We start from the raw sequence: 164,256 nt of genomic DNA, 5'->3' as shown, positions 1-164,256 counted from the left end.
TGTCAGCGCCGATGGTACTGCACCGGGGACGGTGTGGGAGAGTAGGACGCCGCCGGACAATCTTTGTTGGGAGGGCCACCCCGTTTGGGGTGGCCCTTTCGCGTTTTCCGGGGGTTTTCCCGGGTGTGTTGTTGGTGGGGTGGTGCCCCGGCTGTGGTTGGCCGGGGCTTTCGCATGTCCAAGGGCCAGGTCACCTCGTAGTGAAGGCCGCTCCGGCACCGTGCACGGCATCCGGCACCGGCACCGGAACCGTCAGCAGCGTCCTGACTGCGCGACGTGTGACCTCTACCGCTGTGGCTGTGTGCGGAGCCCGTCGAGGATGAGCGCGAGCATGCGTGGTGACCGGTCTTCGGGTCCGGACGCGGCGCGCCAGAGTGCGCCGGTGAGTTGGAGGAAGTCGCCGGGGTCGGCGTCCATGCGGATGCTCCCGTCCTTCTTGCCGGCGTCGAGGAACTCCGTGATCGCGGCGAGGACCGGGCCGTAGGTCTGCTCGCTGATCGCCTGGTGCGCGCTGGGACTGAGTGCATCGCCGAGGCCATGCTTCCTGCGCATCGCTTCGACAAGGTCGGTCGTCCAGTGGCGAAGCGCTTCGAGGGGCGGCAGCTCAGCCAGCAGTCCAGGCACAGTGCCGATGATGCGTGCGACCTCGTCCTGGTAGACGGCGAGAGCGAGTGCTTCGCGGGTGGGGAAGTTGCGGTACAGGGTGCCTGTGCCGACGCCGGCGCGCTGGGCGATCTGGTTCATCGACGCGCTGCCGTCCGCCGCGAACGCTTCGCGGGCGGCCGCAAGGATGCGCGCCCTGTTCTCGCGAGCGTCTGAACGGACCACGGGACCTCACCTTGCTAAGTGGAGACGTCTCCACTACGTTATGTGGAGACCTCTCCACATACTCTAAGGAGCATCGTGCGCTACATCAAGCTCGGTACGACCGGTCTGGACGTGTCGCCGATCGCGATCGGCGCGATGACCTACGGCGAGCCCGACCGAGGCCACCCCGTCTGGTCAAAGGGTGAGGAGGAGGCGCGCCCGCTCATCAAGCACGCGCTGGAGGCGGGGATCAACTTCTTCGACACCGCGAACATGTACTCGAACGGGTCCAGTGAGGAGATCCTCGGCCGCGCGCTCAAGGACTTCGCCGACCGCGACGAGGTGGTGATCGCCACCAAGCTCCGGCACCCGATGCGGCCCGGCCCCAATGGCCGCGGCCTGTCACGGAAGGCGATCATGACTGAGGTCGACCACTCCCTGCGCCGCCTCGGCACGGACTACATCGACCTTTACCAGATTCACCGCAACGACGCCGCGACCCCGTGGGAGGAGACGCTCGAGGCGCTCAGCGACCTCGTGAAGGCCGGCAAGGTCCGCTACCTCGGCGCGTCCTCGATGCACGCCTGGGAGTTCGCGAAGGCGCTCCACCTGCAGAAGCAGAACGGCTGGGCGCGGTTCGTGTCCATGCAGAACCACTACAACCTGCTCGCCCGTGAGGAGGAGCGGGAAATGATCCCACTGTGCCTCGACCAGGGGGTCGGCACGATCGTCTGGTCGCCACTGGCGCGCGGCCGTCTCTCCCGAGGCTGGGACGATGCCAGGTCGACGGTGCGCTCTGAGACGGACGGCGCCTACGCGGACATGCTCTACTCGCCCGCACGTGAGTCCTCGAACCGCGCGATCATCGACGCGGTCGGACAGGTCGCGGACGCTCACGGCGTCAGCCGCGCGCAGATCGCACTCGCCTGGCTGCGCCACCAGCCGGTCGTCACCGCGCCCCTGGTCGGGGCCGGCTCGATCCGGCACATCGACGAGGCTGTTGCGTCACTGGATGTCGTGCTCACCGACGACGACGTGCGCGCTCTGGAGACTCCCTACACGCCGCGGTACGACTGGCAGGGGATCTCCGACGAGGCCGAGCTGGAGGCCATCCGCAAGCGCGTCCCCGGCATGGCGTTGTCGTAAGACCCGTCGTCCGCTCCGGCACGGCTGCTTGGGCCGAGCCCTGAAATTCAGGGGCGGGGGCCATCGACCGGCCCAGTGCGCGCGCGAGAGAATCGGCGGGTGCTTCTGGAGAGATCACGGCTGTGGGTGGGCGCTCCCGACCTGAGGGCGGGCGGGTGACTGTCGCACACCGTCCTCGACGGCAGCGGCCGTGGCGGCCGCACGGTGTCCCCTCGTGGAGGGTGACCATGAGGCTGGTCCGCGTCGCTTGGAAAACCGGCGGACGGTCGAAATGGTGCTCGATATCGGTTCCGCAGGAGGTGCTGCGAGGAAAGAGTTTCCCCTGGCCGTCCTCCCAATTGCGGCCACTGCCGTTCGCCGACACGCGTACGGAGAAGGGTGATCAGCCGCATGCGCCGCTATCGAAAATGCTTTCGAAATAGGAATTCGGAGCGTCTCCACGCGTAATTCGATCTTCATCGGTGCCGCCTCCATTCGCGCCTCTCGGTGGCGGCGTACCGGTCGCCATCAGCAAGATCGCATTCCGGGAACCCGGCATGATGGGCGTCCGTTGTGATCTACTGAAGGCGTGCCGTCGTTCGAGGTGACTGTGAGAAATGTTTGCGAAGGGTTCCATGGGGTAGACGGCTTCGCGAGTTACCCTGGAAGGGCTGACAGAATTGACGATGAAGACACACTTACCCGGCCTCCACATTATCCAGCCAACAACACTTAAACGGCCGGGCGTGTCGGCGGGGGTTCGCTGAATCGTCGATTACGGTCCCGTGTGTCGGGACGAGCCCGGAAAAGGACAAGCCGGAAAAGGACGAACCGATGGGGGCTGTGCGCAAGGTGGCGAGCTACCTTGGCCTGGGTGGGGCAGAGCAGTACGACGACGAGACCTACGCCGAGGACGAGTACGAGGACGACTGGATGCCGGCGGCCGAGCGTGCCGCCAAGCGCTGGCAGCCCAACGCCGACCCGGCCCGTATCGTCATGGTCCGCCCGCGAAAGTATGACGACGCCCTGACGATCGGCCGGCACTTCCGCGAGGGCCACACGGTGGTCATGGACGTGGCGAGCATGTCGACGGCAGAGGCCACGCGAATGGTGGACTTCGCCGCGGGCTTGGCCTACGGCTGTGAGGGACGTATCGAGCGGATCGCGGACAAGGTCTTTCTGATCACTCCGGCGACGGTGGAGGTCTCCACCGCCTGAACCGGCAGGTCCGACTTCGAATCCTGTGCCCGCCGCCCACTCGGTCGGCGGGCACAGTCGTGCGCGGCGCCGGCCGTTCCACACGGTCCAGCCGCGGCGTGAGGCGTGTCTCACGCAGCCATGGCGTGAGTACGGCGCCGGCCGTCCCATGCGAACCGCAGGTGCCGGCGTAGCGTCCCTACGCGGCCCGGGGGCCGCGGCGCAGGAGCGTGGACACCTCGGCCAGGTCCCGGGCGGCGTCGGAGGCGCGCTCCTCCGACTCCCTGGCGTACTCGTGCAGGGCCCAGACGGCCTTGTCGGCGAGGTCGGCGAGCTTGCCCGCCCGTGTCTGGACGTACCGCACGTCGGAGTGTTCCCGGACGCGGTGCCGCCACAGCAGGTGCCCGCCCACGGCGGCGATCAGCAGGCCGACGAGGGCGAGCGGCGGCGAGACCACGAACCCGGCGACCAGGACGCCGGCGGCGAGGACCAGGAGGACGTATCCGGGCCAGGGCCGGGTGCGCTTCGGCACGCACTCGGTGACGAGCAGCTGCTCGGCCGCCGCCATCGACTCCTGGTCGGGGCCCTCGGGTCTGAGCGTGATCGGATAGCCGAGGATCGGCACGTCCAGGGTGTCGGGCGGCGGTTCGCGCACCACCTCGACGAGGGACTCCGCCGCCGCCTTGATCGCCGGCGCCGCCACGTGCAGGGCGAGCGCGGCCATATGGGGATCGGCCTCGGGAGCCAGGTCCTGCAGCAGATGCCCGGTGAGCGAGCTCAGGGGCCCTTCCGGGCCGCCCTGGCCTGCCAGGGCGCGGAGCACGGCCAGCGGCTCGTCCTCGGCCCACACGGTGCCGCGTACGACCTTGGTGACCTCGCCGGCCTGCCGGGTGGAGGTGATCTCGGCGCAACGCTCGCGCAGACGGCGCAGGGTGACCGACGCCCGCAGCGAGCGCTCGATCCCGGCGACCTTCGCCAGCTCGGGGAACGCCTCCAGCGAGCCGGGCACGGACGTCTCCGGCAGGCCGGGCACGAGGGCCTTCAGCCACCGGTCGTCGGTGGCCGGCACGTCCACCGCGTCGAGCTTGCGCAGTACGAAGATCTTGCCGACGGGTCCGTACGCCCCGCGGGCGGCGGCGAGCCACAGCGCCCGCTGGCCGGGTGCCACCGGACGGTCCTCGGAGAGGTCGCCGAAGGCGGTGCCCAACCAGGAGGCGTGGATCCGGTCGCCGTGGCCGCAGACGGCGAGGGCCAGACACAGGAACAGGGCGGTGCGCCCCTCGTCCAGCTCGTTGGCCAGGGCCAGCGGCTCCAGGGCGTCCTTGCCGGACATGATGAGGACGAGGGCCTCGACGGCGGGCCCCAGCCAGTAGCCCGGCACGTCGGTGATCCCCGGCGGCAGGTCGGGCGCGGTCCCGTCGGCCGCCAGGCTGACGATCAGCGCTTCGGCGTAGCGGTGCAGCTCCGTGGCCTCGGCCAGGTTTCCTGGGTCCGGACTCGTGGTCAGGTCCATGCTCACGCGGAACGCTCCCCGAGGGGTCGGCTGGCACTCCCTTGACCGCGCCAGACTAGACGCTTGGTGCGACAGTCACAGATGAGGCGCGCCGTGGAGGAGCCTGACCCGCGGAAACCGGAAGGCGCGGAGTCCGGCACCCCGCTCACATCCGCTCGGGGACTTCGATGCCGAGCAGGTCGAGCCCGCGCAGCAGCACACGCAGGGTGAGCGCCGACAGTGCCAGACGCGACTGCCGTACGGACTCCTCCTCGGCCTTCAGGACCGGGCAGCTCTCGTAGAACGAGGTGAACACCTGGGCCAGGTCGAACAGGTAGTTGCACAGCCGGTGGGGCTCGGACAGCTGGGCGACGGCGGCGACGACCGAGCCGAAGCCGAGCAGCTGCAGCGCGAGCGCCCGCTCGGCCGGATGGCCCAGCGTGATCGGGCCGGTGGCCGACTCCGGCTCGATCCCGCCGTTGCGGAAGATCGACCGGATGCGGGCGGTGGCGTACTGGAGGTACGGCCCGGTGTTGCCGGTGAGGGCGAGCATGCGGTCGAAGTCGAACACGTACTCGCTGTCGTGGCTGACCGACAGGTCCGCGTACTTGACCGCGCCCATGCCGACCTGGCGCGCGATCTGCCGGCGGGCCTCCGGGTCGTACCCGCGGTCGGCGATGACGGCCTCGGCCCGCACGACGGCCTCGTCGAGCAGCTCGGTGAGCTTGATCGAGGCGCCGCTGCGGGTCTTGAACATCTTGCCGTCGCTGCCGAGCACGCTGCCGATCTGGACGTGCTCCGCCTTGACGTCGTCGTGCAGCCAGCCGGCCGTCCGCGCCGCGGCGAAGACCATCTGGAAGTGGAGCGACTGGGTGGCGCCCACGACGTACAGGATGCGATCGGCCTTCAGGTCGCGCACCCGGTAGCGGATCGCGGCGAGGTCCGTCGTGGCGTAGCCGTACCCGCCGTCGCTCTTGCGGACGATGAGCGGCAACGGCTGGTCGTCGCGGCCCTTGAAGCCGGGCGGGAACACGCACAGCGCGCCCTCGCTGATCTCGGCCACCCCGGTGCGCTCCAGCTCGTCGCAGACGTCGGGGAGCATGGGGTTGTACATGCTCTCGCCCGCGATGTCCTCGTCGGTGAGCGTGACGCCCAGCGTCTGGTACACCTTCCGGAAGTAGCGGTTGCTGTACTCGATGAACTCGCGCCACAGGCGCAGGGTCTCGGGGTCGCCGCCCTGCAGCAGCGGCACCCGGCGGCGGGACCGCTGCTGGAACTCGGGGTCGTTGTCGAACTTGTGCCGCGCCGCCTGGTAGAAGGCGTTGCCGTCGCCGGCGGCCAGCATGCCGAGCGCCTCGTCCTCGCCCATGTCGAGGAGGTGCTCGATGAGCATGCCGAACTGCGTGCCCCAGTCACCGAGGTGGTTCTGCCGGATCACCTGGTTGCCCAGGTGCTCGTGGGTGCGCGCGAGGGTGTCGCCGACGATCGTGGTGCGCAGGTGGCCGACGTGCATCTCCTTGGCGGCGTTCGGCGCGGAGTAGTCGACGATCACGGTCTGCGGGGCCGGCTGCGGCACGCCGATGCGCTCGTCGAGCAGCCGCTGCGCGGCCTGATCGGCGATCCAGCCGTCGCGCAGCGTCAGGTTGAGGAACCCGGGCCCGCTGACCTCCACGCTCACGTCGGCCGTGTCGAGGTGCTCGGCGATGGCCTGGGCGACCTCCCGCGGGGCACGTCGGAGCCGCTTGGCCAGGCTGAGCGCGACGTTCGCCTGGTAGTCGGCGAACTGGGAGGGCCTGATCAGCGGGTCTTCGGTGGCGTACTCAGGACCGAAGGCGGAACCCAGCGCCTGCTGGACCCGCTCGGTGAGCACGAGCTGCGGGTCGGTCATGCACCAAGCTTATCGGCGTGCGCCTTCTGCCCGCCGTTCCATATCCGGCGGTCACCAGCGGCGGTGCGACTTGTTGGTGGAGGCGACCCGCTCGCCGATCCTGGCGATGATGCCCTGGGCCGACAGGCGGGCCGCGAGCTCACAGGCGGCGGCCACGCCGCGCGCCCGCGACGAGCCGTGCGCGATCACCACGGTGCCGTTGAGGCCGAGCAGCACCGCCCCGCCGTGCGCCTCGGGATCGAGCCGGCCGGCCAGCTCCCTGAGCCGGGCGCGTTGCAGCATCCCGCCGAGCCTTGCCACCCGGCTCTCCGCGATCGTCTCTCTGAACTGCTCGAAGGCGTACCGCACGGTGCCCTCGACGGTCTTGAGCGCCACGTTGCCGGTGAACCCGTCGGTGACGACCACGTCGACCTTGCGGGTGAGCAGGTCGTGCCCTTCGATGTTGCCGGTGAAATCGACGCCGGGCGTGGCGGCGAGCAGCTCGTGGGCCCTTTTGGCGAGCTTGTTGCCCTTCTCGGCCTCGGCGCCGATCGTGAGCAGGCCGACGCGGGGGCGACGCAGGCCGAGCGCCGTTTCGGCGTACGCCACGCCGAGATGGGCGAACTGCACCAGCATCTCCGGCTTGGCGTCGGCCGTGGCGCCCGCGTCGAGCAGCACGGTCGGCTGGGGCAGGGTCGGCAGGCCGACCGCGATCGCGGGGCGTACGACTCCCTGCTGGGCCCGCAGCCGCAGCCGGCCGGTGGCGACGACGCCCGCGGTCGAGCCCGCGGACACGACCGCGCAGGCGTCGCCACGCCGTACGAGATGGCAGGCGATGGCGATGCTGGAGCGGGGCCGTCTCAGGCTCGCCAGCGCGCCCTCGTCCATCGCCAGCGCCTCCTCGGCGCGCACGATGGGGATCTCGGTGACCGCGTCGTGCCGGGCCAGCTCCTGGTAGAGCAGGCGGGGATGGCCGACGAGCACGACGGGCACGCCCCGCTCCCGAACCGCCTGTACGGCTCCCGCGACGATCTCCCCGGGCGCGTTGTCGCCGCCCATGGCGTCGAGGGCCACGGGCAGCGCACGGCCGGTGGGCTGCATGGCCGCATCGTAGGCCGTCAGCGACGGGTCCCGCGGTAGACCACGATCTTGCCGAAGCGCGCGTTGCCGGTGACGCGGATCAGCGGGCCGTCGCCGTCGCCGCTCCCTCCGGTCACCGAGCGCTTGGAGAAGACCGCGCTGCCCTCGTCGACCACCCTGGCGTTGGCCGGCACGGTGACGATGAGCTTGCCGCAGAAGGAGTTCAGCTCCAGCGTCACCTCACGCCCGGGCAGGACCGCGTCGCTGAGATCCACGATCAGCGCGCCGAAGACCGAGCTGAGTTCGGTGTGCCGCCCGGCGACCCAGCGTCCACGCCGTATGATCTTGCTGAACACCGCGGAGACCCGGTGTCTCTCGGTGGAGAGCGTGGCCGTGGGGTGGGCCGCGTCGGGCAGGTCCCTCGTCAGGGGTGCGAGGTCGCCGATGGTCACGGCGCTGTAGGCGGCGTCGAGCCTGTCGGCGTGCTCGACGCTCGTCAGGCGGCCGGTGGCCAGCGCCTCGCCGAGGACGGCCGCGACCTGGTCGCGGTCGGCGTCCGAAGCGCGCTGTGCGGGGTCGTCACCCGCGTACGGTGTGAGGGAGGTCACCTCGCCAGCGTAGCTCTTATCGAGATATGTCGCGATAGGGCGGGCTCCTGGACGGTCGCGGTCCGGGCGGACCGCGACGTCCGTCGGCGCGTCGCTAAAAGTGAGCGGAAAGATCTGCCCCGGAGCCTGGGCGCCGTGTTTACCGTCGCTTTCTCCTGAGGCGGGATTGGGGTGACCGCGAAGTGGTCGTCCGGTGCTCGATATACCGACTTTCCCGGCGGGGTGCCCGCCGGGCATCCCCTGGTCAGCAGGGCTTTGGGCCGTGATCGGCAGTGATAGAAATGCCGACGTCTTTGTCGGCGTGCTCGCCGACGCACGGGGGTTCTTGGGTTCGTCATTCCCACTCTCGTGAAAAGGAATATGAACCGGGGGCAAGTCAATGAAACGAGTGGTTAGGACAGCCGTCGTCGCCGTCACGATCGGCATCGCCGGCATGCTGGCCGCGCCCGCGCAGGCCGACGTGTGCGCGCAGAAGTGCACCGAGCACCGGGTCACGACGCTGGCGAGGCTTCTGGCCGATCTGCAGGGCACGGCCGTCGGCGGGGCGACGGGCGGCGTCGTCGCGCAGGCCGACGCGGCCGCCGAGGTGGCGGTGAACCTGACCGCTGACATCAGGGCCGACCTCGTCGCGGTCGCGAGGCTCTGCGGCACGGTGACAGCCAGTCTGTCCGCCGAGGCGAACGCGCAGATCAGCGCGGCCGCCGACATCGCGGCCGACATCGTCGCCGACGCCGCCGTCACCGTCGACGCCGCCGTCGTCGCCAGGCTGGAGGCCCACCTGACGGCCGCCCTGGTCGCGGTCGCGGACGTCAACGCGGCTCTCGTCGCCAAGGCGAACGTCGCCGCGGACGTCGTCGCCCAGGTCGGCAAGCCGGTCGTCGCCGTCTCGGGCCAGGCCGCCGCCGCCGCGGACGCCTCGGCTGCGGCCGTCGCCACCGCGGGCGCAGCGGTCCGCGCCGGGCTCAACGTCACGGCCAGGCTCAACGCGCTGCTCAGCCTCAAGGGCGCCGTGGCGGCCACCGCCGGCAGCGCGGGCGGCCTGCTGGCGCTGGTGCCGTGCGAGACCCCGGCAGACCGCGCCATGAGCAGCACCCAGACGACGGCCGCCGAGACCGCCGCCCGGGCCGACGCCAACGCCCACGCGGTCACCAGGACCGTCAGGAACACCACGGACGCTCCGGCGCAGGGAGCCGCCGCGACGACGGGGGCCGCGGCCGAGCTCGCCACCTCCGCGTCGGCCACGGCCGACGCCGCGGCGTCGAGCACCGTCTCGTCCGCCCCGGGCACGGTGGCCGGCGTCGCGCCGACCGCGCGCCAGGGCGGGTACGGCAGGTGACCCACGCCTGAGGGCCTCCGTCGCCGTCGAGGCGATCTGCGGAGTCCGGAAAGACGTCGATGACGAGAGCGGCCGGCGCCCCTGAGGGGCGCCGGCCGTCCGGCGTCGTGCGAAGGCGCGCACTGAAGCGCGTGTGCACCGAAGCGCGTGCGCGCCGGGAGCGGCAGGCGCCGGGCGTGCGCGGCAGGGCTCGGCCGGCCCCTAGTTGGGCGAGGCCGGCGAGTCGAACCGGGTGCGCAGGTGGGTGCGCCTGGCGATCTGGGCCTGCAGGCGGGCCATCTGCCAGTGCAGCTCGATGAGCTGCTCGGCGATCAGCCCGACGGGAAGCTCCGAGGGATCTTCGGCGGCCAGATTGTCGATCGCCGTCGCCAGGTCGCTCATCCGCCCCTCCCTATGTCGAATCTCCGTTCGAATCATAGTGGAACAAGCGGCTCTACCGCATCAGGTTTCGTACACAGGTGCGATGTAGCCGCGGGCGAGCGTGTTGGCGGTGATGTTGAAGCCGACCACGGCCGGAGGCGTGTCGGTGTCGACGCCCAGGGACTCCACGCCCAGGGCGTGGACGGCGAACAGGTAGCGGTGCGGATGGCCGGGAGGCGGCGCCGCCCCGCCGTACTGCTTGGTGCTGAAGTCGTTGCGCGCGTGCTTGGCGCCCTCCGGCAGCCCCTTGAAGTCGGGGCCGTTCCCCGCGCCGGCCGGCAGCTCGGTGACGGTGGCCGGGATGTCGTACAGCACCCAGTGCCAGAAGCCGCTGCCCGTGGGCGCGTCCGGGTCGAAGCAGGTGACGGCGTAGCTCTTGGTGCCCTCGGGGGCGCCCGACCAGCGCAGGTGCGGGGAGACGTTCTGCCCGCCCATGCCCCAGTCGTCGAACACGTGGGCCTCGGGGAGCCGCTCGCCGTCGCGTACGTCGTCGCTCTCGACGGTCAGCGCGGGCACCTCGGGCAGATGGTCGTACGGGATCGGTGGCGGCGTCGGCACGGTCACCCCTCCGTTTCTCTCAGGCCTTGTTGTACGCCTCCAGGACCTCCTGGGGGTCGCCTTCCATTCTGATCTTCCCCTTGTGCAACCAGATCACCCGGTTGCACGTCTCCTCGATCACGTCGAGGTTGTGGGCGACCAGGAAGACCGTGCCGGCGGAATCGCGCATCTGCTTGATGCGCTGCTGGCTCTTCTTTTTGAACTCGCGGTCGCCGGTCGCGAGGGCCTCGTCGATGAGCAGCACGTCGTGCGTCTTGGCGGAGGAGATGGCGAAGCGCAGCCGGGCGCCCATGCCGGACGAGTACGTCGACATGGGGAACTGGACGAAGTCTCCGATGCCGGAGAAGTCCACGATCTCGTCGTACTTCTCGCGCACCTCGCTCGGCGACATGCCCATCGCGTAGCAGCCGAGGATGATGTTGCGCTCGCCCGTCAGCTCCTTCATGAGGGCCGCGTTGACGCCGAGGAGCGACGGCTGGCCGTTGGTGTAGACGGCGCCCTTGTGCGGGGGCAGGAGGCCGGCGATCGCACGCAGCAGCGTCGACTTGCCCGAGCCGTTGCGGCCGATGATGCCGATGGCGTCGCCGTGGTGGGCCACGAAGCTCACGCCCTTGACGGCGTGGACCTCCTTCATCTGCGGCCGGCCCTGCCGCCGCAGGATGCGCATCAGCGCGCTGGCCGCGTTGCCCTTCTCGGCGTCGCTGGCCGAGCCGTACACCTTGTAGACGATGTGGAGGTCGTCGACGATGACGGTCGGGGTTCCGGCCTTGGGATTCTGCGGGTTCTGCGTCTCTTGGGTTTGCGTCTCTGGGGTTTGGGGCGCCACCTGCGACAGCTCCTTGGTCAGCTCAGCCACGGCCGTACCTCTCCTCGGCCCGCCAGAAGTACCAGAAGCCGACGATCAGTGCGAACACTGCCCAGAATAGACAGGTAACCCACGCCCAGCGCTCGGGGAACCGCTGGTAGATCAGCAGGTCGCGCATGAACTCGATGTAGGCGGCGGCGGGGTTGAACTCCAGCGCCCACCTGAGGAAGTCGGGCAGATCCTTGGTGCGGTCGTCGATCGCGTAGAAGACGCCGGAGGCGTACAGCCAGGTGCGCGTGATGAACGGCAGCAACTGGTTCATGTCTCGCATGAACGCGCCGAGGCGGGCCATGAACATGCCGGTGCCGATGTTGAAGACGAGCTGCATGAGCAGCACGACGGGGATCAGCAGCCACAGCCAGCTCACCGGCTCTCCGGTGACGAGCACCAGGAGGACGAGCACGGCCATGGAGTAGCCGAGCTGCTGGAGCTCCTGGATCGTGTACGCCAGCGGGAGGGCGGCCCGCGGGAAGTGGAGCGCCCGGATGAGCGACAGGTTCGACGAGATGGACTTGGCCCCGCTGATCACCGTGCGCTGGGTGAAGGTGAATACCATGACCCCGGTGATGAGGAACGCCGGGTAGTTGTCGATCTTCTTGCTCTGCCCGAGGATGACGCCGAACATCAGCCAGTACACCGCGGCGTTGAGCAGCGGGGTCAGCACCTGCCAGAGCTGCCCGAGCATCGACTCGGAATACTTGGAGACGTTGCGCGAGGTGGCGTACGTGAGGATGAAGTGCCGCCGGTCCCACAGTTGGCGCAGGTAGGCGGGCATGCTGGGGCGTGCGATGGCGCGTCGTAGTCCGTGACGCTCGGCGAGCGCGGCCAGCGACTCCGGGGCTCGGCCGCCACCCTGGGCCTCCGCGAGCGCGGATTCCGGCTGGCTCATGGCATGGACTCTATTGGATGGAGGTCGGTGGGACGGCTGTCGCACCATACGTGGCTGCGACTGGTCAAAGGTAGCCCAGGACATCCTGATCCGGGGACCGGGGCACGGGTGTCGCCCTCACCCTCGGTCAAAGGACCACCCGTCTGTCGGTATATGTACTCTAAAGGGGAGTTTGATGCCGTGCTGGGCATTTAAGGTTGGGGTCGCAGGAATGTGTGTGACGCCCGACTGACGCACGTGTGACCGAACTGCAACGTGCCGGAGACTCCTCTGGTGCGTCCGGTAAGGGATGCTCCGGACGACTGGCAGGACGTCAGCTGGTTTGACGATGCCCGGCAAACCGGGTGCCAACCAGCGCGAACGCCCATCCTTAGAGGGAGGACCAATCCACTATGCGCGTGACTAAGGGCGCGAAGATCGCCACCGGCACCGCGCTGCTTGCGCTCGGCGTCGCCGCGTGCGGCGGGGGCGGCGGCTCCAGTAGCGGCGGCGGGGACAACCCCCGGGCCGCCACCGGGACCGTCTACATCCGTGGTTGTGAGCCGCAGACAGGCTTCGTCCCCGGGAACATCAACGAGACCTGCGGCGGCACGATCAACGAGTTCGTGTACAGCCGGCTCGTCAAGTACAACTCGGACACGGCCGCTCCTGAGCTCGACCAGGCGGAGTCGATCGAGACCACCGACAACAAGGTGTGGACGATCAAGCTCAAGCCCGGTCTGAAGTGGACCGACGGCACGCCGGTCACCGCGAAGAACTACGTCGACGCCTGGAACTACACCGCCTACTCGCCGAACGCCCAGCTCGGCAGCTTCTGGTTCGGTGACATCGTGGGCTTCGACAAGGTCAACACCGCCGACCCCGACGGCCCCGACGGGCCGAAGGAGGCGCCCAAGCCGGAGACCGACAAGCTGGAGGGCCTGGAGGTCGTCGACGACCTCACCTTCAAGGTCACGCTGAGCGCGCCCGTCGCCGTGTTCCGCACCAAGCTCGGCTACACGAGCTTCGCGGCGCTGCCCGAGGCCTTCTTCAAGGACCCGAAGGGCTTCGCGCAGAAGCCGGTCACCAACGGTCCCTTCAAGTTCGTGCAGTGGGACCACAACTCGCAGATCATCGTCGAGGCGAACCCCGACTACCCCGGGCCGGAGAAGCCCAAGGTCAAGAAGATCGTCTACAAGATGTACAAGGACGACAACGCGGCGTACGCGGACCTGGTCTCCAACAACCTCGACTTCACCGAGCTGATCCCGCCGTCGGCCCTCGCCGGCGACAAGTGGAAGACCGACCTCGGCGACCGCGCGATCGACGGTCAGCAGGGCGTCATCCAGACGGTCACCTTCCCGCTGTACGACAAGGAGTTCGGCGGCAACGCGGACTTCCGCAAGGCCGTGTCGTACGCGATCGACCGGAAGACGATCACCGACAAGATCTTCAACAAGGGCCGCGTGCCCATCAACGGATGGGTCTCCCCGATCGTCGAGGGCTTCAAGGACGGGGCCTGCGGCGACCTGTGCACCTACAACCCCGCCAAGGCCAAGGAGTACCTCGCCAAGGCCAAGGCCGAGGGCTACACCCCGCCGGCCGAGTTCCCGATCTGGTCCAACGCCGACGGCACTCACAAGGAGTGGATCGAGGCCACGGTCAACAGCATCAACCAGGCCTTCGGTCCCGACGCCGGCGTGAAGTTCGTGCACAAGGACATGCCGACCTTCGCCGAGCTGCGTGACACCATCACCCAGCACAAGATCAAGGGCGCGTTCCGCACCGGCTGGCAGATGGACTACCCGCACATCGAGAACTTCCTGAACCCGCTGTACAAGACCGGCGCCTCCTCCAACGACGGTCTCTACAGCAACAAGGACCTCGACAAGAAGCTCCACGAGGCCGACACCGCCACCGACCCCGCGCAGGCCAACGCCCTCTACCAGGAGGCCGAGGCTATGCTTCAGCAGGACATGCCCGCGATTCCGCTGTGGTCGTACGGTCTGCAGGCCGGCACCTCCAAGTGGGTGACCGGCGTGAAGGTCACTCCCTTCGGCGTGCTCGACCCGCTGTCGATCGCGATCAAGGAAGCGTAGGGACAGCTCGTAGGTGAACCCCCGAGGCCGGTTCCCCACCGGGGCCGGCCTCGTGGGCTGTCCATTCGCGACTTCCCGTGTTGACCCACGGGGGGCGCATGTACGACCTTTAGCGTCAGATCGGAGGTGCGCATGGGCCGATACGCGATCCGGCGCCTGCTGCAACTCGTGCCTGTCGTGCTGGGCACGACCTTCATCATCAACTACATGGTCTGGCAGCTCCCGGGTGACCCGTTCGCCGGGAGATGCGGCCAGCGGCCCTGTCCGGACAGCTATGTCACGGCCATGCGCGAGCAGTTCGGCCTGGACCAGCCCATCCTGGTGCAGTACTGGAGCTTCCTGAAGAACCTGCTCACCGGCAATCTGGGCACCGACTTCAACGGCGTGTCCGTCGCGACCCAGCTCGGCGACGCCTGGCCGATCACTATCAGGCTCGCGCTGATGGCGGTGCTGTTCGAGGCGATCATCGGAATCGGCGCCGGCGTGCTGTCGGGGCTCAAGCGCGGCGGCTTCCTCGACAACGTGGTGACGATGTCCACGCTGTTCCTGCTGTCGCTGCCCATCTTCGTCACCGGTTACCTGCTGCAGTGGATCCTCGGTGTCCAGTTCCACATCATCGAGCCGACCGTGACGGACGAGGCGACGATCCCCGAGCTGATCGTCCCCGCGCTGGTGCTGGCCAGCCTCAACATGGCGTTCACCGCGCGGCTCACCCGTACGAGCATCGTGGAGAACCTGCGCGCCGACTACGTGCGGACGGCCGTGGCCAAGGGACTGAGCAACCGGCGGGTGGTCGGGATCCACCTGCTGCGCAACTCGCTCATCCCGGTGCTGACGTTCCTCGGCACCGAGGTCGGCTCGCTGATGTCCGGCGCCATCATCACCGAGGGCATCTTCAACATCCACGGCATCGGCGGCCTGCTGTGGCGGGCCATCAACGGCCAGGACTACACGATCGTGGTTCCCGTGGCCACGCTGCTCGTCCTCGTGTACCTGCTCTCCAACCTGCTCGTCGACCTCCTCTACGGCGTGCTCGACCCGAGGATCCGCTATGAGTGACCCGACCGCGACGCAAGACCTGATCAAGGGGGCGGACGAGCCGACCGCGAGCCCGGTCGCGGTCCGGGACGGCCAGCGCAGCCTCTGGCGCGACACGTGGGACATCCTGAAGCGGCGCAAGATCTTCTGGATCTCGCTCGTGATGCTGATCGTGTTCCTCCTGATGGCGGCCTTCCCGTCGCTGTTCACCCACAAGGACCCGGAGTACGCCACGCTCGCCAAGAGCATGGAGTTGCCGAGCGCGGACGCCTGGTTCGGCTACGACCTGCAGGGACGCGACGTCTACGCCCGCGCGGTGTACGGCGCCCGCACCTCGATCATCGTGGGTGTGCTGGCCACGCTGGCCACCGTCCTGCTCGGCGGCCTGACGGGCGTGCTCGCGGCCTACTTCGGGCGCTGGCTCGACGCGGTCATCTCCCGCGTCGGCGAGATGTTCCTCGGCCTGCCGTACGTGCTGGGGGCGATCATCATCCTCGGCACCATCGCGCCGGCCCAGTCGAATCCCGGCAAGGCGACGATCATGGCGGTCGTCATCATCGTGCTCGCCCTGCTGGGCTGGCCGATCCTGATGCGCATCGCCCGCTCGGCCGTCATCCAGGCCAAGCACCAGGACTACGTGCAGGCCGCCAGGGCGCTCGGGGCCGGACCTCTCCGGATCATCTTCAAGCACCTGCTGCCGAACTCGCTGGCGCCGATCCTCGTGTACGCCACGATCACGATCGGCAGCTACATCGGCGCCGAGGCGACGCTGTCGCTGCTCGGCATCGGCCTGCGCTCGCCGGTCATCTCCTGGGGTATCGCGATCGCCGACCACGCCTCGTACATCAGGACCGCGCCGCACGCCATGTTCTTCCCGGCCGGGTTCCTGTCCCTGTGCGTGCTGACCTTCGTCATGCTCGGCGAAGCCGTACGCGACGCCCTCGACCCGAAGCTTCGATGAGGAGGCACAGCGAGTGACGGAAGTGCTTTCCGAGCAGGTGGGCAGAGGCTCCCACGGCGGCGCCCTGCTGGAGGTGGACAACCTCCACGTCGAGTTCCGCACCCGGGCGGGCGTGGCCAAGGCCGTCAACGGCGTGACCTACAGCGTGGACGCCGGCGAGACGCTCGCCGTGCTGGGCGAATCGGGCTCGGGCAAGAGCGTCACCGCCCAGACCATCATGGGCATCCTCGACATGCCCCCGGGGAAGATCACCGGGGGCGAGATCCGTTTCCGGGGCGTCGACCTGCTCAAGCTCCCGGAGGACCAGCGCAGGAAGATCCGCGGAGAGGGCATCTCCATGGTCTTCCAGGACGCGCTGTCTTCGCTGAACCCGGTCTTCCCGGTCGGCTGGCAGATCGCCGAGATGTTCCGCATGCACCGCGGCACGTCGCGGGGGGAGGCCAAGAAGAAGGCCATCGAGCTGATGGACCGGGTGCGGATCCCGGCCGCCAAGGACCGGGTCAACGACTTCCCGCACCAGTTCTCCGGCGGCATGCGGCAGCGCATCATGATCGCCATGGCGATCGCGCTCGACCCGGAGATCCTGATCGCGGACGAGCCGACCACCGCGCTCGACGTGACCGTCCAGGCGCAGATCATGGGCCTGCTCGCAGAGCTGCAGCGCGACAGCAACATGGGCCTGATCCTGATCACGCACGACCTGGGCGTCGTCGCCGACGTCGCCGACAAGATCGCGGTCATGTACGGCGGGCGCATCGTCGAGAACGCCCCGGTGCACGACCTGTACAAGAACCCGGCCCACCCCTACTCGAAGGGGCTGCTGGAGTCCATCCCCAGGGTGGACCACAAGGGCCAGGAGCTCTACGCGATCAAGGGCCTGCCGCCCAACCTGCTGGAGATGCCGACGGGCTGCGCCTTCCACCCGCGGTGCCCGTACCGGCGGGACAACTGCGTGACCGACGTTCCCCCGCTGTACACGATCAGTGGCACCCGCGGCAGCGCCTGCCACTACTGGAGGGAGGTCATCGATGACGGCGAAAACTGAGTCGATCCTCGAAGTCCGCGACCTGGTCAAACACTTCCCGCTCACCCAGGGCATCGTCGTCAAGCGGCAGATCGGCGCGATCAAGGCCGTCGACGGGGTCTCCTTCGACCTGCACCGGGGCGAGACGCTCGGCATCGTCGGCGAGTCGGGCTGCGGCAAGTCCACTCTGGCCAAGCTGCTGATGGCGCTGGAGCGGCCCACGTCGGGCTCCGTGCGCGTCAACGGCAGGGACATCACCACGGCCAGGGGCGCCGAGCTCAAGCGGATGCGCCGCAACATCCAGATGGTGATGCAGGACCCCTACACCTCGCTGAACCCGCGGATGACCGTCGGCGACATCGTGGGGGAGCCGTTCGAGATCCACTCGGACGTCGTGCCGAAGGGCGGCAGGCGGCGCCGGGTGCAGGAGCTGCTCGAGGTGGTCGGCCTCAACCCCGACCACATCAACCGCTACCCGCACCAGTTCTCCGGCGGCCAGCGCCAGCGCATCGGCATCGCCCGCGGGCTGGCGCTCCAGCCCGAGATCATCATCTGCGACGAGCCGGTCTCCGCGCTCGACGTGTCGATCCAGGCCCAGGTCATGAACCTGCTGGAGCGGCTGCAGAACGAGTTCAACCTCGCCTACATCTTCATCGCGCACGACCTGTCGGTGGTCCGCCACATCTCCGACCGGGTCGCGGTGATGTACCTCGGCAAGATCGTCGAGCTGGGCAGCGACGCGGAGATCTACGACAGCCCGACGCACCCCTACACCCAGGCGCTGCTGTCGGCCGTGCCGGTGCCCGACCCCGAAGGCCGGGAGACCCGCCAGCGGATCATCCTGCAGGGCGACCCGCCCTCGCCGGCCAACCCGCCCTCGGGCTGCCACTTCCGCACGCGGTGCTGGAAGGCGCAGGACATCTGCGCCGAGCAGACGCCCGCGCTCGAGGCGCGCCCGGGCAGCGGCCACCCCAGCGCCTGCCACTTCGCGGAGGTCCGCGACGTGGTGAACGCCCAGTAGGACCGGCCGGGTCAGCGCCCGGGCGACAGCCGTACGTGCGCGCCCGGGGGCAGGCCCAGGCGGTCGGCGGCGTCCCCGGCGTTGATCGCCATCGCGACCAGGCCGGCGGAGTCGGCGAACGCCACCAGGTCGCCGGGCGGCACGGCGGTGAACGTCTCCCGGAACGGCACGGCGATCTGGCGGCGCCCGAGCCACACGGCGAGGGTGTCGCCGAGCCGTACGCCGAGCTCGGCGAGGTCGGAGGCGGTGATCGACAACTGGACGTTGCCGTGCCTGTCCACCGACAGCACCTCGCCCTCGGCCGCGCCGTCCCGCAACCGGCAGGTCGGCGCGGGCAGGGTCACCAGACGGTCCACCGGCATCGGCGGCCCCACGTCGGCGACCGCGCGTCCGGTGCACAGGTGGGCGGCCACCGGGGCGAACAGGTCCCGTCCCGGGAAGGTCGGTGAGACGCTGGCCAGGAACAGGTCCTTGTTCGTCAGCTCGTAGGCGGCGTCGGCGCCTCCTGCGGCGCGTACGGCCCACGAGAGGATGCCGTTGTCCGGGCCGAGGAACACCCGTCCCCCCGCCTCCACGGCGACCGGGCGCCGGTTGCCGCCCACGGCGGGATCGACGACCGCGAGATGGACGCCGGCCGGCAGGTAGGGCAGGGTCTGCGCGAGGATGGCCGCGCCGCGCCGTACGTCCCCGGCGGGGACGAGGTGACCCACGTCGATGATCCGAGCCTGCGGAGCGATGCCCGCGATCACGCCGTGGCACGCGGCGACGAACCCGTCCTCCAGCCCGTAGTCGGTCAGAAGCGTGATTACAGAGCTCACACCACGTGACACTACGTCCGTCTTGCCCGGCCTGAACACCCCGGGTTCGCCTCCCGGACTTGGCATTACCATGGGACGGGCCCGCGAGCCGATCGAGGAGGAGCGGATGGACACCGAACCGGCCGGCGGCGACGGGCTCGACCTCTCGGACCGCGACCGCGAGATGCTGGCGTTCGAGCGCCAGTGGTGGCGTTACGCGGGCGCCAAGGAGCAGGCGATCAGGGAGGCCTTCGGCATCTCCGCGACCCGGTACTACCAGTTACTCGGGGAGCTCATCGACCGGCCCGAGGCGCTGGAGCACGACCCCATGCTCGTCAAGCGGCTGCGCCGGATGAGGGCCGGCCGGCGGCGCGACCGCTCGGCCCGCCGCTTCGGACTGAACTCCTGACCCCCGTCGCTCTCCCCCTCGCATGCATGAGCCCCGCTCCCGGGGCATGAGGTCGTCGAGCCGTACGCACGTGACCCCCTTCGGAGTGAGGCCATGACCCTGCCCGCGCACGCAGGACTCGACGCGATCGTCGCCGATCCGGTCGGCGCCGTGATCGGGCTCGACTACGACGGCACGCTCTCGCCGATCGTGCCCGACCCCGCCGCCGCCCGGGTGCATCCCGGCGTGCCCGGCGTGCTGGCCGCCCTCGCCCCGCTGGTGCGCGCCGTCGTGATCGTCACCGGCCGCCCGCCGCGTACGGCGCTCGCCCTCGGAGAGGTCCCCGGCGGGCCGTCCCTCGCCGACGTGCCCGGCCTGGTGATCCTCGGCCACTACGGACTGGAACGCTGGGAGGACGGCCGCCTGACGGCCCCGCCACCGCCGCCGGGGCTCGACCTCGTCCGCGCCCGGCTGCCCCAGCTCGTGGGGGGCCTCGACGGCGTCTGGATCGAGGACAAGGACCGTGCCGTCGCCGTGCACACCCGGCGGTGCGCCGACCCCGCGGGGGCGCTGGAGGCGCTGCGCGGGCCGGTCGCGGCGCTGGCCGAGGAGGCCGGGCTGGCGGTCGAGCCGGGCCGCATGGTGCTGGAGTTGCGGCCGGCCGGAATGGACAAGGGGCGGGCCCTGTCGGCCTTCCTCGCCGAGCGGGACGCCCGCTCGGTCATGTTCGTCGGCGACGACCTGGGGGACCTCGCCGCCTTCGACGCGGTCGAGTCGGCCGGGATCCCCGGCGTACGGGTGTGCAGCGGGTCCGCGGAGGTGACCGCCCTGGCGGAGCGGGCCGACGTGGTCGTGGACGGGCCCGACGGCGTCGTGGCCTTCCTCGGCGACCTCGTGGCAACGCTCGGCAAGCCGTCTGCAAGCGGCCGGGCGTAACGTGCCGGGCATGAGGACAACGATCTCGGCCGCGGCGGCCGGCCTGGCCGTGCTGGCGGTCTCCCTGGCGGCTCCGGCGGCGGCGTTCGCGAGCGACAGCGCGGCCACCAGGACGCTGCACCTGCGCAAGGGCCTGACCCTGACGATTCCCGCGTCCTGGAAGGTCGACGACAGCCGCAAGGACTGGCTGCGGGTCATCACCGGCTCGTGCCCGACCAAGGGCACGGACACGTACGGCTTCCGCGACTCGGGGTGCCACAGCTTCTGGGTCATGGGGCCCAAGGCCATCAAGATGGGCCACGAGCTGTTCCAGGCGTACACGCCGGACGGCCCGTTCTATCCGGCCACCGACGTCGGGCCCTGCCCGGTGAGGAAGAACCTCTACCTTCACCGGACCACGCTCGCCGAGAAGGGGCTGCGGCAGGTGGGGCCGGGACACAAGGCGTACTACCGCGACTGGGCGGGCACCTGCGGGACCATGACCTCGGGCAAGGTCAAGGCCCGCTTCAACCAGCGCGAGTGGTATCTGCCGACGTCGAAGATCCTGGTGATCGACCAGTGGAGGACCCCGGGCCTGAGCACGATACTCAAGAACGCCACGTGGAGCTGACGCCGCATTCGGCGATCTTCTGTCTATCCGGCCGCAAGTCGTCCGCAAGCGAGCGCGCCTAATGTGCCGGACATGTTCAGAAAGACGATCTCGGCCGCGGCGGCCGGCCTGGCCGTGCTGGCGGTTTCCCTGGCGGCTCCGGCGGCGGCGTTCGCGAGCGAAAGCGGCGGCACCAAGAAGGTCCACCTGCGGAGCGGCCTGACCCTCACGATCCCCACGTCGTGGAAGGTGGCCAAGGACGACAAGGACTGGGTGCGCGTCATCACCGGCTCGTGCCCCACCTACGGCACCGAGGACTTCGGGTTCCGCGACTGGGGGTGCCACAGCTTCTGGGTGCTCGGCCCCAAGGCGCTCAAGATCGGGCTCCGCACCTTCCAGGCGTACAAGCCGAAGTACGGCTACGACCCGGCGACCGACGTCAGCATCTGCCCCAAGAGCTACAAGCTGTACAAGGGCGAGTGGAAGCTCGCGGACAAGGGACTGCGGCAGGTCGGGCCCGGTCACAAGGCGGACTACCACAAGTGGGCCGGGACCTGCGTCGACAAGAAGTGGCGGGTGAAGCTGCACTACAACCAGCGCGAGTGGTATCTGCCCACGTCGAAGATCCTGGTCCTCGACCAGTGGGACAACCCGCAGCTGAGCGACATCCTGAAGAACGCGACCTGGAACTGACCGGCCCAGGGAATCTAGGAACGCGTCTAGGAACGCGTCCTCGACGCGGCCGCTCCTCCCGCGGCCATCGCGATCAGGGCGGGCGCGAGCAGGAACGCCGTGTGCGTCCCGAAGCCGTCGCCCAGCGCGCCGAGCACGAACGGCCCGCTGCCCGAGCCCACGCCCGCCCAGATCGAGGCCGTGCCCGACGCCTGGTCCGGCCGGCCTCCCGACACCTCGATCATGCGAGTGAGGCCCATGGGGAACTGCACCGAGATGCCGAGCCCGCTGAGCGCGAGCCCGGCGTAGCAGACCGGCGCCGAGGTCCCGGCCCAAAACAGCGCCCAGCCCGCCAGGGTCACCCCGAGCGAGCCCAGCAGCACCGATCCCGGCGCGAAGCGCAGCGCCAGCCGGGCGCCGCCGAACCGGCCCGCGGCCATGCCGGCCAGCATCGCGGTCAGCCCGGTCGCCGCCAGGCCGGGCGACAGCCCGGTCCGCTGGGAGAGCAGCTCGGCGGCCCACAGGTTGAAGGCGAACTCCAGGGCCACGCAGCACAGCAGGACAACCCCGGCGGCGTGGAAGCGCCAGCCGTACGGGATCGTGCCGGAGGTCGCGGACAGCGACGGCGGCGGGGCGGGCACCGGCGGCACCCAGACCCGGCCCATGAGCAGGGCCACCAGGAGGGTGGAGGCCACCGGCACGAACAGTGCGGGCCGCCAGCCTGCCGGCGACTCGGCCACCACGCTGAAGGCGTAGGTGGTGGCGATCCCGGCGATGACGGCGACCGCGTTGGCCTCGCTGATGACGGCCGCCCCTGCCGGGCCGTGGTGGTCGCTGAGCACCGCCATCATCACGTACAGCGCCGTCGAGCCGCAGCAGCCGGCGAGCGTGAAACCGGCCAGCGTGAACGGGAGCGCGTGCCCGAACGCGACGAGGAGCACCCCGGCGTTCATCCCGGCCAGACCGGCCCAGGTGACGGCGCGGCGCCCGAACCGCCTGGTCAGCGCGGGCAGGGCCAGGCCGCCTGCGATGCCGCCGAGTGCCATCCCGGTGCCGTGCAGCCCGCCGACGGCCTGGGACACGCCGAGCTCGGCGCGCAGCAGGGGCAGGGCGGCCGACAGGCCGTAGAGGTAGGTGGCGAAGGTGGCGAGCTGGAGGTAGATCAACCAGGTGGGGCTGTCCCTGATGACCTTTATGTTGCGGTCCAAAACCAGGCAAGGGTAGCGCAACAGGTCACGCGCGCCTGGCCTGGGTCAGCGCAGCGCGGCGAGCTGGTCATCGAACCAGCGCTGGGGCGGCAGGGCGGTGGCGGCCTCCCTCAGCCGCAGACCGCGCGTGAGCCGCTCCTGCTCCGGCAGCGTCAGCGCCTCGTGCAGCGCCGCCGCCGTGCCGGACACGTCGTAGGGGTTGACGAGCAGGGAGTCGGCCCCCAGCTCGGCCGCCGCGCCCGCCTCGCGGGACAGCACGAGCGCGCACCGGGGCGACAGGATCGGGCCCTCCTTGGCCACCAGGTTCATGCCGTCCCTGATCGGGTTGACGAGCAGCACGTCGGCCAGCCGGTAGGCGGCCAGCGAGCGCGGGTAGTCGTCGTTCACGTTGAGGATCAGCGGGTCCCAGTCCTCGGTCGCGTACTCGTCCTCGATCTCCTTGGCGCAGCGCTGCACGGCCGCCGTGTACTCGCGGTACTCCGGCAGGTCGTGGCGGGAGGGATAGGCGAACGCGAGGTGGACGACCCGGCCGTGCCATTCGGGATGGGCGGCCAGGAACTCCTGGTAGGCCCGCAGGCCGCGCACGATGTTCTTGGACAGCTCGGTGCGGTCGATGCGCACGATCAGCTTCCGGTCGCCCACCAGGTCCCTGATCACGGTCATGTGCGACTCGACGTCCTGCTCGGCCGCCCGGGACAGCAGCGCCTCGCCGTTCACGCCGAGCGGGTGGACGCCGATCCTGGTGGTCCGCCCGTCGTGCGTGACCGTACGCGCGGCGTGGTCCACCCGGGCCCCGAGCAGCGTTTCGCAGCAGTCCATGAAGGCGCGGGCCCAGCGCGCGGTGAGGAACCCGGCGTGGTCGGCGCCGAGGATGCCGGTCAGCACCTCCGCCACGACGTCCTCGGGCAGCAGCGCGAAGTATTCGGGCGGCGCCCAGGGCGTGTGCGAGAAGTGGGCGATGCGCAGGTCGGGCCGCTCGACCCGGAGCATCGCCGGGGTCAGCGTCAGGTGGTAGTCCTGCACCATGACGCGCGCCCGGTGCGCCGCCTCCTCGGCCAGGGCCAGCGCGAAGGCGCCGTTGTACGTGCGGTACGACTCCCACTCGCGGTGAAACCGGGTGCCGAACTCGGGGGAGAAGGGCGTGTTGTAGAGCAGGTGGTTGACGAACCAGAGGGTCGAGTTGGCCACGGCGTTGTAGGCCCGGTGGAAGACCGCGGGCGGGATGTCCAGCATGCGGATGGGCCCCGTCTCGAAGGCCCGGTCGAGCCGCCCGCCGGGCGCCTGGCGCACCGCGCCCCGGTCGCCGTCCGACAGGGCCGCGCAGACCCACAGGACGTCGGTGTCTTTGACCACCTCGGACAGGCCGGAGACGAGCCCGCCGCCGCCCCTGCGCATGGTCAGGCCGCCGTCGTCCGACAGCGTGAAGGACACCGGGCCCCGGTTGGACGCGATCAGAACGGTGCTGCTCATCTTGGGGTTCCCTCGATCAGAGCGGGCGCGCATGCCGGAAGATTAATAAAAGCCGACCTCCGTCAATAGGATGTCAACCGATCGCGGGAGGGCTGGATACGGCATGGCACTGGACGACACGACCGAGGACCTGGCCCGATCGGCTGCCCAGGGGGACCATCGCGCGCTCGGCGAACTGCTGCGGCGCATCGAGCCCGACGTGCTGCGGCACTGTGAGCGGCTTCTACCGTATCGGCAGGACGCCGAGGAGGCCGCGCAGGACACGCTGCTCGCCGTGGCGCGCAACATCGCGAGGTTCGAGGGGCGGGCCAAGTTCAGCACCTGGCTGCACATCGTGACCGTGAACTGCGCCAGGACCACCTACCGAACGCTCAAGCGGCGCTCGTCGGAGCAGGCGGAGGAGCTGCCCGAGCAGCGGCCCGATCCCCGGCGGGTGAGCGTCATCGCCGGGTCGCGGCTCGACCTGCTCGACGCGATGGAGGCGCTGGAGGCCGAGCGGCCCGACCTCGCCCAGGCGCTCGTGCTGCGCGACATCTGCCAGCTCGACTACGCGGAGGTCGCCGAGCAGCTGAAGATCCCCCTCGGGACGGTCAAGTCGCGTATCCACCAGGCGCGCAAGTACGTGCAAAGTGCCCTCGGCGAGGCCTACGGCTGATACGAATCGTCTCGCCATGCGAGACGACGGAACGGACACCGGGGACGCCGGGGTACAGTGCTAGGGACCTTCCTCGGAAGGTCCTACAACTGAACATGCTCATCCAGAGGGGTGGAGGGACCGGCCCTGCGAAGCCCCGGCAACCTCCCCGGTGTCGAACTCGTGCCCCACGAGGCCCGGCCGGGACAGGTGCCAATTCCGGCTCGCGGCCAGGGTGGTCGCGAGCGAAGATGAGGGAAAGGCCTCGCTTCATGGCGCACACCAGCACTGCCGCGAACACCGTCGAGTTCGGCCCCGCCACCGGTCTTTCGTGTCGCGAATGCGGCGCTCTTTACGACCTCGGCCCGATCTTCGCCTGTACGGAGTGTTTCGGCCCCCTTGAGGTGGCGTACGACTTCGGCGAGATCCGCCGGGAGGACATCGAATCCGGCCCGGCGAACATCTGGCGGTACCGCTCCCTGCTCCCCGTTCCCCCCGGCGTGACGGCCAAGCCCAACCTCCAGCCCGGCTGGACCAAGCTCGTTAAGGCCGACAGGCTGGCGGCCGAGCTGGGCCTGCGGTCGCTTCACGTCAAGGACGACTCCGGCAACCCGACCCACTCCTTCAAGGACCGGGTCGTCGCGATCGCGCTGGAGGCCGCGCGCAACTTCGGCTTCCACACCCTGTCGTGCTCCTCCACCGGCAACCTCGCCGGCGCGGTGAGCGCGGCCGCCGCGCGGGCCGGGCTGGAGTCCTGCGTGTTCATCCCCGCCGACCTGGAGCCGGCCAAGGTCACCATGGCCGCCGTGTACGGCGGCCGCCTGGTCGCCATCGACGGCAACTACGACGAGGTCAACCGCTTCTGCTCCGAGCTCATCGGTGACGAGCTGGGTGAGAAGTGGGGCTTCGTCAACGTCAACCTCCGGCCCTTCTATGCCGAGGGCTCCAAGACGCTGGCGTACGAGATCGCCGAGCAGCTCGGCTGGCGGCTGCCCGACCAGATCGTCATCCCGGTGGCGTCCGGCTCCCAGCTCACCAAGATCGACAAGGGTTTCCGTGAGCTGATCAAGCTGGGGCTGGTCGAGGAGCGTCCCTACCGGATCTTCGGGGCGCAGGCCGAGGGCTGCTCGCCGGTCTCCCGGGCGTACAAGGCCGGGCAGGACGTGGTGCAGCCGGTGCGGCCCGACACCATCGCCAAGTCCCTGGCCATCGGCAACCCGGCGGACGGGCCGTACGTGCTCGACATCGCGCGCCGGACGGGCGGCGCGGTGGAGGACGTGAACGACCAGGAAGTGGTCGAGGCGATCCGCCTGCTGGCCAGGACCGAGGGCGTCTTCGCCGAGACCGCGGGCGGTGTCACGGTCGGTGTGCTGCGCAAGCTGGTGCGCGAGGGCCGCCTCGACCCCGACGCCGAGACCGTGGTGCTGAACACCGGCGACGGGCTCAAGACGCTCGACGCGGTGGCCGAGCACGCCCGTCCCGCCGCCGTCATCCGTCCCTCTCTCGACGCCTTCCGTACGGCATTCGCCAACTGAAAGCGTTTCAAAAGGCCCATCGGCAGTAACGAAAGCGAGCGAACAATGAGCGTTTCCGTGCGGATTCCGACGATTCTCCGGACGTACACCAACGGAGCCGCGGAGGTGAGCGGGGAGGGGGGAACGCTCCGCGAGGTCCTGCAGAAGCTGGACGCGGACTACCCCGGCATCGGCGGGCGCATCCTGGACGAAACGGGTAAGATTCGGCGTTTTGTCAACGTCTACGTCGGGGAAGAGGACGTCCGATTTGCCGACGGTCTGGACACCGCCACGCCGGACGGGGTGCAGATTTCGGTCATCCCCGCCGTAGCCGGAGGCTGAGCCGCCGCGCCGGGAGTCGAGCACCTGACATGCACTTCTATCGGATGAAGAAGCATGCGATGGCATGGCAAATGGTGCAGCTCTCAACTATTCAACAGCAAAGTGAATATTCTCCGATCCTGCTTTGAGCGAACGCCAAGTAGTAGTTTGCGGATTGACTCTGTTGTCCTACGCCTTGACACGGGTATGGTCGAGGACGATCGACAAAACCGGGGGCTTCTTGGGTGTGGTCCCCAGCCCAGCAAGAGGAGTCGGAAGTGGCGCAGGGCACCGTCAAATGGTTTAACGCGGACAAGGGCTACGGCTTCATCGCGGTAGACGGTGGTAAGGACGTGTTCGTCCATTACTCGGCAATCCTGATGGACGGCTACAAGGCCCTCGAGCAGGGTCAGCGGGTTGAGTTCGACATCACGCAGGGTCAGAAGGGCCCGCAGGCGGAGGCCGTACGGGCCGTCTGATCCCGTCATCGACCTTGGAGGGCCCGGCGCGCGGATCCGCGCGCCGGGCCCTCCGTCGTGTTCCCCGCTGCGCTCGCCGAGGCGCTCTTATCCGCGGGGTCGTGCCGGAGGCGCGCCGGGAGCACAGCCCTCGTCACGTGCTCGCTCGTGCCTCGCTGCGCGCGTTCCTCGGTCCAGACACCGGCGCGCCCCGACGGCTTGCTCGGTGTCGCCCGCTGCGCTCGCCGAGGCGCTCTTATCCGTTGTCTTCCCTCGTCACGTGCTCGCTCGTGCCTCGCTGCGCGCGTTCCTCGGTCCAGACGCCGGCGCGCCCCGGCGGCTTGCTTGGTGTCGCCCGCTTCGCGCTGTTCTGGACATGCCGTCCAAGCTGGTCAGCACGGCTTCCGCTTGCACTCTCAGGGGGAGAGTGCTAAATACTTGTTTGGCACTCTGAGGTCGAGAGTGACAACAACCGGGATCGGGGCGATGGGGCCCGCGCAGGGATAGCGGGTCCAAGCCGTCGCGGGCGTCGGCTCGGTCCGTTGAAGACACCCTGCTACTGGGAGGTCTAGCCTAATGGCAGCCAAGATGATCGCGTTTGACGAGGACGCCCGGCGCGGTCTCGAGCGCGGTATGAACCAGCTCGCCGACGCCGTGAAGGTGACCCTCGGCCCCAAGGGCCGCAACGTCGTGCTGGAGAAGAAGTGGGGCGCCCCCACGATCACCAACGACGGTGTCTCCATCGCGAAGGAGATCGAGCTCGAGGACCCGTGGGAGAAGATCGGCGCCGAGCTGGTCAAGGAAGTCGCGAAGAAGACCGACGACGTCGCCGGTGACGGCACCACGACGGCCACCGTGCTCGCCCAGGCGCTGGTCCGCGAGGGTCTGCGCAACGTGGCCGCCGGCGCCAACCCGATGGCGCTGAAGAAGGGCATCGAGGCCGCCGTCGAGCGCGTCAGCGAGGAGCTGTCGAAGCTCGCCAAGGACGTGGAGACCAAGGAGCAGATCGCCTCCACCGCCTCCATCTCCGCCGCCGACACCGAGATCGGCGCCCTCATCGCCGAGGCGATGGACAAGGTGGGCAAGGAAGGCGTCATCACCGTCGAGGAGAGCAACACCTTCGGCCTGGAGCTGGAGCTCACCGAGGGCATGCGCTTCGACAAGGGCTACGTGTCCGGCTACTTCGTGACCGACCCCGAGCGCATGGAGGCGGTCTTCGAGGACCCGTACATCCTGATCGTCAACTCCAAGGTCTCGGCGAACAAGGACCTGCTGCCGCTGCTCGACAAGGTCGTGCAGTCCGGCAAGCCGCTGGTCATCATCGCCGAGGACGTCGAGGGCGAGGCCCTGGCCACCCTGGTCGTCAACAAGATCCGCGGCCTGTTCAAGTCCGTGGCAGTCAAGGCTCCGGGCTTCGGCGACCGCCGCAAGGCCATGCTGGGCGACATCGCCATCCTCACCGGTGGCCAGGTCATCTCCGAGGAGGTCGGCCTCAAGCTCGAGAACGCCACCCTCGACCTGCTCGGCCGCGCCCGCAAGGTCGTCGTCACCAAGGACGAGACCACGATCGTCGACGGCGCCGGTGACGCCGAGCAGATCGCCGGCCGGGTCAACGAGATCCGCGCCGAGATCGAGCGCACCGACTCCGACTACGACCGCGAGAAGCTCCAGGAGCGCCTCGCCAAGCTGGCCGGCGGCGTCGCCGTCATCAAGGCCGGCGCGGCTACCGAGGTCGAGCTCAAGGAGCGCAAGCACCGCATCGAGGACGCCGTCCGCAACGCCAAGGCCGCGGTCGAGGAGGGCATCGTCCCCGGCGGTGGCGTGGCCCTGCTGCAGGCCGGCGCCAACGCGTTCGACAAGCTCGAGGTCAACGGCGACGAGGCCACCGGTGCCGCGATCGTCCGCAAGGCTCTCGAGGAGCCGCTGAAGCAGATCGCCGTCAACGCCGGCCTCGAGGGCGGCGTCGTAGTGGAGAAGGTCCGCAACCTCCCGGCTGGTGAGGGCCTCAACGCCGCGACCGGCGAGTACGTCAACATGTTCGAGTCCGGCATCATCGACCCGGCGAAGGTCACCCGCTCGGCGCTGCAGAACGCGGCGTCCATCGCGGCGCTGTTCCTGACCACCGAGGCCGTCATCGCCGAGAAGCCCGAGAAGGAGAAGGCCCCCGCCATGCCCGGCGGCGGCGACATGGACTTCTGATCCATCTGCCTGCTTCGTCTCAACGGAAGGGCGGTTCCCCCTCGGGGGAGCCGCCCTTTCCCGTTGTGCGACTCAGGTGAGGCGCCTGACCCAGCGGGCGCAGTCGGTCTGCATCGCGTATCCCGCCGCCGTCCACGCGTGGTGCGCCAGGGCGTTGTCGTGCAGGACCATCGCGTCCGCGCGGAACGCGCCGAACTTCCTGAACCGCTCCTCGGCGGCCTGGATCAGCCGCGATCCGATACCCATGCGCCGGTGGGCGGGGTCCACGGCGAGCCGGTAGAGGTGGGCGCGCCAGCCGTCCCATCCGGCGATGAGCGTGCCGACCAGGCGGCCGTCGATCTCGGCGAGGAGCAGCGCCTCGGGATCGCGCTCGATCAGGGCCACGACCTTGCCGGCGTCGTCGTGCCTGTCGGTGTTCTCCGCCGCTTCCAGCCAGAACCGCAACACGGACGGGACGTCGTCGAGCCCCCCGTGACGGACGTGCACGTCGGGCGAAGTCATCGCAGCTCCTCGGGAAGATCGCGGCTGTGCAGGACGGTCAGTGACGTTACCGCCCGGGTGAGGACCACGTAGAGGCGGGCGAGGCCGCGCTCCTCGGCCTCCGCGATCGCGGCCGGCTCGGCGACGATCACGTGGTCGTACTCCAGACCCTTGGCGAGCGTCGCCGGCACCAGCAGCACCCGGTCGTCGCCCGTCGAGTCGGGGCCGAGCACCGTGTGCGGCACCCCGGCGGCCTCCAGGGCCGCGGAGAGCGAGGGAAGGCCGGAGTCCGCCGCGATGACCCCGATGGAGCCCTCCTGCGCGAGGGCCTGCCGTACGGCCTCGGGGAGGGCGGCGGCGACGTCGGTCTCGCGGCGCACGGACAGGGAGCCGGCGCCGGGACGCAGCGAGCGCGGCGGGGCGAGCTCCGGCGCGACCGAGGGCAGCAGCCGCGCGGCGAAGTCGAGGACCTCCCGGGGCACACGGAAGCCGAGCGTGAGCTCGGTGACCTCGCCCGAGGGCTGACCGAGGTGGTCGAGCACGGTCTTCCACGAACGCGCCGACCAGGGCGTCGTGCCCTGGGCGAGGTCGCCGAGCACCGTCGCCGAGCCGGTGCGGCAGCGGCGTCCGAGCGCGCGCAACTGCATCGCCGACAGGTCCTGCGCCTCGTCCACCACGAGGTGGCCCTGCGACGGCGTCCGCTCGATCAGGTCGCCGAGTTCGTCCAGCAGCGCCGCGTCGGCCGCCGTCCACTTGGCCGACCGGTGCGACTTGTACGGCTTGCGCCACACGATGAGCTGCTGCTCCTCGGGCGAGAGGTCCGACCGGGCCGCCTTGGCCAGGAACTCGGGGTCCGACAGCAACCGGAACAGCACCTGCTCGGGGGTGAGCTTCGGCCAGGCGGCGTCCAGCACGGCCTTGACCGGCTTCGACCGGGCCACCGCGTCCTGCACCCGGTCGTCGGGCGACTCGCCGCGCCGTTCCATCTGGACGAGCACGGCGTGGGCGAGCCGCTGGGCCAGGGTGGCGCGGCCGGGGCCGTACCTCGTCGTGCCGCGCAGCGAGGCGACGATCTCACGCACCTCGTGATCGGGCACCCGGTAGCGGTTGATGCCCTTGGTGAACAGCACCCCCTCGGCCGGCTTGGTGACGTGCAGCCACAGCGCCCGCTTGACGACCTCGGCCATGCGGGCGTCGCCCTTCACGGCCGCCGCCGCGGGGTCCTCGGGGTGGGCGTGGTCGCCGAGGACACCGGCCACCGTCGTCTGGTCGACCTTCACCTCGCCGAGCGCGGGCAGCACCGAGGAGATGTAGGAGAGGAAGGCCCGGTTGGGCCCGACGATCGTCACGCCCGAGCGCGCCAGCTTCTCGCGGTGGGTGAACAGCAGGTAGGCCGCGCGGTGCAGGCCCACGGCCGTCTTGCCGGTGCCGGGCGCGCCCTGCACGCAGACGGTCACGCCGAGGTCGGCGCGGACGATCTCGTCCTGGTCGGGCTGGATGGTCGCCACGATGTCCCGCATCGGGCCGGTGCGGGGCCGCTCGATCTCCTCGGTCAGCAGCCTGCTCTGCCCGAGCGCCCTGCCGTCGAGCGGTTCGTCCTCGTACGCGGTGAGGTCGCCGCCCTGGTAGCCGAACCTGCGGCGCAGCGCGACCCCCATGGGGTCGGCGGGACTGGCCTGGTAGAAGGCGCGCGAGATCGGGGCGCGCCAGTCGATCACGAGGGGCCGGCTGCTCTCGTCGTGGACGTGCCTGCGGCCGACGTAGACCGTGCTCGGCAGGTCGTCGCCGGCCTCGCGATCCAACCGGCCGAAGAACAGCGGCGCGTCGGGGTGGTCGGCCAGCGCGGCCACCCGCTGGTCGAGCAGGCCCTGCAGCACCTGCTGCGACACCCAGTCGCCTGCGGCGTCCGCCGACAGCGACTGCGCGTGCTCGCGCATCGCTCGCAGCGCGGCGCGGGAGGCCGCGAGATGGGCGCGCTCGGCTTCGAGCACATTTCCGGGCATGCGGAAGCTCCTCCGGGCATGACGGGGACAGGACTTGTGGAAGCGGGAAGCACAAGAGCTTAGCGATGGACGGCGCGATGCCGAAACGGTATTTCTCTCGCGTGTCGCCGTTTCCCGGGGCGGGTATCTGTACCCGGGTGACGCGCACCGTGGTTCCTCCGGCGATCCCGGCGGCGGCGAGCCTGCTTCTCGCCACGCTGTGGGGGTTCGCGGTCTTCGGCGACTGGAGCAGACAGGCCTTCTGCATGACGAGCCTGGGACCGGCGCCGGACTGCGCCGACCGGATCGCCTCGGTGATCGCGCTGTCCGTGATGGTCGGGGTGGTCGCGGCATGCGTCACCGGGGTCGCCTGGCTCGCCAGGCGCGAGTCCCTGTACGGCGTCGCCGTGGCGGCCTGGGTCGTCGCGCTGGTGGTGCTGTTCGTCGGCGGCCTGGCCGCCCAGTGACCGCCTCCCGATGACCGGCACGGAAAGCTCTCCGGCGGAGGCGATGGAGCGCTCCATCGTCGGGCCGCCGGAGAAACGGCATGCAGTAGTGGGGTGATTTGTCCTGATATGCCGCGTTGTGTGAGCCGCAGGTGCTCGCCGGCGCGCGAGGCAATGGCAGCGACAAACCAGGAGCAAGACGAAAAATGCGTATATTGCGTGATTCGCCTTATCTGCTGGGTATTGCCGCCATCACGACTGCATCATGTGAGGGTAGGACGCGAGGGGGTGATGTGGTGACAAGGCCCAAGGGCATCTCCTGGACCTAGGGTTGTCCGCGCACGTCAACCGGGCTTGGAGAGTGGAGCGGGCTTCGCGAGGACCGGAGGTCTCTTCCGGCGCGGCGCCCGGCCCGGCCGACGTTCGTGGACACCCTGCCGAGTGCCGGCCGCGCGCGTGGCCGGCCGCCCCTCACCTCACGCGGGGGCCTGGATCTTGCCGATGCCGAGTGTGTTGACAGCGGGCAGCAGGCCCGACTCGAACACGGCCCCGAGCAGCGGCCGGTTGAGCTCGGCCAGCCGTTCGGCCCCCGCCTCGCCGAGCGCCCGCCATGGAGCCGCCGCCAGCTCGTCGGTCATGCGCTCGACCTGGTCGCGCAGCGCCCGCCCCGCCGCGGTGGCCGTTCCCTCGCCGTCGATCAGTCCGCGTGCGGCGAGCCGGTCGCGTGCGGCGGCCCATTCCTCGTCGCTCCAGCCGCGGCCGGCGAAGTTCTCCGCCGGGGCCGCCCCGACGGCGGCGAAGGAGACCTGGGCCTCGCAGGCGTCCAGACCGGCGGCGTGCAGGGCCGTCAGGTGCCCGTCGCCGCGGTGCTCGCGCAGCACCGTGTAGGCCTGCCACAGCGCGAGGTGCGGCTCCTGCGGCCAAGGAAGGTCGAGGTTGGCCGCGGCGAGCGGCCGGTGGACGACGTCCACGCCGCCGACATGGGCACCGCGCCGGCCATGGTCATCGAGGTCGGTCAGGGGAAGCGGCTCGGCGCGTGCCAGGCCGCGACGTGCTCCCTGGTCTTCTTCGACACCACGCGCAACGCCTCGCGCCGCTTCTGCGATCTGTCGTGCCAGAACCGGGCCAAGGCCAGCGCCTACCGCGCCCGGCGCCGTACGTGACCGGGGAAGGTCAGCGCGCCGGGTCCTCCTCGCCCACGTCGTCGGCGTCGATGATGTGGTAGGCGTACCCCTGCTCGGCCAGGAACCGCTGCCGGTGCGCGGCGAACTCCTGGTCGACGGTGTCGCGGCTGACCACCGAGTAGAACCGCGCTCCGCCGCCGTCCGCCTTGGGACGCAGCACCCGGCCGAGCCGCTGGGCCTCCTCCTGGCGCGAGCCGAAGGTGCCGGAGACCTGGATCGCCACGGCCGCCTCGGGCAGGTCGATGGAGAAGTTGGCGACCTTCGAGACCACCAGCACCCGGATCTCCTTGTCGCGGAACGCCTGGAACAGGCGCTCGCGCTCCTTGACCTTCGTCTCGCCCTTGATGACCGGCGCGTTCAGGTGCTCGCCCAGCTCGTCGAGCTGGTCGATGTACTGCCCGATGACCAGCACCTGCTCGTCCGCGTGCCGCCGCACCAGCGCCTCGGTCACCCTCGTCTTGGCGGGCGTGGTCGAGCAGAACCGGTAGCGCTCGTCGCTCTCGGCCATCGCGTAGGCCAGCCGCTCGTCGTCGCTGAGCGTCACCCGCACCTCGACGCACTCGGCGGGGGCGATGTAGCCCTGGTTCTCCATCTCCTTCCAGGGCGCGTCGTAGCGCTTGGGCCCGATGAGCGAGAAGACGTCGCCCTCCCGGCCGTCCTCGCGCACGAGCGTGGCGGTGAGCCCGATGCGCCGGCGAGCCTGCAGGTCGGCGGTCATCCGGAAGATCGGCGCGGGCAGCAGGTGGACCTCGTCGTAGACGACGAGCCCCCAGTCGCGGGCGTCGAACAGCTCGAGGTGCCGGTAGGTGCCCTGCCGCCGGGTCGTCATGACCTGGTAGGTGGCGATCGTGACCGGGCGGATCTCCTTCTTGGTGCCGGTGTACTCGCCGATCTCGTCCTCGGTCAGCGAGGTGCGCCTGAGCAGCTCCTGCTTCCACTGGTGGGCCGAGACCGTGTTGGTGACCAGGATCAGCGTGGTCGCCCGGGCGTGCGCCATCGCCGCCGCGCCCACGATCGTCTTGCCCGCGCCGCACGGCAGCACCACGACGCCGGAGCCGCCGTGCCAGAACGCGTCGGCCGCCTCCTTCTGGTACGGCCGCAGCGACCAGCCGTCCTCGCGCAGGTCGATGGGGTGGTGCTCGCCGTCGACGTAGCCGGCCAGGTCCTCGGCCGGCCAGCCGAGCTTGAGCAGCGTCTGCTTGATGTTGCCGCGCTCCGAGGCATGCACGGCCACGATGTCGGCGCCGTAGCGCTCCCCGACCAGCGGCTGGATCTTCTTGGAGCGCAGCACCTCCTCCAGCACGGCGCGGTCGGTGCTGGTGAGCACCAGGCCGTGGATGGGGTGCTTCTCCAGTCGCAGCCTGCCGTACCGCGCCATGGTCTCGGCGACGTCCACGAGCAGCGCGTGCGGCACGGGATAGCGGCTGAAGCCGATCAGCGCGTCGACCACCTGCTCGGCGTCGTGCCCGGCGGCCCGGGCGTTCCACAGCGCGAGCGGGGTGACGCGGTAGGTGTGGACGTGCTCGGGCGCGCGTTCGAGTTCGGCGAACGGTGCGATGGCCTTGCGGCACTCGTCCGCCCTCGGGTGGTCGACCTCCAGCAGCAGCGTCTTGTCGGACTGGACGATCAGCGGCCCGTCACTCAATGCCTGCTCCCCCTCGTACGGCTACCGCATATCAAACACGAGGCCGGGCCGAATCAGTCCCGATCGCGGGAATCAGTCCAGGTAGCCGTTGACCCCGGCCCAGATGACCACGCCGAGCCCGATCACGAACAGGGCGACGTTGATGCCGATGGCGATCCACGTCCACTTCAGCAGCGTGCGCGCCCGGTCCGGCTCGGTGTCCACCTTGCTGAGCGCGATTCCGGACAGGATCGCCCCGGTGATGCCGCCGAGGGTGATGTAGCAGCTCAACCCCAGCACGATGCTGATGACGAGGGCCACGATCGCGTGCGTGCGCGGGCCCTCCTGCCTCGGCGGGTAACCGCCCGGCGGGTAGTAGCCGTACTGCTGCTGGTAGGAGTTCGGCCCCGGCTGGCCGTACTGGCCCGGCTGGCCATACTGACCAGGTTGCCCGTATTGCCCGTATTGACCGTACTGCTGGTTCGGGTCGGGCCCCGGCGGCGGGCCGTACGGGCCGTACTGCTGCTGCTGTCCGTAGGGGTTGGAGCCGGACGGCGGTCCATAGGGATTGGACGGGGTCTGCCATTCCTGGGGTCCCTGCCCCGGCTGCTCTGGAGTCGTCACCCTGAAATCCTTTACTACGGGGGGCCTCAAGGTTTACCACGGATATGTCATCGGCCGATCTCGGCGATGCCCGTGATGCGGTGCAGGGCGAAGCGGTGGACGGTCGCCCGGGTCTCGTCGTAGGCGGTGAGGTAGCCGCCCTCCATCCGGGCCGGTTCGAGAATGCGGCTGGTGGCGTGTCCCTGCGAGTCGAGGTAGCCGATCCACACCCGCGACCCCTGCCGGATGGCCTCCTGGAGCGCGGTGATCGTGGCGGTCGCGGGGGAGCGGGGCACCTGGCCCTCCGGCGCCTCCACGGGCCGTCGCCGCGAGTCCCCCGCCCGCATCGCGCGCACGGCCGCGGCGAGCACCTCCGGGTCGGGCGCGGTGCTCGCGGCCACGCGGGCGGCGAGCTGACCCTCGGTCCGCCGGGCGTCGGCCCGCGCGACGACCACGTCGCCCTCCAGCGACTCGGCCACCGGCGCGTAGCCCATCGCCCGCAGCGAGTCGACCAGCGCGGCCCTGGACGTCTTGGAAGCCAGCACGGTCGGGGCGAGCCGCCGCAGCCGCAGCAGGTGGGCCCGCTTGTCGGCGAGCACCTCGTCGAGCAGGGCCGGGTCGTCGCACCGGATGTACGCCGATGCCGTGCCGACGCGGATGCGGCCGTGACGGCGGGCGACATCGGTGACCAGATACCTCAGCGGCTGCGGGACGGGGGTGGCCGAGTGTCGTTCCAGTACGGCGAGCAGGTCGTCGGCCGAGTGCCCCGCGTCGAGCGCCCGGCGGACCGACTGCTCGGAGAAGCGGTACACCGTCGCCCCGCCCTTGCTCTCCACGTCGGCCGTCAGCGCGAGCCTGCGCCCGAGGTCGGTGGTCAGCGGGCCCGGCGCCACGGCCGTGAGGTCGGCCTGCAGCAGCACGTGGTCGACCGGCTCGGGCAGCAGCGGCGCCAGCAGGCCGGCCGCCGTGCCGTCGCCCCGGGCCACCGCCCGGCCGTGCGTGGCCGGCACGCCGAGCCCGGTCATGCCGATGTGCTCGGCCTCGCGCAGCGCGAAGCGTACGAGCCGGTCGCGCAGAGCGGGACGGCGGCGGGGCTGCTCCCAGGCGAGCCGGGCCAGCACGGACTCGGGCGTCGGCGCGAGGCCGGGCGGGGCCGACTCCAGCACGGCGAGCGTGCGCGCCCGCGTCTGCGCGGCTCCCGGCCTGCGCAGGTCGGGGTGGAGGGCGTTCAGCGGGCGGTCGCGGTCGTCCCGTTCGCCGATCAGGCCCGGGGCGCGCTCCATCGCGGCCCACGCGTCGGCGAGCACGGCCCAGCGGTCCTCGGTGGCCTTGATCCGCCAGCCGTCGTAGCCGCCCGTCGGCAGCCATTCCCCCTCGCCGGCCGCGACCAGGCCGGCCGCGTGCGCGACCTCGACCACCAGCCCCGCCGCCCACTCCGGCAGGTCGAGGAGCTGGGCCGTCCGCCTGAGGTCACGCACGGCGAGGCCGCCCGCGCGCAGCACGCCCGGCGGGTCGACGCTCCACACCTCGCACAGCTCCTCGACCGTGCGCACGAACGTGAACGCCTGCCCGGCGGCCGTGCGGTCGGCCAGGTCCTGGTCGCGTACGGACCCCTCCAGGGCGGGCGGGCCGGGGGACAGGTCGCGGTGCACCCGGCCGTCGCGCAGCACGAGGGCGACCTCGCGGGGGAGCGCGACGGTCTCCTCCCCGGTCGCGCCGAGCAGTCCGCGGGCCAGCAGCTGCTCGATGGGCGACTGGGCGCTCGCGGTGTCCACCTCGCGGCGGGCGTTCGGCAGCCGTCCGCTCGCCGGGCCCCAGACGAGCTCGTGCAGGGCCGCCCTCGCCTGCGGGGAGACCTCGCCGACGAGGCGCGCGACCGTCACGGGGTCGGCCAGCAGCGCCGCGAGCCGCTCCCTGGCCGGCCGCCCGCCGTCCGGCCGTTCGTCGTCCGCCCGGCCGCCGCCTTCGTACGCCGGGTCGATGTCGCGCAGGAGCACCTCGAGCCGTTCCTGCGCATGGTGGCGGAACACCTCTGCGGCCGGCGGTCCCAGGGCGGCCGGGGGTTCGAGCGCCTCGGCCACGCCCGGCGCGGGCAGCAGCGCGTCGCCGGGCCCGTAGACCAGGGCGCGCGTGGCCAGCAGGTCGAGCGCGGCGTCGAGGGCGGACCCGAGGGCTTCGTCGTCCCGATCACCGGGAACGGCACGGCGGAGCAGGGACAGCAACGTCGCACGATCGGCGGGGCCGGGCCGCAGGGCCAGCGTCTCCAGCACGGCGAGCGAGAACCGGTCGAGCCGGTCGAGCGCCCGGCCGATGGCCGAGGGGCTGCAGGCGCGGGCGGCGAGACCGTCGATGTGCGCGGGGACGGGCGTCACGAGTTCGGGCCGCGCCGCCACGAGCGCCCGCAGTCGCTCGTCGGAACAGCCGCGCAGCCACTCGCTGAAGTCCGTGCCCGTCATTCTCTCCATGGTAGGGCGGGGCCTTCATCCGGCCGCCGGAGCGCCCGTGCGGCAGGGGTTTCGCGCGTTCGCGCGGCGTCTCGGCGGAAGATCCACACGAATCTGGTCATGGGACGCTTCAATCGCCTCTGGGTGGGTCCACGCGGCCTGTCTGTGGGCATAACCTACATCCATCACCTTCACGACAGTCTGAACGAGGTCACCCCTGTGCCGAGTGGCAAGGTCAAGTGGTACGACGCCGACAAGGGTTTCGGCTTCCTCACCCGCGACGACGGCGGTGAGGTCTTCGTGCATTCCTCCGCTCTGCCCAAGGGGGTCGAGGCGCTCAAGCCCGGGCAGAAGGTCGAGTTCGGTGTCGCCGAGAGCCGCCGCGGTCAGCAGGCGCTCTCGGTGCGGGTGATCGACCAGCCCCCGACGCTGGCCAAGACCGCCAAGGGCAAGGTGAAGCGGAAGAAGCCCGACGAGATGGTCGTGATCGTCGAGGATCTGATCAAGCTGCTCGACGACATCTCGAACTCCTACCAGCGGGGCAAGCACCCGGACGCCGCGCACGCCAAGAAGATCGCGACCGTGCTGCGCGCCGTCGCCGACGACCTCGACGCCTGACCGCCCGCGTCCCCGCCGCCCGTTCCAAGCGGCGGGGGCCGCAGTCAGGTGGCCGTGGCGGCGCGGGCGGCGAGCCTGCGGCGGCGGAGCATGACGAGGCGGCCGAAGGACAGCGCGAGGGCGGCGGACATCACGCCGAGCCCGGCGGGACCGGCCACGAACAGCGACATCACCAGGCCCAGCAGGCCGCCGAGGACCCAGGCGATCTGGAGCAGCGTCTCGGCGACGCCGAAGGCCGAGGAGCGCACCTCCTCGCCGATCTCGCGCTGCACGATGGCGTCGAACGCGAGCTTGCCGAGGCCCTGGGCGAACGCGCCCACGAGGGCCACGACGGCGGCGGTCCACACGTCGAAGAAGAACGCCGCGGCGACGGTGGCGAGCGTGGCCAGCGCCAGCGTGGCCATGACGGTCAGGTGCGGCGACCGGGAGCGGGACCAGGACCCGGCGGCTGCCCCGGCCAGGCCGCCCGCGCCCGCGGCGGCGGCCAGCAGCGCCAGCGCGACCTTCGGGTCCACGCCGCGCAGGTGGCCGTCCTGGACGAGGAACAGCAGGAAGAACACGAGGAAGCCCGACTGCACCCGGATCGCGGCGTTGGCGCCCATGGCCTCGCCCACCACCGGGCCAAGGTTGAGCACGGTGCGCCATCGGGGGCGCGGCTCGGCCTCCTCCAGGTCGGGCGCGTCCACGTGCCGCGGGAGCCGTACGGCGAACATCCCGGACAGCAGGAACAGCGGCACGGCGCCGCGCAGCACCCAGTCGGCCCCGGCTGCGGCGGACAGGCCGGTGGCCACGCCGGCCCCCACCCCGGCGGACACCAGCGCGAACAACGCGACCCTGGCGTTGGCCGTCACCAACGGGATGTCGGCGGGCAGCACGCTCGGCATGATCGCCGCCCGGGACACGTTGTAGGCCTTCGACAGGACCAGCACGGCGAGCGCCGAAGGGAACAGCGTGACGGCGTCGGAGGTGTGGACGGCGCCGGCCATCCCCCAGCACAGCAGGCCCCGCGCGAGCAGGGTGCCGGCCATGATGTAGCGGCGGCCCGAGCGGAGCCGGTCGAGCACCGGCCCCACGAAGGGCGCCACCACCGCGAACGGCAGCATGGTGATCAGCAGGTAGGCCGCGACCTGGCCGCGGGCCTGGCCGACCGGCAGCCCGAACAGCAGCGCCCCGGCGAGGGCCACGGTGACCAGCGCGTCCCCGGCGGAATGGGCGGCCGTCAGCTCGATGAGGTGGCCGAGACCGGTGCGGCCCGCTCCCTGGGCGTGCGTCAGCCGGCGCGTCGCCCGCGCCGGCGCTCTCACAACACGCGTAACTTTCGCCCAAATCTTCACCATAGGCACCGAGGGTCCTTCCATGATTTGCCCATCGAGCCGGTGCGGTCCGCTCGCGGCGTGGGTGAAAATGGAGTGTGAGTCGTACCCGAATCCGTAGCACTCCAGTCGACCAGGCCTGTGCGGCGGCGGTCGACCTCGCCCGCCGGGCCGCGGAGGACATCGCGCGCCCCGGGGAGGTGGGAGAGCACCTGGGCTTCGACAACGAGGGCGACCGGGTCGTCACCCATTACTTCGAGTGTCTCGACCGCGCCTACCGCGGCTGGCGCTGGGCGGTCACCGTCACCCGGGCCTCCCGCGCCCGCATCGTCACCGTGAGCGAGACCGTGCTGCTGCCCGGCTCGGGCGCGCTGCTCGCGCCCGCCTGGGTGCCGTGGAACGAACGGCTGCGCCCGGGCGATCTCGGCGTGGGCGACCTGCTGCCCGCCGAGGCCGACGACGACCGGCTCGTGCCCGGGTTCGCCTCCACCGACGAGGACATCGACAAGCAGGCGGTCTTCGAGCTGGGCCTGGGACGCGCCCGCGTCCTGTCGGTGCTCGGCCGCGACCTCGCCGCGCGGCGCTGGCGTGCCGGTGAGGCCGGACCGCATACGCCGATCGCGCACGCCGCCCCCGCGCAGTGCTCCACCTGCGGCTTCTACTGGCCGCTCGCCGGGGCGCTGGGCCTCGGCTTCGGCGTCTGCGCCAACGAGTACGCGCCGGACGACGGCCGCGTGGTGTCCGCCGACCACGGCTGCGGGGCGCACTCCGAGGCGACCACCGTGCCCTCGATGGTCATGGACCCGGCGCCTCCGATCCTGGACGACATGGGATACGACATCATCGAGTCGGGCTCCGTGGACGAGGCCGGCTCCGAACCCCTGGGCCACGCCTGATCATGTTCGATACCGCGCGCCTGCGTGACACCGTTCTCGCGGCCTGGACGGCCTCGCCTGCCCGCTTCCGCGAGGACGCCAACGCCGAGGAGGACTTCGCCCTCGGCGGCTACCGCGACCGGCTGGTCGTGGAGCTCGCCCAGAACGCCGCCGACGCCGCCCTGCGGGCCGGCGTGCCGGGCCGCCTGCGGCTGACGCTCGCCGACGGCGTGCTGCTGGCCGCCAACGTCGGCGCGCCGCTCGACCAGACCGGCGTCGAGGGTCTGTCCACCCTGCGCGTCTCGGGCAAGAAGGACGAGGCGGGAGCGGCCGGCCGGTTCGGCGTCGGCTTCGCCGCCGTGGTGTCGGTCACCGACGCGCCTTCGATCGCCTCTCGCGCCACCGGAGGAGTGCGCTGGTCGCGTGAGGAGACCGCCGCGCTGGTCGCCGGCCGGCCGGAGCTCGCCGCCGAGCTGGAGGGCCGCGAGGGGCACGTCCCGCTGCTGCGGCTGCCGTTCTCCGACGATTCCCTCGACGTCCCTGAGGGATTCGACACGCTCGTCCGGCTCCCGCTGCGCGACCAGGCCGCCGAGCAGGCCGTACGGCGGATGCTCGAGGAGGCGGGGCCCGCGCTGCCGCTGTCGATGCCGGCGCTGGAGACCGTCGAGATCGAGGTGGACGGGCGGACTCGCACGATCTCGGCCGAGGGCTGGCACGTGGTCGCCGAGTCGGGCACGTTCGGCCCCGAGCAGGTGGCCGAGTTGTTCGCCGACCGGCCGACCGAGGAGCGGGCCCGGCCCTACTGGGAGGTTCGCTGGGCCGTCCCCGGCGACCGCCGCGACGTCCGCGGGGTCGTGCACAGGGTGGTGCACGCGCCGACGCCCAGCGACGAGCCGCTCGACCTGCCCGCCCTGCTGATCGCGTCGTTCCCGATGACCACCGACCGGCGGCACGTCGCCCCCGGGCCGCTCACCGACTTCCTGGTCGCCAGGGCCGCCGAGGCGTACGTGCGGCTGCTGGGGGAGCTCCCGGCGACCCCGGACCTGCTCGACCTCGTGCCCGGCCTGATGGGCAAGGGCGCGCTCGACGCGGCGATCAGGCGGGAGATCGTCAAGGCGCTGCCGGACACGCCGCTGCTGCCGACGATCAGCGAGGGCGTCGTGCCGGGCGACCAGGCACGGGCGGTCGAGGGGACGGCCGAGTTCCTGGCGAAGATCGCCGGCATCGTCCCCGGGCTGCTGCCGGCGGGCTGGCCCTCCCGGCACCCGGCCCTGACCACGCTCGGCGTACGCCGGGTCGACCTGGCCGACGTCGTGGACATGCTGTCCGGCGAGGCGGTGGAGGACAAGGACCCGGCGTGGTGGCGGTCGCTCTACGAGGTGCTGCCCGCCGACGACCCGGAGGCGATCGGCGCGATCGCCGTGCCGCTGGCCGACGGCCGCCTGGTGCGCGGCCCGCGGGGCACGCTCGTGCTGTCACAGGAGTCGGGCACCCTCGACCCTGCTCTGCTCGCGCCGCTCGGGCTGCGGATCGTCCACCCGGACGCCGCGCACCCGCTGCTGCTGCGGCTGGGCGCGGCCGAGGCGACCCCGCGCACGGTGCTGGAGGACCCGCTCACCCATGCGGCCGTGTCCGAGTCGCTGAACAGCGCCGACCCCGAGCCGGTGGCCCAGGCCGTGCTGGCCCTGGTCGACGCGGCGGGCCTGACCGCGGGAGAGGCCCCCTGGCTGGCCGACCTGGCGCTGCGCGGCGCCGACGGCGAGCTCTACGCGGCGGGTGAGCTGCTGCTGGCCGGGGGCTCGCTCGCCGGGCTCATCGACCCCGAGGTGCCGTTCGGCGTCGCCGCCCCCGACCTGGTGGAGAGGTTCGGCCCGCACGTGCTGGCGGCGGCCGGGGTGCTCGACGGCTTCGCCGTCGTCAACGACTCCGACGTGCTGCTCGACCCCGCCGAGTGCGACCACGACCTCGACCTCGAGGACGAGTGGCTGGAGGCCGTGCTCGATCTGCTGCCTGATCTCGACGTGCCGCCGGTGGTCCGGGAGTTCACCGCCGTACGCGACCTGGAGTACGTCGCCGACTGGCCGAACGCGCTCGCGGTGCTGTCGCGGCCCCCGCTGCGCGCCGCCCTGCGGCCCATGCGGGTGCTCGCGGCCGGGGAGACCGTCGAGGTGCCGTCGTACACGGCCTGGTGGCTGTCGCGGCACCCGGTGCTCGGCGGGCGCAAGCCGACGGAGCTGCGGCTCCCGACGGGCGACCCGCTGCTGTTCGGCCTGTACGGCGAGGCGCCGGCGGGGATCGACGAGGACGCGCTGAAGATGATCGGCGTCCGGTCCACCCTCGCCGAGCTGCTCGACTCGCACGGCGGCCCGGAAGAGCTGCTCGACCTGCTGGCCGACGCGTCGCTCGAGGTCGACCGGGCCCAGCTGCGGTCCCTGTGGATCGCGCTGGCGGCCGTCGATCCCGCCCGGGTGAGCCCGCCCGAGGCCGTACGCGCCGTGCTGAAGGGCACGGTCACGGTCGCGGACGTCGAGGACGGGCCGGTCGTGGTGGAGGCGCCCGACCTGCTCGCCCTGGTCGAGGACCGGCCGCTCGTGCTCGCGCCGTTCGACCTCGCCGAGGCGCTGTCGGAGGTGCTCGACCTGCCGCTCGCCGGCGAGGTGGTCACCGGCGCGGTGACCTCGGCCGGCGCCGAGAAGCCCGTGCCGCCCGAGGTGCGCTCGCTGCTGCCCGGCGCCCCCGTGACGTACGTCGAGCACGACGAGCTGCTGGTGGACGGCAGGCCGGTGCCGTGGCGGTTCTTCGAGGGAGTGGTGCACGCCACCGGCGTCGACGGCCTGGCCCGGGGCCTCGCCTGGGCGGCCGGCCAGTGGGGCGACCGCCTCGCCGTGGCGGCCCTGCTGCGCGACCCGGCCCGGGTCCCCCTGCTGCTCGCCGAGGCCGACCTCGACCCCACGGCCTCGATCTAGGCGGGGTGCCCGGGGACGTCGGAGGAGGCGTGGCCGGGCGTGGTGAAGTACGCGGCGCTCTCCGCGTCCGCGGGATAGTAGGACTCGATCGCGACCTCGTCCAGGGTGACGTCCATCGGGGTGCCGAACGTGGTGGTGGTCGAGAACAGCCGCAGTTCCCGTCCGCCGAAGCGGAAGATCATCGGAACGGCGATCTCGGCCTCGATCGGGTGCCGCGCGTCCTCACGGCCCGCACCGGGTGCCAGCAGCTCCTCGTAGAGCGCGGTCAGCTCGGCGCTGGGAGCGATGACGAGCTGACGCCCGATCCGGATACGGAGCAGCGCACGCACCTCGGCCAGGTTGACGATGTGCGGAGCGAGCCCGCGCGGGTCCAGCCCGAGCCGCACCATGTTGACCGGCGGCCGCAGCAGATCAGGCGCGACGTGTGCGAGGAACGGGTCGAGGGCGCTGTTGGCCATCACGATGTTCCACCGGCGGTCGACGACCAGCGCGGGGTACGGCTCGTGCGCCCGCAGGACCCTCCCGATCGCACTCCGGGCGGCCGACAGCGCGTCCCCGTCGAGCGGCCGCTCGGCGTAGCGGGGCGCGAAGCCGGCGGCGACCAACAGCCGGTTGCGCTCGCGCAGCGGCACGTCGAGCTGTTCGGCGAGCCGCAGGATCATGTCGGCGCTCGGGTGGGACTTGCCGGTTTCCACCAGGCTGACGTGGCGAGCCGAGACGTCGGCGGCGATCGCGAGATCCAGCTGGCTGAGCCGCCGGTGATGCCGCCACCGCCGCAACAGTTCCCCGACCGTGTGCATGGCCGCCGATGCTACTCCCGGGCGAGCCGTACGCCGATGAAATGCCATTTCATCGACAATCCACGCCGACGGCGGAAACACTGCCGACCATGCCAACCGAGGACATGACCACAGACAACACGAGCATCGTGCGGCAGGCGCTGGCGGCACTGATCGCGACCGGTGACGTCGACGCGCTCGCGTCGTCGCTGAGCGACGACTTCGTCCACCACCGGCCGGACGCGACGAGGACCAAGGCCGATTGGCTCGCCGAGGTCCGCGCCGCGCTCGTCCCGCTCGCCGGCATGCAGGTGGAGATCCGGCACGTGCTGGCCGACGGCGATCACGTGGTGATGCACTCGCGGCGCCGCCTGCCCGCTGCCGGGCCGCAGATCGCGGTCGTCGACATCTGGCGGCTCGACGACGGGCTGATCGCCGAGGCATGGGAGATCATCGAGCCGGTGGCCGAGGCGACCGCCCACCTGACGTGGTGGGAGCGCCCCTCAGGGGCGGCGGGGTTCTGACTCGCCGGCTTCGGCGACGGGGACGGACTCGCGCAGCCGGGCGTCGCGGCGGCGGATGTACAGGATCCCGAACAGGCCGAGGCCGATCCCGGCGACGCAGACCCAGACCGGCCGCGGGTCGGCCGGTCTGACCACCAGCAGCACGACGGCCAGGGCGATCGCCCACAGGGCCGTCCCGACCAGGATCGTGACGGTGTCCCTCGTCCTGAGAGGCATGGGGTCCGGCCGGCGCTCGCTCACGCCAGCCAGCTTAGAAGGTTAGGGCAGCGAGCCGGTATCTTCATGACAAACCGGTCACGAAAGGACAACGCTGCTCCCCTGGCTCTTTCCGCGGATGGTAAGGGCCTGCGACTCTGCGCGCGTGAATGCGAACCCCATGAACACCCCTAATTTTCTCGATCGATACTTCTCCATCTCAGCCCGTGGTTCCTCCGTCGGACAGGAGGTCCGCGGCGGCTTCGCCACCTTCTTCACGATGGCCTACATCGTGGTGCTCAACCCCCTCATCATCGGCACCGTCGCCGACAAGACGGGCCAGTTCCTCGGTGACGGGAAGAACCCCAACATCGCGCTGGTCGCCGCGGCCACCGCGTTCGCCGCCGGCATCCTCACGATCATCATGGGCGTCTTCGGCCGGGTGCCGTTCGCCCTGGCAACCGGTCTCGGCCTGAACGCCTTCCTCGCCTTCGGCATCGCCAGCCAGATGTCGTGGGAGGACGCGATGGGCCTGGTGGTGCTCGAGGGCATCGTCATCGCGATCCTCGTGGTGACGGGCTTTCGGGTGGCGGTGTTCCACGCGATCCCCGCCCAGCTCAAGACCGCGATCAGCGTCGGCATCGGCCTGTTCATCGCGCTGATCGGGTTCGTCGACGCCGGGTTCGTCCGGCGCATGCCGGACGCGAGCAACACCACGGTCCCGGTCAAGCTCGGCGCGCTGGGCAACGGCTCGCTGACCGGGTGGCCCACGCTCGTCTTCGTCGTCGGCCTGCTCGTGACGGCCTTCCTCGTCGCCCGCAGGGTCAAGGGCGCCATCCTGCTCGGGATCGTCGGCACGACCGTGCTCGCCATGATCGTCGAGGCGATCGGCAAGATCGGGCCGCAGACCCCCGACGGGAGCAACCCCAACGGGTGGTCGCTGAACGTGCCCGCGTGGCCGAAGAACTTCATCGAGCTGCCGGACCTGTCGCTGCTCGGCCAGTTCAGTCTGTTCGGCAGCTTCGCCAAGATCGGCGGCCTGGCGGCCGTGATGTTCGTCTTCACCCTCATGCTCGCCGACTTCTTCGACACGATGGGCACGATCGTCGGCGTGGGCCGCCAGGCGAACCTGGTCCAGGAGGACGGGACCGTCGAGCGCACCAAGGAGATCCTGCTCGTCGACTCGCTCGCGGCCGCGGCCGGCGGCGCGGCGAGCGTCTCGTCCAACACCACCTACATCGAGTCGGCCGCCGGCGTCGGCGAGGGCGCGCGTACCGGTCTGGCGAGCATCGTCACCGGCGTGCTGTTCCTGCTGGCCATGTTCTTCGCCCCGCTGACGGAGATCGTGCCGTTCGAGGCGGCGACCCCGGCTCTTGTGGTCGTCGGCTTCCTGATGATGACCCAGGTCAAGGAGATCGACTTCAGCGACTTCGAGACCGCGATCCCCGCGTTCCTGACCATCGTGCTCATGCCGTTCACGTACTCGATCACCGCCGGGATCGGCGCGGGCTTCGTGAGCTACATCGCCATCAAGCTGTTCCGCGGCAAGGCGCGCGACCTCCATCCCCTGATGTGGCTGGTGGGCGCGCTGTTCGTCGTGTACTTCGCGCTGGAGCCCATCAAGGACCTGCTCGGCCTGAGCTGATCCGCGCCGTACGGAGGCCGCCGTGGCGACGCCGCGGCGGCCTCCTGCGTGCCGGCGGGCGAGGACCCGCCGGGATGTGTCGGAGCCGGGCGCTAGTGTCGTGACGTGGCCGTGAGGGGACAGCGGACGGTGCCGGCGGAGTTGCTGCCGCGGCTGCGCCTGGCCAGAGACCGCATGGACCGCGACTACCAGAGCGAGCTCGATCTCGATCGGCTCGCGGCCGTCGCCGGGGTCTCCAAGTTCTACTTCGTCCGCTGCTTCGAGGCGGCGTACGGCGAGACGCCGATGCGCTACCTCACCAGGCGGCGGCTGGAGCGCGCCCAGGACCTGCTGCGGTTCGCCAACCTCACCGTGACCGAGGTCTGCATGACCGTGGGGTTCAGCAGTCTGGGGTCGTTCTCGGCCAAGTTCCGCCGGATGGTGGGGGAGAGCCCGACCGAATACCGCGACCGGTGGGCGGCGCGCGGCGGCCCCCGCGTCCCCGGCTGCTACCTGTTCATGAACGGAGTGCTCCACCTGGGGGGCGCGCCGGAGCGGGACGACGATTGTGCAATTTTGGAGAAGCCCAGGTCAGAGGGGTCGAAGTAGCGTCTTCCGCATGATTCGGAACGTCTCCTTGATCACGCTCTACTGCCGGGACCAGGACGAGGCCCGCGACTTCTATGTGAACGTCCTCGGCTTCGTCTCCAACACCGATGTCCAGATGGACGGGTTCCGCTGGGTCACCATCAACCACCCGGACCAGCCGGAACTCGAGATCACGCTGATGAAGCCGGGGCCGCCGCTCGACGACGAGGGCACCGACTTCTACCGCAGGCAGCTCGACAAGGGCCAGGCGGGCGGCCTGGGGCTGCGGGTGGACGACTGCCGCAAGACCTGCCAGGAGCTCACGGCCAAGGGCGTGACGATCCTCCAGGAGCCCTCGGATCGGCCGTACGGGGTGGAGGCGGTCATCCGCGATAACCAGGGCAACTGGCTCGTCCTGGTCGAGCCCAAGGAGTTCACGCCGGAGGACTTCGCCTGACGCGACGCACGTACGAGGCCCGGCCCCCACGCGGGGGGCCGGGCCTTGATCGTTCACGGCACGGATCGCGCCGGTACGGTGTGTCGCGTTCACCGTGCAGAGTCGGGCGATTTGGAGGAATGCGGACATGCGCCATATAGTTAGCAAAGGTAATGAGTCATGCTAACGAACGCCCAGAACTTGCGCAGCGACGCCGCTCTCGCGTCCGCCTTGCGCGTGTCCCTCGCCCGGCTGACGCGACGGATGCGCAAGCAGGCCGCGCACCACTCACTGACGCCCACACAGCTCGCGACGCTCGTCGCCGTCGAGCGCCACACCGCAATGACCCCCGGCGAGCTCGCGGAGCACGAGAAGGTGCAGCCGCCCTCGATGACCCGCGTGATCGCCAAGCTGGAGGCCCGGGGTCTGCTGGAGCGCACACCTCATCCGACCGATCGCCGGCAGGTGACGGTGAGCGTGACGCCGCAGGGGGCGGCGCTGCTGAAGGAGGAGCGCCGAACCAAGGAAGCCTGGCTGGCGCAGCGGCTCAAGGACCTGACGCCGGAGGAGAGGGCGACGCTGCGAGCGGCGGCGCCGATCCTGGAGAAGCTGTCCACGATGTAGGCGGCATGTTCCGCTCGCTGCGGAACTACAACTACCGCCTGTTCGCCTCCGGCGGCGTGATCTCCAACGTCGGCACCTGGATGCAGCGCACCGCCCAGGACTGGCTGGTCCTCGATCTCGCGCACGGCCGCGGCTCGGCGCTCGGCGTCACCGTGGCGCTGCAGTTCCTGCCGACGATGCTGTTCGGGATGTTCGGCGGGGTGATCGCGGACCGCTACCCCAAGCGCCGGATCCTCATGGTGGCCCAGACGCTCATGGGGCTGCTGGCGCTCACCATGGGCCTGCTGGTCCTCACCGGGACGGCCCAGGTCTGGCACGTGTACGCCATGGCGTTCACGCTCGGCCTGGTGTCCTGCGTCGAGGTGCCCACCCGGCAGTCGTTCGTGGTCGAGATGGTGGGCCGGCGGGACCTGCCGAACGCCATCGCGCTGAACAGCTCGACCTTCAACCTCGCCCGGGTCGTCGGCCCGGCGGTGGCCGGTCTGCTGATCTCCTGGATGGGCACCGGCCCGATCTTCGTGCTGAACGCCGCGTCGTTCGCCGCCGTGATCACCGGGCTCGCGCTCATGCGCGGGTCCGAGCTGCGCTCGCCGGAGCCCGTGCCGCGGGGCAAGGGCCAGTTGCGGGAGGGCCTGCGCTACGTCGGCGGCCGGCCCGACCTGCTGCTGCCGCTGCTGCTCGTGGCGTTCATGGCGATCTTCGCCCAGAGCTTCTCCACCAGCATCGCGCTGATGGCCAAGCAGGCGTTCGGCGCGGGCGCGTCCTCCTTCGGCGTGGCGTCCAGCGCGTTCGCCGTCGGGGCGTTCGGCGGGGCGCTGCTGGCCGCGCGCCGGGTCAAGCCGAGCCGCAGGTTCCTGATTGCCGGGGCGCTGTGCTTCGGGCTGTTCCAGGTCGCCGCCGGGCTCGCGCCCGCGTACGCGGCGTTCCTGCTGATGCTCGTCCCCGCGGGGATGGCGATGATCACGGTCAACACGACCGCGAACACGATGGTGCAGCTCGGCGCCTCTCCCGAGATGCGCGGCCGGGTCATGGGGATCTACGTGCTGGTCTTCACCGGGGGAGCGCCGATCGGGGCGCCGCTGGTGGGCTGGCTCTCCGAACTGGCCGGTCCCAGGATCTCGGTGGTGGCCGCCGGCGTGCTGAGCATGTGCGGCGTCTGCCTGGCGGTGCTGGTGACCCGGATGGTCGCGGCACGCGTGGCGCGCAGGGAAGAATCGGCACGTGAGCAGATTGTTCGTGGCGCTGCTGCCGCCGCCTGAGGCGCTGGCGGAGATCGCCACGGCGGTCGAGCCCGTACGTGCCGAGTGGTCGGAGCTGCGGTGGGTCGATCCCGCGCTGTGGCACGTGACCGTGGCGTTCCTCGGCGAGGTGCCCGACGATGTCCTGCCCGAGCTGCGCGTACGGCTGGCCCGCGCTGCCGCCCGGTATTCCCCCGAGACGGTGTCGTTCGGCGGCGCCGGAGCCTTTCCCTCCGCCTCCCGGGGGCGCATCTTCTGGGTCGGCCTGGACGCCGGGCCGGCGCTGACGAGACTCGCCGGGTCGGTTGCGGCAGGCGCCCGGCGGGCCGGGGCGGCGGAGACGGACCGCAAGCGGTTCCATCCCCACCTCACCCTGGCCCGCTCCAGGACCCGGTCACGTCACGGCGACGACCTGCGACCCCTGGTCGGCGCCTTCAGCGCCTTCGGCGGGCGGCGCTGGGAGGTGTCGTCGGTGCACCTCGTCCGCAGCCACATCGGGGCGAGCGTGCGGTACGAGCAGGTCGAGGCGTACCCATTGGCAGTCCGCGACTAGGCTCCATGGCGTGGATCGTCCTCGTCGCTGGCTGTTGCCCACGGTGCTCGCGCTGCTCGTGCTCATCGTGATCGTCGGCGCGCTCATCAACAACGCCTGATCACCAGGCGTACTCCTCAGGGGCGGTCTTGAAGCCGGGGAAGATCTCGTCGAGGCGGGCGAGCGCCTTGTCGCCCAGCTCGATCTCCAGCGCCCGAATCGTGCCGTCGAGCTGCTCGACCGTGCGGGGGCCGATGATCGGCGCGGTGACCGCCCGCTGGTGCAGCAGCCACGCCAGCCCGACATTGGCCGGGTCCTCGCCGAGCTCGTCGCAGAACGCCTCGTACCGCTCGATCTTGTCGCGGTGCTTGTCGAGCTGCGCGACGATGTGGTCGGCCGCCGAGCGGCCCTTGTCGATCTTGCGCAGGATGCCGCCGAGCAGGCCGCCCGCCAGCGGGCTCCACGGGATCAGCCCGAGGCCGTAGTCCTCACACGCCGGGATGACCTCCAGCTCGGGTGCGCGGACGATCAGGTTGTAGTGGGACTGCTCGCTGACCAGGCCGAGGGTGTTCCGGCGGCGGGCCGACTCCTGGGCCTTGGCGATGTGCCAGCCGGCGAAGTTCGACGAGCCGACGTAGAGGATCTTGCCCTGCTGCTTGAGGATGTCCATGGCCTCCCAGAACTCCTCGAACGGGGTGTCCCGGTCGATGTGGTGGGCCTGGTAGACGTCGATGTAGTCGGTCTGCATCCGGCGCAGCGAGGCCTCCGCCGCCCGCCGGATGTTCAGCGCGGACAGCTTCTCCTCGTTCGGCCAGTCGCCCATCGAGCCGTACAGCTTGGTGGCGATGACCGTACGCTCACGACGGCCGCCGCCCTTGGCGAACCAGCGGCCGATGATGTTCTCGGTGATCCCCTCGCCCTTGACCCAGCCGTACACGTTGGCGGTGTCGAAGAAGTTGATCCCGAGCTCGTGGGCGCGATCCATGATCGCGAAGGAGTCCTCTTCCGTGGTCTGCGGACCGAAGTTCATGGTCCCCAGGCAGAGCTTGCTGACCAGCAGGCCGGTGCGGCCAAGGTGTCCGTATTCCATGCCCTCCACCCTAGGTACCTGGAGTGGACTCCAGGCGAGCCCGGCGCGCGTCAGATGCGGAAGTCCCAGGTGAGGCGGCCCTCGCTCAGGTCGTCGGCGAGGCCGCGCACGAACTCCAGCTCCGTGGCGACCTGAGCCCGCTGATACTCGGACTCCACGAGGAACAGACGGGCCACAAAGCTCAGGCTGTCGGCCATCTCGGCGTCGAGCGCGGACAGCCGTGCCTCCAGCGCCGCGATCCGCTGCCGCAGCGCCGTCAGCGCCTCCTCAGGAGTCACCACGGACAGGAAGGCGAGCGCGGCGGGAAACTCGGGGAACTCCCTGGCCGGGGTGGACAGCATGGTGCGCATCCACTGCTTGAGCGTCTCCCGGCCCGTCTCGGTGGCCTCGTAGACCGTCCGCTCCGGCCGGTTCTCCTCACGGGTGGTCTCGCGGACCGCCAGCAGCCCGTCGCGGAGCAGGCGCTCGATCGTCTGGTAGACGCTGTTGCGCTGCGCGACGTTGACCACGTCGTCCTGGTGCCGCTCCTTGATCAGCTGCTGCATCCGGTACGCGTGCATCGGCGATTCGCAGACCAGGGCGAGCACGGCCGTGGCCAGGGGAGAGCGCCGTGTCGACATGGCGCCCATCATAGGGGGCTTGCCAGCAAATAGTCATAATATGTATAGTCATTGCATGACCAGAAAAGCTCTGATCGTCGGCGGTGGGATCGCGGGTCCCGTGACGGCCATGGCGCTGCAGCGCGCCGGAATCGACAGTGAGGTCTTCGAGGCCTACGACAGGGGTGCCGAGGGCGTCGGCGCCTTCCTCACGCTCGCGGTCAACGGGCTGGAGGCCCTGCGCCTGCTCGACCTGCACGACCTCGTCTGCGATCTCGGCATGGACACGCCGGTCATGGAGATCCGCAACGCGCGCGGCAAGCTGCTGGCGACCACGAGCCAGCCGAGCCGTACGCTCAGGCGCGCCGACCTCTACCAGGCGCTGCGCGACGAGGCCGTGCGGCGGGGCGTGCGGATCCACTACGGCAAGCGGCTCGCCGACGCCTCGGCCACCTCGAACGGGGTGCGGGCGGTCTTCGCCGACGGCGGCGAGGCCGAGGGCGACCTGCTGGTGGGCGCCGACGGGCTGCGTTCGCGCACCCGCGCCCTCATCGACCCCGGCGCCCCCCGCGCCCGATATGTCGGGCTGCTGAACACCGGCGGCTTCGCCGAGGGAGTGCGGGTGCCGGGCAGGCCGGGGGTCTGCAACTTCATCTTCGGCAGGCGGTGCTTCTTCGGCTACATGATCCATCCCGAGGGGCAGGTGTGGTGGTTCGCCAACCCGCCGAGCCGCAGGGAGATGACCCCCGAGGAGCTCGCGGCGATCACTCCCGAGCGGTGGCGGGCGAGGCTCATGGACCTGTTCGAGGGCGACACGGGGCCGATGCGGGAGATCATCGCCGCGACCCCGCGCATCGTGCCGGCCTGGAACACCTACGACTTCCCCAGGGTGCCGAAGTGGTTCGGTGAGCGCATGGTCATCGTCGGAGACGCCGCCCACGCCACCTCGCCGTCGTCCGGACAGGGCGCGTCGATGGCCATCGAGGACGCCGTGGTGCTCGGCAAGTGCCTGCGCGACCTGCCGGACACCGCGGACGCGTTCGCCGCCTTCGAGCGGCTGCGGCGCGAGCGGGTCGAGCGCGTCGTCGCGCAGGGCAAGCGCAACGGGGACGGCAAGGCGCCGAGCGTCGGCGGGGCCTTCGTCCGCGACCTGATCCTTCCCGTGATCATGCGGCAGGTGGAGAAGCGGAACGCGCTGGCCTGGATGTACGACCACCGCCTCACCTGGGACGACCGCGTCTCGGCTTAATTGACCGATCGTTTCCGAATAGTCTAAGGTCGAGGCCATGGCGAGGACCAAGGAGTTCGACCCCGACGTCGTGCTGGCGCGGGCCCTGGACCTGTTCTGGCGGCGCGGCTACGAGGCCACGTCGATGGCCGACCTGGTCGAGCACCTCGGCATCGGCCGCGCCAGCCTGTACGCCACCTTCGGCGGCAAGCACGACCTCTACGTGAAGGCGCTGGAGCGGTACGCGCAGACGCGCGACCCCGACGTCGTCGAGCTGCTGTCGCAGCCCGGCCCCGCCCTGCCGGCCGTGCGAACCCTGATCGAGCGCTACACCGAGGACTCGATCCGCGACCGCGACCGGCGGGGCTGCATGATCGTGAACGCGGCGGCCGAACTCCTGCCCGACGACGAACCGGTCGCCCGGCTCGTCGAGACCAGCTGGACGGGTCTGGAGACGGCGCTGACCTCGGCGCTCATCCGCGCCCGCGCCCAGGGGGAGATCTCCGCGGATGCCGACCCCCGGGCGCTGGCGCGGTTCGTGCTCGTCTTCCTGCAGGGACTGCGGGTGATGGGGAAGGGCCGCGGCGATCCCGCCCGCATCCGCGACGCCGCCGCCCATGCCCTCGCGATGCTCCGCTGATCGCTTCGTGGAAAGAGGAGTGCGCTTTTTCATGCCCTCATTATTGACTGATCGTTCTAGAAATGTGGCGGCGTTCGCCGTCCTCGGTGGGGCGCAGGTCACGCTCGTCGCGGCGATCACTCTTCTCACCGTGCCGCTCCCGGCCATCCAGCGGGAGTTCGGCCTCGATCAGGGGGACCTGGCGCTGCTGACCTCGGCGTACGGGCTGACCTTCGGCGGGCTGCTGCTCCTCGGGGGCAGGCTCGCCGACCGATGGGGCGCCCGGGAGGTGTTCCTCGCCGGGATGGCCCTGCTCGCGCCGGCTTCGGCGGCGGGCGGGCTGGCTCCGGACCACACCGTCCTGCTCGCCGCGCGCTTCGCCCAGGGGATGGGCGCCGCGATGGCCGCCCCCGCGGCCGTCTCACTGGTGACACGGCTCCGCCCGGACGCCCGGGAGCGCGAGCGCGCTCTGGCGGTGTGGGGCACCCTGTCGGTCACCGGGGCCGTCGCCGGCAACCTGCTGTCCGGCCTTGTCGCCGCCGTGGCCTCGTGGCGCTGGTCGTTCCTCCTGCCCGCCGCCGTCGGCGTCGCGGCCGTGGCCGCCGGGGTCTTCCTGCTGCCGTCCGTGCCTCGTACGGCGTCCCGCCTCGACGTGCCCGGCGCGCTGCTCGCCACGGCCGGTCTGGTCGCGTTCGCTTACGGCCTGCTGGAGGACGCGACGGCCGTCACCGCCGCCGGACTGGTGCTCACGGCCGGCTTCGTCGTCCTTCAGGCGAGGACGCCGCGGCCGCTGCTGCCGCTCCGGCTCGTGGCGCACCGCCGCAGGGGCACGGCCCTGCTCGTCGTCTTCGTCACGGCGGCCGCCAGTGCGACGACCACGTTCCTGCTCAGTCTTCACATGCAGCAGGTGCGCGGGCTGTCGGCGATCTCCACGAGCCTGGCCTTCCTGCCCTTCCTTCTGGTCGTTGTGATGGGCCCGGTGAGCGGCCGCCTGCTGCGCCGCTTCGGCGTACGGCGCGTGCTGGTCGCCGGGCTGCTGCTCGCGGCGGTGTCGATGCTGCTGCTCGGCCGTGTCGCGTCCGGTGGAACCGTGCTCGCCGGACTGCTGGTCTTCCCGATCGCCTCGGGACTGGCCTTCTCCGGCGCCACCGTGGCGGCCCTCGACGGCGTGCACGCCGAGGACGCCGGGGCGGCCGGGGGACTGGTCAACACCGCCATGGAGGCGGGGCCGACGGTGGGCCTCGCCGTGCTCGTGGCACTCGCCGCCGCCCGCGCGGGCGACGTTCCCGCGGGCGGCGCCCGGGCCATGACCGAGGGCTACGGATTCGCCCTCACCGCCATGGCCCCGGTCTTTCTCCTCGCGGCGGCGACGGTCGCCGTCGCGTTCGCCCGGACAAGGGAGCGATGAATGAGATTCACGGACAAGGTCGTGCTGGTCACCGGGGCGGGTTCCGGCGTCGGCCGGGCGGTCGCCCGCGGGTTCGCCCGCGAGGGCGCCACCGTGGTGGCGGCCGGGCGGGGGCGTGAGCCGCTGGAGCAGACCGTCACGCTGATCGAGGCCGGGGGCGGCAGAGCCGCAGCGCTCACGGTCGACGTGACCGACTCGGCCGCTGTGGCCGGGCTCGTCAGCGAGATCGTCACCCGGTTCGGCCGCCTCGACGTCGCGGTCAACAACGCGGGGATCTTCGCGGGAGGGGCCGTCGCGGACATGCCGGAGGAGGACTGGGCGCGTGTCCTCCAGGTCAACACGACGGGCGTCTTCCTCGCTCTGAAGCACGAGATCGCCGCGATGCGCGCGCAGGGCTCCGGCGTGATCGTGAACATCGCCTCGAACCTCGGGGCTCACATCCGGATGCCGGGGGTGGGCGCCTATGCCGCGTCCAAGGCCGCCGTCAGCGCCCTGACCCGCACGGCCGCGTTGGAGAACATCAGGGCAGGTGTGAGGATCAACGCGGTCAGCCCGGGGCCGCTGGACACCGGCATGTCCATGCGCCCCGGCGAGACCGAGGACGACCGGGCCGCCCGGCTCCGGGAGACGCTGCCGATCGGCCGCGTCGGCGCCCTCGACGAGATCACCGGCACCGTGCTCTGGCTCGCCTCGGACGACGCGGGCTTCGCGGTGGGGCTCGACCTGGTGCTCGACGGCGGCGCCTCAGCCTGACCCCTCTGCCGCTGCGGCGGTCGCGCGGGCGTAGCGGGCGGTGAGGGCGCGCAGGTGGTCCACCAGTTCCGGCGGGCCGGTGACCTCGAAGTCGAGGTCGAGCAGGCCGAGGTGGACGGCGAGCGAGCTCACCGTGTCGGCCCCGGTCGCGAGCACGCAGGTGTGGCCGTCGACGTCCTCCACCACACCGACGGCGGGGTTGATCCGCGCGGCGACCACCTCGGCGGGAGCGTGGACGAGCACGCGGGCGTGGTGCCGCCAGGCCGCCGCCGACACGCCGCGGGCGACGTACGCCGCCGCGCCGCCCTCCGGCGGGTCGCGGGGCGGGAAGCGCGGGCCGGTGGGAGTGCGCGGCGCGATGCGGTCCACCCGGAACGTGCGCCAGTCGTCGCGGTCGAGGTCCCAGGCCACGAGGTACCACCGGCGGCCCCAGGACACGAGCCGATAGGGCTCGGCCAGCCTGACGCCGGAGGAGCCGTCGTGGCCGCGGTAGTCGAACCGCAGCCGTTCGCGGTCGCGGCAGGCGGCGGCCAGCACACTCAGCACGGCCGGGTCGATCGCCGGACCCGGCCGGTCGGGCGGCACGGGCTCGGTGTACGCCTGCAGGGCCCCGACGCGGCGGCGCAGGCGCGACGGCAGCACCTGTTCGAGCTTGGCGGCGGCGCGCTCGGCCGCCTCCTCGACGCCCGCCGCGCCGCCGGCGGCCCGCAGCCCGATCGCCACGGCCACCGCCTCCTCGTCGTCGAGGAGCAGGGGTGGCATCGCCGTCCCGGCGACCAGCCGATAGCCGCCGTCCGTGCCGCGGGAGGAGTCCACCGGATAGCCGAGATCGCGCAGCCGGTCGACGTCACGGCGCACCGTCCGCTCGCTCACGCCGAGTCGTTCGGCCAGGATCGCGCCGGGCCAGTCGCGTCTGGCCTGGAGCAACGACAGCAGGCGCAGCAGCCGCGCCGAGGTGTCCAGCATGTTCTCAGTCTGCTGGCACTTCAGGACAGCACCTGTCCGGAAGGGTGCGTAATGTCGGCGTCATGAGCGAGAACACGCAGATCACGCCGCAAATCAGGCCGTTCCGCATCGACGTTCCGCAGGCCGACCTCGACGACCTGAAGGACCGGCTCGGCCGGACCCGCTGGCCGGACGAGATCCCGGGCACCGGGTGGGACTACGGCGTGCCGGTCGCGTACGTGAAGCGGCTGGCCGAGTATTGGCGGGACGGATACGACTGGCGTGCGCACGAGGCCGAGATCAACCGGTATCCGCAGTTCGTCACCGAGATCGACGGGCAGGACATCCACTTCCTGCACGTGCGGTCGCCGCACGAGAACGCCCTTCCGCTGATCCTCACCCACGGCTGGCCGGGCTCGATCGTGGAGTACCTCAAGATCGTCGAACCGCTGACGAACCCCGAGGACCCGTCGCAGGCGTTCCACCTGGTGATCCCGTCGCTGCCCGGCTTCGGCTTCGGCGGCCCGGCGAGGGAACGGGGCTGGAACCGGTTCCGTACGGCCCGGGCGTGGGCGGAGCTCATGCGCAGGCTCGGCTACGACCGGTACGGCGCGGTGGGCAACGACGGCGGCTCGTTCGTCTCACCGGAGGTGGGCCGGGTGGACCCCGAGCACGTCGTCGGCGTCCACGTCACGCAGATCTACTCCTTCCCCTCCGGCGACCCGGCGGAGATGGCGAACCTCACCGACGAGGAGCGGAAGGGACTGGAGGTGCTGCAGTGGTTCTACGAGAACAAGATGTCGTTCAACATGGTCCACTCGCAGCAGCCGCAGACGCTGTCGTACGGGATCTTCGACTCGCCGGCCGGGCTGCTGGGCTGGAACGCCCAGTTGTTCGGTGAGGACGTCGACGACGACTTCATCCTGACCAACACGATGCTCTACTGGGCGACCGGCACGGCCACGTCGGCCACGCGGTTCTACTACGAGGACGCGCACGCCGAGCATCCCAAGGAGCCGACGACCGTGCCGCTCGGCCTGGCGATGTTCGAGGGAGACTTCGTGTCGATGCGCACCTTCGCCGAGCGCGACCACACGAACATCGTCCACTGGCGGTCCTACGGCGGGGGCGGCCACTACGCCGCCCACCTGCGGCCGGACGTGCTCGCCGCCGACCTGCGCGACTTCTACTCGGCGCTGCGGTGACAGGCCGCCCGCATACCCCCTCCTGACCGATTCCGGGACGAGCGGGGGCATGTCGCCCGCCGCGTGCGAGGCGGGCATCGGGAATGATGGCCGCATGGGGAGCGGAACGGGGCGGACGCGGACGAGAAGGATTCCGCGGGCCGTCCTGGCTCTCCTCGCGGTCGCGGGCACGGCGCTTCCGGGAGTGGTGCTTCCGGGTACGGTGCTTCCGGCGACGGCGATGCGGGCGGACGACGGGGAGCGGCTGCTGTTCCGGATCCGGGACGAGCGCATCGGCGAGTCGAGCGGCCTCGCCGTCTCACCCACCCACAAGGGCATCGTCTACACGCACAACGACAGCGGCCACGGACCGAAGATCTACGCGATCGGCCCGGACGGCCGCACGCGGGCGACCTTCACGATCGGCGACGCCGAGGCCAGGGACTGGGAGGGCATCGCGGCCTCCACCGACCGCGCGACCGGGCGCGGCGTGCTGTGGATCGCCGACATCGGGGACAACATGGACGGCGCCTGGCCGGACGTGTCCGTCTACAAGGTCGTCGAGCCCAGGACGATGGAGGACGCGACGCTGCGGGCCGTCCGGTATCGCCTCCGCTACGCCGACGGCCCCCGCAACGCCGAGGGGGTGATGGTCGATCCCCGCACGGGCCGGCTGTACATCGTCAGCAAGGAGTTCTCCGGGGGCGTCTACGCCGCCCCCGCGAAGCTGCGCACCGACAAGGTGAACGTCCTGCGCCGGGTCGGGCCCGCGCCCCTCATGGCCACCGACGCGGCGTACGCCCCCGACGGGTCGAGCTTCGTCATCCGTACGTACTTCTCGGCGTCCGTCTACCGCTCGCCCGGCAACCTGATCGCGCATGTCACGATGCCGCCGCTCTACCAGGCCGAGTCGATCGCGTACACGCGGGACGGCACCGCCCTGCTCACTGGGAGCGAGGGGAAGGACAGCCCGGTCTACCGGGTGCCGCTGCCCGCCGCCGCCCGGCCGGCTCCCTCGCCCAGCCCGGCGCGGACCTCCGCCCGGCCCCGCGCGGTCAGGGCGACGAGCGGGACGACCTCCGGGGACGGCGTGTTCGGCGTGCCGATGCCGATGTTATGGGTGACGGTGGCTCTGGGGGCGATCGGGATCATCGCGTTCATCGCCTACCGTACGGGCCGCTGAGGGCCTTCAGACGACCTCGAAATCGGCCATCATCGCCATGTCCTCGTGCTCGAGGTTGTGGCAGTGCAGGATGTAGCGCCCCCGGTAGCCCTCGAAACGGACCAGGACGTCGACGACCTCGTAGGGTCGCACGTCCACCGTGTCCTTCCAGCCGGCGTCGGCCGCTGCCGGCGGCCTGCCGTTCCGTGAGAGCACCCGGAATCGAGCCAGGTGGACGTGCACGGGGTGATGGAAGTCGCTGCTGAACCTCCAGATCTCGCTGGTGTTCAGTCGAGGGGTGGCCAGCGGCTGCCCTGGCCGGAAGCGCTGTCCGTTGATCGTCCAGGACCCGCCTCCCCCCTGACCCGTGCGGCGGAAGTCGAAGACGCGGGTGGTGACCGCCGTGGTGACCGGCTCGACCTGGGACAGCCGCTTCGGGATCGCGCTGTCGTCAGCGGCTCTGCGGCGCACGCGGAACCGTATGACATCGCGTGCGGCACCCGTGCCCAAAGTGTTGACCATGGTCACCTCGGTGCCGACGGGGTGGCCGGAGAAGTCCACGACGACATCGAAGCGTTCTCCCGGGGAGATGGTGATCGCGTCGTGCGTCAGGGGAGCGGTCAGCAACCCCTGATCGCTGCCGACCTGGACGAACCGGCCGCCGGGAGTCAACCGCAGCCGGAAACGGCGCGCGTTCGAGGCGTTGAGCAGTCGCAGGCGGTATCGGACCGCGTCGACCTCGAGGAAAGGCCAGGGGGCGCCGTTGACCAGGATGACGTCGCCCTCGACTCCCTCCATGAAGGCGTCATCCACCCCTGGGCGCATCAGCAGGGTCGGATCCAGGGACGGATAGCGGAAGGAGCCGTCCTCCTCGAAGGCCCTGTCGCAGATCATCAGAGGGATGTCCCGCTCACCCTTCGGCAACGGCAGCGCGTCGTCCTCGTCGTCGCGAACCAGGAGGAAACCGGCCAGGCCACGCCATACTTGTGGCGCGGTGAAGTCCATCCGATGGTCGTGGTACCAGAGCGTGGCGGCACGCTGCTCCAGCGGATACACGTAGTCTCTGGCCACCTGATGGAAGGTCCACTGCGGCAGGTCGTGGTGGGAGTGATCGCCCTGTGGCGGGCGGAATCCCCGTCCCTCCGCGATCACCACGTCGGTGGGGTAGCCGTCGGACTCCGACGGGGTGACTCCTCCGTGCAGATGTGTCGAGGTGGGCACGGGCAGCTCGTTGCGGACCCGGATGACGGTACGGCTGCCGGTCTCCAGGTCGAAGGTCGGCCCGGGGAACGTGCCGTCGTAGCCCCAGATCTCGGTCGTCGTGCCGGGGATGATCTCTACCTTGGCTGCCCGCTGAACGACCTCGTAATGGCCGGGCCGTACCGGAACGGCGGTCGCGGGGATCGGGAGCGGCACGGTGAACCGGGCGGGCAACGGCAACGCGCTCGTCAGGCTCTCACCGGCCACCTCGCGCACCAGGGCGCCGCAGCCGGTGACCGTGAGGCCGGCCCCGCCAAGCAGCCCGAGGAAACCGCGACGGGAGATCATCGCGTCACCCGCCAGACCAGGACTGTCAGCATGGTCGTGGCGCCGAAAACGGCCATGCCGAGCGGGAAGTGCACTGCCAGGACGCGCTCCTGCCCGACCATGACCTGAAGGGTTTCGGCGGCCACGAGCCCGGCCGCGGCCCAGGCAGGCCACGCCGGTCCGCGCGCCGGTCGCCACAGCAGGATCGAGGCCACCAGTTGGAGGTAGAGCATGACATGAGTGAATCCGCCGTTGGTGCGATGCCAGGCGAGCATGTCCACGTCGCCCGTGACGAACAGTCCGGCAAGGACGGCTTGGGTGAGCACGCCGAACAGGTGCAGCACGGCGGCCGACCGCAGCGGCCAGACGATCCAGCCGGGTCCACGGCCAAGGCCCGCCCGCGGTGGAGCAGGTGAGACGCTCATGCACGGCATGCTGCTGCGCCTCGAGCGGAAGATCGTCCGACTGGGGTCGGCGCTTCGCCGTACATCCCAGGGTGTAGGGCACGGCGACGCGGAGCACGAGTACGACCAGGGACGCACGCGCCGGGTCATCCGTACAACGGGTGGGCTCGTCCTGCATCGTGGCTTAGCGTGACAGGCGTGCAGCCCTGGAAGACCGATGCGCTGATCACCGTGGCCATGCTCACGCTCGGCGTCGCGGGCACCTACGGCAGGTTGTCCAGCTCAGGTCTCACGGAGCGGCCGCTGGACCCGCTCGGCCTGACGCTGATCGCGGTGTCGTCTCTGGTGCTCGCCTGGCGGCGTGGCGCTCCCGTGCCGGTCGGCGTGGTCGCGGTCGGGTGCGCCGTCGCCTACTACGGCGCGCGTTACCCGGGCATCTTCGCCGCCGGGCCCGCCCTGATCGCGATCTACACGGCGGCCACTCTGGGGCGGCGCCGTCTGGCGATCGGTCTTGCCACGGCACTGGCTTCCGGCATCGCCATCCCGGTCGCACTGGCCGGCACCGATCCGGAGCCCGGTGGCCTCGGCCTGCTCAGCGGCTGGCTGGTGGCGATGGTGGTGCTCGGCGAGGTGACCAAGAACCGGCGCGCCTACCTCAGAGAGGTCGAACAACGAGCGATCCAGGCCGAACTCACCAGGGAGGAGGCCGCTCTGCGCAGGGCCGGGGAGGAGCGCCTGTGGATCGCCCAAGAGCTCCACGACACGCTCACGCACACCATCTCCGTCATCAACGTCCAGACCTCCGTTGCCTTGCAGACTCTGGAGCGGGATCCGGCCCTGACCCGCCAGGCGCTGCTCGCGGTCAAGGAGTCCGGCAAAGAGGCGATGCACGAGCTGCGCGCCACGCTGGGCGTCCTGCGCCAGGCCGATCCCGACGGCTCGGAGGTGGGGCTGGCCAGGCTGTCCCGGCTGGTGGACAGGGCCGAAGCGGCAGGGCTGCCGGTCAGGACGCTGACCATCGGCACGCGCAGGGAGGTGCCCGCAGAGGTCGACCGGGCCGCCTACCGCATCGTGCAGGAGGCGTTCACCAACGTGCTACGGCACGCCGGGGCCGCCTCCATCACCGTGACGATCGAATACGCGGCTGAGATGATCAAGCTGAGCGTCGAGGACGACGGAGAGCCCAGGACAGGGGCAGCGGAGAACGGGATGGGGTTGATCGGAATGCGCGAGCGCGCGGTTGCCCTCGGCGGCTCGCTCACAGCTGGGCCGCGATCGGGGGGAGGCTTCGCCGTACGGGCCGAACTGCCGACGGTGGCCGCCTCGTGATCCGGGTGCTGCTGGCCGACGACCAGCCACTGATCCGCGCCGGTTTCAGAGCACTGCTGGAGATGGCTGGGGACATCACGGTTGTCGCGGAAGCGGGCAACGGCGGCGAGGCCGTCGAGTTGTGCCGCACTCTGCTGCCCGACGTGGCGTTGCTGGACGTACGGATGCCGCTGCTGGACGGCATCCAGGCCACGAGGAGAATCGGCGCCGACCCGGAGCTCGACTCGGTGCGCGTGGTCATCCTCACCAACTACGCCCTCGACGAGTACGTCTTCGCCGCCCTGCGTGCCGGGGCCAGCGGATTCCTGGTCAAGGACATCGAACCGGCCGACCTGCTGCAGTCGGTGCGGGTGGCGGCCGATGGCGAGGCACTGTTGTCTCCCTCGGTCACCAGGCGGCTGATCGAGGAGTACGTCTCCACCCCGCCCAGGCCCGTGCCGGGACCCGGCCTCGACCGGCTGACCGACCGGGAGCGCGAGGTCCTGTCGCTGGTCGCGAGAGGGATGTCCAACGAGGAGATCGCCGGCCACCTGACGATCAGCCACGCCACCGTCAAGACCCACGTCAGCAGGATGATAGCCAAGCTGGGCGCTCGTGATCGCGCCCAACTGGTAGTCCACGCCTACGAGTCCGGGCTCGTCACACCGGGAAGTCGCTAGGGGGATGACTACGGCGAGTTCCCCGCGGTCGGCTCGCCGACCACGCCGCCGGGGCGGGGCATGCGAAGGGCCGGGTCGCCGATCCTGACGGCGCCCGGCCCGGAGATCGCCGCGAGAGTCAACCCCGCGCGTAGACGCGGTGGACGAACTCCGCGAGCTTGCTGTCGGGCAGCTCCTTGGCCAGGTCGGCCTCGGTGATCATCCCGACGATCCGGTGGTTGTCGATCACCGGCATGCGCTTGATCTGGTGCTCCTCCATCTTGGTCAGGGCTTCCTCGACGTTGGCGTTGGCGTCCACCCAGACCAGGCCGCGGGCCAGTTCGCTCGCCGTGGTCTGGTCGAGGTCCTTGCCCTCGGCGACGCACTTGATCACGATGTCGCGATCGGTGATGATGCCCTTGAGCCGGTCGTCGTCCCCGCAGATGGGAAGGGCACCGACGCTCATGTCCCGCATCATCTCCGCGGCCCTGCGCAGGCTCTCGTGCTCGCCGATGCATTCCGCGCCCTCGTGCATGACCTGACCGGCGGTCTTGCTTACTCCCTCTGTGGTCATGGCTAACCCCCGATTCCCTCTTTTAGGCTGTTATGCCCCATATGTCCGAAAATAAGAGCCGGTTCACAGCCGGGGCAGGAAGTGCTCGCCGCGCAGGGCTCGTTCCACGAGCGCGACCGACTCGGCCAGCCGTACGAGCCGGGGGCCCTCCTGGCGGTAGGCGTCCAGGACCGCCTCGATCGCGTGCGGGGGCAGATGCTCCTTCAGGTCCACCGCCGCGCCCCGGTATCCCTCCCTGGCCGCCTGGATCGAGGCCGCCACCTGCTGGCGGGCCATCCGGGCGAGCGCGAGCGGATGGCGGCGCAGCACGCCGTACGCACGGTAGTCCGGGGGCACCGCGTCGAGCAGCCACGACACGGCCGAGACCTCCCAGTCGGGGCTGCCGGGAGGGCGCACCTCCGACGGCCAGCCGGGTGGCACGTACACCTCGCCATCGTACCGAACACAGGTTCGATCACCGTGGAGCGACTCCGGCTGCGACAATGTCCGGCATGCTGTCGACAACCGCACCAACATGAGGATCGGGATCGTCGGCGCCGGGATCCTCGGTCTGGCCGTGGCCCGGCAGATGGCGCGGGCGGGCGCCGAGGTGACCGTGCTGGAGAAGGAGCCCCGGATCGCCGCCCACCAGACCGGGCACAACAGCGGGGTCGTGCACGCCGGGATCTACTACCAGCCCGGCTCGCTGAAGGCGACCCTCTGCCGGGAGGGCGCCGCCATGCTGCGCGAGTACTGCGCCGAGCACGGCCTGCCGTACGACGAGGCGGGCAAGCTCGTCGTCGCCTCCACCCGGGCCGAACTGCCCGGGCTGCGCCGCATCGCCGAGCGGGCCAGGGAGAACGGCGTGCCCGGCATCGCCGAGCTCGACGCGATCGGACTGCGGGAGGTGGAACCGCACGCGGTCGGGGTCGCCGCCGTCCACTCGCCGCACACCGCGATCACCGACTTCACCGCGGTCGCGCGCCGCCTCGCCGCCGACGTCGCCGAGGCCGGCGGGTCCGTACGGCTCTCGCGTCCCGTGCGCGCGATCAGGCAGACCACCGACGGCGTGGCGGTGGCGGCCGGGCCGGAGCGGCTCACCTTCGACCGGCTGATCTCCTGCGCCGGCCTCGGCACCGACAGCGTGGCGGACCTGGCGAGAGCCGGCGGCGACGTGCGGATCGTCCCGTTCCGAGGGGAGTACTACCGGCTCGCCGGCCCGGCACGCGGTCTGGTGAAGGGGCTGATCTATCCCGTGCCCGACCCCCGCTACCCCTTCCTCGGCGTCCACCTGACCCGCAGGATCGACGGGGAGGTCCTGGTCGGGCCCAACGCCGTGCCCGCGCTCGCCCTGGAGGGCTACTCCTGGCGGTCGGCCTCGCTGCGCGACCTGCGGCGGATCGTCTCCTGGCCGGGAACCCGGCGGATGGCGGCCGTGCACTGGCGCACCGGCCTGCGCGAGGTGTACGGCTCGCTGGCCAAACGGGCCTTCGTGGCCGCCGCCCGGAGGTACGTCCCCGAGCTTGCCCCGGCCGACCTCGTACGCGCCGGAGGCGGCGTGCGGGCCCAGGCCGTGGCGCGGGACGGCAGGCTGCTCGACGACTTCGTCATCGACGTGCGCGGGCGTATCGTACTGGTGCGAAACGCGCCCTCACCTGCGGCGACGAGCAGCCTGGCGATCGCGCGGCACATCGCTTTAACGGTTCCCTTAACTTTCTAGGTCTAGAGTGCTGCCGCCATGGTCGCTGAATCTCCCGAAGCCCGGCTGCTGATCGTCGAGGACGAGCCGAACATCCTCGAACTGCTCGCGGCCAGCCTCCGGTATGCCGGATTCGAGGTCCACACCGCATCCAACGGCGGCGAGGCGGTCGCCGCGGCCCAGCGGCACCGACCGGACCTGATCGTGCTCGACGTCATGCTGCCCGACATGGACGGGTTCGACATCGTGCGCAGGCTGCGCGGGGGCGGAACCCACACCCCTGTGGTCTTCCTCACCGCGCGAGACGCCACCGAGGACAAGATCCGGGGCCTGACGCTCGGCGGCGACGACTACGTGACCAAGCCCTTCAGCCTCGAGGAGGTCGTCGCCCGGATCCGGGCCGTGCTGCGCCGCACCGCCGGAGACCCGATGGTCACCGCGCCGCGGCTGACCTTCGCGGACATCGAACTGGACGAGGAGTCCCACGAGGTCTGGCGTGGCGGCCGGGCCGTGCCCCTGTCGCCGACGGAGTTCAAGCTGCTGCGTTACTTCATGTGCAACGCCGGCCGGGTGCTGTCCAAGGCCCAGATCCTCGACCACGTGTGGGACTACGACTTCCGCGGCGACGCCGGGATCGTCGAGTCGTACGTGTCGGTGCTGCGCCGCAAGCTCGACAACGCCCATTCGCGGCGCCACCCCCGGCTCATCCACACGCTGCGCGGCGTCGGCTACGTCATGCGGACACCACCCAGCGGCGCCTGAGCCGTGTCGGGGCGCACGCCGCTGCGGATCCGGCTCAGCGCGGCCATGCTCGCGCTGGTCGCGGTCGCCCTCGCGGTCATCGGCGTGGGCAGCGTCTCGGTGCTGCGCGACTACCTGGTCAGCCGGGTGGACATGCAGGTCGGCATGGTGGCGCACGAGGCCGAGAAACGGCTCGACCGTGGTCCGGGGTCGTTCGCACGGCTCAGGGTTCCGCCCGAGGGCCGGGTGGAGATCCGCGACACCGGCGGCAGGACGCTGCTCACGCACGCGGGCATGAGTGTGGAGAACCTGCCGGGCCCCGGCGCCGTGACCTCCCGGAACCCGGTGACGGTGCCGGCGGTGTCGGGCGACGGTCTGTGGCGGGCCCGGGTGGTGCCCGTAGAGGGCTTCGGCACGGTCGTCGTCGCGGTGGACATGGCCTCGGTCGGGCAGATCACCGCCCGGCTCGCCCTCATCGAGGCGCTGGTCGGCGGCGTCCTGATGGTCCTGCTCGCCGTCGTCGGCGTCGTGATCGTGGCGCGCAGCCTGCGGCCCCTGGCGGAGATCGAGGCGACCGCCGAGGCCATCGCCCGGGGGAACCTCGGCAGCCGGATCCCCGACCGCGACCCGCGCACAGAGGTCGGTCGGCTCGCCCGCGCGCTGAACGGCATGCTCGCCCAGATCGAGGCGGCGTTCCAGGCCCGGGCGGCCTCCGAGGCCGCGGCGAGGGAGTCGGAGGCGCGCATGCGCCGCTTCGTGGCCGACGCCTCGCACGAACTGCGCACCCCGCTCACCTCGATCAGGGGCTTCGCAGAGTTCCACCGGCAGGTGCCGGACGCCGACACCACGCGGCTGATGTCGCGCATCGAGAGCGAGGCCGCCCGCATGGGCCTGCTGGTGGACGACCTCCTGCTGCTCGCCCGGCTCGACCAGCAGCGCCCGCTGCGCACGCAGCCCGTGGACCTGCTGGCCCTGGCGGCCGACGCGGTCCACGACGCCAGGACCCTCTGCCCCGACCGCGACGTGTCGCTGGTGGTCGAGGGGGACGCGGCGCTGATCGTCTCGGGGGACGAGGTGCGGCTGAAGCAGGTCGTGGGCAACCTGATGAGCAACGCGACGACTCACACGCCTGAGGGAACGCCGATCACCGTGCGCGTCGGCACCCTGGACAGTGCGGCGTTCATCGAGGTGGCCGACAAGGGGCCCGGCCTCACTCCCGAGCAGGCCGCCCGGGTCTTCGAGCGCTTCTACCGCGCCGACCCCTCCCGTACGCGGCCGTCCGGCGGCAGCGGCCTCGGGCTCGCGATCGTGGAGTCCCTCGTCCTGGCACACGGCGGCCAGGTCCGCGTGGAGTCGGCACCCGGCGCCGGCGCCACCTTCCGCGTCACCCTCCCCCTCGCCCCGGAAGCCCGCACCTGACCGCTGTTTCCGTTGACTTAGGTTGAAGGGCAGGAGGTATTCGTGGCGATTCCAAGGAAGGGCTCACGGCCTATCACGGTCGACGGCGTCGTCTACCGGTGGCGAATCCGCCGCAAGCCCACGTATCACCAGGGAAACGGCTGGTCGCCGTTGACCTTCGCGGTCCAGCCGGCGGAAGAGCCATGGAGGGTGCTCCTGGTGTCGCTTCCCTTCCTGCGCCCGGACGCCTGGTTGGGGGAGCGAACGATGTCCGTACGGCCGGCGCTCGTGGCGGCGGTCATACGGTTGGCCCTGCGTCGCGGCTGGGATCCCCACCAGGCGGGCCCCGCCTTCGACCTCGACGTCACCGAGGACGATCTGGCGGAAATGCTCGGCGGACCGCCCGTCTACAGAGTCCCCTCCCCCCGCTGGTGACCGCCTCCCGCACTTGGTGACCCGACGAATCGTTGCCGCACTGGGTTGGGTGGCTCGCGCCGCCGGCCGTCCGGCGATCAGTTGAGGGCGTAGTTGGTCGGGTCTTTGACCTGGTTGTAGGACTCGGCGTTCAGCCAGTGACACCAAAGGTTCATTCCAGAGATCGACAACCGCCTGTTGTGCATGTTGTCTCCGCTCCACGCCGCTACCTCGACACGCGGGCCCCCTGATGACCGTAATGAAGCCACCACTTCCAGGGCTGGCTTGAGGTCGGTGTCGGTCGACATCAAGATCCCGACGTCATACTCCTTCTCGATGGCCAGCCGCACGAAGTCGACCGCCAGCGCGACGTCGATACCCTTCTCCTGTGGCTTTTCGCCGGGAGTGCAACGCTCAGGCCATCCGTACGGATAGCGAAGGGTGCGGAGGGTGGTCACCACCTGATCGCTGCGTTCCCAAGAGGCGACCTGCCGTGTGCAGGCTGCGTAACCTTTGGGGTCCTTGGTCGAGTCGGGTCTGCCGCGATAGACCCTTACCTGAGTCAGTTCACGGTCGTAGGGGCTGTTGCGGACTATATGGTGTCCAAGCGCAAATGGGGATATCTGCCCGGCCGTGTGGGGAGGATGCAGTTGTGAGTGAAAGCAGCTGCGCGCACCCTTGTAGACATTCTGATAGTCGATGAACAGAATGACGCGATCTGCCACTTTGCCCCACAACGAAATAATCCCCGCCAGTCCGGGCGATGCCCGGACGGCGGGGAGCAGTGTTTTCTTTATACGAGAGTAGCAGGACAGCGTCAACTCGCAGGGAAATCATGGGACCTCGTCTTTACTCGTGCCTTGCGCGGTGGACTTGCTGGACGGCGTGTGGCTGCCGGTGGGTCAGCGGGCGGCGGGGAAGCCTTCGTCGGGGAAGGCGGTGGAGGCGGCGGGCAGGACGACGTGGTCGCCTTCGGCGAGGCCGCCCGTGATCTCCACGTAGCTGTCGCCGCGTACGCCGACCTTGACCGTACGGCGCGACTGCGTCCCGCCGTTGACCACCGTGACCACGGCCGTGCCGTCGCCCTGGGCGCGTACGGCCTGCGAGGGGACGTAGAGCGCGTCGGCCGCCTCGCCGGTCGTCACCCGCACGGTGGCGCTCTGGCCCAGCAGCAGCCGGGCGGGGCGGCTGTTCAGGACGATCGTCACGCCGTAACGGACCAGGCGGTTGCTGGTGGTCGCGGTCGGGTCGATGTGGGCGACCGTTCCGGGGTACTCCTGACCCGGTCGCGCGGGCAGCGTCACGGTGGCCGCCTGACCGACCTTGAGGAAGCGGATGTCCGACTCGGTGAACATCGCCTGCACCTGCAGGTCGTCGAGGTCGCCGAGCGTGATGAACGTGCCCGAGGTGTAGCGGGAGCCGGTGGTCCCCGCGACGGACAGGATCGTGCCGTCCGCCGGAGCCTTGATCCGCACACCGGCGAGCGCCTCCTTGGCCTCGGCCAGTTCGGTCGTCGCCTGGCTGACCTGCGCCTCGGCCTGTGCCTCGGTGAGCCGGGCGCCGCCCCCCTGGCCGCCTTGACCGCCCTGGCCTCCCTGGCCTGCCTGGCCGCCGCCGAAGCCCGTACGCCCCTGCGCGCCGCCGCCCTGCCCCCGGCCGCCCTGACCTTGCCCGCTCTGTCCCTGCGGGCCCTGTCCCTGGCCGCTCTGCCCGGGTGAACAGGCGGAGGAGGAGCCACTGGGGGAGGCGCTCGGCTCGGCGGACGGCCGCCGCGGTGGTGTCGTGGGCAGGATCGAGACGCTCACCTCGGGGTTCGGGGCGGTCGCGCTGCCGTCCGTGGGGGCCGGACGGTGCGGCCTGGACGGTTTCGGGTGCGGATGCGGGCGCGGGGTGACCGTGGGAGCCGGAGTCGGCTGGGGCTTGGAGCCGCCGTGGTCACCGCCCCGGTACGCCACGAGGCCGATGCTCGCCGCGCTCGCGCCCTTGTCCGCCGGGGCGGCGGCCGGTCGGCTCGAAGAAGATCGGGCGGCCGCGGAAGGCCGTGACGAGGGCTGCGAGGAGGGGTGCGTGGACGCCTGCCCGGAGGGCCGGACGGAGGGGGCCGGACACGAGACCGGGCCACCGCTGCCAGTGCCGCTGCCGCCGGCGTTACCCGCCCCGGCGCCCGCGCCCGTTGCGCCGCCGGAAGTCCGGGCCCCGCCTGCGCCTCCCGAGCCGGCTCCGGTGCCCGTTGCGCCGCCGGGGGTCCCGGCCCCGCCTGCGCTTCCCCCGCCGGTTCCCCCGGTGGAGGCCCCGGCCCCGGAGCCGCCCGCAAAGCCGGAGCCGGAGCCGGATCCGCCGCCGGACGTGCGGACTCCGGAGCCGCCCGCGCTCGGCGCGGCGGCTCCGCTCGTGGTGGCGGTGCCGTTCTCGACGTCGTCGAGGGTCTCCTGGGCGGCGGCGAGGGCGGCCTTGGCGGCCTCGTAGTTCTCCCTGGCGACGGTGTCGTCGATCCGGGCGAGGACCTTGCCGCGGCGGACCTTCTGGCCCACCGTGACGTAGACCTTCTCGATCGTGCCCTCCGCTCCGAACGCGAGATCGCGCACGCCGGTGTCGATCGTGTTGCCGGCGGCGGAGACGTACGACGCGACCGTGCCCCGCTTGACCGAGGCGAGCGCCATCCGGTCGGCCACGGAGGTGTCGCCGCCGGTGGCGGAGATCACGGCGACGCTCGCGATGACGATCCCCGCCAGCGCGAGCCCTCCGACGCTGAGTGGAGTGCTCGATCTCATGGCGGACATCCTGCTGACGCCACGTGACCGGTGGCTTGGCCGTACCTGAGAGTTGTCTGTGGATGCGCGTCCTGATGCGGACTGTCAGCAAACCCTCAGCATCGGCATAGGTTGCCCGAAGCGGGGTTTGCCATGGTTCGACCTCGTGAAGCTGTCGACGAAGCGCAGGACGCTGATCATCAACGGTGTCCTGGTGATACTGCTGCTCGGCGGGATCGCGGCGGCCTGGGCGTCCGTGGGAGGCGGCTCCTCCGGAGACGGCGCCGCGCCGCTGACGACCCGGGTGACCCGAGGGACCGTGCTCGCCTCGGTATCGGCCTCCGGTTCCGTCGAGAGCGCCAGGACGCGCGCCCTCGATTTCGGTACGAGCGGCACCGTCGAGTCCGTCCTGGTCGAGAGCGGCGACAAGGTCAAGAAGGGACAGGTGCTCGCGCGCATCGACGACACGGCCGCCAGGGAGAGCCTGGAGGCGGCCCGGGCGAGCCTGGACGCCGCCGAGGAGGCCGACACCTCGACGGCTTCGGGCTACTCGCAGTACATCAGCGCGAGGAACGCCTACCGGTCGGCCAAGCGGGCGCTGGCGGGCACGGTGATCAAGGCGCCCTTCGCCGGGGTCGTCACGGCGGTCAACGGAGCCGTGGGCGGCTCCTCGGGCGCGTCCGGCGGATCCGGCGGCTCTGCCCAGGGCGGCCAGGGGCAGTCGCAGAGCGGGTCGGCGGGGTCGGGCGGCACCGGCGGGTCCGGCGGCTTCATCGAGATCGCCGACCCCGCCCACCTGCGGATCGTGGGGAACTTCACCGAGGCCGACGTCAGCAGGATCAAGGTCGGCCAGGCCGCGACCGTGTCCTTCGACGCCCTCGCCGGAGTCACCGCCGCCGGCAAGGTGACGGTGGTCGACCCGCAGCCGCAGACGAACAACAACGTCGTCCAGTACGCCGTGACGACCTCGCTGACCGACGTGCCGTCCACCGTACGGCTCGGCCAGACGGCCACGGTCCAGGTGACCGTGGGCAAGGCCGACGACGTGCTCACGGTGGCATCCTCGGCGGTCACCACGGCGGGCGGCCAGACCACGGTGACCGTGCTGGAGAACGGCAGGCAGGTCGTGAAGCGGGTGGAGGCCGGCCTGAAGGGCGACACCACCACGGAGATCAAATCGGGACTCCAGGAGGGCGACCAGGTGGTGCGGCCCCAGGCATCGACGACCGGCGGAGGCGGCGGCATCCAGTTCCCGGCCGGCGGAGGCGGGTTCGGCCGCGGCTTCGGCGGCGGCGGTGGCGGCGGAGGCAACCGATGAGGGCCGGCCCGCCGCCGGTGCCCGACCCCTCCGTGCCCGACCCTTCTGTGCTCGACCTCCCCGTCCTCGGCCCCCCTGTGCTCGATCTGGGCCACGTGACCAAGGTGTACGGCGAGGGCGAGACCGCGGTGCGCGCGCTGCGCGGCGTATCGCTCAGGGTGGAGCGCGGCGACTACGTGGCGATCATGGGTGCGTCCGGCTCCGGCAAGTCCACGCTGATGAACATCATCGGGTGCCTCGACGTCCCGTCCGGGGGGACCTACCACCTCGACGGCACCGACGTCGGCGGGCTCGACGAACGGCGGCTCGCGATCGTCCGCAACCGCAAACTCGGCTTCGTCTTCCAGTCCTTCAACCTCATCCCCCGGATGAGCGCGCTCGCCAACGTCGAGCTTCCCCTGGCGTACGGCGGGGTCAAGGCCGCGGAGCGGCGCCGCAGGGCGCTGGCCGCGCTCGACCGGGTCGGGCTCGCCGAGCGCGTCCACCACCAGCCCAACGAGCTGTCCGGGGGCCAGCAGCAGCGGGTGGCGGTGGCCCGCGCGCTCGTCACCGCGCCGACCCTGCTGCTGGCCGACGAGCCCACGGGCGCTCTCGACAGCAAGTCCAGCGAGGACGTCATGAACATCTTCGACCGGCTCAGCGCGAGCGGCCGGACCCTGGTCGTCATCACGCACGAGGAAGAGGTCGCCGCGCACGCCAAACGGGTCGTCCGCCTCATGGACGGCCGGATCGTGGAGGACGTGCGCACCACGCCGGTCGGCGGGCTGCCCCCGCGGCTCGCGGAGGTGGCCTCGTGAACGCCGCGGAGGTCCTGCGTTTCGCCCTGCGCGGCCTGGCCGCCAACAAGATGCGCAGCGCGCTCACCATGCTCGGCATCCTGATCGGCGTCGCCGCGGTGATCCTGCTGGTCGCGGTCGGCGAGGGGTCCTCCCGGCAGATCCAGCAGAACATCCAGCGGCTCGGGGCCAACTCGCTGACCGTCATGCCGTCCACCTCGGGCGGCGGGGGCGGCCCGGGCGGCGGGTTCGCCCGCGCCTTCGGCGGCGGGGGAGGCGGCGGCCAGGCCGGGCGGCAGAACAGCGGCCCCCGCACCCAGGCCAAGGACCTCACCGTCGACGACGCGCGGGCGCTGGCGGACCCGGCGAACGCCCCCTCGGTCAAGAGCGTCTCGCCGGTCGTGACGGCCCAGTCCCAGACGGCGACGTACGAAGGGGCGAGCCACTCGATCGGCCAGCTCGTGGGCACCTACCCGAGCTACTTCGAGGCGTCCAACAAGCCGGTGGTCAAGGGCGCCTACTTCTACAACGACGACGTGCTCGCCGCGCGCAAGGTGGTGGTGATCGGCCAGACGGTGGCCGAGAACCTGTTCGGCACGGTCGATCCCCTCGGGAAGCAGATCACCGTCTCGGGCGTGCCGTTCACCGTGGTCGGCGTGCTCAAGGAGGCCGGCTCGTCCGGGTTCCAGGACGCCGACGACGTGGCGATCGCCCCGCTGCCCGCCGTGCAGCAGAGCCTGACCGGATTCGGGCCGCTGGGACAGATCCTCGTGCAGGCCAAGAGCGCCGAGGCGGTGGACGCCGCGCAGACCGAGGTCACCGAGGTGCTCAACCAGCGGCACGGCATCGCCGGCGCGGCGAGCGCCGACTATCGCATCCTCAACCAGGCGACCCTGCAGGAGACGGTCAGCGCGGCGACCGGGACGTTCACGGTCCTGCTCGGCGCGGTGGCCGCGATCAGCCTGCTCGTCGGCGGGATCGGCATCACCAACATCATGCTCGTCACCGTCACCGAGCGGACCAGGGAGATCGGCATCCGCAAGGCGATCGGCGCGCCCAAGGGCGCGATCCTCGGCCAGTTCCTCGCCGAGGCGACGATGCTCAGCCTCGTCGGCGGCCTGCTCGGCGTGCTGATCGCCGTGCTCGGCGCCCAGTTCACCATCGCGGGCGTGCAGCCGGTGATCGTCCCCACGTCGATCGCGCTGGCGCTCGGCGTCTCGGTCGCGATCGGCCTGTTCTTCGGCAGCTATCCCGCCAACCGCGCCGCCGGGCTGCGGCCGATCGAAGCCCTCCGCTTCGAGTGATGGCCGGACCCATGGAAGGGAGATGAATGTGAGCAGGCACGACACCGAGGAGCTTCTGGAGACCTCGCCGTTCGACGACGACCTCCAGGAGGTGCTGGCGGCGCGTCCCGCCCCGGCGGGCGGGTCGAAGCTGACGCTCGCCCTGGCCGGAGGCGTCCTGCTCGTGGCCGGGCTGCTCCTCGGCATCCAGGTGCAGAAGCTCCTGGGCGGCTCCACATCGGACCGCTTCCTGTCCCGCGCGACCGGTGCGTACGCCGGCGCCGGCCAGGCCCCAGAAGGCGGCGGACTCGGCGGTGGGTACGCCCGAGGCGCGGGCGGGGGCGGTTTCGCGGGCGGAGGCGCCGGCCGCGCGGGCGCGGGCGCGGGAGCAGGGGCAGGGGCGGGAGCAGGGCCAGGCGGCATGACCTTCGGCACGGTCAAGCTGGTCGACGGCGACAAGATCTACGTCCAGACCGTGAACGGCGGCGTGGTCACGGTGACGACCTCGGGTGACACCAAGGTCCAGGTCACGCGGTCGGGGAAGGTCTCCGACATCAAGCCGGGCAGCTTCGTGACCGTCGCGGGGACCGCCGGCGCCGAGGGCCAGGTGGCGGCGACGTCCGTCACCGAGGGCTCGGCCATGGGCCGGAGGGCGGGATCGTGATCAGGGAAGGCCGTCTGCTGGTCGTCGACGACGAGCCCGACATCAGGGAGCTGCTGTCGGCGAGCCTGCGGTACGCCGGGTTCGAGGTGATCACCGCGTCCTCCGGTCGCGAGGCGGTCCAGATCGCGGGCAAGGTGCGCCCCGACCTGATCGTGCTCGACGTCATGCTGCCGGATCTGGACGGGTTCGCCGTCTCCGACCGGCTCCACACCTCCGGGCGGCGGGTCCCGGTGCTGTTCCTCACCGCCAGGGACGCGAACGAGGACAAGATCACCGGGCTCGGCCACGGCGACGACTACGTCACCAAGCCGTTCAGCCTGGAGGAGGTGCTCGCGCGCATCCGGGCCGTGCTGCGGCGCACGCGCGGCGGCGACGCCGTCCCCGCCCGGCTGCGCGTCGCCGATCTGGAGCTCGACGAGGACTCCCACCAGGTCTGGCGGGACGGCGTGCCCGTACGGCTGTCGCCCACCGAGTTCAAGCTGCTGCACTACTTCATGGCCAACCAGGGCCGGGTGGTGTCGAAGGCGCAGATTCTCGACCACGTCTGGCACTACGACTTCGGCGGCGACCACAACGTGGTCGAGTCGTACGTCTCCTATCTCCGCCGCAAGATCGACACCTCCGAGCCGAAGCTGATCCACACGCTCCGCGGCGTGGGCTATGTCCTCCGTGCGCCGCGTCAGTGACCTGCTCCACCTGGGCGGGCCGGCCCGCGACGCCGGTGCGAAGGCCGGTGGGGCCACCCGCGGCCGCCGGTGGCCCCGGGTGCCGCGCGCGGGCGCGGTGCTGCGCCTGCTGAGCATCCGCGAGCTGCGGCGGCGGGTCGCGAGGACCCCGCTCTGGCTGCGGCTCGTGGCGGGGACGCTGCTGCTCGTGACGCTCGCGATCGCGCTGACCGGCGGCTTCGCCGTACAGCTCCTGCGGGGCTATCTGGTGGACCGGGTCGACGGGCAGCTCACGGCCGTCGGCCGGCGTCCGGCGGAACTGCCGCCTCCGTCCCAGTTCACGGGCAACGCGTCGCGGCCGCCGCGGCAGTTCGGCTCGTTCTACATCGTCGTGCTCGACCGGAACGGCGCCGTCGTCCGCACCGTCCAGGAGCCGCCGAACGCCGATCCGCTGCCCGCGCTGCCCAGGCCCCGGCAGGACCGCAGGCAGTGGCTGTTCACGGTCGAGGGCCCCTCGGGGGCGCTGTGGCGGGTGATCGCCGTACGCGAGGAGGACGGCACCCGCTTCCGCGTCGCGGCCATCAGCCTGGCCGACATCGACGGCACGGTCTCGCGGCTCGCGGTGATCGTCGTGGGGGTCGGCCTCGCGGTGCTCGTCGCGCTCGGGATCGCCTGCTACTGGCTCGTACGGCGCAGCCTGCGCCCGCTGGGGGAGATCGAACGGACGGCGGAGGCGATCGCGGCCGGAGACCTGTCGCGGCGCGTTCCCCTGCGGCACCGGCGCACGGAGATGGGCCGTCTCGGCCGGTCCATCAACGGCATGCTCACGCAGATCGAGACGGCGTTCCGGGAGCGGGAGGCGTCGCAGGAGCGGATGCGCCGGTTCATGGCCGACGCCTCCCACGAGCTGCGCACGCCGCTCACCTCGATCCGCGGCTTCGCCGAGCTGTACCGGCAGCAGCGTTCGCAGGACCCCGTCCTGCTGCTGCGCCGCATCGAGGACCAGGCCGTGCGGATGGGCCTGCTCGTGGACGACCTGCTGCTGCTCGCCCGGCTCGACCAGCAGCGCCCCCTCGAACGCCGCCCGGTCGACGTACTCAGCCTCGCGGCGGGGGCGGTGCTCGACGCGCAGACCCTCGCGCCGGACCGGGAGATCGACCTGCTGCGGCTGGACGACTCGGACGAGCCGGTGCGGGTGCTCGGCGACGAGGCCCGGCTGCGCCAGGTCGTCGGCAACCTCGTCAGCAACGCCCTGCGGCACACCCCGGCGGGCACCGCCTTCCGCGTCGGCGTGGGGATCGTGTCCGGATCACAGGCCCTGATCGAGGTGGCCGACGACGGGCCCGGGCTGGCCTCCGGCGACGCCGAGCGCGTCTTCGAGAGGTTCTACCGCGCCGATCCCTCGCGCAGCCGGTCGGACTCCGGCGGCACGGGGCTCGGGCTGTCCATCGCCGCCGCTCTCGTCCAGGCCCACGGCGGCACCATCACGGCCGACAGCGAGCCCGGCCGGGGCGCGGTGTTCCGCGTCCGCCTCCCCGCATGCCCGATCGAAGACGCGTGTCCGTCCGAAGAAAGGCTAGGGTGATCCCCCTTGCGATACCTGTCCATCGCGGTCGCCGCGGCGGCCCTGGCGGTCACGGTGACCGGCTGCGGCGGCGGTGACGGCACCGCCGCCACGACCACCACGCAGGCCGCCGCCGGCGGCGGTTCGAGCGCCGACCCCCGGGCCGCGTTCACCGAGTGCCTGCGCAAGAACGGCGTCACGCTGCCCAGCGGACGGCCCAGCGGACGGCCCAGCGCCAGACCCACGGGCAGACCGACCGCCAGGCCGAGTGGGGGCTTCGGCGGGTTCCGGTCGATGGACCCCGCCATGAGCAAGGCGTTCGAGGCGTGCCGCTCCCTCATGCCCCAGGGCGGCCGGGGCGGGTTCGGCGGCCGGCGCGGCGCCGATCCGCAGGCCATGCAGGCGTTCCGCACCTGCATGAAGGACAACGGCGCCGAGCTGCCCGCGGACGGGCGTGTGCGCGGCCTGGCCACGGCGGACCCCGAGGTGGCCAAGGCGTACGACAAGTGCAAGGTGCTGCTGCCCGCGCCTGCTCCCGCCGCCACGCCCACCGCCTGACGGGCCGGGGCGGCTGATTCGGCGGCCTTCCTCAGGGAAGGTCGGGAGTATGGCGGGGAACGACAGGCTGCGGGCCGCCCTGGAGAGCCTGCGGCGTCACCTCGATCAGGACCTGTTCCCCCTGGCGATCGGGGACGCCGCGGCCGACCGGCGCGTCCTGGGGGAGTTGCGCGGGCAGCTCGACGACTACCTGCTGCCCCGCCTGTCGGCCATCGACGCGCCGCTGCTCGCCGTGGTCGGCGGTTCCACCGGGGCGGGCAAGTCCACCCTGGTCAACTCGCTGGCCGGCATGATCGTGACCGAGCCCGGGGTGCTGCGGCCCACCACGCTCGCGCCGACCCTGGTCTGCAATCCCGCCGACGCCGCCTGGTTCACCTCCACCACGGTCCTGCCCGGGCTGGCGAGGGTGACGGGCGGGGTGGCCGGCGGGGGGCGCGGCGAGCCCGGCACCTTGCGGATCGCCCCCGTGGACGCCCTGCCCCCCGGGCTGGCGCTGCTCGACGCCCCCGACATCGACTCGGTCGTCACGGCCAACCGGGAGCTGGCCGCGCAGCTGCTCGCCGCGGCCGACCTGTGGCTGTTCGTCACGACCGCCGCGCGGTACGCCGACGAGGTGCCGTGGAGCTTCCTGCGCCTGGCCAGGGAGCGGAGCACGGCGCTCGCGGTGGTCCTCCAGCGGGTTCCGGCCGAGGCGCGCGAGCCCGTGGCCGCCGACCTGACCCGGCTCCTGCGGGAGAACGGCCTGGGCGGCACACCGCTGTTCGCCGTCCCCGAGCTGGAGCTGCCGTCGGAGCGCGCCCGGCTGCCCGCTCACGTCGTGCAGCCGATCGCGACCTGGCTCGCCGACCTGTCCGTGGACGCCAAGGCGCGGGCCGAGGTCGTACGGCGGACCCTGACCGGCGCCCTGGACAGCCTCGGCACCCGGGTGCCCGACCTGGCCGACCGGGTGGAGCGCCAGCGGGCGGGGATCGCCGAGCTGCGGGACATCGCGGGCAGGGCGTACGACGTGGCGATGTCGGCGTTCGACGAGGGGATGCGCGACGGCAGGCTGCTGCGCGGCGAGGTGCTGGCCCGCTGGCAGGACTTCGTCGGCACCGGCGACCTCATGCGGGCCCTCGAGTCCCGCGTCGGCTGGCTGCGCGACCGCCTCGTCGCCGCCTTCCGCGGCCGTCCGGCGCCGGACAGGGAGCTGCGGGTCGCGCTGGAGAGCGGGGTGGAGTCGCTGATCCGCGCCACCGCCGACGCCGCCGCGGAGCGGGCCGTCGAGGCGTGGCTGGCCCTGCCCGCCGGGCGCGACCTGCTGGAGAAGTCCGGCGTCGCCGTCTCCGGGCGGCTCGGCCGCGCGTCCGCCGACCTGCCCGCCCGGGCCGGCGTGGCCGTACGCGACTGGCAGGGGCATGTGCTCGACCTCGTCCGCTCCGAGGGCGCCGACCGGCGCACGCTCGCGCGTGCGGCGTCGTTCGGCGTGAACAGCCTCGGTGTGCTGATCATGCTGGCGGTATTCTCCACGACCGGCGGGATCACCGGCATCGAGCTGGGCATCGCCGGCGGCACCGGTGTGCTCAGCCAGAAGTTGCTCGAAGCCGTCTTCGGCGACCAGGCCGTGCGCACGCTGACCGAGGAGGCGCGCGAGGACCTGCGGCGGCGCGTCCGCACACTGCTCGACGAGGAACGCGCCCGCTTCACCTCACTGGTGGAGGGGCTGGGCCCGGCTCCGGAGACGGCGGCCCGGCTGCGGGAGACCGCCAAGGCCGTACAGGAGAGGGGCGTCCTTTGAAGCTCCAGGTCAAGAAGGCGGAGGTGTCGCTGGACGACCGCCTGGAGGCGCTCGCGGAGGCCGCCGACCTGGCGGAGGGCCGGCTCGGTCAGGAGGCCGTGGACCACGCGCGCGCCGTGGTCGCCCGGGCCGGCGTACGGCGCGGCCTGTCGGTGGAGCACACGGCGGTCGCCCTCGCCGGGGCGACGGGAAGCGGCAAGTCGTCGCTGTTCAACGCACTGTCCGGCACCGAGCTGGCGACGGTGGGGGTGACCCGGCCGACGACCGCCAAGGCGCAGGCGGCCCTGTGGGGCGCCGGCGGCTCGGGACCGCTCCTCGACTGGCTCGACGTCCCGTTGCGTCACCCGGTCGAGGGCGATGCGACGGGACTGATCCTGCTGGACCTGCCCGACCACGACTCCATCGAGCTGTCCCACCGCAGGGAGGTCGACCGCCTGGTCGCCGCGGTCGACCTGCTGGTCTGGGTGCTCGACCCGCAGAAGTACGCCGACGCGGCCGTGCACGAGCGCTACCTGCGCCCGCTCGCCCGGCATCGTGACGTGATGGTCGTCGTGCTCAACCAGGTGGACCGGCTGCCGGAGCGGTCCGTGAAGCGCTGTCTCGACGACCTGCGCGGCCTGCTGGCGGCCGACGGGCTCGAAGGGGTGCCGGTGCTCGGGGTCTCCGCCCGCACCGGCGAGGGCGTCCCCGAACTGCGGGCGCTGCTCGACCGTGAGGTCTCCCGCCGCCGCGCCTGGTCGTCCCGGCTCGCCGCCGACGTGGCCGCGGCCGCCTCCGCGCTCTGGTCGGACGCCCCGCCCGCGCCGGGACGGGTCGCGATGCCGGAGGTCGCCGTGAGCAGGGCGCTGACGCGGGCGCTGGCACACGCGGCGGGGGTGCCCGCCGTGGTCGAGGCGGTCGCGAAGTCGCACCGGCACCGCTCGATCGCCGCGACGGGCTGGCCGGTGACGCGCTGGCTGCGCAGGCTGCGGCCCGATCCGCTGCGCCGTCTCCACCTGGCCAAGGGCGCCCGTTCCTCGCTGCCCGCGGCCACCGCGGTGGAGGTCTCGGCCGTGGACACCGCCCTGCGGGACGTCGGCGCCGCCGCCTCGGCCTCGGTGCCCGAGCCGTGGGCGACGGCCGTACGGCACGCGGCGCGGTCGCGGTCGGACGAGCTGACCGACTCCCTGGACCGCACCGTCGCCGAGGCGACCTCGGGCCGCGTCTCCGGCGCCCCCCGGTGGTGGCGCGTCGCGGGGACCGTGCAGTGGCTGACCGTCGCCGCGATGGCCGCGGGCGCGATCTGGCTGCTCGTGCGCTTCGCGCTGGACTACCTCATGCTGCCTGGGCTTCCCACCCCCACGGTCGGCCGGGCGCCGTGGCCGACCGTGCTCCTGCTGGGCGGCGCGCTGGCCGGGGTGCTGTTCGCCGCGCTGTGCCGGGTGTTCGCCTGGATCGGAGGGCGGCGCAGGGCGCGCAGAGCCGCCAAGGCGTTGCGCGCCGGCATCGAACAGGTCGCCGGAGAGCTGATCGTCGCGCCCACCAGGGACGAGCTCGCCCGCTATGCCCGTTTCGCCGACCGGGTGGCCGTCGCCGCGTCCTGACCGTGTCCTGACCCGGCATCAGGCGGCAGGAGCCTGACAGGGATCTGGCAGAGCCGGCTGTCACGGTCGGGACATGCATGAGAACACGGACGTACTGATCGCCGGAGCCGGTCCGACCGGGCTCACCCTCGCCGTGGACCTGGCCCGCAGGGGCGTCGCCTTCCGCATCGTCGACCAGGCGCCCGAGCCCGCGGCCGGCTCGAAGGGCAAGGGCCTGCAACCGCGTACGCAGGAGGTCTTCGACGACCTCGGGGTGATCGGCCCGATCCTGGAGGCGGCGACGCCCTACCCGCCGTTGCGGGTCAGGATGGGCGCGGTGCCGATCTGGCGGGCCCGGATGCACAAAGCCGCCGCGGCCACGGACGCGGTGCCGTACCCGACGGTGCTGATGCACCCGCAGTGGCGCACCGAGGCGGTGCTGCGCGAGCGCCTGGCCGGGCTGGGCGGGAAGGTGGAGCAGAGCAGCGCGCTGACCGGCTTCGAGCAGGACGCGGACGGGGTGACCGCCGTGCTCGGCACGGGGGAGACCCTTCGGGCGCGTTACCTGGTCGCGGCGGACGGCGGCAGGAGCCCGGTGCGCAAGGCCCTCGGCATCGGCTTCACCGGCGAAACCCGCGAGGAGGAGCGGATGGCCCTCGCCGACGTACGCGTCGAGGGGCTCGACCGGGACCACATCCACGTCTGGGTGCGGCCGGGCAGGGGGATGGTGGCGCTCTACCCGATGGCCGGCACCGACACCTTCCAGATGCTCGCCTCGCTGAAGCCGGGGGTCGCGCCGGAGCGGACGTTGCCCGGATATCAGCGGATCCTCGCAGAGAGGTCCATGCTGCGCCGGGTGCGCCTGACCGAGCTGCTGTGGTCCTCCCTCTATCGGGTGAACATCCGCCTCGCCGACCGCTACCGGTCCGGCCGGGTCTTCCTGGCCGGGGACGCCGTCCACGTGCACCCGCCGGCGGGCGGGCAGGGGCTCAACACCGGCGTCCAGGACGCCTACAACCTGGGCTGGAAGCTTGCCCGGGTGCTCGCGGGCGCGCCGGAGGCGCTGCTGGACACCTACGAGGAGGAGCGCAGGCCCGTCGCCGCCCGGGTGCTCGGCCTCAGCGTGGATCTCGCCGACAAGAAGTCCTACAGACGCGGCGAGGAGACCTACCAGCTCTCGCTGAGCTACCGGGGCGGCTCGCTCGCCCGGCGCGGCGGCGACCGGGTGCCGGACGGCCCGCTCCCGCTGGCGGACGGGACGCGGGCCCGCGTGTTCGACCTGCTGCGGGGCCCGCACTTCACCCTGCTGTCCCCCGACCCCGCTCCGAACGTCCCCGGCGGTCCCGAGGTGCGGGCGTACGCGCCGGCCGAGCCGTACGGCGGCGAGCGGCACACCCTCGTCAGGCCGGACGGGTACGTCGGGATCTCCACGTCCTCGGCCGACGAGCTCGCCGCCTACCTGGCCGTGGTCTGAGGCCGGGCTACCGCTGCTCGTCCGGGCGTACGGCGTGGGCCGGGTCGGGGTTGGGAACGCCGTCCGCGCCGAGGCCGGGACGGCCCGCCTCGATCTGGCGCGGTCCCAGCTCGCTGTCCTCGGCCGCCGCCTTGGCCTCGGCGGCGGCCCGCTCGGCCTCCGCGACGGCCTCGCTGCCCGCCGCCCTCCGCTCGTGCTCCCTGCCGTCCGTCACGGTGGCCCGGCTCGCGGGCAGCGACTCGGTGAACGCCTTCGACAGCGTGTTGAGCGCCGAGGTGACCTCGCTCGGGATCACCCACATCGTGTTGCCCTGGCCCTGGGCGAGCTGGGGCAGCACCTGGAGGTACTGGTAGGCGAGCAGCTTGGGGTCGGGATCGTTGCGGTGCACGGCCTGGAACACCTCGTCGATCGCCTGCGACTGCCCCTGGGCCTTGAGGATCTGGGAGGTCCGCTCGCCTTCGGCGCGCAGGATCGCGCTCTGCTTCTCACCCTCGGCCGTGAGGATCTGCGACTGCCGCTGGCCCTCGGCCGTGAGGATCGCCGCGCGCTTGTCCCGCTCGGCGCGCATCTGCTTCTCCATGGCGTCCTTGATGGTCTTCGGCGGGTCGATCGCCTTGATCTCGACCCGGTTGACCCGGATGCCCCACTTGCCGGTGGCCTCGTCCAGCACGCCGCGCAGCTGGCTGTTGATCATGTCGCGAGAGGTGAGCGTCTTCTCCAGGTCCATGCCGCCGACCACGTTGCGCAGCGTCGTCACCGTGAGCTGCTCGACGCCCTGGATGAAGTTGGCGATCTCGTACTCCGCCGCCCGGGGATCGGTGACCTGGAAATACAGCACCGTGTCGATGTCCACGACGAGGTTGTCCTCGGTGATGACCGGCTGCGGCTTGAACGACACCACCTGCTCGCGCAGGTCCAGCAGCGGACGGACCCGGTCGATGTAGGGGATGACGAAGTTCAGGCCGGGGCCCAGCGTGCGGTAGTACCTGCCCAGGCGCTCGACGTTGCCGGCTCTGGCCTGGGGCACGATCCGGACCGCCCGCAGCACCGTCAGGATCGCGACGAGCGCGATGACGATTCCGGCGATCAGTGCTCCGTCCATGCTCACTCCCGGGGATAGACGAGGGCGGTGGCGCCCTCGATCTCTATGACGTCGACCGTGGCCCCCGGCGGGATCACGAGCGTCTCGTCGTAGGCACGGGCCGACCACTCCTCGCCGCCGATCCGCACCCGGCCGTCCCTGCCGGTGACCTCCCTGGTCACGTACGCGGGCTTGCCGATCAGCGCGGACACGCCGAAACGCTTCGGCGGCGGCTGCTTGATGTGCCGGAGCGCGATCGGGCGCACCCCGGCGAGGCCGGCGGCGGAGGCGACGACGAAGACGGCGAGCTGGATCGCGGGCGGCAGCCCGACGGCCGCGACCGCGGTCGTGAGCAGGGCCGCGACGGACAGCAGCCCCAGCGCCGCGGTGAGTGTGAAGATCTCCGCTACACCCAGCGCCGCCGCCAGGATGAGCCATACGATCCAGGAGTCCATTGCCGCCTCCATAGCAATGAACGAACACGGCTCGGGTCCGGTTCCTCCTCAAACCTAACGCGTACGGCCCCGGTCTCCCAGAGAGCCGTGTCTCCCACCGGCTCTCACACAGGGGACGCGGTGACGCGGAACTCGTTGCCCTCCGGGTCGGCCATCAGGATGTGGTCGTCGAACGCCTCCAGGATCGTGCCGCCGGCGCGCACCAGCCGGGCGGCCTCCGCCCTGATCCGCTCCCACCGGTCGGCTGCCGTGCCGTCTCCCGGCACGCGGACGTCGATGTGGAGCCGGTTTTCCGCCGTCTTCCGCTCGGGGACCCGGAAGATGGAGAGCCGGGGGCCGACCCCTTCGGGGTCGCAGAGGCAGGCGCCGTCGTCCTCGGCGCCGCCGGCCGGCAGGTCGGACCGCGCGAACGACTCCTCACTGGTCGCGTACCGAGCCGCCGGGATCTCGTCGACGTAGCCGAGTGCCGTCTTCCAGAACTCGGCGAGGAGCCGCGCGTTCTCGCAGTAAAGGGTCAAATCGATTGCTACTGCCATGACTCGACCGTAATGCAGGAAGCTGACTTGAGGGTGGCCACCTCTGTCAAGAGGCGGCGGAAGGAGCCTCGGCGACGCCGTGCCGGAGGGCGCTGCCGGCCAGCCACCGGGGCCAGGAGAGCTGCCAGTAGCCCCAGCCGTTGTTCCACTCCAGGTCGCGCGTGGTGCCGGTGACGATGACGGGATCGCCGCGCAGCGCGTGCTCGTAGAACCATCGCGCCTGGTCGGGGCGGGCGTTGACGCAGCCGTGGCTGACGTTGGCCCGGCCCTGCGCCCACACGTTGTCCAGCGCGTGGACGTACTCGCCGCTGTTGGAGATCCGCACGGCGTAGTCGATGAGCTTGTCGTAGTAGCCGGGCTCGCCCTTGCGGCGGCCGGGCGAGACCATGCGGACGGGGTTGCCCTTGTCCATCGTCAGGTGGATCCCGCTCGTGGTCGTGTACTCCCTGGTGGTCGCCATGCCGGCGCTGATCGGCATGCGCTGGGCCACCCTGCCGTCCTGCCGCACCACCATCTGGTGGGTGCGGGTGTCGACCGTGCTGACCATGGCCCGTCCCACGGTGAAGGCCACGCTTCGGTCGGCGGCGCCGTACGTGCCGGGGGCGGCGCGGACACCGGCGAGATGGGCGGTGACGCGCACCTCGCCGCCGGCCGGCCACCACTTCCGCGGGCGGTAGACGACCTGGGTGGAGCTCGCCCAGTGCCAGGCGCCCTCGGCCGGGCCGCGGACCACCAGCGCCCGCTCGACCGCCGCGCGGTCCTCGACCGGTCCGGTGAACGTCACGATGATCGGCATGCCGACCCCGACGGTCTCCCCGTCGGACGGGACGATCGTGGCGACGGCGACCTCACGGCGCGGGGTGAGCGTGCGGAACCGGCCCGCGACCTGGGCGGTGACATTCTGGGGCCCGGTCGCGACGGCGTTGACGACATACTGCGTGCCGGGACGCAGCGTCCACGACGACCGCCACACCGAGCGGGCCGGGTCGAAGGCGCCGGGCACCGGGTCGCGCCCCGCGAACGCCAGCACGCTGGTCAGCCTGCCGCCCTCCGCCCTCACGACCAGCCCCGCCTCCGGCGCGACGGCCACGGCGCCGGAGGCCGGGCTGATCGTGATGCGCGGCGCGGGTGGCACGCGTACGGCGCAGCCCGCGGCAAGCGTGGGACAGGCCACGAGCAGCGCCGTGAGCAGGGCGCGGGCGGCGGGAGGCAGGGTGCGTGGCTTCACGGGCACCCAAGATAGCGAGCGGTGACGGCGGGAACACGCTAAGTCGCCGGAAGGATCCTTCCCGAGACCTCGCCGAGGCTGATCCCGTGGGAGGTCCACGCCGTGATCGTGACGGTGTCGCCGTCCTCCAGGAAGGTCCGGGTCTCGCCGGGAAGTTCGACCGGCTCCGCGCCGTTCCAGGTCAGCTCGATCAGCGAGCCGGGCTGCCCGGGGGACGAGACCGTGCCGCTCGCGAACAGGTCGCCGGTGCGAAGACCGGCGCCGTTCACGGTCATGTGGGCGAGCATCTGGTCGGGCGTCCAGTACATGTCGCGGAACGACGGCGTCGAGACCGTCTCGCCGTTCAGTTCGACGTGCAGGGTGAGGTCGAGCCCCCAGGGCGCCTGCCTGCGAAGGTAGGCGAGCGGTTCCGGTTCCTGCGACCGGCCCTCGACCCTGGCCTCCTCCAGGGCGTCGAGCGGCGTGATCCACGCGGACATCGAGGTGGCGAACGACTTGCCCAGGAACGGCCCGAGCGGGACGTACTCCCACGCCTGGATGTCGCGGGCGCTCCAGTCGTTGACGAGCGCCACCCCGAAGACGTGGTCCTCGAACGCGCCGGCGCGCTCGCCGAGCCGCGTCGGCACCCCGACGACGAAGCCGACCTCCGCCTCGATGTCGAGCTTCTGCGACGGGCCGAACGACGGCCGCTGCCCGCACGGCCGCCTGATCGGCGTCCCCGAGACGACGACGGTGCCCGCCCGCCCGTGGTAGCCGACGGGCAGGTGCCGCCAGTTCTGCTTCAGCGGCTCGTCGTCCGGCCGGAAGATCCGCCCGAGGTTCGACGCGTGCTCCAGTGAGGCGTAGAAGTCCACGTAGTCGGCCACCTCGACCGGCAGGTGCAGGGTCACCTCCGCCAGCGGGATCAGGTGGTCGCCCGTGGCCGCCGCCTCGCGCACCCGCGCCCGCGTCTCCTGCCAGGCCGCACGGCCCAGGGCCAGCAGCGGGTTGAGGCTGGGCGCCGCGTAAACGTCCCCGCCGAGGGCGGCCGCCAGGTCGAGCACCTGGTCCCCGACCCGGACGCCGACCCTGCGGGGCTCGCCGGGCCGGGAGAACACCCCGTACGGCAGGTTGTCGAGCCCGAAGCTCATCTCGCCCACGTCCACGCGTAGCCGGTGTCCTCGCACGCGAGGGCGGCCTGGCCGAGGTCGAGCGGGCGGAACGTGTCGATCATGACGGCCATCTCGGTCGTCTCGGTGTGCCCCTGGCGCACCGCCTCGACGGCGGCCTCCACCGCGCCCGGCTGCGGGCCGTGCGTGAAGCCGGCCGGGTGCAGCGAGATCGAGCCGACGTCGATGCCCGATCCCTTCCTGGCCGTGTAGTCGCCGCCCACGTAGAACATGAACTCGTCGGAGTCCACGTTGTGGTGGTTGTACGGGATCGGCACGGCCTCGGGATGGAAGTCCAGCGGCCGGGGGCAGAACGAGCAGACGACGAAGCCCGGGCCCTCGAAGGTCTGGTGGACCGGCGGCGGCGCGTGGGTGCGCTTCACGATCGGCTCGAAGTCCTGGATGTTGAACGCGTACGGGTAGAGGCAGCCGTCCCAGCCCACCACGTCGAAGGGATGGTGGGCGTAGGTCAGCCGGGTCAGCCCGCCCCGCGTCCTGACCAGGACCGGGACCTCCTCCCCATCCACGAGCAGCGGCTCGGCCGGCGCGCGCAGGTCGCGCTCGCAGTACGGCGCGTGCTCCAGGAACTGGCCGAACTGGGACAGGTAGCGCTTCGGCGGCCTGATGTGCCCGGCCGCCTCGATCACCAGCGCGGCCACCGGGCCCTCGGGCACCCATCGGTGGATCGTCCCGGTGGGGATCACCACGTAGTCGCCCTCGGCCACGTCGAGCGCGCCGTACGCCGACTCGAACCGGGCCCGGCCGCGCGCGATGTAGACGCACTCGTCGCCCATCGAGTCGCGATACAGCTCGCTGGGCGCCTGCGTCGCCGCGTACGAGATGCGGACGTCGGAGTTGCCGGCGAGCAGCATCCGCCCGGAGACCAGGTCGCCGTCGGGCGTCAGGTCCTGGGTGCGGAAATGGCGTGGGGACAGCGGCAGGTTGGGCGTGAGGCCGGGCGCTCCCGCGTCCACGGCCTCGGCCTTGACGATGGCGGTCGGCGCGTGGCGGTGGTAGAGCAGCGAGGAGTCGGAGGAAAAGCCCTCCTCTCCCATGAGCTCCTCCTTGTACAGCCCGCCGTCGGGTGCGCGGAACTGCACGTGGCGCTTGCGCGGCACCTCGCCGACCACCCGGTAGTACGGCATGACGCCTCCCCTGTGTGTTCGCCCAACCGTGTCCGTTAACCGGACGCTGATGTCCTATATATGTACGACGATTCGCCATGCCGCCGGGAATGTCAAGCGCTCGGCCACCGTCAGGCGCGGTCACGATCGCCGATCGCGTTCCTGGCCGGAGATCGACGCGAACACGGACGTCGCCGAGCCCCGGCTGCTGAAGTGGCGACGGTCAGCGCGGAGGCTCGGACAGGGCGGACGTGAGGCGGTCTGCGGCCTCCAGGACCAGCGGGCCCACCTTGTCCGCGTCGAGGTCGGCGAAGCTGACCACGCCGACGGACGCCTCCAGCCACGGCAGGCCGGAGATCGGCGCGGCGATGCCCTGCGCGCCCTCCTGGAGGTGTCCGGTGCTTGTGTGCAGCGGCGGCTCCATGCGGCCCTCGCGCAGCGCGAGCAGCGCCAGCCCGGCCGCCCCGCGCGTCAGCGGATGACGCGAGCCCTCGCGGTAGGCGACGTGGAAGTCGGTCCACGACGGCTCGACCACCGCGACCGCCAACCCCTCGTCGCCCTCGGCCACGGTCAGGTGCGCGGTCGCCCCCGCCTGCTCCGCGAGCGCGCGCAGCGCGGGCAGCGCGGCCGCCCGCAGCAGCGGATGCACGGCCTGGGCCAGCACGAGCACCCCGAAGCCCAGATGCACGCGGCCGTGCGCGTCCCGCCGGGCGAAGCCCTCGGCCTGCAGGGTCGTCAGGAGCCGGTAGACGATCGGCCGGCTCAGGCCCAGCTCCTGGGCGAGCTCGGTCGGCGTGCGACCCCGGTTCGCGTCGGCGAGCAGCCGCAACAGCCGTAGGCCCCGTTCGAGCGTCTGCGCCGATTCGGCCGCCATCATGTCTTGATTATCGCCGCACCGGTGCGCCTGTAGGCGAAACCCGCATCCGACGTAGCCTACGTCGGATGCAGGTTTCGGTCCGCGATCAAGGAGCGGTGGATGAAGTCGGCGATCGTGGTGGGCGCGGGGATCTGGGGGGCGTCGCTGGCGCTGCGGCTGGCCGACGAGGGCTGGCGGGTGACGCTCGTCGAGCAGTACGCGCCGGGTCACGTGCGCCAGGCCAGCGCCGGGGAGACCCGCCTGCTGCGCTGCGCGCACGGCTCCGACGACTGGTATCCCCGGCTGGCCTGGCAGGCCCGCGACGCCTGGCGCCGGCTGGAGGAAAGGACCGGCGAGGAGCTGTACGTCGAGTCGGGACTGATGTGGTTCGCCCGCGACCCGGACGGCTGGGAGACGCGCAGCGCCCGGGTGCTCGAACGGCTGGACATCCCCTGCGAGCTGCTCGACCCGGCGGAGGCGGCACGGCGCTTCCCCGGCCTGCGGGGCGACGACCTCGCCTTCGTGCTGTGGGAGCCGCACGCCGGAGTGCTGCGGGCCCGGCGCGCGACGCAGGCGACCGCGCGCCTGGCCGGCGCGGCCGGCGTGAGGCAGGTCCGCGCCCGGGCCGTGCCGTACGGACGAGGGGCCGGGGTCGTGGCGGACGGCGAGGTGCTGACGGCCGACCGCGTGGTGTGGGCGTGCGGCGCGTGGCTGCCGCGGCTGTTCCCGCACGAGGCGGGACACGTCGAGGTGACGCGGCAGGACACCTTCCACTTCGGGGTGCCCAGGGACTGGACCACGCCGCCGCTGCCCGCGTTCTGCGACTACGACCTGTCGGCGTACGGGCACGGCGACCTGGACGGCATGGGCATGAAGGTCACCGGCGACGCCGAGGGCGAGCCGTACGACCCGGAGAGCGGCGGCAGGCGGGTGCTGCGGCACACCGAGGAGCAGGCGCGCGCCTACCTGGCCAGGCGGTTCCCTTCACTGGTGGGCGCGCCGGTGGTGTTCAGCCAGGTCTGCCAGTACGCGCTTACCAGGAACGCCGAATGGATCATCGCTGAGATCGACGACGGCGTCTGGCTGCTCGGCGGAGAGTCCGGGCACGGCTTCAAGCACGCCCCGGCCCTGGCGGGATACGTCGCGGAGATCCTCGACGGCGCGCGGGAGCCGGAGGCGCGGTTCGGCCTGCACGAGCGGCCGGTGGCCCGGGGCCTGCGCACCAGCGGCGGCACGACTCCCTAGGGGAGTACACCTAGGCGTCAGGCGGGTTCTGGCGGGCCTGGCGGACGCGCAGGACGATCTCCAGCTCGAACCGGACGTCGGGGTCGGCGAGCGCGTCGCCGTACAGCTGCTCGATCTGGCGCAGGCGATAGCGCACGGTCTGCGGGTGGACGTGGAGCGCCGCGGCGACCTCGGCGACGCCCCGGCCGTGCCGCAGCCAGGCGAGCAGGGTCTCTGCGAGGCGGTCCTGCTGGCTCTGGCGCAGGTGGGCGAGGGGCGCGAGGCGCACCTCCGCCAGGGCGGCCACGAGGTCCTCGTCCTTGAAGACGACCAGCGTGGCCATGTGGTCGGCGCAGCGCAGCAGTCCCCGCCGGGGCAGGACGCCGCGGGTGCCGAGGTCGAGGGCCTCCCTGGCCCAGCCGAGCGAGTTCGCGGCGGCGGCGAGCGGCACGGCGGGGCCGATCGCGGCCCGCCAGCCGCGCAGGGCGTTCTCCAGCGCCTGCACCCGCCCGGGGCCGCCGGGGTCCGGCACCACAAGACACGGGACGTTGCGGTCGAGCCCGGTCAGCACGTCCGGCGGCAGCACCGGCAGGGGGGAACCGCCGTCGCGCTCCTCCAGGGCCACCCCCGCGACCGTGCGGGGGAGCCGCCAGCCGGCCGCCCTGGCCAGGTCGGCCACGGCCTCCGGCGAGGCCGCGGGACGGGTGAGCAGCAGGTCGAGCAGCCGCCGGCGGCGGCGCTCCATCTCGCCTGCCGCATGCGCCCGCGCCTCGGCGAAGCCTTCCGCGGCCGCGTCGGCGAGCTGGTCGAGGTAGACGAAGATGACCTCGCCCAGGTCGTACAGCGTCCGCGGATCGAGGCCGAGCTGCTCGGACTGCTCGGTGAGCCGCCGCCACGCCACCCGCGCGCCCAGCCGCATCGCGGTCTGGAAGGGCACGAGGTCGCGCCCCTCGGCGGCCTCGCCCCTGCCGATCGTCCTGAAGACCTCGGGGTCCCACGGCGCGCGCGGGTTCTCGATGCGTTCCAGAAACCCCTGCAGCGCCTGGTTGACCGACAGCCGCAGGACCTTGATGTAGACCTCGTCCTCCGGGCGGGCGTATTCGGGCACCCGCCGCTGGATCTCCGCGATCATCCGGTCCGCGACGTCGCCGATGCGGGGACGCAGCAGCCTCGCGACGCCCGCCGGCACCGCGCCCCAGAACTCGTCGTCGCCCTTCAGCGCGCGCTCAACGCCCGCTCGGCACTGCTCAAGGTCCCTTCGGCGCCGCTCAACGCTGCTCGGCGCTGCTCAGCCAGGCGCCGAACTCCTCCAGGTCGATCAGGCCGTCGCGGTCGGCGTCGACCCTGTCGATCGCGCCCTGCGCCCCCTGCAGCGTGAGCGGCCGGCCGAGCACCTCCATCAGGCGTACGAGCTCCTCGGCGGAGATCCGCCCGTCCCCGTCGGTGTCGATAAGTTGAAAAGTCGCCGCATATTCGCTCATGCCGTCCTCCTCCGGGATCGCGATCAGCACCCTAGCTGAAAGCACGCGCTGCCCCCAGGGATCGCGGCCAAGCCGCCCGTCGCGTTTTTGTCGGTGGCGTCTGCCACCATGCCGTCTGTGACAAGCATCCTGGAGGGGAAGGTCGCGCTGGTCGCCGGGGCGACACGGGGCGCGGGACGCGGCATCGCGGTCGAGCTGGGCGCGGCGGGGGCGACGGTCTACGTGACCGGCCGCAGCACCCGCGAGCGGCGCTCGGAGATGAACCGGCCGGAGACGATCGAGGAGACGGCCGAGCTGGTGACCGCCGCCGGCGGGCGGGGGATCGCCGTGCCGGTGGACCACCTCGACCGCGAGCAGGTGCGGGCCCTCGTGGAGCGGATCGACGCCGAGCAGGGCGCGCTCGACGTGCTGGTCAACGACATCTGGGGCGGCGAGCTGCTGTTCAGCTGGAACGACCGCCTCTGGGAGCACTCGCTCGACGACGGTCTGCGCATCCTGCGGCTGGCGATCGACACGCACATCATCACCAGCCACTACGCGCTGCCGCTGCTGATCCGCAGGCCGGGCGGGCTGGTGGTCGAGGTCACCGACGGCACGGCGGACTACAACGCCGCCAACTACCGCGTCTCGTTCTTCTACGACCTCGCGAAGACGTCCGTGAACCGCATGGCGTTCGCCCAGGCCAAGGAGCTGGCGCCGCACGGCGCGACCGCGGTGTCGCTCACGCCCGGCTGGCTGCGTTCGGAGCTCATGCTGGAGCACTTCGGCGTGACGGAGGCCAACTGGCGCGACGCGCTGGCCCAAGTGCCGCACTTCGCGATCTCCGAGAGCCCGGCCTTCGTCGGACGCGCGGTGACGGCCCTCGCCGCCGACCCGGAGGTGAGCCGCTGGAACGGGCAGTCGCTGTCCAGCGGCCAACTGGCCCAGGTGTACGGCTTCACCGACGTGGACGGCAGCCGCCCCGACTGCTGGCGATATCTCGTGGAGGTCCAGGACCCCGGCCGCCCCGCCGACGTCACCGGTTACCGCTGACAGGGCCGTCCGGCTCTCCAGCGGGCGCGGGGCGCCCACTTCCCGGATGTGCCAAGAAGCGCCAGCGGCGCGGGAGCGAGGAAGCGCAGCGGCGGGAGGCACGGAGCGGAGCGGTGGGAGCGAGGGAGCGGAGCGCAGCGGCGGGGGCGAGGGAGCGCAGCGGCGGGGGCGAGGGAGCGCAGCGGTGGGAGGCACGGAGCGGAGCGGCGGGAGCGAGGGAGCCGGCGGAGTCGACGTTCGGGGGTGCCTCGGCGAGGCCGCCTGCGCCGATCAACCGGTGCCGATAGTGGCCGTGACCAGCGTCCAGTCGATGTGGGCCTCGGCCGCGTTGCCGCCCGCCGTCCCCGCCACCCAGTGCGCGACCTGCGGCGTCTGCCTGCTGTCCGGCACCACCCAGGTCGCGCCCGTGTCCGCGCCGTCGCGGTGCAGGCGGGCCACTCCCGCGCTGTCCACGGTCACCTTCCAGGTGGCGGGCCTCCCGGCCTCGGGGAGCGTGAGGATCCTCTCCCAGGTGCCGGACCCCTTCGTCATCGTCCACACGCCGCCCCGCTGCACCGTCAGCATGAGCCGCCGGGCGCCGTTGGCGACCTTCGTCCCGAGGCTGACCCCGTGTCCGGTCCGCGGGTCCAGGGCGCTGTCGTCGATCACCCGGCCGCGGAACTCCACGGTGAAGTCGCACGCCCTGGTCACGTCGAGGGGCAGCACGGCCGAGACGACCCCGCTCGTGGCGCTGCGCAGGCGCAGGCCGCCGTCCAGGAGAGTGGCTCCCCGGTCGAGTGCCCATCCCGCCCAGGAACCGCCCGCCACGTGGTCGGTGACCTCGACCAGCTCCAGCACGGCCTCCCCGTCGCCGCCGACCGACACGCCCGGCGGGCCGCCCGCCGCCGGGATGGTCCACCGCGCTCCCGGCGGGCCTGCAGGGGGGACGGCCTGTGCGGTCGCGGTGCCCGCCGCGTCGACGATCACCCGCCAGCGGTCACCCATCCCGTGGACGGGCGCCCATCCGTCCGCCGTCAGGACGTGCGGGCCGTCGGATCGTACGGCCATCCTGAGGAGGCGCGTGCCCGTGCTCACCTCGATCGCCAGGCCGTCGCCGGAGCGCGGGAAGCGCGTCACCCTGCCGTGGAAGGTCAGGACGAAGCCCTCGGCCGGCCCGTACGGGCGGCTGATCCGCCCGGCGGTCAGGCGCAGACCGCGGGGGTCGGCAGGGGAGGAGGCCGCCGGGTCCGGGCCGGCTTCCCGTGATGATCCGATGACGTGGGCGCCGCCGCTCATGGTCCATCCGCCCCAGCCGGGAGCGACGCCGGTGAAGACGTCGGCCAGGTCGAGGCGGGCGAGCTTGATCTCGATCTGGTTGTGCTCCCAGACGAGGAAGAACCGGCCCGGCTCGTACTCGTCGCCCGAAGCGTAGACGTCCCAGCCGCGGGCCGCGCCCCGGGTGAGCCGGCTGCCGTCGGCGAACAGCCGCCCCGGGCCCCACGGCGTGCCCGGCCGTCTGACCTTGTAGTAGAGGACCTCGCGATACTGGTCGGGCTTCGCGGACGCGGGGCCGGTGAACGGCCCGGCCAGCGTGTTGTAGACGGTCAGGTAGCGATCGAGGGAGTCCTTCGTGAAGAAGGTCTTGACGTAGTAGTTGGGCAGTTCGGGGTCCACGGCGAAGGCGGACCAGGTCAGCCCGCCGTCGGTGCTGGTCGCGGTCGCGGCGTACGCGGCGTGGGTGCGGTAGTGGGCGTCCTTGTCCGCCGCGGTGCCGCCGCGCAGGGTGCGTGCGACCATGAGCAGGGTGTGCGGGTCGTCCTGGGCCACGACGACCTGCGGTTCCTCGACGGACAGGCCGGGCGGGTTGTCCGCCAGGGCGCCCGGCGTCCAGGTGACCAGGTCGGCCGAGCGCAGCACGCCCGCCCTGGTGGTGCCGTTCGCCGCCCGCCAGTACGGCACCAGCCAGACGCCCTCGTGCCTGAGGGGTCTGCCCGCCACGACGACCCCACGGGAGTTGGGCGGCACGGCGACGGAGACGGGGTGGTCGGCCCAGGTGCGGCCACCGTCGGTGCTCCTCCTGGCGACCATCGTCACCGGGAAGCCGTCGACGTTCCCCGCGGCGTCGCGGTCGGCGGTGATCGTGATCCGGCCGAGCAGCGCCAGCAGCGCGTCGCCGTCCTTGAGGAACACCACGTAGTGGTAGCGATGGGTGGAGGTGTCCGCCGCGAGCGTGCCGGTGGTCCAGGTGCGGCCGCCGTCCCCGGACCGCGCGTACATGATCGCGCCCTGGTCGGTGGGGGAGGGGTCCATCGGGTCGGACACCCCGGCCCGCCAGGCGACCACGAGGCGGCGGGCGTCGAGGGCGGCGACGTCGGGAACCCGGTTGCCCTCGTGGGCGAGCTCGCGCCCAGAGCCGGTGCCGTCGAGCACGGTGCCGTCGAGCACGGTGCCGTCGAGCACGGGGCCGCCGTAAACGGTGACGGGGTCGCGGACGGCGGCGCCGACCACGTCGATATCCGGCCACGACCGGTCAGAGGGGGTCACCCGCACCAGGGAACACGGCCGGAGGCCGCACGGAGGCCGCTGTCACGAACAGTTCGGAACATGTGCATCCGGCCGTAAGCGCGCGTCCCCCGGGCCCGCATAGGGGGCACCGGGGGACCGGGGGACGCACGCCTGCCGGGCGGGCCGCCCGCGCCGATGACGGCCGGCCCGATCGAGGTCAGGGGGCCGCGCAGGCGGGCGTGGGGACGGGGTTGGCGGAGTTCCAGGAGGCGATGAAGCCGAAGGTGGTGCTCGCGCCGGCGCTGAGGGAGCCGTTCCAGCTCTCGTTCTTCACGGTCACGCTCGCCCCGCTCTGCGTGGCCTTGCCGCCCCACGCCTGGGTGACCTGCTGCCCGTTGGCGAAGGTCCAGGTCACGGTCCAGCCGCTGATGGGAGCGGTGCCGGTGTTCTTGACCGTGACCTCACCCTGGAAGCCGCCGCCCCACTGGTTGGTGATCGTGTAGGTGGCGCTGCAGCCCGAGGGGCCGGACGAGGGCGAGGGGGAAGGGGAGGGAGAGGGCGACGGGGAAGGCGACCGGGTCGGCGAAGGGCTGGGGCTGGGGCTGCGGGTCGGGCTGGTGCTGGGGCTCGGGCTGGGGGACGGCTGGGCGCCGCCGAGCAGCGCCGACAGGGCGGGGTACCACTTGTCCGCCATCTTCTGGTTGCCGCTGTCGTTGGGGTGCACGCCGTCGTAGGTGTCGGTGCTCGTGCTGAAGCCGGTCCACTGGTCGACGACAACGATCGGAGAGGCCGCCGTGGTCTTCGCGGCGGCCCAGCCCGGGATCGCGCTGTTCAGGGCGACGGCCCGCTGGGCGCACTCGGGGCAGGTGCTCGGGTTCATCGGGATGATCTGGGCGACCAGGATCCTCATGTTCGGGTTGCTCGCCCGCATCTGGTCGACGAGCTTGCCGTAGGCCGCGAGGATCGTGTCGGTGGGCTTGTTGCTCCACACGTCGTTGGTGCCGAAGTGCATCATCACGATGTCGGGACGGGTCGCCGAGAGCCAGGCCGGGAGCTGGTTCTGGTCGGCGACGTTCGTGACGAGGAAGCCGCCGTGGCCCTCGTTGTCGCCGTCGTACGGCACCCCGCACCCCTGGGCGGGCAGCGTCCCCACCATGTCGATGTTGGTGAAGCCGCCGTTCTGCAGCTTGTTCCACAACAGGGCCCGCCAGCAGCCGGGCGATCCGGTGATCGAGTCGCCCAAAGGCATGATCCGCACCGCGGCCGCCTCGGCGGGCCGGGCGACGAGCAGCCCGAGCACCACGAGCAGGGCCGCCAGCATCGCATTTCTCTTCGACATCGCGCCTCTCCCTCGTGCTGTCCGGCGCGATGCTAGAGAGCGGCCGGCCGCCCGGCCCAGGGACGAGGCGCGGAAGAAGCCCTGACCAGCGGGAACGCATGTACGGTTCATCCGATGACCGCGGCGCGGGCGGGCGTCGCTTCCGGCCCGTAGGCCTCCGCCGGCACACCGGCCGCTGCCGTGCCCGGCGAGGGGGACGGTGCCGTGTTCCACCGCCGGGCACGAGCGAATATGCTGCTCGGGATTAACTTTCCGCACGTCACCGAGAGGATTCGGTCCCCATGTACAAGGAGTTCCTCGGCGAGGTCGTGGTGTGGCTGATCCCCATCGTCATCCTCGTGGGCATCGCGCTGCTGGTGACCAGCCACGCCTGAACGACGCGTCGTGAGGGGCCGGGCCGTGAGGCCCGGCCTTTCCCTTTTCTTGGCCCGTCAAAACCGTCTCTAGCGACAAATCTGCCTATCGCCGCATCTAGGGCCACACCGGCATAAAAGTGTCACTGACCTGCAACGTTGATCAATCCGATTGGATCATGTGATACTGCCCGAAGTGACGCCAGAGAGGCCGAGAGGGCTCACGTGGCGAGGAAAGAGGTGCGAGGGAGCGAGGGAAGTTTGTCGGCTCTGCCGACTGTCCGGTCCGCGACGAGTAAGTGATCCACGCCCACGCCCTCACGAGCACGACCAGCGGTTTCCAAGCGCATCACGGTGCCGCTGCTGCGGTGCGCCGCGAGTTCATGGGCGCTGCCAGCAGGTGGGAGACAAACCGCGATGTCTGCCGATACCGGGTTCCGCTCAAGTGACGCCCCTCGATCCCTTCCCCTCCGCCGCGTGCTCCCCCGCCTCCTCCGCGACCCCGTGAACGCGCTCGCCGAATTCGGCAGGCAGGCCCGGGGTGAGGTGATGCGAATCCATCTGGGGCCGTTCCGTCCGTACCTCGTCAGCCACCCCGACCATGTGCAGCACGTTCTGCGCGGCAACTGGACGAACTACGTCCGCGACGGCATGTTCTGGAGACCCCTGCAGCGGGTGACCGGAAACAGCATCGTCGGCGACGGCCCTGGCTGGGAGTCCAGCAGGAGGATCCTCCAGCCGCTGTTCACCGCGCGATACGTGGGCTCGCTGGCCCGCGGCATGGTGGAGGCGTTCGAGGAGTACCTCGAGGAGCTCACGCCCCGGGCCCGGGACGGGCGACCGGTGAACATCGGCGAGGAACTGGCCCGCATGGCCGACCGCGCCGTCATCCATGTCCTGTTCGGCGGCGCGATCCCCTTGAAGGACGCCGAGCTGCTCGCTCCCGCGTTCGCGACCGCCGCGTCGTCCTTCACCTTCCGGCTGTTCATGCCCTTCATCCCCTACTCGGTGCCCGTTCCCGGCGACCGGGCCTTCGCGCGCGCCGTGAAGGAGATCGACAGCGTCGTGGTGCCGCTGGTCCGCCAGGCCCTGCGTGATCCGGGGGAGGGCCGCCACATCGTCTCCGCGCTCGCCCGCGCCCGCGGCCCGCAGGGGGACGGATCGGGCGAGCGGCAGATGCGCGACGACCTCGTCAGCATCTACGGCGTGGCCGCGGAGACCACGGCGACGGCGCTGACCTGGCTCTGGCCGCTTCTCCACGCGCATCCGGACGTGACCGCCCGCCTGTACGACGAGGTGGACGAGGTCGTCGGGACGGACCCCGTCGATCCGGAGCAGCTGCCGCGGCTGCGGTACATGAAAGCCGTGCTGCAGGAACTCGTGCGCCTGTATCCCTCGGGCTGGATGTTCCCGCGCATGGTGGTCGCCCCCGACGAGATCGGCGGCACCCGGGTCGAGGCCGGTTCACAGGTCCTGATCAGCCCGTACGTCACGCATCGGCTCGACGAGTTCTGGGATCGGCCCCTGGACTTCGACCCCGAGAGGTTCACGCAGGAGCCGCGGGAGCGCCGGCACCGCTACGCCTACTTCCCGTTCGGCGGCGGTCCGCACGTGTGCCTCGGGCTCCACCTGTTCTACGTGCAGGCGCCGCTCCTGCTCGCCTGCCTGCTGCGCAGGTTCAGGCCGGTCCTGCTGAACCCGGGGCCGTACACCGCCGTCCCGGCGGGCTCCGTCCGGCCGAAGGAGAGGGTGGAGGTGCGTCTGCTCCCCCGCGGCACGACCTAGGCGCGGATGCCCGCGCGAGGCGGGACGCAGGAGAGAAGGGTCGTCCGCTGGAAAGGGTGTCATGTCGCCTATACAGATCGACGAGATCGAAAGGACCGCGGATCAGGGCAGGACGGTCGGTCTCGCGTTGGCCTGTCAACGAGACCTCGTGGATCACGCGGCACGATATCCCGGACTTTTTCCCGCCGATCGGTTCGGCCCGAGCCTGTTCGCCGGGCTCTGCCTGGCCAACGCCTTCGGCGCGCCGTGGTCCACGGCCGACCAGTTGCGTTTCCTGACCAGGCTGTCGCTGTGGGTGTTCGCCGCCGACCAGCAGGTGGACGGCGTCGCGAGATCCCGCGACGACCTGGACGATCTCTTGTCGAACTGCCTCCGGACCGCGGCCGGCGACGACGGCATTGCGGCCACGCCGCTCACTCGATTTCTCGCCGACATCGCGCGCGATTTAAATGCCGTGCCCGAATTTCCGGGCATGCGCGCGACATGGGTCGAAAGCCTCCGGCGATTTCTCGCCGCGATGGCGCGGGAATGGGAGTGGCGCGCATCGGCATCCGAGGGAAAACCTCTGCCCGGCGTTCCGGAATATCTCGGCAACGCCGACAGCACGGCCGCGTCTTTCGTCAATGTCTCCTTCTGGCTTTACAGCCGCGACACACGAGCGCTCGAACACATCGACGAACTGACCACGGCCGGTGCGCTCGTGCAGCAGGTGCTCCGGCTGCTCAACGATCTGGCGTCGTACGAACGGGACCTGGCCTCGGGAGACCTCAACGTGCTGACCCTCGGCATCGGCCGTGCGGAGGTCGCCGAGTTGATCGGCGACCTCGTCGCCCGATGCCGGGAACGGATCGAGCCGCTCAAGGGGCGTTGCCCGCAGGCCGCCGCCTATCTGGAGCGTCAGATCGGCTTCAGCGCGGGTTTCTACCGCCTGACCGACTACTGGAGCGAGCGGTGAGCGCGAACGATCTCGCGCCCGGCGTGCCGCAGGCGGACACCCGGGCCCTGGCCGGCGAACTCGTGTCCGGCCTCATGCTCCGGCCCTGGGGTGAGGTGTCCGCCTCGGTGTACGAGACCGGCCGGGTGGTCGCGCTCGCGCCCTGGCTGGTGGGGGACGCCGAGCGGGTGGACCACCTGCTGGCGCGGCAGCGGCCGGACGGCGCCTGGGGGCTCCCGGACGGCTACGGGCTCGTGCCGACCCTCAGCGCGACCGAGGCCCTGCTCTCCCGGCTCCGGCACACCGGCGACGCGTCGCTGGCGGGGCCGGTGAAGCAGGGGCTCCTCGCGCTGTCGCACGTCCTGTCGGCGTCCGGCGGCCTGTCGCTGCCGGACACCCCCGCGGTCGAGTTCATCGTCCCCTCGCTGATCGCTCTCATCGAGGACCATCTGCGCGAAGCGCCGCACCTCGGGCTGCCCGCCGTCCGCCTCACCATGCCGCCGGGCATGGACGCCGCCAGGCTCGCCCGGCTCAGGGGCGCGCTCAGGTCGGGCGCCGACGTACCGCAGAAGCTGCTGCACGCGCTCGAGGTGGCGGGGGAGGCGGCCCGTCACGCGCCGGGCCTGGTCCCCACGGCGATCGGCACGGTCGGGGCCTCCCCGGCGGCGGCCGCCGCCTGGCTGGGTGACAGGGCCGAATGGAACGACCGTTCCGCGCACCCCCGTCATCCCCTGGTGCGCCGCCATCTGGAGGCGGTCGCACGTCGTTACGGCGGCCCGGTCCCGGTCGGCCTGCCCATCACGTTCTTCGAACGGAGCTGGGTCCTGAGCTGGCTGGCGCGTGCCGGTGTCCCGTTCGAGGCGCCCCCCGAGATGGTCGCCGAGCTCTGCATGACCGTGGGGCCGGAAGGCACGGCGGCCGGGGCGGGGCTGCCGGCGGACGCGGACACCACCTCGGTCGTCCTGTACGCGCTGGCACTTCTGGGCGTCCGCCTGGAGCCGGAGAGCCTGCTGGCGTACGAGTCGGAGACCTGCTTCCACACCTGGCCCGGCGAGCAGGGTTTTTCGACCAGCGTCAACGCGCATGTGCTCGACGCGTTCGGGGCGTACGTCGAGCGCCACCCCGAGGCGGCCGGTCGCTACGAGGGGCGCGTGGCCAAGCTGGCCCGCCTGCTGCGCGACCACCAGGAGGCGGACGGCAGCTGGTCGGACCGCTGGCACGCCTCCCCCTACTACGCGACGGTCAGTTGCGCGCTCGCGCTGCACGACTACGGCGGCGCGGACTCGGCCGCGGCCGTACGAGCGGCGGTCCGCTGGGTCCTCGACACACAGCGCGAGGACGGCTCCTGGGGGCGGTGGGCGGGTACGCGCGAGGAGACGGCGTACGCCCTGCAGATCCTCCTCATGACGGACGCGGGCGAGGACGTGAGGCGGGCCGCGGCCGCGGCGCGGGGGTACCTGTTCCTGCTGAACTCGGCCGGGATGGAGGAGCCGGCGATGTGGCACGACAAAGACCTCTACCTTCCCGGGGCGGTCGTCCGCGCGGCCGTGCTCGCCGCCTGCCATATCGCGCAGCGCGACCCGGCGGTCATGGGGGCTTTCCGGCGCAGTCATGGTCCTGTGAGGAAGCAGTAAATAGGCCATCTTTCCATAAAATGGGACATGTGGCCTCGTATAGGTGCGATGCTGCCTTGAACGGTTTTGACCCTATTGCTAAGGTTTCGGAGCGTCGTGGCGGAAACACGCTCTCGCCCTTGAGGGGTCACCAGCACCAATCATCCTGAACCTTCTTCAGGTTTTGCGCACTTCACAGGACGGACGGCCCATGCGCTTCCGCAATTCCAGAGTACGGACCAAGGTGGCGGCTCTGCTGCTGTCGCTCGCGGCGCTGTGGGCGTTCGCGGCGTGGGTGACCTTGCGGGAAGGCGTCAACCTCCTGTGGGTGAGCACCCTGGACAGCGGCGTCGTCCAGCCGAGCGAGCCGTTGCTCGTGGAGTTGCAGAAGGAGCGCCGCCTCACGCTGGTGCGCCTCGGCGATATCGCACAGGTGCCGCGCGCGCAGTTGCAGGCGCAGCGCGCCCGCAGCGACGCGGCGATCGAGAACTTCGAGCGGATGTCGGCGACCGACTCCGTCCGCATGGCGGCGTCGCCCGTCCTCCAGACGCGCCTCAACGACACCAGGAGGCGGCTGGACGCGATCGCAGCCGCGCGCAAGCAGATCGACGCCGGTCAGATCGATCGCGACCGTGCGGCGCGGGCGTTCACCGACGTGACCGACGCCATCTACCGCCTGTACGTCTCCCTCGCCGGGCTGGACGACGAGGAGGTGGCCAAGGACGCCCGCACCCTGGTCGAACTGACCCGCGCCCGTGAGGTGTTCGCGCAGGAGGACGCTCTCCTGGCGGGCGCCCTCGCGGCGGGACGGGTGACCGATGTGGATCGGGCCCGCTTCGCCCAGCTCGTGGGCGCCCAGCGATACCTCACGGACCAGGCGGCGGGCGAGCTGCCCCCGGCGGACCACAGCGCCTTCGAGCGGATGACCGCCGGGCCGGCCTTCGTCCGGCTGCGCGCGATGGAAGACCAGGTCATGCGGGCCGGGCGCCTGGATGTCATGCCCCCGGTGGCGCAGGACCAGTGGCGGAGCGTTGCGGAGACCGTCCTCACCCAGCGGCAGGACGCCGTGGAGAAGGCCGGCGACGGGCTGCTCGACCGGGCGGGGACGGTGGCCGTCGGAGTCATCGCCCGTCTGGCGCTGGCCGGCGGTCTCGGCCTCGTGGCGGTCGTCGCGTCGATCATCCTGTCGGTCACCACGGCCCGGGCGCTGGTGCGCCAGCTGGAGAAGCTGCGCGAGGCCGCGCTCGAACTGGCCAACGAGCGGCTGCCCGGAGTGGTCGCCCGCCTTTCGCAGGGCGAGAAGGTCGACATCGAGGCCGAGGCGCCGCCGCTCGACTTCGGACCCGACGTCCTCGGCCAGGTGGGCGCGGCGTTCAACTCCGTGCAGGAGACCGCCATCCGCACCGCCGTCGAGGAGGCCCAGCTCCGGCAGAGCATCCGCGACATCCTGCTCAGCCTCGCCCGGCGTACGCAGTCGCTGGTGCACCGCCAGCTCACGTTGCTCGACGTGATGGAGCGGCGTGAGTCGGACCCGGCGGAGCTGAAGGACCTGTTCCGCATCGACCACCTCGCCACCCGAATGCGGCGCAACGCCGAGAACCTCATCGTCCTGTCCGGGGCGTCCCCCGCCCGCGCCTGGCGACGCTCGGTGCCGATGGTCGACGTCGTACGCGGCGCGCTGGCGGAGGTCGAGGACTACACCCGCGTCACCGTGATGCCGATGGGGGAGACCGCGCTCATCGGACGCGCGGTGGGCGACGTCATCCACCTGCTCGCCGAGCTGATCGAGAACGCGGTGTCGTTCTCCCCGCCGTACACGATGGTCCAGGTGGGCGGCCAGGTGGTGGCCAGCGGCTACGCGATCGAGATCGAGGACCGCGGCCTCGGGATGAACGCCGAGGACCTGGAGGCGACCAACCAGCGGATCGCCGACCCGCCCGAGTTCAACCTGTCGAGCACCGCCCGGCTCGGCCTGTACGTCGTCAGCCGCCTGGCCGAACGGCACGGGATCCGGGTGTCGCTCAAGGCGTCGCCGTACGGCGGCACGACCGCGGTCGTGCTGCTGCCACGCGACCTCGTCATCGAGGGCGGGGAGGACCTGCCCGAAGAGGAAACCGGTTCCGGCCTCCCGCGGCGGGAGCCCGGTCCCCGGAAGATCGCGCTGGTCGGTGCGCCCGAGGCGGCCCCCGAACCAGTCCAGGAGGTGGTTCCCGTGCCGAGGGCTCCCGAGCCGCCCGGGCCCGTGCAGAGCGCCCCACTGCCCGGCGGCGCCGATCCGGACAGGCCCGCGCCCTCGGCCGGGTTCACCCCGTCGGGCCTGCCCTTCCGGGTGCCGCAAGCCAACCTCGCCCCCGCGCTCGCCGACGAGTCGAGGAACGCGGACGAGGCGGAGGAGCAGGAGGACCGCTCGCCGGAGGACATCCGCAAGATCATGGGCTCGTTCCAGTCGGGGACGAGGCGCGGCAGATCCGAGGCCGCGAAGCTGCTGGGGAACGAGGAGGACAACCTGTGACGCAGAAGACCGGGGCCTCCGCGGACCTCGCGTGGCTGCTCGACGACCTCGTCGCGCGGATCCGTGAGGTCGAGCACGGCATCGTGCTGTCCACCGACGGCCTCCTGCTGGCCGGCTCGCAGGGCCTTCGCGTGGAGGACGCCGAGCACCTGTCCGCCGTCGCCTCCGGCCTGCAGAGCCTGGCGCGCGGAGTCGGCGAGCGCTTCCAGGGCGGGTCCGTGCGGCAGACCATCGTGGAGATGAAGTCGGCCTACCTGCTCGTGACCATGGCGGGCCAGGGCGCCTGCCTGGCGGTGCTCTGCTCGGGAGACGCCGACGTCGGCCTCGTGGCGTACGAGATGGCCATGCTCGTCGTGCGCGTCGGGCAGTACCTCACCTCGCCCGCCAGGACCACGATCGACCGGGCCACCGGGAGCGAGGTCCGCCTGTGAACTCCGAGTGGAGCCCGGACGAGGAGCGCCTGCTCGACGCGCCGACCATCCGGCCGTACGTGATCGCACGCGGCCGCACGGAGGCGCAGGACCGCTTCGACCTCATCTCGCTCGCGGTGACGGTCCGGCCCACCACGGGGGCCGAGATCGGGCTGGACCCCGAGCACCAGGCGATCGTGCGGCTGTGCCGCAGGCCGCTGTCGGTCGCGGAGATCGCGGCCCATCTGGACCTGCCGGCCGGGATCGTCCGGGTCCTCCTCGGCGACCTGTTCGACCGGGGCTTCGTGGCCGTGCAGCAGCCCCAACCGGAGATGGACGTGCTCGACGAGCGGATGTACAAGGCGGTGCTCGATGGCCTTCGGGCGCTCTGATTCCGCGAAGGTCCCGCCGAAGATGCCCACGGCGATCAAACTGCTGATCGCCGGAGGCTTCGGGGTGGGCAAGACCACGATGGTCGGTGCGGTGTCGGAGATCCGGCCGCTGCGCACGGAGGAGACGCTGACCGACCGCAGCGTCGGCGTGGACGACCTGTCCGGGGTCGAGGCGAAGGCGACCACCACGGTCGCCATGGACTTCGGCCGGATCAGCATCGGGCAGGACTTCGTCCTCTATCTCTTCGGCACCCCGGGCCAGGAGCGGTTCTGGTTCGTCTGGGACGAGCTCGCCCGGGGAGCGCTCGGCGCGGTCGTGCTGGCCGACACCCGCAGGCTCGCCGACTGTTTCCCCTCCGTCGACTACTTCGAGCGGCGCGGCACGCCCTTCGTCGTCGCGGTCAACTGCTTCGAGGGCGCCCCGGTCTTCGACCTGGACGAGGTCAAGCTCGCGCTCAACCTCAGCCAGGACGTGCCGATCATGCTGTGCGACGCGCGCAAGCGGGAGTCGGGCAAGGAAGTCCTCATCGAGCTCGTCAAGCACGCGTACGGCAGGCGCCCGACCACCGCCGCCCGCTGACGCTTTCGCCGGCTCCTCGCCCGGAAGGTGTCCGGGTTTCTTCGCGTGCGCGACTTTTGCACCCTTGCGCACGATTTACGTTTCGTGGCAGGGTGGCGTTTCCGTACCTCGGTTCCCGCGTGACCCGCGCCCGAGTGGGCGCCCGTTCGGTTTCGGCCGCCCGTTAATGCCGCCTGGTTGCTCCCTACTTGTCCCCTTTGGGCGTCATGGATCGGCCGTACTTTCCTTCGCCGTCGACCATGCGTAACAGGTGCACAACAGCCGTTGATATGAACCTAACCCCCCTGTAACCTCGGCCCCATCGCAGAAACTATCGGGCGACTGCCGAAAGTTTCGGTCGGAATCCAGAAGGGAAACCACCGTGAAGTTGAGTCGGCGAGGTGCGGCGCTCCTGGCGGCGTCGGCACTGGTCCTCGGGGGATGTGGTAGTACCGGGAACGACGCCGGCGAGAGCAAGAGCTCAGCCGGCGGCAAGGTGACCGTCGAGTTCTGGAACATCTGGACCACCGAACCCCTGAAGAGCTACGGCGCTCAGGCGATCAAGGATTTCCAGGCCGCGCACCCGAACATCACGATCAAGAGCGTTCCCTACGAGAACGAGGCGTTCAAGGCGAAGCTGACGACGCTCACCCAGTCCGGCAAGGCGCCGGACATCTTCCAGACGTGGGGCGGTGGCGTGCTCGCCCAGCAGGTGGAGGCGGGCCTGGTCAAGGACCTCACCACCGACGCCGGATCCTGGCTCGGCACGTTCACGGACGCCGCGCTGTCGGCGTACAAGGTCGAGGACAAGCAGTACGCCATTCCCGACGACATCGGCATGGTGGGCTTCTGGTACAACAAGGCGCTGTTCAAGAAGGCCGGGATCGCCGAGCCTCCGGGGACCTGGTCGCAGCTCCTCGACGACGTCAAGAAGCTGAAGGCCGCCGGGGTCACCCCGATCGCGCTCGGCGGCAAGGACAAGTGGCCGGGCCACTACTACTGGGCCTACCTCGCCATGCGGATCGGCGGCCTCGACGCCCTCAAGCAGGCCGGTGAGAGCAAGGACTTCACGGGTCCCGCCTTCGTGCAGGCGGGGCAGAAGCTCAAGGAACTGGCCGATCTCCAGCCGTTCCAGAAGGGCTACCTCGGCGCGACGTACGGCGACCCGGGCGGCCAGGCCGCGACGATGGGCGACGGCAAGGCCGCCATGGAGCTGATGGGCCAGTGGGCGCCCGCGGTCCAGAAGGACGCCGGCAAGGGCCTCGGCGACGACCTCGGCTTCTTCCCCTTCCCGGCGGTCGACGGCGGCAAGGGCGCGATCACCGACGCCTTCGGCGGCGGCGGTGGCTTCGCGATCGGGGCCGACGCCCCGGCGGAGGCCATCGAGTTCCTGAAGTTCCTCACCGACAGCACCGAGCACCGCAAGGCCGTCGCGACCGGTGGCCTGCTCCCGGTGCTGAAGGGCGAGGAGGACGCGGTCACCGACCCGAACCTGAGCGTGGTCGCCAAGAACCTCGCCGGGGCCACCGGGTTCCAGCTCTACCTCGACCAGGCGTACCCGCCGGCCGTCGGTCAGGAGGTCAACGACTCCGTGGCTCAGCTGATCGGCGGAACCAAGACGCCCGAGCAGGTGGCGCAGGCCATCACGGAAACCGCGAAGTCGGAGTAACTGTCGCGTGAAGACGACGAGACCCCGGAGCCGCAGGCTCCGGGGGTTCACCACGATCCTTCTGTTCCTGCTTCCCGCGCTCGTGCTCTTCCTGGCGCTCGTCGTGGCGCCGATCCTGCTCGCCTTCTACGCGAGCGTGTTCAAGTGGAACGGCATGCGCGGGCTGCCGACGAACTTCATCGGCATGGCGAACTTCACCCGCGTGCTGGCCGACGAGGTCTTCCTGGGCGACCTGTGGCGCGGGCTGCTGCTGATCATCTTGTCGGTGGCGATCCAGCTTCCCCTCTCGCTGGGCATCGCCATGCTGCTCAACCAGAAGATCCGCGGCCGGGCGTTCTTCCGCCTGCTGTTCTTCGCCCCGTACGTGCTGTCCGAGGCGATCACCGCGGTCCTGTTCATGATGATCCTGTCGCCCACGGACGGCCTGGCCAACTACATCCTCGGCTGGTTCGGGATCGACCCCCTCGACTGGTTCGCCGACCCGTCGACGGTCATGATGTCGGTGTTCATCGTCATGACCTGGAAGTACTTCGGCTTCCACATGATCTTGTACATCGCCGGGCGTCAGGGCATCCCGAAGGAGCTCACCGAGGCCGCCCAGATCGACGGCGCGACGGGGTGGAAGGTCTTCCGCTACGTCACGCTGCCGCTGCTCGGGCCCACGATCCGCATCAGCGTGTTCCTGTCGGTCATCGGTGCGATCCAGCTGTTCGACCTGGTCTGGATCATCACCGGCGGAGGCCCCTCGCACTCCTCCGAGACCATGGCCGTCACGATGTTCCAGTTCGGCTTCAAACGCTTCCAGGTCGGCTACGCGAGTGCGATCAGCGTCGTGATGTTCTTCATCAGCCTCGTGTTCGCGCTCTTCTACCAGCGATACGTCATGCGCCGTGACCTCGAAGGAGCCTCCACCGTGCTGCGAGACCAGCGATGAGCGCCAACCGTCACAAGCAGTCCCCGACGTCGGGCGGTCCGCTGCGCAGCATCTCCCTGCACGCGATCGTCGTGATCACGGCGTTGTTCGTCGGTGTCCCGCTGCTGTACGCCGTGATCGGCGGGTTCAAGACCACCCGGCAGCTCTCGAGCAACCCGATCGGCCTGCCCAGCCCCTGGATGCCGGAGAACTACACGGGCATCCTCGCCTCGGCGTCGTTCTGGCGCATGCTCTGGAACAGCACCTACATCGCGGTGCTGACCACGCTCGTGGTCGTCGCGGTGTCCGCGCTGGCGGCCTTCGTGTTCGCGCGCTTCGCCTTCCGGGGGCGTGAGGCGCTGTTCACGATGTTCGCCGCCGGGCTCATGTTCCCGTTCGCGGTGGCGATCCTGCCGCTGTTCGTGCTGCTGCGGATGTTCGGGCTGCTCGACAACCCGCTCGGCGTGATCCTCCCGCAGGCGGCCTTCGGCATGCCGATGACGATCATCATCCTGCGCGGATTCTTCCGGGCCATCCCGGGAGAGATCGAGGAGGCGGCGATCCTCGACGGATGCTCGCCGTTCGGCTTCTTCTGGCGGATCCTGCTGCCGATGGCCCGGCCCGCGATCGCCACGGTCTCCGTGCTCGCGGTCGTGAACAGCTGGAACCAGTTCATGCTGCCGCTCGTGGTGTTCAGCGACGACAGCCTCTTCACCATCCCGCTGGGCGTCCAGCAGTTCCAGGGGCAGTACTCGACGGACATCGCACGGGTCATGGCCTACATCGTGGTCGCGATGCTGCCCGCCCTCGGCTTCTACGCCGTGGCCGAGCGTCAGCTCGTCAGCGGTCTGACCGCGGGGGCCGTCAAGGGCTGACCCGCGTGTACAGCCGTACGGCGTAGCCGAGCACGCGGACGGTCCGCGCCCGGCGGTAGCTCTCACGCAGCAGCAGCCGCTTGGCGGAGTCGCGCGGGGACGACAGATCGGCGGGCGCGGGATGGGGCCGGCTCACCACCCATACCCGCGGCGCCGCCCCGAGCGATGCGGCGATCTCGCCCGCGGGCAGCTCACGCCCGGCGAGCGTGCCCGACGCCGCGCCGCCGGCCCGCAGCGCCGCGTCGCGCACGCCCAGGAACGAGGCGGGGTAGGCCTCGGCGACCAGGCGGCGGATCGAGGGCAGGAACAGCACGACGTCTCCGGGCCGCCGTCCCGACGCGATGATCCGCGCCACGGCGGCCGGGTCGTCCGGGCGGCTGTCGATCCGCCTGACGGCGGCCTGGGCCGGCAGGGACGCCCCCAGCAGCAAAGCGGGCAGCGCCAGCGCAGCCGCCGCCCGCACCCGCCCCGTCCGCGGCAGGAGCCGTACGGCCCGGGCGAGCCCCGCGCCCAGCGCCATCGTGAGCCCCGCCATCGAGAACAGGACATAGCGGTCCTGGTAGAGCGGGTGGATCTGCGACACGGCGAGCAGCAGAGCGGGTGGCAGGAACGCGAGCGGCGCGGCGAACGCGGCGATCCCGGGAGGCCGGCCGCGGGCGCCGGGTGCTCGTCCTGCGGCGGTTCCCGCCGTTCCTCCCGCCGGGCCCGCCATGTCTCCCGCCGCACCCGTCATCAGACCGAGCACGACGAACACGACGGTCGCCGCGAGGAGCACGCCGGTCCCGGCGAACCGCGTCACGAGGGCCTTCACCTCCGGCAGGCCCGGCCGCTCCAGCCACGCCACCTGGCCGCGCTGGCCGAACGCCGTCCACGCCACCGGCAGGACCGCGAGCAGGGCGCCCACGGCCGCGCCGGCCCAGCGCGCCGCCACAGCCCTGCCCCCGCCTCGCACCGTGGTGATGAGCACCGTGACCGCGTGCGCCGCCAGGGCCAGGACGGCGAACAGGTTGAGCAGGCACGCCACGGCGACCGCGGCGCCGTATCGCACCCAGGTCCTGCGCGTCGACGGGCCGCGCACCGGATCACACAGTGCCGTGGCGAGCAGGCGGGTCGCCTCCACCACCGCCGCCGCGACCAGCGCGTACGGCCTGGCCTCCTGGGCGTGGAAGACGACGACCGGGGCGGCGGCGTAGGCGAGGCCCGCGTACAGGCCGGCCGGGGCCGAGACCAGCCGCCGACCGGCGGACGCGACACCGGCCGCCGCGACAGCCGTGGCGAGGACGGACGGAATCCGGATGACCACCTCCGCCGGGAGGGCGTCCCCCGCGAGCCGGATGAACGGGTGAAGCGCCAGGTAGTAGAGGCCGTGAACGGCGTCGACGTTCCCCAGCGTGCGCCACAGGTCGGGCAGCGCCCGCCCCGCCACGGCATAGGTCGTGGCCTCGTCCTGCCACATCGAGCCGCGCCGGACGCCCCACAGACCGCCGAGCAGCCCGGCCAGGGCCGGGACGACCGACACGGCCCGGTCGCTGATCCTCACATGTCCTCCGTCTGCTCCGCCCGGCCACGTCCCCGTCGGATGCCCCGGCGGGCAACGGGAGGATGAACGCGCCCTAAGGTGATCGGAACAAGGGGAGAACTCGCAGGGGGGAGCACCGATGGCGGAACCGATCGTCCGCCCGGCCGCCGACGCGGACATGCCCGGCGTCCGCGCCGTCGCCGGCCGCTTCGGTCTCCTGGGCATGTGGCCGCGGCGGCCGGACTTCGTGGACGCGGAACGCGCGTTCGGCGAGGTGCTCGTCGGCGAGGTGGACGGCGCGATCGTGGGGTTCGGCGGCACGCTGCGCCGGGGGCCGGTCACGCACCTCGGGGACCTGTTCGTCCTGCCGGATCACCAGTCGTCGAGGGTGGGCCGCACGATCCTGTCCCGCCTGCTGCCGGCCGGCACGCCCACGGTCACCTTCGCATCGGGCGACAAGAGAGCGCTCGCGCTGTACGTCAGGAGCGGGATGCGCCCGCGCTGCCCGCTGTTCTACCTGCAGCGAAGGCCGCTCGGCGACCAGGCCGTGCGGCGGGAGAGCACGCGGACGGCGCCGGAGAAGGCGGACGTCCACGCGGCGGCGGCCATGGACGCCGGCGTCTCGGGCGGCGACCGGACGTCCACGCTCACCTGGTATGCCGGGCTGCCCGGCGTGACCCTGCACACCAGCGGCTCGGGCTACGCGTTCGTCAGGACGGCAGGAGACAAGGTCGTCATCGGGCCGGCCGGGGGTGCGACCCCGCAGGACTGCGCGGACATCGTGCTGCAGGCGGCGAACGCCCACTCCGACGCCGGGCCGGCCCACGTGGCGGTGCCCGGCGCGCATCCGCTGCTCGCCCTGCTGCTGGACGCCGGCTGGCGGATCGGCGACATGGACACGCTGATGACCAGCGAGGACGTCGTGCGGCTCGACTGCTACGTCCCGCACCCCGACCTCGGCTGAAGGCCGGCGGCCCCCGTCCCCGGCCAGGGGGACACCGGGGACGGAGGCAGCACGGCTTCGCGGCGTCCGGCGGCTGCCGGCCGGCGCTGTCTCACGCCTACCGGTCGGCGTTCTCCGGGGCCTGCGGGTCGGCGTTGTCTCGGGCCTGCGGCCCTGGCGTTGACCGGGGCCTGCGGCCCGGCGCCGTCACACCTTGCGGAGGTAGCGGGCGGAGGCCCATCCGGGAATGCCGCCGGCGCTGTCCACGGCCACCCAGCCGTGGGTGGCGTCGCAGGCTCCGGCGATGTTCCCGTCGGCGGGCCGCAGCTTGCCGACGCGCGCATGGTGGATGCCGGCGCCCTCGCGGACGTTGAGGAAGCTGCCCGTGTGCACGTGCCGGAGGCGGTAGGTGCACGAGAGCGAGGGCCGTCCGCTCAGGTCGAGCCTGTGGAGGTAGCGGGCGGCGGCGAAACCCGTCGCCCCTCCGGCGGTCTTCACCGCGACCCAGCCGCCGGCGGTGGTGCAGGCGCCGGAGAAGCCTCCGTCGGCGGGCCGCAGCTTGGCGACGGGAGCGTGGCGGACGCCCGCGCCTTTCCGCACGTTGAGGAAGCCCCCCTTGCGCACGCCCCGCAGCCGGTAGGCGCACACGAGGCCGGGCCCCTGCATGGCCTCGTGCACGACCTGCCCGTATGGTCCCGACGCGGAGGGTTCACCGGGGCCGGGCGGCCGGACCGCCGCGGCTTGCGCGGCGGGATGCCCCCGGACTCCCGACGCGGGCTCGGCCGCGATCCCCGGCGCGAGGCGCCCCCCGGCGTCGTAACCGGGCTGGCCCGCGAGGGCCGGCGTGGGATGGCCTGCGACGAGCCACCCCGTGGCGGCCCACGCCGCCAGCGCGGGAACGATGCTCTTCGCCACTGTCACGATCTCTCCCTTCGGTCGGCATCGCCCACGCCCGGCCGGGGGGACCCGGGCCAGTGGTGCTCACCCGAAGTTCTGATCTGATTACCGAGCGTTTACACCTCGGTGGAATTCCCGCCTGGATTTTTTACTCGACGCACCAGGACAAAGGGTGATTCACTCACCCGCCGTGCGCGCCGTGGAAAGGCGTCGTCACCCCCTCGTACGCCAGGTGCAGCATCATCCCCAGGTCGGCGTGGCTGAGATTATGGCAGTGGTTCATCCACAGCCCGGGATTGGCGGCGCGGAAGGCCACCTTCCACACCTCTCCGGGCCGTACGTCGAAGGTGTCGAGCCACAGGGGGCTGCCGGTGACGGGGCGGCCGTCTCGCGATAGCACGAGCACCCGGTGGCCGTGGAGGTGCCAGGGGTGGGTGTCCCGGCCGCGGTTGACCACGGTGAGCCGGACCAGGTCGCCCTCCCTGACCACTTCCGTGGGGATGTCGGGGAAGGCGTGGCCGTTCACCGTGTGCGCGTACGTCGGCCGGCCGTTCACCAGGGCGAACCCCCTGTCGAGGACGAGCGTGAAGTCCCGGTCGAAGCGGTCGCGGGACGTGAACGGCGTGGGGGCGGGGGCGCCGTAGCGGGTGAGGTCGAGTTCCGGCCAGTCAGCCGTCGGGCTGCCGGCGGCGGGAACAGCGGCGGGAACAGCGCCGGGATCCGGGGTCGCCGTCGCGCTCGCGCCGGCGGACCCGTCGCCCGTGCTCGCCGGGGTGAGCCGCACGGAGTCGGTGCGGTCGTCGATCCGCAGGACGGCGGGGCCTGACGGCATGGTGAACGCGAGGTCGTACCGCCCGCCCGCCGCGAGCCGCAGGCCGGCACGGCCGAGCGTGCCCGGCCCGCTCAGGTCCGTCCCGTCCACCGCCACCAGCCGGTAGGGCGTGCCCGCCAGCGTGAACCGATGCGGCGTGTTGTCGGTGTTGATCAGGCGCAGCCGCACGGGCGTGCCGGGCGCGGCCTGCCGGACCAGGGGCTGGTCGCGATCGCCCGTCACCGTCACGCCGCCGAGGGTGTGCACGGGCAGCGTGAGGTCCAGTCCTGTGGCCGCGGTTCCCTTCGGCGCGACGACGAGCGTGCCGTAGAGCCCCATCCGGACGCCGAGGTCGGACACCTCGTGGGTGTGATACCAGTACGTGCCCACCTGGGCGGCGACGAAGCGGTAGACGAACTCCCCGCCGGGCGGCACGGCCTCCTGGGTGAGGCCGGGCACGCCGTCCTCGCCCGAGGGCACGTCGTAGCCGTGCCAGTGCAGCGTCACCCCGGACGTGATGTCCGCGTTGCGTAGCCGCACCTCGACGAGGTCGCCCTGCACGGCGGTGAGCGGCGGCCCGGGGACCTGGCCGTCGAAGGTCCACGCCGACACCTTCCGCCCCGAGGACAGCGTGACGGTCGCCATACGGGCCGTCAGCTCGAACCGGCGTACGGCGCCGCCCGGCGGAGGTGCGGCCGGGCCGCGCAGGTCGGTCACCGGACGTGCCGGTGCTCCCATGGCGGAGGCGGATCCTCCCTCGGCGGAGTGGACGTGGGAGGAGGAGCCGGTGGCGGCCATCGCGGCGGCTCCTCCGGGGGCGGAGCCCTCCGCCGTGGTCTCCTCGGTGAAGGGCACGAATACGAGGGCGGCTCCGAGCACGGCGGCCACGGCGGTCGCCGCCGTCGCCGTCCGCAGCCCGGGGACGTGCGTGCTCATCGCTCTCCATGTCCCCAGGACGGCCCCCGCGGCGACGGCCAGGAGGAGGAGAGCGGTGCCCGGATCCGCCGGGTATCCGATCAGGAAGGTCTGCACGATCCCGGCCGCCGCGGCGTACCCGGCGCCGAGCAGCGGGACCACGACCGCCGGCGCTCTGACGGCGTCCCGTGAAGCCGCGTCCGCCCGCCGGGCGGCGCGGAGCAGGCGCGGTCCGGCGATTGCGGTGGCCACGCCGCCCGCCGCGACGAGAAGCGGCAGGGCGACGGTGATCTTCTCCTGCACGAACCACCAGCCGGCCCCGGCCAGGGCGAGGACGGTCCAGACCCGGGCCAGGGACGCGACCAGGGCGACCGCGAACAGGGCCGCGGCCGTCCTCGGACGGCGGGCCGCGGCGGTCACGCCCGCGCTCACCCACGCCGCCGCGGCCAGGACCGAGACGAGCAGGTCGAGCGCCATGAGCCGGTCGGTCGTCATGACGCGCGAACCGGACGGCCCTCCGCGGCGGCCTCCGACGGGGCGGGCGTGGCCGACACGAGCCGCCGCGCGTTGCGGAACACCATGCCGCAGACGCCCATGACCGCCATGCCGTTGATGGCGTGCAGGCCGAGGATCGCCAGGGAGAGCGGCGTCGTGTTGCCGGTGCTGTCGTCGAACAGGCCGCCGAGCGCGACGATCAGCGCCTGCACGACGACCAGGCCGACGGGCAGGATGGTCAGCCCGATCTGGCGGCCCGGCGCCCTGGCGGCCGCCGCGGCGGCGGTGGCCACCAGCGACAGCACCGGGATGACCATCATGCCGTTCATGCTGTGCAGGGCGAATGAGGAGTCGTCCTGCGGCTTGTCGAACGCGCCGACGGCCGCGAGGTACATCTGCACGACGGCGGCGGCGAGCAGCAGCCCCGCCAAGGCGGCGTAGACCTTGCGCACGCTCTTGCTCCCTTCGGGTCAGCGGATAGCGGGTCATGGGGATCCTGTCCCACATGGCCGACGGCGTCGTCCCTCGTCGAGATACACGTCGGCTACCGCGGGGGGAGTACGCGGGTCCGGGTTCCGCCCGTCCCCCGGCGGTGTCTCGATGGTGTCGCGGGCGGCCGCCGGCGTCGTCGCACGCGGGAAGGCTCCCGGTCCTACGGCCGCGGGATCAGCGCCCTGCGCCGCTACGACGAGGGGAGTACGGTCACTGCGGCGACGGCACGCGCGCGGCTGATCGTGGGATGGCGCTCATGAGGGAAACGGCGCCTCCAGGCCCCGGGCCAGGGCGTGCGCCATCTCGGCGCGGGCGCGGCGGGAGACGGCGGCGTCCGGAGCGACGTGATCGAACACGTGGAACGTCCCGGTGGTCTGGTGGAGCTCTACCGAGACGTTCGCCTGGAGTAGGCGGACGGCGTAGTCGACGGCCTCGTCGCGGAGGGGGTCGTACTCGGCGGTGAGGACGTAGGCGGGCGGGAGGCCGGTCAGGTCGTCGGCGCGGGACGGGGCGGCGTACGGCGAGACCCGCCCGGCCGGGAGATAGAGCGGCCACATCTGGGCGGCGGCGCGCGAGTCGAAGGCGGGCGTGCCGGTGAACCGGGTCGCCGACCAGGTCAGCAGACGGTCGTCCAGCGCGGGGCACAGCAGGAGCTGGAACGCGATGGCGGGGCCGCCGCGGTCGCGGGCAAGCAGCGCGAGCCCGGCCGCCAGCCCGCCTCCGGCGCTGCCGCCCCCCACGGCCACGCGCGCGGGGTCGACGCCCAGCGACGCGGCGTTCGCCGACGTCCATTCCAGCACGGTGTAGCCGTCGTCGAGGCCGGCGGGGAAGGGGTGCTCGGGCGCGAGCCGGTAGTCGACGGAGATGACGACGCAGCGGGCCCTGCGGGCGAGGTCGAGCGCGCGTCGGTGCTCGCTGTCGAGACTGCCCATCACAAAGCCGCCACCGTGGAAGTCCAGCAGGACGGGCGCCGGCTCGGCCGCCGTCGTCGGCCGGTAGATCCGGACCGGAACGCCGTCCGCGTGGTGGTCGGTGATTCGGACGTCGCCGGCGGGCGGAAGGGCGGCGACCGTCGCGCTCGCCACGGCGTACGCGGCCGTCCGCGCCGCGACGGGATCGGTGAAATCGGTGCGTGGCAGGCCGGCTGCGACGACGGCCAGTTCGGGATCGAGGCGATAGTCCATATGAGGTCCTGTCCGAGAGATCAGCGGGTGGTCGTGCGGGTGAGGGCGCCGGTGAGGACGGCCAGGGCCAGGACGACCGTGCCGGTGACCGCGGTGGCGTGCGCGTAGTGGGGGAAGCCGACGCCGGCGGTTCCTGGAGCGCCGCCCAGCACGGCGGCGAACAGGCCGCCTATCAACGTCACCCCGCAGGCGTTGGCGACCTGAGTGGCGGTGAGCAGGATCCCGCCGGCCGCGCCGGCGTCGCTGGGAGCGACCTGGGCGAGCACGGCGCCGATCAGCGGTGCGGCCACCAGTCCTTGCCCGACGCCCGACATGGCCAGCGCGGGCACCAGCCACGCCGCCTGCCCGGATCGCGGCGCCATGAGGGCGACGGCGACCACGCCCGCGAGGCTCAGCGTCATCAGCGCGGCACCCGTGGCGATCCTGCCGGACCGCCTGCCCGCCACACTGGCAGCGGCGAACCCGATGCCGAGTGGAGCGAATACCAGAGCGCCGGCCAGCGGGCTCAGCCCCAGGCCCGCTTGCAGGTGGTAGGCGAGCAGCAGGAAGAAGCCGGCGTTACCCGCGTAGAAGGCCAGCACGGTCAGCAGGCCCGGCACGACTCGTCCGAGCAGCCGGAGCGGCACCAGAGCGTGGGCCCGGCCCCGCTCGGCGAACCAGAAGGCGGCCAGCGCAGCCGCGCCCGCGACCGCCGGCGCCCATCCCCACGCGGGCCAGCCGAGCGCGGCCGGAAGCAGCAGCCCGGCCAGCGCGGCGGCGAGCAGGACGGCCCCGGCCAGGTCGAGCCGGGTGCGCGGCCCACGGCTCTCGGCGACCGTGCGGCGCGCGACCGCGACCGCCAGCACGCCGACAGGGACGTTGACCAGGAAGGCGGCCCGCCAGCCGAGACCGAGGAGGTTCCAGGCCAGCAGCCCGCCGCCGACGATCTGGCCCGAGATCGCCGCGAGGCCGACGGTAGCGCCGTACATCCCCAGCGCGGTCTTCCGCGCGGGGCCCGCGAAGGACGCCTGGATGATCGACAGCACCTGGGGCAGCATCACGGCCGCGGCGAGGCCCTGGAGCACCCGGGTCCCGATCAGCACAGGGGCCGCGGGGGCCAGCGCGCAGGCCGCGGAGGCGGCGACGAAGGCCGCCACGCCGGCGGTGAACAGGCGGCGACGGCCGTACAGGTCGCCCAGCCGCCCGCCGGTCACCAGCCCCACCGCGTACGCGAGCGTGTAACCGGCGACCACGAGCTGCGCCTCGCCGAAGGAGGCGTTCAGATCGTCCTGGATCGACGGCACCGCCACCGTGACGATGCTGCCGTCCAGCAGCCCCATGAACGTCGCCAGCAGCACTGAGGCGAGAGCGATCCACTGCCGGGTGCCGACCGCCGCCTCCGTGCGGATCCCCGGCCTTGTCACCAATGCGACCATGGCGGCTATTTCGCCAGTTCGGCGTGGCCGGTGTCCAAGTCCGGCCTCTTCCTCTGTGAGAAGTCCCGATTATCACAGGGGTAACCTGAGGCCCATGGAGTTGCGCCACATGCGGTACTTCGTCGCCGTCGCGGAGGAGCTGCACTACGGGCGGGCCGCGCGGCGCCTGCACGTGGCCCAGCCCGGCCTGAGCCAGCAGATCAAGGCGTTCGAACGCGAGCTGGGCGTGGAGTTGTTCGCCCGCAACCGCCGGGGCGTGGCGCTCACCGAGGCCGGTGCCGCCCTGCTCCCCGCGGCCAGGGACGTCCTCGCCCGCGCCGACGCCGCTGTCGCGCTCGCCCGCGCGTACGGCGGCGGGCAGGCGGGACGGCTGGTCGTCAGCGTCACCCGGTCGGCGCCGCGCGGTGTGGTGACCCCGCTTCTGGACGGCTTCCGCTCCACCTGCCCCGCGGTGGAGCTGACGGTGACCAGCGGCTTCACCGCGCGGGACGAGGAACGCCTGCGTGAGGGCTCCATCGACCTGGCCTTCGTCCGGCTCCTGGACGACCCCAGGGACGACCTGGCGACCCGTCCGGTCGGCGTCGAGCCCATCGTGGCCGCCGTTCCCAGGACTAACCCGCTGGCTCGCAGGCGGCGTCTCCGAAGGGCCGACGTGGCCGGTCAGCCGATGGTGTGGTGGCCGCGGGAGCACGGCCCCGCGATGTGGGACCGGATGCTCGACGAGATCTTCGGCGCGGGTGTGCGCCCTCCCGTGGCCCACTGGGAGCCCGAGGAGGAACACATGCTGCATGCCGTCGCCCGGGATCGCGGCATCACCTTCATCACCGAGGGCAAGGCCGCCACGCTGCGCGTTCCCGGGGTGGTGGTCAGGCGCTTCGCCGACCCCGTCCCCCTCGTCCCGGTCGACGTCGCCTGGCGCCGCGACAACCCCAATCCCGCGCTGCGCCGGTTTCTCGCCTACCTCGGCCCGGCCTCGAGCGCCGGTGACCGCCTCACTGAGGCCAGTTCGCGATGATGGCCGGGGTGATGGCGTCGGCGTAGCAGTTCAGGGTCGTACGGCGCGACCGGTCGTACACGCACACCTTGACGTCCACCCGCTTGATCCGGCCGTCCGACGACAGCCGGATCGGCTTCTTGGAGGCGCAGGTCGTCTTGGGCAGGGCCCACCCGGTGCCGCCGCTCGCGTAGTGGAAGCGGGCCCGGACGTAGGCGCAGTGCCCGCTGTGGGCGTCGCGGTCGTACAGCGTGCCCGAGACGACGAAGGTCTCCGCGGTGAAGGGGGTGATCCACACGTCGGCCTTGGCATACCCGTGGTGCCCGCTCCGGGACTGCACGGGTCCCCAGTGGATCAGCGGCGCGGCCGCCCGCGTCGTGGTGGAGGCGTGGGCGGAAGCGGCCGGCAGACCCCCGGCGATCACGAACGCCAGCAGGCCGCCGATGACGAGGTTCTTTCTCATGCCGCCGACCGTAGGCCGGGCGACTTGGAGAGACCTTGCATCCCGCTGGTCGTCAAGGTGTCCCCTTGCGATACGCCTCGTAGAGCGCGTTCAGGTTGTCGGTGTACAGCTCGGTGAAGCCGCAGGAGGCGCAGATCCACGCGCGCACCGTGCCGAGGGCCTCGCCCTGGACGTAGAAGAAGGGGACCTTCTCCGGCAGTGGCTCCTCAACGCGCACCCGAAGGGGCTGCGGCCCGTTCGGGCCCCGATCGCGCACCTCGACTCCGGCCATGACGGCGCCTGACGAGCACTTCGGGCAGATGTCGTCTCTCACGCGGCTTCCTCCTCCTCGGGTACGCCGAGGAGGAGTCTGCTCCCGTCAAATCTCGCGGCGGCCACGAAGCAGGTCTTCGGCCTGCTCGACCACCTCGTCGACCGGGACCTCGGCCACCCACGACTCGTCGTGCGGGCACCGCCCCGCCCGGGGATCGTGCCCGCTGACCCCGCAGACCGGGCACCGCGCGGTCCAGGAGACCAGCGCCCGGTGGAGAGTGCGGGTGAGGGGCCCGGCGTTGATGAGGTTGCCGCACCAGAAGATGCCGACGGTGGCCGTCCCGACCGCCGCGGCGAGGTGGCGGGGGCCGGTGTCGTTGGAGACGACCAGGTCGCACCGCTCGTACAGCGCGGCGAGGCCGCCGATGCCGAGCGTGCCGACCGCCGTGACCGCGGGCCGCCGCATCGCCGCCGCGACCTCTTCGACCAGCTCCCGCTCCGTCTCGACGCCGGTGATCACGACCGGGCGCCCGAGCCGGTCGGCCGCCTCCGCGAAGGCGCGCGCCGGCCAGCGCCGCCGGGGGTCGCTCGCCCCCGGATGCAGCGCGATCAGGCCGGGCGGCGGCTCGCCGTACACGCGGGCGAGTTCGGCGCGGTCGGCGTCGGTCACGGCGATCCTCGGCTCGTACGCCTCGGCCGTCCCGCCCACCAGCGCGGCGACCTCCAGGTAGCGCAGCGTCTCGTGCTGGTAGTAGACGTACGGCACCCACCGGTCGAGCCGTTCGGCGTCCGGCGTGCACAGGCCGGCCGTCACCCGGGCGCCGATCGCCTTGACGAAGGGGTTGGAGTTGCGCCCGCCGCCGTGGATCTGCACGGCGAGGTCGAACCGGTGCTCGCGCAGCTCCTTGAACAGGCTCTCCGGAGCCTCGTGGCCGTCGGCCGCCGACGACACTCCGGAGATCGGCGGCAGGGCGATGACGTCGTCGACCGGTCCCGGCCTGCCGTCCAGGAACCGGGCGTGCCAGGGGGTGCCGAGGAGGGTCAGCCGGGCCCGCGGGTAGGCGCGGCGCAGCGCGTCGAGGGCGGGCATCGCGAGGACCAGGTCGCCCAGGGCGTTGGCCCGCAGCACCGCGATGCGCCGCACGCCCTCGATCAGCGCGCACATGCCGTCTCGAACACGTAGTCGTAGCACTCGGCCCTGCGGTCGGTGACCGTCGTGGGCAGCTCCAGGTGGTAGGCGCGGCTCGGCAGCAGGCCCGCGCCGCCGTACCTCTCCATGACGCGCAGCTGCGCCGCGACGTCCTCACCCGCGTGCCGGGGCGGCACCGACCGCCAGAAGTCGAAGCCGCCGCACTCCAGCAGCCGTTCCCGGTCGTACAGCACGCAGCCGCCGATCCAGGCCACCTTGTACGGCCGCCAGTCCCGGGGACCGGGAGAGCCGAGGTGTTCGCGCGCGAGATGCAGCGGGTTGGAGGCGTTGTGCAGGGTGTGGCGCTGCCAGGCCGGCGACTCCCGGCGCACCCGCTCGGGCCGCACGCCGTCCGTCCACTCCTCGTACGGCGCGAGCTCGGCGGGGCGCACGTCGTCGCGGTAGGACAGGCCGTGCAGGGCGTAGCCGACGAAGCCGCAGCCCAGCTCGCCGATCGCGGACAGCAGGACCTCGATCGCCTCCGGCTCCAGCCATACGTCGTCGTCGAGGTAGAGCGCCAGCCGCCGCTCGGCCCGGCCGAGCAGGAACGCGCGCTGCTCCGCCATGCCCCGCGGGGGCAGGTGGTGGTGGACGGCCGCCGGCCTGTCGCGGTGGCCGAGGATCCGCAGCTGCGCCGCCACCAGCGGGTCGTCGGCGACCGGCTCCTGCGACTGGTCCGAGATCACGACGCGGAACCCGGACACCGTCTGCGCCGCGAGGCCCGCCAACGTGACGGCCAGCGCGCCCGGGCGGTCCTTGGTGGGCACGAGCACATCCAGGTCAGACGGGGCGAACATGCGCGGCTGATACCCGTGAGGTCGTACGGCAAACGGAGCCCGTCAGCGGCGCACGCCCGCCGCCGCCAGGAGCGCGGCGGGTCAGGAGAGGCGTCTGGCGCCGGGAAACCTGATGTATCGGCGGGCGGCGCAGCCCCGCGACCGGCGGTCGTCCTCTGACCGGATCCGCCCGTTGACGTGCGCCGGGCCGTGCGCGTCCGCACAGTGCGGCTCCACCGCCGTCGCCGCATGGTGCGGCTCCGCCGCGGGCGTGACACAGTGCGGTTCTGCCGCCTCGGCTGTCGTCTCACCGATCGCGAGAAGCTCCGGCGGGGCGTGGTCGACCTGCAGCGTGGTGTGGGCGATGCCGTACTCGTCGTGGACCATCCGCTGCGCCGCCTGCAGCACGGCGTGGCAGTCCGCGCCCGGGGCGACCAGGATGTGCGCCGACATGGCGGGGTAGCCGCTGGTGACCTCCCAGATGTGCAGGTCGTGCACCTCCACCACGTGTTCCAGGGCGGCGGCCTTGCGGCCGATCTCGGCGGGGTTCATCCCGGCGGGGGCCGCCTCCATGAAGACCCGGCCGGACTCGCGCACCAGGTCCCAGCCGGCCTTCAGCATCAGGGCGGCCACGACCAGCGCGGCCAGGGCGTCGGCCCGGCCCCAGCCGGTCAGCCAGATCACCGCGCCGGCCGCGGTGGTGGCGATGAAGGCGAACAGATCGTTGAGGATGTGCTGGAAGGCGCCCTCGACGTTCAGGCTGGCGCGGTTGGCCCTGCTCAGCAGCCAGGTCGCGGCCAGGTTCACCACGATTCCGGCGATGCCGGTGGCCACGACGTACGCGCCTTCGACCTCGGGAGGCTCGATCAGCCTGCGTACGCCCTCGTAGACGAAGTAGACGCTGAGCAGCAGCAGCGTGATGCCGTTGATCTGGGCGCTGATGATCTCGGCGCGTTTGAGGCCGTAGGTGAAGCCGCCCTGCGGCGGGCGGGCGGCGATCCGCATCGCGATGATCGCGAAGGCGATGGCGATGGCGTCGGTGAGCATGTGCCCGGCGTCGGAGACCAGGGCGAGGGAGTGCGCGATGACGCCGATGACGACCTCGACCGCCATGAAGCCGAGGATGAGCGCCAGCGCGCCGGTCAGCAGACGCCGGTCGGCCTCGGCGCTGACCGCGTGCCCGTGCCCGTGGCCATGCCCCCGCCCGTGCGCGTGCCCGCGCTCGTGCGCATGGCCGCGGTCGTGCCCGTGCTCACGGTCGTCACCCGTCCCCGTGCGGTGCCCGTGCTCCTTGCCGGTCTCACCCATCGCCCTGGTCCTTCTCCTCGTGTCCGATGTGCGTGATCGCCAGGTCGAACAGCAGTCGCACGTGCGAGTCCGCGAGGCGGTAGTAGGCCATCCTTCCCGCGCGCCGCACCTTCACCACGTTGTGGACGCGCAGCAGGCGCAGGGCGTGGGACGCCGCGGACATGCTGTGGCCGGTCGCCGCCGCGAGATCGCACACGCACATCTCACCGCCCTCCAGCAGCGCCGCGATCAGCCGCAGCCGCCCGGGATCGGCCAGGAGGCCGAAGACCTGCGCCAGGTCCTCCACCGTCTCCTGAGACGGCATGGCCCTCCTGACGGTCTCCACCCGCTGGGCGTCCACCACCGGGAGCGCGCACGAGTCGGCCGTCGCGAGATCCACAACACTTGAACGATCGTTCACGTGGGTGAGTGTAGGTGGCGGACGCGTCATGTCAACGCGTTCCCGCTCCTTCTTCGCCGGAACCAGGCTCAGGGCGGGGTCACAGGGGTTCAGGAGACAGGGGTTCAGGGGGCGGCGGGGGCGAGCGGCAGCCGCAGCACGAAACGCGCCCCCTCGGCGCTGTCTTCGATGGTGAGCCGGCCGTGGTGGTTGTGGGCGATCTGGCGGGCGATGGCCAGTCCGAGCCCGGCTCCTCCCGCGTCCCTGCTGCGGGCCGAGTCGAGCCGCGTGAACCGCTGGAAGACCTTCTCCCGCTGTTCCTGGGGGATTCCGGGGCCGTCGTCGGCCACTTCGAGCACGGCCGTTCCATCCGGTGGTCCGCCGGGTCTTCGCGGTTCGCGCCGCACCGTGACCGTGACGGTGCTGGCGGCGTGCCGCTGCGCGTTGCCGATGAGGTTGCTGATGAGGCTGCCGAGCGAGTGGGGGTCTCCCAGCACGACGACGTCCTGGCCGAGCCGGGGGACGATCCGCTTCGTGATCGGCAGCATCTGCAGTTCGCCTTCGGCCAGCTTCCCGAGATCCACCCGCTGCTGCCGGATGGGGAGCGCCTCGCTCTCCAGCCGCGAGAGCGCCAGCAGATCCGTGGCGATCCGCTGCAGCCGGTCGAGGCTCGGCAGCAGCGCCCTGGCCAGGGTGACCACGTCGGTCTCCTGCGGCGCCTGGAGCGCGTCCTCGATCTGGGCCCGCATGGCGGTCAGCGGGGTGCGCAGCTCATGGGAGGCGTCGGAGCTGAAACGGCGCTGCCGCTCCAGCGCCTCCTCCAGCCGCCCGAGCGTACGGTTCACGCCGGGGGCCAGGCCGTCGATCTCGTCGTGCGCGGGGGCCGGCCGGTGCGGGCCGGACGCCTCGATCCCCTCCGCCTCGGCCTCCTCTGTCTCGGCCTCCTCCGTCTCCACCGGGGGCGCGGGCGCCGGCACAATCGCGCCGGCGGTCAGGCGGAAGCCGAGGTAGGTGATCGCCCCGGCCAGCAGGAGCGCCCCGCAGAACAGCGCCAGGAGCAACGCCGGGTGCGCGTACGCCGGGGCCGCCGGCACGGCTTCGCACGCATACAAGGCCCGATCGCCGTGCGGGGCCGGGCCGGCGGCCGGTGATGGGTGACCGGCGAGCAGCCGGATCGGCGTCGCCGCCAGGCACAGCAGCACGGCGGCGACACCGTGGGCCGGTGCCGGCCTGGCCGTGATCGACGAACGCTGCGGCATGGCGCACATCCCCCTGGATTCAGTGCACCACGAGGGCGCGCGGAAAGCCGCTCGGGGGCCCCGCCAAGCCCCCGCGCCGTGTGGGTCGGGTCCGCCTCCGGTTCCTGACCGTTGGAGTCATTGGGCCTTCACTGTTAGGAAACTTTCCTTTATATTTGCGCCACCCCCCAGCAGTGAGGAGCACACATGCGAAGAACGCTGACCTTCCTCGCGACGGCGACGATCGGCATCGGCGCCACGGTGTTCATCGCCTCACCGGCTCAGGCGCACGGGTACATCTCGTCGCCCGCGAGCCGCCAGGCGATGTGCGCACAGGGCCGCGTCCCCAACTGCGGCGACATCATCTACGAGCCCCAGAGCGTGGAAGGACCGAAGGGGCTGCGCAGCTGCAGTGGCGGCAACGCCCGCTTCGCCCAGCTCGACGACGAGAGCAAGCCCTGGCCGGCCACCAGCGTCGGCAACACCGTCACCTTCACGTGGTCGCTGACCGCCCGTCACGCGACCAGCACGTGGGAGTACTACATCGGAGGCACCCGGATCGCCGTCTTCGACGATCACGGGGCGCAGCCTCCGGCCACCGTCAGCCACAGCGTGAACCTCGGCGGACGGACGGGCCGGCAGAAGGTGCTGGCGATCTGGAACGTGGCCGACACCGCCAACGCGTTCTACGCCTGCGTCGACCTCCAGGTGGGCGGGGGCGGGACGCCCAGCCCGACGCCCACGCCCACTCCCAGCCCGACGCCGACGCGTACCCCGAGCCCGTCTCCCACGCCGACGCGTACCCCCACGCCCACTCCGGGTGGCACCTGGGCCGCCGGCACGGCGTACAAGGTGGGCGACCAGGTCACCTACGGCGGGGCGACGTACCGGTGCATCCAGGCCCACACGGCGATCGTGGGCTGGGAGCCGCCGAACGTCCCCGCGCTATGGCAGAGGATCTGAGGCAGAAGAACCGGCCGGGCGGGCCGTGACGCACGCGCACAGGTCCGCCCCGGTCCCCGGTGCCGCCCCTTCGCGCGGGTGCGCGAAGGGGCGTTGCATCCCGCTCGAAACACCCGTCCCGGCCGGCCCCGGGGGCGGGCGCCGGCGGTCAGGCGAGGTGGACGTGCACCTCGGCGCCCTGCATGAAGGCCCGGGAATACGGGCACTCCCCATGGGCCTGCTCCACCAGCCTGCGGGCCGCCTCGGGCTCGACCCCCGGCAGGCGTACGGTCAGGTCGGTGGCGATCGTGTAGTCGTCGGCGGTGCCGCGCTTGCGCAGCGTGACGGCCGTGTCGACGGTGGCGTCGGAGGTGCCGACGCCCTGCCGCCCGGCGACCAGCGTGAGCGAGTTGTGGAAGCAGGAGGCGTACGCTGCGGCGAGCAGCTGCTCGGGGTTGGTGGCCCCGCCGGGGCCGCCGAGTTCCCCCGGCGCCTTGATGCGGACGTCGAGCATGCCGTCGTCCGACGCCACCTTGCCGAGTGCGGACGAGGCCCGGGCCGTGTAGAGATCGTCATACGACCCGCCGCCGCGCTCCAGCGGCCCGGTCCGTTCCGGCCGTTCGGTCCGCTCCGGCCGCTCGGCGGGGCGGGCCTCGGGCATCCGCCCGGTGAGCTCCGCTTCGACTCCGGGCCCCGAGTAGTCGGGCCCGGGCGCCCGGTCGCTCGGCAGATGGGTGAATCGCCGTATTTCCTCGCTCATCGCGTATCCCTCGTCCGCTCGCGTCGCGTCTTGGCCGGGATCGGCGGGTCACGTACCCCCACGGGCTTTCCGATATCGGACTCTGGCGGAAAAAGTTCCCATCAGGGCCATGTGCTACGGTCCCGGCAAGTATTCCCCGGTGAATCGTGAAATGTCGGCAATGGCGGCGAGGAGTGGGTGCGGTATGAGCGGGGCTGTCCGGTGGGGGGTCCTCGGGACGGCGGGCATCGCCGCGCGGGCGTTCCTGCCCGCGTTGCGCGAGGCCGGCGGGGGTACGGCCGCCGTGGTGGCGGGCCGCGACCTGTCCCGGGCCGAGGAGTTCGCCGCGCGGAACGGCGTCGCCCGGGCCGTGCGCGGTTACGAGGCCGTCATCGAGGACCCGTCGATCGACGCGGTGTACATCCCGCTGCCGAACGCCCTGCACGCGCAGTGGACCATCGCCGCTCTGGAAGCGGGCAAGGCGGTTCTGTGCGAGAAGCCGCTGTGCCTCACCGCCGCGGAGGCCGGGAACGTCATCGAGGTGGCGCGCCGGTCGGCGCGGCCGCTGTGGGAGGCGTTCGTCTTCCCGTTCCACCCGCAGACGACCCGGCTGCGCGGCCTGCTCGCCGAAGGCGCGATCGGCGAACTGCGGGAGGTCTGGTCGTCCTTCCACTTCACGATGCAGGGCACCGAGAACATCCGGCTCGACGCGGCCCTCGGCGGCGGCGCGCTCTACGACGTGGGCTGCTACCCCGTACGGCTCGCGCACCTGCTGTTCGGCGGTGACGCCGTCGCCGGCCACGCCGTCGCGGTCAAGGGCGATGCGGGGGTGGACATCGAGACCGCGGGGATCTTGGAGTTCGACGCCGGCCGGCTGATGCTGAGCTGCGGCTTCGCCCTGCCGTTCACGACGTACACCCGCCTGGTCGGCACCGGCGGGGAGATCCGCCTGACCAACCCGTTCCACCCCGAGCCGCACGACGGGATCGAGGTGTGGCGCGAGGGACGCCTGGTCGCCCGGCACGAGCCGGGCGAGGGGACGGCCTTCTCCTGGGGCATCCGCCACATCCACGAGGTGCTGCGCGGAGAGGCCGAGGCCCGGCACACGGCGGCCGACGACTCCCTCGGCACCGCCCGGTCCCTCGACATGCTGCGCTGACGAGACGTCTCCGGGCCGCCGGCGATCATGCCGGCCGGCCGGGAAGGCGGCCACCCGTGGTATGCATGGGCGGTGACGATCCCCCGGCCGTACGACGCGGTGCTGTGCGACTTCGACGGTGTCATCCGCTTCTACGACCAGACGGAGCTGACCGAGCTGGAACGGGGCATGGGCCTGGCCGAGGGCACGACGGCCACGGTCGTCTTCGCGCCCGAGGTGGACCGGCCGGCGCTGCTGGGGCAGATCACCGTTGAGCAGTGGATGGAGGCGGCCGAGGCCGCACTGGCCCTCCGGGTGCCGCGGGAGCAGGCCCGCGCGCTGGTCACGGCGTTCGCCAAGGCGCCCGCCCGGGTGGACGACGACGTGCTCGGCCTGCTGCGCCGGGCCCAGGAGCACGTGCCCGTCGTGCTGGTCACCAACGCGACGCTGGATCTGGAGGACGATCTCGCCTGGCTGGGCCTGACCCACTTCGCCGACGAGGTGGTCAGCAGCGCGCTGGTGGGCGTGGGCAAGCCCGACCCCCGCGTCTACGAGATCGCCGCCGAGCGCGCGGGTGTCCCGCTCGGGCGGTGCCTGTTCGTCGACGACCGGGAGGAGAACGTCGAGGCGGCCAGGGCGCTCGGCATGACGGCCGTCCTGTTCACCGGCGTGCCCGACCTGGAGACGGCGCTCGCGCCGCTGCTGGGCTGACCCGTCAGCCGAGCCTCTCCGGCACGAGGCGGTCGTCGTCCACGCCTCTACCGCGGTGCCGCGCCGGACAGCAGGATGCCGATCGCCTCGGTCACATCGGCGACGGTGTGGTCCGACGCCGGCTCCCGGCCCGCCCAGGCGCCCCGGTCGATCCAGATCGTGGCGAACCCGATGGCCCGTCCTCCCGCCACGTCCATCACCGGGTGATCACCGATCACCCATCCGCCCGCACCGAGGCTCGCGCCCGCGCGGGTCGCGGCGATCTCGAACAGCCCCCGGTCGGGCTTGCGGACGCCCTCGGCCCCGGAGACGGCCCACGCGTCCACGACCTCGTCGAGGCCGGTCCGCCGGATCTTGCCGAGCTGGTTGTCCGCGCGCCCGTTGGTGACGATCGCCACCCGCCAGCCCGTCGTACGCAGGCGGGTCAGACCGTCGCGCACCTCCTGGGGGCAGCGGACGAGGTCCGGCATGCGGCGCCGGTAGGCGGCCCACAGCTCCTCGACCTGGCCGTCGATCCCGAAGTCCTCTTTCACCTGGGCGAAGAGCGTCTCACGCGGCAGATAGCCGTGCCCGTCGAGGGCGACCAGCCGCTCGACCGCCCCGGCGTCGAGACCGTGGCCGTCCGCGAACTCCTCGGCCCACCTGCGGAAGGCCTCGTCGTGGTCGACCAGTGTGTTGTCCAGATCGAAGAGCGCCAGCCTCGTCACGTCTGATCACGTTACCCGGCCCGCCTCCGGCGCTCGCGACTCGGTCCGTACGACGCCGGCGATGACCGTGGTCACCATCTTGTGGACGGCGTCGGCCTGCGGCGGGCCGCCGTCCCGGTCGGCGAACAGCAGGTGTGAGGCTCCGAGCAGCGTGGGAGCGAGTGTGTCGACGTCGGCGTCCGCCGCTATCCGGCCCAGGTCGCGCTCGGCGGTGAGGTAGGAGGCGAGCATGGCCACGGCCTCCGTCAGGAGCGGGAGGCCAGGGCCCGGCCTGGCCTGGCGCAGCCGGGCGCGCAGGGCGTCGCGGGAGATGATCAGGCCGACGACCGCCAGGGCGACCGACCCGAACAGGTCCGTGAGCACGGTGGTCAGGTTGCCGGCGACGGTGCCGCTTCCGGCGGACGCGCGCAGGGCGGCGGCCTGACCGTCGATCCTGGCGGTGCGGTCGAGCACGAGCTCGGCGAGGAAGGCGTCGAAGTCCGCGAAGTGCCGGTGCAGCACACCCTTGGCGCAGCCCGCCTCGGTGGTGACCGCCCGGCTGGTCAGCGCGCTCGGCCCGTCCCTGAGCAGGACCCGCTCGGCGGCGGCGAACAACTGCTCCCGCGCGTCGCGGAGGGCAACCCCCGTCGGCACCGTCCATCCCCTCCTGTCCGTCCGCCGACTTTATCCGAATTGACGAGTGGGCGATCGCCCACGCATAGTGGGCGCATGCCCACTTCAGTTTCCGAGAACGAACCACACAAGGCCAGGGGGATGGCGGAGTCGTTCGGCGTGGACGCCGAGCGCTACGACCGGGCCCGGCCCCCCTATCCCGATGCCATGGTGGAGCGCATCGTCGCCGCGAGCCCCGGGCCGGACGTCCTCGACGTCGGCTGCGGCACCGGCATCGCGGCCCGGCAGTTCCAGGCGGCGGGCTGCACGGTGCTCGGCGTCGAACCCGACGCGCGGATGGCCGATTTCGCGCGCCGCAGGGGACTCGATGTCGAGGTGGCGACCTTCGAAGCCTGGGACCCCGCCGGTCGCACGTTCGACGCGGTCGTCGCCGGAACGGCCTGGCACTGGGTCGATCCGGTCGCAGGAGCGGCCAAGGCGGCCGAGGTGCTGCGTCCCGGCGGCCGGCTGGCGGCGTTCTGGCACGTGTTCGAGCCTCCGCCCGCCCTGGCGGGGGCTCACACCGCGGTCTACCGGCGGATCATGCCCGGCTTCCCGTCCCAGGACCGGCCTGCGGGGTCGGCCCTCGACGGCTACCGGCCGCTGCTCGCCAAGGCCGCCGACGGGATCAGGGGCACGGGCGCGTTCGGCGAGCCCGAGGAGTGGCGGTACGACTGGCAGCGGTTCTACACCCGTGACGAGTGGCTGGACCAGATGCCCACGTCCGGCGTCCTCACCCGGCTCCCGCCGGACAGGCTGGAGGAGGTGCTGACGGACGTCGGGGCCGCGATCGACGGGCTGGGAGGCGGCTTCACGATGACCTATGTCACGGTGGTGGTCACCGCGGCGCGCGTCTGACCGTTACGGGCGGGGACGCCCGGAGACGGGGCGATGCTCACCGAGCCGGCACCCGGACGCCACCGGAACATCAACTGCTTGTAATGGCGCGTGGTCAAGTTCTCCTCGTAGTCGCTCCCGACCCCGAGGAGAACCATGCGCCGGCGACTCGGCCTCATCGCCGCGATCGTCCTGATCGCCCTCACATCGGTCGTCCCCGCCGCGACGGCGTCAGGGCCTCTGGTCGTGGCCCACCGCGGCGCGTCCGCGTACGCGCCGGAGAACACCGTCGCCGCCTTCGAGCTGGCCCGCGACCGGGGCGCGGACATGTTCGAGCTCGACGTCCAGGAGACCAGGGACCACCACCTGGTCCTGATGCACGACACGACGCTCGGCCGTACGACCGACGTGGAGAAGGTCTTCCCCGGCCGCGCGCCATGGCGGGTCGGCGACCTCACGCTGGCCGAGATCCGCGAACTGGACGCCGGATCCTGGTTCTCCAGGAAGGCGCGGTTTTCCCGGAAAACGCGGTTCTCCGGCGGATACGCGGGGGAGGCGGTGCCCACGCTCGGCGAGGTGCTGCGCGCGATGCGCGGCAGCGGGCTCGGCCTGCTGCTGGAGATCAAGGAGCCCCGGCTCTACCCCGGGATCGAGGCCCGGGTGGCCGAGGAGATCGGGCGCGACCCGGCCTGGCGCGGCCGGATCGTCGTGCAGTCGTTCGACTGGGACTCGATGCGCCGCTTCCACCGGCTCATGCCCGGGGTGCCGATCGGCCTGCTCGGCACGCCGCGGGTCGCCGACCTGCCCGGCCTGGCCCGGTTCGCCGACCAGATCAACCCGCCGTACGCCGACGTCACGGCGGAGTACGTCCGGCGCGTCCACCGGTCGCGGATGAAGGTCCTCGCCTGGACCGTGGACGACCCCGCCGCCGTACGCCGCCTGATCGGCGCGGGTGTGGACGGCGTCATCACCGACAGGCCGGACGTCGTACGGGAAGTGGCGGGTTGATGGTGTTGGCCTGACCCGGGCGCGGGCAGGTACCCGTCCCGCGCGTTGAAGGGAGGAGCCCTATGGGACGCGGCGTGGACTTCAGGAGAGCCGAGTCGCTGGACGACGTCGAACAGGAGCTCACCGAGGCCGAACGCGAACGGCTGCGCGAGATCGCCGAGGAGCGCGACGCAGACGCCGGATAGCCCGGAGCGGGTCGTCCCGCTTCCGGAGGCCGTACGCCGGGCCGGCGCGGCACTCGCCCATCTCGGCCTGACGCCCGACCTGGTGGACATGGGCGAGGGCCGTGAGCCGACCGCCTGGCACTGCCGCCTGCGAGGGCCGGACGGTGTCCCGGCGCCGTGGGCGGAGGGCATGGGCAAGGGACGGCGCGCGCAGGCCCGTGCCGGCGCCCTGTTCGAGGCGCTGGAGCACTACCTGACGGGCCCGGCGCTGTTCGACCCGGCGGCGGTGGAACCGGTCGAACCGGCCAGGATCGCGGCCGGGCCGCTGCGGGCGGACGCGTCCGCCGTCCTGCTCGACGGCCGCAGCGCGGCGCCGCTGGCCTGTCATCGGTATCGGGGACCCGGGGGCGACGTCCTGGTGCCCCTGTTCCTGTCCGCCCCCTGGTACGTCGAGGCGGACGCGTGGCGGCTGCGCGAGCGGGCCGGAGACGCCCACGACTACACCGGTCTGATGCGCTACAGCTGCAACAGCGGATCGGCCGTGGGCGTCACCGCGACGGAGGCGCTGCTGCACGCGCTCAACGAGACGATCGAACGCGACGCGCTCTCCCTGCTGCTGGTGCGCGCCTTCCTCGGCACGGGCGAACGGCCGTCGGTCGTCGATCCGCGCACCCTGCCGCCCGAGCTCGCCCGTGCGTACGCCGTGGCCGGTCAGGTCGCCGGAGCGCCCGTCCACCTGCTGGACATCACCGGTGACCTGAGGGTCCCCACCATGCTCGCCTACGTCGCGCCGACGCCGGACCGCCCGCACCGGCGCGGAGCCGGGACCTCCCTGAGCCCCGCTCATGCCGCGTGGCGGGCGCTCACCGAGCTTGTCCAGACCACCGTGGGCGAGCGCATCCAGCGTCGAGGAGACGTGGAGCGGCTCGCCCCGTATCCCGAACTGCTGGCGTGCGGGCGCTTCGACCTCTCCGAGCATCTGCACGCGGCCCGTGCGGTCCCCTTCCCCGAGGACCGCGCGCGGCCGGGCCGTCCCCGGGACCAGCTCCGCGAAGTGGCCGCGCGTCTGCACGCGCGCGGCTACACACCGCTCACGCGCACTGTGGCCGTCCTCCCCGGGCGGATAACGGCCGTGCACGTCGTCGTGCCGGGCCTGGAGCGCTTCATGCTGGTCGCGGACGGCAACCTCGTCCTGCCCGGCCCCCGGGGGCGGGCCGCCCTGCGGCATGCCGTACGCGCCGCAGACGGCGAGCGGTGTGATCTACCAAGGGCTTGACCTGCCCGCGCGCGCATGTACGAGCACTTTTCCACACCATGCAGATGTCCTTCTTCCTCTCTGGGGAGCGCGGTTCGCATGATGGCCTTGTGGAAAGGTCGCGGTGGCATCGGCGGCCCGACGCGAGGGTCTCGGTGGCGCTGGGGGTCCTGTTCCTGGCCCTGGCGCTGCTGCTCCTGTGGCGGGTCATGACATCACCGCTGCCAAGGTGGGCGGTCGGCCTGAAGGTGCTGAACGTCGCGCAGATCATGGCCACGGCGGCCGGCGTCATCGGGCTGGCGAACGGGCTCGTGCAGTTCCTGTCCTGGTGGCGCACGTCCAGGAGACCTCCACCGGCTCCCACCCAGAGCGACGTCGACAACGCCAAGGACGTCCTCGCCGGTCTCGTGGCCGAGCAGTGGAGGGACGAGACGATCCTGCGGTCGCTGGCCGATCCCGAGCCCATCCCGGTGCCGTGGCGGTCGACGGAGCACGCCGAGCTGATGGACCGCCCCCGGCTGATCGCCAAGGACTTCGTCAGCTTCCCCAGCCTCGGCGCGGACCTCGCCGGAATGGCGGCCGACTTCCGCAGGCTGCGGTGCCGCCGCCTGGTCATCCTCGGGGGCCCGGGATCGGGCAAGACCACCCTCGCCGTGCAACTGCTGATGGAGCTGCTCCGGACACGGCTGCCCGGCGAGCCGGTTCCCGTCCTGCTGTCGGCGGCGCGCTGGGACGCCGAGGTCCACCCCCGATTACAGGACTGGCTGGCCGACTGCCTCGCCGTCGACTACCCGGCTCTGGCGGTCACCGGGTTCGGCCCCGACACGGCGAAGACCCTGGCGGCGCGCGGCGAGGTCCTGCCGATCCTCGACGGCCTGGACGAACTGCCGGGGCAGGCGCGGGCCGCGGTCCTCCTGGCGCTCAACCACTCGATGGGCGACCGCGACCAGCTGATCCTGACCTGCCGCACGGAGCAGTTCGCCGAGTCCGTCGACATGGTGGGAGACGTGCTCACCGCGGCGGCGGTCATCGAGCCGGGGGCGCTCACTCCCGAAGTGGCCGCCGAGTATCTCCAGGTGTGCCTGCCGCCCAGGCCGCACCCCGCCTGGCAGCAGGTGCTCGACGCGCTGAGGACGGGGAAGGCGCCCGCCCTGGCGGAGGTGGCCGCGACCCCGCTGGGCCTCTGGCTGGTCCGCTCCGCCTACGTCGTCACCCGTCACGACCCTGAGCCGCTGCTCGAACTCGGGCGGGCGGACGCGGCCGGTCTCTACGACCACCTGTGCGACCGGCTCATCCCCGCCCTGGTCGGCGCGCGCACGCCCGCCGCCGACGCGGCCGAGCCGTTCCGGCCGCGGCACGCCTGGAACCCGGAGCGCGTACGGCACTGGCTCGCCTACCTGTCGGGCCAGCTTCTGACCCTGGGCGAGGACACGCGCGACGTCGCCTGGTGGCACCTGGCGCGGCACACCTCCACTCGGGCGGTCCGGCTCGCGGTCGGCGTCGTCAGCGGGGTCCTGGTGGGCCTGCCGATCGCGGCGGTGACGCACGCGCCGCTCGCCGGAGCGGTGATCGGCCTGCTGTCCGCGGTCGCCGTGCTGGTCATGACGAGGTCGTGGTTCACCGAGCCGCCGGGCCACGCCGACTTCCACGTGCGCGGACGGCTGTCCCTGCTCGGCCGTACGCTGGCGGACGCCGTGGTCGTCGGCCTGCTGGGCGCGCTCGTGGGCTGGCTGATGAGCCGCCACCTCGTCAGCGCGGCGGTCATGATCGGACTGCTGTCCGGGCTCGCCTTCCTGCTCGCCGTCGGCCTGATCCGGTGGGTCGAGCACCCGACCAGCACCACGACCGCGCGTTCTCCCTGGTCGACGTGGCGCGCCGACCGTGACCTCACGCTCATCCGGGCGCTGTGCGGGCTGGCCATCGGCCTGATGGGCGGAGTCGTGGGCCTGATGGGCGGGCTGAGCCCGCCGACCGTGCTCGTGGGCGGCCTGCTGCTCGGGCTGCTGTTCGGGCTCATGCTCGGCAGCCACCACGCCTGGCTCGCCTACACGCTGACGATCCCGCGGCTCGCCAGGCGCGGACGGCTGCCGCTGCGCGCCATGTGCTTCCTCGACGACGCCCACCGCCTGGGCCTGCTGCGCACCGAGGGGCCGTTCTACCAGTTCCGCAACATCGAGCTGCAGCGGCGCCTGGCGCGTGACCACACATTCGAGCGTAAGGACTCGCCATGACCGAACCGACGAACGCCCGGTTCCCGGCCCGCGACCTGTGCGGGACGATGCTGGTGCACCGCAGGCTCCTCAACGAGAGCATGACCTACCGGGCCAGGCGCGCGGCGATCGAGTCCCGTGCCCTGCGGTACGAGCTGGGACGGCGCGCCCCCGTCCGGACCGAGGTGGTGACCATCCCGGTCGTCGTGCACGTGGTGCACAACCGGGCCATGCCGGCCGACGACATCGCCGACGAACAGATCCACAGCCAGATCGAGGCGCTCAACCGGGACTTCCGCGCGGCGAACCCGGACGTGGCGAAGGTGCCGGACGTGTGGAAGGCCCTGGTGGCGGACGCCCGGGTGGAGTTCCGCCTGGCCACGCGCGGCCCCGACGGCGAGCCCGCGACGGGGATCGTGCGCGTCGCCACCGACCGGCCCGACTTCACCGTGGACGACGCCGTGAAGTCGGGGGCCACCGGCGGATCGGACCCGTGGCCGAGCGACGAGTACCTGAACCTGTGGGTGTGCCGGCTCCGCGGGGGCCTGCTCGGATACGCCCAGTTTCCCGGCGGCCCGCCGCAGACCGACGGCGTCGTCATCCTCACCACGGCCTTCGGGACGACGGGCACCGCGGCCCACCCGTTCGACGGCGGCCGTACGGCGACCCACGAGATCGGCCACTGGCTGGACCTGTACCACATCTGGGGAGACGACGACGGCGCCTGCACGAGCGACGACAAGGTCGCCGACACGCCCAACCAGGCGGACGCGAACTACGGGCTGCCCAGTTTTCCCCGCGTCACCTGCGGCAACGGCCCGAACGGCGACATGTTCGTGAACTACATGGACTACACCGACGACGCCGGCATGTTCATGTTCACCCGGGGGCAGGCCGCGCGGATGGACGCCTGCCTGGAGGGCGTGCGGGCCTCGTTCCTCGTCTCCCCGGCGGCGAAAGAGGCGCCCGCCACGGAGGAGCGCCTCCCGCGGGCGATGCCGGAGATGGTGCGTCCCAGCCACGACGGGGACGTCGAACGGCTGCTGCAGGACAGCGAGCGGCTGACCACCGAGGTGCTGAACGACATCCGCGCCGCGATCGGCATGGTCGGCGGCCACCCGGACGGGTGAGCTCGTGACGGCGCCGGACATCGGCATCGTGGGGGAGTGGCTGCACTCCTACGAGGAGGACACCGACGACGCGGAGGTCTACCGCCCCGCGCGCCATCCGTTCCGGCCCTCCCGCCGTCCGCGCAGGGGCCTGGAGTTCCGCGCGGACGGCACTTTCGTCGAGCTCCGCCCCGGCCCCGCCGACCGCCCGCGGCCGGTGACGGGCCGCTGGCATGCGCGGGAGAGAGGCGTGCGCGTTGTCTTCCCCGAAGGTGGGCGCACCGACCTCACCGTGCTGTCCTGCCGGGACGGTGTGCTGACGATCGCGAAGTGACGGGGGGACGCCATGGACATCGCCGACGAGGTCCGGCAGAACGGTCTGCGCCACGCCAGGGCGGCAGCCGTACGGTATCGCCGCAGCAGCACGGTCCGGGACGAGGTGCGCCGCAGGCAGCGCGAGGGCGACGCCTTCCCCGACTCGCCGGACCTGCTCGCGGCCCGCGCCGCCCGGCTCGTGCAGCGCCAGGGAGTGCCGGTCGAGGCCGTGATGGAGGCGACCCGGGGCGTCTGCCTGGACCGGCCCGCGATGCACGAGCGCATCCTCGGGGTCGCGAAGGACCTCCAGGCGTGGAGCTTCCTGCCGCGCGGGGCGCGGGCGGCCCGCACCGTCGCCAGGATCTCGGTGAGCGAGAACGGCCGGGAGGTGCCGATCGGCACCGGCTTCCTGGTCTCGCCCCGGCTGCTGCTGACCAACCACCACGTCTTCCCCTGCCCGCAGGCCGTACGGCAGGCGTTCGCCGAGTTCGACGCCCAGGTCAGCGTGGACAACACGCCTGAGGTGGCCAAGCGGTTCACCCTGGATCCGGACGCGTTCTTCGTGGCCGACGAGGGTCTCGATTTCGCCCTCGTCCTGGTCGCTCCCGGAGCCGACGGACGGCCGGCGGGAGAGGTCTTCGGCTGGAACAGGCTCAGCGCGCAGCCGGGCAAACTCGTCATCGGCGAGCCGGTGAACGTCGTCGGCCATCCCGGCGGCCGGTTGAAGGAGATCTCCATCCGGGAGAACCGGCTGGAGGTCCGTCTGGACGACTTCCTGCAGTACCAGACCGACACGGAGCCGGGCAGTTCGGGCTCGCCCGTGTACAACGACCAGTGGGAGGTGACGGCGCTCCATCACGGCGGCGTGCCGAGGACCGACGACCAGGACCGCATCCTCCGTCGCGACGGCCAGGTCTGGCAGGCCGGTGACGGCGACGACGCCGTGGACTGGGTGTCCAACGAGGGCGTGCGCGTCAGCTCGATCCTGCGGCACCTGGTCACGCTGCGGTTCGACGGCGCGCGGACGGCGCTGCTCGCGGAGATGGGGCCGGAGTCGGGGCTCCAGGACGGCCGGGCCGCGGGAACGGCTCCCACCACGACACCTGTGACGGAGCCGACGGGGCCGACGGAGCCGACCGGGGTGGCGGGGTTGGCGGAGTCCGCGGCCACGCGGCCGATCGCGCCGCCGGCGCCGCCAGAGGTCACCACGGTGTCTCCTCACGAGCCCGGCGCGACGGGGCTCGCCGCGGACCCCGAGGCGTTCGGGGGCGCCGTCCACCTGGTGTTCCTGCACGGCCGGGGCCAGCAGGGACGCGACCCCGAGCACCTGCGCCGCTACTGGACGGCGGGCCTGAACGGCGGGCTGACCCGGGCGGGACTGCCCACGATCGTCCCGGGGGACGTCTGCTTCCCCTTCTACGGCGACCGGCTCGCCGAGGCCCTGCGGCCCTCCCGCCCCGCGCCGCACTCCCTTGAGGAGATCGTCGCCGACCCGGTCGACGCGGCGGCCCCCGTGCCGTACGGCACGAGACGCCTGTACGAGCAGCTGATCGTGGAGGCCGCGACCAGGGCGGGGATGCCCGGGACCCGGCCGGCGGGCGGGGAAAGGGCGGCCGACATGGTCCACGACGGGGTGAGCTGGCTGGCGGCCGTCACCGACCTGGACGAGCTCGCCATCGCCGCGATCTTCGCGGACGTGGCCGCCTACCTGGGAGACGAACGGGTCCGCGCGGCCGTGCTCGACCTGGTGCTGCGGGAGACGCCCCGCGGTCCGCTGGTGCTCGTCAGCCACAGCCTGGGCACGGTCGTCGCGATGGACCTGCTCATCCGCCTCGGCCCGGCCGCGAACGTCGGCCTGCTCGTCACCGCGGGCAGCCCGCTCGGGCTCGACACCGTGTACCGGCGCCTGCTCGCCGGCGGCCCGAAGCGTCCCGACCAGGTGGTTCGCTGGTTCAACGCGTGGTGTCCCACCGACCCTGTCACCGTCGGATGCCCGCTGAACGACGACTGGCAGGGCGAACTCGTCGAGACGTGCGTCACCAACCCCTTGGGCCGGGTGCACGACATCGAGGAGTACCTCGCGCACCCCGAGGTCGCGCGCGAGATCGGCGCGGCCCTCCCCGCCGCGTACGCCCGTGGTCAGAAGGCGTAGCGGACCCGGCAGTACGGGATCTTCTCGGCGATCAGGCCGGTGAGCGCGGTGACGTAGCGCCCCTTGTGCCCGGTCTTGTAGCGGACGTTCCAGCCGCCCGTCTGCGAGCGCTTCGGCTGCTGGAGGTCGGGACGCCACAGCACCTCCTCGGCCTTGGGATGCCAGCCGAGGTTGACCTCGTGCAGCCGGTCGTTGTGCGTGAGGAAGATGACCTCGGCGGCGAGCTGGGCGCGGGCCGCCGGGCTCAGCGCGTCGTCGAGCTGCCCGAGCAGCTCCGCCCAGTCCTCCAGCCAGCCGTCGCGGACGACCACCGGGCTGAAGTTGACGTGCACCTCGTATCCCGCCTCGACGAAGTCGCCGATGGCCGCGATCCGGTCGGCGACCGGCGAGGTGCGGATGTCCAGCAGCTTGGCGTCGGCGGCCGGCATCAGGCTGAAGCGGACGCGCGTACGGCCCTGCGGGTCCCAGCCGAGCAGGTCGCGGTTGACGTACTTGGTGGCGAAGCTCGCCTTGGCGTTCGGCAGGTCGCGGAAGAGATCGACGAGGTCGCGCACGTTGTCGGAGACGGTCGCGTCCACCGAGCAGTCGGAGTTCTCGCCGATGTCGTAGACCCAGGCGTGCGGGTCCACCTGGTCGGGCTCCGGCTTGACGCCCTGCCGCCCGGCGTGCCTCGCCAGATAGCCCGTGATCTTGTCGATGTTGGCGAACACCGTGATCGGGTTGCTGTAGCCCTTGCGGCGCGGCACGTAGCAGTAGGCGCAGGCCATCGCGCAGCCGTTGGCCGTCGAGGGCGCGATGAAGTCGCTCGACCGGCCGTTCGGCCGCGCGGTGAGCGACTTCTTGACGCCGAGGACCAGCGCCTCGGTCTTGATCCTGACCCAGCGGGCCACGTTCGTCTCGTCCCCGTACAGCTCGGGGATGCGATGGTGGGCCTCGATCTCGATGCGCTCGGCCTCGGGGAACCGCTCCAGGATCTCCTTGCCGCGCGGCAGCTCGGCCGCGGCGGGCTCGACGTAGATGCGGCGGACGTCCAGCAGTCTCCGGCCTTCGTTCACCTGGATATAACACCTTGATGAAGGCATGGCTTCCCAGGTCAGAGGGCACGCAGGTGCTGTTCCGCCGGGCACGCGTACGCCGTCCTGGAGGCCAGCGTCCAGGTCCGTACGGCGGCCGCGCAGCGGCGGCAGCGCGCACGTTTGTAGACCCACCGCTCGTCCGGCGCGTCCGGATCGCTGACCACCTGCCCGGCGTCCCGGCCCAGCGCGAGGTAGCGCACCGCGGTGTCCCACAACAGCCCGGCTGCCTCGGCGCCGATGTCGCGGGCGCCGGGGTCGAGGCCGGTGAGGAAGAGCAGTTCCGCCCGCCAGGCGTTGCCGATCCCCGACCACACGCTCTGGTCGAGCAGGGCCGCGCCGACCGCGGTGCGGGCGGCGAGCAGGCGTCGCACGGCCTCCTCCCGGACGGCGTCCCGGCCGGCGTCGCGGCCGCTGTGACGGCGCAGCGGGTCGGGGCCGGTCGCGGCCCGCAGCGCCGCCAGCGCCCGCTCGTCCATCGGCTCGCAGCGGGCGGGCGCGATCAGGTCGAACGCCGCCTCGCCGGTCGCCAGCCGCAGCCGGGTGCCCTTGCGCGGTTCGGCCGCCGGGTCGTCGTATCGCAGGAAGAGGCCCTGCATGCCGAGGTGCACGTGGATGGGCGGGGCGTCCGCCACCCGGTAGAGCAGGTGCTTGCCGAGCGCCTCCACGCCCTCGACGACCCTGCCGTCGTACGGCCGCGCGTCGAACCTGCCCTGCGGGCTGGTGGCCCTGACCACGCGCCCGGCGAGCGCCTCGTGCTGCTCGTCCGCGTAGCGATGGACCAGATGCCCTTCCGGCATGCCCCTCGCCCTACCCGCTCCGTCCGGAGATACCGTTCCGATCATGAGTTACGAGCCGACATCTGAGGAACTACGCCACCTGCGCCGATGTGTGGAGCTGGCGGCGGAAGCGCTGGAGGCGGACGACGAGCCGTTCGGCTCGGTCCTGGTCTCCGGCGACGGTGAGGCGCTGGCCGAAGACCGCAACCGGGTGGCGGGCGGCGACCACACGCGGCACCCCGAGTTCGAGCTGGCGCGCTGGGCCGCCGCGCACATGACTCCGGAGGAACGCGCGAGGGCCACGGTCTACACCTCCGGCGAGCACTGCCCGATGTGCGCGGCGGCGCACGGGTGGGTGGGGCTGGGACGGATCGTCTACGTGGCGTCGTCGGCGCAGCTCGCGCGGTGGCTGGCCGAGTGGGACGTGCCGCCCCCGCCGGTGCGGACGCTCCCGGTCAACGAGGTCGCGCCCGGTGTGCGGGTGGCCGGGCCCGTGCCCGCACTCGTGGACGAGGTCCGCGCGCTGCACCGCCGCCTTCACACCGGCTCCTGAGCCCTGTCCTGAGTCCTGTCCTGAGCGCTGTTCGCCAATGAGGTGCTGGTCGTCGATGACGGGACCTGATCGTCTCCGAGTGGGGCAGCATGGCCCTGATCGAATCCCGTTTCCTGCGATACTGCGGCGGTGTCCGAGCAGGATCCGTTGCGTGAGGTGAGCGGGCGCCGCGCATGGCCGTGGCTGGTCCTGGCGATGCTCGCCGCGGCGGCGCCCGTGGGTTTCCCCGTCGCGACGCAGAGCGGTGACCCCGGTTACCAGCCGGTCCTCTCCTTCCTGGCGCTCTTCATCGGGGTCGTCGCGCGCCGGTTCTTCGGACTGGACATCATGATCGCGTGGTATCTGCCGCTGCTCGTCGTGGTGGCGGCGGTCTTCCACCGGCACCTGCGGAGGGCGAGATGGGGCGTCGTGGCGCTGCTCGGCGTCATGGCGATCGTCAACCTGGTGGTCGCGATCGACGAGTTCCCGCGCTCGGTGATCGTGGCGGACATCAGCGCAGGCAGCCAGCCCGATTGGGTGTCTCCCGGGAATCTCCTGCCCGCCCTGCTCACGACCGCCGCGTACGGCGTCGCCGCCGTGGCGCTCGTGCTCGGGTCGAGGAGCCCGGGAAGGCGGGCCGGCGACGGAAGCACCAGTAGGATGCCACGGTCCAGATAGACGGAGATCCACCCTGGAAGGGCTGCACGTGGCGCAGAAGGTGATACTGGTTGACGACCTCGACCACTCCGAGGGCGACGATGTGGCGAGACGGGAGTTCCCGCTGCTGAACCGGACCTTCGCCATCGACCTGTCCGACGCGAACCAGCAGCGGCTGAGCGAGGCTCTCGCGTTCATCGAGGAAGTGCTGGAGAACGCCCGTGAGGTGAAGCAGGCGTCGCGGTCCAAGAAGGCCGCCGACACCTCCCCGCGGCTGCGCGGCTACACCCTGACGGACGTACGCGAATGGGCCCGCGAGCAGGGCCTGGACGTGCCCGCGCGCGGGAAGATGGCCGACGAGGTCATCGAGCAGTTCGTCGCGGCGCACCCCGACGCCGCCTCCGAGGACTCCACCGGAGAATCCGCGGCGGAAGCCGCGGAGAAGGCCGCCCCGCGTGCGGAGGCGGCCGTCAGCGCCTGAGCGGACACCCGGAGCGGATGTCTCCGGAAGCTCCGTTCCGGAGCGGATGCTCTGAACGGCGTTTCAGCGCGACGTTTCCAGTTCGGGTTTCGCCCGGCCCGTCCGGCCGCCGTGACAGACGGCCGGACCGGGCGTCCGCTTGACGTGCCGCCGTCTTGACCTGCGCCGCCGAGGAGCGGCGTGCAGGAACCTTCGGTGCGGCCAGGTTCCCACCCCTCACACCCGCCGGGTCGCCTCACGAACACGTCCGTGGCCCGGATGAAACGTTCATCTCCACGGGACGGCCGTGCCGCGTTCAGCTGGGCGGAGGGCGTCCGGCGGCGCCGGGCCTGGACCGCGCCCTCTCGCTACCGCAAGATCTTTGAAGAGCAATCCCGCACGATCCGTCGTTCCCCGAGCAGGGGGCCGAGGAGACGACCGAGTACGGCCGGGACGGTTCTCTGATCCCGGCAGGCGGCCTCCGATCGCCGCCCCGGTAGTCCGGCCGCACGACCTGCTCCTGGATTCGGCGCGCACGGCCCGGCCAGCGAAGGCCCGGCCGCCCCGATGAGAAAGGTTGCCAATGCCCGTTTCCCGTCCCCTCGGGCCCGCCGTCCGCGGCGGCATCCTGCTCGCGTGCTGCGCCGCCACCGCCACGGCGGCTGTGCTCGGCGCGGGACTCACAGCCGCCTCCGGTGCCGTCTCCGGCACGTCGCGGACCGTCGTCGCCAGCGCCGACACCACCCCGCCCAGCACACCGGGCGGGCTCACCCTCGGGCCCACCGCCTACGTCAACGGCACGGTGAGCCTCGCCTGGACGCCGTCCACCGACGACGTGGCCGTCACCGGATACGAGGTGTACGCCTGGACCAAGGGCGCGACGAACGACGCCTTCACCCGTGTCACCGCGTCCGTGAACACCTCCTCCGCGACCCAGGTCACCGCCCTCGTCAGCGGCCTCACAGCCGGGCGCGACTACCTGTTCTACGTCGTCGCCACGGACGCCGCCGGCAACAGGAGCGTGCCCAGCCTCCTGGCCCGTGCCCGGGCCATGACCGAGCCGCCTGCCCCCAGCCCGTCCCCGGGAGTGGACACGACACCGCCCTCCGCGCCCTACGACCTGCGCTCAGGCACCGGGCCGGCGCCGGAGTACACCGCGCTGATCTGGGCGTCCGACGATCCGCTCGGAACAGCCACCTGGTACGTGTTCCGCCGCTCCTCGACCGCATGGGAGTACGCGGGCTACAGCGCTCTTCCGCGCACCATGGCGTCGATCCTGGGCGACGGGCCCTTCACGTTCCAGATGGTGGCGATCGACGCGGCCGGCAACATCAGCGGGCCGTCCAACGCGGTGACCGTCCCCGGCTACCCGGGGTCGCCGACGTCGCAATCACCGTCGCCGTCGGCCTCGGTGACCCCGTCCGAGACGCCGCCGTCCACCTGCGCGGTCACCTACACGGCGAAGAGCTGGCCGGGCGGCTTCACCACCGACGTCGTCATCAAGAACACGGGCAGCACGCCGATCACCGGATGGCGGCTGCAGTTCGCGTTCCCGCTCGACTCCCAGCGCGTGACCACGGGCTGGTCGGCCACCTGGGCCCAGTCGGGCACGAGCGTCACCGCCACCAGCCTCAACTGGAACAAGACCATCGATCCCGGTCAGACCGTCCGGATCGGCTTCAACGGCGCGTACTCCGGGAGCGCCAACCCGTCTCCCACGGCCTTCACACTCAACGGAAGCGCCTGCGCCACCGGCTGACCCGCCGGACCGTCCGGCGAACGAGCCCTCGATCCGCCCGGAATGATGTCCTCCCGGCCCCCTCCCGATCGACGCATGGGTGAGGGCCGGGTGGACGCCCGGACGGCGACAGCGAAGGAGAGGGCGAGTCACGGCAGGGCGGCCGCCCCGCACATGGTCACCCAGGAACCGGCGTAGTGCCGGTTTCGACCACGGCCGGCAGGTAACCCCAGCCTTGGGGCGCTCTTGGACCCGGATCTCGGCTTGTCCAAGTTTTCCGCAAGCGGGCTTTCCTAGCGTCTCCGCCGTCGCCCGATCAGGGCGATCTCTTACCGGCGCGACGCGAAGGAAACGCTTATGCGGCTCGGATACACGGTCCCCCAGTACGGCGCGTTCGCCGACCCGGAGTTCATCCGGCAGGCGAGCGCGGATCTCGAAGCGATGGGCTACGACAGCCTGTGGGCGGGCGACCGCATCCTGGTCCCGCTGGCGCCCAGCGATCGTTATCCCGGAGGAGACGGGACGATCCCCCCGGCCTTCGGGACCTTCTTCGACCCGCTCACCGCACTGACCCTGGCCGCCGTCGCCACGCGCGGGATCCGGCTGGGGACCAGCACGCTCAACGCGCTGTGGCAGCCGCCCGTCCTGCTCGCCCGTACGCTGACCTCGCTCGACCTGCTGAGTCACGGACGGCTGGACGTCGGCATCGGCCTCGGCTGGCTTCGCGACGAGTACACCGCGGCGGGGGTGCCCTGGAGGGGGAGGGGAGACCGGCTGGAGGAGACGCTCGACCTGCTGGAGGCCGTCTGGACCGGTGAGGTGGTCGAGCACAAGGGCGCGCTGTGGACGGTGCCGCCGTCGCACATCGACCTCAAGCCCTGCCAGCGGCCGCGCCCTCCGATCCTGCTCGCCGGGTACACGCCTCCGGCGCTGGAGAGGGTCGGCCGGCGGGCCGACGGCTGGCTGAGTGCGGCCATGCCGATGTCCTACCTGACCTCCCTGTGGGGCCTGGCGCTGGAGGCCGCGTCCCGCGCGGGCCGGGATCCGTCCGCTCTGCGCATGGTGGTGCGGGTCAATCCGGAGATCACCGACTCGCCGGCGCCCGCCGGCCAGGTGCCGCACGCGGGAACCGTACGGCAGGTCGCCGACTATCTGCTGACCCTCGCCGAGGCCGGGGCTCACGAGGCGTTCGTCGATCTTCAGACGACGACCTCATCGCGTGAGCGGTTCCTCGACGTCGCACACGCCCTGCTCACCATGCTGCAGGCGGGCTGAGACCGCGATCCGCCTCCGAGGGGGACGTCGTCCTCGGCGAGGAGCACGACGTGCGTTGAAGCGTGCTCCCATGCAGGCAGAGTCGAAATCGGACATTCCGGGATAAAGGCGACATAAGTGCTCTGCGAATGCTCTTAACGGGACAATAGGTATTAAACACCGTAGATCGCCGTTTGTCGCCCGTTCCGCCGGGAAACAATGACGTCGCGGGGCAATGACCACTTAACGGTCATTAGCGACATTCCAGGTTATTAGGGAATGACGCACACATTAGGCAGTTGATCCTTTAGAGGGGGACGAAATGCCCAAGCTCAAGAAGGTCATCGCCGGACTCGCCCTTTCCACCGCGCTCGGCGGTGGTGCCCTCGCCGCGGGCGCCACGGCCGCGAGCGCGTCGACCGCCCCAACTGGCTGGGGTTGTACCAACCCGTGTACCAACGAGTTCGACAACGGGTTCAACAACACCTTCGAAAACACCTGCTTCAGGAACGCGCCCTTCCAGACCGACTGCTTCCGGAACGACTGCTCCCGGAACAACTGCTCCCGCTCGGACCTCGACGACATCCTCTGGGACGTCTGCGTCGCGGGTCACTGCTCCAACGTACTCCCCGAATTGGTCGCCTGCGTCAATTAGAAGGCCGGCCTGACGGCCTGCGGAATGACGCCGGAAGCGATTCATTCCGCGGAGCAGGGACAAGGGCTCCGGCGACCGATCCGCCGGAGCCCAGGCTTTTCGACGTACGTGGAGGGGCGCGAAGGCCGCCCCCGGCCCGCGGGCCGCGAGGATCACCAGCGGTTGCGGGCCTCCTCGGCCCAGCCGGTGAGGCCGTCGAGGTCCACCCAGGCGCCGTCGTCGGCCCGGGCCCGCCCCGAGAAGCGGCCGAAGCACTGGTGCGTCTCGTTGCCCACCAGGCCGAGCTCGGTGCGGGCCACCTTCTCGTGGAACGGGTGGAACTCCACCTCCACGCGCGGGCCGGTGATCCGCCACGGGCGCAGCCAGTCGGCGCGGTCGTACGACCACTCCAGCTCGTCACCGATCTTGTGCAGGCGGCCGCCGACGAACAGGGCGTTCTCCGTCGAACCGGTGCCGTCGGTCCATTTGCCGCCGAGCTGGATCGCCCGGCCGGGCCCGCTACCCGCCGCCCAGTTCCACGTGATCGAGTAGGGCCACTTCCCCCGGCCGTGGTCGAGCACGGCGAACGAGTCCGCCTCGTCGACGATGAACTCGGCCGACTCCAGCCGCAGCCGTCCGCGCACCGGACGGCCGACGTCCTTCACCGTGTACTGGAACCGGTTCGGCCCCCACGGCACCACTACGCCGAGCGACTCGTGACCCTCGGGCAGCGGCACCTCCAGGTCGAGCTCGACGCCGGGCGCCGCAGCCCGGATCGCGGTGCCGGACGCGCCCTGCTCGATGTCGATCGTCACACCGCCGCCCCGTACGGACGCCGTCCCGGCGCCGCTGCGGTCGGGGAAGACGGCGCCGCGGGCCAGCGGCACCACGACGTCCCTGGCGGTCTCCACGCGGGTGTCGCGGTCGAGCACGTACACCCCGTTCACCGCGGCGTAGTCCAGCGACGACGCGACCAGGCCGACGATGTGGCGGGGGGTGACGATCCCCCAGTACTCCCAGCGCTTGCGCCGGCCCCAGCCGCGCAGGTTGCCCCGGTGCAGCGGACGGCGGCTCCAGCCGACCGCGCCGGGGTTGAGCCGCCCGTCCGGCAGGCACAGGTCGACCGGCTCGGTGATCTCCCGCTCGTGCGTGGTCATGCGAACCTGAGCCTTTCCGTGATCGAGCGTACGAGTTCCTCGGGAAGCTTGAGCACCGCCCTGTCGTAGGTGAACAGGCCGTTGATCTCGTCCTCGACGTCGGACACCTGGGTGTAGACGGTCGCGCTCAGGCCGCGCGCGACAGCCGGGATGATCTGCTCCTCGTGCAGCCGGGCGAACGCCTCGCCGAGCGCCTCCGCCGAACGGTAGCGCCGGTAGCCGAACTCCTTCTCGCCCCAGACGTGGCCCTCGACCCGCAGGCCGTACCCGCCGTACTCGGACAGCACGAGCACCCGGCCGTCGGGCCGCGGCGGGCGGAACCGGCGGAAGTAGACGTGCAGGCTGCGCAGGTCGCCCGCGCGCTGGTCGTGCCAGCCGCTGGCGTGGTCGACCGTACGCGTCGGGTCGAGCCGGGCGAGCTCCCCGGCGATCCGCGCGGCGTCGAACTGGCCCCAGCCCTCGTTGAACGGCACCCAGACCGCCAGGCTCACCACGTTGCGCAGGTGCTCGACCGTGGCGCGCATCTCGGCCTCGAACGCCGTACGCCCCGCCGCGTCGGCCCGGCCGAACCGGCGGTGGCGGCGGTCGTCCAGCCGGACGGCGGGCAGGAACGCCGGCGTGGTGACGACCCAGGGACGGTACGGCTCCCCGCCGTTCACCATGTCCTGCCAGACGAGGATGCCGAGCCGGTCGCAGTGGTGATACCAGCGCAGCGGCTCGATCTTGATGTGCTTGCGCAGCATCGTGAAGCCGAGCCGCTTCATCGTGGCGATGTCGTGGATCATCGCCTCGTCCGACGGCGGCGTGTAGAGGCCGTCCGGCCAGTAGCCCTGGTCGAGCACGCCGGCGTGGAAGTACGGCCGGCCGTTCAGCAGCAGCCGGGGGACGCCGTCGGCGTCGGGCCCCACCGAGAAGGAGCGCATGCCGAAGTAGCTCCGCACGCGGTCCGCGCCGAGCGTGACGGTGACGTCGTACAGATGAGGGTCCTCGGGGGTCCAGGCGCGCACCTCGGGCAGAGGGACGCGCACCGGCCGCCCGGCCGGCACCGTGACCCGCGCGACCGTTTCGTCGCCCGCCGAGATCTCGACGCGCGCCTCCCCGGCCTCCCCTCCGGACGCGTGGACCGTCACCTCCACGCACGAGTCGTCGAGCAGTGGGGTCAGCGTGAGCCGTTCGACGTGGACCTCGGGCACGCGCTCGGCCCAGACCGTCTGCCAGATGCCTGACTGCGCCGTGTACCAGATGCCGCCGCGCCGCAGCCGCTGCTTGCCCCGCGAGCCGTTCCCGGTGTCGTCCCGCACGGCGACGACCAGGATGTTCTCCGACGGACGCAGCGCGTCGGTGACGTCGAACGAGAACGGCAGGTAGCCGCCGGTGTGACCGCCGACCTCGTCGTCGTTGACCCACACCCGGCAGGTCTGGTCGACCGCGCCGAAGTGCAGGATCACGCGGCCGCGCAGCTCGCCGGGGCGGTCGGCGAAGCCCTCCGGCAGGTCGAACCGGCGCCGATACCAGAGGGTCTCCCCGGGGAGCAGCTGCCGGTTCACCCCCGACAGCGGCGCCTCCGGCGAGTACGGCACGAGGATCTCGCCGTCGTACGTCTCGGGGGCGTAGTCCCTGATGGCGTACTGCCAGCGGCCGTTGAGGTTGAGGTAGCTGTCGCGGACGAGCTGGGGCCGCGGATACTCCGGGAGCGGTTCATCCGACACGGGTGAGCCTCTTCAGTTCGCTGGTGGCGTCGAACGGCCACGGCCGGGGCAGCCCGCTACTCATCAGCAGCCCGCCGTGGTGCGTCTCCCCGGTGTCCTCGTCCCGGTAGGTGCCGTCCGGATCCAGGCCCCTCAGCCGTACGGGGGCGGTCACGCGGACCAGCGTGGTCGGCCGCCAGGAGAGCACCACGACGTGCGGATCGAGGGTGTACTGCACGGCCCAGTCGGCGAGGCGGTCCATCCGGCCCTCGTGGACGACCGGGCGGATCCGCTTGTACTGCTCGACGAGGTGTTTCGCCTGCTCCAGGTCGGCCGGGCTCCAGCGGGCCAGGTCACCGCCGATGCCGAGCGCGCCCGACATCGCGACGTGGAAGCGGAAGGCGAGCGGGGTCGGCCTGCCGGTGAGCGCGTTGGGGCTGTCGGTCACCCAGGCGCCCATCGCGCAGGCCGGGTAGACCTGGCCGAAGCCGTGCTGGATCGCGATCCGCTGGGCGGCGTCGGTGTTGTCGGAGGTCCAGATCTGCTCGGTGCGGGCGAGCATCCCGAGGTCGGCGCGGCCCCCGCCGCTCGCGCAGCCCTCGATCATCAGCTGCGGGTGGGCCGCCCGCAGCCGGTCCATCACGGCGTACACGTTCCTGATGTACGGCACCCACACCTCGTCGCCGGCCTCGGTGATCGGCCGGTTCATGTCCCACTTCAGGAACGCGATGTCGTTGCGGGTCAGCAGCTCGTCCAGCCGGTCGTACGCCCATTCGGCCACGTCGTCCCGGGAGAAGTCGAGCAGGAGCTGGTCGCGCACCTCGGTCGCGCGCCGGTTCGGCTGACGCACCACCCACTCGGGGCGCGTGCGGTAGAGCTCGCTGTCGGGATTGACCGACTCCGGCTCCACCCACAGGCCGAACCTCATGCCGAGCCGCTTCACGTGGTCGATCAGCGGGGTGAGGCCGTCGGGGAACCGGCCGGGGTTCGGCCACCAGTCGCCCAGGCCCGCCGTCTCGCCCGTACGGCCCGCGAACACGCCCGTGCGGCCGCCGAACCAGCCGTCGTCCATCACGAACAGCTCCACGCCGATGCCCGCGGCGAGCTCGGCCAGCCCCATCTGCTGGGCCTCGGAGACGTCGAACCCGGTCGCCTCCCACGAGTTGTAGACCACCGGCCTGACCCGGCCGGGCGCGGGCAGCACGTGGCGGCGGACGTGGTCGTGCCACCGATGACTGATCCCGCCGAATCCCTCGGCCGAATAGACCCCGGTGAACGCGGGCGTCTCCAGGGATTCGCCGGGCCCGAGCCGCCAGGTCACCCCCTCGTGCCCGAACCCGCCGCTCCAGCGGGCACGGCCGTCGTGGTCGCGTTCGACGGTGATGCGCCAGCTCCCGCTCCAGGCGAGGGCGGCGCTCCACACCTCGCCGCGATCCTCGGTCGCGTCGCCCGCGTCGATCACCACCCACGGGTTGGCGTGGTGGCCGCTGTGCCCGCGCCTGCTGGTCAGCACGGTCTCGGCCACCGCCAGTGCCGTACGCCGGACCTGGAACTCCGCGCCCCACTCGCCGGTGACGTGGGTCAGCCGGTAGTCCTCGCGCCGCGGAACCGCCCAGGCCGCCGAGTCGCAGCGCAGGACCGTGATCGGCCCGTCGCCCGTGTTGCGCAGCGTCGTCCAGCGGTCGACGGCGTCGCTGTCCGGCCTGACCAGGTAATGCAGGTCGATCTCCAGCGGGTAGTGCCGGTCGGCCATCCGGATCGTCAGGCGGCCGCCGTCGGCGTCGCCGCCTTCGATGTCATGACCGAGATGACGCCACTCGACCCCGCGTACGGCGTCGCCATGCCTGACCTGCAGGCCGGCCACGCCGAACCGGTCGCCGCCCTCGACGGGCAGCTCCTCGGGCCCGGCGGGCAGCGCGCGGGCCTGGTCGAGCGTGAGCCGTGGCCCCCAGTGCGCGCAGCGTGGCGCGCCGTCCGGCCCGAGCCGCACGGCGTACGCGCTGGACGGGGTGGTGAGCAGCCACAGTCCGGGTTCTTCATGATCGATCACGACAGCCACACTCCGGTGTCGGGCGGCAGCAGGTCGCCCTCAAGGGGTCCGCTGGCGAGCAGCACGTCGTGGTGCCAGGCGAGGGGCACCGGCTCCGCGCCGAAGTTCACCATGAGCGTGAAGCCGGGGTCGCGGGCGAAGGCCAGCACGCCGGGAGGCGCGTCCAGCCAGGTCAGGTCGCCGTTGCCGAGCGCCGGGTGATCGCGCCGGATGGCGAGCGCGGCGCGGTAGAGGTTCAGCGTCGAGCCGGGGTCGTCCCGCTGCGCGGCCACGGTCAGCGCCGCCCAGTCCTCCGGCTGCGGCAACCAGGTGCCGCCCGCTCCGAACCCGTACGGCACAGCCGTGCCCGACCAGGGGAGGGGCACCCGGCAGCCGTCCCTGCCGATGAAGGCGCGCAGCGTGCGCTCGAACATGGGGTCCTGCCGGGCCTCGTCCGGAATGGCGAGATGCTCCGGCAGGCCCAGTTCGTCCCCTTGGTAGATGTAGGCCCCACCGGGCAGGGCGAGCAGCAGCAGCGCCGCCGCGCGTGCGCGCCGGGTGCCCAGCTCGACGTCGACGTCCATCCGGCCGAGCAGCACCTCCGGGGTCGGCGCGCGGACGAGGTCCTGGTCGACGCCGAACCTGGTCACCATGCGCGGCACGTCGTGGTTGCCCAGCACCCACGGGATCGACCCGCCCGTCTCCCGCGCGAGCCGGTGCGACGCGTCGATCACCGTACGGAACTCCTCGGCCGACCACGGGGCCGGCATCAGCCCGAAGCCGAACAGCTGGGCCAGCCCGTCTCCCGTCAGATAGGGCCTGGCCTGGTCGGGGTCGCCGAACCACATCTCCGCCACGGTGCCCCGATCGCCGGGGTAGGAGTCGAGGATCTTCCGCCAGGACCGGTAGAGCTCGAGCAGCTCCGGCTGGTGTTCGTAGGGCATCGAGGTGTGACCGAGGGTGAGCGGGCCGCCCTGGCTGCCCGGGACCACGTCGGGCAGGCCCTCCTGTTTGAACAGCATGCCGGCCACGTCGATCCGGAACCCGGCCACGCCCCGGTCCAGCCAGAACCGCAGCACGCGCTCGAACATGGCGACCACGTCCGGGTGGCGCCAGTTCCAGTCGGGCTGCCCGGAGTCGAACAAGTGGAGGTACCACTGCCCGTCGGGCACCCGGGTCCAGGCCGGGCCGCCGAACACCGACTGCCAGTTGTTCGGCTCGTCGCGGAAGACGAACCGCTCGCGCTCGGGACCGCCGGGGCCGGCGGCCAGTGCCGCACGGAACCACGGATGCTCGGCCGAGCAGTGGTTGGGGACGATGTCGACGATCACCTTGATGTCCTTCGCCGCGGCCGCCGTCACGAGCGCGTCGAAGTCGGCCAGCGTGCCATAACGGGGATCGACGTCGCAGTAGTCGGCCACGTCGTAGCCGCCGTCGGCCAGCGGCGAAGGATAGAACGGGCTCAGCCAGATCGCGTCCACCCCCAGGTCGGCCAGGTGGCCGAGGCGGGACAGCACGCCGGGCAGGTCCCCTTCGCCGTCGCCGTTCACGTCGGCGAAGCTGCGCGGATACACCTGATAGACCACCGCGTCGCGCCACCAGGCGCCCTGGTCGTACGGCTGGGCGGGGCTCTCGGTTTCAGCGGACACCGCGGATCCTCCAGATCAGACAGGCCCCGAGCGTGGCGAAGCCCGCCGCCACGCCGTACATCAGGGGATAACCGCCGGCCGAGGTGACCAGGGGTGCGGCGATCACCGGGCCGAGTGTGTTGGACGCGGAGTTGGCCAGGCTGACGATGCCGAGGTCCTTGGCCCGGTCGGCGTCCGTGGGCAGCAACTGGGTGACCATCGCCTGGTCGACGGCGGCGAACATGCCGTAGCCCGCGCCGAGCAGCACGGACGCCGCGATGGCGGCGGTCCAGCTGGTGAGGATCGTCAGCACCAGTCCCGACGCGGCCATCGTGAGGCCGCCGGCGAAGACCGCGGGCCTGCGGCTGCCGTACCGGTCGGACAGCCAGCCCGCGAGCAGGGTCGGCACGACGCTGCTCAGCGTGAACACCGCCACGAGGACCACGACGCCCCGCTCGACGGTCGATTCGGGGAAGAGCCGCTCGTAGTGGACCGCGTCCCGCAGGTAGTACTGCAGATAGCCGATCGCCATCGCGAGCGTGAGGGTGATCATGAGCCTGCTCGTCCAGGCCCACGCGAAGTCGGGATGCCTGCGCGGGCTCACCCACAGGCCGCGCAGGAAGGACCGCAGGTCGAACGGCGGCGACTGCGCCGTACGCGGGAGGCCGGCGACGGGCGCGGCCGGGGGCGCCTGCGGGGTCGCGACGGTGACGGCGGCGGGCGGGATCTGCGCGGGTTCGCGGGTGAACAGGCCGAACGGCAGCACGAGCAGCAGGATCAGCGCCGCCATCGCGAGGAACCCGGCCTTCGCGCCGGTCAGCAGGACGGTGGCCACGACCCCGCCCAGCAGCGGTCCGGTCAGCTGGCCCACGCCCGCCAGCGCGGACACCTTGCCCCGCTGCCGGACGGGCACCTGGTCGGGCACGGTGGCGATGGCCGCGGCCAGGGCGGCGGTGAACGCCAGCTGGGCCACCGCCCACCCGGCGACCAGCCCGGCCAGCGACTCCTGCCAGGCGAGGAACACCAGGGACGCGGCGCAGACCAGCGCTCCCCCCACGATCCAGGGGCGGCGCCGGCCGAACCGGGAACGGGTCCGGTCGGACATGGCGCCGAACAGCGGGTTGGCGATGATCGTGCAGACGGCGCCGACGGCGAACACGGTCGCCAGCGACGCCTCCTTGTGCGCCGGGTCGATGCGTGCCACATGGGAGGGCAGCAGGATCTGGTTGCCGACGGTCATCGCCATGATGACGCCCATCTGGGCGAGCGCCAGCAGGGTCATCCAGCCGGTGGTCACCCGTTGGGCGGGCGTGACGCGCACCTCGTCCATGTGAGTCCTTGAGGTTCAAAACATGAGAAGGTGCCACGTTAGAACATGACAGGGCGTTATGTTAAGACTGATCGGTGGACAATCCCGGCGTCCGGCGGCGGCCGGTCCAAAAGCGCAGCATCGACAGGGTCGAGCGCATCCTCGACGCCTGTGCCCGCCTCCTCGACGAGGTGGGCCTCGACGCGCTGACCATCGTCGACGTCGCCAGGCGGGCCGAGGTGCCGAGCGGCACCATCTACCAGTTCTTCGACGGCAAGCCCGGGATGCTGCGCGAGCTGGCACTGCGCAACCTGGAGCTGCTGCTGGTGCGGCTGCGCCGCAGGGTGGCCCAGGAGGTCGCGGAGGGCACGGAGGGCGCGCTCACCTGGCCGCGCGCGGCGGAGCTCGTCCTGACCGAGACGGTCGAGATGCGCAGGACCGTCCCCGGGTACACCGTGGTCGACTTCGCCGACACCCGGCCGGGCGGGCCGACGTTCCTGCCCCAGGGCGAGGCGAAGGAGGGCGGCGACGTGCTGGCCGAGCGGCTCTACCACTTCGCCCTGGACGAGGCCGGGCTGCCGCCGCTGCCCGATCCCTATCGTGTGATGCGGCTGGCCATCCAGGCCACCGCGGCCGCACTCCAGCTCGCCTTCACGACCTCACGCGAGGGCGACCCCGCGATGATCGAGCAGGGGCGCAGGCTCCTGAGGGCCTACTTCGCCGACGTGTCCTCGCCCGGCTGACGACCCTAGCGCGTCGATAGGGAGACCGGGCCGTTCGCGCCCGGATCACCGTACGGCGCCGAGCACCGCCCATCGGCCGGAGCGCAGCCTGGCCAGCACGGTGGTCATTCGAATCAGCAGGAAGGCCGACAACCCCGACCAGATTCCCACCAGCCCCCAGCCGAACCGCAGCGAGGCCCACACCGCCGGCAGGAACCCCAGCACCGCCCCGGTCGCCGTCGCCGTACGCAGGTATGCGGCGTCCCCGGCGCCGAGCAGCACTCCGTCCAGCGTGAACACGACACCGCCGATCGGTTGCAGCGCGACGAAGAACCACCACGCCCGGGGCATCTCGGCCAGCACCGCCGGGTCGGAGGTGAACACGTGCGGGAGGAAACCGGCCAGCGCCGCGAACACCACGCCGAGCAGGGTTCCGAAGACCAGCCCGCAGCCCGTCACCTGCCGGGCCAGGCGGCGCGCCCGCTCCGCGTCGTTCGCGCCGAGCGCGGCCCCGACCAACGCCTGGGCGGCGATGGCCAGCGCGTCGAGGACGAAGGCCAGGAACATCCACAGCTGGAACACCACCTGGTGGGCGCCGGCCGCCGCGGCGGAGGTGTGGGCGGCGACCGCGGTCGCCGACACCCAGCACGCCTGGAAGGCCAGGCCGAGCAGCACCAGGTCGCGCGCCAGGCCGAGTTGGGCGCGCATCGCACCCGGAACCGGGGCGAGCGGCACGCCCTCGGCCCGCAGCGCCCGCACGAACAGGCTCGCGGAGATCAGCTGCCCGGCCACGTTGGCGACCGCCGAGCCGTCGATCCCCCAGCCCAGCCCGAACACCAGCGCCGGGCACAGAGCGGTGGAGATCACGTTGCCCGCGAGCACGTAGCGCAGCGGGCGCCGCATGTCCTGCACACCACGCATCCAGCCGTTCCCGGCCATGGTGACCAGGATCAGCGGAGCACCGAGCAGGGCGATCCTGAGCCAGCTCTCCGCGGCGTCGGCGACCCGGCCGTCACCGGTGAGCAGACCGGCGACCGGCGCGGCGAGCAGCTGTCCCGCCATGGTGATCACCAGCCCTGCGATCGCGGCGAGCCAGGTCGCCTGCACCCCCTCGGACACGGCGTCCGCCCGGCGGCCGGCGCCGTGCAGCCGGGCCGCGCGGGCGGTCGTGCCGAAGGACAGGAACGTCATCTGCGAGGAGATCTGCGCCAGCACGATGCCGCCGACCGACAGCCCCGCGAGCGGCACCGCGCCGAGATGGCCGACCATGGCCGTGTTCACGAGCAGATAGAGCGGCTCGGCGGCCAGGACCACGAGCGCGGGCGCGGCGAGCGTGAGTATCTGCCCCAGCGGGGCCCGGCCCACGTGCTCACCCATGCGTTCCTCCAGGAAGGCCGGCCGGCGTACCCTCTCGTCGCCGTACCAGTCGCAATCTTCTTGCTATTGCAAGTTATTCGCAACAAGTTGAGCGGGATGCGCCGCACAACGAGCACCGGCCCCCGCCGGGGAGGCGAGGGCCGGTCTCACGGTCGGCCGGTCAGGACGTGGGAGCCGGGGTCGCCGTGCCGGTCTGCGTGGGCTCGGGGGAGGGCGCCGCGGTCTGCGTGGGAGGCGCGCTCTCCGCGGGAGGCGTGGCCGGGTCGGGTGTCGCGGCCGGCGGTGGCGTGGGGACGGCCGTCGGCGTCGGACAGGGCTCGGGGGTGCGCCAGGCGGGCTTCCCCGAGGGCCACTTCAGGGAGTACGGCGAGTTCTTGCCGAAATACCACAGTCGCTTGCTCGGCCGCGAGAGGTCGAAGACGTAGGCGGCCGCCGCCGTCTCCCCCTGAGGGGCGGCGGGCGTCGTCTCCTCGGTCTGCGGGGGAGCCGCGTTCGTCTCGCCGGGCGGAGCGGGAGCCGTCGCGGTCTCGGTCGGAAGGGGAGCGGGGGTGCTCTCCGCAGGCGTCGGCGTGCCCTCGGAGGGAGCCGGTGTGCCTTCCGAGAGCGTCGGCGAGGCCCCGGGAGCCGTCGGCGTGGTCTGGGAAGCCGTGGGCGTGGTTTCCGGAGCCGTGGGCGTGGTTTCGGGAGCCGTCGGTGTGGCGGACGGAGCCGGAGCCGGGCTCTGCGGGGCGGGGGCCGGCGTGCCCGGCTGGACAGTCGCGATCACCGAGATCCAGGCGTCCTGCCGGATCTCGCCACCCCGGCGGCCGGTGAGCACCCGGGTGGCGTCGCCGATCGCGTACGTCCGCTCGAAGCCGTCCTGGCTCCGTACCGTGACCGAGTCATCCGTCACCGCGACGGCCTGTCCGGTCTGGGTGAACACCGTGACGGTGCCGCACCCGTCCTTGGCCGGCACGACCACCTCGCCGTGCAGCGCACCGAGGAACGGGCCCACCATGGGCACCTCGGGGGTGGGCGTCGCCGCGAGGGCGTCGGTGGCGGTCTCGGCCTGGCCGGCCGTCGGCGTGATCGTCACGGTGGCCGTCACGACAGGATCCGAAGTCTCGCCCGGCGGGGTGACGGGGGTGGCGGCGGAGGCCGCCGTCGCTCCGACGCCGACGGACGCCGTCAGCACGAACGCGGTCGCGAGGATCATGGGTTGGGAGATGCGCCGGCGCGGCCCGCCCGGTCCGGACAACAGTCCTTTTGCCAGGCGGTGGGGGTTGGTCGGCTTCACCGTTCCTCCGTATCGTTCGATCCGATGGGCTCCGCCGAACGGGGCGGCGGTCGTACCGGAGCGCTCGGCCCCGATACCCGACTGAAGTGACCGGAAAATTGTTGTCAAACCGTGTCACTTCCGAGGGATTGTGGAGACCTTCCCCATACCTGCCGAATCCATGCGGGCGAATCCGCGGCCTCGAGGCGGCCCGATCGCTTTCGGCAGGTCGCAGGGGATAAACCGATTTGAGATTCGGACATCATCTGAGACGGCCACGCGATGGAGCGGGCGACGGGCCGAGGGCGACGCGTTCCCGGGTGTGGTTTCCCGCACCTCCGGACGGCCACCTGCCTCATGGTGACTCGACCCTGATCATTCCTAGTCTCGGGCGCATGACGGAATGGCTGATTCACCTGATGGAGATGCTCGGCGCGCCGGGAGCCGGCATCGCGATCGCGTTGGAGAACCTCTTCCCGCCCCTCCCCAGCGAGGTCATCCTGCCGCTGGCCGGCTTCACCGCCTCCCGGGGCGAGATGGACCTGGTCGCCGCTCCGTGCCCGCGGGGGTGGAGCGCATGCCGCTGGGCGTCTTCACGCTGCTGACCACGGCCGGGAGCCTGCTCTGGAACACCGTCTTCGTCCTGACCGGCTGGACGCTCGGCGAGAACTGGTCGCTGGTGCGGAAGTACGTCGACGTGGGCACGAACGCCGTCGTCGCCGCGGTGGTGCTGGCCGTGCTGGTCTTCGTCGGCGTACGGCTGAGTGAGCGGCGCAGGGGGCGGCATGTAGGGGGATGCGGCCCGTCGGGCCTGCCCGCCGTCATCGTGGGCGCCGCCGCCCGCCTCCCGGCGGCAGGATGGTCAGCGTGCGAGTGGAGGACGACGGCATGAGTGGAGCCGATGCCACCGGCGGTGGGCCGGCCGTGATCGAGACGGAGCCGCCGTGCGCGTGATGCTGGCCGAGGACTCGGCTCTGTTGCGCGAGGGCCTGGTGCGGCTGCTCAAGGAGGAAGGCCACGACGTGCTGGCCGCGGTGGGCGACGCCGACGCGCTGCTGGAGGCGGTGGACGGCGACAGCCCCGACGCGGTGGTGGTCGACGTGCGGATGCCGCCGACCCACACCGACGAGGGCCTGCGCGCCGCGCTGGAGATCCGGCGGCGCCGGCCGGAGGTCAAGGTGCTGGTGCTGTCGCAGTACGTCGAGAAGAAGTACGCCACCGAGCTGATGAGCGGCAGCATCGACGGGGTCGGCTACCTGCTCAAGGACCGCGTGGCCCAGGTCGGCGACTTCCTGGACGCGCTGGAGCGGGTGGGCGAGGGCGGCACGGCGTTCGACCCGGAGGTGGTGCGCCAGCTGCTCGCGCGCACCAGCCACGCCGACCCGCTGGCCCAGCTCACCGCCCGCGAGCGCCAGGTGCTCGAGCTCATGGCCCAGGGCCTGACCAACGCCTCGATCGCCCAGTCTCTGCACGTGTCGCAGAGCGCGGTGGAAAAGCACGTCAACGCCCTGTTCGACAAGCTCGCGCTGTCGCACACCACCGGCTACAGCCGCCGCGTCCTGGCCGTCCTGCGCTACCTCGGCTCCTGAGCGGCTGTCGCCACGCGATGACATTCAGGAGGAGCGATGAGCCGACGCGGCCACAGTCGCTTGTGAACCCCGCAGCGGTCGCCCGCACCGGGACGGGAACGACGTCGCGTTTCGACGTCGGCCACGGCTACGCGCTCTATCAGGGGCCGTCGTGGGACAGCGGCTTTCACCGCCACGCCGCCTTCCAGATCGTCATCGCCGTGGAGGGCGAAGCCGCCATGGTGGACGCCTCCGGGGTCTGCCACCGCGCCGTGGCGCTTGTGGTGCCGCCCATGGTGCCGCACCGGATGTTGGCGACGACGGATGTGCGCGTCTTCTTCGTGGAACCGCAGTGCGCCTTCGCCGACCGGCTGCGCGAGCGCCGCGGCCCCGGGATCAGCGCGGCTCCCGAACTGCGCGAGCTCGGCGGGGACGATGTCCGCCTCGCGGGCGCGCGACCGTCCGGCGAGCTCGACCCCCGGCTGCTCGCGGCGATGGACGCACTGGCGGACGGGCCGGTCTCGATGCCGGATCTGGCGACGCGGGTGGACATGTCCCCGCAACGGCTGCGCGGCCTGGCGCGCAGCCAGTTGGGCATGCCGCTGACGCGCTGGCGTGTCTGGGGCCAGCTGCGCCGGACCGTGGAGGCGCTGCGGGCGGGGCGGTCGCTGGCGGAGGCGGCGGCCGTGAGCGGGTTCGCCGACCAGGCGCATCTGACGCGATGGATGCGGGAGATGATGGGGCTGACTCCGGCGGTCGTGCTGCCGGTGCTGCGCCCGTCACCTCCGGAAGGCCACGTAGACCGAGATCGAACCGGTGACCGTTGACACCACTTCGGCCTCCCGCACCTCGCGGAAACCGGCCTCGGCCATCAGCTCCGGCAGCACGCCCTCGGCGTTCGGGCGGGTGTCCTCGACGCCGTCGGCGAACTGCACCATCCGGAATCCCAGCCGCATCAGCCGGGTGCGCTGCAGCCCGTAATCGGCGACCACGAGTCTGCCGCCCGGCCGCAGCACCGCGTGCATCGAGGAGAGTATGGCCCGCTTCGCCGCCATCGGGCATTGGTGCAGCACCAAGGTGGACACCACCGTGTCCGCCGCGCCGGCGCCCACGATCTCCGGCAGCGCGTCGCCCATGCCGGCCTCCCACCGCACCGTCGCCCCGGCGGCTTCGGCCTTGCGCCGGGCGAGTGCCAGCACGCCCTGATCCGGGTCTACCGCCACCACCCGCGCCCGCGGCTCGGTGCGGTTCAGCAACAGCGCCGTGGACCCGGTGCCGCATCCCACGTCGACGATCACATCCTCCGGGCGCGGCGCGACATGCATGACGGCCAGCGCACGCCACAGCCGCTCCCGGGTCAGCATGACGACGGGATCGTAGAAACGCGTGGACGCGAAGCGGCCCAGCGCGGGAGTGAACGCCTGTCCGGTCATGTACGGCAGGCTCGCACCACGAGACCGTGCGGTCTTGAACGAACCGCTCACCCTCGACCTGGGATGCCGCCCACCCTGGCCGGGTCTCCCGGCCTTGTCAGGCGGGCAGAGCCGGGTAATCGGTGTAGCCGGTCGCGTCGCCGCCGTAGAAGGTGGCCGGGTCTGCGCTGTTGAGGGGGGAGCCGGTCGCCAGGCGGCGAGGCAGATCGGGGTTGGCGAGGAAGAGCCGCCCGAAAGCGATCAGGTCCGCGGTTCCGTCGTCGATCAGCGTGAGCTCTTCAGGACCGGTCGGGCGGGCCCCGGTGTGAGGGTTGAGGATGAAGGCGCCGGGGAAGCGCCGCCGCATGGCGTGGGTCAGTTCCCGGTGGCCGGCCTCCATGACGTGCAGATACGCCAGGTTCAGGGCGGCCGTGCGCTGCACGAGCGCCTGGTAGACGGGATGCGGGTCGGGTTCGTGGATGTCGTTGTTGGTCGTTCCGGGTGACAGGCGCAGGCCGGTGCGGGCGCCGCCGATCGCGGAGGCGACCGCGGAGACCACCTCCACGGCGAACCGGATGCGGCCCGAGTCCGACCCGCCCCAGCCGTCGGTGCGCCGGTTGGTGTTGGGGGCAAGGAACTGGTGGATCAGGTAGCCGTTGGCGCCGTGCAGTTCCACCCCGTCGAAGCCCGCCTCGACGGCGTTGCGCGCGGCGCTCGCGAAGTCGGCGATGGTCTGCTCGATCTCGGTGGCCTTCAGCTCGCGTGGGACGACGAAGTCCTTCACGCCATCGGGCGTGAACACCTGTCCCCGGGCGGCGACCGGCGACGGCGCCACCGGGACCAGGCCGTCGGGCAGCAGGACGGGGTGGCCGATCCGGCCGGTGTGCAGCAGTTGCGCGAAGATCTTTCCACCCGCGGCGTGCACCGCGTCGGTCACCTTGCGCCAGGCGGCGACCTGCTCGGCGGAGTGCAGGCCGGGCGTGAACGGATACCCCTGACCTGTCACCGACGGCTGAACGCCCTCCGTGATGATCAGCCCCGCGGAGGCGCGCTGAGCGTAGTACTCCGCCGTCAGTTCCGTCACCAGCCCGCCGTAGGCGCGGCTGCGGGTCATCGGCGCCATGGCTATGCGGTTCGCGAGTCGCGTGCCGCCGACGGTGATCGGATCGAATGCGCTGGTCATGGCTGCTTCCTCGTCATCAGTCGGGCGTGCTGAGCACGGTGTGGGTGGGGCCGCACGTAGAGGGGTGCGGGCACAGGGGGTACGGGCACAGGGGGTGCGGCGCGTGAGGACGCGGCGTCGCCGGCGGTCAGCCGCGCCGGTGCCGCGGCAGGAGCAGGCTGACCACCGCGATGGCCAGGCCGAGCCCGGCCGCCACGAGGAAGACCAGGTCGTAGCCGGCGGCGAGGGCGGCGGCCGGGGAGCTCGCGCCGGCCTCCGAGGCGGCTCTGGCGCCGGCGACGGCCGCGAGCACCGCCAGGCCGATCGACCCGCCCACCTGACCGGCGGTTTGGGCCAGGCCGCCGATGGTGCCCGCGTCGCCCTCGGGAACGTCGGCGGTCGCCGCGGCCATGAGGGTGGGGAAGGTCAGCCCGATGCCGGCCGCGACGAGCAGCGTGGGCCCGAGCACGCCGGTGACGTAGCCGGTGCCGGTGTGAGCCTGGGCGAGCCAGCAGAACCCGGCCAGGAAACAGGCGCTGCCGGCCGGCGCCAGGGGGCGCGCACCGGTTCGCGGCAGCAGGGCGGCGGCCAACCGGGCGATCAGCACGAACACCACCGCCGCGGGTGTCTGTCCGAGCCCGGCCTGAAGCGCGCTGTAGCCGAGTACGTTCTGCAGGAAGAGCGACGTGAAGTACCACATCGCAATGGAGATCCCGCCGAACAGCAGCAGCATGCCGTTGCCGACGGCCACTCCCCGGATCCTGAACAGCCGCAGGGGCACCATCGGCCGTACGGCGAGACGCGACTCCACGACCGTGAAGACGAAGAGCAGCAGCAGGCCCGCCACCACCGGCGCGACGACCGGCAGGGACGTCCAGCCGTGATCGGCGCTCTGCATGACGCCGTAGACCAGCGCGGCCAGTCCCGTCGTCCCCGTGACCGCGCCGGTGAGGTCGAGCGATTCCCGGCGGCCGGCGCGCGTGCCGGCCGGCGAGGTCATGGCCACGACCACCAGCACGGCGCCGATCGGCACGTTGACGAGGAAGACCCACCGCCACGACAGGCCGGTGGTGATGGCGCCGCCGGCGACCGCGCCGACCATCCCGCCCACGCCTCCTGAGGCAGACCATGCGCCGAACGCCCTGGCACGCGCGTTCGGCTCGGTGAAGAAAGTATTGATCACGGCCAGCGTCGCCGGGGCCATCATGGCGGCTCCGACGCCCTGCGCGACGCGGGCCGCCACCAGGACCTCCGGACTGGTCGCCAGGCCACCGGCCAGGCTCGCGGCGGAGAACAGCGACAGTCCGGCGGCCAGGATCCGGCGCGGGCCGAACAGGTCGGCGGCGCGGCCGCCCAGCAGCATGAAGCCGGCGAAGGTGAGCAGGTAGCCGTTCACCACCCAGGCCAGGCCGGTCGGCGTGAAACCGAGGTCCTCGCGGACCGAGGGCAGGGCGACGTTCACGATGGACGCGTCCAGGATGACCATGAACTGGCAGGCACACGCCAGCGACAGGACCAACCAGGCGAGCCCGGCCTGCGGTCTGACCCCTGGCGTTGCGGTGCTGGTGCTTGTCATGACTTCTTCTTCCTTGCCGATCCGCCGCTCACGCGGCGTGGGAGGTTGTCGCGGCGTTGGTCGCGCGGGCGTCCCGGTCGCCCCCGAACGCGTCGGCCCACGCCAGGCCCTCGGCCGAGGGGCGCCCTCGGCGGCGACCTGCGTGGATGCGTGCGGAGTGCCCGTCTCGCCCTGGTGGATGACCGCGATCTTCACGGTCGTGCCCGGAGCCCCGATGCCGTAGAATCGGTTATGCGAATAACTATTATGCGCGTAACTAACTTGTCAAGGAGGCTCCATGGACTTCGAGCGCGCCGACGCTCTCAACCAGGCCATCCGCCTGCTGAGCCTGCGCCACCGGGCCAGGGCCGCCGCGCTGCTGGCCCCGCTCGGCCTGCACCCGGGGCAGGAGGCGCTCCTGCTCGAACTCGCCCGGACCGGCCCGATGATCCAGGCCCAGCTCAGCGAGGCGCTCGGCTGCGAGCCGCCCAGCGTCACGCTCATGACCCGCAAGCTCGAAGCCTCCGGTCACATCCGCCGCGCACCCGCGCCCTCCGACAGGCGCGCCAGCATCGTCGAACTCACCGACAGCGGCAGAGCGCTGGCCGACCAGGTCAAGCGGCTGTGGTGCGCGCTGGCGGAGGAGACCGTCGCCGGCCTGCCCGCTGAGACGGTGGCTGAGCTACCCGGCATCCTCGCGACCCTGACCGCCAACGTGGACACCAGGCGCTCCCGTCAGCCCCACGGCAGCTGACCCGGTCCGGTCGCGGACGTTTCCCGGCCTCGACGCACTCGGTTGAAATTTTCATCACACGCCGTCGCGTGCACGGTGCGGGCCGGTGCGGTACTCCCAGGTGGGAGGGCTCCAGGAGTCGAAGCGCCTTCGGAGCTCTCGATCTTCCTCTTGACGTAACCCCGTCCGTCCTAGTTTGCTCCGCCATTACCACTGGCATCGACACCGTGGGCGCGCGACCTCTCGCGTCACTCACGATGTGAGCGCTAACACGCCCGGCCACCGGGAAGGAGGGTCTCCATGATCGGAGGCGGTCCGCAGCTGCGCGCCAGCCCATGCGCGTCCGGGCGTGGCCGGCATCGGGAGCGGGCGCATTCTTGACAGGCCTCACTTCTTGAGGGGGGTCGCTTCTTGAGGGGCTCGCCCGCTCGTATTCGCTCCGTCGCACCACCATCGGGTGACCGAAGGAAAGGAAGCCGAATTTGCCGATGCGATGTTAGCGATAACAGGCTCGCGACGACGGCACGGCGCGGTCCAGCCGACGATCGGTGCAACCGCGCTTCCCCCGGAGCGGCGTGATGTGCACCGGTGACGCGCCGCGTGATGGGGCGGACTCGTCGCCGTGGCCGCCATCGACCTTCCATCGCCCCTGCCCGGCCCCGTGAGACCACTGCGGTTTTCCCTGGCGTGGCCCGCTTCGCCACGCCCTCACCCCCAAGGAGAACGAAACAATGGATTCACCCCCCATTCGTGTGACGAGCGGCCGGCGTCGTTCGCCGGCCCGCGCCGGCGTGCGGCTCGCGGCGGTGCTGGCCACGGTGCTGACAACGGTGCTGGCGGCCACCATGACATGGTCGGCGCCGGCGTCGGCCGCGACGGCGCCGCTGGTGAGTGCGGCGTCCGGGCGGTGCCTGGACGTGGCGGGCAACACCGACGCGCTGGGCACGGGCCTGCAGATCTGGGACTGCAGCGGTCAGGCGAACCAGGCGTTCGAGTTCACCTCGGCCGGTGAGCTGCGGACCTTCAACGGCACGCGGTGCGTGGACGCGTACGGCCAGGGCACCACGAACGGCACGAAGGTCGTCATCTGGTCCTGCAACGGGCAGAACAACCAGAAGTGGCAGCAGAACGCCGACGGCTCCATCAGAGGCGCGCAGTCGGGCCTGTGCCTGGACGTGACCGGCATGGGCACGGCCAACGGGACCGCCGTCCAACTGTGGACCTGCAACGGGCAGACCAACCAGAAGTGGAGCATCTCCGGAGGCGGCCCGAGCTCGACGCCGTCCCCGTCGGTGACGCCGACCGGCACCTGCAATCTTCCGTCGACGTACCGCTGGACCTCGACGGGCGCGCTGGCGAATCCGGCTTCGGGGTGGGTCTCGCTCAAGGACTTCACCAACGTCGTCTACAACGGCAAGCACCTCGTCTACGCGACGACGCACGACTACGGGTCGAGCTGGGGTTCGATGGGCTTCAGCACGTTCACGAACTGGTCCGACATGGGCTCGGCCTCCCAGATCAAGATGAACTCGGGCACCGTGGCGCCCACGCTGTTCTACTTCGCTCCCAAGAACATCTGGGTGCTGGCCTACCAGTGGGGCGGGACCGCCTTCT

General features: G+C 71.7%; 158 protein-coding genes and 1 riboswitch. Of the genes, 89 read left to right on the top strand and 69 right to left on the bottom strand.

Annotation, left to right across the window (positions count from 1 at the left end; all coding sequences use genetic code 11):
- Positions 1-285 precede the first annotated feature (285 nt).
- The gene (locus ABZ860_RS30605; protein WP_357226565.1) at positions 286-828 is read right to left on the bottom strand and encodes a TetR/AcrR family transcriptional regulator; all 543 of its coding nucleotides are present in this window, start codon (positions 826-828) and stop codon (positions 286-288) included.
- A gap of 75 nt (positions 829-903) precedes the next feature.
- Here ABZ860_RS30605 and ABZ860_RS30600 point away from each other — a divergent pair, with 75 nt between their 5' ends.
- A complete protein-coding gene (locus tag ABZ860_RS30600; RefSeq protein WP_357226562.1) occupies positions 904-1,953 on the top strand; it encodes an aldo/keto reductase in 1,050 nt (349 codons plus the stop codon).
- Positions 1,954-2,766: 813 nt separating this feature from the next.
- The gene (locus ABZ860_RS30595) at positions 2,767-3,150 is read left to right on the top strand and encodes a cell division protein SepF (RefSeq protein WP_346226448.1); all 384 of its coding nucleotides are present in this window, start codon (positions 2,767-2,769) and stop codon (positions 3,148-3,150) included.
- A 178-nt stretch (positions 3,151-3,328) separates the two neighbouring features.
- On the opposite strand, the gene ABZ860_RS30590 is transcribed toward ABZ860_RS30595, so the two are convergent.
- From ABZ860_RS30590 to ABZ860_RS30575, 4 genes are all read right to left on the bottom strand, one after another.
- Positions 3,329-4,642, bottom strand: a complete 1,314-nt coding sequence (locus ABZ860_RS30590) for a hypothetical protein (protein ID WP_357226571.1) — start codon at positions 4,640-4,642, stop codon at positions 3,329-3,331.
- Between the two features lie 145 nt (positions 4,643-4,787).
- Positions 4,788-6,509, bottom strand: coding sequence for an arginine--tRNA ligase (argS, locus tag ABZ860_RS30585; protein ID WP_357226560.1), 1,722 nt, complete (start codon positions 6,507-6,509; stop codon positions 4,788-4,790).
- 51 nt (positions 6,510-6,560) lie between these two features.
- On the bottom strand, positions 6,561-7,589 hold the full coding sequence (gene plsX, locus ABZ860_RS30580) for a phosphate acyltransferase PlsX (protein WP_357226557.1): 1,029 nt from the start codon (positions 7,587-7,589) through the stop codon (positions 6,561-6,563).
- Between the two features lie 17 nt (positions 7,590-7,606).
- Positions 7,607-8,176, bottom strand: a complete 570-nt coding sequence (locus ABZ860_RS30575) for a DUF1707 domain-containing protein (RefSeq protein ID WP_357226556.1) — start codon at positions 8,174-8,176, stop codon at positions 7,607-7,609.
- A gap of 388 nt (positions 8,177-8,564) precedes the next feature.
- Here ABZ860_RS30575 and ABZ860_RS30570 point away from each other — a divergent pair, with 388 nt between their 5' ends.
- A complete protein-coding gene (locus ABZ860_RS30570) occupies positions 8,565-9,512 on the top strand; it encodes a hypothetical protein (protein WP_357226555.1) in 948 nt (315 codons plus the stop codon).
- A gap of 201 nt (positions 9,513-9,713) precedes the next feature.
- Here ABZ860_RS30570 and ABZ860_RS30565 read toward each other — a convergent pair whose 3' ends face one another.
- The 4 genes from ABZ860_RS30565 to ABZ860_RS30550 are packed head-to-tail and all read right to left on the bottom strand — an operon-like array spanning position 9,714 to position 12,244.
- Positions 9,714-9,893, bottom strand: a complete 180-nt coding sequence (locus ABZ860_RS30565; RefSeq protein WP_139578681.1) for a hypothetical protein — start codon at positions 9,891-9,893, stop codon at positions 9,714-9,716.
- 60 nt (positions 9,894-9,953) lie between these two features.
- Positions 9,954-10,490: a YbhB/YbcL family Raf kinase inhibitor-like protein gene (locus ABZ860_RS30560; protein ID WP_357226552.1), complete on the bottom strand. Its 537-nt coding sequence runs from the start codon at positions 10,488-10,490 to the stop codon at positions 9,954-9,956.
- A gap of 19 nt (positions 10,491-10,509) precedes the next feature.
- Positions 10,510-11,346, bottom strand: coding sequence for an ABC transporter ATP-binding protein (locus tag ABZ860_RS30555; protein ID WP_357226550.1), 837 nt, complete (start codon positions 11,344-11,346; stop codon positions 10,510-10,512).
- Positions 11,339-12,244 carry an ABC transporter permease gene (locus ABZ860_RS30550; RefSeq protein WP_139578683.1) on the bottom strand — a complete coding sequence of 302 codons (906 nt, stop codon included), beginning with the start codon at positions 12,242-12,244 and terminating at the stop codon, positions 11,339-11,341. Before ABZ860_RS30550 ends, ABZ860_RS30555 begins: the two co-directional genes overlap by 8 nt.
- A gap of 398 nt (positions 12,245-12,642) precedes the next feature.
- Between ABZ860_RS30550 and ABZ860_RS30545 the strand changes: the two genes are divergently transcribed.
- The 5 genes from ABZ860_RS30545 (at position 12,643) to ABZ860_RS30525 (ending at position 18,366) form a co-directional block, all read left to right on the top strand.
- Positions 12,643-14,322: an ABC transporter substrate-binding protein gene (locus tag ABZ860_RS30545; protein WP_357226548.1), complete on the top strand. Its 1,680-nt coding sequence runs from the start codon at positions 12,643-12,645 to the stop codon at positions 14,320-14,322.
- Positions 14,323-14,454: 132 nt separating this feature from the next.
- On the top strand, positions 14,455-15,381 hold the full coding sequence (locus tag ABZ860_RS30540; RefSeq protein ID WP_357226546.1) for an ABC transporter permease: 927 nt from the start codon (positions 14,455-14,457) through the stop codon (positions 15,379-15,381).
- Positions 15,374-16,321, top strand: a complete 948-nt coding sequence (locus ABZ860_RS30535) for an ABC transporter permease (RefSeq protein WP_357226543.1) — start codon at positions 15,374-15,376, stop codon at positions 16,319-16,321. The genes ABZ860_RS30540 and ABZ860_RS30535 overlap by 8 nt, the downstream gene beginning before the upstream one ends.
- A gap of 13 nt (positions 16,322-16,334) precedes the next feature.
- Entirely contained in the window at positions 16,335-17,366 is a 1,032-nt protein-coding gene (locus ABZ860_RS30530; protein WP_357226541.1) for an ABC transporter ATP-binding protein, read from the top strand.
- The gene (locus tag ABZ860_RS30525) at positions 17,350-18,366 is read left to right on the top strand and encodes a dipeptide ABC transporter ATP-binding protein (protein ID WP_357226540.1); all 1,017 of its coding nucleotides are present in this window, start codon (positions 17,350-17,352) and stop codon (positions 18,364-18,366) included. The genes ABZ860_RS30530 and ABZ860_RS30525 overlap by 17 nt, the downstream gene beginning before the upstream one ends.
- An 11-nt stretch (positions 18,367-18,377) precedes the next feature.
- On the opposite strand, the gene ABZ860_RS30520 is transcribed toward ABZ860_RS30525, so the two are convergent.
- Positions 18,378-19,184: an SAM-dependent chlorinase/fluorinase gene (locus ABZ860_RS30520; protein WP_357226537.1), complete on the bottom strand. Its 807-nt coding sequence runs from the start codon at positions 19,182-19,184 to the stop codon at positions 18,378-18,380.
- 106 nt (positions 19,185-19,290) lie between these two features.
- On the opposite strand from ABZ860_RS30520, the gene ABZ860_RS30515 reads away from it, so the two are divergent.
- The 4 genes from ABZ860_RS30515 to ABZ860_RS30500 all read left to right on the top strand — a co-directional run bounded on the left by ABZ860_RS30515 (position 19,291) and on the right by ABZ860_RS30500 (position 21,769).
- Positions 19,291-19,572 carry a DUF3263 domain-containing protein gene (locus ABZ860_RS30515; protein ID WP_079319307.1) on the top strand — a complete coding sequence of 94 codons (282 nt, stop codon included), beginning with the start codon at positions 19,291-19,293 and terminating at the stop codon, positions 19,570-19,572.
- A gap of 93 nt (positions 19,573-19,665) precedes the next feature.
- Positions 19,666-20,487, top strand: a complete 822-nt coding sequence (gene otsB, locus ABZ860_RS30510; RefSeq protein WP_357226535.1) for a trehalose-phosphatase — start codon at positions 19,666-19,668, stop codon at positions 20,485-20,487.
- A gap of 10 nt (positions 20,488-20,497) precedes the next feature.
- Complete coding sequence (locus ABZ860_RS30505; RefSeq protein WP_357226533.1) at positions 20,498-21,097, top strand: hypothetical protein; 600 nt, start codon at positions 20,498-20,500, stop codon at positions 21,095-21,097.
- Between the two features lie 72 nt (positions 21,098-21,169).
- Positions 21,170-21,769, top strand: coding sequence for a hypothetical protein (locus ABZ860_RS30500; RefSeq protein ID WP_357226531.1), 600 nt, complete (start codon positions 21,170-21,172; stop codon positions 21,767-21,769).
- 26 nt (positions 21,770-21,795) lie between these two features.
- On the opposite strand, the gene ABZ860_RS30495 is transcribed toward ABZ860_RS30500, so the two are convergent.
- Positions 21,796-22,956 carry an MFS transporter gene (locus tag ABZ860_RS30495; protein ID WP_357226529.1) on the bottom strand — a complete coding sequence of 387 codons (1,161 nt, stop codon included), beginning with the start codon at positions 22,954-22,956 and terminating at the stop codon, positions 21,796-21,798.
- Between the two features lie 45 nt (positions 22,957-23,001).
- Positions 23,002-24,426: a trehalose-6-phosphate synthase gene (locus ABZ860_RS30490; protein WP_357226526.1), complete on the bottom strand. Its 1,425-nt coding sequence runs from the start codon at positions 24,424-24,426 to the stop codon at positions 23,002-23,004.
- 103 nt (positions 24,427-24,529) lie between these two features.
- Here ABZ860_RS30490 and ABZ860_RS30485 point away from each other — a divergent pair, with 103 nt between their 5' ends.
- The 5 genes from ABZ860_RS30485 to groL all read left to right on the top strand — a co-directional run bounded on the left by ABZ860_RS30485 (position 24,530) and on the right by groL (position 29,552).
- The gene (locus tag ABZ860_RS30485) at positions 24,530-25,081 is read left to right on the top strand and encodes a sigma-70 family RNA polymerase sigma factor (protein WP_357226524.1); all 552 of its coding nucleotides are present in this window, start codon (positions 24,530-24,532) and stop codon (positions 25,079-25,081) included.
- Positions 25,082-25,177: 96 nt separating this feature from the next.
- A riboswitch (SAM riboswitch) is annotated at positions 25,178-25,318 on the top strand.
- Positions 25,319-25,332: 14 nt separating this feature from the next.
- On the top strand, positions 25,333-26,595 hold the full coding sequence (gene thrC, locus ABZ860_RS30480; protein ID WP_357226521.1) for a threonine synthase: 1,263 nt from the start codon (positions 25,333-25,335) through the stop codon (positions 26,593-26,595).
- Positions 26,596-26,640: 45 nt separating this feature from the next.
- Positions 26,641-26,916: a MoaD/ThiS family protein gene (locus ABZ860_RS30475; RefSeq protein ID WP_030509193.1), complete on the top strand. Its 276-nt coding sequence runs from the start codon at positions 26,641-26,643 to the stop codon at positions 26,914-26,916.
- Positions 26,917-27,173: 257 nt separating this feature from the next.
- Positions 27,174-27,374, top strand: coding sequence for a cold-shock protein (locus ABZ860_RS30470; protein WP_079319298.1), 201 nt, complete (start codon positions 27,174-27,176; stop codon positions 27,372-27,374).
- Between the two features lie 555 nt (positions 27,375-27,929).
- Positions 27,930-29,552, top strand: a complete 1,623-nt coding sequence (gene groL / locus ABZ860_RS30465) for a chaperonin GroEL (protein ID WP_079319299.1) — start codon at positions 27,930-27,932, stop codon at positions 29,550-29,552.
- A gap of 72 nt (positions 29,553-29,624) precedes the next feature.
- Here the strand turns inward: groL and ABZ860_RS30460 are convergent, their stop codons facing one another.
- Both ABZ860_RS30460 and ABZ860_RS30455 read right to left on the bottom strand, forming a co-directional pair.
- Positions 29,625-30,053: a GNAT family N-acetyltransferase gene (locus tag ABZ860_RS30460; protein WP_357226519.1), complete on the bottom strand. Its 429-nt coding sequence runs from the start codon at positions 30,051-30,053 to the stop codon at positions 29,625-29,627.
- Positions 30,050-32,035 (bottom strand): AAA family ATPase, encoded by a 1,986-nt coding sequence (locus tag ABZ860_RS30455; protein ID WP_357226517.1) that lies wholly within the window; start codon positions 32,033-32,035, stop codon positions 30,050-30,052. Before ABZ860_RS30455 ends, ABZ860_RS30460 begins: the two co-directional genes overlap by 4 nt.
- A 137-nt stretch (positions 32,036-32,172) precedes the next feature.
- On the opposite strand from ABZ860_RS30455, the gene ABZ860_RS30450 reads away from it, so the two are divergent.
- Entirely contained in the window at positions 32,173-32,481 is a 309-nt protein-coding gene (locus ABZ860_RS30450; RefSeq protein ID WP_357226516.1) for a hypothetical protein, read from the top strand.
- Between the two features lie 455 nt (positions 32,482-32,936).
- Here the strand turns inward: ABZ860_RS30450 and ABZ860_RS30445 are convergent, their stop codons facing one another.
- The gene (locus ABZ860_RS30445; RefSeq protein WP_357226514.1) at positions 32,937-33,431 is read right to left on the bottom strand and encodes a hypothetical protein; all 495 of its coding nucleotides are present in this window, start codon (positions 33,429-33,431) and stop codon (positions 32,937-32,939) included.
- On the opposite strand from ABZ860_RS30445, the gene ABZ860_RS30440 reads away from it, so the two are divergent.
- On the top strand, positions 33,417-33,623 hold the full coding sequence (locus tag ABZ860_RS30440) for a CGNR zinc finger domain-containing protein (protein WP_357226511.1): 207 nt from the start codon (positions 33,417-33,419) through the stop codon (positions 33,621-33,623). The genes ABZ860_RS30445 and ABZ860_RS30440 overlap by 15 nt on opposite strands.
- Positions 33,624-33,633: 10 nt before the next feature.
- Here the strand turns inward: ABZ860_RS30440 and ABZ860_RS30435 are convergent, their stop codons facing one another.
- From ABZ860_RS30435 to ABZ860_RS30425, 3 genes are all read right to left on the bottom strand, one after another.
- A complete protein-coding gene (locus ABZ860_RS30435; RefSeq protein WP_357226509.1) occupies positions 33,634-35,289 on the bottom strand; it encodes a DNA repair helicase XPB in 1,656 nt (551 codons plus the stop codon).
- Positions 35,290-35,361: 72 nt separating this feature from the next.
- Positions 35,362-35,892 carry a hypothetical protein gene (locus ABZ860_RS30430; RefSeq protein ID WP_357226508.1) on the bottom strand — a complete coding sequence of 177 codons (531 nt, stop codon included), beginning with the start codon at positions 35,890-35,892 and terminating at the stop codon, positions 35,362-35,364.
- A 47-nt stretch (positions 35,893-35,939) separates the two neighbouring features.
- The gene (locus ABZ860_RS30425) at positions 35,940-38,327 is read right to left on the bottom strand and encodes a helicase-associated domain-containing protein (RefSeq protein ID WP_357226505.1); all 2,388 of its coding nucleotides are present in this window, start codon (positions 38,325-38,327) and stop codon (positions 35,940-35,942) included.
- A 207-nt stretch (positions 38,328-38,534) separates the two neighbouring features.
- On the opposite strand from ABZ860_RS30425, the gene ABZ860_RS30420 reads away from it, so the two are divergent.
- The gene (locus tag ABZ860_RS30420) at positions 38,535-38,933 is read left to right on the top strand and encodes a cold shock domain-containing protein (protein ID WP_357226502.1); all 399 of its coding nucleotides are present in this window, start codon (positions 38,535-38,537) and stop codon (positions 38,931-38,933) included.
- 44 nt (positions 38,934-38,977) lie between these two features.
- On the opposite strand, the gene ABZ860_RS30415 is transcribed toward ABZ860_RS30420, so the two are convergent.
- Complete coding sequence (locus ABZ860_RS30415) at positions 38,978-40,237, bottom strand: MFS transporter (RefSeq protein WP_357226501.1); 1,260 nt, start codon at positions 40,235-40,237, stop codon at positions 38,978-38,980.
- A gap of 107 nt (positions 40,238-40,344) precedes the next feature.
- Between ABZ860_RS30415 and ABZ860_RS30410 the strand changes: the two genes are divergently transcribed.
- Together ABZ860_RS30410 and ABZ860_RS30405 are read left to right on the top strand one after the other, a co-directional pair.
- Positions 40,345-41,142: a DUF3027 domain-containing protein gene (locus tag ABZ860_RS30410; RefSeq protein WP_357226498.1), complete on the top strand. Its 798-nt coding sequence runs from the start codon at positions 40,345-40,347 to the stop codon at positions 41,140-41,142.
- Positions 41,143-41,144: 2 nt separating this feature from the next.
- On the top strand, positions 41,145-44,087 hold the full coding sequence (locus ABZ860_RS30405; RefSeq protein ID WP_357226497.1) for a hypothetical protein: 2,943 nt from the start codon (positions 41,145-41,147) through the stop codon (positions 44,085-44,087).
- On the opposite strand, the gene ABZ860_RS30400 is transcribed toward ABZ860_RS30405, so the two are convergent.
- Positions 44,084-44,887 carry a helix-turn-helix transcriptional regulator gene (locus ABZ860_RS30400; RefSeq protein ID WP_357226495.1) on the bottom strand — a complete coding sequence of 268 codons (804 nt, stop codon included), beginning with the start codon at positions 44,885-44,887 and terminating at the stop codon, positions 44,084-44,086. The two genes, ABZ860_RS30405 and ABZ860_RS30400, sit on opposite strands and share 4 nt — an antisense overlap.
- Positions 44,888-44,976: 89 nt before the next feature.
- On the opposite strand from ABZ860_RS30400, the gene ABZ860_RS30395 reads away from it, so the two are divergent.
- A complete protein-coding gene (locus ABZ860_RS30395; RefSeq protein WP_357226494.1) occupies positions 44,977-45,390 on the top strand; it encodes a nuclear transport factor 2 family protein in 414 nt (137 codons plus the stop codon).
- On the opposite strand, the gene ABZ860_RS30390 is transcribed toward ABZ860_RS30395, so the two are convergent.
- Positions 45,370-45,630, bottom strand: a complete 261-nt coding sequence (locus ABZ860_RS30390; RefSeq protein WP_357226491.1) for a DUF2530 domain-containing protein — start codon at positions 45,628-45,630, stop codon at positions 45,370-45,372. The two genes, ABZ860_RS30395 and ABZ860_RS30390, sit on opposite strands and share 21 nt — an antisense overlap.
- A gap of 94 nt (positions 45,631-45,724) precedes the next feature.
- On the opposite strand from ABZ860_RS30390, the gene ABZ860_RS30385 reads away from it, so the two are divergent.
- The 6 genes from ABZ860_RS30385 to thpR all read left to right on the top strand — a co-directional run bounded on the left by ABZ860_RS30385 (position 45,725) and on the right by thpR (position 50,648).
- Positions 45,725-47,230, top strand: coding sequence for an NCS2 family permease (locus ABZ860_RS30385; RefSeq protein WP_357226490.1), 1,506 nt, complete (start codon positions 45,725-45,727; stop codon positions 47,228-47,230).
- Positions 47,231-47,335: 105 nt separating this feature from the next.
- On the top strand, positions 47,336-47,818 hold the full coding sequence (locus ABZ860_RS30380; protein ID WP_357226487.1) for a helix-turn-helix transcriptional regulator: 483 nt from the start codon (positions 47,336-47,338) through the stop codon (positions 47,816-47,818).
- Between the two features lie 10 nt (positions 47,819-47,828).
- Positions 47,829-48,254, top strand: a complete 426-nt coding sequence (locus ABZ860_RS30375; protein ID WP_357226485.1) for a VOC family protein — start codon at positions 47,829-47,831, stop codon at positions 48,252-48,254.
- 159 nt (positions 48,255-48,413) lie between these two features.
- On the top strand, positions 48,414-48,857 hold the full coding sequence (locus ABZ860_RS30370) for a MarR family transcriptional regulator (RefSeq protein WP_357226484.1): 444 nt from the start codon (positions 48,414-48,416) through the stop codon (positions 48,855-48,857).
- A gap of 5 nt (positions 48,858-48,862) precedes the next feature.
- Positions 48,863-50,116, top strand: a complete 1,254-nt coding sequence (locus ABZ860_RS30365; RefSeq protein WP_357226481.1) for an MFS transporter — start codon at positions 48,863-48,865, stop codon at positions 50,114-50,116.
- Positions 50,079-50,648 (top strand): RNA 2',3'-cyclic phosphodiesterase, encoded by a 570-nt coding sequence (gene thpR, locus ABZ860_RS30360; protein ID WP_357226480.1) that lies wholly within the window; start codon positions 50,079-50,081, stop codon positions 50,646-50,648. Before ABZ860_RS30365 ends, thpR begins: the two co-directional genes overlap by 38 nt.
- A 100-nt stretch (positions 50,649-50,748) precedes the next feature.
- Here the strand turns inward: thpR and ABZ860_RS30355 are convergent, their stop codons facing one another.
- Together ABZ860_RS30355 and ABZ860_RS30350 are read right to left on the bottom strand one after the other, a co-directional pair.
- Positions 50,749-51,717, bottom strand: coding sequence for an aldo/keto reductase (locus tag ABZ860_RS30355; RefSeq protein ID WP_357226477.1), 969 nt, complete (start codon positions 51,715-51,717; stop codon positions 50,749-50,751).
- Between the two features lie 50 nt (positions 51,718-51,767).
- Positions 51,768-52,337 carry a PadR family transcriptional regulator gene (locus ABZ860_RS30350; RefSeq protein WP_357226475.1) on the bottom strand — a complete coding sequence of 190 codons (570 nt, stop codon included), beginning with the start codon at positions 52,335-52,337 and terminating at the stop codon, positions 51,768-51,770.
- A 55-nt stretch (positions 52,338-52,392) separates the two neighbouring features.
- On the opposite strand from ABZ860_RS30350, the gene ABZ860_RS30345 reads away from it, so the two are divergent.
- From ABZ860_RS30345 to ABZ860_RS30330, 4 genes are all read left to right on the top strand, one after another.
- Positions 52,393-53,565 (top strand): FAD-dependent monooxygenase, encoded by a 1,173-nt coding sequence (locus ABZ860_RS30345; RefSeq protein ID WP_357226472.1) that lies wholly within the window; start codon positions 52,393-52,395, stop codon positions 53,563-53,565.
- A gap of 37 nt (positions 53,566-53,602) precedes the next feature.
- Entirely contained in the window at positions 53,603-54,184 is a 582-nt protein-coding gene (locus ABZ860_RS30340; RefSeq protein ID WP_357226470.1) for a TetR/AcrR family transcriptional regulator, read from the top strand.
- A 64-nt stretch (positions 54,185-54,248) separates the two neighbouring features.
- Complete coding sequence (locus ABZ860_RS30335; protein ID WP_357226467.1) at positions 54,249-55,571, top strand: MFS transporter; 1,323 nt, start codon at positions 54,249-54,251, stop codon at positions 55,569-55,571.
- Entirely contained in the window at positions 55,572-56,324 is a 753-nt protein-coding gene (locus tag ABZ860_RS30330) for an SDR family oxidoreductase (RefSeq protein ID WP_357226464.1), read from the top strand. It begins immediately after the preceding gene.
- Here the strand turns inward: ABZ860_RS30330 and ABZ860_RS30325 are convergent.
- A complete protein-coding gene (locus ABZ860_RS30325) occupies positions 56,316-57,290 on the bottom strand; it encodes a YafY family protein (RefSeq protein ID WP_357226463.1) in 975 nt (324 codons plus the stop codon). The two genes, ABZ860_RS30330 and ABZ860_RS30325, sit on opposite strands and share 9 nt — an antisense overlap.
- A 62-nt stretch (positions 57,291-57,352) precedes the next feature.
- Here ABZ860_RS30325 and ABZ860_RS30320 point away from each other — a divergent pair, with 62 nt between their 5' ends.
- Together ABZ860_RS30320 and ABZ860_RS30315 are read left to right on the top strand one after the other, a co-directional pair.
- A complete protein-coding gene (locus ABZ860_RS30320) occupies positions 57,353-58,474 on the top strand; it encodes an epoxide hydrolase family protein (RefSeq protein WP_357226461.1) in 1,122 nt (373 codons plus the stop codon).
- A 94-nt stretch (positions 58,475-58,568) separates the two neighbouring features.
- Positions 58,569-59,636 carry a hypothetical protein gene (locus tag ABZ860_RS30315; protein WP_357226460.1) on the top strand — a complete coding sequence of 356 codons (1,068 nt, stop codon included), beginning with the start codon at positions 58,569-58,571 and terminating at the stop codon, positions 59,634-59,636.
- Positions 59,637-59,642: 6 nt separating this feature from the next.
- Here the strand turns inward: ABZ860_RS30315 and ABZ860_RS30310 are convergent, their stop codons facing one another.
- Positions 59,643-61,163 carry a multicopper oxidase domain-containing protein gene (locus ABZ860_RS30310; protein ID WP_357226457.1) on the bottom strand — a complete coding sequence of 507 codons (1,521 nt, stop codon included), beginning with the start codon at positions 61,161-61,163 and terminating at the stop codon, positions 59,643-59,645.
- Complete coding sequence (locus tag ABZ860_RS30305) at positions 61,160-61,567, bottom strand: hypothetical protein (protein ID WP_357226456.1); 408 nt, start codon at positions 61,565-61,567, stop codon at positions 61,160-61,162. Before ABZ860_RS30305 ends, ABZ860_RS30310 begins: the two co-directional genes overlap by 4 nt.
- A gap of 177 nt (positions 61,568-61,744) precedes the next feature.
- On the opposite strand from ABZ860_RS30305, the gene ABZ860_RS30300 reads away from it, so the two are divergent.
- Positions 61,745-62,875, top strand: coding sequence for a histidine kinase (locus ABZ860_RS30300; protein WP_357226453.1), 1,131 nt, complete (start codon positions 61,745-61,747; stop codon positions 62,873-62,875).
- Positions 62,872-63,534, top strand: coding sequence for a response regulator transcription factor (locus ABZ860_RS30295; RefSeq protein ID WP_357226451.1), 663 nt, complete (start codon positions 62,872-62,874; stop codon positions 63,532-63,534). Before ABZ860_RS30300 ends, ABZ860_RS30295 begins: the two co-directional genes overlap by 4 nt.
- A gap of 118 nt (positions 63,535-63,652) precedes the next feature.
- On the opposite strand, the gene ABZ860_RS30290 is transcribed toward ABZ860_RS30295, so the two are convergent.
- Positions 63,653-64,087 (bottom strand): CBS domain-containing protein, encoded by a 435-nt coding sequence (locus ABZ860_RS30290; protein ID WP_193206906.1) that lies wholly within the window; start codon positions 64,085-64,087, stop codon positions 63,653-63,655.
- Positions 64,088-64,150: 63 nt separating this feature from the next.
- Positions 64,151-64,513, bottom strand: coding sequence for a hypothetical protein (locus ABZ860_RS30285; RefSeq protein WP_357226449.1), 363 nt, complete (start codon positions 64,511-64,513; stop codon positions 64,151-64,153).
- Between the two features lie 88 nt (positions 64,514-64,601).
- Here ABZ860_RS30285 and lhgO point away from each other — a divergent pair, with 88 nt between their 5' ends.
- From lhgO to ABZ860_RS30265, 4 genes are read left to right on the top strand one after another with little or no spacing between them, the layout of a single operon-like run.
- Entirely contained in the window at positions 64,602-65,786 is a 1,185-nt protein-coding gene (gene lhgO / locus ABZ860_RS30280) for an L-2-hydroxyglutarate oxidase (protein WP_357226448.1), read from the top strand.
- An 18-nt stretch (positions 65,787-65,804) separates the two neighbouring features.
- A complete protein-coding gene (locus tag ABZ860_RS30275) occupies positions 65,805-66,527 on the top strand; it encodes a response regulator transcription factor (RefSeq protein ID WP_357226447.1) in 723 nt (240 codons plus the stop codon).
- Positions 66,528-66,530: 3 nt separating this feature from the next.
- The gene (locus ABZ860_RS30270) at positions 66,531-67,925 is read left to right on the top strand and encodes a HAMP domain-containing sensor histidine kinase (protein WP_357226445.1); all 1,395 of its coding nucleotides are present in this window, start codon (positions 66,531-66,533) and stop codon (positions 67,923-67,925) included.
- Positions 67,926-67,967: 42 nt separating this feature from the next.
- The gene (locus tag ABZ860_RS30265) at positions 67,968-68,339 is read left to right on the top strand and encodes a hypothetical protein (RefSeq protein ID WP_357226444.1); all 372 of its coding nucleotides are present in this window, start codon (positions 67,968-67,970) and stop codon (positions 68,337-68,339) included.
- A gap of 77 nt (positions 68,340-68,416) precedes the next feature.
- On the opposite strand, the gene ABZ860_RS30260 is transcribed toward ABZ860_RS30265, so the two are convergent.
- Positions 68,417-69,043 (bottom strand): NYN domain-containing protein, encoded by a 627-nt coding sequence (locus ABZ860_RS30260; RefSeq protein ID WP_357226442.1) that lies wholly within the window; start codon positions 69,041-69,043, stop codon positions 68,417-68,419.
- A gap of 177 nt (positions 69,044-69,220) precedes the next feature.
- Positions 69,221-71,089: an efflux RND transporter periplasmic adaptor subunit gene (locus tag ABZ860_RS30255; protein WP_357226441.1), complete on the bottom strand. Its 1,869-nt coding sequence runs from the start codon at positions 71,087-71,089 to the stop codon at positions 69,221-69,223.
- A 145-nt stretch (positions 71,090-71,234) separates the two neighbouring features.
- Here ABZ860_RS30255 and ABZ860_RS30250 point away from each other — a divergent pair, with 145 nt between their 5' ends.
- The 10 genes from ABZ860_RS30250 to ABZ860_RS30205 all read left to right on the top strand — a co-directional run bounded on the left by ABZ860_RS30250 (position 71,235) and on the right by ABZ860_RS30205 (position 82,709).
- The gene (locus tag ABZ860_RS30250; protein ID WP_357226439.1) at positions 71,235-72,386 is read left to right on the top strand and encodes a biotin/lipoyl-binding protein; all 1,152 of its coding nucleotides are present in this window, start codon (positions 71,235-71,237) and stop codon (positions 72,384-72,386) included.
- Entirely contained in the window at positions 72,383-73,183 is an 801-nt protein-coding gene (locus ABZ860_RS30245) for an ABC transporter ATP-binding protein (RefSeq protein WP_357226438.1), read from the top strand. The genes ABZ860_RS30250 and ABZ860_RS30245 overlap by 4 nt, the downstream gene beginning before the upstream one ends.
- On the top strand, positions 73,180-74,466 hold the full coding sequence (locus tag ABZ860_RS30240) for an ABC transporter permease (RefSeq protein ID WP_357226435.1): 1,287 nt from the start codon (positions 73,180-73,182) through the stop codon (positions 74,464-74,466). The genes ABZ860_RS30245 and ABZ860_RS30240 overlap by 4 nt, the downstream gene beginning before the upstream one ends.
- 28 nt (positions 74,467-74,494) lie before the next feature.
- A complete protein-coding gene (locus ABZ860_RS30235) occupies positions 74,495-75,109 on the top strand; it encodes a hypothetical protein (RefSeq protein ID WP_357226432.1) in 615 nt (204 codons plus the stop codon).
- Entirely contained in the window at positions 75,103-75,795 is a 693-nt protein-coding gene (locus tag ABZ860_RS30230) for a response regulator transcription factor (protein WP_357226569.1), read from the top strand. Before ABZ860_RS30235 ends, ABZ860_RS30230 begins: the two co-directional genes overlap by 7 nt.
- Positions 75,779-77,359, top strand: a complete 1,581-nt coding sequence (locus ABZ860_RS30225; protein WP_357226430.1) for a HAMP domain-containing sensor histidine kinase — start codon at positions 75,779-75,781, stop codon at positions 77,357-77,359. The genes ABZ860_RS30230 and ABZ860_RS30225 overlap by 17 nt, the downstream gene beginning before the upstream one ends.
- 6 nt (positions 77,360-77,365) lie before the next feature.
- Positions 77,366-77,896: a hypothetical protein gene (locus ABZ860_RS30220; protein ID WP_357226427.1), complete on the top strand. Its 531-nt coding sequence runs from the start codon at positions 77,366-77,368 to the stop codon at positions 77,894-77,896.
- 49 nt (positions 77,897-77,945) lie between these two features.
- Positions 77,946-79,673, top strand: coding sequence for an ABC transporter (locus ABZ860_RS30215; protein ID WP_357226424.1), 1,728 nt, complete (start codon positions 77,946-77,948; stop codon positions 79,671-79,673).
- Positions 79,670-81,256, top strand: coding sequence for a YfjP family GTPase (locus ABZ860_RS30210; RefSeq protein WP_357226423.1), 1,587 nt, complete (start codon positions 79,670-79,672; stop codon positions 81,254-81,256). Before ABZ860_RS30215 ends, ABZ860_RS30210 begins: the two co-directional genes overlap by 4 nt.
- A 73-nt stretch (positions 81,257-81,329) precedes the next feature.
- A complete protein-coding gene (locus ABZ860_RS30205; protein WP_357226421.1) occupies positions 81,330-82,709 on the top strand; it encodes an FAD-dependent monooxygenase in 1,380 nt (459 codons plus the stop codon).
- A 7-nt stretch (positions 82,710-82,716) separates the two neighbouring features.
- Here the strand turns inward: ABZ860_RS30205 and ABZ860_RS30200 are convergent, their stop codons facing one another.
- The 7 genes from ABZ860_RS30200 to ABZ860_RS30170 all read right to left on the bottom strand — a co-directional run bounded on the left by ABZ860_RS30200 (position 82,717) and on the right by ABZ860_RS30170 (position 89,158).
- Positions 82,717-83,811, bottom strand: a complete 1,095-nt coding sequence (locus ABZ860_RS30200; protein WP_357226420.1) for an SPFH domain-containing protein — start codon at positions 83,809-83,811, stop codon at positions 82,717-82,719.
- A 2-nt stretch (positions 83,812-83,813) separates the two neighbouring features.
- On the bottom strand, positions 83,814-84,245 hold the full coding sequence (locus tag ABZ860_RS30195; protein ID WP_357226418.1) for an NfeD family protein: 432 nt from the start codon (positions 84,243-84,245) through the stop codon (positions 83,814-83,816).
- Between the two features lie 104 nt (positions 84,246-84,349).
- The gene (locus ABZ860_RS30190; RefSeq protein WP_357226417.1) at positions 84,350-84,781 is read right to left on the bottom strand and encodes a VOC family protein; all 432 of its coding nucleotides are present in this window, start codon (positions 84,779-84,781) and stop codon (positions 84,350-84,352) included.
- A gap of 46 nt (positions 84,782-84,827) precedes the next feature.
- Positions 84,828-86,009 carry an Ig-like domain-containing protein gene (locus ABZ860_RS30185; protein WP_357226415.1) on the bottom strand — a complete coding sequence of 394 codons (1,182 nt, stop codon included), beginning with the start codon at positions 86,007-86,009 and terminating at the stop codon, positions 84,828-84,830.
- A 38-nt stretch (positions 86,010-86,047) separates the two neighbouring features.
- Entirely contained in the window at positions 86,048-87,139 is a 1,092-nt protein-coding gene (gene fahA, locus ABZ860_RS30180) for a fumarylacetoacetase (protein WP_357226567.1), read from the bottom strand.
- Positions 87,136-88,302 carry a homogentisate 1,2-dioxygenase domain-containing protein gene (locus ABZ860_RS30175; RefSeq protein WP_357226412.1) on the bottom strand — a complete coding sequence of 389 codons (1,167 nt, stop codon included), beginning with the start codon at positions 88,300-88,302 and terminating at the stop codon, positions 87,136-87,138. Before ABZ860_RS30175 ends, fahA begins: the two co-directional genes overlap by 4 nt.
- A gap of 202 nt (positions 88,303-88,504) precedes the next feature.
- A complete protein-coding gene (locus tag ABZ860_RS30170) occupies positions 88,505-89,158 on the bottom strand; it encodes a helix-turn-helix domain-containing protein (RefSeq protein WP_357226410.1) in 654 nt (217 codons plus the stop codon).
- A 99-nt stretch (positions 89,159-89,257) separates the two neighbouring features.
- On the opposite strand from ABZ860_RS30170, the gene ABZ860_RS30165 reads away from it, so the two are divergent.
- A complete protein-coding gene (locus ABZ860_RS30165) occupies positions 89,258-90,382 on the top strand; it encodes an FAD-dependent oxidoreductase (protein ID WP_357226408.1) in 1,125 nt (374 codons plus the stop codon).
- 10 nt (positions 90,383-90,392) lie between these two features.
- On the opposite strand, the gene ABZ860_RS30160 is transcribed toward ABZ860_RS30165, so the two are convergent.
- Both ABZ860_RS30160 and ABZ860_RS30155 read right to left on the bottom strand, forming a co-directional pair.
- Positions 90,393-91,550 carry a helix-turn-helix domain-containing protein gene (locus tag ABZ860_RS30160; RefSeq protein ID WP_357226406.1) on the bottom strand — a complete coding sequence of 386 codons (1,158 nt, stop codon included), beginning with the start codon at positions 91,548-91,550 and terminating at the stop codon, positions 90,393-90,395.
- Between the two features lie 79 nt (positions 91,551-91,629).
- Entirely contained in the window at positions 91,630-91,842 is a 213-nt protein-coding gene (locus tag ABZ860_RS30155; protein ID WP_142563672.1) for an EF-hand domain-containing protein, read from the bottom strand.
- Between the two features lie 117 nt (positions 91,843-91,959).
- On the opposite strand from ABZ860_RS30155, the gene ABZ860_RS30150 reads away from it, so the two are divergent.
- Positions 91,960-92,874 (top strand): SDR family oxidoreductase, encoded by a 915-nt coding sequence (locus tag ABZ860_RS30150; RefSeq protein WP_357226404.1) that lies wholly within the window; start codon positions 91,960-91,962, stop codon positions 92,872-92,874.
- 270 nt (positions 92,875-93,144) lie between these two features.
- On the opposite strand, the gene ABZ860_RS30145 is transcribed toward ABZ860_RS30150, so the two are convergent.
- Complete coding sequence (locus ABZ860_RS30145; protein ID WP_357226401.1) at positions 93,145-95,397, bottom strand: sialidase family protein; 2,253 nt, start codon at positions 95,395-95,397, stop codon at positions 93,145-93,147.
- A 178-nt stretch (positions 95,398-95,575) separates the two neighbouring features.
- The gene (locus ABZ860_RS30140; protein ID WP_357226399.1) at positions 95,576-96,697 is read right to left on the bottom strand and encodes a cellulose binding domain-containing protein; all 1,122 of its coding nucleotides are present in this window, start codon (positions 96,695-96,697) and stop codon (positions 95,576-95,578) included.
- An 830-nt stretch (positions 96,698-97,527) separates the two neighbouring features.
- Here ABZ860_RS30140 and ABZ860_RS30135 point away from each other — a divergent pair.
- The 10 genes from ABZ860_RS30135 to ABZ860_RS30090 all read left to right on the top strand — a co-directional run bounded on the left by ABZ860_RS30135 (position 97,528) and on the right by ABZ860_RS30090 (position 108,712).
- Entirely contained in the window at positions 97,528-98,835 is a 1,308-nt protein-coding gene (locus tag ABZ860_RS30135; RefSeq protein ID WP_357226398.1) for a cytochrome P450, read from the top strand.
- Positions 98,836-98,983: 148 nt separating this feature from the next.
- A complete protein-coding gene (locus tag ABZ860_RS30130; RefSeq protein WP_357226395.1) occupies positions 98,984-99,790 on the top strand; it encodes a terpene synthase family protein in 807 nt (268 codons plus the stop codon).
- A complete protein-coding gene (locus ABZ860_RS30125; RefSeq protein WP_357226394.1) occupies positions 99,787-101,403 on the top strand; it encodes a prenyltransferase/squalene oxidase repeat-containing protein in 1,617 nt (538 codons plus the stop codon). The genes ABZ860_RS30130 and ABZ860_RS30125 overlap by 4 nt, the downstream gene beginning before the upstream one ends.
- A 190-nt stretch (positions 101,404-101,593) precedes the next feature.
- Positions 101,594-103,894, top strand: a complete 2,301-nt coding sequence (locus ABZ860_RS30120; protein ID WP_357226392.1) for a nitrate- and nitrite sensing domain-containing protein — start codon at positions 101,594-101,596, stop codon at positions 103,892-103,894.
- Entirely contained in the window at positions 103,891-104,325 is a 435-nt protein-coding gene (locus ABZ860_RS30115) for a roadblock/LC7 domain-containing protein (RefSeq protein WP_357226390.1), read from the top strand. The genes ABZ860_RS30120 and ABZ860_RS30115 overlap by 4 nt, the downstream gene beginning before the upstream one ends.
- Positions 104,322-104,696: a DUF742 domain-containing protein gene (locus ABZ860_RS30110; RefSeq protein ID WP_357226387.1), complete on the top strand. Its 375-nt coding sequence runs from the start codon at positions 104,322-104,324 to the stop codon at positions 104,694-104,696. Before ABZ860_RS30115 ends, ABZ860_RS30110 begins: the two co-directional genes overlap by 4 nt.
- Entirely contained in the window at positions 104,677-105,276 is a 600-nt protein-coding gene (locus ABZ860_RS30105) for an ATP/GTP-binding protein (protein WP_357226386.1), read from the top strand. The genes ABZ860_RS30110 and ABZ860_RS30105 overlap by 20 nt, the downstream gene beginning before the upstream one ends.
- A 361-nt stretch (positions 105,277-105,637) precedes the next feature.
- Positions 105,638-106,924 (top strand): extracellular solute-binding protein, encoded by a 1,287-nt coding sequence (locus ABZ860_RS30100; RefSeq protein ID WP_357226383.1) that lies wholly within the window; start codon positions 105,638-105,640, stop codon positions 106,922-106,924.
- 7 nt (positions 106,925-106,931) lie between these two features.
- Positions 106,932-107,858 (top strand): sugar ABC transporter permease, encoded by a 927-nt coding sequence (locus ABZ860_RS30095; protein WP_079319502.1) that lies wholly within the window; start codon positions 106,932-106,934, stop codon positions 107,856-107,858.
- Complete coding sequence (locus ABZ860_RS30090) at positions 107,855-108,712, top strand: carbohydrate ABC transporter permease (RefSeq protein WP_357226380.1); 858 nt, start codon at positions 107,855-107,857, stop codon at positions 108,710-108,712. The genes ABZ860_RS30095 and ABZ860_RS30090 overlap by 4 nt, the downstream gene beginning before the upstream one ends.
- Here ABZ860_RS30090 and ABZ860_RS30085 read toward each other — a convergent pair.
- Positions 108,702-110,252, bottom strand: coding sequence for a glycosyltransferase family 39 protein (locus ABZ860_RS30085; protein WP_357226378.1), 1,551 nt, complete (start codon positions 110,250-110,252; stop codon positions 108,702-108,704). The two genes, ABZ860_RS30090 and ABZ860_RS30085, sit on opposite strands and share 11 nt — an antisense overlap.
- A gap of 118 nt (positions 110,253-110,370) precedes the next feature.
- Between ABZ860_RS30085 and ABZ860_RS30080 the strand changes: the two genes are divergently transcribed.
- Positions 110,371-111,195, top strand: coding sequence for a GNAT family N-acetyltransferase (locus tag ABZ860_RS30080; protein ID WP_357226376.1), 825 nt, complete (start codon positions 110,371-110,373; stop codon positions 111,193-111,195).
- 186 nt (positions 111,196-111,381) lie between these two features.
- Here the strand turns inward: ABZ860_RS30080 and ABZ860_RS30075 are convergent, their stop codons facing one another.
- From ABZ860_RS30075 to ABZ860_RS30055, 5 genes are all read right to left on the bottom strand, one after another.
- Positions 111,382-112,095, bottom strand: coding sequence for a hypothetical protein (locus ABZ860_RS30075; protein ID WP_357226373.1), 714 nt, complete (start codon positions 112,093-112,095; stop codon positions 111,382-111,384).
- Between the two features lie 157 nt (positions 112,096-112,252).
- Positions 112,253-114,292 (bottom strand): multicopper oxidase family protein, encoded by a 2,040-nt coding sequence (locus ABZ860_RS30070; RefSeq protein ID WP_357226370.1) that lies wholly within the window; start codon positions 114,290-114,292, stop codon positions 112,253-112,255.
- The gene (locus ABZ860_RS30065; protein ID WP_357226367.1) at positions 114,289-114,744 is read right to left on the bottom strand and encodes a DUF6220 domain-containing protein; all 456 of its coding nucleotides are present in this window, start codon (positions 114,742-114,744) and stop codon (positions 114,289-114,291) included. Before ABZ860_RS30065 ends, ABZ860_RS30070 begins: the two co-directional genes overlap by 4 nt.
- Positions 114,745-115,038: 294 nt before the next feature.
- On the bottom strand, positions 115,039-115,968 hold the full coding sequence (locus tag ABZ860_RS30060) for an alpha/beta hydrolase (RefSeq protein WP_357226365.1): 930 nt from the start codon (positions 115,966-115,968) through the stop codon (positions 115,039-115,041).
- Positions 115,969-115,988: 20 nt separating this feature from the next.
- On the bottom strand, positions 115,989-117,371 hold the full coding sequence (locus tag ABZ860_RS30055; RefSeq protein WP_357226362.1) for an MFS transporter: 1,383 nt from the start codon (positions 117,369-117,371) through the stop codon (positions 115,989-115,991).
- A 106-nt stretch (positions 117,372-117,477) separates the two neighbouring features.
- Here ABZ860_RS30055 and ABZ860_RS30050 point away from each other — a divergent pair, with 106 nt between their 5' ends.
- Complete coding sequence (locus ABZ860_RS30050) at positions 117,478-118,398, top strand: LysR family transcriptional regulator (RefSeq protein ID WP_357226360.1); 921 nt, start codon at positions 117,478-117,480, stop codon at positions 118,396-118,398.
- On the opposite strand, the gene ABZ860_RS30045 is transcribed toward ABZ860_RS30050, so the two are convergent.
- The 7 genes from ABZ860_RS30045 to ABZ860_RS30015 all read right to left on the bottom strand — a co-directional run bounded on the left by ABZ860_RS30045 (position 118,376) and on the right by ABZ860_RS30015 (position 124,003).
- Positions 118,376-118,840 (bottom strand): hypothetical protein, encoded by a 465-nt coding sequence (locus tag ABZ860_RS30045; protein ID WP_357226357.1) that lies wholly within the window; start codon positions 118,838-118,840, stop codon positions 118,376-118,378. The two genes, ABZ860_RS30050 and ABZ860_RS30045, sit on opposite strands and share 23 nt — an antisense overlap.
- A gap of 52 nt (positions 118,841-118,892) precedes the next feature.
- Positions 118,893-119,153, bottom strand: coding sequence for a hypothetical protein (locus ABZ860_RS30040; RefSeq protein ID WP_357226355.1), 261 nt, complete (start codon positions 119,151-119,153; stop codon positions 118,893-118,895).
- Between the two features lie 45 nt (positions 119,154-119,198).
- Positions 119,199-120,257, bottom strand: coding sequence for a glycosyltransferase family 9 protein (locus ABZ860_RS30035; RefSeq protein ID WP_357226352.1), 1,059 nt, complete (start codon positions 120,255-120,257; stop codon positions 119,199-119,201).
- Positions 120,245-121,078, bottom strand: coding sequence for a glycosyltransferase (locus ABZ860_RS30030; protein ID WP_357226349.1), 834 nt, complete (start codon positions 121,076-121,078; stop codon positions 120,245-120,247). Before ABZ860_RS30030 ends, ABZ860_RS30035 begins: the two co-directional genes overlap by 13 nt.
- A gap of 81 nt (positions 121,079-121,159) precedes the next feature.
- Positions 121,160-122,365: a cation diffusion facilitator family transporter gene (locus ABZ860_RS30025; RefSeq protein WP_357226346.1), complete on the bottom strand. Its 1,206-nt coding sequence runs from the start codon at positions 122,363-122,365 to the stop codon at positions 121,160-121,162.
- Complete coding sequence (locus tag ABZ860_RS30020) at positions 122,358-122,765, bottom strand: metalloregulator ArsR/SmtB family transcription factor (RefSeq protein ID WP_357226343.1); 408 nt, start codon at positions 122,763-122,765, stop codon at positions 122,358-122,360. Before ABZ860_RS30020 ends, ABZ860_RS30025 begins: the two co-directional genes overlap by 8 nt.
- Before the next feature lie 104 nt (positions 122,766-122,869).
- On the bottom strand, positions 122,870-124,003 hold the full coding sequence (locus ABZ860_RS30015; RefSeq protein ID WP_357226341.1) for a HAMP domain-containing sensor histidine kinase: 1,134 nt from the start codon (positions 124,001-124,003) through the stop codon (positions 122,870-122,872).
- A gap of 186 nt (positions 124,004-124,189) precedes the next feature.
- On the opposite strand from ABZ860_RS30015, the gene ABZ860_RS30010 reads away from it, so the two are divergent.
- Entirely contained in the window at positions 124,190-124,945 is a 756-nt protein-coding gene (locus ABZ860_RS30010; RefSeq protein ID WP_357226338.1) for a lytic polysaccharide monooxygenase, read from the top strand.
- A 148-nt stretch (positions 124,946-125,093) separates the two neighbouring features.
- Here ABZ860_RS30010 and ABZ860_RS30005 read toward each other — a convergent pair whose 3' ends face one another.
- A complete protein-coding gene (locus ABZ860_RS30005) occupies positions 125,094-125,684 on the bottom strand; it encodes an Ohr family peroxiredoxin (RefSeq protein WP_357226336.1) in 591 nt (196 codons plus the stop codon).
- A 184-nt stretch (positions 125,685-125,868) separates the two neighbouring features.
- Here ABZ860_RS30005 and ABZ860_RS30000 point away from each other — a divergent pair, with 184 nt between their 5' ends.
- The gene (locus tag ABZ860_RS30000) at positions 125,869-126,822 is read left to right on the top strand and encodes a Gfo/Idh/MocA family oxidoreductase (RefSeq protein ID WP_357226333.1); all 954 of its coding nucleotides are present in this window, start codon (positions 125,869-125,871) and stop codon (positions 126,820-126,822) included.
- Between the two features lie 72 nt (positions 126,823-126,894).
- Positions 126,895-127,512 carry an HAD-IA family hydrolase gene (locus ABZ860_RS29995; protein ID WP_357226330.1) on the top strand — a complete coding sequence of 206 codons (618 nt, stop codon included), beginning with the start codon at positions 126,895-126,897 and terminating at the stop codon, positions 127,510-127,512.
- Between the two features lie 47 nt (positions 127,513-127,559).
- Here the strand turns inward: ABZ860_RS29995 and ABZ860_RS29990 are convergent, their stop codons facing one another.
- Together ABZ860_RS29990 and ABZ860_RS29985 are read right to left on the bottom strand one after the other, a co-directional pair.
- On the bottom strand, positions 127,560-128,219 hold the full coding sequence (locus ABZ860_RS29990; protein ID WP_357226328.1) for an HAD hydrolase-like protein: 660 nt from the start codon (positions 128,217-128,219) through the stop codon (positions 127,560-127,562).
- Positions 128,220-128,225: 6 nt separating this feature from the next.
- Positions 128,226-128,852, bottom strand: a complete 627-nt coding sequence (locus tag ABZ860_RS29985) for a TetR/AcrR family transcriptional regulator (protein ID WP_357226325.1) — start codon at positions 128,850-128,852, stop codon at positions 128,226-128,228.
- A gap of 75 nt (positions 128,853-128,927) precedes the next feature.
- Here ABZ860_RS29985 and ABZ860_RS29980 point away from each other — a divergent pair, with 75 nt between their 5' ends.
- The 8 genes from ABZ860_RS29980 to ABZ860_RS29945 all read left to right on the top strand — a co-directional run bounded on the left by ABZ860_RS29980 (position 128,928) and on the right by ABZ860_RS29945 (position 137,920).
- Positions 128,928-129,728, top strand: a complete 801-nt coding sequence (locus ABZ860_RS29980; protein ID WP_357226323.1) for a class I SAM-dependent methyltransferase — start codon at positions 128,928-128,930, stop codon at positions 129,726-129,728.
- 135 nt (positions 129,729-129,863) lie between these two features.
- Positions 129,864-130,715 (top strand): glycerophosphodiester phosphodiesterase family protein, encoded by an 852-nt coding sequence (locus tag ABZ860_RS29975; RefSeq protein ID WP_357226320.1) that lies wholly within the window; start codon positions 129,864-129,866, stop codon positions 130,713-130,715.
- A 62-nt stretch (positions 130,716-130,777) separates the two neighbouring features.
- Positions 130,778-130,900 (top strand): hypothetical protein, encoded by a 123-nt coding sequence (locus tag ABZ860_RS29970; RefSeq protein ID WP_357226317.1) that lies wholly within the window; start codon positions 130,778-130,780, stop codon positions 130,898-130,900.
- Positions 130,901-130,988: 88 nt separating this feature from the next.
- The gene (locus ABZ860_RS29965; RefSeq protein ID WP_357226315.1) at positions 130,989-132,155 is read left to right on the top strand and encodes a YcaO-like family protein; all 1,167 of its coding nucleotides are present in this window, start codon (positions 130,989-130,991) and stop codon (positions 132,153-132,155) included.
- An 89-nt stretch (positions 132,156-132,244) separates the two neighbouring features.
- A complete protein-coding gene (locus tag ABZ860_RS29960) occupies positions 132,245-134,365 on the top strand; it encodes an NACHT domain-containing protein (protein ID WP_357226312.1) in 2,121 nt (706 codons plus the stop codon).
- A complete protein-coding gene (locus ABZ860_RS29955; protein WP_357226309.1) occupies positions 134,362-135,474 on the top strand; it encodes a zinc metalloprotease in 1,113 nt (370 codons plus the stop codon). The genes ABZ860_RS29960 and ABZ860_RS29955 overlap by 4 nt, the downstream gene beginning before the upstream one ends.
- A 4-nt stretch (positions 135,475-135,478) precedes the next feature.
- Positions 135,479-135,787, top strand: a complete 309-nt coding sequence (locus ABZ860_RS29950; RefSeq protein ID WP_357226307.1) for a hypothetical protein — start codon at positions 135,479-135,481, stop codon at positions 135,785-135,787.
- Between the two features lie 12 nt (positions 135,788-135,799).
- Positions 135,800-137,920 (top strand): serine protease, encoded by a 2,121-nt coding sequence (locus ABZ860_RS29945; RefSeq protein ID WP_357226304.1) that lies wholly within the window; start codon positions 135,800-135,802, stop codon positions 137,918-137,920.
- On the opposite strand, the gene ABZ860_RS29940 is transcribed toward ABZ860_RS29945, so the two are convergent.
- Positions 137,908-138,975: a spore photoproduct lyase family protein gene (locus ABZ860_RS29940; RefSeq protein ID WP_357226301.1), complete on the bottom strand. Its 1,068-nt coding sequence runs from the start codon at positions 138,973-138,975 to the stop codon at positions 137,908-137,910. The two genes, ABZ860_RS29945 and ABZ860_RS29940, sit on opposite strands and share 13 nt — an antisense overlap.
- Before the next feature lie 38 nt (positions 138,976-139,013).
- On the bottom strand, positions 139,014-139,793 hold the full coding sequence (locus ABZ860_RS29935; RefSeq protein ID WP_357226299.1) for a DNA-formamidopyrimidine glycosylase family protein: 780 nt from the start codon (positions 139,791-139,793) through the stop codon (positions 139,014-139,016).
- 43 nt (positions 139,794-139,836) lie between these two features.
- Between ABZ860_RS29935 and ABZ860_RS29930 the strand changes: the two genes are divergently transcribed.
- The 6 genes from ABZ860_RS29930 (at position 139,837) to ABZ860_RS29905 (ending at position 145,068) form a co-directional block, all read left to right on the top strand.
- On the top strand, positions 139,837-140,325 hold the full coding sequence (locus ABZ860_RS29930; protein WP_357226296.1) for a nucleoside deaminase: 489 nt from the start codon (positions 139,837-139,839) through the stop codon (positions 140,323-140,325).
- Between the two features lie 129 nt (positions 140,326-140,454).
- Positions 140,455-140,982 (top strand): hypothetical protein, encoded by a 528-nt coding sequence (locus tag ABZ860_RS29925; RefSeq protein WP_357226293.1) that lies wholly within the window; start codon positions 140,455-140,457, stop codon positions 140,980-140,982.
- Positions 140,983-141,010: 28 nt separating this feature from the next.
- Complete coding sequence (locus tag ABZ860_RS29920) at positions 141,011-141,442, top strand: Lsr2 family protein (RefSeq protein ID WP_357226290.1); 432 nt, start codon at positions 141,011-141,013, stop codon at positions 141,440-141,442.
- 562 nt (positions 141,443-142,004) lie between these two features.
- Positions 142,005-143,180, top strand: coding sequence for a cellulose binding domain-containing protein (locus ABZ860_RS29915; RefSeq protein WP_357226288.1), 1,176 nt, complete (start codon positions 142,005-142,007; stop codon positions 143,178-143,180).
- 336 nt (positions 143,181-143,516) lie between these two features.
- Positions 143,517-144,434, top strand: a complete 918-nt coding sequence (locus ABZ860_RS29910) for a TIGR03619 family F420-dependent LLM class oxidoreductase (RefSeq protein WP_357226285.1) — start codon at positions 143,517-143,519, stop codon at positions 144,432-144,434.
- A 301-nt stretch (positions 144,435-144,735) separates the two neighbouring features.
- On the top strand, positions 144,736-145,068 hold the full coding sequence (locus tag ABZ860_RS29905) for a hypothetical protein (protein ID WP_357226282.1): 333 nt from the start codon (positions 144,736-144,738) through the stop codon (positions 145,066-145,068).
- A 152-nt stretch (positions 145,069-145,220) separates the two neighbouring features.
- Here ABZ860_RS29905 and ABZ860_RS29900 read toward each other — a convergent pair whose 3' ends face one another.
- Genes ABZ860_RS29900 through ABZ860_RS29880 form a run of 5 tightly spaced genes read right to left on the bottom strand, consistent with a single transcriptional unit; the run spans position 145,221 to position 152,879 of the window.
- Positions 145,221-146,204 (bottom strand): DUF2804 domain-containing protein, encoded by a 984-nt coding sequence (locus tag ABZ860_RS29900; RefSeq protein WP_357226280.1) that lies wholly within the window; start codon positions 146,202-146,204, stop codon positions 145,221-145,223.
- Complete coding sequence (locus ABZ860_RS29895; protein WP_357226277.1) at positions 146,201-147,913, bottom strand: sugar-binding domain-containing protein; 1,713 nt, start codon at positions 147,911-147,913, stop codon at positions 146,201-146,203. The genes ABZ860_RS29900 and ABZ860_RS29895 overlap by 4 nt, the downstream gene beginning before the upstream one ends.
- Complete coding sequence (locus tag ABZ860_RS29890; RefSeq protein ID WP_357226274.1) at positions 147,903-149,942, bottom strand: alpha-galactosidase; 2,040 nt, start codon at positions 149,940-149,942, stop codon at positions 147,903-147,905. The genes ABZ860_RS29895 and ABZ860_RS29890 overlap by 11 nt, the downstream gene beginning before the upstream one ends.
- The gene (locus ABZ860_RS29885; protein WP_357226272.1) at positions 149,939-151,570 is read right to left on the bottom strand and encodes a glycoside hydrolase family 13 protein; all 1,632 of its coding nucleotides are present in this window, start codon (positions 151,568-151,570) and stop codon (positions 149,939-149,941) included. The genes ABZ860_RS29890 and ABZ860_RS29885 overlap by 4 nt, the downstream gene beginning before the upstream one ends.
- Positions 151,560-152,879: an MFS transporter gene (locus ABZ860_RS29880; protein WP_357226269.1), complete on the bottom strand. Its 1,320-nt coding sequence runs from the start codon at positions 152,877-152,879 to the stop codon at positions 151,560-151,562. Before ABZ860_RS29880 ends, ABZ860_RS29885 begins: the two co-directional genes overlap by 11 nt.
- Before the next feature lie 74 nt (positions 152,880-152,953).
- On the opposite strand from ABZ860_RS29880, the gene ABZ860_RS29875 reads away from it, so the two are divergent.
- Positions 152,954-153,601 (top strand): helix-turn-helix domain-containing protein, encoded by a 648-nt coding sequence (locus ABZ860_RS29875; RefSeq protein WP_357226267.1) that lies wholly within the window; start codon positions 152,954-152,956, stop codon positions 153,599-153,601.
- A gap of 45 nt (positions 153,602-153,646) precedes the next feature.
- Here ABZ860_RS29875 and ABZ860_RS29870 read toward each other — a convergent pair whose 3' ends face one another.
- Both ABZ860_RS29870 and ABZ860_RS29865 read right to left on the bottom strand, forming a co-directional pair.
- Positions 153,647-154,957: an MATE family efflux transporter gene (locus ABZ860_RS29870; protein ID WP_357226264.1), complete on the bottom strand. Its 1,311-nt coding sequence runs from the start codon at positions 154,955-154,957 to the stop codon at positions 153,647-153,649.
- Positions 154,958-155,117: 160 nt separating this feature from the next.
- Positions 155,118-156,152, bottom strand: a complete 1,035-nt coding sequence (locus tag ABZ860_RS29865; RefSeq protein ID WP_357226262.1) for a hypothetical protein — start codon at positions 156,150-156,152, stop codon at positions 155,118-155,120.
- Between the two features lie 455 nt (positions 156,153-156,607).
- Between ABZ860_RS29865 and ABZ860_RS29860 the strand changes: the two genes are divergently transcribed.
- The 4 genes from ABZ860_RS29860 to ABZ860_RS29845 all read left to right on the top strand — a co-directional run bounded on the left by ABZ860_RS29860 (position 156,608) and on the right by ABZ860_RS29845 (position 158,607).
- Positions 156,608-156,817 (top strand): hypothetical protein, encoded by a 210-nt coding sequence (locus tag ABZ860_RS29860; protein WP_357226259.1) that lies wholly within the window; start codon positions 156,608-156,610, stop codon positions 156,815-156,817.
- Positions 156,790-157,104, top strand: coding sequence for a hypothetical protein (locus tag ABZ860_RS29855; protein WP_357226257.1), 315 nt, complete (start codon positions 156,790-156,792; stop codon positions 157,102-157,104). Before ABZ860_RS29860 ends, ABZ860_RS29855 begins: the two co-directional genes overlap by 28 nt.
- 52 nt (positions 157,105-157,156) lie before the next feature.
- Positions 157,157-157,801: a response regulator transcription factor gene (locus ABZ860_RS29850; protein ID WP_357226254.1), complete on the top strand. Its 645-nt coding sequence runs from the start codon at positions 157,157-157,159 to the stop codon at positions 157,799-157,801.
- Between the two features lie 62 nt (positions 157,802-157,863).
- Positions 157,864-158,607 (top strand): AraC family transcriptional regulator, encoded by a 744-nt coding sequence (locus ABZ860_RS29845; protein ID WP_357226252.1) that lies wholly within the window; start codon positions 157,864-157,866, stop codon positions 158,605-158,607.
- On the opposite strand, the gene ABZ860_RS29840 is transcribed toward ABZ860_RS29845, so the two are convergent.
- The 3 genes from ABZ860_RS29840 to ABZ860_RS29830 form a co-directional block, all read right to left on the bottom strand.
- Complete coding sequence (locus tag ABZ860_RS29840; protein WP_357226249.1) at positions 158,560-159,213, bottom strand: methyltransferase domain-containing protein; 654 nt, start codon at positions 159,211-159,213, stop codon at positions 158,560-158,562. The two genes, ABZ860_RS29845 and ABZ860_RS29840, sit on opposite strands and share 48 nt — an antisense overlap.
- Positions 159,214-159,310: 97 nt before the next feature.
- A complete protein-coding gene (locus ABZ860_RS29835) occupies positions 159,311-160,375 on the bottom strand; it encodes an alkene reductase (RefSeq protein ID WP_357226247.1) in 1,065 nt (354 codons plus the stop codon).
- Between the two features lie 127 nt (positions 160,376-160,502).
- The gene (locus tag ABZ860_RS29830) at positions 160,503-161,930 is read right to left on the bottom strand and encodes an MFS transporter (protein WP_357226244.1); all 1,428 of its coding nucleotides are present in this window, start codon (positions 161,928-161,930) and stop codon (positions 160,503-160,505) included.
- A 277-nt stretch (positions 161,931-162,207) separates the two neighbouring features.
- Here ABZ860_RS29830 and ABZ860_RS29825 point away from each other — a divergent pair, with 277 nt between their 5' ends.
- Together ABZ860_RS29825 and ABZ860_RS29820 are read left to right on the top strand one after the other, a co-directional pair.
- Positions 162,208-162,663 carry a MarR family transcriptional regulator gene (locus ABZ860_RS29825; RefSeq protein WP_357226241.1) on the top strand — a complete coding sequence of 152 codons (456 nt, stop codon included), beginning with the start codon at positions 162,208-162,210 and terminating at the stop codon, positions 162,661-162,663.
- Between the two features lie 710 nt (positions 162,664-163,373).
- The coding region (locus ABZ860_RS29820; protein WP_357226239.1) for a non-reducing end alpha-L-arabinofuranosidase family hydrolase at positions 163,374-164,256 on the top strand (883 nt) is incomplete at its 3' end.

Origin of the sequence: Microbispora sp. NPDC046973 (assembly GCF_040644495.1) — a bacterium.
Taxonomy (GTDB): domain Bacteria; phylum Actinomycetota; class Actinomycetes; order Streptosporangiales; family Streptosporangiaceae; genus Microbispora.
This window is presented reverse-complemented; position numbering and strand designations above follow the sequence as displayed.

Bases quoted from the DNA above. Each gene is read 5' to 3' on its own strand.
- ABZ860_RS30215 (WP_357226424.1), top strand. From the start codon at position 77,946: ATGGCGGGGAACGACAGGCTGCGGGCCGCCCTGGAGAGCCTGCGGCGT.
- ABZ860_RS30045 (WP_357226357.1), bottom strand. From the start codon at position 118,840: ATGAGAAAGAACCTCGTCATCGGCGGCCTGCTGGCGTTCGTGATCGCC.
- ABZ860_RS29935 (WP_357226299.1), bottom strand. From the start codon at position 139,793: ATGCCGGAAGGGCATCTGGTCCATCGCTACGCGGACGAGCAGCACGAG.
- ABZ860_RS30090 (WP_357226380.1), top strand. From the start codon at position 107,855: ATGAGCGCCAACCGTCACAAGCAGTCCCCGACGTCGGGCGGTCCGCTG.
- ABZ860_RS30080 (WP_357226376.1), top strand. From the start codon at position 110,371: ATGGCGGAACCGATCGTCCGCCCGGCCGCCGACGCGGACATGCCCGGC.
- ABZ860_RS30315 (WP_357226460.1), top strand. From the start codon at position 58,569: ATGGGGAGCGGAACGGGGCGGACGCGGACGAGAAGGATTCCGCGGGCC.
- ABZ860_RS30140 (WP_357226399.1), bottom strand. From the start codon at position 96,697: ATGTCGAAGAGAAATGCGATGCTGGCGGCCCTGCTCGTGGTGCTCGGG.
- ABZ860_RS29825 (WP_357226241.1), top strand. From the start codon at position 162,208: ATGGACTTCGAGCGCGCCGACGCTCTCAACCAGGCCATCCGCCTGCTG.
- ABZ860_RS30365 (WP_357226481.1), top strand. From the start codon at position 48,863: ATGTTCCGCTCGCTGCGGAACTACAACTACCGCCTGTTCGCCTCCGGC.
- ABZ860_RS30010 (WP_357226338.1), top strand. From the start codon at position 124,190: ATGCGAAGAACGCTGACCTTCCTCGCGACGGCGACGATCGGCATCGGC.
- ABZ860_RS30370 (WP_357226484.1), top strand. From the start codon at position 48,414: ATGCTAACGAACGCCCAGAACTTGCGCAGCGACGCCGCTCTCGCGTCC.
- ABZ860_RS30025 (WP_357226346.1), bottom strand. From the start codon at position 122,365: ATGGGTGAGACCGGCAAGGAGCACGGGCACCGCACGGGGACGGGTGAC.
- ABZ860_RS30195 (WP_357226418.1), bottom strand. From the start codon at position 84,245: ATGGACTCCTGGATCGTATGGCTCATCCTGGCGGCGGCGCTGGGTGTA.
- ABZ860_RS30345 (WP_357226472.1), top strand. From the start codon at position 52,393: ATGACCAGAAAAGCTCTGATCGTCGGCGGTGGGATCGCGGGTCCCGTG.
- ABZ860_RS29915 (WP_357226288.1), top strand. From the start codon at position 142,005: ATGCCCGTTTCCCGTCCCCTCGGGCCCGCCGTCCGCGGCGGCATCCTG.
- ABZ860_RS30015 (WP_357226341.1), bottom strand. From the start codon at position 124,003: ATGCCGCAGCGTTCGTCGATCACGGCCAGGCCGGCACCGGCCCACGGT.
- ABZ860_RS30590 (WP_357226571.1), bottom strand. From the start codon at position 4,642: ATGGACCTGACCACGAGTCCGGACCCAGGAAACCTGGCCGAGGCCACG.
- ABZ860_RS29860 (WP_357226259.1), top strand. From the start codon at position 156,608: ATGACGGAATGGCTGATTCACCTGATGGAGATGCTCGGCGCGCCGGGA.
- ABZ860_RS29975 (WP_357226320.1), top strand. From the start codon at position 129,864: ATGCGCCGGCGACTCGGCCTCATCGCCGCGATCGTCCTGATCGCCCTC.
- ABZ860_RS30460 (WP_357226519.1), bottom strand. From the start codon at position 30,053: ATGACTTCGCCCGACGTGCACGTCCGTCACGGGGGGCTCGACGACGTC.
- ABZ860_RS30310 (WP_357226457.1), bottom strand. From the start codon at position 61,163: ATGATCTCCCGTCGCGGTTTCCTCGGGCTGCTTGGCGGGGCCGGCCTC.
- ABZ860_RS30355 (WP_357226477.1), bottom strand. From the start codon at position 51,717: ATGGAATACGGACACCTTGGCCGCACCGGCCTGCTGGTCAGCAAGCTC.
- ABZ860_RS30105 (WP_357226386.1), top strand. From the start codon at position 104,677: ATGGCCTTCGGGCGCTCTGATTCCGCGAAGGTCCCGCCGAAGATGCCC.
- ABZ860_RS30550 (WP_139578683.1), bottom strand. From the start codon at position 12,244: ATGAGCCAGCCGGAATCCGCGCTCGCGGAGGCCCAGGGTGGCGGCCGA.
- groL (WP_079319299.1), top strand. From the start codon at position 27,930: ATGGCAGCCAAGATGATCGCGTTTGACGAGGACGCCCGGCGCGGTCTC.
- ABZ860_RS30070 (WP_357226370.1), bottom strand. From the start codon at position 114,292: ATGACGACCGACCGGCTCATGGCGCTCGACCTGCTCGTCTCGGTCCTG.
- ABZ860_RS30005 (WP_357226336.1), bottom strand. From the start codon at position 125,684: ATGAGCGAGGAAATACGGCGATTCACCCATCTGCCGAGCGACCGGGCG.
- otsB (WP_357226535.1), top strand. From the start codon at position 19,666: ATGACCCTGCCCGCGCACGCAGGACTCGACGCGATCGTCGCCGATCCG.
- ABZ860_RS29835 (WP_357226247.1), bottom strand. From the start codon at position 160,375: ATGACCAGCGCATTCGATCCGATCACCGTCGGCGGCACGCGACTCGCG.
- ABZ860_RS29870 (WP_357226264.1), bottom strand. From the start codon at position 154,957: ATGGGTGAGCACGTGGGCCGGGCCCCGCTGGGGCAGATACTCACGCTC.
- ABZ860_RS30170 (WP_357226410.1), bottom strand. From the start codon at position 89,158: ATGATGGCGGCCGAATCGGCGCAGACGCTCGAACGGGGCCTACGGCTG.
- ABZ860_RS30035 (WP_357226352.1), bottom strand. From the start codon at position 120,257: ATGTGCGCGCTGATCGAGGGCGTGCGGCGCATCGCGGTGCTGCGGGCC.
- ABZ860_RS30395 (WP_357226494.1), top strand. From the start codon at position 44,977: ATGCCAACCGAGGACATGACCACAGACAACACGAGCATCGTGCGGCAG.
- ABZ860_RS29905 (WP_357226282.1), top strand. From the start codon at position 144,736: ATGCCCAAGCTCAAGAAGGTCATCGCCGGACTCGCCCTTTCCACCGCG.
- ABZ860_RS30165 (WP_357226408.1), top strand. From the start codon at position 89,258: ATGAAGTCGGCGATCGTGGTGGGCGCGGGGATCTGGGGGGCGTCGCTG.
- ABZ860_RS30405 (WP_357226497.1), top strand. From the start codon at position 41,145: ATGTTCGATACCGCGCGCCTGCGTGACACCGTTCTCGCGGCCTGGACG.
- ABZ860_RS30245 (WP_357226438.1), top strand. From the start codon at position 72,383: ATGAGGGCCGGCCCGCCGCCGGTGCCCGACCCCTCCGTGCCCGACCCT.
- ABZ860_RS30375 (WP_357226485.1), top strand. From the start codon at position 47,829: ATGATTCGGAACGTCTCCTTGATCACGCTCTACTGCCGGGACCAGGAC.
- ABZ860_RS30455 (WP_357226517.1), bottom strand. From the start codon at position 32,035: ATGCCCGGAAATGTGCTCGAAGCCGAGCGCGCCCATCTCGCGGCCTCC.
- ABZ860_RS30000 (WP_357226333.1), top strand. From the start codon at position 125,869: ATGAGCGGGGCTGTCCGGTGGGGGGTCCTCGGGACGGCGGGCATCGCC.
- ABZ860_RS30515 (WP_079319307.1), top strand. From the start codon at position 19,291: ATGGACACCGAACCGGCCGGCGGCGACGGGCTCGACCTCTCGGACCGC.
- ABZ860_RS30565 (WP_139578681.1), bottom strand. From the start codon at position 9,893: ATGAGCGACCTGGCGACGGCGATCGACAATCTGGCCGCCGAAGATCCC.
- ABZ860_RS29840 (WP_357226249.1), bottom strand. From the start codon at position 159,213: ATGACCGGACAGGCGTTCACTCCCGCGCTGGGCCGCTTCGCGTCCACG.
- ABZ860_RS30595 (WP_346226448.1), top strand. From the start codon at position 2,767: ATGGGGGCTGTGCGCAAGGTGGCGAGCTACCTTGGCCTGGGTGGGGCA.
- ABZ860_RS29865 (WP_357226262.1), bottom strand. From the start codon at position 156,152: ATGATCCTCGCGACCGCGTTCGTGCTGACGGCGTCCGTCGGCGTCGGA.
- thrC (WP_357226521.1), top strand. From the start codon at position 25,333: ATGGCGCACACCAGCACTGCCGCGAACACCGTCGAGTTCGGCCCCGCC.
- ABZ860_RS30525 (WP_357226540.1), top strand. From the start codon at position 17,350: ATGACGGCGAAAACTGAGTCGATCCTCGAAGTCCGCGACCTGGTCAAA.
- ABZ860_RS30535 (WP_357226543.1), top strand. From the start codon at position 15,374: ATGAGTGACCCGACCGCGACGCAAGACCTGATCAAGGGGGCGGACGAG.
- ABZ860_RS30255 (WP_357226441.1), bottom strand. From the start codon at position 71,089: ATGAGATCGAGCACTCCACTCAGCGTCGGAGGGCTCGCGCTGGCGGGG.
- ABZ860_RS30275 (WP_357226447.1), top strand. From the start codon at position 65,805: ATGGTCGCTGAATCTCCCGAAGCCCGGCTGCTGATCGTCGAGGACGAG.
- ABZ860_RS30205 (WP_357226421.1), top strand. From the start codon at position 81,330: ATGCATGAGAACACGGACGTACTGATCGCCGGAGCCGGTCCGACCGGG.
- ABZ860_RS30325 (WP_357226463.1), bottom strand. From the start codon at position 57,290: ATGCTGGACACCTCGGCGCGGCTGCTGCGCCTGCTGTCGTTGCTCCAG.
- ABZ860_RS30190 (WP_357226417.1), bottom strand. From the start codon at position 84,781: ATGGCAGTAGCAATCGATTTGACCCTTTACTGCGAGAACGCGCGGCTC.
- ABZ860_RS29910 (WP_357226285.1), top strand. From the start codon at position 143,517: ATGCGGCTCGGATACACGGTCCCCCAGTACGGCGCGTTCGCCGACCCG.
- ABZ860_RS30485 (WP_357226524.1), top strand. From the start codon at position 24,530: ATGGCACTGGACGACACGACCGAGGACCTGGCCCGATCGGCTGCCCAG.
- ABZ860_RS30400 (WP_357226495.1), bottom strand. From the start codon at position 44,887: ATGCACACGGTCGGGGAACTGTTGCGGCGGTGGCGGCATCACCGGCGG.
- ABZ860_RS30385 (WP_357226490.1), top strand. From the start codon at position 45,725: ATGGTAAGGGCCTGCGACTCTGCGCGCGTGAATGCGAACCCCATGAAC.
- fahA (WP_357226567.1), bottom strand. From the start codon at position 87,139: ATGAGCTTCGGGCTCGACAACCTGCCGTACGGGGTGTTCTCCCGGCCC.
- ABZ860_RS30200 (WP_357226420.1), bottom strand. From the start codon at position 83,811: ATGGACGGAGCACTGATCGCCGGAATCGTCATCGCGCTCGTCGCGATC.
- ABZ860_RS30050 (WP_357226360.1), top strand. From the start codon at position 117,478: ATGGAGTTGCGCCACATGCGGTACTTCGTCGCCGTCGCGGAGGAGCTG.
- ABZ860_RS30505 (WP_357226533.1), top strand. From the start codon at position 20,498: ATGAGGACAACGATCTCGGCCGCGGCGGCCGGCCTGGCCGTGCTGGCG.
- ABZ860_RS29965 (WP_357226315.1), top strand. From the start codon at position 130,989: ATGGGCGAGGGCCGTGAGCCGACCGCCTGGCACTGCCGCCTGCGAGGG.
- ABZ860_RS30330 (WP_357226464.1), top strand. From the start codon at position 55,572: ATGAGATTCACGGACAAGGTCGTGCTGGTCACCGGGGCGGGTTCCGGC.
- ABZ860_RS29970 (WP_357226317.1), top strand. From the start codon at position 130,778: ATGGGACGCGGCGTGGACTTCAGGAGAGCCGAGTCGCTGGACGACGTC.
- ABZ860_RS30500 (WP_357226531.1), top strand. From the start codon at position 21,170: ATGTTCAGAAAGACGATCTCGGCCGCGGCGGCCGGCCTGGCCGTGCTG.
- ABZ860_RS30290 (WP_193206906.1), bottom strand. From the start codon at position 64,087: ATGACCACAGAGGGAGTAAGCAAGACCGCCGGTCAGGTCATGCACGAG.
- ABZ860_RS29945 (WP_357226304.1), top strand. From the start codon at position 135,800: ATGGACATCGCCGACGAGGTCCGGCAGAACGGTCTGCGCCACGCCAGG.
- ABZ860_RS29955 (WP_357226309.1), top strand. From the start codon at position 134,362: ATGACCGAACCGACGAACGCCCGGTTCCCGGCCCGCGACCTGTGCGGG.
- ABZ860_RS30350 (WP_357226475.1), bottom strand. From the start codon at position 52,337: ATGTCGACACGGCGCTCTCCCCTGGCCACGGCCGTGCTCGCCCTGGTC.
- lhgO (WP_357226448.1), top strand. From the start codon at position 64,602: ATGAGGATCGGGATCGTCGGCGCCGGGATCCTCGGTCTGGCCGTGGCC.
- ABZ860_RS30175 (WP_357226412.1), bottom strand. From the start codon at position 88,302: ATGCCGTACTACCGGGTGGTCGGCGAGGTGCCGCGCAAGCGCCACGTG.
- ABZ860_RS29830 (WP_357226244.1), bottom strand. From the start codon at position 161,930: ATGACAAGCACCAGCACCGCAACGCCAGGGGTCAGACCGCAGGCCGGG.
- ABZ860_RS29855 (WP_357226257.1), top strand. From the start codon at position 156,790: ATGCCGCTGGGCGTCTTCACGCTGCTGACCACGGCCGGGAGCCTGCTC.
- ABZ860_RS30120 (WP_357226392.1), top strand. From the start codon at position 101,594: ATGCGCTTCCGCAATTCCAGAGTACGGACCAAGGTGGCGGCTCTGCTG.
- ABZ860_RS30030 (WP_357226349.1), bottom strand. From the start codon at position 121,078: ATGTTCGCCCCGTCTGACCTGGATGTGCTCGTGCCCACCAAGGACCGC.
- ABZ860_RS30320 (WP_357226461.1), top strand. From the start codon at position 57,353: ATGAGCGAGAACACGCAGATCACGCCGCAAATCAGGCCGTTCCGCATC.
- ABZ860_RS30475 (WP_030509193.1), top strand. From the start codon at position 26,641: ATGAGCGTTTCCGTGCGGATTCCGACGATTCTCCGGACGTACACCAAC.
- ABZ860_RS30425 (WP_357226505.1), bottom strand. From the start codon at position 38,327: ATGACGGGCACGGACTTCAGCGAGTGGCTGCGCGGCTGTTCCGACGAG.
- ABZ860_RS30540 (WP_357226546.1), top strand. From the start codon at position 14,455: ATGGGCCGATACGCGATCCGGCGCCTGCTGCAACTCGTGCCTGTCGTG.
- ABZ860_RS30155 (WP_142563672.1), bottom strand. From the start codon at position 91,842: ATGAGCGAATATGCGGCGACTTTTCAACTTATCGACACCGACGGGGAC.
- ABZ860_RS30060 (WP_357226365.1), bottom strand. From the start codon at position 115,968: ATGGACTATCGCCTCGATCCCGAACTGGCCGTCGTCGCAGCCGGCCTG.
- ABZ860_RS30305 (WP_357226456.1), bottom strand. From the start codon at position 61,567: ATGAGCGTCTCACCTGCTCCACCGCGGGCGGGCCTTGGCCGTGGACCC.
- ABZ860_RS29930 (WP_357226296.1), top strand. From the start codon at position 139,837: ATGAGTTACGAGCCGACATCTGAGGAACTACGCCACCTGCGCCGATGT.
- plsX (WP_357226557.1), bottom strand. From the start codon at position 7,589: ATGCAGCCCACCGGCCGTGCGCTGCCCGTGGCCCTCGACGCCATGGGC.
- ABZ860_RS29900 (WP_357226280.1), bottom strand. From the start codon at position 146,204: ATGACCACGCACGAGCGGGAGATCACCGAGCCGGTCGACCTGTGCCTG.
- ABZ860_RS30490 (WP_357226526.1), bottom strand. From the start codon at position 24,426: ATGAGCAGCACCGTTCTGATCGCGTCCAACCGGGGCCCGGTGTCCTTC.
- ABZ860_RS30340 (WP_357226470.1), top strand. From the start codon at position 53,603: ATGGCGAGGACCAAGGAGTTCGACCCCGACGTCGTGCTGGCGCGGGCC.
- ABZ860_RS29980 (WP_357226323.1), top strand. From the start codon at position 128,928: ATGCCCACTTCAGTTTCCGAGAACGAACCACACAAGGCCAGGGGGATG.
- argS (WP_357226560.1), bottom strand. From the start codon at position 6,509: ATGACCGACCCGCAGCTCGTGCTCACCGAGCGGGTCCAGCAGGCGCTG.
- ABZ860_RS29880 (WP_357226269.1), bottom strand. From the start codon at position 152,879: ATGGACGAGGTGCGCGTCACGCCCGCCCAACGGGTGACCACCGGCTGG.